The sequence below is a fragment of the Paraherbaspirillum soli genome, assembly GCF_042654985.1.
GTDB classification, from domain to species: Bacteria; Pseudomonadota; Gammaproteobacteria; order Burkholderiales; family Burkholderiaceae_D; genus Paraherbaspirillum; species Paraherbaspirillum soli.
This window is the reverse complement of record NZ_JBHSMT010000029.1, coordinates 1-230686: the sequence shown is the minus strand read 5'-3', so window position 1 is coordinate 230686 and position 230686 is coordinate 1. Positions and strand designations below refer to the sequence as shown.

The 230686-nt window shown below is 57.6% G+C and carries 205 protein-coding genes, 5 tRNA genes and 1 riboswitch (1 of these 211 cut by a window edge); of the genes, 128 read left to right on the top strand and 82 right to left on the bottom strand.

Annotated features, from left to right (window positions below):
- The 6 genes from ACFPM8_RS18665 to ACFPM8_RS18640 all read left to right on the top strand — a co-directional run.
- Positions 1–32, top strand: the 3' portion of a protein-coding gene (locus tag ACFPM8_RS18665) for a phytanoyl-CoA dioxygenase family protein (protein WP_378999766.1). 760 nt of this gene lie to the left of the window's left edge; only the last 32 of its 792 coding nucleotides appear in the window; the start codon falls outside the window, past its left edge; it ends in the stop codon at positions 30–32.
- Positions 33–42: 10 nt separating this feature from the next.
- Entirely contained in the window at positions 43–768 is a 726-nt protein-coding gene (locus ACFPM8_RS18660; protein ID WP_378999764.1) for a class I SAM-dependent methyltransferase, read from the top strand.
- A 16-nt stretch (positions 769–784) separates the two neighbouring features.
- Entirely contained in the window at positions 785–1906 is a 1122-nt protein-coding gene (locus ACFPM8_RS18655) for a class I SAM-dependent methyltransferase (protein ID WP_378999762.1), read from the top strand.
- Between the two features lie 1341 nt (positions 1907–3247).
- Entirely contained in the window at positions 3248–3670 is a 423-nt protein-coding gene (locus ACFPM8_RS18650) for an avidin/streptavidin family protein (RefSeq protein WP_378999761.1), read from the top strand.
- Positions 3671–3701: 31 nt separating this feature from the next.
- Entirely contained in the window at positions 3702–3824 is a 123-nt protein-coding gene (locus ACFPM8_RS18645; protein ID WP_378999759.1) for a hypothetical protein, read from the top strand.
- A gap of 135 nt (positions 3825–3959) precedes the next feature.
- A complete protein-coding gene (locus tag ACFPM8_RS18640; protein ID WP_378999758.1) occupies positions 3960–4604 on the top strand; it encodes a beta/gamma crystallin domain-containing protein in 645 nt (214 codons plus the stop codon).
- Positions 4605–4777: 173 nt separating this feature from the next.
- Here the strand turns inward: ACFPM8_RS18640 and ACFPM8_RS18635 are convergent, their stop codons facing one another.
- Positions 4778–5137 carry a hypothetical protein gene (locus ACFPM8_RS18635; protein WP_378999756.1) on the bottom strand — a complete coding sequence of 120 codons (360 nt, stop codon included), beginning with the start codon at positions 5135–5137 and terminating at the stop codon, positions 4778–4780.
- Positions 5138–5678: 541 nt separating this feature from the next.
- Between ACFPM8_RS18635 and ACFPM8_RS18630 the strand changes: the two genes are divergently transcribed.
- The 21 genes from ACFPM8_RS18630 (at position 5679) to ACFPM8_RS18530 (ending at position 25778) form a co-directional block, all read left to right on the top strand.
- Positions 5679–5807, top strand: a complete 129-nt coding sequence (locus tag ACFPM8_RS18630; RefSeq protein ID WP_378999754.1) for a hypothetical protein — start codon at positions 5679–5681, stop codon at positions 5805–5807.
- Between the two features lie 91 nt (positions 5808–5898).
- A complete protein-coding gene (locus tag ACFPM8_RS18625) occupies positions 5899–6720 on the top strand; it encodes a flagellin N-terminal helical domain-containing protein (protein ID WP_378999753.1) in 822 nt (273 codons plus the stop codon).
- 192 nt (positions 6721–6912) lie between these two features.
- A complete protein-coding gene (locus tag ACFPM8_RS18620) occupies positions 6913–7302 on the top strand; it encodes a flagellar protein FlaG (protein WP_378999751.1) in 390 nt (129 codons plus the stop codon).
- A gap of 54 nt (positions 7303–7356) precedes the next feature.
- Entirely contained in the window at positions 7357–8802 is a 1446-nt protein-coding gene (fliD, locus tag ACFPM8_RS18615; RefSeq protein WP_378999748.1) for a flagellar filament capping protein FliD, read from the top strand.
- A 9-nt stretch (positions 8803–8811) separates the two neighbouring features.
- On the top strand, positions 8812–9264 hold the full coding sequence (gene fliS / locus ACFPM8_RS18610) for a flagellar export chaperone FliS (protein ID WP_378999746.1): 453 nt from the start codon (positions 8812–8814) through the stop codon (positions 9262–9264).
- A 25-nt stretch (positions 9265–9289) separates the two neighbouring features.
- The gene (locus ACFPM8_RS18605) at positions 9290–9616 is read left to right on the top strand and encodes a flagellar protein FliT (RefSeq protein WP_378999745.1); all 327 of its coding nucleotides are present in this window, start codon (positions 9290–9292) and stop codon (positions 9614–9616) included.
- 16 nt (positions 9617–9632) lie between these two features.
- Complete coding sequence (gene fliK / locus ACFPM8_RS18600) at positions 9633–10955, top strand: flagellar hook-length control protein FliK (RefSeq protein WP_378999743.1); 1323 nt, start codon at positions 9633–9635, stop codon at positions 10953–10955.
- Positions 10956–10973: 18 nt separating this feature from the next.
- The gene (locus tag ACFPM8_RS18595) at positions 10974–11273 is read left to right on the top strand and encodes an EscU/YscU/HrcU family type III secretion system export apparatus switch protein (protein WP_378999741.1); all 300 of its coding nucleotides are present in this window, start codon (positions 10974–10976) and stop codon (positions 11271–11273) included.
- Between the two features lie 148 nt (positions 11274–11421).
- Positions 11422–12075, top strand: coding sequence for a response regulator (locus ACFPM8_RS18590; RefSeq protein WP_378999740.1), 654 nt, complete (start codon positions 11422–11424; stop codon positions 12073–12075).
- Positions 12076–12373: 298 nt separating this feature from the next.
- Entirely contained in the window at positions 12374–12886 is a 513-nt protein-coding gene (locus ACFPM8_RS18585; RefSeq protein WP_378999738.1) for a chemotaxis protein CheW, read from the top strand.
- Between the two features lie 237 nt (positions 12887–13123).
- Positions 13124–14755, top strand: coding sequence for a sensor histidine kinase (locus tag ACFPM8_RS18580; protein ID WP_378999736.1), 1632 nt, complete (start codon positions 13124–13126; stop codon positions 14753–14755).
- A 39-nt stretch (positions 14756–14794) separates the two neighbouring features.
- A complete protein-coding gene (locus ACFPM8_RS18575; protein ID WP_378999735.1) occupies positions 14795–15511 on the top strand; it encodes an Hpt domain-containing response regulator in 717 nt (238 codons plus the stop codon).
- 247 nt (positions 15512–15758) lie between these two features.
- Positions 15759–16076 (top strand): flagellar transcriptional regulator FlhD, encoded by a 318-nt coding sequence (flhD, locus tag ACFPM8_RS18570; protein WP_379000246.1) that lies wholly within the window; start codon positions 15759–15761, stop codon positions 16074–16076.
- Positions 16077–16130: 54 nt separating this feature from the next.
- Entirely contained in the window at positions 16131–16754 is a 624-nt protein-coding gene (gene flhC, locus ACFPM8_RS18565) for a flagellar transcriptional regulator FlhC (protein WP_379000244.1), read from the top strand.
- 61 nt (positions 16755–16815) lie between these two features.
- Complete coding sequence (gene motA, locus ACFPM8_RS18560; RefSeq protein WP_378999733.1) at positions 16816–17676, top strand: flagellar motor stator protein MotA; 861 nt, start codon at positions 16816–16818, stop codon at positions 17674–17676.
- Positions 17677–17703: 27 nt separating this feature from the next.
- Entirely contained in the window at positions 17704–18648 is a 945-nt protein-coding gene (gene motB / locus ACFPM8_RS18555) for a flagellar motor protein MotB (protein WP_378999731.1), read from the top strand.
- Positions 18648–19013, top strand: a complete 366-nt coding sequence (locus ACFPM8_RS18550) for a response regulator (protein ID WP_378999730.1) — start codon at positions 18648–18650, stop codon at positions 19011–19013. The genes motB and ACFPM8_RS18550 overlap by 1 nt, the downstream gene beginning before the upstream one ends.
- A 104-nt stretch (positions 19014–19117) precedes the next feature.
- Complete coding sequence (gene cheA / locus ACFPM8_RS18545; RefSeq protein ID WP_378999728.1) at positions 19118–21172, top strand: chemotaxis protein CheA; 2055 nt, start codon at positions 19118–19120, stop codon at positions 21170–21172.
- 17 nt (positions 21173–21189) lie between these two features.
- The gene (locus tag ACFPM8_RS18540; protein WP_378999726.1) at positions 21190–21684 is read left to right on the top strand and encodes a chemotaxis protein CheW; all 495 of its coding nucleotides are present in this window, start codon (positions 21190–21192) and stop codon (positions 21682–21684) included.
- Between the two features lie 36 nt (positions 21685–21720).
- The gene (locus ACFPM8_RS18535) at positions 21721–22173 is read left to right on the top strand and encodes a transposase (protein WP_378999724.1); all 453 of its coding nucleotides are present in this window, start codon (positions 21721–21723) and stop codon (positions 22171–22173) included.
- 785 nt (positions 22174–22958) lie between these two features.
- On the top strand, positions 22959–25778 hold the full coding sequence (locus ACFPM8_RS18530; protein WP_378999723.1) for an autotransporter domain-containing protein: 2820 nt from the start codon (positions 22959–22961) through the stop codon (positions 25776–25778).
- Between the two features lie 133 nt (positions 25779–25911).
- Here the strand turns inward: ACFPM8_RS18530 and ACFPM8_RS18525 are convergent, their stop codons facing one another.
- The 3 genes from ACFPM8_RS18525 to rpoD all read right to left on the bottom strand — a co-directional run bounded on the left by ACFPM8_RS18525 (position 25912) and on the right by rpoD (position 29496).
- Positions 25912–26664 (bottom strand): nicotinamidase, encoded by a 753-nt coding sequence (locus ACFPM8_RS18525; protein ID WP_378999721.1) that lies wholly within the window; start codon positions 26662–26664, stop codon positions 25912–25914.
- A gap of 410 nt (positions 26665–27074) precedes the next feature.
- Positions 27075–27153 (bottom strand) — tRNA-Ile (locus tag ACFPM8_RS18520).
- A gap of 108 nt (positions 27154–27261) precedes the next feature.
- Entirely contained in the window at positions 27262–29496 is a 2235-nt protein-coding gene (gene rpoD / locus ACFPM8_RS18515) for an RNA polymerase sigma factor RpoD (RefSeq protein WP_378999719.1), read from the bottom strand.
- A gap of 127 nt (positions 29497–29623) precedes the next feature.
- Here rpoD and ACFPM8_RS18510 point away from each other — a divergent pair, with 127 nt between their 5' ends.
- Positions 29624–29989 carry a hypothetical protein gene (locus ACFPM8_RS18510; RefSeq protein WP_378999718.1) on the top strand — a complete coding sequence of 122 codons (366 nt, stop codon included), beginning with the start codon at positions 29624–29626 and terminating at the stop codon, positions 29987–29989.
- Positions 29990–30126: 137 nt separating this feature from the next.
- On the opposite strand, the gene dnaG is transcribed toward ACFPM8_RS18510, so the two are convergent.
- The 8 genes from dnaG to ybiB all read right to left on the bottom strand — a co-directional run bounded on the left by dnaG (position 30127) and on the right by ybiB (position 38885).
- Positions 30127–31923: a DNA primase gene (gene dnaG, locus ACFPM8_RS18505; protein ID WP_378999717.1), complete on the bottom strand. Its 1797-nt coding sequence runs from the start codon at positions 31921–31923 to the stop codon at positions 30127–30129.
- A gap of 44 nt (positions 31924–31967) precedes the next feature.
- The gene (locus tag ACFPM8_RS18500; protein WP_378999715.1) at positions 31968–32417 is read right to left on the bottom strand and encodes a GatB/YqeY domain-containing protein; all 450 of its coding nucleotides are present in this window, start codon (positions 32415–32417) and stop codon (positions 31968–31970) included.
- A 245-nt stretch (positions 32418–32662) separates the two neighbouring features.
- On the bottom strand, positions 32663–32875 hold the full coding sequence (rpsU, locus tag ACFPM8_RS18495) for a 30S ribosomal protein S21 (protein WP_005665410.1): 213 nt from the start codon (positions 32873–32875) through the stop codon (positions 32663–32665).
- A gap of 122 nt (positions 32876–32997) precedes the next feature.
- On the bottom strand, positions 32998–33912 hold the full coding sequence (locus ACFPM8_RS18490) for a Wzz/FepE/Etk N-terminal domain-containing protein (RefSeq protein ID WP_378999713.1): 915 nt from the start codon (positions 33910–33912) through the stop codon (positions 32998–33000).
- A 103-nt stretch (positions 33913–34015) separates the two neighbouring features.
- On the bottom strand, positions 34016–35212 hold the full coding sequence (locus ACFPM8_RS18485; RefSeq protein ID WP_378999711.1) for a BaiN/RdsA family NAD(P)/FAD-dependent oxidoreductase: 1197 nt from the start codon (positions 35210–35212) through the stop codon (positions 34016–34018).
- Between the two features lie 30 nt (positions 35213–35242).
- On the bottom strand, positions 35243–36442 hold the full coding sequence (locus ACFPM8_RS18480; protein ID WP_378999709.1) for a YbdK family carboxylate-amine ligase: 1200 nt from the start codon (positions 36440–36442) through the stop codon (positions 35243–35245).
- Between the two features lie 11 nt (positions 36443–36453).
- A complete protein-coding gene (locus ACFPM8_RS18475) occupies positions 36454–37662 on the bottom strand; it encodes a cation:proton antiporter (protein WP_378999707.1) in 1209 nt (402 codons plus the stop codon).
- Positions 37663–37901: 239 nt separating this feature from the next.
- Positions 37902–38885 (bottom strand): DNA-binding protein YbiB, encoded by a 984-nt coding sequence (ybiB, locus tag ACFPM8_RS18470; RefSeq protein WP_378999706.1) that lies wholly within the window; start codon positions 38883–38885, stop codon positions 37902–37904.
- A gap of 161 nt (positions 38886–39046) precedes the next feature.
- Between ybiB and ACFPM8_RS18465 the strand changes: the two genes are divergently transcribed.
- The 4 genes from ACFPM8_RS18465 to ACFPM8_RS18450 all read left to right on the top strand — a co-directional run bounded on the left by ACFPM8_RS18465 (position 39047) and on the right by ACFPM8_RS18450 (position 42870).
- Positions 39047–39616: a sigma-70 family RNA polymerase sigma factor gene (locus ACFPM8_RS18465; RefSeq protein ID WP_378999704.1), complete on the top strand. Its 570-nt coding sequence runs from the start codon at positions 39047–39049 to the stop codon at positions 39614–39616.
- Between the two features lie 207 nt (positions 39617–39823).
- Positions 39824–40015, top strand: coding sequence for a zf-HC2 domain-containing protein (locus ACFPM8_RS18460; protein WP_378999703.1), 192 nt, complete (start codon positions 39824–39826; stop codon positions 40013–40015).
- 69 nt (positions 40016–40084) lie between these two features.
- Complete coding sequence (gene tsaD, locus ACFPM8_RS18455) at positions 40085–41107, top strand: tRNA (adenosine(37)-N6)-threonylcarbamoyltransferase complex transferase subunit TsaD (protein ID WP_378999701.1); 1023 nt, start codon at positions 40085–40087, stop codon at positions 41105–41107.
- Positions 41108–41361: 254 nt separating this feature from the next.
- Complete coding sequence (locus ACFPM8_RS18450) at positions 41362–42870, top strand: DEAD/DEAH box helicase (protein WP_378999699.1); 1509 nt, start codon at positions 41362–41364, stop codon at positions 42868–42870.
- 149 nt (positions 42871–43019) lie between these two features.
- Here the strand turns inward: ACFPM8_RS18450 and gluQRS are convergent, their stop codons facing one another.
- Both gluQRS and ACFPM8_RS18440 read right to left on the bottom strand, forming a co-directional pair.
- The gene (gene gluQRS / locus ACFPM8_RS18445; protein ID WP_378999697.1) at positions 43020–43913 is read right to left on the bottom strand and encodes a tRNA glutamyl-Q(34) synthetase GluQRS; all 894 of its coding nucleotides are present in this window, start codon (positions 43911–43913) and stop codon (positions 43020–43022) included.
- Complete coding sequence (locus ACFPM8_RS18440) at positions 43906–44877, bottom strand: LysR family transcriptional regulator (protein ID WP_378999695.1); 972 nt, start codon at positions 44875–44877, stop codon at positions 43906–43908. The genes gluQRS and ACFPM8_RS18440 overlap by 8 nt, the downstream gene beginning before the upstream one ends.
- A 166-nt stretch (positions 44878–45043) precedes the next feature.
- On the opposite strand from ACFPM8_RS18440, the gene ACFPM8_RS18435 reads away from it, so the two are divergent.
- Together ACFPM8_RS18435 and ACFPM8_RS18430 are read left to right on the top strand one after the other, a co-directional pair.
- A complete protein-coding gene (locus ACFPM8_RS18435) occupies positions 45044–45742 on the top strand; it encodes a pirin family protein (RefSeq protein WP_378999693.1) in 699 nt (232 codons plus the stop codon).
- A 99-nt stretch (positions 45743–45841) separates the two neighbouring features.
- Complete coding sequence (locus ACFPM8_RS18430) at positions 45842–46417, top strand: flavodoxin family protein (protein WP_378999691.1); 576 nt, start codon at positions 45842–45844, stop codon at positions 46415–46417.
- 79 nt (positions 46418–46496) lie between these two features.
- Here the strand turns inward: ACFPM8_RS18430 and ACFPM8_RS18425 are convergent, their stop codons facing one another.
- Positions 46497–47378 carry a sulfurtransferase gene (locus ACFPM8_RS18425; protein WP_378999689.1) on the bottom strand — a complete coding sequence of 294 codons (882 nt, stop codon included), beginning with the start codon at positions 47376–47378 and terminating at the stop codon, positions 46497–46499.
- Between the two features lie 97 nt (positions 47379–47475).
- Here ACFPM8_RS18425 and dnaE point away from each other — a divergent pair, with 97 nt between their 5' ends.
- The 4 genes from dnaE (at position 47476) to ACFPM8_RS18405 (ending at position 55462) form a co-directional block, all read left to right on the top strand.
- Positions 47476–50943 (top strand): DNA polymerase III subunit alpha, encoded by a 3468-nt coding sequence (gene dnaE / locus ACFPM8_RS18420; RefSeq protein WP_378999687.1) that lies wholly within the window; start codon positions 47476–47478, stop codon positions 50941–50943.
- A 323-nt stretch (positions 50944–51266) separates the two neighbouring features.
- Complete coding sequence (locus ACFPM8_RS18415; protein ID WP_378999685.1) at positions 51267–52514, top strand: O-antigen ligase family protein; 1248 nt, start codon at positions 51267–51269, stop codon at positions 52512–52514.
- Complete coding sequence (msbA, locus tag ACFPM8_RS18410) at positions 52511–54268, top strand: lipid A export permease/ATP-binding protein MsbA (protein WP_378999683.1); 1758 nt, start codon at positions 52511–52513, stop codon at positions 54266–54268. The genes ACFPM8_RS18415 and msbA overlap by 4 nt, the downstream gene beginning before the upstream one ends.
- Positions 54269–54337: 69 nt before the next feature.
- A complete protein-coding gene (locus tag ACFPM8_RS18405; protein WP_378999681.1) occupies positions 54338–55462 on the top strand; it encodes a glycosyltransferase family 9 protein in 1125 nt (374 codons plus the stop codon).
- Positions 55463–55528: 66 nt separating this feature from the next.
- Here ACFPM8_RS18405 and ACFPM8_RS18400 read toward each other — a convergent pair whose 3' ends face one another.
- From ACFPM8_RS18400 to ACFPM8_RS18355, 10 genes are all read right to left on the bottom strand, one after another.
- Positions 55529–56578: a glycosyltransferase family 9 protein gene (locus tag ACFPM8_RS18400; protein ID WP_378999679.1), complete on the bottom strand. Its 1050-nt coding sequence runs from the start codon at positions 56576–56578 to the stop codon at positions 55529–55531.
- Between the two features lie 229 nt (positions 56579–56807).
- A complete protein-coding gene (locus ACFPM8_RS18395; RefSeq protein WP_378999677.1) occupies positions 56808–57779 on the bottom strand; it encodes a glycosyltransferase family 8 protein in 972 nt (323 codons plus the stop codon).
- Between the two features lie 17 nt (positions 57780–57796).
- Positions 57797–59260: a ribonuclease G gene (gene rng / locus ACFPM8_RS18390; protein WP_378999676.1), complete on the bottom strand. Its 1464-nt coding sequence runs from the start codon at positions 59258–59260 to the stop codon at positions 57797–57799.
- Positions 59257–59877, bottom strand: coding sequence for a Maf family protein (locus ACFPM8_RS18385; RefSeq protein WP_378999674.1), 621 nt, complete (start codon positions 59875–59877; stop codon positions 59257–59259). Before ACFPM8_RS18385 ends, rng begins: the two co-directional genes overlap by 4 nt.
- 99 nt (positions 59878–59976) lie before the next feature.
- The gene (gene rlmH / locus ACFPM8_RS18380; protein ID WP_378999673.1) at positions 59977–60447 is read right to left on the bottom strand and encodes a 23S rRNA (pseudouridine(1915)-N(3))-methyltransferase RlmH; all 471 of its coding nucleotides are present in this window, start codon (positions 60445–60447) and stop codon (positions 59977–59979) included.
- 24 nt (positions 60448–60471) lie between these two features.
- Positions 60472–61104 carry a ribosome silencing factor gene (gene rsfS / locus ACFPM8_RS18375; RefSeq protein ID WP_378999671.1) on the bottom strand — a complete coding sequence of 211 codons (633 nt, stop codon included), beginning with the start codon at positions 61102–61104 and terminating at the stop codon, positions 60472–60474.
- Complete coding sequence (locus ACFPM8_RS18370) at positions 61105–61782, bottom strand: nicotinate-nucleotide adenylyltransferase (protein WP_378999670.1); 678 nt, start codon at positions 61780–61782, stop codon at positions 61105–61107. It abuts the gene before it with no gap.
- Positions 61783–61786: 4 nt separating this feature from the next.
- The gene (hemF, locus tag ACFPM8_RS18365) at positions 61787–62731 is read right to left on the bottom strand and encodes an oxygen-dependent coproporphyrinogen oxidase (RefSeq protein WP_378999668.1); all 945 of its coding nucleotides are present in this window, start codon (positions 62729–62731) and stop codon (positions 61787–61789) included.
- Positions 62732–62880: 149 nt separating this feature from the next.
- Complete coding sequence (gene purD / locus ACFPM8_RS18360) at positions 62881–64155, bottom strand: phosphoribosylamine--glycine ligase (RefSeq protein WP_378999666.1); 1275 nt, start codon at positions 64153–64155, stop codon at positions 62881–62883.
- Positions 64156–64168: 13 nt separating this feature from the next.
- Positions 64169–64894, bottom strand: coding sequence for a YebC/PmpR family DNA-binding transcriptional regulator (locus ACFPM8_RS18355; RefSeq protein ID WP_378999664.1), 726 nt, complete (start codon positions 64892–64894; stop codon positions 64169–64171).
- A gap of 92 nt (positions 64895–64986) precedes the next feature.
- Here ACFPM8_RS18355 and ACFPM8_RS18350 point away from each other — a divergent pair, with 92 nt between their 5' ends.
- From ACFPM8_RS18350 to ACFPM8_RS18340, 3 genes are all read left to right on the top strand, one after another.
- Positions 64987–66513, top strand: coding sequence for a helicase HerA-like C-terminal domain-containing protein (locus ACFPM8_RS18350; RefSeq protein WP_378999662.1), 1527 nt, complete (start codon positions 64987–64989; stop codon positions 66511–66513).
- Positions 66514–66633: 120 nt separating this feature from the next.
- Positions 66634–67608 (top strand): quinone oxidoreductase family protein, encoded by a 975-nt coding sequence (locus ACFPM8_RS18345; protein ID WP_378999661.1) that lies wholly within the window; start codon positions 66634–66636, stop codon positions 67606–67608.
- Positions 67609–67629: 21 nt separating this feature from the next.
- Positions 67630–67809, top strand: a complete 180-nt coding sequence (locus ACFPM8_RS18340) for a hypothetical protein (protein ID WP_378999660.1) — start codon at positions 67630–67632, stop codon at positions 67807–67809.
- Between the two features lie 109 nt (positions 67810–67918).
- Here the strand turns inward: ACFPM8_RS18340 and ACFPM8_RS18335 are convergent, their stop codons facing one another.
- A complete protein-coding gene (locus ACFPM8_RS18335) occupies positions 67919–68554 on the bottom strand; it encodes a DUF4136 domain-containing protein (protein ID WP_378999658.1) in 636 nt (211 codons plus the stop codon).
- Between the two features lie 332 nt (positions 68555–68886).
- On the opposite strand from ACFPM8_RS18335, the gene pepN reads away from it, so the two are divergent.
- The 3 genes from pepN to ACFPM8_RS18320 all read left to right on the top strand — a co-directional run bounded on the left by pepN (position 68887) and on the right by ACFPM8_RS18320 (position 73047).
- Entirely contained in the window at positions 68887–71598 is a 2712-nt protein-coding gene (pepN, locus tag ACFPM8_RS18330; protein WP_378999656.1) for an aminopeptidase N, read from the top strand.
- 19 nt (positions 71599–71617) lie between these two features.
- Entirely contained in the window at positions 71618–72619 is a 1002-nt protein-coding gene (locus tag ACFPM8_RS18325; protein WP_378999655.1) for a class 1 fructose-bisphosphatase, read from the top strand.
- Positions 72620–72816: 197 nt separating this feature from the next.
- Positions 72817–73047 carry a hypothetical protein gene (locus tag ACFPM8_RS18320; protein WP_378999653.1) on the top strand — a complete coding sequence of 77 codons (231 nt, stop codon included), beginning with the start codon at positions 72817–72819 and terminating at the stop codon, positions 73045–73047.
- Positions 73048–73265: 218 nt separating this feature from the next.
- Here ACFPM8_RS18320 and ACFPM8_RS18315 read toward each other — a convergent pair whose 3' ends face one another.
- Positions 73266–74099 (bottom strand): tyrosine-type recombinase/integrase, encoded by an 834-nt coding sequence (locus ACFPM8_RS18315; protein ID WP_378999651.1) that lies wholly within the window; start codon positions 74097–74099, stop codon positions 73266–73268.
- A gap of 81 nt (positions 74100–74180) precedes the next feature.
- Here ACFPM8_RS18315 and ACFPM8_RS18310 point away from each other — a divergent pair, with 81 nt between their 5' ends.
- On the top strand, positions 74181–74744 hold the full coding sequence (locus ACFPM8_RS18310) for a hypothetical protein (protein ID WP_378999650.1): 564 nt from the start codon (positions 74181–74183) through the stop codon (positions 74742–74744).
- A gap of 359 nt (positions 74745–75103) precedes the next feature.
- Here the strand turns inward: ACFPM8_RS18310 and ACFPM8_RS18305 are convergent, their stop codons facing one another.
- The 11 genes from ACFPM8_RS18305 to ACFPM8_RS18255 all read right to left on the bottom strand — a co-directional run bounded on the left by ACFPM8_RS18305 (position 75104) and on the right by ACFPM8_RS18255 (position 82004).
- Positions 75104–75448, bottom strand: coding sequence for a hypothetical protein (locus ACFPM8_RS18305; RefSeq protein ID WP_378999649.1), 345 nt, complete (start codon positions 75446–75448; stop codon positions 75104–75106).
- Positions 75449–75524: 76 nt separating this feature from the next.
- The gene (locus ACFPM8_RS18300; protein WP_378999648.1) at positions 75525–75857 is read right to left on the bottom strand and encodes a hypothetical protein; all 333 of its coding nucleotides are present in this window, start codon (positions 75855–75857) and stop codon (positions 75525–75527) included.
- Positions 75854–76966: a zonular occludens toxin domain-containing protein gene (locus ACFPM8_RS18295; RefSeq protein WP_378999646.1), complete on the bottom strand. Its 1113-nt coding sequence runs from the start codon at positions 76964–76966 to the stop codon at positions 75854–75856. The genes ACFPM8_RS18300 and ACFPM8_RS18295 overlap by 4 nt, the downstream gene beginning before the upstream one ends.
- A complete protein-coding gene (locus ACFPM8_RS18290) occupies positions 76963–77265 on the bottom strand; it encodes a DUF2523 family protein (RefSeq protein ID WP_378999644.1) in 303 nt (100 codons plus the stop codon). The genes ACFPM8_RS18295 and ACFPM8_RS18290 overlap by 4 nt, the downstream gene beginning before the upstream one ends.
- 5 nt (positions 77266–77270) lie before the next feature.
- A complete protein-coding gene (locus tag ACFPM8_RS18285) occupies positions 77271–78671 on the bottom strand; it encodes a hypothetical protein (protein ID WP_378999642.1) in 1401 nt (466 codons plus the stop codon).
- Between the two features lie 120 nt (positions 78672–78791).
- On the bottom strand, positions 78792–79016 hold the full coding sequence (locus tag ACFPM8_RS18280; RefSeq protein ID WP_378999640.1) for a major capsid protein: 225 nt from the start codon (positions 79014–79016) through the stop codon (positions 78792–78794).
- 237 nt (positions 79017–79253) lie between these two features.
- A complete protein-coding gene (locus ACFPM8_RS18275; RefSeq protein WP_378999638.1) occupies positions 79254–79865 on the bottom strand; it encodes a hypothetical protein in 612 nt (203 codons plus the stop codon).
- Positions 79866–79894: 29 nt separating this feature from the next.
- Positions 79895–80089: a hypothetical protein gene (locus ACFPM8_RS18270; RefSeq protein WP_378999636.1), complete on the bottom strand. Its 195-nt coding sequence runs from the start codon at positions 80087–80089 to the stop codon at positions 79895–79897.
- Between the two features lie 28 nt (positions 80090–80117).
- The gene (locus tag ACFPM8_RS18265) at positions 80118–80474 is read right to left on the bottom strand and encodes a hypothetical protein (RefSeq protein ID WP_378999634.1); all 357 of its coding nucleotides are present in this window, start codon (positions 80472–80474) and stop codon (positions 80118–80120) included.
- A gap of 9 nt (positions 80475–80483) precedes the next feature.
- A complete protein-coding gene (locus ACFPM8_RS18260) occupies positions 80484–81695 on the bottom strand; it encodes a phage/plasmid replication protein, II/X family (protein ID WP_378999633.1) in 1212 nt (403 codons plus the stop codon).
- Positions 81696–81701: 6 nt separating this feature from the next.
- The gene (locus ACFPM8_RS18255) at positions 81702–82004 is read right to left on the bottom strand and encodes a hypothetical protein (protein ID WP_378999631.1); all 303 of its coding nucleotides are present in this window, start codon (positions 82002–82004) and stop codon (positions 81702–81704) included.
- A gap of 417 nt (positions 82005–82421) precedes the next feature.
- On the opposite strand from ACFPM8_RS18255, the gene ACFPM8_RS18250 reads away from it, so the two are divergent.
- The 4 genes from ACFPM8_RS18250 to ACFPM8_RS18235 all read left to right on the top strand — a co-directional run bounded on the left by ACFPM8_RS18250 (position 82422) and on the right by ACFPM8_RS18235 (position 84173).
- Positions 82422–82497, top strand: a tRNA-Thr gene (locus ACFPM8_RS18250).
- Between the two features lie 92 nt (positions 82498–82589).
- Positions 82590–83147 carry a sugar O-acetyltransferase gene (locus tag ACFPM8_RS18245; protein WP_378999629.1) on the top strand — a complete coding sequence of 186 codons (558 nt, stop codon included), beginning with the start codon at positions 82590–82592 and terminating at the stop codon, positions 83145–83147.
- 191 nt (positions 83148–83338) lie between these two features.
- Positions 83339–83698 carry a DUF7709 family protein gene (locus tag ACFPM8_RS18240; protein ID WP_378999628.1) on the top strand — a complete coding sequence of 120 codons (360 nt, stop codon included), beginning with the start codon at positions 83339–83341 and terminating at the stop codon, positions 83696–83698.
- A 163-nt stretch (positions 83699–83861) separates the two neighbouring features.
- Positions 83862–84173, top strand: a complete 312-nt coding sequence (locus ACFPM8_RS18235; RefSeq protein ID WP_378999626.1) for a c-type cytochrome — start codon at positions 83862–83864, stop codon at positions 84171–84173.
- Positions 84174–84353: 180 nt separating this feature from the next.
- On the opposite strand, the gene ACFPM8_RS18230 is transcribed toward ACFPM8_RS18235, so the two are convergent.
- Complete coding sequence (locus tag ACFPM8_RS18230; RefSeq protein ID WP_378999624.1) at positions 84354–84659, bottom strand: tetratricopeptide repeat protein; 306 nt, start codon at positions 84657–84659, stop codon at positions 84354–84356.
- A 411-nt stretch (positions 84660–85070) separates the two neighbouring features.
- Between ACFPM8_RS18230 and ACFPM8_RS18225 the strand changes: the two genes are divergently transcribed.
- Both ACFPM8_RS18225 and ACFPM8_RS18220 read left to right on the top strand, forming a co-directional pair.
- Positions 85071–85472 carry a VOC family protein gene (locus ACFPM8_RS18225; protein WP_378999623.1) on the top strand — a complete coding sequence of 134 codons (402 nt, stop codon included), beginning with the start codon at positions 85071–85073 and terminating at the stop codon, positions 85470–85472.
- Between the two features lie 186 nt (positions 85473–85658).
- Positions 85659–86672, top strand: coding sequence for an aldo/keto reductase (locus ACFPM8_RS18220; protein ID WP_378999621.1), 1014 nt, complete (start codon positions 85659–85661; stop codon positions 86670–86672).
- A gap of 79 nt (positions 86673–86751) precedes the next feature.
- On the opposite strand, the gene ACFPM8_RS18215 is transcribed toward ACFPM8_RS18220, so the two are convergent.
- Genes ACFPM8_RS18215 through ACFPM8_RS18165 form a run of 11 tightly spaced genes read right to left on the bottom strand, consistent with a single transcriptional unit; the run spans position 86752 to position 107550 of the window.
- Entirely contained in the window at positions 86752–87990 is a 1239-nt protein-coding gene (locus ACFPM8_RS18215; RefSeq protein WP_378999619.1) for a hypothetical protein, read from the bottom strand.
- Positions 87987–88784 carry an outer membrane lipoprotein-sorting protein gene (locus ACFPM8_RS18210; protein WP_378999617.1) on the bottom strand — a complete coding sequence of 266 codons (798 nt, stop codon included), beginning with the start codon at positions 88782–88784 and terminating at the stop codon, positions 87987–87989. Before ACFPM8_RS18210 ends, ACFPM8_RS18215 begins: the two co-directional genes overlap by 4 nt.
- 2 nt (positions 88785–88786) lie before the next feature.
- Complete coding sequence (locus tag ACFPM8_RS18205; protein ID WP_378999615.1) at positions 88787–91231, bottom strand: efflux RND transporter permease subunit; 2445 nt, start codon at positions 91229–91231, stop codon at positions 88787–88789.
- A gap of 39 nt (positions 91232–91270) precedes the next feature.
- Positions 91271–91807 carry an NADPH-dependent FMN reductase gene (locus tag ACFPM8_RS18200; RefSeq protein ID WP_378999612.1) on the bottom strand — a complete coding sequence of 179 codons (537 nt, stop codon included), beginning with the start codon at positions 91805–91807 and terminating at the stop codon, positions 91271–91273.
- Positions 91800–93014, bottom strand: a complete 1215-nt coding sequence (locus ACFPM8_RS18195; RefSeq protein ID WP_378999611.1) for a cytochrome P450 — start codon at positions 93012–93014, stop codon at positions 91800–91802. The genes ACFPM8_RS18200 and ACFPM8_RS18195 overlap by 8 nt, the downstream gene beginning before the upstream one ends.
- A gap of 22 nt (positions 93015–93036) precedes the next feature.
- Positions 93037–93306, bottom strand: a complete 270-nt coding sequence (locus ACFPM8_RS18190) for an acyl carrier protein (RefSeq protein ID WP_378999609.1) — start codon at positions 93304–93306, stop codon at positions 93037–93039.
- Positions 93290–95092, bottom strand: coding sequence for an acyl-CoA dehydrogenase (locus ACFPM8_RS18185; protein WP_378999608.1), 1803 nt, complete (start codon positions 95090–95092; stop codon positions 93290–93292). Before ACFPM8_RS18185 ends, ACFPM8_RS18190 begins: the two co-directional genes overlap by 17 nt.
- Complete coding sequence (locus ACFPM8_RS18180) at positions 95092–96852, bottom strand: acyl-CoA dehydrogenase family protein (RefSeq protein WP_378999605.1); 1761 nt, start codon at positions 96850–96852, stop codon at positions 95092–95094. The genes ACFPM8_RS18185 and ACFPM8_RS18180 overlap by 1 nt, the downstream gene beginning before the upstream one ends.
- The gene (locus ACFPM8_RS18175) at positions 96849–98672 is read right to left on the bottom strand and encodes a fatty acyl-AMP ligase (RefSeq protein ID WP_378999603.1); all 1824 of its coding nucleotides are present in this window, start codon (positions 98670–98672) and stop codon (positions 96849–96851) included. Before ACFPM8_RS18175 ends, ACFPM8_RS18180 begins: the two co-directional genes overlap by 4 nt.
- Positions 98669–100366 carry a thioester reductase domain-containing protein gene (locus ACFPM8_RS18170; RefSeq protein WP_378999601.1) on the bottom strand — a complete coding sequence of 566 codons (1698 nt, stop codon included), beginning with the start codon at positions 100364–100366 and terminating at the stop codon, positions 98669–98671. The genes ACFPM8_RS18175 and ACFPM8_RS18170 overlap by 4 nt, the downstream gene beginning before the upstream one ends.
- On the bottom strand, positions 100363–107550 hold the full coding sequence (locus ACFPM8_RS18165) for an amino acid adenylation domain-containing protein (protein ID WP_378999600.1): 7188 nt from the start codon (positions 107548–107550) through the stop codon (positions 100363–100365). The genes ACFPM8_RS18170 and ACFPM8_RS18165 overlap by 4 nt, the downstream gene beginning before the upstream one ends.
- Positions 107551–108151: 601 nt before the next feature.
- Here ACFPM8_RS18165 and ACFPM8_RS18160 point away from each other — a divergent pair.
- Positions 108152–108715, top strand: coding sequence for a DUF2726 domain-containing protein (locus tag ACFPM8_RS18160; RefSeq protein ID WP_378999598.1), 564 nt, complete (start codon positions 108152–108154; stop codon positions 108713–108715).
- Positions 108716–109098: 383 nt separating this feature from the next.
- Here the strand turns inward: ACFPM8_RS18160 and ACFPM8_RS18155 are convergent, their stop codons facing one another.
- Positions 109099–110940 carry a DEAD/DEAH box helicase gene (locus ACFPM8_RS18155; RefSeq protein WP_378999596.1) on the bottom strand — a complete coding sequence of 614 codons (1842 nt, stop codon included), beginning with the start codon at positions 110938–110940 and terminating at the stop codon, positions 109099–109101.
- A 102-nt stretch (positions 110941–111042) separates the two neighbouring features.
- On the opposite strand from ACFPM8_RS18155, the gene ACFPM8_RS18150 reads away from it, so the two are divergent.
- The 4 genes from ACFPM8_RS18150 (at position 111043) to ACFPM8_RS18135 (ending at position 116868) form a co-directional block, all read left to right on the top strand.
- Positions 111043–111498: a hypothetical protein gene (locus tag ACFPM8_RS18150; protein WP_378999595.1), complete on the top strand. Its 456-nt coding sequence runs from the start codon at positions 111043–111045 to the stop codon at positions 111496–111498.
- 501 nt (positions 111499–111999) lie between these two features.
- Positions 112000–113748 carry a DUF4153 domain-containing protein gene (locus ACFPM8_RS18145; RefSeq protein WP_378999593.1) on the top strand — a complete coding sequence of 583 codons (1749 nt, stop codon included), beginning with the start codon at positions 112000–112002 and terminating at the stop codon, positions 113746–113748.
- A 214-nt stretch (positions 113749–113962) separates the two neighbouring features.
- Entirely contained in the window at positions 113963–115762 is a 1800-nt protein-coding gene (locus ACFPM8_RS18140) for a DUF885 domain-containing protein (protein ID WP_378999590.1), read from the top strand.
- 230 nt (positions 115763–115992) lie between these two features.
- Positions 115993–116868 (top strand): patatin-like phospholipase family protein, encoded by an 876-nt coding sequence (locus ACFPM8_RS18135; RefSeq protein WP_378999588.1) that lies wholly within the window; start codon positions 115993–115995, stop codon positions 116866–116868.
- A gap of 17 nt (positions 116869–116885) precedes the next feature.
- Here the strand turns inward: ACFPM8_RS18135 and ACFPM8_RS18130 are convergent, their stop codons facing one another.
- From ACFPM8_RS18130 to ACFPM8_RS18115, 4 genes are all read right to left on the bottom strand, one after another.
- Positions 116886–118247, bottom strand: a complete 1362-nt coding sequence (locus tag ACFPM8_RS18130) for an 8-oxoguanine deaminase (protein ID WP_378999586.1) — start codon at positions 118245–118247, stop codon at positions 116886–116888.
- A gap of 24 nt (positions 118248–118271) precedes the next feature.
- Positions 118272–120032 carry an allantoate amidohydrolase gene (locus ACFPM8_RS18125; protein ID WP_378999583.1) on the bottom strand — a complete coding sequence of 587 codons (1761 nt, stop codon included), beginning with the start codon at positions 120030–120032 and terminating at the stop codon, positions 118272–118274.
- Between the two features lie 211 nt (positions 120033–120243).
- Complete coding sequence (locus ACFPM8_RS18120; protein WP_378999582.1) at positions 120244–121638, bottom strand: nucleobase:cation symporter-2 family protein; 1395 nt, start codon at positions 121636–121638, stop codon at positions 120244–120246.
- Between the two features lie 162 nt (positions 121639–121800).
- A complete protein-coding gene (locus ACFPM8_RS18115) occupies positions 121801–122739 on the bottom strand; it encodes a LysR substrate-binding domain-containing protein (RefSeq protein WP_378999580.1) in 939 nt (312 codons plus the stop codon).
- Positions 122740–123271: 532 nt separating this feature from the next.
- Here ACFPM8_RS18115 and ACFPM8_RS18110 point away from each other — a divergent pair.
- Both ACFPM8_RS18110 and ACFPM8_RS18105 read left to right on the top strand, forming a co-directional pair.
- On the top strand, positions 123272–124540 hold the full coding sequence (locus ACFPM8_RS18110) for a urate hydroxylase PuuD (RefSeq protein WP_378999579.1): 1269 nt from the start codon (positions 123272–123274) through the stop codon (positions 124538–124540).
- 89 nt (positions 124541–124629) lie between these two features.
- Positions 124630–126258, top strand: coding sequence for an HAL/PAL/TAL family ammonia-lyase (locus ACFPM8_RS18105; protein WP_378999577.1), 1629 nt, complete (start codon positions 124630–124632; stop codon positions 126256–126258).
- A gap of 65 nt (positions 126259–126323) precedes the next feature.
- On the opposite strand, the gene ACFPM8_RS18100 is transcribed toward ACFPM8_RS18105, so the two are convergent.
- Positions 126324–127424 (bottom strand): porin, encoded by a 1101-nt coding sequence (locus ACFPM8_RS18100; RefSeq protein WP_378999575.1) that lies wholly within the window; start codon positions 127422–127424, stop codon positions 126324–126326.
- A 135-nt stretch (positions 127425–127559) separates the two neighbouring features.
- Entirely contained in the window at positions 127560–128513 is a 954-nt protein-coding gene (puuE, locus tag ACFPM8_RS18095) for an allantoinase PuuE (RefSeq protein WP_378999573.1), read from the bottom strand.
- A gap of 172 nt (positions 128514–128685) precedes the next feature.
- Between puuE and uraH the strand changes: the two genes are divergently transcribed.
- The 9 genes from uraH to typA all read left to right on the top strand — a co-directional run bounded on the left by uraH (position 128686) and on the right by typA (position 141137).
- Positions 128686–129039, top strand: a complete 354-nt coding sequence (gene uraH / locus ACFPM8_RS18090; RefSeq protein WP_378999571.1) for a hydroxyisourate hydrolase — start codon at positions 128686–128688, stop codon at positions 129037–129039.
- A gap of 414 nt (positions 129040–129453) precedes the next feature.
- The gene (gene scpB, locus ACFPM8_RS18085) at positions 129454–130272 is read left to right on the top strand and encodes an SMC-Scp complex subunit ScpB (RefSeq protein WP_378999569.1); all 819 of its coding nucleotides are present in this window, start codon (positions 129454–129456) and stop codon (positions 130270–130272) included.
- Positions 130259–132169 carry a 23S rRNA pseudouridine(2605) synthase RluB gene (gene rluB / locus ACFPM8_RS18080; RefSeq protein WP_378999567.1) on the top strand — a complete coding sequence of 637 codons (1911 nt, stop codon included), beginning with the start codon at positions 130259–130261 and terminating at the stop codon, positions 132167–132169. Before scpB ends, rluB begins: the two co-directional genes overlap by 14 nt.
- A gap of 367 nt (positions 132170–132536) precedes the next feature.
- Positions 132537–133022: a ribosome maturation factor RimP gene (rimP, locus tag ACFPM8_RS18075; protein ID WP_378999566.1), complete on the top strand. Its 486-nt coding sequence runs from the start codon at positions 132537–132539 to the stop codon at positions 133020–133022.
- The gene (gene nusA / locus ACFPM8_RS18070) at positions 133019–134578 is read left to right on the top strand and encodes a transcription termination factor NusA (protein WP_378999564.1); all 1560 of its coding nucleotides are present in this window, start codon (positions 133019–133021) and stop codon (positions 134576–134578) included. Before rimP ends, nusA begins: the two co-directional genes overlap by 4 nt.
- Before the next feature lie 51 nt (positions 134579–134629).
- Positions 134630–137455, top strand: coding sequence for a translation initiation factor IF-2 (gene infB / locus ACFPM8_RS18065; RefSeq protein WP_378999563.1), 2826 nt, complete (start codon positions 134630–134632; stop codon positions 137453–137455).
- Between the two features lie 139 nt (positions 137456–137594).
- Positions 137595–137984: a 30S ribosome-binding factor RbfA gene (gene rbfA, locus ACFPM8_RS18060; RefSeq protein ID WP_378999561.1), complete on the top strand. Its 390-nt coding sequence runs from the start codon at positions 137595–137597 to the stop codon at positions 137982–137984.
- A 113-nt stretch (positions 137985–138097) separates the two neighbouring features.
- Positions 138098–139066: a tRNA pseudouridine(55) synthase TruB gene (gene truB, locus ACFPM8_RS18055; protein WP_378999559.1), complete on the top strand. Its 969-nt coding sequence runs from the start codon at positions 138098–138100 to the stop codon at positions 139064–139066.
- Positions 139067–139298: 232 nt separating this feature from the next.
- The gene (gene typA, locus ACFPM8_RS18050; RefSeq protein ID WP_378999557.1) at positions 139299–141137 is read left to right on the top strand and encodes a translational GTPase TypA; all 1839 of its coding nucleotides are present in this window, start codon (positions 139299–139301) and stop codon (positions 141135–141137) included.
- A gap of 166 nt (positions 141138–141303) precedes the next feature.
- On the opposite strand, the gene aptA is transcribed toward typA, so the two are convergent.
- Positions 141304–142656 carry an omega-aminotransferase AptA gene (gene aptA / locus ACFPM8_RS18045; protein ID WP_378999554.1) on the bottom strand — a complete coding sequence of 451 codons (1353 nt, stop codon included), beginning with the start codon at positions 142654–142656 and terminating at the stop codon, positions 141304–141306.
- A gap of 183 nt (positions 142657–142839) precedes the next feature.
- Here aptA and ACFPM8_RS18040 point away from each other — a divergent pair, with 183 nt between their 5' ends.
- Both ACFPM8_RS18040 and ACFPM8_RS18035 read left to right on the top strand, forming a co-directional pair.
- Positions 142840–143046, top strand: coding sequence for a hypothetical protein (locus ACFPM8_RS18040; protein WP_379000278.1), 207 nt, complete (start codon positions 142840–142842; stop codon positions 143044–143046).
- Positions 143047–143240: 194 nt separating this feature from the next.
- Positions 143241–143657 (top strand): hypothetical protein, encoded by a 417-nt coding sequence (locus ACFPM8_RS18035; protein WP_378999552.1) that lies wholly within the window; start codon positions 143241–143243, stop codon positions 143655–143657.
- A 31-nt stretch (positions 143658–143688) separates the two neighbouring features.
- Here ACFPM8_RS18035 and ACFPM8_RS18030 read toward each other — a convergent pair whose 3' ends face one another.
- Complete coding sequence (locus ACFPM8_RS18030) at positions 143689–146073, bottom strand: GspE/PulE family protein (RefSeq protein WP_378999550.1); 2385 nt, start codon at positions 146071–146073, stop codon at positions 143689–143691.
- 401 nt (positions 146074–146474) lie between these two features.
- On the opposite strand from ACFPM8_RS18030, the gene dusA reads away from it, so the two are divergent.
- The 7 genes from dusA (at position 146475) to maiA (ending at position 152836) form a co-directional block, all read left to right on the top strand.
- A complete protein-coding gene (dusA, locus tag ACFPM8_RS18025; protein WP_378999549.1) occupies positions 146475–147485 on the top strand; it encodes a tRNA dihydrouridine(20/20a) synthase DusA in 1011 nt (336 codons plus the stop codon).
- A gap of 226 nt (positions 147486–147711) precedes the next feature.
- A complete protein-coding gene (gene ribBA, locus ACFPM8_RS18020; protein WP_378999547.1) occupies positions 147712–148824 on the top strand; it encodes a bifunctional 3,4-dihydroxy-2-butanone-4-phosphate synthase/GTP cyclohydrolase II in 1113 nt (370 codons plus the stop codon).
- Between the two features lie 107 nt (positions 148825–148931).
- Positions 148932–149417, top strand: a complete 486-nt coding sequence (ribH, locus tag ACFPM8_RS18015) for a 6,7-dimethyl-8-ribityllumazine synthase (RefSeq protein ID WP_378999544.1) — start codon at positions 148932–148934, stop codon at positions 149415–149417.
- Positions 149418–149497: 80 nt separating this feature from the next.
- On the top strand, positions 149498–149968 hold the full coding sequence (gene nusB, locus ACFPM8_RS18010; protein ID WP_378999542.1) for a transcription antitermination factor NusB: 471 nt from the start codon (positions 149498–149500) through the stop codon (positions 149966–149968).
- A gap of 133 nt (positions 149969–150101) precedes the next feature.
- Positions 150102–151271, top strand: a complete 1170-nt coding sequence (locus ACFPM8_RS18005) for a pyridoxal phosphate-dependent aminotransferase (protein WP_378999539.1) — start codon at positions 150102–150104, stop codon at positions 151269–151271.
- A gap of 177 nt (positions 151272–151448) precedes the next feature.
- Positions 151449–152144 carry a fumarylacetoacetate hydrolase family protein gene (locus tag ACFPM8_RS18000; RefSeq protein WP_378999537.1) on the top strand — a complete coding sequence of 232 codons (696 nt, stop codon included), beginning with the start codon at positions 151449–151451 and terminating at the stop codon, positions 152142–152144.
- 29 nt (positions 152145–152173) lie between these two features.
- On the top strand, positions 152174–152836 hold the full coding sequence (gene maiA / locus ACFPM8_RS17995) for a maleylacetoacetate isomerase (RefSeq protein ID WP_378999534.1): 663 nt from the start codon (positions 152174–152176) through the stop codon (positions 152834–152836).
- A 200-nt stretch (positions 152837–153036) separates the two neighbouring features.
- Here the strand turns inward: maiA and ACFPM8_RS17990 are convergent, their stop codons facing one another.
- Together ACFPM8_RS17990 and ACFPM8_RS17985 are read right to left on the bottom strand one after the other, a co-directional pair.
- Entirely contained in the window at positions 153037–154632 is a 1596-nt protein-coding gene (locus tag ACFPM8_RS17990) for an FMN-binding glutamate synthase family protein (RefSeq protein WP_378999532.1), read from the bottom strand.
- A gap of 217 nt (positions 154633–154849) precedes the next feature.
- Positions 154850–155287 (bottom strand): universal stress protein, encoded by a 438-nt coding sequence (locus ACFPM8_RS17985; protein WP_378999530.1) that lies wholly within the window; start codon positions 155285–155287, stop codon positions 154850–154852.
- Positions 155288–155490: 203 nt separating this feature from the next.
- On the opposite strand from ACFPM8_RS17985, the gene ACFPM8_RS17980 reads away from it, so the two are divergent.
- From ACFPM8_RS17980 to ACFPM8_RS17965, 4 genes are all read left to right on the top strand, one after another.
- Complete coding sequence (locus ACFPM8_RS17980; RefSeq protein ID WP_378999528.1) at positions 155491–156789, top strand: NAD(P)/FAD-dependent oxidoreductase; 1299 nt, start codon at positions 155491–155493, stop codon at positions 156787–156789.
- A 280-nt stretch (positions 156790–157069) separates the two neighbouring features.
- Complete coding sequence (locus ACFPM8_RS17975; protein ID WP_378999526.1) at positions 157070–157273, top strand: hypothetical protein; 204 nt, start codon at positions 157070–157072, stop codon at positions 157271–157273.
- A 239-nt stretch (positions 157274–157512) separates the two neighbouring features.
- Positions 157513–158181: a c-type cytochrome gene (locus tag ACFPM8_RS17970; RefSeq protein ID WP_378999524.1), complete on the top strand. Its 669-nt coding sequence runs from the start codon at positions 157513–157515 to the stop codon at positions 158179–158181.
- Between the two features lie 13 nt (positions 158182–158194).
- Positions 158195–159493 (top strand): cytochrome c, encoded by a 1299-nt coding sequence (locus ACFPM8_RS17965; RefSeq protein ID WP_378999522.1) that lies wholly within the window; start codon positions 158195–158197, stop codon positions 159491–159493.
- Here the strand turns inward: ACFPM8_RS17965 and paaX are convergent.
- Positions 159490–160416 carry a phenylacetic acid degradation operon negative regulatory protein PaaX gene (paaX, locus tag ACFPM8_RS17960; protein ID WP_378999520.1) on the bottom strand — a complete coding sequence of 309 codons (927 nt, stop codon included), beginning with the start codon at positions 160414–160416 and terminating at the stop codon, positions 159490–159492. The two genes, ACFPM8_RS17965 and paaX, sit on opposite strands and share 4 nt — an antisense overlap.
- A 176-nt stretch (positions 160417–160592) precedes the next feature.
- Between paaX and paaA the strand changes: the two genes are divergently transcribed.
- The 20 genes from paaA to ACFPM8_RS17860 all read left to right on the top strand — a co-directional run bounded on the left by paaA (position 160593) and on the right by ACFPM8_RS17860 (position 179688).
- On the top strand, positions 160593–161588 hold the full coding sequence (gene paaA, locus ACFPM8_RS17955) for a 1,2-phenylacetyl-CoA epoxidase subunit PaaA (protein WP_378999519.1): 996 nt from the start codon (positions 160593–160595) through the stop codon (positions 161586–161588).
- A 43-nt stretch (positions 161589–161631) separates the two neighbouring features.
- Positions 161632–161916 (top strand): 1,2-phenylacetyl-CoA epoxidase subunit PaaB, encoded by a 285-nt coding sequence (gene paaB, locus ACFPM8_RS17950; RefSeq protein ID WP_378999517.1) that lies wholly within the window; start codon positions 161632–161634, stop codon positions 161914–161916.
- 23 nt (positions 161917–161939) lie between these two features.
- On the top strand, positions 161940–162695 hold the full coding sequence (paaC, locus tag ACFPM8_RS17945; RefSeq protein WP_378999515.1) for a 1,2-phenylacetyl-CoA epoxidase subunit PaaC: 756 nt from the start codon (positions 161940–161942) through the stop codon (positions 162693–162695).
- A gap of 11 nt (positions 162696–162706) precedes the next feature.
- Positions 162707–163282 carry a 1,2-phenylacetyl-CoA epoxidase subunit PaaD gene (paaD, locus tag ACFPM8_RS17940; protein ID WP_379000242.1) on the top strand — a complete coding sequence of 192 codons (576 nt, stop codon included), beginning with the start codon at positions 162707–162709 and terminating at the stop codon, positions 163280–163282.
- Between the two features lie 41 nt (positions 163283–163323).
- Entirely contained in the window at positions 163324–164400 is a 1077-nt protein-coding gene (paaE, locus tag ACFPM8_RS17935) for a 1,2-phenylacetyl-CoA epoxidase subunit PaaE (protein WP_378999513.1), read from the top strand.
- 108 nt (positions 164401–164508) lie between these two features.
- The gene (gene paaN / locus ACFPM8_RS17930; RefSeq protein ID WP_378999511.1) at positions 164509–166173 is read left to right on the top strand and encodes a phenylacetic acid degradation protein PaaN; all 1665 of its coding nucleotides are present in this window, start codon (positions 164509–164511) and stop codon (positions 166171–166173) included.
- Between the two features lie 57 nt (positions 166174–166230).
- A complete protein-coding gene (paaG, locus tag ACFPM8_RS17925; RefSeq protein WP_378999509.1) occupies positions 166231–167022 on the top strand; it encodes a 2-(1,2-epoxy-1,2-dihydrophenyl)acetyl-CoA isomerase PaaG in 792 nt (263 codons plus the stop codon).
- A gap of 38 nt (positions 167023–167060) precedes the next feature.
- Positions 167061–168596: a 3-hydroxyacyl-CoA dehydrogenase PaaH gene (paaH, locus tag ACFPM8_RS17920; RefSeq protein WP_378999507.1), complete on the top strand. Its 1536-nt coding sequence runs from the start codon at positions 167061–167063 to the stop codon at positions 168594–168596.
- Positions 168589–169065, top strand: coding sequence for a hydroxyphenylacetyl-CoA thioesterase PaaI (gene paaI / locus ACFPM8_RS17915; protein WP_378999505.1), 477 nt, complete (start codon positions 168589–168591; stop codon positions 169063–169065). Before paaH ends, paaI begins: the two co-directional genes overlap by 8 nt.
- A 61-nt stretch (positions 169066–169126) precedes the next feature.
- Positions 169127–170470: a phenylacetate--CoA ligase PaaK gene (gene paaK, locus ACFPM8_RS17910; RefSeq protein ID WP_378999502.1), complete on the top strand. Its 1344-nt coding sequence runs from the start codon at positions 169127–169129 to the stop codon at positions 170468–170470.
- Positions 170457–170687 carry a hypothetical protein gene (locus ACFPM8_RS17905; RefSeq protein ID WP_378999500.1) on the top strand — a complete coding sequence of 77 codons (231 nt, stop codon included), beginning with the start codon at positions 170457–170459 and terminating at the stop codon, positions 170685–170687. The genes paaK and ACFPM8_RS17905 overlap by 14 nt, the downstream gene beginning before the upstream one ends.
- A gap of 66 nt (positions 170688–170753) precedes the next feature.
- On the top strand, positions 170754–171956 hold the full coding sequence (gene pcaF / locus ACFPM8_RS17900) for a 3-oxoadipyl-CoA thiolase (protein ID WP_378999498.1): 1203 nt from the start codon (positions 170754–170756) through the stop codon (positions 171954–171956).
- Positions 171957–172152: 196 nt separating this feature from the next.
- Entirely contained in the window at positions 172153–173292 is a 1140-nt protein-coding gene (locus ACFPM8_RS17895; protein ID WP_378999496.1) for an ABC transporter substrate-binding protein, read from the top strand.
- Positions 173293–173405: 113 nt separating this feature from the next.
- On the top strand, positions 173406–174281 hold the full coding sequence (locus ACFPM8_RS17890; RefSeq protein WP_378999494.1) for a branched-chain amino acid ABC transporter permease: 876 nt from the start codon (positions 173406–173408) through the stop codon (positions 174279–174281).
- Positions 174278–175219 (top strand): branched-chain amino acid ABC transporter permease, encoded by a 942-nt coding sequence (locus ACFPM8_RS17885; protein WP_378999492.1) that lies wholly within the window; start codon positions 174278–174280, stop codon positions 175217–175219. The genes ACFPM8_RS17890 and ACFPM8_RS17885 overlap by 4 nt, the downstream gene beginning before the upstream one ends.
- Positions 175220–175221: 2 nt before the next feature.
- On the top strand, positions 175222–175977 hold the full coding sequence (locus ACFPM8_RS17880; RefSeq protein ID WP_378999490.1) for an ABC transporter ATP-binding protein: 756 nt from the start codon (positions 175222–175224) through the stop codon (positions 175975–175977).
- 102 nt (positions 175978–176079) lie between these two features.
- Positions 176080–176784, top strand: a complete 705-nt coding sequence (locus ACFPM8_RS17875; protein ID WP_379000240.1) for an ABC transporter ATP-binding protein — start codon at positions 176080–176082, stop codon at positions 176782–176784.
- 66 nt (positions 176785–176850) lie between these two features.
- On the top strand, positions 176851–177630 hold the full coding sequence (locus ACFPM8_RS17870; RefSeq protein WP_378999488.1) for an enoyl-CoA hydratase-related protein: 780 nt from the start codon (positions 176851–176853) through the stop codon (positions 177628–177630).
- 420 nt (positions 177631–178050) lie between these two features.
- Positions 178051–179397 (top strand): MASE4 domain-containing protein, encoded by a 1347-nt coding sequence (locus tag ACFPM8_RS17865; protein WP_378999486.1) that lies wholly within the window; start codon positions 178051–178053, stop codon positions 179395–179397.
- A gap of 60 nt (positions 179398–179457) precedes the next feature.
- Positions 179458–179688: a hypothetical protein gene (locus tag ACFPM8_RS17860; protein WP_378999484.1), complete on the top strand. Its 231-nt coding sequence runs from the start codon at positions 179458–179460 to the stop codon at positions 179686–179688.
- A gap of 102 nt (positions 179689–179790) precedes the next feature.
- On the opposite strand, the gene ACFPM8_RS17855 is transcribed toward ACFPM8_RS17860, so the two are convergent.
- The 9 genes from ACFPM8_RS17855 to ACFPM8_RS17815 all read right to left on the bottom strand — a co-directional run bounded on the left by ACFPM8_RS17855 (position 179791) and on the right by ACFPM8_RS17815 (position 185954).
- A tRNA-Lys gene (locus ACFPM8_RS17855) sits at positions 179791–179866 on the bottom strand.
- An 89-nt stretch (positions 179867–179955) separates the two neighbouring features.
- The gene (ybgF, locus tag ACFPM8_RS17850; RefSeq protein ID WP_378999481.1) at positions 179956–180702 is read right to left on the bottom strand and encodes a tol-pal system protein YbgF; all 747 of its coding nucleotides are present in this window, start codon (positions 180700–180702) and stop codon (positions 179956–179958) included.
- 2 nt (positions 180703–180704) lie between these two features.
- Positions 180705–181232 carry a peptidoglycan-associated lipoprotein Pal gene (gene pal / locus ACFPM8_RS17845; RefSeq protein ID WP_378999480.1) on the bottom strand — a complete coding sequence of 176 codons (528 nt, stop codon included), beginning with the start codon at positions 181230–181232 and terminating at the stop codon, positions 180705–180707.
- Positions 181233–181282: 50 nt separating this feature from the next.
- On the bottom strand, positions 181283–182551 hold the full coding sequence (gene tolB, locus ACFPM8_RS17840; RefSeq protein WP_378999478.1) for a Tol-Pal system beta propeller repeat protein TolB: 1269 nt from the start codon (positions 182549–182551) through the stop codon (positions 181283–181285).
- Between the two features lie 6 nt (positions 182552–182557).
- Positions 182558–183466, bottom strand: a complete 909-nt coding sequence (tolA, locus tag ACFPM8_RS17835) for a cell envelope integrity protein TolA (RefSeq protein ID WP_378999476.1) — start codon at positions 183464–183466, stop codon at positions 182558–182560.
- Positions 183467–183476: 10 nt separating this feature from the next.
- On the bottom strand, positions 183477–183911 hold the full coding sequence (locus ACFPM8_RS17830) for an ExbD/TolR family protein (protein ID WP_378999474.1): 435 nt from the start codon (positions 183909–183911) through the stop codon (positions 183477–183479).
- Complete coding sequence (gene tolQ / locus ACFPM8_RS17825) at positions 183911–184612, bottom strand: protein TolQ (RefSeq protein WP_378999473.1); 702 nt, start codon at positions 184610–184612, stop codon at positions 183911–183913. Before tolQ ends, ACFPM8_RS17830 begins: the two co-directional genes overlap by 1 nt.
- 108 nt (positions 184613–184720) lie before the next feature.
- The gene (gene ybgC / locus ACFPM8_RS17820) at positions 184721–185203 is read right to left on the bottom strand and encodes a tol-pal system-associated acyl-CoA thioesterase (protein WP_378999471.1); all 483 of its coding nucleotides are present in this window, start codon (positions 185201–185203) and stop codon (positions 184721–184723) included.
- A 4-nt stretch (positions 185204–185207) separates the two neighbouring features.
- Positions 185208–185954, bottom strand: a complete 747-nt coding sequence (locus ACFPM8_RS17815; protein WP_378999468.1) for an SDR family oxidoreductase — start codon at positions 185952–185954, stop codon at positions 185208–185210.
- A 180-nt stretch (positions 185955–186134) separates the two neighbouring features.
- Positions 186135–186262, top strand: a riboswitch (ZMP/ZTP riboswitch).
- Between the two features lie 89 nt (positions 186263–186351).
- Between ACFPM8_RS17815 and glyA the strand changes: the two genes are divergently transcribed.
- The 9 genes from glyA (at position 186352) to ACFPM8_RS17770 (ending at position 194263) form a co-directional block, all read left to right on the top strand.
- Positions 186352–187599 (top strand): serine hydroxymethyltransferase, encoded by a 1248-nt coding sequence (glyA, locus tag ACFPM8_RS17810; protein ID WP_378999466.1) that lies wholly within the window; start codon positions 186352–186354, stop codon positions 187597–187599.
- A gap of 219 nt (positions 187600–187818) precedes the next feature.
- Positions 187819–188286, top strand: a complete 468-nt coding sequence (nrdR, locus tag ACFPM8_RS17805) for a transcriptional regulator NrdR (protein WP_378999464.1) — start codon at positions 187819–187821, stop codon at positions 188284–188286.
- 102 nt (positions 188287–188388) lie between these two features.
- A complete protein-coding gene (locus tag ACFPM8_RS17800; RefSeq protein ID WP_378999462.1) occupies positions 188389–188940 on the top strand; it encodes a GspH/FimT family pseudopilin in 552 nt (183 codons plus the stop codon).
- On the top strand, positions 188924–189874 hold the full coding sequence (locus ACFPM8_RS17795) for a PilW family protein (protein WP_378999461.1): 951 nt from the start codon (positions 188924–188926) through the stop codon (positions 189872–189874). The genes ACFPM8_RS17800 and ACFPM8_RS17795 overlap by 17 nt, the downstream gene beginning before the upstream one ends.
- A gap of 100 nt (positions 189875–189974) precedes the next feature.
- On the top strand, positions 189975–191057 hold the full coding sequence (gene ribD / locus ACFPM8_RS17790) for a bifunctional diaminohydroxyphosphoribosylaminopyrimidine deaminase/5-amino-6-(5-phosphoribosylamino)uracil reductase RibD (RefSeq protein ID WP_378999459.1): 1083 nt from the start codon (positions 189975–189977) through the stop codon (positions 191055–191057).
- A gap of 19 nt (positions 191058–191076) precedes the next feature.
- Complete coding sequence (locus tag ACFPM8_RS17785; RefSeq protein ID WP_378999457.1) at positions 191077–191691, top strand: riboflavin synthase; 615 nt, start codon at positions 191077–191079, stop codon at positions 191689–191691.
- 133 nt (positions 191692–191824) lie between these two features.
- Positions 191825–192145, top strand: a complete 321-nt coding sequence (locus tag ACFPM8_RS17780) for a hypothetical protein (RefSeq protein ID WP_378999455.1) — start codon at positions 191825–191827, stop codon at positions 192143–192145.
- Between the two features lie 135 nt (positions 192146–192280).
- Positions 192281–192505: a hypothetical protein gene (locus ACFPM8_RS17775; RefSeq protein ID WP_378999454.1), complete on the top strand. Its 225-nt coding sequence runs from the start codon at positions 192281–192283 to the stop codon at positions 192503–192505.
- 162 nt (positions 192506–192667) lie between these two features.
- Positions 192668–194263, top strand: a complete 1596-nt coding sequence (locus tag ACFPM8_RS17770; RefSeq protein WP_378999452.1) for a GMC family oxidoreductase — start codon at positions 192668–192670, stop codon at positions 194261–194263.
- Positions 194264–194610: 347 nt separating this feature from the next.
- Here ACFPM8_RS17770 and ACFPM8_RS17765 read toward each other — a convergent pair whose 3' ends face one another.
- Positions 194611–195330, bottom strand: coding sequence for a S24 family peptidase (locus ACFPM8_RS17765; protein ID WP_378999450.1), 720 nt, complete (start codon positions 195328–195330; stop codon positions 194611–194613).
- Between the two features lie 83 nt (positions 195331–195413).
- Between ACFPM8_RS17765 and ACFPM8_RS17760 the strand changes: the two genes are divergently transcribed.
- Positions 195414–195656 (top strand): transcriptional regulator, encoded by a 243-nt coding sequence (locus ACFPM8_RS17760; protein ID WP_378999449.1) that lies wholly within the window; start codon positions 195414–195416, stop codon positions 195654–195656.
- Positions 195657–195907: 251 nt separating this feature from the next.
- On the opposite strand, the gene ACFPM8_RS17755 is transcribed toward ACFPM8_RS17760, so the two are convergent.
- The 4 genes from ACFPM8_RS17755 to ACFPM8_RS17740 form a co-directional block, all read right to left on the bottom strand.
- Positions 195908–195983: transfer RNA gene (locus ACFPM8_RS17755), tRNA-His, on the bottom strand.
- 102 nt (positions 195984–196085) lie between these two features.
- Positions 196086–196961: a glutamate racemase gene (gene murI, locus ACFPM8_RS17750; protein WP_378999447.1), complete on the bottom strand. Its 876-nt coding sequence runs from the start codon at positions 196959–196961 to the stop codon at positions 196086–196088.
- An 11-nt stretch (positions 196962–196972) separates the two neighbouring features.
- Positions 196973–198511, bottom strand: coding sequence for a fumarate hydratase (locus ACFPM8_RS17745; RefSeq protein WP_379000238.1), 1539 nt, complete (start codon positions 198509–198511; stop codon positions 196973–196975).
- Between the two features lie 99 nt (positions 198512–198610).
- Positions 198611–199498 (bottom strand): DMT family transporter, encoded by an 888-nt coding sequence (locus tag ACFPM8_RS17740; RefSeq protein ID WP_378999445.1) that lies wholly within the window; start codon positions 199496–199498, stop codon positions 198611–198613.
- A 165-nt stretch (positions 199499–199663) separates the two neighbouring features.
- Between ACFPM8_RS17740 and acs the strand changes: the two genes are divergently transcribed.
- Positions 199664–201646: an acetate--CoA ligase gene (acs, locus tag ACFPM8_RS17735; protein ID WP_378999444.1), complete on the top strand. Its 1983-nt coding sequence runs from the start codon at positions 199664–199666 to the stop codon at positions 201644–201646.
- 114 nt (positions 201647–201760) lie between these two features.
- Positions 201761–201851 (top strand) — tRNA-Ser (locus tag ACFPM8_RS17730).
- A gap of 298 nt (positions 201852–202149) precedes the next feature.
- On the opposite strand, the gene ACFPM8_RS17725 is transcribed toward ACFPM8_RS17730, so the two are convergent.
- The 3 genes from ACFPM8_RS17725 to ACFPM8_RS17715 form a co-directional block, all read right to left on the bottom strand.
- Complete coding sequence (locus tag ACFPM8_RS17725) at positions 202150–202470, bottom strand: type II toxin-antitoxin system RelE/ParE family toxin (protein WP_378999442.1); 321 nt, start codon at positions 202468–202470, stop codon at positions 202150–202152.
- Complete coding sequence (locus ACFPM8_RS17720; protein ID WP_378999440.1) at positions 202470–202748, bottom strand: type II toxin-antitoxin system Phd/YefM family antitoxin; 279 nt, start codon at positions 202746–202748, stop codon at positions 202470–202472. Before ACFPM8_RS17720 ends, ACFPM8_RS17725 begins: the two co-directional genes overlap by 1 nt.
- Positions 202749–202826: 78 nt before the next feature.
- Positions 202827–203738, bottom strand: coding sequence for a LysR substrate-binding domain-containing protein (locus tag ACFPM8_RS17715; protein ID WP_378999438.1), 912 nt, complete (start codon positions 203736–203738; stop codon positions 202827–202829).
- A gap of 151 nt (positions 203739–203889) precedes the next feature.
- On the opposite strand from ACFPM8_RS17715, the gene ACFPM8_RS17710 reads away from it, so the two are divergent.
- Positions 203890–204780: a pirin family protein gene (locus tag ACFPM8_RS17710; protein ID WP_378999436.1), complete on the top strand. Its 891-nt coding sequence runs from the start codon at positions 203890–203892 to the stop codon at positions 204778–204780.
- On the opposite strand, the gene ACFPM8_RS17705 is transcribed toward ACFPM8_RS17710, so the two are convergent.
- Entirely contained in the window at positions 204761–206509 is a 1749-nt protein-coding gene (locus ACFPM8_RS17705) for an extracellular catalytic domain type 1 short-chain-length polyhydroxyalkanoate depolymerase (protein WP_378999435.1), read from the bottom strand. The genes ACFPM8_RS17710 and ACFPM8_RS17705 overlap by 20 nt on opposite strands.
- 13 nt (positions 206510–206522) lie before the next feature.
- Entirely contained in the window at positions 206523–208565 is a 2043-nt protein-coding gene (locus ACFPM8_RS17700) for a D-(-)-3-hydroxybutyrate oligomer hydrolase (RefSeq protein ID WP_378999433.1), read from the bottom strand.
- 201 nt (positions 208566–208766) lie between these two features.
- Between ACFPM8_RS17700 and ACFPM8_RS17695 the strand changes: the two genes are divergently transcribed.
- Complete coding sequence (locus tag ACFPM8_RS17695) at positions 208767–209267, top strand: hypothetical protein (RefSeq protein ID WP_378999431.1); 501 nt, start codon at positions 208767–208769, stop codon at positions 209265–209267.
- Positions 209268–209401: 134 nt separating this feature from the next.
- Here ACFPM8_RS17695 and ACFPM8_RS17690 read toward each other — a convergent pair whose 3' ends face one another.
- Positions 209402–210010 (bottom strand): TetR/AcrR family transcriptional regulator, encoded by a 609-nt coding sequence (locus tag ACFPM8_RS17690; protein WP_378999429.1) that lies wholly within the window; start codon positions 210008–210010, stop codon positions 209402–209404.
- 74 nt (positions 210011–210084) lie between these two features.
- Between ACFPM8_RS17690 and ACFPM8_RS17685 the strand changes: the two genes are divergently transcribed.
- The 14 genes from ACFPM8_RS17685 to ACFPM8_RS17620 all read left to right on the top strand — a co-directional run bounded on the left by ACFPM8_RS17685 (position 210085) and on the right by ACFPM8_RS17620 (position 230106).
- The gene (locus ACFPM8_RS17685) at positions 210085–210456 is read left to right on the top strand and encodes a darcynin family protein (RefSeq protein WP_378999428.1); all 372 of its coding nucleotides are present in this window, start codon (positions 210085–210087) and stop codon (positions 210454–210456) included.
- Between the two features lie 133 nt (positions 210457–210589).
- On the top strand, positions 210590–211591 hold the full coding sequence (locus ACFPM8_RS17680; RefSeq protein ID WP_378999426.1) for an MBL fold metallo-hydrolase: 1002 nt from the start codon (positions 210590–210592) through the stop codon (positions 211589–211591).
- 164 nt (positions 211592–211755) lie between these two features.
- Positions 211756–212169 (top strand): surface-adhesin E family protein, encoded by a 414-nt coding sequence (locus ACFPM8_RS17675; protein ID WP_378999424.1) that lies wholly within the window; start codon positions 211756–211758, stop codon positions 212167–212169.
- A 309-nt stretch (positions 212170–212478) separates the two neighbouring features.
- Positions 212479–214617, top strand: coding sequence for a filamentous hemagglutinin N-terminal domain-containing protein (locus ACFPM8_RS17670; protein ID WP_378999422.1), 2139 nt, complete (start codon positions 212479–212481; stop codon positions 214615–214617).
- A gap of 7 nt (positions 214618–214624) precedes the next feature.
- On the top strand, positions 214625–216382 hold the full coding sequence (locus ACFPM8_RS17665; RefSeq protein ID WP_378999420.1) for a ShlB/FhaC/HecB family hemolysin secretion/activation protein: 1758 nt from the start codon (positions 214625–214627) through the stop codon (positions 216380–216382).
- Positions 216383–216408: 26 nt separating this feature from the next.
- Positions 216409–217257, top strand: a complete 849-nt coding sequence (locus ACFPM8_RS17660) for a peptidyl-prolyl cis-trans isomerase (RefSeq protein ID WP_378999419.1) — start codon at positions 216409–216411, stop codon at positions 217255–217257.
- Between the two features lie 387 nt (positions 217258–217644).
- Positions 217645–227193, top strand: coding sequence for a two-partner secretion domain-containing protein (locus ACFPM8_RS17655; protein ID WP_378999417.1), 9549 nt, complete (start codon positions 217645–217647; stop codon positions 227191–227193).
- Complete coding sequence (locus ACFPM8_RS17650) at positions 227193–227516, top strand: hypothetical protein (RefSeq protein ID WP_378999416.1); 324 nt, start codon at positions 227193–227195, stop codon at positions 227514–227516. Before ACFPM8_RS17655 ends, ACFPM8_RS17650 begins: the two co-directional genes overlap by 1 nt.
- A 235-nt stretch (positions 227517–227751) precedes the next feature.
- Positions 227752–228156, top strand: coding sequence for a hypothetical protein (locus ACFPM8_RS17645; RefSeq protein ID WP_378999414.1), 405 nt, complete (start codon positions 227752–227754; stop codon positions 228154–228156).
- A 6-nt stretch (positions 228157–228162) separates the two neighbouring features.
- Positions 228163–228510: a CPCC family cysteine-rich protein gene (locus tag ACFPM8_RS17640; RefSeq protein ID WP_378999412.1), complete on the top strand. Its 348-nt coding sequence runs from the start codon at positions 228163–228165 to the stop codon at positions 228508–228510.
- Positions 228511–228577: 67 nt separating this feature from the next.
- Complete coding sequence (locus ACFPM8_RS17635; RefSeq protein ID WP_378999410.1) at positions 228578–228871, top strand: contact-dependent growth inhibition system immunity protein; 294 nt, start codon at positions 228578–228580, stop codon at positions 228869–228871.
- A 39-nt stretch (positions 228872–228910) separates the two neighbouring features.
- A complete protein-coding gene (locus ACFPM8_RS17630) occupies positions 228911–229273 on the top strand; it encodes a hypothetical protein (protein WP_378999409.1) in 363 nt (120 codons plus the stop codon).
- Between the two features lie 74 nt (positions 229274–229347).
- Positions 229348–229791, top strand: a complete 444-nt coding sequence (locus ACFPM8_RS17625) for a hypothetical protein (RefSeq protein WP_378999407.1) — start codon at positions 229348–229350, stop codon at positions 229789–229791.
- Positions 229792–229911: 120 nt separating this feature from the next.
- Positions 229912–230106 carry a hypothetical protein gene (locus ACFPM8_RS17620; RefSeq protein ID WP_378999405.1) on the top strand — a complete coding sequence of 65 codons (195 nt, stop codon included), beginning with the start codon at positions 229912–229914 and terminating at the stop codon, positions 230104–230106.
- The last annotated feature ends 580 nt before the right edge of the window (positions 230107–230686 follow it).

Here is a 230686-nt window from a genome sequence, read left to right as displayed (position 1 = left end):
AAAAACGAATGTATAAACCGGGGCAAGGCTAAAGAGAAATCTATGAGAGACCATAACAACGAGTACCAGGACAACACGGCGCGTCAATACGCCTACGATTTCGACTACGTGATCCGGCGCTACACGATGCGCACCTTGTCGCCATTTTTTGCCAAAGGCAAGGCGCTGGAGCTTGGCTGTTTCGAGGGCGAGGCGACCAAGCTGCTGGTGGAACATTTCGACGACCTGACGGTGCTGGAAGCCGCCGACAGCCTGATCGAGGTAGCCAAGAAGAAGGTCCCGGCCAGCGTGCGCTTCATCCATTCAACGATAGAAACCGCCGAACTGGAACCGATTTACGATGCGATCTTCCTGGTGCACACGCTGGAGCATCTGGACGATCCGGTGGCGGCGCTGGCCCGCATCCGTCAATGGCTGAGCCCGACCGGGCGGCTGTTTGTGGTGGTGCCGAACGCCGACGCCGCGTCGCGCCAGATCGCGGTCAAGATGGGGCTGATAGAGACCAACAATGCGGTGACGGCGGGCGAGCTGGCGCACGGCCATCGCTGCACGTACAGTCTGGATACGCTGGAGCACGATGCGCGCCGGGCCGGCTTGCAGATCGCCTCAAGAGGCGGCGTGTTCTTCAAGCCGCTGGCCAATTTCCAGTTCGACCTGGCGCTGAAGCACCAAGTGATCGACCAAGGCTATCTGGACGGTTGCTACGCGCTGGGCATGCAATACCCGGAGCTGTCGGCCAGCATTTACCTGGTCTGTACTAAAGACTGACGGCAAGGGACGCGTGATGAACGATAACAATACCGTGAGCGGCGCCAAGCCCATCCTGATTTTTCCAGGAGGGATGCCGCGTTCGCTGGAGTACATGCAAAAATGCCGGCGCGAGGGACAGGCGGTGATAGGCGCATCGTCGCTGGCGCTGGATGCCTCGCAAGAAAAATATCCGGCCTGGCTGTCGCTGCCGTTTGTGACCGAACCGGAATTTGACGAAGCGCTGAAGCAAGCCATCGCAGCATCCGATATCGGCGGCATCTATACCCCCAATATGGTGGTCTGGGATTATTTGAATCGGGTCTTGCCGCAGCTTGCGCCAGGGGTGACTTTGGTGAACGACTCGCCGGCCAATATGGAATTGAGCGGCTATCGCACCGCCCGCCAGCATGCGCAGACCCTGCTGGCCCAGCCTCTGCCGCTGGCCTCGAACATTGCGTCCAAGCCGTCGATGGCGGCGCTGGAACTGGCGGCCTTGTTCCGCCACGCCGATGTGATCCCCGGCATGTGCGACCACGAGAAATTTTGCGTGCTGTGCGAAATCGCGCGTCGCAGCCCGGCCGGCGACATCGTTGAGATCGGCAGCTGGTGGGGCAAATCGGCCTTCATCCTGGCCCGGCTGGCGCGCTGTTACGGCATCGGCAAGCTGCTATGTGTCGACCCCTGGTCGAACGCGCATCTGGTGCAAAACGACGCGCAAGGCATGGTCGACAAGGTTTCGGCGCAAGTCGATGCGGAAGAGGCGCTGGCGGTGTTTGAAATGAACCTGCTGCCGTACAACGCCGATCACGTCAATTATTTGCGCATGCCATCGACCGACGGCGCGCAGCATTATCGAGCGCAACGCGAGGTCACCACCGCCGCGTTCGGCACCACGCGCTACGCCGGCCAGATCGCGATCCTGCACATCGACGGCAATCACAGCTACGCCGCGGCCAAGGCCGATATCGAGGCCTGGAGCGGCTTGGTGATGGCGGGGGGCTGGATCATCGTGGATGACTATATCTGGCCGTATGGCGATGGGCCGCAGCGGGCAGGGGATGAGTTTATCGCTGCGCATCGGGATGATATTGATGTCGCGTTTGTGATGGGGAGTGCTTTGTTTTTGCAGTTGTCGGGGCGGGTGACTGAAGTTTGAAATTGCATAGCCAAAAGTAGCTCACCGGGGTCAGAGTTTTTTTACGCGGGGTTATCGCGTAAATTACTATGACCCCGCTGAGCGGGCTACGGAGTGCGTACGTTTGTGTTCGATCGTTCGTTCGTCGCGTAGCTAATACGGTTGCTACTCCGTGGAAGCTCGCCGGGGGTAGCCCGGCAGCTAGTCACTGTTCTTGCTTCGCCAAGAAAAGTAACCAAAAGAAGGCGACCGCAAAGCCACTGCCTTCCCTTCGGTCAGGTCCCCAAATGTGTCGTCTATCAGTCGGGTGTGAAGGCAAACTCGCTGCGCTCAAACATGCCTTCCCACAATTCCCGACTGACAGCCACCACATTTGGCAGCGTCCCAATGCGGAATTCAAGATCAACGGCAACCTCAACGTCAAAAGCAACCCCTCGGCGCTCCGTGGTCCGTTAATCTGGGACACAGTAATTCGACACGCTGCGGTGCCTCTTAAACTATGTCCCCGATTAACTACTACGTGCGTAGGGCGGATGAGCGCAGCGTTATCCGCCGCTCGACGTACCACAAGCGATTGACGCATATAAAACGGCGGAAGGCGCTGCGCTTTTCCGCCCTACATAACCGGAAAGCCCAACATTTTCACCGCTGTCGCGTCAAGCGTTGGGCTTTGCAGCCCAACCTACCGCCGCTTAACGGCCCACGGAGCGCCGAGGGGTTGGGGTTGTTTTTGACGTTGAATTCCGCATTGGGACGCTGCCAAATGGGACGACTGTTAGCCGGGAATTGTGGGAAGGCTTGTCTGAGCGCAGCGAGTTTGCCTTCACACCCGGCTAATAGTTGGCCCATTTGGGGACCTGACCGAAGGGAAGGCAGTGGCTTGCGGTCGCCTTCTTTTGGTTACTTTTCTTGGCGAAGCAAGAACAGTGACTAGCTGTCGGGCTACCCCCGACTAGTATCCACGGAGTAGCGGCCGTTTTAAGTAACGACAAGCGGCAAACGACGAACGATTGCAACCGTCCGCACTCCGTAGACCGCTCAGCGGGGTCAGAGTAATTTACGCAAAAACCCGCGTAAAAAAACTCCGACCCCGGTGAGCTACAGTTTGCGGTCGCTCCGATCACCAGCATCATCGACAGTAGGTAGCTTGGGCTTCGCCTTCGGCTCAACCACAACCACAACCGAACATTGGACTTTCCAGCCAAGCTTTGGCAAAGGCGGCAAGTCGGCGGAATCCTGTCAGATCTATCAGCTAACCCATCCCACTACGCAAGCACATATTTAATTGCAGGCACAACAGACCGCTGGCGCAAATTCTGCGGCATCAGGCCAGCTTTGTTCAATCACGTTACGGAGGGCGTCATGAATATAAGTGGAGTCTGGTACAACGAATTGAATTCGACCATGACCATCGAGCAAAACGGCAATGTGCTGACCGGCACCTATCAGACCGGCGTCGGCACGGCGCAAGGGAGATACCCATTGCAGGGCATGATCAACAGTTCCGGCGATGCGAGTCAAACCACCGCGTGGAGTGTCGCCTGGGTCAATCCCTCCGGCAATTCCCACAGCACGACGGCGTGGTGCGGCCAGCTGCAAACCAACGGCAACCACCAGCCTGTGCTGATCGCAATGTGGCTGCTGACCTCGGAAACGTCGCCTAGCCAGGATTGGGCATCGACGCAAATCGGACAGGACGTTTTTACCCGACAACGGCCGACCGACGACATGGTGTCGAAGGCGCTCGCGCGCGGCCACTTTTCTCATCCGGTACAGAAGGCTTAAGAACTCATCGATAACTTGAGGAGGAAAATTCATGGATTCAAACGAAAACGGTCACAGTTGCACTCCTTGCGGAAGCGAACAAGACATGGATCAGGCTCCGGCCGCCCTGACGCATTTCCGTGCCAAATACCATAAGCAAACCTACCGCTTCTGACAGTAGGCAATGCGGTGGGCGCTGCATAGTATCAACCCCGGTTACACCGACTAGCCTGCGCACAAACCCCGCTGCGCATCGTCAATGAAGGATAAATCAGGGGCAATGCAATCAATTTTAATTGAGGATGTATCCATGTCATTAACAGAAACCACGCAGACAAACCCGGAACCTACTCAGGTGATTTTCTATGAAGGTCGAGACTTTCAGGGCAAGGCTTATCTGTCTACGCTTGGCTCAAAAGTCGATATTTACAGAGAATACCGTCCTCTGAACGACAAGCTGAACTCGGTCAAAGTAGGTCGTTCATGCAAGGTTCTCGCCTACTATGCGGCTGGTTTTGGGAAACCTGAAAAAGAATTCATTGTTGATACGCCGGATATTGATATCAGGGGCATGAGCTCTTTCATTGTTCTGAGCAAAGACGGCGAGCATGCCATCCTGTTTACGTTTAGCGATAGCACCGGCGAGGGTCGCACAATGACGCTGCAGAGCGCCGGTTTTGGCTCTGTCACGCAACCCAACCCACAGCCTGAGGAGGGAATTGATCCGAATAATCCTCGGGTATTTGCGACACTGAAAGTGACCGATATCGAAAGTACTCCCGTAGTCACGGCAATTTTTGTTAGAAAAACTTCTGGCGAATATGAAGACCCGAACGGCGCGCTGCATTTTTACTGGAAAGACGGCAAACCCCACGCGAAAAATATCCCTGATTATGGGTCCGCCAATTTGACTTATACCCAAGACGGGAATGTATTCAAGTTCGTTTGGAGATAATTCAGTCCCCGCATTAAAACGTGCATTGCCGGAATAACGCACGCTGCGAACGCTCCATCTTGAATCTCAAGATGGAGCGTTCGGCTTTAGAGATGCCCAACAATTTGACGGCGTCAACGATTGGGTAGCTTGGGCTGGAAAGCACAACATTTCCATCTCCGTTGTCGCAACGACTACCGCGCGCCTTTGGCGTGCTTTTGGTTAAGGCGCTCAATCTCTTCGCTAGCCCGGTCGCCCAGCGTGCCGAGGGCTTCGATCGAAAACAACATCAACTCCTCGCGGGCAGTGACGCTCAACAGCGGCGGGTGTGACGGATCGGCATGATCGCCGCTGGCCAAATCGGTGGCATGGACCATTTCCATGCAGGTCCGGATGCCATAGCTGTAGTTCTTCGTGAAGGACGTGAATTGTGCCGCCGGATCGTGCTGCAATGCTGCGACCAGCCAGGAGAACGGCTTGTGCAGCGCTTCTTCGTGTGAACCGATTTCGGGTGGGAAGATAGTGGTTTGGTCAGGCTTTCTGGCGTATGTCATGCGATCTCCTTTTGCGGTGAATTTTCCGCCCTTCGTCGGCTGACGAAGGAGGCGGGCACGAAGCAGGGTGGAGAAACCGGCGAGTAGACACCATGAACCGGTAGGGCCCGAAGCCCTCCCCACCAAGTGCCCGCCATAGAAGACGCAACAATTGATAGGGGCAGACGAAAAAAAACCGCTCGGGAGCGGCTTGTCTGCCCGGTGTCACTCATAACTCTGGTTCTCCAACCAGGCCGCTCTTTCTCACGACGTGACGAAGATAGCGCAGTTTTTCTTGAAATTCAAACACTATTTTGCGTCAGATCGTAGGTCGGAAAAGCGTAGCCCTTGCAGGGCGCGTATCCGCTTGCAAGCGGATACCGTTCCGCAGGCAGATGGCATGCCATCTGAAACCCCTGCTGCACCCTTCCGACGTCTGGCGCACCGCGGAAAACAGCCAAGGGCTTGACCGGCTGATGCGATTCTCGCCGTCGGAAGGCGCTGCGCTTTTCCGACCTACGCAGCGATCTCCGATTGACTCGTTTAGAGGACGGAGATGGAAATGCTGGGCTTCGCCTTCGGCTCAACCGCTACCTACGCACTTCGGCGCAGCCTGAATTTGCTCGGCAAGTTGACCCAGGAAAAATTTTTTGCAGGCAACCCTAAAGGTTTTCGCTATCGCTGCCGATAACAAGAACAACGGTGGCTTACATCCCTGTAGGGAAGCAAACGTTACGGCGACTTAGCCGGCATCCACTAACTTTAGTAACAGGAGTCTTACCATGTCAGTCATCAATACCAATATGCTTTCGTTGGTTGCCCAACACAACCTGAACAAGTCGGCAGACTCGTTGGCTACTTCGATCGAGCGTCTGTCATCCGGCTTGCGCATCAACAGCGCCAAGGACGACGCTGCCGGCAGCGCAATTGCAAACCGCTTTACCGCCAACATCCGCGGCCTGACACAAGCTTCGCGTAACGCCAATGACGGCATTTCGATGACGCAAACCGCTGAAGGCGCACTGAGCTCGATCAGCGACAACCTGCAACGTATCCGCGAATTGGCTGTGCAAGCTGTCAACGGCACTAACACTTCGGCCGACAAGCAATCGATCCAGAACGAAATTACCGCACGTTTCAACGAAATCGACCGCACTTCGCAACAAACCGACTTCAACGGCAACAAGGTGTTGGCATCGGCTCAAACCGTGAACATCCAAGTCGGTGCCGCTGACGGCCAAACCATCGCCGTGAACCTGACCAAGGCCGATTCGTCGACTCTGTTGGGCGCCGCTACTACTACTGTTGACGTCACCAACACAGCTAACGATGCAACCCGTTTGGCAACTATCGACACAGCTATCGCTAACGTCGATACACAACGCAGCGCACTGGGCGCATTGCAAAACCGTTTTGGCTCGGCTGTGACCAACCTGGGCACAACAGTCAACAATCTGACTTCTTCGCGTTCACGCATTCAAGATGCTGACTACGCAACTGAAGTGTCGAACATGACTCGTTCGCAGATCCTGCAACAAGCTGGTACTTCGGTGTTGTCGAAGGCTAACCAATCGACTCAAGGCGTTCTGTCGCTGCTGCAATAATCGACTGGATGACGCTGCCAACGCGCTTGATGCGTTGGCGGCGGTGGGCTGCCCTTGCGGCGGCCCATTGTGTTTCTGGCGTGCCCATCGTATGGGTGGTGTAAATGGACGTAATCAAGGCTGTCCAGTCATGCTTGGCAAATGCGCAATGTGCAGGCGTGAGCGGACAGCGGTTTTGACGGGAGAGTAGCAATGTCGATTTCAACTTCAGGCGTGGCGCTTGGCGCTGCATCGCTGGCTCAACTGGCGGCGGATAAGGCCGCTGCACCGGCGGTGAACGTCGGCGCTGGCGGCGCTAACGGCGTTGCTGCAGCCGATGGGGTGGATAAAAAGAAGGTGAAGGATGCGGCTGAGGTCCATCCGGCGCAGCTCAAGCAGTCGCTGGATGACATCAATGCGATGCTGAATGCGCGTTCGGTCAGTGTGCAGTTCCAGATCGACCCTGCTTATAAGGAAGCGATCCTGCAGGTGGTGGATCAACATGACGGCAAGGTGCTGCTGCAACTGCCTTCGGTGGAGGCGGTACGGATCGCCAAGATGACGGAGCAGATGAAGGGTGTGCTGGTAGCGCAGAAGGCATAGGGTCCGGATGGACCTTGCTGAGTCGAGATTAATTGGATTTGAGAGGGTGCTGATATGACGACGGTTTCTAGCCTGGGTGTTGGTTCTGGACTTGATTTGAATACTTTGCTGACCGGTTTGACGAATGCCGAGCAGATACCGGTGACGATGCTGACCAATCAGCAGAGCAGTTACACCGCCAAGCTGTCGGCGTACGGCACGCTGCAAAGCGGCTTGAGCGCATTGCAGACGGCGTCGGCGGCGCTCGGTGCGCCATCCTTGTTCCAGGGCGTGACGGCGACTTCCAGCAGCACCGGCGTGTTGACGGCCACCTCCGACACCACTGCCAAGGCCGGCACATATGCTGTGGCTGTGTCGCAACTGGGGCAGGCGCAGTCGCTGGTGGCGACCGGCGTGGCCAGCACCACCGCGACGATAGGCGGCGGCGCGTCGACCACGGTCTCGCTCCAGTTCGGCGCGATTTCGGGCGGTACGCTGAATGCCGGCACCGGCACCTATACAGGTGCGACGTTCACTGCGGATGCGAGCCGTCCTGCTGCTTCGATCACGATCGACTCCAGCAACAATACGCTGGCCGGGATTCGCGATGCGATCAACGGCAATAGCGCGATGGGCGTGACGGCAACCATTGTCAATGATGGCAGCGCCACGCCGAACCGGCTGGTATTGACGTCCAACGCCACCGGTGCGAAGTCGAGCATGCAGATCACTGTCAGCGGCGATGCGGCAGTGTCGAATCTGTTGTCGAACGACCCGACGGCGACCCAGAATTTGCAGCAAACCGTGGTCGGCCAAGATGCCAAGCTGACGGTCAACGGCATCGCTGTCACCAGCGCTTCGAATACGGTGGCCGGCGCGGTGCAGGGCACGACCATGAACCTGCTCACCACCGGCAACAGCACGCTGACTCTCGCCAACAATACTTCCAACGTGCAAACGGCGATCACGGCTTTTGTGACGGCCTATAACAATTTGCACACGACGGAAGGGACCTTGAGCGCGTTCAACGTGGCGGCCAAAACGCAGTCGGCGCTGACCGGCGATTACACGCTGCAAAGCATCCAGACCCGTATCCGTGCGCAGCTGAACACGCCGCAGGCGAGCGGCAGCTTGACGATGTTGTCGAATATCGGGGTGTCGTTCCAGCTCGATGGCACGCTGGCGATCAATTCGACCAAATTGTCGGCGGCCTTGAACACCAATATGAGCGGGGTGCAGAATCTGTTTTCCAGCATCGGCGGCACCACCGGCATCGGCTCGCAAATGTCGACCTTGATCACCAGCTTCAGCAACACGGGCGGCATTTTGCAATCGGCCACCGATGGCGTGAATAAAACCCTGAAGTCGCTGGCGGACCAGATTGTTAGCGCGCAAAGCGTGGCCGATGCGACGATTGCGCGTTACAAAACGCAATTTAACAACCTCGACGTGTTGATGAGTTCGATGAAGTCCACCAGCAGTTATCTGACGTCGCAATTCTCGTCCGGCACTTCGGCATAAGGATCAACTATGTACGCTTCATATGCATCTCCCAATGCCGGCGCCAAAGCTTATGCCCGGCTGGGTCTTGAAACCAGCGTGATGAACGCTTCGCAGCAGCAGTTGATGGTGATGCTGTTCGAAGGCGCCAGAACCGCGATCCGGATGGCGCGCCATCACATGGCGCAGGGCGAGATCGCGGCCAAGGGCAATGCGGTCTCGAAGGCGATCAATATCGTCGACAACGGTTTGAAAGCGGCGCTGGACGTCGACGTCAACGATAGGGCGGAACGCGAGCTGGTGGACAACCTGTCGGCGCTTTACGATTACATCAGCCTGCAACTGTTGCACGCCAACCTGCACAACGATCCGGCTTTGCTGGACGAGGCGGACCGCTTGCTGGAAAGCGTCGGCTCGGCATGGCGCGAGGCCGGCAGTTTCAAAACCATCCAGGAGCTGGACGCCGCTGCGGCGACCGCTTGAACGCATTTGACGATAAGAGAGTGATATGGGATCTCAACACGAACTGATGCACTGTTACGAGCAAATCGCACCGCTGACCGGACGCATGCTGGAGCTGGCGCGGGAGGGCGATTGGGATGGTCTGATGACGGTGGAGCAGCAAGTTCGCACCTGCGTCGAACGGGTCAAGGAAATCACGCCGGTGGCTGCGCTGGATCAGTCGCAGCTGGCGCACAAGCACCGGCTGTTGAGCAAGATACTGGCCGACGACGCTGAAATTCGCGATCTGATCACGCCGAAAATGAAGCAATTGAGCGCCCTGCTGGGCAATCTGGTCCGGCAGCAGCATGTGAATCAGGTTTACGGCCAGTAGCGACGGCTGACTGATTATGGCCAGCGGCACACCTCTCGTCGACCGGCTGCTGACAGTTTCTGCTATGCAGCGCTCGGATCTGGTGGCGCTGAAGGCGCAGCTGGCGATCGGCGGGCCGGAGCCTGTGACCGACGTCGAACCAAGCAATAACGATACGCGGCTGTTGTCGCGGGCCGGCATCGAGCGTCAGCTGGGGCTGGAGCCGGGTGCGGTAAACGTTGCAGTCGGCGCCAGGCAATCGGCAGCCGGCGGCGCCGTCTTGAGCGCGACCGCGCGCACCATCAGCGAGATTCTCGGCGCTGCTTCCGGCAGCGCTGCACCGGTGCGCGGCAGCGCGCCGCTATGGTCTTCCGCCCAGGCTCCGTTGCCGCAACAGCTGGCGACAGCGCTGGCGCGAACGGTGACTGGCAGCGGACTATTTTACGAATCCCATTTAATCCAATTTGCCGCCGGCGAGCGGACCCTGGCGCAATTGGCGCAGGAGCCGCAGGCCCGTCTCGGACCGCTGGCGCAGAGTCATCCCGAGTTGTTGAGCGGCGATCCGCAACAGGCGTTGCCGGAGCCGAACGCAGCGCTGATCCCGCAGCCAGCGGTTGGCGTAGGCGCGCAGCAAGGCATGGCGAACGGCGAATTGCCGATATTTGCCGGTCCGGCAGCCAGCATTGTCAAACCGCCGGCCGATAGCGCCGGCACCAAACCGCAACTGGAAGCGCATGTCGTTGCGTCAGCGCAAGATGTGCCGCCGGCCGGTTTGCGTAGCCATCCCGGTCCTTATTCCAGCGCCAGCGCCGCCAATGTGGCCGCAGCCTACGGCATGGCCGCTGCGGATGCTTCGGGCACGGTTGCGCCGGCGCGACCGCAGCATGCGCCGTCAGCCATGCCGGCTGCCAGCCCTGCCGAATCCGTACACGTCGACAATCATGTGGCGAACGTCGCGGCCGCAATGCATCCGGACGCCGTGGCGCTGGTGCGCCAGCAGCTTGAGTTATTGGCCGCGCCGGTATTTTGCTGGAGCGGCGAGGCCTGGCCGAACGCAAAAATGGATTGGGAAATCAGGCAGCGGCAACAGGGCCAGCCGGACGCCGATGACGCCGATGCCGCGTCAAAAGTCTGGAGCACGCGGCTGGCAATGAGCTTGCCGAACCTGGGCGCGCTCGAGTTGCGTTTGAGTATGAACGGCGGATCGCTGCAAGCGCATCTGGCCGCCGCCGACGATGCCAGCATGGCGGCATTGCGCGCTGATGGCGATGATTTGCGGCAACGTCTTACCGCTGCCGGATTGCAGTTGACGGCCTTGCAGTTTGCGCCGTTGACTCCTCACGATGCGCTAAATGGATGATGCAGAGATGAGGTGCCCATGAGTACGCATCTGCCAGGAAGACAAAGCGCGGTAGCGCTATCACACGCCGCCAAAGACAAGGCGCCTATCGTGGTGGCGAAGGGTTACGGCCTGGTCGCCGACGCGATCGTGCAGCGGGCGCGCGACAACGGTCTGTATGTGCACGAGTCGCCGGACCTGGTTAATTTGTTGATGAATGTTGACCTCGATCAACAAATTCCTCCGCAGCTCTATGTTGCTGTAGCAGAATTGTTGGCGTGGCTGTATCGGCTAGAGAATGAAGCAGGGCAGGCGGCGCACCGCACCAGCGCTGGCTGAAATGGATAACACTGGATAAGTTTTCGTGACTGTAGTTTTTTAGTGTGCAGGTTGGCGGTAAATTTGAGATCCGGTCTTGTGCAGACATGGCCGTGGCTTGATAATGCACACCATTCGATCTTGTGTTGACATTGCTGGACAAAGCGTAATGGATATGAAAGTTGCATCACCGATTCGCGTATTGATTGCCGATGATCATCGAATTGTCCGGCGCGGATTGCACCACATCCTGACTGCCAGCCCCGGCATTACGGTAATCGGCGAGGCCAGCGATTATGGCGGCATTACCGAGATCCTGCGCGAGCAACCATGTGATGTGTTGCTGCTGGACATTTCCATGCCGGGCAAGGATGGGATTGAAATCCTGCACTTGCTGAAGAAGCGCGAGCCGATGCTGCGCATCATGGTGCTCAGCAGCCATGGTCCGGAGCAATTTGCGGTGCGTGCGCTGAAGGCCGGCGCCGCCTCTTACCTGACCAAGGACGGTGCGCCGGATGAATTGGTGGAGGCGGTGCGGGTGGTCGCTCGCGGCCGTAAGTACATCACTGAAGGTTTGGCGGAGTCGCTGGCCAACCATGTCATCGTCGAAGATGAATTGATGCCGCATCAACAGCTGTCGAACCGTGAGTTCCAGACCGTGCGCATGATCGCCGCCGGCCGCACCCGCACCGAGATCGCCACCAGCCTGTCGATCAGTCCCAAGACCGTCAGCGTCTATCGTTCCCGGGTGTTTGAAAAAATGGGTGTGCGCACCAATGCGCAACTGACCCAATACGCGATCAAGCACGGCCTGGTCGAATAGGTCACCTCTACAAACCTACTGCGCGGCCCAATCTCGGGGCTGCGATGCTCGCTGTACCTCCGTACAGCTGCGCTTCTCGCCCCGACCTTGGACCGCTCGCTACGGTTTTTAGAGGTGCCCCGTTTTTGCTGCACTCAACCTTGCTTCTGGTAAATAGAGGGGTGTTTCGCACCTTGCTTGCCACATCGGAGCGGTCCTTTCCTGTTTATATTGGGTCACCAAAAATGTTTCTTCGCGCCCGGACGCCGACGTTCGGTCCGGGAACCAGGCCCTGTCATTTACATCAAGGATAAAGTCCATGTCGCTCGCCGCTCAACCGCACGCTCAGACCCGCCGCTCTGCTGTCAATAATGACGTTGCGGGTCACGAATTCCTGACCTTTACTTTGGGCAAGGAAGAATATGGCATCGATATCCTCAAAGTGCAGGAGCTGCGCGGTTACGACAACGTAACGCATATCGCCAACGCGCCCGATTTCTTGAAGGGTGTGGTCAATCTGCGCGGAGTCATCACTCCCATCATCGACATGCGCATCAAGTTCAATTTGGCTGCGACGACTTACGATCAGTTTACGGTGGTCATCATTTTGCACCTGGACAACCGCACCGTCGGCATGGTGGTCGATGGCGTGTCCGACGTCATCACCTTGTCGGCCGAGCAGGTCAAGCCGGCTCCGGAAATGGGCACAGTGCTCAATACCGATTACTTGATCGGTCTGGGCACTTTGAACGACCGCATGCTGATTTTGTTGGATATCGACAAGCTGATGTCGAGCGACGAAATCGGCTTGATCAATAATTTGACGGTTTGATCGTTGGCGATGGCGGGCCGGATCGCCGGCCGCTACAAAATGACACACGGTTGAGACGGGCGATGCGGGATAATAGCGGCCATACTCAAGCACTGGCAGCTAGCAAATAGTGCCGGTTTGAAATTTTTAATGCTGTGACTTTTTTTGTCGCAGTGATAACCAGACTTCACGTCAACCGTAATGCAACGATTTACTTCTGCCTGGCGCCGTTGGCTTCCTGCCCCCAAAGCAGAAATAGTGTTCTGTGGCCCGCGCTTCATGCGCCTGGTGTACGCCATAGCACTGACTGCGATTGCGACCATCGGCTACCTCTGGCTTTCCGTCGGTTATCAAGCCGCTTCGGAATATCAACGCGGCATCAAGGCCACGCAAAATAATCACGAAATCCTGGTGCGCAGTTTCGCCAATCGGCTGGTGCGTTCGATTGACGAACGCGACCGCTTGCTGAAACTGGTGCGCGCCGATTATGTGATGTCGAGCGACAAGATCGACTTGCAACACTATGCAAGAATCTACGGCGATTTATATGATGAGTTGACCATCGTCGACGTCGACGGCAAGGTGGTCGTATCGACCACCACGGCCAGCAATTCCGATCGCGGCCGGCGTGAACTGTATCTGTTGCACCGCGACAATCTTGGCGATTCGGTGCAAATAGGACGGCCGCGCAAATTGCCTGGTACCGAGCAGTGGGTGATGCACATCACGCGGCCGGTGTTTTCCGCTGTCGGCGAATTCGCCGGCATGGTGGAGCTGGGTTTCACCGTCGATCAATTTTCCGCGATTTACCGCAATGCCTATATGGGCCAGATCGGCGAACGCACTTCGGTCGACAGCGACGGCATTGCGGCTGAACTGGCGCCGGTGAAGGACCGCATGATATTGCGCCGGATCGACGATGCGGTGATGCAGTCGGGCGATCTCGATTTGACTCAGGGCGCAATGGAATCGCGCCTGTGGTTGTCGCGCCGGCTGGACCCGTATCCGATCCTGCTATCGCTAACATTGACCGATCACGATGCGCCGTTTATTCAGCAGACTTCCTGGCTGGGCCGCTATATGCTGTATGCCTGCATTCCCACCGTGCTGATTTTGCTGCTGCTGTATTTTATCTATCGCACCCTCAAGCGGCAGTATGTGGTGGTGCGCAAATACGATGCGATGCGCCGCCGCGCCAACGATTCGAACAAGCGCAAGTCGCGCTTCCTGGCGACCGTGGTGCATGAGTTGCGCACGCCGCTTAGCGGCATTCACGGTTATTCCGAACTGGTGCGGGACACCAGTACCGATCAGCAGAGCCGCGAGTTCGCCGATTTGATTCATCAAAGCGCGGCTTACTTGCACGGCTTGTTGAATACGCTGTTCGATCTCGCCAGGATCGAAGCGGGCAGGGTGGTGATTGTTTACGAGAGCATCGAGACCGTGGCGTTTTTCAACTATATCGGCTCGATGCATCAAATCACCGCACAGAAGAAGCAGCTGACTTTCCGCATGACGCTGGCGGACGATTTGCCCAAGCATTTCTTTTGCGATCGCGTCAGGCTGTCGCAGATTTTGAATAACCTGCTGGATAACGCGGTCAAGTTTACGGTCACCGGCAGCGTGACGATGGATGTCGCGCTGGTCAAGGGTCAGATTGTGGTCAGGGTGATCGACACCGGTCCGGGGATGCAGAAGGAAGAACTGACGCATCTGTTCGAGTATTTCTATCAGTCCGAATCGGTGCGCGCGCGACAGGGGCGGGGACTGGGACTGGGTTTGTCGCTGGCCAAGGAATTCACCGATTTGATTCGCGGCCGTATCCAGGTCAACTCCGAAGTGGGCGTTGGCACCGCTGTCGATCTGCGCGTGCCCTTGGATGTACGGTAGCAAGCGCCCGTCTATTTTCATCCCGCTTGGGAGGTGGTAATGCTCTCCTCACGCATTCTGGTAGTCGAAGACCATCCGATCAATCGCCGCATGCTGCAGGCGCAGCTGGCGGCTGAAGGCTGGCAAAGCGAACTGGTGGCGACCGGCGCCGATGCACTGCTGTGGCTGGCGCAGACCAGGCCGCTGGCGGTGATCACGGATTACGTGCTGGAGGATATGACCGGCGTCGAATTGCTGCGTCAGGTAAGGCAGTGGGAGTCCGGTTTCCCCGCCATGCCGGCTATCCCTATCATTCTCTACAGCGGCATGTCGCTCGATTATCTCCAGACCGAATCGCGCGGGCTGGACTGTACCGCGATCCTCACCAAGCCCATCAGTCGTTCGCAATTGCGGAAAACGCTGGCGCCATTGTTAACCATCCCGATAGTCCCGGCCGCGGCCGGCACCGCCAAGCCGGTCGGCATGCCGGACGAGTTGCTGATCGACCTGGTGCAGTTCGGTTATCAGGAACTGGCGCAGCTGAGATTAACCATCAAAAACGGCGACCTGGCGGAGACTGCTCGCATCGCCCACGGCTTGCGCGGCGCCGCTGCCGTATTGAAATCCACAGAAATTGCAAATTCTTCTGCAGAAATCGAGAACCAATCTCGACATGCCGCATCCAACACGCTCGATGCAGCATGCGATCGTTTGCAAGCCGCACTCGGACAGTTGAATTTGCAGTTGCAGATACGCGACAGATCGCTTCTGACCTGAATTTTTCAGCGCTGTTTTTTCCCTCAAATTTGTCTTTGCCCTGTCCTGATAGCCTGCGCCGCGCAATGCGGCGCCAGTGTAGGAATTGTTCTTACACGCCTGCGGCTAAATATTTCATCGAGATCAAGAATAAGACTGACTTTTTTCTACTTGGAAATATTTGATAATCACGGCTAAAGCAACGGTAGCCACAAGCTAAAAGATTGCTCAAAACAGTCACAAGTAGTTTATGTCATGGGGGAAACACATGAGCACTAATGGAATCGTAAACGAGATAAGCGAAGTCAATCTTTCTTATCTTTTGCTGGCGCAGCGCCTGTTACGGGAAGATCGGGCAACCGCGATGTTCCGTATGGGACTGAGCCGGGAATTGGCCGACATGCTCGGTAATCTGTCGCTGTCGCAAGTAGTAAAACTCGCAGCATCAAGTCTTCTTCTGTGTCGTTTCAGGTTTGACGACCACGCCATCCTTTCCTCATTGACGCACACCGGTAAAGATCACGCATTGCAACAAGCGCATGCGGCGATTTTGCTGGCCGGGCAGCCGGTCGAGGAGATCCGCTAATGTGCCGCATTCATCGCACTCCGACTGCTTTTCATCTGACCCGCAGAGCAGTCGATCATGGCTAAAAGTGTGATTCTGGAAGCCCAGGAAATACAGCTGGCAATTGACCTCATCAAGCTTGGCGCGCGCTTGCAGTTCCTGGAGGCGGAAACCTCCCTGAGCCGCGACCGGCTGATCAAGTTGTACAAGGAAATCAAAGGCATTTCTCCCCCTAAAGGATTGTTGCCGTTTTCGACCGACTGGTTCATGACCTGGTTGTCGAACATCCATTCGTCGATGTTCTACAACACTTACCGCTTCATGGTGAAGCATGGTGAATGCGAGCAGATTGTCGCCGTCATCAAAAGCTACCGGCTCTATCTGGAGCAGGCGGAACAGCAGGGATGCGAACCGGTGCTCGACTTCACGCGGGCCTGGACTCTGGCGCGATTCTTCGACAGCGGCATGCTGCAACTCAGCAGTTGCACCCGTTGCAATGGCCAGTTTGTGGCGCATGCACACGATCCGCAGAACGGCTTTGTCTGCGTCTTGTGCCGGCCGCCATCGCGGGCCGGCAAGACGCGCAAGCTGATGTTGAATGTCGGCGCCAGCGACGGCAGTCCGGGTGTGAACCAGGACAACGCCTACATGCTGTTGCCAAAACGGGTTGCGAGCGGCGTCAAGGGTAAAGCTGCCTGAAACAGGGCAGTGACTTGGCACGCGGGTTTTTCGCATAGGGCTTATTTCAGGGGAGTGGATAGTGCTAGTTTTTGTTGGCTACGTGGTCGTATTGGCGTCGGTGTTTGGCGGTTATGCGTTGATTGGGGGGCATCTCGGGGCGTTGTTCCAGCCGGTCGAAATTCTGATGATCGGCGGTGCCGGGCTCGGCGCTTTTATCGTCGGCAACGACGGCAAGGCGATCCGCGCCACGATCAAGGAATTGCCGAAGTTGTTGCGCAGCTCAAAGCACGACAAGGAGCTGTACATGGAGCTGATGGCCTTGCTCTACGTGCTGCTGGCGAAAGGGCGCAAGGACGGCATGCTGGCGCTGGAGGCGGATATCGACGATCCGGCCAGCAGTCCGGTGTTTGCGCAATATCCGATGATCCTGAGCGATCCGCATGTGATCGAATTTCTGACCGACTATCTGCGCCTGATCGTCAGCGGCAACATGGATGCATTCGAAATCGAATCGCTGATGGATCACGAAATCGAAACCTACAAGCACGAGGCTGAAGTTCCTGCCCACAGCTTGTCCAAGGTCGGCGATGCGCTGCCGGCGTTCGGGATTGTGGCGGCGGTGATGGGGGTGGTGCATGCGCTGGCCTCGGCCGATCTGCCGCCGGCCGAAATGGGCGAGCTGATCGCGCATGCGATGGTCGGTACTTTCCTCGGGATCTTGATGGCTTACGGCTTTGTGTCGCCGCTGGCGACCCTGATCGAGCATCACGTGGCAGAGTCGAGCAAGATGTATCAATGCATCAAGGTCACTTTGCTGGCCAACCTGAACGGCTATGCGCCGCAACTGGCGGTCGAGTTTGGCCGCAAGGTACTGTATTCGACCGAACGTCCCTCATTCTCCGAACTGGATGATCATGTGCGTCAAGTCAAGAGCCGTTAGTTGGACTAGGTTCGGGACTGAAGCGCTATGAGCAAACATAAACATCGGATCGTCGTCAAACGCTCGGCGCCGGCCAAACATCAGTCGCACGGCGGCAGCTGGAAGATCGCTTACGCTGACTTCATGACGGCGATGATGGCCTTCTTCCTGGTGATGTGGCTGCTGGCGATTTCGACCCCCAAGCAATTGGCAGGGATCGCCGAGTATTTCCGCCAGCCGCTCAAGGTGGCGATTAACGGCGGCAACAAAAGCAGCACCAGCACCAGCGTGATTCCAGGAGGCGGCACCGATCCGACCCACGCCGACGGCGAAGTAAGACGCGCTGCCGCCGATGACGTCGACCGTCTGCGCGAACTCAAGCGCAGGCTGGATCAGGTGATCGAGGCCAATCCCTTGCTCAAGCAGTTCCGGCCGCAACTGCTGATCGACATCACCAGCGAAGGCTTGCGGATTCAAATCGTCGATACCCGCAACCGCCCCATGTTCGATCTCGCCAGCGCCAAGGTGGAGCCGTACATGAGCATCATCCTGCGTGAAATCGGACCGGTCCTGAACGAGCTGCCGAACAAGATCACCTTGTCCGGACACACCGATGCGACGCCTTATGCGCAAGGGGAAAAATCCTATAGCAACTGGGAGCTGTCGGCCGATCGCGCCAATGCTTCGCGGCGCGAACTGATTGCCGGCGGTTTGATCGACGAGAAAGTCCTGCGGGTGATGGGAGTCGCCTCGACCATGCACTTGAATAAAAACGATCCGCTGGATCCGATCAATCGACGCATCAGCATCATTGTGCTGAATCATCGTGCCCAGGAACGGATCGAGCAGGAAAACGAGGGCGCCAAGAGTAACGACGAAGTCAATATCGACAATCGGCAAGACGCCGCCGACCAATTGCGCGCAGTGACGCCGGCCGCAACCGGAAGCGCCAAACCGGCACCGGCAAAACCCGCGAAACCAAAGGCGACATGATGGCTAAAACAATACTTGTGGTGGATGACTCCGCAGTGATGCGGCAATTGATTTCGACTGCGCTGGCTGAAGCCGAATATCACATCCTGCTGGCGGCAGACGGCCAGGCGGCGGTGAAGCAGGCGGAGCAGCGGGCGGCGGACCTGGTCTTGACCGACTGGAATATGCCGGTGATGGGCGGCAATCAGCTGATCCGTGCGCTGCGCCATTTGCCGAGCTACGCCAAGACCCCGATCCTGGTGTTGACCACGGAAGCCAGCGACGCCGAAAAAGCCGAGGCCCGTCAAGCCGGCGCCAGCGGTTGGCTGCGCAAGCCGATCGAGCCGTCGACGTTGCTGGAAGTGGTGGGCAGCCTGCTGCAATAAGATCGCAGCGATGCCGTAATACAGACAAGACACAAAGCGCTTTCCAGCTTCAGGCTGGATCAGAGACAAGACAAGCGGTACCAAGCAAGGAGACAACAAGCGATATGGACATTACCGAGTTTTACCAGGCCTTCTTCGAGGAAGCGGATGAACTGCTGGCTGAAATGGAGCAGTTGCTGCTGAGCCTGGACATCGACGCGCCCGACAACGAGCATCTGAATGCCATCTTTCGGGCCGCGCATTCGATCAAGGGCGGCGCCGCGACATTTGGCTTCGTCGCGCTGACCGATACCACGCACCTGCTGGAAAATTTGCTGGACCGCGCGCGTCATCGCGAACTGGTGTTGCGCAAGGAAATGATCGATGCCTTTTTGGAAACCAAAGACGTGTTACAAGAACAGTTAAGTGCTTATCGGGCAGGCGGCGAGCCGGACCCGCAAATCGTTGCGCGCATCTGCGCAGTTCTGCAACAACTGGCGCAAGAGGAAAGCGGCGGCGCCAAAGCGCCCGCAGCCAAGCCCGCACCGGCGCCGGTGGTAGCGCCGGTCGCAGTCGCTGCACCGGTCGCAGCGCCGGCCGCGGCGCTCAATCCGCGCCTGAAGGTGCGCTTCACCAAAGTATCCGAAAGCGATCGCAACCTGTTGAGCGGCGAGCTGGCCAACCTGGGCGAAGTGGTGGCTCATACGCAGACCGACGACAGTTTGACGGTATGGCTGGAGACCACCTGCGAGGCGGACGACATCATCGCGGTGTGCTGCTTCATTATCGACTTCGACCAGATCGAGATCAGCCAGGAAGCAGCCGCTTCCGCAGCCGAGGAAGAGCCGGCGGCCGTGGCAGCGCCGGAGCCGGCCGTTGCACCGATTGCACCGGTTGCCGTTGCACCGGCACCTGCCGCCGCCGCCGCCGCCGCAGCAGCAGCGCCGAAAGCAGCTGCGGCCGCCACGCCCGCTGCTGCTGCCGGCGGCAAGGAATCCAGTTCGATCCGGGTCGATGTGGAAAAAGTCGACCAGATCATCAACTTGGTCGGCGAGCTGGTGATTACCCAGTCGATGCTGGCGCAAACCGCTTCGCAGCTGGACCCGGTGCTGCACGAAAGGCTGTTGAGCGGCATGGGCCTGCTTGAGCGCAACGCCCGCGATTTGCAGGAATCGGTGATGTCGATCCGCATGATGCAAATGGATTATGTGTTCAGCCGCTTCCCGCGTCTGGTGCGCGACCTGACCGACAAGCTGGGCAAGCAGATCCAGCTGGTGACGTTCGGTAAAACCACCGAGCTGGACAAGAGCCTGATCGAACGCATCGTCGATCCGCTCACACATCTGGTGCGCAACAGTCTCGACCACGGCATCGAAAAACCGGAGCAGCGGATCGCCGCCGGCAAGGATCCGTGCGGTCAGCTGCTGCTGTCGGCGCAGCACCAGGGCGGCAATATCGTGATTGAAGTGAGCGACGACGGCGCCGGTCTGAACCGGGAAAGAATCCTGGCCAAAGCGATCCAGCAAGGGATGGAAATCAGCGACACGATTACCGATGACGAAGTGTGGCAATTGATTTTCGCGCCCGGGTTTTCGACCGCCGAAAAAATTACCGATGTCTCCGGCCGCGGCGTCGGGATGGACGTGGTCAAGCGCAACATCCAGGAAATGGGCGGCCACGTCGAGATTTCCTCGCGTCAGGGCAACGGCACCACCACCAAGATCATCTTGCCGCTGACGCTGGCGATCCTGGACGGCATGTCGGTCAAGGTCGGCAATGAAGTCTATATCCTGCCGCTGAACTTCGTGATCGAATCGCTGCAGCCGCGGGCCGAAGACATTCATTCCGTCACCAACGACGAGCAGGTGCTGCACGTGCGCGGCGAATACTTGCCGCTGACCGAATTGCACCGTGTGTTCAACGTCGCCGATGCGCGCACCGACCCGACCCAGGGCATCGTGGTGATCCTGCACGGCGAGGGCAAGCGCTTCGCCTTGCTGGTGGATCAGCTGGTCGGACAGCATCAGGTGGTGGTCAAGAATCTGGAAACCAATTACCGCAAGGTGCCGGGCATCTCTGCCGCGACCATTCTGGGCGACGGCAGTGTCGCCCTGATTGTCGATGTGGCGGCGCTGCAGCGCGCCAACCGGGACAAGGCTCCCGCGCTGGCAGCCGCTTGATTACAGGAGAAAAGAAAATGATGAATAACCAAAATACGGTTGAGGCGGCGCAAGACGACACCGAGGGACAAAAATTCCTGGTGTTTACATTGGGCACTGAAGAATACGGCATCGACATCCTGAAGGTGCAGGAGATCCGGGATTACGAAGCGGTGACCCGGATCGCGCATGCCCCCGAGTTCATCAAAGGCGTGACCAATCTGCGCGGCATCATCGTGCCGATCGTCGATTTGCGCATCAAGTTCCGGCTGCAGAATATTCAATACAACCATCAGACCGTGGTGATTATTCTCAACATCGCCGATCGCGTGGTCGGCATCCTGGTCGATGGCGTGTCCGATGTGCTGACCCTCGGCCATGAAGAAATCAGGCCGGCGCCGGAATTCGGCTCGACCTTGTCGGCCGAATATTTGACCGGGCTCGGCACGGTTGAAGAACGCATGCTGATTTTGATCGACATCGAAAAACTGATGTGCAGCGAAGATATGGCGCTGTTCGAAAGCGCTGCTTAATAGGCAAAACAGGCAAAACAGGTACAGGAACTCAGGATGAAACTTCGAGAAGAGCAATGGCAAAAACTGGAACCGCTATTGATAGGAAAGCAGGGCGACCCCGGCGCCAAAGGTCGGAATAATCGCCTGTTTGTCGAAGCGGTGCTATGGATTATTTCGAACCAGGCCATGTGGCGCGACCTGCCTGCCGAGTTCGGCAAATGGAATACGGCGTACATGCGGTTCAGGCGCTGGAATGAATGCGATGTCTGGCGCCAGCTGACGCAATACATGTACGACGACCGCGAGCTGATGGCGATGTTCCAGCAGATCGTTGCGTACGGCGACCAGCAAACCGGGCGCATCAAACAACGGCTGACTAGGCGTGAAAACAAACAGGTCTACAACTCCGCCCTGGCCAAGCTCAGGGGCGCCAGGTCGGCATCGTCGATGGCGGACGAGTCGACCTCACATTGGGTTGGCTTGGTGATGGCGGCCGGCGCGGTTTAGCGGTCGGCCAGATCGCTGTGCGTGCATGGCCCGATGTTTGTTCATTCATCGGCTTCTTGCTAACAATTCACTGTGATGCGCGCACAGTTAGAGAGCAATAAAACACACAAGAAGTAGGGCGGAAAAGCGCAGCGCCTTCCGCCGTCTCGGATACATCACACGCAGGCGGCACATCCAACGGCGGAAGACGCTGCGCTTTTCCGCCCTACGTTCCATTAGTCGCTACAAAGTGTTGGGCTCGTCAGCTCAACCATCACGCCGCTCCAGCACCGGCATCCACTCTTCAAATTGGTACGACACGATCGTCGGCCGCCTCGCATTCACGATTCCCCTTTTTCCATCGGTAGCGATCCGTACTCCGCGTATTTTCCGCTTTCGCAATGACTCACAAGATATCCATAGTTTTTTTGCTGAATTGCGGCTGATGCAGAAGCGATTCATGGGCAGATAAAAGGCCATGTTTTGAATAACTTCCATCAATTGGAAGAGGGGTTGCCATGGAACAATAATCAAAAATGATGAACGGATAGTTCCAGGATATTAGCGCGAGCGATATTGCATTAAGGAAAATTCACCATTGTATCGCCGCTGTAGAAGCAAAAGTTACTCGCATTATTTGGGCTAAAAAACCCTAATAAAGAGCTGAAGACACGCGCATAATAAATTTCTAGAGGACAACATTATTGATTGCAGCTTATTAAATACACGTCGCAGTACGTGAATCAAGTAAGTGGATAGCCCGGGTATCTCGGGCTAGTTACAAATGCAAATATGTTGGGGGTGTTATGAAAAAGAATCAGTCTACTCAACACTCACTGTCCGTCATCTCATTGGCCGTGATGACGCTGATCTCCGGCTGCGGCGGTGGCGGTGGCGGCAGCGCAAGTCCGGCTCCGGCGCCGACCGTGCCGACGGTGACCGCGCCGGTAGTGGCGACGACACCCGCGCCAGCGCCGTTATTGAATGTGCTCGATCCCAGCAATGCGATCGCGGCGCACGCGCAAGGCATCATCGGGACCGGGGTCACGGTCGGGGTGGTCGACACCGACTTCGACGTCTCCAGCTCTCAATTTGCCGGACGCATTCACAAAACGTTTTATGGTGCAGCCGGCGGCGACGGCAATACCCATGGCACCGAAGTCAGCGAAATGCTGGGCGGCAGTACGCTCGGCATCGCCCCCGGCGTCTTCATTGAAGCGGCGGCATCCGGCACCAGCGGCAATAGCTTGATCCTGACCAGCCAGATCTATCAAGACCTGTTTGCAAAAGGGGTAAAGATCGTCAACCAATCCAACGGCACCGGCTCGATTACCACACCGGGCACCACGGGCGCGGCCTTGCATGCTTTGTTCCAGCCCTACGTTGCGCAGAACGGTTTGTTTATCTGGTCGGCCGGCAATGACGGCAGTGCCCAGCCCAGCCTGGATGCCGGTCTGCCTGCCATTTATCCCGATCTGAAAACCGGCTGGATCGCGGTGGTTGCCGTCAATGCGGTCGGCGGCAGCGACGGTTATGCACGCGCCGACACCACGCCGGGAATCATTTCCAGTTACTCCAATCGGTGCGGCATTGCCGCCGACTGGTGTCTTGCCGCAACCGGCGATTTTGCTTCTAATGTTGCCGGCGGCAGGGTCTATGGCACCTCATTTTCGGCGCCGGCGGTGACTGGCGCCGCTGCCTTGGTGCAGCAGGCGTATCCATGGATGAATGCCGATTTGATTCGGCAGACGATTCTGTCGACCGCGACCGATATGCATGACCGCGCCACCTACGGCTGGGGACTTTTGAATGCCAGCAAGGCGGTCAATGGTCCTGCGCTGTTCGACACCCGGCTGGCGCTGGGCGCCTACGTCAACGTCAATTTCGACACGGTTTCGTCGGTATTCAAAAACGATATCGGCGGCGACGCCGGCTTGATTAAAAGCGGCAGCGGTCAATTGACGCTGGCCGGCAATAACACTTATTCCGGCGACAACAGCATTTTGGGCGGCATCCTGAATATCACCGGCTCGGTTGCTTCAACGGTGAATGTCTCCGCTGCCGGCCAGCTGGCAGGCAACGGCGGCCGGGTGCACGGCAACGTCGTCAATGCCGGAAGAGTGAACAACACCGGCGCCGGCTTGACCATAGTCGGCAATTACACCGCGTCCGCATCGGCCACGCTTGCCAATCAGTTGAATTCGACCTTGAAGGTTGGCGGCAGCGCGGCGCTCGGCAATTCGCACCTGGTTGCGACCACGCCGGCCGGCAACAGCGACCCATCCGGCTACGTCACGGCGCAAGCCGGCAGCACCGGCAAAGTGTTGACTGCCGGCGGCGGCGTCAGCGGTCAATTCGGCGACCTGGCTTTTGAAGCCGATGGCGCGACGTTTGTCCCGGGCACTTTCATTACGGCGACGCTGAGCTACACCCCGAATGAAGTCGATCTGAGAATTGCACGCAACGATATTCCGAGTTTCTCTGCCAGCGCTTTCGGCAAGGATGCCACTCGCACCAACGCCGCCGTCAACGTTGAAACGGCGCTGAAGGCTGCCGACAAAATGGTCGCCAGCGGCGCCACCGGCGGCGCTAACGGCGTGTTCCTGGCGAGTGCCGCAGCTTTGCAAAAGACCGCCGACGTCGCCGCGGCCGCTCAAGTGCTGGACAGCTTGTCGGGGCAAATTCACGCTTCGGCGCAAGCGCTGACCTTCCAGCAATCGCAAGCGGTCAACCGCGATCTGTCGAATCGCTTGTCGCTGTTGGGACAGCAGTCATCGGGGGCGGACCAAAGCGGTCTGTGGGTGAGTGCGCTCGGTGCTTCCGGCAAGCTGAGCGAGACCGGTTTTGCGCATGGCGATACTTCGCTGTGGGGCGGCCAGTTCGGCGTCGACACCCATCTGAACGAGCGGACCATCGTCGGCGCGGCAATCGCTTATTCGGACGGTCAGGCCAGCTTTGATCGGCTGGCGGGACAATCCAAGAGCCACAACACCGGGCTCTCCTTGTACGGTCGCTATGCGCTGGCTAACGACGGCGTGTATGTCTCGGGCCGGGCCGGCTTGGCAACGGTGGCCAGCACGGTGACGCGCACTGCATTGGTCGGCAACCAGGTCGACAGCCTGAGCGCCGAGCATACCGATAATGTCTGGTCCGCCTACGGTGAAACCGGGTATGCAATCAAGCTGTCGGACAGCACGCGCATCACCCCGTTCGCCGGCATTGCCTACGACCGGGTAAAGCGTGACGGCTTCACGGAAAACGGCAGTGTCTTTGGCTTGACCGCCGATAGTAAAACCTATCATCAGACGACAGCTCTACTTGGTCTGCGCGGCGACGCCGGATTCCATTGGAGCGGCGGTAACAGCGTGCTGCAAGCTTACGCAGCCGTGCAGCATGCGTTCACCGACGGCAGCCTGGATTTGACGGCGGCGTTTTCCGGTGCGCCTGACGCCAGGTTTACGGTGCAAGGCATCGGCCTGTCGCGCACCTCCGGCTGGGCTGGCGTTGGTATCTCTACCGAGGTCGATCGTCGCTGGGGCTGGTATGCCAATTACGATGCGCAATTCGGCAAGGGTGGCCTGGGCAATAACGTCGTCTCGGCAGGTATCCGCATCAGCTTCCAATGATTTCTTGATTTCCCCCGTTCCGGTTAATTCCGGATCTTTACAACACCCAACGGTCACAAGCTGCTGGGTGTTTTTTTTATTTGGGTGGGCGATCAGGCATGCGGAGTAAGCTTGCCGTCCCATTTTTCCAGATTTAGCTTAGTACAATGTCTTCCGACCTAATCCGCTCGATTCCCGCCTTCTTCATTGTTCGCCATGCAGCGGCAAGCGATCCGTTGAGGTCGATGGCGCGCGTCGCGTCTTCAATCACATAGACTTCAAAGCCGGCAGCGCGCGCATCCAGCGCGCTGTAGGCAACGCCAAAGTCGGTTGCCAGACCGGTGACAAACACCCGCTTGATGCCATGCGCCTTCAGATAGGACGCCAGGCCGGTTGAGGTTTTCTTGTCCGCTTCCATGAAGGCGGAATAACTGTCCATGTCCTTGTGATTGCCCTTGCGAATCACCAATTTCGCATGCGGAATCTGCAAGTCCTTTTGTAAATCGGCGTCTGCCGTGTGCTGCACGCAGTGGTCGGGCCATAGTGTTTGGGTGCCATAGGACACGGTGCTCGTATCAAAAGGATTTTTCCCGGGATGCGCCGACGCAAACGAGATGTGGCCGGGGGTGTGCCAATTCTGGGTGAGCACCACGTTGTTAAACGCGTGGCCCAATCTGTTAATCACCGGTATCACGGCATTGCCATCCTTGACCGGCAGCGTGCCGCCGGCGACAAAGCAGTTCTGCACATCCACCACCAGCAACACACTGGCGCCGTCAGGCCTGATGCGTAATTCTGCGGGGATAGTGGCGGCGGCTGCGCGTAAGGCGGGTGCCAACATGGCCGTGCCGCCTACTGCCGCCAGGCCGGCGGCTGTCATCGATTTCAGCAGAAAACGTCGTTTCATTACGTGCTCCCGAATGTGGAATTAAGCAGGAAGACAAGTCTGGAGGATGCTGCGATTGGCTAGCAAGTTTGCCATCGTACTTAATAAATGGCAATAATGTTTTCAATAAGATAACAACGGTCGCCGACGTGTTCGGTAGGGGGGATTTGTGTTCTGCATTCGCAAGCGAACACATGCTCGCATTGAAGAGCGAATGCAAATACTGGTAGAAAGCACAGGGGATGTGGCGCTCGGATCCGTTCGCTATAGGTCAGTAATGCAGGCTGGGGATGGTTTGAGGAGGAAAATGCAAAGCCGAAGGGCTCGATCGCAAGATGCTTGGCGTCGGCGGTAATGGTAGAAAAACACGCAGCCCTGACAACAAAAAAGCCACTCACATTGCTGTAAGTGGCTTTTGTATTACTAAATTCTGGTGGGCCCCCCGTGAGTCGAACACGGCACCAACGGATTATGAGTCCGCTGCTCTAACCAAGCATGAGCTAGGGGCCCAATTCCTTCAATGCAGGCAAGTTTCGTATTATAGAAAAATACTTGCTAGAAAGGTAGTGGAAGTTTGGCGAGCCTATCAAATAATTGCCGATTGACTCGCCGGCTAACTTAGTTACCTTCCAGGAAGCTCTTCAATTTGTCGGAGCGAGAAGGGTGACGCAGCTTGCGCAGTGCCTTGGCTTCTATTTGACGGATCCGCTCGCGCGTGACATCGAACTGTTTGCCGACTTCTTCCAGCGTATGGTCGGTCGACATTTCAATCCCGAAGCGCATGCGCAATACCTTGGCTTCGCGCGGGGTCAACGAATCCAGGATATCTTTCACCACACCGCGCATCGATGCATGCAGCGCCGCATCTGCCGGCGCCAGCGTGTTGTTGTCCTCGATGAAATCGCCCAGATGAGAGTCGTCGTCGTCGCCGATCGGTGTTTCCATCGAAATCGGTTCTTTGGCGATCTTCATGATCTTGCGGATTTTGTCTTCCGGCATTTCCATCTTGATCGCGAGCGTTGCCGGATCCGGCTCGGCGCCGGTTTCCTGCAAGATCTGACGCGAGATGCGGTTCATCTTGTTGATTGTCTCGATCATGTGCACCGGAATCCGGATGGTGCGCGCCTGATCGGCGATCGAACGAGTGATGGCCTGACGGATCCACCAGGTGGCGTAGGTCGAGAATTTATAACCGCGACGATATTCAAACTTGTCGACCGCTTTCATCAAGCCGATGTTGCCTTCCTGGATCAAGTCGAGGAATTGCAGACCGCGATTGGTGTACTTTTTAGCGATCGAAATCACCAGCCGCAAGTTGGCTTCTGTCATTTCGCGCTTGGCCATGCGCGCTTTCTTTTCGCCGGCGCCCATCTTCTTGTTGATGCCGCGCAAATCCGGCAGCGGCAACACGACGCGCGCTTGCAGGTCGATCAAACGCTGTTGCAACTCTTTAACCGCTGGAACGTTCCGGCTCAGCACGGTGCTGTATGCGTGGTTGCCGTCGACTTCGCCGTTGACCCAGTCCAGGTTGGTTTCGTTGCCTGGGAAAACCTTGATGAAATGCAGGCGCGGCATGCCGCATTTATTGACCGCGACATCCAGGATCTGGCGTTCGATCTGACGCACTTCATCCACTTGACCGCGCAATGTGTCGCACAGCTTTTCGACTACTTTGGCGGTAAAGCGAATGCCCAGCAATTCATTGGAAATGATTTCCTGCGCTTTGATATAGGGCTTCGAGTTGTAGCCTTCTTTTTCGAAAGACTTGCGCATCTTGTCGAACTGGCTGGAGATGGTTTCAAACTTGGCCAGTGCATCGCGCTTCAGCTGTTCCAGCTGTTCTGCCGAGAAGCCGGCGGCGCCGGATGTCGAGCTGCCTTCATCCTCTTCTTCGCCTTCTTCTTCCTCTTCGTCCTCTTCATCGCCGTCGTCGTCGGCGGGCGCTGCCGCGCTGGCAGCCAATTGCTCGTCCGACTGATTCGGGTCGACCAGGCCATCGACTATTTCGTCGATCTTGATTTCGTCCTTGGCGATCCGGTCGGCGGTCAGCAAAATTTCTGCAATCGTTGTCGGGCATGCGGAAATCGCCTGGATCATATCCTTCAGGCCATCTTCGATACGCTTGGCGATTTCGATTTCGCCTTCGCGCGTCAACAACTCAACCGAACCCATTTCACGCATGTACATGCGGACCGGATCGGTGGTGCGGCCAAAGTCGGAGTCGACCGTCGACAGCGCAGCTTCCGCCGCCGCTTCCGCATCATCATCGCTGGCAACCGTGGCGACGTTGTCGGACAGCAGCAGGGTTTCCGCATCTGGCGCTTGTTCGTAAACCGCGATGCCCATGTCGCTGAAAGTACCGATGATGCCTTCGATGGCTTCCGGATCGATAATGTTTTCAGGCAGGTGATCGTTGATTTCCGAAAAGGTCAGGAAGCCGCGCTCCTTGCCCATCTTGATCAAGGTCTTGAGCTTTTGACGACGCGCTTCGAGTTCTTCCTCGCTGGCCTCGGTGTCGGACGAGAAGGCATCCTTCAGCAATGCCTTTTCTTTGGCTTTGCGATCTTTCGCCTTGGCTTTGTCGACCGCCTTCAGTTCGGCCCGCTCGACCGCGTTCAGTGCCGCGACTTCGTCGTTCTCGGGCTGAAACTCTTTTGGCTTGCGACCACGACGTCCGGGCACCTTGACCGACGGCAGAATGTAGCCGGAAGTATCAATCGCCGCCAATGTTGCGGCATCCGTGGTTTGACTTACGCCTGATCCAATCATCACGCTCACGTCCGCTTTGGCGGCGGCTGCAGCGACATTTTTGGATGATTTGACGACTTTGAGTTCGGGTTTCTTGTTTGTCACAGGGGCTTTCGATTTCACAGATACTGGTTTTGCAACAGTTCTTGATGCACTTTTATTCGTGGTCGTTGCAGTTGCTTTAGACGCTGCCTTGGAAGCAATTTTGGCAGCTACTTGAGGCACTACTTTTTTGGTAGCAGGCCTGGTTACGGCTTTGGCAGGAGATTTTTCCGATGCTTTGCCGTGCGATCTCGCAGCGGACGGTTTTTTTAAAGCGGACTTCGCCGTCGAGGAAGAGTCAGCAGACTTGGCCGCCACAGGTTTTGCATTTTTCACGGAAAGTGTCAGGGGTTTCGCGGATTTCTTCATTGCGTTCGCCATGGAATCAACTACCAATCTGGTTACACTGATTTGCGCGATGCTTTATGATGCTATTGCCTGTACTCTGACCGTTCAACTTTTGACAAGCTTAAATTGCCAGCAGAGCCACCTACGCGCTATACCTCAATTTCGTTCCTATCTCAAAACAATCTTCCGCTGTCAATTCAACGTCTAACCTGGATGCTCTAAGGCGTTGAATCTAAAGCTTTTAATTATAACATATGGAGGCGCTTTCCTCCAATTCAAGCGGTTTCGCCGTGCGGCCGGATTCTCCTCTTTGATGGCCCGGGAGGTCGCTTTTCCTGCCTCGTTTCAGCGCAAAGCGGTTTCTGCTTCGGCTTCTCGACGTAACTGTTCCTGCTGTTGCATCAGCTCCCGAAAGCGCTTGTGCGCTTCTTCAGTGCCTAGTCCGGTTGCGGCCAGCTGATCTATCTCATTTCTTAATATCTTCATTTTAGTCTGCCGAATTGCTCCCGCCAGTTCCAGTCGAGCTGCTTCGGGTTCGGATTCCGACTCGGCTGCGATTTCAGCTATCAGCGACTCAAAATCCGCGCCGCTTTCGCGTAAATGCTCTGCCAGCGTCGCGAAGTTGGCCTGCTCGCCCATCGCCTGACTCGCGGCAATCAATTGCGCCAGCATTTCAGCGCGGTCCGGTGCGAAGTGCGCAACCGCTGACAAGGCGGCTTCATCCAGTTCCGACGCGAATGCCGGGTGTGCTACCAGCAAGCGGATGATCTGCCGTTCCAATCCCACCGGGGCCGGGCGATTGCTGCGTGGCGGCGCCAGCCGGGTGCGCGCAATGGGTTTGGCTAATTCAAACAATGATTCGATTTCGTCCGCTGTCGATTGCGTCAACTGCGCCAGGCCGCGCACGATTTGCAGTCGCAATGACGATGGCGGCATTGCCTGTAGCAAAGGCTTGGCATCAAATTGCGCTCGCGCACGACCTTCAGGCGTACTCAACTCTACTTCTGCGGTGACCTCGTTCAATAAAAATTGCGACAGCGGCATGGCGTCGTGAATTCGCTGTTCAAACGCTTCGGCTCCTGCTTCTCGAACAAAACTATCGGGATCGTGCTCCTGCGGTAAAAACAGGAATTTGATCACTTTATCGTCAGTTGCATGCGGCAAGCAGGCATCCAGCGCGCGTCGCGCAGCTTTCCGGCCGGCGCGATCGCCATCGAAACTGAACACAACTTGATCCGTTTGGCGCAACAGTTTATGCACATGGGTCGGGGTGCAGGCTGTTCCCAGTGTGGCTACCGCTTGAGGGAATCCCAGTTGGGCCAACGCCACCACGTCCATGTAGCCTTCGGTCACCAGGACATAACCGGCGTCTCGAATCGACTGGCGCGCTTCGAACAAGCCATACAGCTCGCTGCCCTTCTGAAATAAGGGTGTTTCTGGCGAATTCAAGTATTTCGGTTCGCCGCCGTCCAGCACGCGGCCGCCGAAACCAATGACTTGCCCCTTGGTATTGCGGATCGGGAACATGATGCGATCGCGAAAGCGGTCGTAGCGTTTGCGATTATTGCCATCTTCATCGGTGCGATCGATAACAAGCCCGGCTTCGACCAGCGCAGTAACTTCATAATCAGGGAATACTTTGCGCAAGCTATCCCAGTTATCCGGCGAATAGCCGAGGCCGAACCTGGCGGCGATTTCGCCGGTAAGTCCACGTCCCTTCAAATAGTCGACAGCATGTGGTGCGTGGCGCAACTGCTGCCGATAAAACTCGCATGCGGCGTTCATTGCATCGGACAGCGCCAGACTTTTTGCCTGGTGTTCGGCGCGCTGAGCGGGCGGAATCTTGTGGTCGTTGTCCGGCACGGCCATGCCGACGCCTTGCGCCAGATCCTTCACTGCTTCGACAAATCCGAGGCCGGAATATTCGATCAGAAACCCGATGGCGGTGCCATGCGCACCGCAACCGAAGCAGTGATAAAACTGCTTGGTAGGACTTACCGTAAAGCTGGGCGACTTTTCATTGTGAAACGGGCATAAGCCCATCAGGTTCGCGCCGCCCTTTTTTAATTGGACGTACCGGCCCACCACGTCGACAATGTCGATGCGGTTAAGCAGGTCTTGTATAAAGGATTGTGGGATCACAAAGACTTAGCAACAATGCGCGCAATGTCGAGCATGGTAGATGGTCAGGCCTTGGTTAGTGCCGATTTGATTAATGCCGAGACCACTCCCATGTCGGCTCGGCCCGCTAGTTTTGGCTTCAAGATCGCCATGACTTTGCCCATATCCTGCGGGCCGGCGGCGCCGCTGGCGGTGATTGCGCTGGTTACTTCTGCCTGGATTTCGGCTTCGGATAAGCCGGCCGGCATGTAGGTGGAAAGAATGGTCAGCTCGGCTTTTTCGATATCTGCCAGATCCTGGCGTCCGCCGGCTTCAAATTGGCTGATTGAATCCTTGCGTTGCTTGATCATTTTTTCGATGATGGCAAGCACATGCGTGTCGTTTAATTCAATTCGCTCATCGACTTCTTTTTGCTTCATCGCCGCAGTGATCAGGCGGATGGCGCTCAGTTTCGCGGTATCTTTGGCGCGCATCGCGGCCTTCATATCTTCGGTAATCTGTTCTTTCAAGCCCATGAAATTCTCCAGGTGGTGTTTTTCGTTATAGAAGAAGCAAAAATGACGGATTGTCTGGTCAGGCGCGGATTGCGGCAGCCGTGTGTTGTACGAAGGGTGCTGGAAGCGTGTGAAATGAAAATTGGATTTATTCTCGGGTGCTGCAGTATATCGCTCCAGCAGATAAACGGCAAAACCCGCCGCGGAACAGCACCGGAGCGGGTTTGTAACTCTACCTAGTCAACCGCACTAAGTGCGGCGAAGAATCAGTACAGCTTTTTCGGCAATTGCTGGCTGCGGATGCGTTTGTAATGACGCTTCACAGCAGCTGCGAGCTTGCGCTTGCGCTCGGCTGTTGGTTTCTCGTAAAACTCGCGTGCGCGCAACTCGGTCAGCAGGCCAGTTTTTTCAATAGTACGCTTGAAGCGACGCATGGCGACTTCGAACGGCTCGTTTTCTTTAAGACGAATTGTGGTCATGTGAATTCAAACCAAGTTGGTAAAGGGAAGAGGGCGATTATAGCGAGGAAAGCCAATAAAAGGAAGTGCTATCGCCGCCCTAAATGAATATTGGCGCATATCTGCAACATTTCTCGAAATACTCAGGGCAATATTTCTTCGCGCTGGCGGTCGCGATACAGAGCCAGCAAGGCGCCGAAGGCTCCTCCAAGAATGAGCCCAACGATCAGGAATAGTGGGAGCTTTGGAAAATATGGGCTGTCAGGAACGAAGGCAGAATCAATCACCGAAGTTGGAAAGGTGTTGGTCGGCGTGCGAAGGTCTATCATTGGCGCGCGCTCAGCGGTCAGGTTGCGTATTTGCTCATCCTGTTTTGCCAGCAAATTGATGGCGATAACGCTTGGGGCAAACTGAGCCCCGCTTTTCGATTCGTTTGCACTGGCCAATGCGGTCTCGAGGCGACCGCGTTCGGCCTTGGCTTCGGTCATTTGGCGCGCGTTGTTGTCTAGCCTTTGGTCCAGGTTCTTCACCAATGGAGCCATGCGTTGGTTATGTAATTCGATCAGGGTTTGTGCTGCCGCGTCCAGATATGTTTTCGCGTCTTTCGGGGAAAAAGCCGCAACGCTGATTTGCACAAAGTTAGTATTTTTTACTACGATTGCTTTCAGGGATTTGCGGAGCAGGCGGGTACGATTATCGGCGTTATCGTCGAGTGGCAAGCCCACAGCAGTTAGCACTTTGTTTTCCGTGTCACGCTGAAGCACACGCTCGGCAGCCTGCGGCGGTAGTTCGATCAATGTGGGCGTAAAAAACGATGAGGACGCAGATGGCAGCGGCATTTGCCCGATTTGCAGAGTTGCCGAGGCCTGCCACTGAGATGGCACAAACAACCAAAGCGCCGTTGCAATTGCCAACGCAAGCACAATGCAAGACACAAATACGATCCAGTTGCGCTTGAAGATCTTCCAGATCGCGGCAAGATCAATCAATCCTGTATCGTCAATCAAAGCGGAATCGGTATTGTGATTTAAAGCATTTTTTGAAGCGTTATTCGGCATGGGAAGAGTGATTTTTTAATTTGATGTAGCGGATTCAACCGTAAACTTTAGCATTGATTCAGGGGCGGTCCAAACGGTAAAGCCCGTCATTACACGGGTGTGATCAAAGGCTTAAGCCGGCGGCAGTGGCCGATGCCCAGGCCCATTGAAAGTTGTAGCCGCCAAGCCAGCCGGTAACGTCTACTGCCTCGCCAATGAAATGCATGCCAGGAACTTTGTTGGAGACCATGCTTTGCTGCGATAGTTCCTTTGTATCAATTCCGCCCAAAGTCACTTCGGCTTTGCGATAGCCTTCCGACCCATTGGGGACGATGGCCCAGCGGTTGACGGCATCGCCTAAATTTCGCAGCAGGCGGTCGGGAGTGTCGGCGACGCGCGCCATCGGGTCAAGCTTATTTGCTTCAATCAAACCATGTGCAAGCCGTGCCGGCATCCATTGGGCAAACAGGTTGCCGAGGTTTTTCTTGATGGATGTTTTGCCGTTGATTAAAGTTTCGGCGACATCGATCTCCGGTAAAAGATTGAGTACCAAGGGCGTGCCGGTCTTCCAGAAACTGGAAATTTGCAGGATCGCGGGACCCGACAGGCCGCGATGGGTGAATAACAGATCTTCCCTGAATTCGCCGCGCGTTTTCTTTTCTCCGGTTTGTACTTCAACCGGCAACGCGATCCCGGCGAGCGGCAAGAATGGTTGCCAACCGGCATGATCAAAAGTCAGCGGGACCAACGCGGGTCGCGGTTCGATCAAGCGCAAATCAAATTGACGGGCGATGCGGTAGGCAAAATCGGTGGCGCCGATCTTAGGGATGGACAAACCGCCGGTGGCGATGACGACGTTGCTTGCGAGTATTTCGCCGGCACTGGAATCGACTCGAAACAGGTCGCCACTTTTGCCAATGGCTGCGACGCTGCAGGGCATGCGCCAGCTGACGTTGCCGAGATCGCATTCGGCTTTTAACATGGCAATAATTTGTTCGGCGGAGTCATCGCAGAACAGCTGTCCCTTGTGTTTTTCGTGATACCCGATCCGATATCGTTTCATCAGGCTGATGAAGTCTTGCGGGGTATAGCGCGACAGCGCGCTTTTGCAAAAATGCGGATTTTGCGACAGGAAATTTTGCGGCCCGGCAGTGACGTTGGTGAAATTGCAGCGGCCGCCGCCGGAGATGCGGATTTTTTCTGCCAGCTTGGTGGCGTGATCGATCAGGACGACTTTTTTTCCTCGTTGACCGGCGACTGCGGCACACATCATGCCGGCCGCGCCGGCGCCGATTACGGCGACATCAAATTGTTTTACCATCGATTGCTTAGTGCAAATTAATAATTCGGATTATTGAAAATAGGGTGGCGGCTCTTGCCCCATCCACAGCTCTGACGACAGCCGCATCATGTCATTGAGGGAGCCGCGTTGGGCGAAAGTCTGCCTGAGCCAGTCGGCATCGGTCAGGCGTTCACGCGCCATGTGGCGCAGTCGATCCAATGCCAGTTGTTCGGCATCGTTCTGAGTATACCGTTGTAGATCTTGTAGCAGGTTCAGAATATGTTCGTAGATGGGCTGCTTGTATGAGTTTGCGGGCGTGTCGCCATGTGATGCAATCGCGCCCTTCAAGCCGTAGCGGCTCGCTTCAAAACGGTTGTACTGATACAGCAGATAAAAATCGTCGCTGATGACAAACGGCCTCTCGGTCAGCAACCAGCGCGCCAGCAATTGCGCATAGCATCCCAAGTGCGCGGCGTGTTCAATCGTCAATGGCGTGTCACACACGCGGATTTCGACGGTGCCGTACTCCGGCTTGGGCCGGATGTCCCAATAAAAATCCTTCATGCTTTCGACGATGCCCATTTGCAGCAATTCATCGTAGTAGCTTTCGAAATCGGTCCACCGATGGAGCACCGGGGCAGTCCCCGACAACGGGAATGCGCGCACCACATTACTGCGCGAAGACGCAAACTTGGTGTCCGCGCCTTGATAAAACGGCGAGGCCGCCGACAGCGCAATGAAATGCGGCACGAATCGCGAAAACGCGTGGGTCAGGTACAGCGCATCGTCCCCATTCGGCACCCCGATATGGATATGCTGGCCGAATACTGTGAAGGTCTTCGCCAGGTAGCCGTATTTTTCATGCAGGTGACTAAAGCGCTCGCTGGGCGTAATGCGTTGTTCATTCCAATGTTGGAAAGGATGCGCGCCGCCGCCTGAGACGTCGATGTTCAGGTATTGCGCGCCTCTGTTCAAGGCTGCCCGCAAGCCTTTTAGTTCTTCGATCAATTGATCGACTCGGGTATGCACGTCGGAATTCAACTCGATCATGCCCTGCGTCATTTCCAGCTTGATCTGCTTTTGCAACTCGCGCGGCTCGATCCAGGTCAGCAGGTCCACCGCGTCGCTGGCCAGGTTGTAATTGCGCCGATTAACCAGCTGCAGTTCCAGCTCGATGCCCATCGTGAAAGGCGTTGACGAAGTAAACGGCAAAATCCCCGTCTTTTCTTCCGCGCTCGGTTGATTGTCGATTGGTGTGCCTTCTGTCATGGTGTCAGCCCTCATTCACGTCCGCTTTCTCCCGATTTGATCAACGCAAACTGCGTTGCAATCGGGCCGAATAATTCCAATACGATCAGGCAACCGGCCAGCAAGGGCATGACATCTGCGGTGGTGTGCGGGTAAAGATAAGAGGTGGTTTGCATCAATCCCAGGCCGGCTTCGGTCATGGGCAAGGTTCCCAATGTGATCAATGCTGCCTGCTTCCATTTCATTTTGGCGAAGCGGGCGAAAGCAAAAACGCCGCAAGCCATGGCGAGGAAGCGGGCGCCGATCAGCACCGCCACCGAGGCGCCCACCATCGTCAGATCGGACAAACGGATCGAAGCGCCGATCGTCACAAACAGCATGACGATGAATAGTTCATTGGCGACGCCGAATTCCAGTTCCATCAAGTCGTATTGATGATCCAGGTTCTTCGACATGATCGCGAAGATCAGCATGGTTAACAAGATAGGCAGCTGCAACGCGTGCGCAGCGCCTATCGTCAGCGTGATGACGGCAATCACCAGTACGAATTGGCGGCTTGGCTGACGTCCCAGCAGACGTGCCAGCGGTATCATCAAGCGATAAGTCAGATACGCCAACAGCAGCGAACCGGACAGTGAATAAAGCGTGTGCGTGAGCAGGGTGCTGAATGGTGTCGAGCCTTCATGAGCGATCGCCGGCAATAAAGCATAGGCGGCCAGCAAAGCGACAAAATTATTCAATGCAGTCATTGCTGCCAGGCGGCGCGTAACCTGACCTTCGGCCTTCAGATCGCGCACTACCACCATCACTACCGCCGGCGCGGTTGCGATGGCAAGCACTCCGCCCAGCAATGCCATCACGGGAGAAGTGCCGAACCAGGTCAGCGCGCCGCTGACAAACGTGAAACACAACACGGCACTGGTGAGCACCGTTGCCAATAGCCATTTTTCACGCCGCAGCCAGCCAATATCGACATAGCGTCCTAACTGATACACCGCCAGGGCCATCGCGATGTCGGCAAAAATATTCGCCAGTTTGAGCAAATCCCCGGACAGCAGATCGAGGCCGCCGACGCCCAATACATACCCGACCAGCAAGTAGCCGGTGATGCGGGGAAACCATGGGTTTTTCGTGACGATATATCCGCCCACCAGGCCGGATAACAACAAGCTGCCGAACAATAACAGCGCATTCCATTTGATTGGCTGTGCTAGAGCAAAGAGTGGAAGTGTCCAGTCCATGGATGCTCCTGAAAGTGGTCTTGCGGGTCTTGTCGCTACTAACTACTATACTGCGCAAGATGCGGTTTGGGCGGACGAAAAAGGGTACGACAGAATGACCATTTCGTATTGCTTTATGGTCAGGGACACACGATGTTGCAGTGATCTCGAATTGCTGGAATGCCGGATGATACAGGTATCCACCGGCGGCGTTGTTGATGCTTTGTCAGCCGCAGCGCGAATTAGTTCCTGTTAGCAATTCAGGACGCCAGGGTCCTGCAAACCATCAAACATTTCTCGACTTGTTTCGAAATCGACTCCGGTATCAACTCCTTTTGCGTCAGCGCTTGCTTGATCCAGTTGGCGGTAGCGGCAGCGTCGTGTCCGTCTGGAAGTGCCGGGATCTCTTCGGCAACGTTTTGTTTTTCCACCAGCGTGGTTTGCTTGCCCGCATGAAACCAATCAATCTTCTGTGACCTCTTGGCATTGGCGACTGTTTCCCCTTCAGTGCCGCGCATCAAAAACACGTCTCCGCGTTCCGTCGCCGCAGCGGTAGTGAAATAAGCTGTCAACATTTCCAGGTATTCGGGATGGGTGTACGACGTCAAACGCAATGCCGGTGCGACAAACGGTTGCATGATCTTGACCAGCGTGTGGGTCGAGTTGCGGACCCCTAGAACCCGGCGCATCGCCAGCAAGCGCGCCATCTTGGGCGCCAAGACCTCGATCGGCATGAACGCCGGCAGCCGTTGCTGGAAACATTGCTTTACCTGGTCGATGCTGTTGCAGGGCGGGAGGCCCAGCGCGTCAAGGATTTCCGCGCTGGTCACGCGGCCGGGATCGCTGGACACGCCATGGACCAATACCGGCACGCCTTCGCGCGCCAGCAGCAAGGCCAGCAACGGCGTCAGGTTGGCCATCCGGCGAGCGCCGTTGTAACTGGGGATGACAACCGGTGCATAACGGGGCGTATTGCTTGCAAGTTCGGGTGGCAGCGCGATCTGTGTAAACGACGCTTCGGCCGCATCCAGAAATCCGGCGATTTCGTCGACCGATTCGCCCTTGATGCGCATCGCCAGCAGGATGCCGCCAAGCTCCAGATCCGAAACCCGGCCGTCCAGCATCGCCGCATATAAGGCATGCGCGTCGGCGCGCGACAGGCTGCGCGCGCCGTCCTTGCCGCGGCCGATCTCCTTGATGAAGCGGGCGGCTGCGAACGGTTCTGCCGGTGGGGTATTTTTCATGTGTGAGTGGATAGGATGGATTGCACGACTAGAATTACAGAATAATTCAGATCAGATTTGCAAGGATTCTACTGTAGCGACCGATTAATGGCCGGTCGTCAGGTAGAATCCCCCGAAAATTAATTAACGTAGCTGCTCGCAGCGTTCTTATCTCGATTTATATGGCACTTGATCCTCGCGAGCTTGAAGCACTGCGGCCGCAGTTATTGCGTTTCGCGCAATTGCAATTGCGCAACAACAGCCTGGCCGAGGATACCGTATCGGAAACCATCCTCGCGGTACTTGAGCATCCGGAACGCTTTCAGCAGCAATCTTCTTTCAAGACATACGTGGTTGGAATCCTCAAGCACAAGCTGATAGACCAGCTGCGGCGCGGCCGGCGCGAAGTGCAATTGAATAGCGATGAAGACGACGCGGACCGCAGCGACGCCGAGATGGTTGATGCCTTGTTTACGCGTAACGGTCATGCGGTCGAAGCCGCACCCAGCTGGGGCAACCCGGATCAGGCGCTGGAGCGCAAGGAGTTTTTTGATATTCTGCAATTGTGTATTGATAAGCTGCCGGCCAAGACGGGACGTATTTTCATGATGCGCGAATGGCTGGAACTGGATACCGATGCCATTTGCAAGGAACTCGACATTACTACCGCGAACGCCTGGGTATTGCTTTATCGGGCCCGGGTCCGATTGCGTGAATGCCTGCAATTGAATTGGTTTGGCGCACAACCCTGAGGGCACCTTTAAAAAAACCGTAGCGAGCGGTCCAAGGTCGGGGCGAGAAGCGGAGACGTACGACTGTACGGCGAGCATCACAGCCCCGAGATTGGGCCGCGCAGTAGGTTTTTCGAGGTGCCCCTGACCATTTTGTAAGCATTTAATGTGTAATGCGACCAATCAACATGCAGCAATGTTTTTTACAAAGCCAGCTAAATTATTCTTATGCCGTACAAACGCCTGATTCCACACTGTCGCGACACCCAACTGCTGTTGTCTCAAGCGCAGGATTGCCGCCTGTCGCCGCTGACCCGCGCGCGGGTGCGGGTGCACCTGTGGACTTGCGAGGCTTGCACCACCTTCTCGCGACAGTTGGATGTATTGCGTCTAGCCATGCAAAAACTCGGTCGGGATTGAGCCAGGGCGCACTGAATTACGCGGGCGCTTTCATTTACAATGCGCCATTCCAAAAAATCTATCCTTCCCATGATCGTCCTCGGCGTTGAATCTTCCTGTGATGAAACCGGCCTTGCGTTGTATGACACGCAACGCGGTTTGCTGGCCCATGCCTTGTATTCGCAGGTAGCGATGCATGAGCAATACGGTGGCGTGGTGCCGGAACTGGCTTCGCGCGACCACATTCGGCGTGCCATTCCCTTATTGCAACAAGTGCTGGCGGAAAGCGGCATCGCCCGCAACGACATCGACGCGATCGCTTACACGCAAGGGCCGGGATTGGCTGGGGCGCTGCTGGTCGGGGCTTCGATAGCCTGCGGCTTGGGGCTGGCGCTGGATAAGCCGATGCTGGGCGTGCATCACCTGGAAGGTCATTTGCTGTCACCGCTGCTGGCCAGCGATCCGCCGACCTTTCCGTTTGTCGCATTGCTGGTGTCCGGCGGCCATACGCAGTTGATGCGGGTGGACGGCGTCGGCCAATACGCGCTGCTGGGAGAAACCCTGGATGATGCTGCCGGTGAAGCATTCGACAAGTCGGCCAAACTGCTTGGCCTCGGCTATCCCGGCGGACCGGCCATTTCACGGATGGCGGAATTTGGCGATCCTACGGCTTATCAGCTGCCGCGGCCGATGTTGCATTCGAAAAACCTGGATTTCAGTTTTTCCGGTCTTAAAACAGCGGTGCTGACTCTGGTGAAAAACCATACCAATATCTGCGACCAGGACAAGGCCAATATCGCGCGCGCGTTTGTCGATGCGCTGGTGGAAGTGCTGGTCGCAAAATGCCTTGCGGCATTGAAGCAAACCGGCCTCAAGCGGCTGGTGATTGCCGGCGGCGTCGGCGCCAACCAGCAATTGCGGAGCGCGCTCAATGCGGCAGCCGAAAAGCGTCGCTTTCGGGTGTATTACCCGGAACTGGAATTTTGTACCGATAACGGTGCGATGATTGCGTTCGCCGGCGCCATGCGACTGCAAATCAAACCGGAGGCGGCACAACGCGATTACGCCTTCAATGTGCGGCCGCGCTGGCCGCTGGATGAACTTGGGATCTAGCAATCTCAGCACCATCGCGGCAAAGCGTATAATGCTGGACTGTGGCAAAAAAGTGTGCTGTCGATTTTGAATGAATTCGGCAGCGCCGGCCACATCCATTCGGCTTGGACGAGCTTAATGCGGGTTTCACGGAAATCGCAGATAGTCATCAACCAGTCGACACGAAATTCACGAATAAATGAGAGCAATAGTGCCTTGGTACGAATGTAAATTCGTCGTTCCCGTGCATGCCGCACGGAAGGCCGCCAACTACCATGTCTGACATCCAGTCCGAGATTCAAACCGATTCAGCAGTACCCGATACGTCCGCCATCCGCTTCAGCGATTTCGGGCTATCGGCCGATATCCTGCGCGCGCTGAGCGACCAGGGATATGTCAACCCGACGCCAATTCAGGCGCAAGCGATTCCGATCGTATTGCAAGGCCGCGACGTGATGGGCGCGGCGCAAACCGGAACCGGCAAAACCGCCGGTTTTTCGTTGCCGATCATCCAATTGTTGTTGGCGCACGCCAATACCAGCGCATCGCCGGCACGACATCCGGTGCGGGCGCTGATCCTGACCCCTACCCGCGAACTGGCGGATCAGGTGGCCGACAACGTTAAAGCGTATAGCCGTCACACCGCGTTGCGTTCGACCGTGGTGTTCGGCGGCATCGATATGGCGCCGCAAACGGCAGCATTGCGCGCCGGGGTCGAAATCGTGATCGCGACGCCGGGACGACTGCTGGATCATGTCCAGCAAAAAACACTGAACCTGTCGCAGACCCAGATCCTGGTCATGGACGAAGCCGATCGCATGCTGGATATGGGCTTTTTGCCTGACTTGCAGCGCATCATCAATCTGCTGCCGACTGAGCGCCAGAATTTGATGTTCTCCGCGACGTTCTCGGGCGAGATCAAAAAGCTGGCATCCAGTTTCCTCAAAAATCCGGTGACGATCGAAGTCGCGCGCAGCAATGCGACTGCCGACAACGTTACTCAGACCATGTACCGGGTGGATGACGGGACCAAGCCGGATGCGGTGTCGCATATCATTCGCGAACGCAATCTGAAGCAGGTGATCGTGTTTTCGAACACCAAGATAGGCGCATCGAAGCTGGCGCGACATCTGGAAAACGAAGGCGTCAAGGCGTCGGCGATCCATGGCGACAAGACGCAGAATGAGCGTATGGCCGCGCTGGAAGCATTCAAGCAAGGCGAGATCGAAGTGCTGGTGGCGACCGACGTTGCTGCGCGCGGTCTGGATATTGCCGAGCTGCCTTGCGTGATCAATTTCGACCTGCCCTACAACGCCGAGGACTATGTGCACCGGATTGGCCGTACCGGTCGCGCCGGCGCCTCCGGCGATGCGATTTCGCTGTATTCGGAGAAAGACGAGCGCTTGCTGGTTGATATCGAAAAAATGATCAAGCACAAGTTCGTGCGCGCGGAGTTGACGGGGTTTGTGCCGAAGCCGGCCTTTGAGCGCCCGGCGCGGCGCGAGGGTGCTGAACGTAATGGCGAGCGTCGCGACCGAGGCGACCGCAGTGAAACCCGCGGCAGTTCATCCGAGCGTAGTACTCACCATACACGCAGTGCATATACCTCTACACCCATCTCGCGCAAAGAGAAAATCGATCCCTGGTTTCTCAAGCCATATGAGCCGACTGTCCCAACCGATGCCGCCAACGGCGCTGCATCGAATGCACCACAGGCAGGTGCGTCCATCAAGCCGCCGAAGCACAAGCTGGCTGCTTTGCTGGGCGGGGCGCCCAAACGCTAGGGCACCTCGAAAAACCTACTGCGCGGCGCAATCTCGGGGCTGCGATGCTCACCCGCTCCGTACGGCTGCAGGTGTTGCAACTTCGTCGCCCCGACCTTGAGCCGCTCGCTACGGTTTTTCGAAGTGCCCGTGCTGTGGAAAATGGTGCGTCAATCCTGACGCGCCGTCTCCAGATTGGCCCATGCCATCGTGGCTAGCGGCCAGAACGCAGCGACGGTATCGACTGGTCCAATGTCGAGTCCCAGGAACCATGCCGCTTTTTTGACGGCGTGCAGCGGTTGGCTTAGATCAATCGCTTGTGCGCCATTTTGCTTGGATAATTTTTCGCCGTCCGCATTGGTGATGACCGGCACGTGCAGATAACTCGGTGTCGCCAACTGAAGCTGTCGTTGCAGATAAATTTGCCGTGCGGTCGAATCCAGCAAGTCCGCGCCGCGCACGACATGCGTAATGCCCTGATCTGCATCGTCGACCACTACCGCCAATTGATACGCCCAAAAGCCATCGGCGCGCTTCAATACAAAATCACCCACTTCCAGCGCCAGGTGCTGCTGCACCCTGCCGACCCAGCGATCGTCAAACATCACCAATTCATCAATGTGTCCGGGATCCGGTACGCGCAACCGATAGGCCCTGGCGGCTTTGCCGACCGGCAAGCCATCGCGACAGGTGCCGGGGTAGACGGCCGCCCCATCGGCCGCGGTGCAAATGCGGGAATCGACAATTTCGCGGCGCGTGCAGCCGCACGGGTAGGCCAGCCGCCCAAGCCGATCAAAGGCCGCTTGATACAAGGCGGTGCGCCCGCTTTGAAATACCACCTCGCCGTCCCAATGCATGCCCAGCGCGGCTAAAGCCGCCAAAATCGACTCGCTGGCGCCGGGCGCCGTGCGTGCTTCGTCGATATCCTCGATCCGCAGCAGCCAGCGGCCGTGGTGCGCTTTTGCATCCAGATAGCTGGCCATCGCCGCCACCAATGAGCCGGCGTGCAGCGGGCCGGTAGGCGAGGGCGCGAAACGGCCGATATAGTTCTGTTGATTAAGCATGGTCGATTGATGCCAGATGAGGTAAGACCGGCGCCGGCGATCCCGCAGGTGAGCCTAGCAATGCGCGCTGGGTCGCCGGATCGCTGAGCCGACCGATGAACCATTTTAGACATTTCCCCACTGCCGGCGTGCGCCAGGCAATCTGGGTTCTGTCGCTGGGTTTTGCTTCGACCGTTTTCTTTTCAATCAAGGCGCCCGAGGCTAAATAGGGCGCGGCCAGCCAGCGCGGTAAATGACCGCAGCCGAGACCGTTGAGCTGGGCCTGCAATTTGGCCGGGATCGACGGCACGGTCAACGTGTCTTGTCCGGACAGTAAGCCGGAGGTGATGCTGGGTAATACGCGGCCGCTGTCGCCGACCGCAATCGCGCGGTATTGTTGAATCACGCTGGCGGTCAAGGGTTCCGTTGCGGCTTGCAGCGGATGCCCGGGCGCCACTGCGAAGACCCATTCAATCGAGCCCAACGGTCGGGTCTGGAAGCCGCCGCTCATGCGCATGCTGTCGGGCACGTTATACGGCGCGCCGATTACCAGGTCGGCGCGATCATGCAATAACGCTTCCCACACGCCCGACAATGTCTCATGTGAAATGCGCAAACGGGTGCCGACATTTTCTTGATCGAAGGCATTGATCAATGGCAATAAACTTTCAAACGAAATGATACTGTCGACGACGATCCGCAGCTCGACTTCCCAGCCGGTAGCGGTGCGCTTGACGCGGCGTTCCAGTTCTTGTGCCGCCTGTAATAGATGGCGGCCCTCGGTCAGCAACTCCAGGCCGGCCGTCGTCAGCTTGGCGCGGTGGCCGCGACGGTCGAACAGCAACACGTCAAGGTCTTCTTCCAGCTTGCGCACACTGTAAGTAAGCGCTGACGGCACCCGGTCCAGCGCGACCGCAGCAGCGGCAAAGCTGCCCTTGCGGTCTATCGTGTCGAGAATTTGCAGGGCTTCCAGCGTCAGGTTCATGGGTGGCGTACCAGTAAAACATTGCAAAAAATTCATTCAGATAAATTGAATGATATGTCGGAAATTCAGGCCTGTCTAAAGCGATTCCGGAGAATTATAGTGTCAAGCGTCGCAGCAAATTCCGTACAAAGATTTCCCTAGTGGAAATATTTAACCAGGATATAACATGATCGAACTACGTAAAAGCACCGATCGCGGTCACGCCAATCATGGTTGGCTTGACTCGTATTTCAGTTTTTCGTTCGCGGAATATCATGATCCGCAGCATATGGGTTTTGGTCCATTACGCGTGATCAATGAAGACCGCATCAATCCCGGCAGCGGTTTCGGCACGCATGGCCACAAGGATATGGAAATCATTTCCTATGTGCTGGAAGGGCAATTGGCGCACAAGGACAGCATGGGGACCGGCAGCGTGATTCAGCCGGGCGACGTGCAGCGTATGAGCGCCGGTACCGGAGTACGGCATTCCGAGTTCAATCATTCGTCGCAGCCGACACACATGCTGCAAATCTGGATCCAACCGAACGTGCTCGGGGTTGAGCCGAGCTACGAAGAAAAGAAATTCTCGCGCGCGGAAAAGGAAGGTCGGCTGCGGCTGGTGGCATCCGCCGACGGCCGTCAGGGCTCAGTCATTATCCATCAGGATGCCAGTCTGTATGTCGGCTTGTTTGACGGCGCACAAAGCGCAACCATCAGCCTGGCTCCGCAACGCTTGGCTTATGTACACGTAGCGCGCGGCAAAATATTTGCCAATGGGCAATTGCTGGAGGCTGGCGATGCCGCTAAAATCAGCGGCGAATCGGAACTCCGCATAGCCGGCGGCGAACAAGCTGAGGTACTGGTGTTCGATTTGCCGCATTGAGGCAACTTCTACCAAGCTGCTCGGTTGATAGAGGCGGTCTGTTTTTATTATTCGTACTGATTTTCACCCAACCAGGTTTTACGTTGAAAGGGCATCACAATGACTAAAGTCGCTATCGTTTTCCATTCCGGCTACGGCCATACAAAAAAACAGGCAGAAGCGGTTCATGCCGGCGTGCTGCGGGCTGCGGGCGCTACCCCCGAATTGATCGGGATCGACGCCGAAGGCAACCTCAGCGACGCTGCCTGGGCCTCGCTGGAAGCAGCGGATGCGATCGTGTTCGGTTCGCCGACTTACATGGGCAGCGTTTCCTGGCAGTTCAAGAAATTCGCGGATGCCTCGTCGAAGCCTTGGTTCGGTCAAAAATGGAAAGACAAGATCGCGGCCGGCTTTACCAATTCGGCGACCATCAATGGCGACAAAGGCAGCACCATGAGCTATTTGATGACTTTCGCTATGCAGCACTCCATGATCTGGGTCGGTACCGGCTTGATGCCGGCGAACAGCAAGGCAGCGCAACGCAATGACGTGAATTTCCTCGGCGGCTTCGCCGGTGCGCTGGCGCAAAGCCCGTCCGATTCCTCACCGGAAGAAGGCCCGACAGTTGGCGATCTGGAAACCGCCAAGCAGTTCGGCAAGCGGGTGGCCGAGACTGCGCAGAAGTTCAAGAAGTAATGCGCAAATAGTGCGTGAATAAAAAAGCCCGCTGGCAATGTCAGCGGGCTTTTTATTTGAGGAGCGCGATAGATGGCGGTCAATGCGCCGCAGTCGCTGCTCCTGTGGTTCCAGAGCTGTTTTCCGACGCGCAATGCGGGCACGACTTGCCGGCGACGTATTGCGGAGACAATTGCTCGCGCGGCGTCACCACTGCACGACAGGCGTAACACTGCGCGGTGGCGGTTTCCTGCAATTGCGGATTGAGCGCGGTCCGATAGTCGAATACAAAGCAATCGCCGTCGTAGTGGGCACCGCCGCATTCTTCAAAATATTTGAGAATGCCGCCTTCCAGCTGATAGACGCTGTCGAAGCCGACATTTTGCATGTGGATCGCCGCTTTTTCGCAGCGGATGCCGCCGGTGCAGAAGGTCACCACGGTTTTGTCTGCCAATGCTTCCTTGTGCTCGGCAACCACGGCCGGGAATTCGCTGAATTTTTCGATGCGGTAATCGATCGTGTCTTTAAACGTGCCGACATTGACTTCAAAAGCATTGCGGGTGTCGAGCATCACCACCGGGCGGCCGTTATCGTCATGTCCTTGGTCCAGCCAGCGCTTCAGGGTCTTGGCTTCCACTGCCGGCGCGCGGCCCAGTTCCGGCTTGATCAGTGGATGCTTCATCGTGATGATTTCCGCTTTCAGCTTGACCAGCATGCGGGTGAACGGTTGCTTTTCGGAATAGCTTTCCTTCACTTGCAGGTCGGAAAAACGCTGGTCGGCGCGCAGCCAGAGCAGAAATTGGTCGATTTGCTCGCGCAAGCCGGCCAGGAACAGGTTGATTCCCTCAGGAGTAAGCAGGATCGTGCCTTTTAGTTGCAATTGCTTACAAATTGCAAGAAATTCAGGACGTTTTTGTTCCGTGTCCTCGAATGTCACAAACTTATAAGCGGCGATATTGACGTAGGAATGACTGGACTGCATAAGCTGATTTCTCTGTAAGTCGTTGATTTCTCAGTATTATAAACGTCGACCGCATGATTGCCCAATAGTGGCAGGGGCGTCGGGTAAAATACCGCCCATGACGACACCGCAATTTACCCATCTCCGCCTGCACTCCGAGTATTCCATTGTCGATGGCCTGGTGCGCATTGACGACATAGTGAAAGCCGCAGCCAAGGACGGCCAGGCGGCGCTTGGCATTTCCGACCTGGCCAACCTGTTCGGCATGGTCAAATTTTACAAAACCGCACGCAGCAAAGGCGTCAAGCCGATTATCGGCTGCGACGTCTGGATCACCAACGACGATGAGCGCGACAAGCCGTCGCGCCTGCTGTTGATGGTCAAGAACCGTGCCGGCTATTTGCAATTATGCGAATTGCTGTCCAAAGCCTGGCTGGAGAATCTGCACCGCGGCCGTGCTGAAATTCGCGCCGAATGGCTGGAAGCCTTGCAGCATCAAGCCAACGGCAATGGATTGATCGCCTTGTCCGGCGCGCACTTTGGCGATGTCGGGATCGCCATCGACAATGGCAATCTGGCTGCCGCAGAACGTTGCGCAACGCGCTGGGCGCGCATCTTCCCGGATAATTTTTATATCGAGATCCAGCGCGCCGAACAACCCAATATGGAGCCGCACGTGCGGCAGGCGGTGGCGCTGGCGGCCAAGCTGCAGTTGCCGGTGGTGGCGACCCACCCGACCCAGTTTCTGAATAAAGAAGAATTCATCGCGCATGAGGCGCGTACCTGTATCGCCGAAGGCGAAATGCTGGCCAATGCGCGAAGAGTCCGGCGCTTCAACGATCAGCAGTGCTTCAAGACCCAGGCCGAGATGGTGGCGCTGTTTGCCGATATGCCGGCGGCGCTGCAAAACTCGATTGAAATTGCCAAGCGCTGCAATTTGACGCTGCAACTGGGTAAGCCGAAGCTGCCGGATTTTCCAACGCCGGACGGCATGACGATTGGCGAGTTCCTGGTGCAGCAATCGCAGGAAGGGCTGGAAGCCCGTCTGGTGCATTTGTTCCCCGACGAGACCAAGCGCGAGCAGCAACGCCAGCGTTATCAGGATCGTCTGAAATTTGAAACCGACACCATCATCAAGATGGGTTTCCCAGGTTACTTCCTGATCGTTGCCGAATTTATCCGCTGGGCAAAGGAAAATGGCGTGCCGGTCGGCCCCGGACGGGGTTCCGGCGCCGGCTCGCTGGTCGCTTATTCGTTGCAGATTACCGATCTGGACCCGCTCAAATACAACCTGCTGTTCGAGCGCTTCCTGAATCCTGAGCGGGTTTCGATGCCCGACTTCGATATCGACTTTTGCCAGGAGGGCCGCGACCGCGTGATCCAGCACGTCAAGGATCTGTACGGCAAAGAAGCGGTGTCGCAGATCGCCACCTTCGGCACGATGGCGGCCAAGGGCGCCATCCGCGATGTCGGACGGGTGCTCGATTTCGGCTACATGTTCTGCGACGGCGTGTCCAAGCTGATTCCATTCAAGCCGGGCAAGCATGTCACGATTGCCGATGCGATCCAGGAGGAACCGTTGCTGGCGGAGCGGCTGGAAAACGAGGAAGAGGTCAAGCAGCTGCTCAACCTCGCGCAACAGGTCGAAGGGATTGCGCGGAACATCGGCATGCATGCCGGCGGCGTCTTGATCGCGCCCGGCAAACTGACCGATTTCTGTCCGCTGTACACGCAAGGCGGCGATGCCGGCGTGGTGTCGCAATACGACAAGGACGACGTCGAAGCGGTCGGTCTGGTCAAGTTCGACTTTTTGGGCTTGACCACGCTGACGATCCTGGATCGGGCGGTGCGCTACATCAAGCAGCTCGATCCGGCGATGGCCGATTTCAGCCTGGAGAAATTGCCGCTGAATGACCGGGCATCGTATGACTTGCTGACCGCCGCTAAAACGGTCGCCGTGTTCCAGCTGGAAAGCCGCGGCATGCAAGGCATGTTGAAAGATGCGCGTCCCGACCGTTTCGAAGACATTATCGCGCTGGTGGCGCTGTATCGTCCGGGTCCGATGGACCTGATCCCCGATTTTTGCAAACGTAAGCACGGCGAGCGTTTCGACTATCCCGATCCGCGCACCGAAGGCATTTTGTCCGAAACCTACGGCATCATGGTGTATCAGGAGCAGGTGATGCAGATGGCGCAGGTGGTCGGCGGCTATTCGCTCGGCGGCGCGGATTTGCTGCGGCGGGCGATGGGTAAGAAAAAGGCCGAAGAAATGGCGGAGCATCGTCAAATCTTCCGCGACGGTGCGGCCAAGGATGGCCTGTCCGAAGCCAAGGCCGACGAGATTTTCGACTTGATGGAAAAGTTTGCCGGCTACGGTTTCAATAAATCGCACGCTGCCGCATACGCCCTGTTGTCGTATCACACCGCGTACCTGAAAGCCCATCATCCTGCCGCCTTCATGGCCGCCAACTTGTCGCTGGCGATGGACGATACGGAAAAGGTCAAGATCCTGGTCGAAGACGCACTGGACGTGTGCAAACTGACCTTGCTGCCGCCCGACATCAATCTGTCGGAATACCGCTTTACGCCGGAAGGGCAGCCCGGGAAAAAAGCGACCTTCATCCGTTACGGCCTGGGGGCGGTCAAGGGCTCCGGCCAAAATGCGATCGAGGCGATCGTTGCTGCACGGAAGGAAAAACCGTTTGTCGATTTGTTCGATTTCTGCCTGCGCGTCGATAAACGCCAGATCAATCGGCGCACCATCGAATCGCTGATACGGGCCGGCGCGTTCGACTGCTTCAACGTCGATCGCGGCATTTTGCTGGCATCGGTCGGACGCGCGATGGAAGCTGCCGACCAGAAGCTGGCGTCGGCCAACCAGGTCAGCCTGTTCGGCGGCGACGACAGCGATCTCGAAGCGCCGATGGAATACGTGCAGACAACGCCATGGACCGACAAGCAGAAACTGACTGAAGAAAAAATCGCGTTAGGATTTTATCTGTCAGGTCATTTGTTCAACGCCTACGCTGCCGAAGCGCGCCGTTTTGCCCGCACGCCGCTGGGCAGCCTCGAACCGTCGCGTGAACCGCGCACTTTGGCAGGCATCATCTCGGGCTTGCGCGCGCAAATGACCCAGCGCGGAAAGATGATGATCGTCACGCTCGATGACGGCAGCGCTACGGTCGATGTCACCGTATATAGCGAGCAGTTCGAACCGAACAAGGCTTTCTTCAAGGAAGATGAATTCCTGGTGGTGCAGGGCAAGGTCTCGGAAGATCGCTTCAACGGCGGTTTGCGCGTGTCGGCCGAAAAGGTGATGGATATCGCTGCGGCGCGGATTCAGTATGGGCGGCAATTCGTGTTGTCGCTGTCTTCTTCCGAGCCGCGGATCGATGCGACGCAACTCAAGAGTGTCCTGACGCCACATCGCTCTGAAAGCGGATTGCCCCTGACTGTACGCTATACCGGCGGCGGCATCGGTTGCGAGATATTGTTTAGCGATCAATGGCGGGTTTCGCCCAGCGATGGATTGCAGAGTTCACTAGTGGAGAAACTAGGTAAAGAATCCGTGATGGTGGAGTATTAAGAACCTGTTTGCGATCTTATTGCTTGGATGCGATCCGCTGTCTCGTGACTTTCCTACGTGCCTGAAATCATCCTTGACCTGAGATATCTCCGGTTTCCGAGCTACATCGGCACCAGCTAACGTTTTACGGCTACACACCGTTAACAGGTATTCGGGGTCGTAGCTATCGGGTATCTCGAAACCGTAGCGAGCGGCTCAAGGTCGGGAGAGAGGCACAGCCGTACTGAGGTACGGCGAGCATCGCAGCCCTGAGATTGCCGGGCTTGCAAAACCCTGCAGTAGGTTTTTCGAGGTGCCTTACAGTTTGAATTTGGAGAAGAGAGTTGTCTTATATTAAATGGCCCGTAATTATCGCCATAGCATTGTTCCCTGCGTTATCGATCGTTTTGCATAATGCGGGTAATGCGTGTTTATATTTACTTTTCGTTTGCAGTATTGTTGCTCTTGTTTGCCGTTACAAACCGATGGAGACAAGTTTTGGCCAACTGTTAAAACAGTACTGGCCGCTTCATCTGGCAATGGCTTCATTATTCTGTGCGGTCTTTCTGAATCAGATCGTCAGCGGGGATTTTGCAGTCAAGCAGTATGACAGGGCAGTTCGGCTTGCAGTGTTTGCGCCGATTTTCTGGATAATCTTGAGCGTTCCTCTACGTCACCTGAAGAATGTACAGTGGGCTTTCGTGGTTGGCGTGTTCGCGGCGGTAATAAAAACCTACGTCATTACAGAAGGCGGAATTGATCGCTTTGGCAATGTGGGATTTTTATCCACCATCGCTTTTTCCAACATAGCGCTATTGTTAGGGGCTATGGCATTAATTTCATTCGGCTGGAATGAACGTCGCCAAAAAGTCATATTCGTCGTGAAAGTGCTGGCGTGCTGCGTCGGCTTATATGCCACTTTGTTGGCAAAAACCCGAGGCAGCTGGATTGCAATTCCATTTTTCTTTGCTTTCATGTTTATGTTTTTTGGGAATATTCGCATTCGGCATAAATTGGCGATTGCGGTTTTATCGCTTGCCGTATTGGCGGGGATCTTCACTTTCAGCAGTGCCGTTCAAACCAGATTGGCTGAAACGAAATCAGAAATCAGCCTTTTCGTTAGTGGCCAAAATGTCGATACCTCGACGGGTATCCGGCTCCAGCTCTGGCATGCATCGTGGATATTGTTCAAGCAACATCCGGTCGTTGGTATCGGCCGGGAGAATTTTAGTAGTGGTCTGAACGAACTGGTATCCCGTAAAGTGATTACTCCTGCGGCGGCATCTTTGGCGCATTCGCACAATGAAATTCTATTCAATACGACTATCCTGGGGATATTTGGATTTCTGGCAAGCGTGTCAATTTATTGTGTTCCGGCGTATTACTTTATGCGGGACATTCGTGATGCCGACGACGATATAAGAACTGCCGCGGGTTTGGGATTGCTTCTTTGTCTTGGCTTTTTTATTTACGGCCTTACCGACCTGATGTTCTTTTGGACGGTCCTGGGAGGGTTTTACAGCATGAGCGTGGCGACATTTCTGGCCTGCATCATAAAACGAAAAAAAGAACTTAAGCGGACTGATCCATGACTGCATCATCGTATTCAACGTATTTCAAACGTCTCGCTATCCTTCATCGCCCCTATAAAAAGCGTTTGTTCCTGGCATTTCTCGGCATGATCGTCACTGCCGCGACCGAACCGCTGGTTGCTTATATTTTCAAGATATTGCTGGATGACGGTTTTGTCACAAAACCCAGATTTCCGTTGTGGATGGTTCCGGTCGCTGTGGTCGGGGCTTTTGTTGCGCGCGGAGCGTCGACATTTTTAACCACTTACATGACCAACTGGGTGTCCAGTCGCGTGCTCAATACACTGCGTCGGCAAATGTTCAATCGCATCTTGAACGTGCCGATTGATTTCCATGCGACCCACTCGGTGGGACGGGTGATTAATTCGATCATGTTCGAAGTTCAGCAGATCATCGACATGATCAGCAAGCTGTTCACTTCGATCGTGCGCTGTGTCCTGACCATCGCGGGCTTGCTGGCTTACATGTTGTATATCAGCTGGAGTCTGACGATTGTTGCGCTGGTGCTTATGCCGCTGATGACGCTGGTGGTGCGTACCACAGGCAAGCGTTTGAAGAAGCTGAACAAGGATGCGCTGGACGTCAATGCGCAACTGACCCAGGTGATCGAAGAAACTACGCGGGCGCAACAGGTTATCAAGATTTTCGGCGGGCAGGATTATGAAAAGAGGCGCTTTGAGCAGTCCGCCGAGCACATCCGTCGCTATAGTATGCGGTTGGCCAGCACCTTTGCTGCGACGGTGCCGGTAACGCAAATCATGACTGCATGCGCGATGTCGGTGATGATCATGATGGCGTTGATTCAATCGAGCCACAATCAGATCACGCCCGGCGGCTTCATCTCGTTTTTTACCGCGATGATTGCATTGCTGGCCCCGCTCAAGCAACTGGCAGAGGTCAACGGCCCGTTACAGCGCGGCATGGCGGCGGCTGAAGCGGTCTTTACGCTTATCGATAGCCCAGTCGAGCGCAGCAACGGTAGGCAGCTGACTGAGCGCGTGCACGGCAAGATCGATTTTATCGATGTCAGTTTTTCTTATCCTGGCCAGGATAAGCCGGCACTTAACGGCATTAACCTGAACGTAGAGCCGGGCGAAACGATTGCGTTTGTCGGCATGTCGGGCGGCGGGAAGTCGACGCTGGTTAATTTGATCCCAGGGTTTTATTCGGTGACCAGTGGCAGGATTCTATTGGATGGCCAGTCGATCGAAGATATTTCCTTGCTTGGCTTGCGCGCGCAAATAGCCATGGTGAGCCAGCACGTCGTATTGTTCAACGATACGATCGCGGCCAATATTGCGTACGGCGACAGCAGTCCGGATCGAGCGCGCATAGAAGCCGCGGCCAAGGCGGCATATCTGACGGATATGATTGCCGGTTTGCCGGAAGGCCTGGAGACGCAGATAGGTGATAACGGTTCGCGCCTATCCGGCGGTCAACGCCAGCGTCTGGCAATGGCGCGCGCCATTTACAAGGATGCGCCTATCCTGATCCTGGATGAGGCGACTTCAGCACTCGATACCGAATCTGAACGTGCGGTGCAAGCGGCGCTGGATCAGCTGATGCAAGGCCGCACGACGTTCGTGATCGCACATCGACTGTCAACTATCGAAAGAGCCAGCCGCATCGTCGTGTTGTCCGGCGGGAGTATCGTCGAAATCGGTACACATGACGAATTGCTGTATAAGCAGGGTGCATATGCCAATTTGTATCGGCTCCAGTTTTCCAAGGAAGCAATCAACGTAGAGATGTAATACGCATGATCTTGGGCGCGATCGCTTGAGATCGCTTAGGTAAATCGAGATACGACCATCAATCACTTCATGGCTACACAACTGGTTTCAGACGACGTATTAAAAAAAGCGGACAAGATTTTGTTCATTGCCCATCTTGCGCTGGGCGATTTTACTTATCTGCAAAATTGCTTTCAGGCTTTCTCGGAAGCTTATCCGCACATCAAAATTCATATCTGGGTGGATGAGGTGCGTCGTACCAATCGCGCCGCGGCCTGGGAGTATTTAAAGAAATACGCGCTTTATGACTGGCTGGCCGAGTGTCCTTTTGTCGCCAAGGTGTACACCCAAACATATAGCCCTGTCTTGTTTCAGCAATCGATCATTGAGGCGCAGCAGCAGGAATATCCGCTGGTAGTGTCGCTGTCGACCTTACGGCCACCGATGTATGCTGCACTGGCGCGCGAAATCAGTCCGCGCGGCTTGGTGGTTGGCATGAAAAAGCCGGCCGGATTTTTTGCACTCCATAAGCACCTCGCTTATCGCAAACTGGATGCAGCTTTCGATCCCGACCGCGTATCACAAGCAGGTGTGCATATTAGCGATGTTTATGCCGCCTGGTTTAAGCGCTTGTTTGGAATTGAAACCACGACCTTGTCGCGCTTTCCGTTTGTGCGGATTCCGACGCAGTGGGAGCAATATGCCAAACAGCAGTTGATCAAATGGGGGATGACGAGCAATAGCGAGTCATCCGAACAGCAGCCCAGGCTGGTTTTCATTAATCCATACGCTAAAACCAAGAAGCGTTGTTGGCCGCTGGAGCGTGTCTTGGAGCTCGTGACGGCGTTAAGGAAGCAGGACGACTGGCGCGACACGCGTATTGTGATGAATGTGGTGCCTGAAGAAATGGCGCATGCCAGAGAATTTTTTGCGGCTCAAACACTGGATCATTTCCAGCTGTTTAGCGCCCAGGATAATTTTTTCCAGTTGCCGGCAATCTTGCGTGAGTGCGATCTGATTATCTCGGTCGAAACGGCCGTGATGCATTTGGCAAATGCCGTGCATGTCCCTGTCATCGCGTTGATGCGCCAGAAAAATCCCGAGTGGGCGCCGATCGATAAAGACCACAGCACAGTCGTTACCACTCTTAATCGTAGGGACTGGGTGAAGGCAATTACGGTTACGCAAGTGATCGAGGTCTTGCCCCAAGCCTAGCGAAATGTGGCGTCAGCCGTCGGCACAGATTTGGCGACGGCTGACTCCATCTATTGGAAGGCTTCCTTACGCATTGATCTGGGCGTTGGCGCCTTGTGCCTCTGCGAGCCATTGCAAAACGATTTCTTCCACAGAGCCAGGCGCAAGATTTCTCATGCAGTCGCAACTGGCCGCCTTGCTATCTTTACATCCGACACAACTGGTCGATAGACATAATGTTTGTGCCCGCTTTCCTAGCGGCGCCCACCTGCCGGGATGCATCGGGCGAGTTGGCGGGAATAAACCGAGCGTGCGTTGCCCCAAGGCCGCAGAAATATGCAGCGGCCCGGTGCCGCTGGCAATCAGGCCATCGGCGGATTGGATGAATGAGGTGAGTTCGTCCAGGGTGAACTTGCCGCAGACGTTGCTTACATTAGGCTGTTGCAGAAGTTCTGCTGCATTCTCCGCCAGCCACTGTCCTTCAGCGGGACTTCCCGTTAGCCATAACTGGATATTCTGGTCCTTGCTCAATAGCTTGGCGAGCGTCGTGTAATGGTCAATCGGCCATTCACGGCCATGCCCGTTTGACTTCGTGTGGATGATGAGATTGAACGGATGCTGCTGAAATAACTGCTTTACTTTCTGAATCTGCGGGATGTCGAAATCGTACAGCGCCGGGATCGCGGCAAGTTCCGGGATGGTGTCGATGCCGAAAGGGCGCAGGAATTCGAAATTATGTTGAGCTTCATGATATTCCGACGTTCCTTTCTTGAAGCGTACCCGGCGGTTGCAATAAAACAGCTGATAGAGCTTATGACGGGCATTGCCGATGCGGTTCGGGACGCGCGCCTTGAATGCTTCAAATGCCAAGTGTCGATCCGGTTGCGCAAAGATGACGGTATCGACGCCGGATTTTGCAAAATAATCGGCAGGGCTAGGCAAAAAACTTTCAAGCTCGACGACTTCGTCGACGCTTCGACAATGTCTGACGACGGAAGCTGCGTAGGCCCTGCATAAAAAGCTGATCTTGATGGATGGGTCTAGCTGCTTGAGCCGAGCGGTAATGGGTAGCGTTAGTACGACGTCGCCGATGTTATCGGTGCGACAGATCAGTACGTGCGAGCTGGTTATTGCCATTTTGAATCGATTAACGAAGTAATTTGAAATTTATAACTAGGCGCCAGGGCTGCCGGCATTGAGCTGGCTCTGCTGTTGCGCCGTCGTTTTGCGGGAGTTCATTCTCTCCCTGTATGGAGTGGCCCACTTGAAAATAGTGCCATATCCATTGGGTGAATTCCCTATTTAATACAAGTCATTTTGATCTCTTGCTTTCGGGATTGTCTTGGCAACTCAGGCGCGCAAATGCTTATCTCGCAGCAAGATACTTCATGTACCACCTGAAGCTATCCAGCACCTGTCCCCGCTTCATCAGGAAGCGCGAGAACATTCTCATCTCTTTGTAGTTCCTTGGCGCTTTATCGAGCGCGACATCGGCCCAAGGCGACAGTGCGTGGTATTTGACAAACAAGTCTCTCGATTCATGCAGACACCAGTCGTTCCACGGTTTTACCGCGCCGGCAAAGTGAATGAACACGGCGTTGCCCACGGCGCGCATCTGTCTTTTGTCTTTTTCCAGGTCATGGATCAGGTCGTACAGGAAATTCCATTTGCGGTCGATGAATTGCACTTGCCCCTCCAGCACGACATTGAGTGCATCCTGATCGGGGAATCTGTAATCCTTGCCGTTTTCCAGAATGGCGAGAATGGTTTTCTCGGTGATTTCCCTGGACACCCAGGTATCGACGTTCATAAACATCACGCCCGAGTTGAAATATTTTTGCGATGACAATTGCAGCGCAGCACAGCGTCGTCTGGTGGTTTCATCGGCGTCGGGAACGACAATCGCCGCACTATCGCCGAAGTCCATTTGGATCAACTCGGCCATGCTGCCCACGCACAGGATATCTGCGTCCAGGTACAGCACCTTGTCGGTGATGCCGCGCAAGGTGGACGGGATCAGCAGGCGCGTGAATATGGTGGGCGAATAGTAGGAGAACTGCGAGATGTGCGCGAATTTCTGGAACACCGCCGGATCGATGATGTGGATATGGGTGCTGACCTGATACTTGTCTTCCAGTTGCTTGAAGCGCTTGCGGTTGTCGTCCGACAGTGAAAACGCGAATACATGGAAAGTAAAAGCAACGCCGGGTGTGTTGTCGATGATGGACGTGATGGTCGCCCCCATGCTGCGGCAATAGTGGTCGTCGACACAGAACGCGATATGGAACGACTGGTCCTTGGCGGGCGCCGTCGGTGTTTGGGTTACTGAGCTATTCATTGATCTATCCGAAAAACCTACATAAGAATAATGTCGTACTGCTCCTGCGGATAAACCGTTTCCACTTGCAGCGAAATCGGTTTATGGATGAAGTCGCCCAGCATGGCCAGATGTTGCGATTCTTCTTCGAGGAACATGTCGACTACCACTTGCGACGCCAGAATTCGGAATTCGCGCGGGTTGAATTGTTTGGCTTCGCGCAGCACTTCGCGCAGAATTTCATAGCAAATGGTGCGCGCGGTTTTGACTTGGCCTTTGCCGTTGCAGGCAGGGCATGGTTCGCACAGGATATGGGAGAGCGACTCGCGGGTGCGCTTGCGCGTCATTTCCACCAGGCCCAGCGCGGAAAATTCGGATACCGATTTTTTGGTGCGATCGCGTTGCAGGGCTTTGTGCAATTCGGCTAGCACCGCAGCCTTGTGCTCGGCGTTTTCCATGTCGATGAAATCGAGAATGATGATGCCGCCGAGGTTGCGTAATCTGAGCTGGCGAGCGACGGCGTGCGCCGCTTCCAGATTGGTCTTGAAAATGGTGTCGTCGAAATTGCGGCCATTGACGAAGCTGCCGGTATTGACGTCTATCGTGGTCATGGCCTCGGTCTGATCGACGATCAGGTAGCCGCCCGACTTCAGCGGCACGCGACGGCTCAATGCTTCCTGGATCTCTTCTTCGACGCCATACAGATCAAACAGCGGGCGTTCGCCGGTGTAGTGCATCAGCCGTGCGGTGACCGATGGCGTGTAGCTGGTTGTGAACTCTTGCAGCTTCTGGAAATTCTCGCGCGAGTCCACTTGAATCGTGGCGGTCTCGTCGCTGACAAAATCGCGCAGGACCCGCTGCGCCAGGCTCAGGTCCTGATGCAGCAGCGTTGGCGCCGGATTGGTTTTTGTCAGTTGGGTGATGGATGACCAGGTTTTGCGCAAATACTCGATATCCATTTGCAGGTCGGCCTCGGAGGCGTCCTCGGCCATGGTGCGGATGATGAAGCCGCCTTTTTCTTCGGCCGGCAACATTTTTTGCACCTTGCCTCGCAACAGTTCGCGCTCCGCTTCATTTTCAATCCGTTGCGAAATGCCGATGTGGCGATCCTGCGGCAAATAGACCAGCATCCGGCCGGCAATCGAAATCTGGGTCGACAGTCGTGCGCCCTTGGTGCCGATAGGGTCCTTGACCACTTGTACCGTCAGCGACTGGCCATCGAACAACATTTTCTCTATCGGTGTCTGGATCGCGGCCTGGCCATCGTGCGAGCGGGTCTCCCAGATATCGGCGACGTGCAGGAAAGCGGCGCGCTCCAGTCCGATGTCGATAAATGCCGACTGCATGCCGGGCAGCACCCTTACCACTTTGCCGAGATAAATATTACCGGCCAGGCCGCGCGACAAGGTGCGCTCGATATGCAGTTCTTGCACTGCTCCTTGGAAAATGACTGCGACCCGGGTCTCCTGGGGAGTGATATTGATGAGGATATCTTCGCTCATAGAATGCGGATTCCTGCCTGTTGTAGTAGTTGTGCGGTTTCGAACAAGGGCAGCCCCATGATCCCGGAATGACTGCCGCGTATGCTTTCGATGAAAATGGCTGCCGGTCCTTGAATCCCGTAACCGCCGGCCTTGTCGTAAGGTTCTTCGGTATTGCAATAGGCTTCGATCATCGGTTCCGTCAATGCTTGAAACAAGACATCCGATATTTGCGTGGATTGCCACGCGTGCTCGTCATGGATGACCGCGACGCTGGTGAGCACCTGATGGCTGCGTCCCGACAGCAGGCGCAGCATTGCAGCCGCTTCGCTCTTGTTAGCCGGCTTGCCCAGGATCTTGCCATCAATCGTGACCGTGGTGTCGGCAGTAAGGATAGGCCTTGCCGGCAGGCGGCGCCAAAGCATTACCTGGTGCGCGCAACGGGCTTTTTCCATGGTGACTCTGGCGACATAAACGGCAGGCAATTCTTCCGGTAAAACATGTTCGTCGACATCGGGACCGCGCGGCGGTTTTTCGCGCAACATCAGCAATTCAAAATCGACCCCGATCTGGCGCAGCAATTCACGGCGGCGCGGGCTTTTTGAAGCAAGATATATTTTTGGATGCGTGTTTTTCATTGCTGGCGGCCAGGGCTGATTCGTAAACAATTCTTCCCCGCGATTATTGCAGACTTAGCTCAGCGCCGGGCGCCGATTCACGCCGCTCCAAGCTTCAATTTACACGCGATGGTAAGGATGATTCTGGGTAATCGACCACGCCCGGTAGAGCTGTTCCGCAAGTAATACGCGCACCATCCCATGCGGCAATGTCAAGCTTGAAATCCGCAGCAAGCTGTCGGCGTTTGCCTTGAATGCGGGATCCAGGCCGTCGGCGCCGCCGATGATGAAGGCGACGTCGCGACCATCTCGTTGCCACAGCGCGAGTTGTTGTGAAAGTTGCACGCTGGTGAGATCTTTGCCGCGCTCATCGAGGGCGATGATACGCACGCCTTTCGGCAGCACCGCTTCAATTCGGCTGCGTTCCAGCGCCATCGCGGTTTCGGCGGTTTTGCTGCCGGAGCGTTCGACCGGTTTGATTTCTTTCAGGACGATGCGGCAATCCGGCGGCATGCGTTTCGCATACTCGCCGAATCCGCTTTCGATCCAGGCCGGCATTTTATGGCCGACCGCAGCGATGATGAGCTGCATTGCTGAAGCTGTTTCCGTCGCAGCTTATTCAGCTGCTTTGGTTTTGGCGGGAGCGCGCTTGGCAGGCGCTTTTTTGACAGGAGCCTTCTTTGGAGCTGCGGTCTTTTTAGGCGGTACCGAGCTTTTCGCCGGCGCTACCTTGATGGTCTTGCCGACGGCTTTTGTGGCGCCGTCAGTTTTGACTGTTCTCTTGCGGGCAGGGGCTTTTTTCGGCGCTTCGTCTTCATCCTTCAATGCTTGCGAGACGGCCAGATGGCGCGAAACTTTCTTCGGCGCTTCGGCTTCAGCCGCAGCAGTGCTGGTGGAAACCCGTTTGGCGGCGCCGAATTTGACTTCCTTGTCGCCCCAGATTTCTTCCAGTCGGTAGTAGGCGCGGATCGCCGGTTGCATGATATGCACCACCATGTCGCCCATGTCGACCAGTACCCATTCACCGGTGTCTTCACCTTCGACGCTGAGAATGGTGCCGCCGTTTTCCTTGACTTTGTCGCGCACCGAGGCGGCCAGCGCTTTGGTTTGACGGTTGGAAGTACCGGAGGCAATCGCGATGCGATCGAACAGGCCGGTCAGGTGGACCGTGTCATAGACGCGAATGTCTTGCGCTTTGACGTCTTCGAGGGCATCGATGACGAGACTTTGTAGTTTTTTGATATCCATTTAATTCTTATAGAGATGGTGTTGTTCAATATAGTCCAGTACTGCCGCCGGGACCAGTGCGTCGGGTTTTTTTGCGTTGTGTAATGCGGCGCGGATTTCCGTTGCCGAAATATCTACAGCCAGGTTTTCCGCCAGATAGGTCAAGCCGTGCGCGCTTTGACGAATCTGTTCCGGGGTGGCGGCGCGGCGTGTAAATTCGCGCGTGACCTCGGCCGGTACCCGTGATGCATCCATTGCAAATCCGGGCCGGGAGGCAACGCCCAGATGGGCATATGAAAATAACCGGTCCCAGCCTTGCCAGGTGTTCAAGTGCTGCAATTGATCGGCGCCCATCAAAAAAATGATGGAAGCCTGCGGTCCGAGTTCGGCTCGCAGCGCTTGCAGCGTGTCTATCGTGTACGTTGCGGTCGGTCGCTGAATTTCCTGCTGGTCGATGATGACCGGTACGGTTTGCCGGTCAAATGCGCGCCTGACCATTTCCACCCGATCCGCCGGACCGGCCTCCAGGCCATTCTTTTGCCACGGATTGCCGGTTGGAATTACCCGCAATTCATCCGGCACCAGCAAGGTCACAAAATATTTTGCCAGAGCGACATGGCCATTGTGTACCGGATCGAAACTGCCGCCGAGCACGGCGATGCAGCGGCGGGGAGTGTGCTCGGATGTCAGGTCGGGCATCAGCTCAGACCCACTCGCGATGAATCAGAAAATCGGAATACAGTTTGGCTTCCGGGGTTCCTGCCGCTGGTCGCCAGTCGTAACGCCACTTGACCACGGGCGGCATCGACATCAGGATCGACTCGGTACGGCCACCGGATTGCAGGCCGAACAAAGTGCCGCGATCATACACTAAATTGAATTCAACATAGCGGCCGCGGCGGTACGCCTGAAAATCGCGCTCGTTTTCACCGTAAGGCAGATCCATGCGGCGCGCCAGGATAGGCGTATATGCCGGGATGAATGCGTTGCCGACGCTTTGCATCATGGCGAAGCTTTGTTCGAAGCCGAGCTGATTGAAATCGTCGAAGAAAATCCCGCCCACGCCGCGCGGTTCCTGGCGATGCTTCAGGTAAAAATAGTCATCGCACCAGCGTTTGAAACGCGGGTAGAGCGCGCGTTCAGTGGCTTTATCCGCATCGGAGTCGAATGGCGCCAGCGCATCGCGGCAAGTCCGATGGAAGTGCTCGACGTCTTCTTCAAAGCCGTAATACGGCGTCAGATCCAGGCCGCCGCCAAACCACCATACCGGCGCCTGGCCCTCTGCGGTGGCGGTGAAAAAGCGCACGTTCATGTGTACCGTCGGCGCATACGGGTTGCGCGGATGCATCACCAGCGAGACGCCCATTGCTTCCCATTGGCGACCGGCGATTTCCGGCCGGTTGGCGGCAGCGGTGGGTGGCAAATTCTTGCCCATCACATGCGAGAAGCCTACGCCGCCGCGTTCCAGTACCTTGCCTTCCTCGATGATCCTGGAAATGCCGCCGCCGCCTTCTGCGCGTTGCCAGCTGTCGGTGCTGAATGGCTTGTTCTCGTATTGCCCCAGCGCGGCGATGATGCGCGCTTGCAGATCGAGCAAATAGGATTTGACGGCGTCGGCAGGGCTGGCGGAAGTGGTGTCTGAGGTCATCGTGCTAAAAAATGGTGGTGCTGATTTGCCAAGGTCAAAAGCATGGCCGGCTAAACGGAGTCGGAGTGCTTTCGTCATGCCTCGACGAAATGCCCCGACCCCGCCAACTGTCTATGGAATGCCGACCGCGTTAGTCCACAAGGGGCCGATCAGGCAGGTTTTTTCAGTGCCCGCCAGCCAATGTCGCGGCGGAACTGGGCGCCGTTGAAGTGAATCGCATCGACCACGTTGTACGCCTGCTTTTGCGCCATTTTGACGCTGTCGCCGAGACCGACCACGCACAGCACGCGACCGCCGGAGGTGGTCAGTTGCTCGCCGTTCAAAGTGGTGCCGGCATGAAAGGTCACGCTGTCCGCGGTCTCCGGCGGGATGCCGGAAATCAGGTCGCCCTTGCGCGGCGCATCCGGATAACCGGCGGCCGCCATCACGACGCCGAGCGCGGTGCGGCGGTCCCATTCCAGTTCGATGGTGTCGAGCGCGCCGTTGACGGCATGCTCCATCACCGTCAGCAGATCGGTTTTCAGGCGGGCCATGATGGGCTGGGTTTCCGGATCGCCCATGCGGCAATTGAATTCCAGCGTTTTCGGGTTGCCCTTGGCGTCTATCATCAGGCCGGCATACAAAAAGCCGCTGAATGGAATGCCATCCTTGGCCATGCCGTGCACGGTTGGCGTGATGATTTCGCGCATGACGCGGGCGTGCAGCGCCGGGGTCACGATCGGCGCCGGCGAGTAAGCACCCATGCCGCCGGTATTCGGCCCCTGATCGTCGTCTTTCAGGCGTTTGTGATCCTGGCTGGTGGCCAGCGGCAGGATGTTCTTGCCATCCACCATGACGATGAAACTGGCTTCTTCGCCGGCCAGGAATTCTTCGATCACGACACGCGCGCCGGCATCGCCCAGGCGATTGTCGGACAACATCATATCCACTGCAGCGTGCGCTTCTTCAAGGCTCATGGCTACCACCACGCCCTTGCCGGCGGCCAAGCCGTCGGCCTTGATGACGATAGGCGCGCCTTTTTGATCGATGTACTGATGAGCGGCGCTGACGTCGGAGAAGGTTTGATATTCAGCGGTCGGGATGTGATGCCGCTGCATGAACGACTTGGCGAAATCTTTCGAGCTTTCCAGCTGGGCGGCTTCCCGCGTCGGGCCGAAGATCTTCAGGCCGCGATCGCGGAAGATATTGACGATGCCTGCCGCCAGCGGGATTTCCGGGCCGACCACGGTCAGCGCCACATGTTCCTGCTGGGCGAAATCGGCCAGTGCGGCCGGGTCGGTAATGTCGATGTTTTGCAGCCGCTGATCGAGTGCTGTGCCGCCGTTGCCGGGCGCCACGAAGACGGTTTGGATGCGGGGCGATTGCGCGATTTTCCACGCCAATGCATGCTCACGGCCACCTGAGCCAACTACCAGAATTTTCATAGGATGCCCGCGTTTAGTCTTCGATTACTGCGTTGGTGTAGATCTCTTGCACGTCGTCCAGGTTTTCCAGTGCGTCCAGCAGTTTTTGCATCTTGATCGCATCGTCGCCGGTGAACACGGTTTCGGTCGCCGGCTTCATGATGATTTCGGCCATTTCCGCCTTGAAGCCGGCTTTTTCCAGCGCCGCTTTCACTGTCGAAAAGTCGTGCGGTCCGGAAATGACTTCGATCCCGCCTTCGTCATCGGTCAGCACATCTTCGGCACCCGCTTCCAGCGCCGCTTCCATCAATGCGTCTTCATTGGTGCCGGGAGCGAAGAACAGCTGGCCGCAATGCTTGAACATGAACGCCACCGAACCTTCGGTGCCCATGTTGCCGCCGTATTTGGAAAACGCGTGACGCACCTCGGCCACCGTGCGGATTCTGTTATCGGTCATGCAATCGACAATGATCGCGGCGCCGTTGATGCCGTAGCCTTCATAACGGACTTCTTCGTAATTGACGCCGTCCAGCGTGCCGCTGCCGCGCTGGATCGCGCGGGTAACGTTGTCTTTCGGCATATTGGCGTCGGAAGCTTTGTCGACCGCCAGCCGCAGGCGCGGATTGGCATCGACGTCGTCGCCGCCCATGCGTGCGGCGACCGTGATTTCCTTGATCAGTCGGGTCCAGATTTTGCCGCGTTTGGCATCTGTAGCGGCCTTCTTATGCTTGATATTGGCCCATTTGCTGTGTCCAGCCATGACGGTTCTTTCTTGCGTGAGTTAGCTATAATCAAGCCGCAATTTTAGCATATTGCACTTTCTTGAAATCTCACCTCGCAGCACTATAAAACATGTCAAATCCCCTTCTGATTGCCAAAAACACCACGCAAGAACTGGCACTCCTGCCGGCGCTGATCAACCGCCACGGTTGCATCTCCGGCGCCACCGGCACCGGCAAAACGGTCACGCTGCAAGTCATTGCTCAAGCATTGTCGGACATCGGCGTGCCGGTCTTCATGGCAGACGTCAAAGGAGACCTGTCCGGTTTGGCCAAGGCTGGCGCAGCATCGGCCAAGATGAAGGAACGGCTGGCTGCGCTCGGAGTCGACGAGCCGCAATGGGCGGCGACTCCGGTGACTTTCTGGGATGTGTACGGCGCGCAAGGGCATCCGGTGCGGGCGACGATCTCCGATATGGGGCCGCTGCTGTTGGCGCGCATGCTCAATCTCAACGATACGCAGCAGGGCGTGTTGCAACTGGTGTTCAAGATTGCTGACGACAACGGTTTGCTGCTGCTGGATCTGAAGGATTTGCGGGCGATGCTGCAGCACGTCGGCGATAACGCCGCCAGCTTTCAGACCGAATACGGGAATATTTCCGCGGCCAGCATCGGCGCCATTCAACGTGGCCTGATCGCGATCGGCGAGCAGGGCGGAGACCAATTCTTCGGCGAACCGATGCTCAACATCGACGACCTGCTTCAGACCGACGGCAATGGCAAGGGCATCGTGAATATCCTGGCCGCCGATAAATTGATGAATGCGCCGCAACTGTATTCAGTCTTCCTGTTATGGATGCTGTCGGAGTTATTCGAACATTTGCCGGAAGTCGGCGACCTGGACAAGCCGAAGCTGGTGTTTTTCTTCGATGAGGCGCATCTGCTGTTTGCCGATGCGCCGAAACCATTGCTGCAAAAGATCGAACAAGTGGTGCGCCTGATTCGCTCCAAGGGCGTTGGCGTCTACTTCGTCACGCAAAATCCGCTGGATATTCCCGACACGGTGCTGGGCCAACTGGGCAACCGCGTGCAGCACGCGTTGCGCGCTTATACCCCGCGCGACCAGAAGGCGGTACAAGCTGCCGCCGATACCTTCCGCGCCAATCCCGATCTGAATGCCGCGCAAGCCATCGGCGAACTTGGCGTCGGCGAGGCACTGGTGTCGTTCCTTGATGAAAAAGGGCGGCCGAATATCGTCGAACGCGCCTTCATTCTGCCGCCGGCATCGCAAATCGGTCCGATCACGGATGACGAGCGCAAGCAATTGATCGCCGCTTCTATCGTCGCCGGCGCTTATGAAACGGCAATCGATCGCGAGTCGGCCTACGAAAAACTGAAGGGGCGGGCAGCAGCAACTCCGGCCGCTAAAAACGAGACTGCAACCGGGGCTGCAGCCGGGGCGGAAGCCGGCAGCGGTATGTCCATAGGCGACACGGTCGGCTCCTGGGGCAGTGCGCTCGGCGGCTTGCTGGGCGGCGGCGGATCCGGTCACAAGGACACGGTGGTGCAGGCGATGGTCAAATCCGCGGCGCGGACGATCGGCTCGCAGCTTGGACGGGAATTGATTCGAGGCGTGTTGGGATCGTTGTTGAAAAAGTGAGGGCTATGGCGCTCGCGGTCCCGGCCGCGCAGTCAGCGCGTAAACAAATTCTCGGCTAAGGTTGCAACTCTGCTGTAGAGGCCAGCTTTTTTTGCACACTATTTTGAAGCGAGAAAACCCATGACAAAAGCAATCAGGATGTTCAAGACCGGCGGTCCCGAGGTGATGGAATACGTCGACGTCGAAGTCGGCGAGCCGGGACCGGGCGAAGTGCGCATTCGGCATGCCGCTTGCGGACTCAATTTTATCGACGTGTATTTTCGCACCGGCCTGTATCCGCAGCCGTTGCCGGCCGGTTTGGGACAGGAGGCGGCCGGCGTCATCGAAGCGGTGGGGCCGGACGTGCATCATGTGCAAGTCGGCGATCGCGTGTCGTATGCAACCCGTCCGAACGGGGCCTACTCCGAGGCGCGCGTGATGCCGGCAGCATTCCTGGTCAAGCTGCCCGATTCGATCAGCTTCGATACCGCCGCGGCGATGACCTTGCAAGGACTGACGGTGCAATACCTGTTGCGTCGCACCTTCCCGCTGCACGGCGGTGAAACCATTCTGTTCCACGCAGCTGCCGGTGGGGTCGGCCTGATCGCCAGCCAGTGGGCCAGGGCGCTGGGCGTGACCATGATCGGTACCGTCAGCTCGGACGAAAAAGCGGCGCTGGCGACTGCCGCCGGTTGCGCCCACGTCATCAATTACAAGACCGAGAATTTCGTCGAACGCGTGCGCGAAATCACCGGCGGCAAAGGCGTGCCGGTGGTGTTCGATTCGATCGGCAAGGACACTTTCACCGGCTCTCTCGACTGCCTGTCGCCGCTCGGCACCATGGTCAGCTTCGGCAATGCGTCCGGCCCGGTGCCGCCGTTCAGCCTGAGCGAGCTGGGATCGCGCGGTTCGCTGTACATCACACGACCATCGCTGACCAGTTATATCGCAAGCCGGGCGGATCTGGATGCGGCTGCGGCAGACCTGTTCCAGATGGTCGAAAGCAAGAAAATCACGATTGAAATCAATCAGCGTTATGCGTTAAAAGACGTGGCGCAGGCGCATATCGATCTGGAGTCGCGCAAAACCACCGGCTCCACTATTTTGATTCCCTGATTTTGATTCTTTGAGGTATTTATGAACGATCCGCTGAAGAACCAGGCAGACAGTCAAGCCGACATGCCGGCGAACCATGCTCAGCAGCAGCCGGCTGCCGGCGACGGTACGCCCAAATTCGGGAAGCTGTTGATCGTCCTGGTGCTGACGGTCATCCTGATCGGTTTTATTACCTTCGCGAGTGAGCGGTTTTATAGCTGATTACGGTTTTTAGAGGTGCCCTACTGATCAAGCATAAAAGCAAACGGCCTGTCGCCCCACATCAAGGGGCGACAGGCCGTTTTTATTATTGCGTTTTTGTCAGGAAAAACTACTTGCCATCGACCTTCAATTCAACCCGATGCGGGACGCCGCTTTTTCCGGGGAAATCTTTAAATGCGCTACGCACCATATAAGGCATCACGGCCGGCAGCGAATTCATCTTGCCCTCACTGGTGACGGCGACCTCATAAAGTTTCTGGGCATTGCCGGCGCGCGCGATCGAGACGTTCAGGCGACGTTCGAATAACTGATAAGTCGATTCGCGCTGCCCGACCACTTGAGGGGCATACCAGAACGGATCATAGAACGGGCTATAAAATCCCGGCCGGCGCCAGCCCGGTCCATAGAACGGCGACCCGTACCAGTACGGGTCGGCCACTACCGGTTCCACCACGCGGACCTCGCGTTCCGTTATGCCGTAATCGAGCGCCACTTTCAATTGCGCGGCGGCGGCATTGGCCGGTTGCACGAACCCCAGGCGCTGCAGTTCCGCCCACACCAGGTTTTCATAATTGCGGTACTCCAGATCGTTGTCCTGCGCTGTCGTGTGCGTGAAGACGAAGGATTTCTCCGGCAAGTCCGCCGGCCATTCATTGAACGCGGTGACGTCGCTGCGGATGACGGTGGCGCAGCCTCCCAGCAGGAGCGAGAGCGCAGCGAGGCAAAGACTGACAGTGCGTTTCATGGTGTTCCTTTTATTCGAATGCGGGATAAGGCGCTGGAAGGCTTGTCATTTTAATCAAGTCTCCGTTGTGTTGCCTTATGGCTTTGTGACTATCTGTAACCGGCACCGTAGAGATCACGACGCTGCCGCTGCATAAAACGATGTCGCCATGACAATTTTCAGGCTGGTGAGCAGAAGTCATCAGCTGCCGGCGCAAGGGCTCAATGATCTATTTCGCGAGGGAGATTCCCGTCCAAATTGCATGTTGCTTTGCCGGTTGATTGGTAGAATCGTACTTTGTTCGATTTATTGACGGCACTCATCTCCCTCAACTATCCAGGCGATCCCAATCTATGCGCACCGATACTTCCTCCACGCCCCCCACTATTTATCGTAAGGATTACACCGTCCCCGCCTTCCTGGTCGACACCGTTGAAATGGGTTTCGATCTCGATCCGGCGGCGACCCGGATCGCCACCCGCATCGTGATGCGCCACAATCCTGACAGTGCCAGCAACGAGATCGTATTGTTCGGCGAGGAGCTGGAGCTGGTGCAGTTGCGCTTGAACGGCAAGCAGTTGAAGCCGAGCCAATACCAGCTGGAGTCGGGCAAGCTGCGGATCGCTGCGGCGCCAGCCAAAGTAACGCTGGAAATCGAGACGCTGACCAAGCCCGAGAGCAACACCTCGCTGATGGGGCTGTATGTCTCCAACGGCAATTTCTTCACTCAATGCGAAGCCGAAGGTTTTCGCAAAATCACCTATTTCCCGGACCGTCCCGATGTGATGGCCAAGTACACGGTCATGCTGCGCGCCGACAAGAAAAAATATCCGGTGCTGCTGTCGAACGGCAACCTGATCGAAGAGGGCGATCTGGAAGACGGCCGCCATTACGCCAAATGGGAAGACCCGTTCAAGAAACCGTCCTACCTGTTCGCGCTGGTGGCCGGCAACCTGGTTTGCCAGGAAGAGAAATACACGCTGCAATCCGGCCGTGAAGTGCTGCTGCAGGTATGGGTGGAACAAGGCAATCTGGACAAAACCCAGCATGCGATGGATTCGCTCAAAAACAGCATCCGCTGGGATGAAGAACGCTTCGGCCTGGAACTGGATCTGGACCGCTTCATGATCGTCGCCGTCGGCGATTTCAACATGGGCGCGATGGAGAACAAGGGCCTGAATATTTTCAATACCAAATTCGTGCTGGCCAATTCGCGCATCGCCACCGACATTGATTACGCCAATATCGAAGCGGTGGTCGGGCATGAATACTTCCATAACTGGACCGGTAATCGCGTCACTTGCCGCGACTGGTTCCAGTTGTCGTTGAAAGAGGGACTGACCGTATTCCGCGACCAGGAATTCTCGGCCGACATGGTCGGCACCGACAGCGGCCGCGCGGTCAAGCGGATCGACGACGTGCGCGTATTGCGGCAAGCGCAATTCCCGGAGGATGCCGGCCCGATGGCGCACTCGGTGCGTCCCGATGCCTACGTCGAAATCAACAATTTCTACACCGTCACCATTTATGAAAAAGGTGCCGAAGTGGTGCGCATGTACCAGACCCTGTTCGGCCGCGACGGCTTCCGCAAGGGCATGGACCTGTACTTCAAGCGCCACGACGGGCAAGCAGTCGCCTGCGACGATTTCCGCGCCGCGATGGTGGATGCCAACGGCCGCGACCTGACGCAGTTCGAGCGCTGGTACAGCCAGGCCGGCACGCCGCGGGTGCAAGTCAAGACCCAGTACGATGCCGCCAAGCAGACCTATGAACTGACCCTGTCGCAAACCTGCCCGCCGACACCGGGCCAGTCGAAGAAACTGCCGTTCCACATTCCGGTCGCAGTCGGCCTGCTCGACAGCAGCGGCCGCGATCTGCCACTGCGTTTGCAAGGCGAGGCCAAGGGTAAAGCGAGCGGCGAAACGACACGGGTGCTGGAGCTGACCAAGGCGCAACAAACCTTCCGCTTTGTCGACATCGCAGAGCAACCGGTGCCGTCGATCCTGCGCAATTTTTCGGCGCCGGTCGTGCTCGACATCGACTACACGGATGCCGAACTGGCCTTTTTGCTGGCGCACGACAGCGATTCATTCAATCGTTGGGAGGCCGGACAGCGGCTGGCTACCCGCAGCCTGCTGGCATTGACCGCGGCGGTGCAGGATGCCGCGCAGGCCGGTCATGCAGTCACGCTGGAGAGCGCGCTCAACAACGCCGCTTCCAATAGCGAAGCGCTGGGCCAGGCATTCGCTTTGATCTTGAACGACACGACGCTGGATGCCGCGTTCCGCGAGCAGGCGCTGACGCTGCCGTCGGAAGCGCTGCTGGCGGAACAGACCGAAGTGATAGATCCGCAAGCGATCCATCAGGCTCGTCAGTACCTGCGCAGCACACTGGCGCAAGCGCTCAATGCCGATCTGACCGCTGCGTATCACGCCAACCAGTCGCCAGGCGCATACAGCCCGGATGCCCATGCCGCCGGCAAACGCGCGCTGAAAAATGTCGCGCTGTCCTACCTGATCCAGGGCGACGACGCCACCGCGCATACACTGGCGCAGCAACAATATGACAACGCCAACAACATGACCGACCGCGTCGCCGCGCTGACGGCGCTGATCAACAGCAGCGCACCCGGCAAGGCCGCGGCGCTGGAACAGTTTTATAAAGATTTCGAGAACGAAGCGCTGGTCATCGACAAGTGGTTCGCGTTGCAAGCCGGCGCGCATACTGCCAACGTTGCCGCCATCCGCGCCTTGCTCGAACATCCGGCTTTCACGCTGAAAAACCCGAATCGCGCGCGCAGCCTGATATTCAGTTTCTGCAACGGCAATCCGGCCAACTTCCACGCAGCCGACGGCAGCGGCTACGCATTCTGGGCGGATCAAGTGATCGCGCTGAACGGCGTCAATCCGCAAGTCGCCGCGCGCCTGGCACGCAGTCTCGACCGCTGGCGCAAATACGCACCGGCGCTGCAGGAAAAAATGCGCAGCGCATTGCAGCGCGTCGCCGCGGAGCCACATTTGTCGAAAGACGTATTGGAAGTGATCAGCAAGGCACTCGCCAATTAATTTTCAAAGAAAGAGCATCATGAAACGCATCAGTCTTACCCAACACCTGATAGAACAACAGCGCCTGCACAACAGCATCCCGGCAGAATTGCGACTGCTGATCGAAGTCGTCGGGCGCGCCTGCAAAACCATCAGCCACGCAGTCGGCAAAGGCGCGCTGGGCGAAGTGCTCGGCAGCGCCGGCAGCGAGAACGTGCAGGGCGAAGTGCAAAAGAAACTCGACATCATTTCCAACGAAATCCTGCTCGAAGCGAACGAATGGGGCGGCCATCTGGCGGCGATGGCATCGGAAGAAATGGAAACCATCCATCTGATCCCGAACCGCTATCCGCAGGGCGAATACATGTTGCTGTTCGACCCGCTCGACGGCTCAAGCAATATCGACGTCAACGTCTCCATCGGCACTATTTTCTCGGTGCTGAAAGCGCCGGACGGCATGACCGCGCCGACTGAAAAAGATTTCCTGCAGGCGGGCCGCAAGCAGGTCGCTGCCGGTTATGCCGTCTACGGTCCGCAGACCATGCTGGTGCTCACTACCGGCAACGGTGTTCATTGCTTCACGCTGGACCGCGAAATGGGCGCCTGGGTACTGACCCAGCGCGACGTTCAGATCCCGGCCGAAACCAAGGAATTCGCCATCAATGCATCCAACGCCCGTCACTGGTATCCGCCGGTCACGCGTTATATCGACGAGATGCTGGCCGGCAGCACCGGGCCGCGTCAAAAAGACTTCAACATGCGCTGGATCGCATCGATGGTCGCCGACGTCCATCGCATCCTCAACCGCGGCGGCATCTTCATGTACCCGGCCGACGCCCGCGAACCGGACAAGCCAGGCAAGCTGCGCCTGATGTACGAAGCCAACCCGATGGCCTTCATCGTCGAGCAAGCCGGCGGCGCTGCCACCGACGGCAAGCAGGCGATCCTGGATATCCAACCGGAAAAACTGCACCAACGCGTGCCGGTTTTCCTCGGTTCGAAAAATGAAGTGGCGCTGGTGACCAGCTATCACCAGGAATAAGCGGCGTGGCTACACCGCGAGGCCGGATCGGCCTTGCGGTCGGTGATGGACGACATCGAAAACTTATTGCCGATGTAAAATCACGCACCTGTAATAAAACACCCCAAGCGAAATTGCTTAACGATTAATACAAGAGGAATAGATTGAAAACTGCACTAATCGGAGATAAAGACATCCCCGAGTTTGACAAAGAAATTATGACCAACTTGTTGGTGACGATTGTTGAACTGAACGTCGTCAGACAAGACGAGATCCTGATCGCCATCCGCAACGCCAAGCAAGAAATCTACCGCGTCATCGGCGCTTCGAACGCCAAGCAATTTCAAAACGCCGTTGAAGAATTGGAAGACCTGGGCTTGACCAACGAACTGGAAGAGACCGATCGCGCAGCCAATGGCTACGACGCGATTTTCAGTCTGACTGAATGATCAATGCATGACGCTTTGCTTGCTGACTGACGGGTAAAACGGTTTGACTGCCGCTTGTTGGCGGCTCCCTGTTGCTTACTGTCGCTGCTCAAAACGCCGGTACGGCGGTTGTGGCGATATGGAAATGTTGACAGTAGAAGCTGCTGCAAGAAAAAGCTATAATCGGCCGCAAGCTGATGTAGCTCAGTCGGTAGAGCAACTGATTCGTAATCACTCTTTTAGGGTCCGGAAAAAGTTGGAAGGTTGGCGGCGAAAGCCGCCAAATTTCCTACTGAGAAGTGCGCATACCGCCTGACCATCTCCTCACTCTCCCACCCTCCCAATTCCTGCAATGCAAACAGCGGCGTACCATTCTGTACGTGCCAGCTGGCCCAAGTGTGGCGCAAGTCATGCCATCGAAAATCAGAAATCCCCGCACGCTTCAGCGCCTTATACCAGGCAGCAGTGCTCACCTGAATTACCCTCTTCCCCTTGTAGCTAAATACGTGCGTTTGATGTCTGCCGACTCGCGTCAGCACGACGCGCATAGCGTCAGTGTTGAGCGGAACAGTGATAGCTTTGCCGCCTTTTGCTTGGTCAGCATGTATCCACGCAACCTGACGCTTTAGATCAACTTGCGACCATTCGAGGCCTGTTACGTTGGCACGACGAAGACCGGTAGCGAGAGAGAATGCTGCCATCGCGGAAAGATGTTCGGGAAGCTCTCGCAACAAACGCACAGCCTGTAGCTTGGACAAGTAGCGAACGCGGCGCGACGGCTCTTTGAGCAAACGAAATTTTGGTGCAGACGGTAGCCAATCCCAATCCGTGACGGCGAGATTAAGGACCGCGCGGAGAAGGGCGAGCATGCGATTAACAGTAGCGTTAGCAACGCCGGAGGTGATTTTTTTATGGATGAGAGACGCAACTACAGAGCGATCAATATCAACAAGTGGCACGCCAGACAAATGCAAGTTAAGCCAACGAATATTCGCCTTGTCAGACTTAATCGACTGCTTGTGAACCTTTTCCTTCAGCCACCGATCAGCGGCATCATCCCATGTGTAAATCAACAGCTATTACTCCCGGACACGGCCAACAATCAAACATGTGCTTAAATAGGCAATATTGTAATTTGGCAATGAGGGAAAAACATGCTTCGCAAGACAATAAATTTAGTTTTTTGCATTGGACTATCTACAACAATCGTCGGAGGCTTGGTATGGGTAATGCAAAAGTCGATGTCGCCAATTAAGGTCAGCGTTGAGCCGACGCCAGAGCAATCAAAACCGAAAATGATCAGCGAAGGTGCGCAGGAATTCGCGCCGCCGCAGGTCGTTGAATCAAATATTCCGGGCCAAATATTTAAATGCCACTCAGGCGGCAAGATTACCTACTCGGATAAAAAATGCACCCAAGCTGCAACCGTAGTAACCATCCATGAAAGTAGCGGCGGATTTGTCAGTCCTGACCGGACTGTGATCGCAGACGCCAGGGCGCGAATACGTGCGGACATTCAGCGAGAAGGCTCTGTGGCAGCGACAAACCAAGGGCAGGGCGCTACAAACTCGAACAACCAATATGAATGCAATTACCTGAGCCAGCGCGTAAAGGATATTGATGAGTCCTCAAGAATGGCGCAGAGCGGACAATCGCAACAGGCGTTAAGGCTAAACCGGCAAGACGCCAGAGATCGGCAATTCAGGCTTGGCTGCTAAAGCTTCGGGGTTAAGAGCAAAAACAAAGTCAAAAGCGGTCTTCAGGGGCGAGGGTGGATAACGTGAAGCTCTTGCAGTCTTCCTCGTTGGCCAGTGGACTGCCCGACTAAAAATCCGTCTGCCACGCTGGAAGCGATCACCTCCACGCTCCGAATGCCGCAACCTGGAGAAACGGGCAATTAACACGCACGGATATTTTGCCCTGCGGGCCGTCTCTACTCAGCTGTGACGGCCCTCATTGACTTATTTTCGTGACGCGTTACTTTTATTATTTGACGAGAGTGCGATGCTAATGGTCCTCGCGTGTATGTCACAGGCGCAGCACATAGACAGTAGATTCTTGAATTTCGTAGCGCATCTCATAGTAATTTTTGTGACTTGTCACGATTAAAGAATGCATCCCACTCAGGCATGTCAACCTTCAATCGATCCAGGACGAACGCCTGACGATCAAGAATCAAATTTTCAAGCATCTGTTGCCGATTAAGGCCGAAATGAGCCGCCAATCGACTAAGCGCGAAAAAAGCATCAGAACTCACCATCGACGACAGCGAATATTCGCCATCGTCACCGGACCTGCGCATTCTCCGAGACCGTCTTTGACGCTCTGCCGGTGTCATCGGATTTTCGACGCGGGGACGGCCGCGACCGCGTTTTGGTTCTGAAAGCAATTCGAGAGTCTTGGTGTCTTCGGGCTGGCGCATACATCCTCCTGTCTGTGTACGGCTCTATTATATGTGACGCGTCACGGATATTTATCTTATAGGGAAATGGTGTAAATCATTTATACAATATAAGGAATAGAAATTTTCCGTGACGCGTCACGTTTTGCAATCGCAAACGCCAGACGCGCCGGAACAGCACGCGATCGCGACGCATCAAGACACGCGCATATTGCGTCGTCGGCCGGCGACGAAAACGAGAGGATAAGCCGTCAAGGTACGCCTCGGACAAAGCAGGGAACATGTAACCGGAAACGCGTTCCCGAGTCGGCAGCAATGACCAGGACACAAGCGCGCCGACGAGCGCGCCCAGGAGAAACAATTTCCACAGCTCCGGTTGAAGAGCAGATGCAACCTCTGCGATTTGCTCAGGTGTCAATGGTGCAGTCATTTTTGCGCTCCTATTTTCTTGCCCAGTACGCCGTAGCCGTCCTCATCCAAAACAACGACAGACGGGCCGCCAGACGATTTTTCAGCCGATGCCAGTACGACGCCATCAGCGCGGCTGTTTGACGCTGTCTGCTGCTGATTGTGGCCTCCCTTGTCATCAAAATCCACGAAGTAGCCGCGCGCCACGATGTCGCGACACAGCAGGTCCGGCACATCCATCGGCGTGGCCTGTTGCGTGAAGCAGCTGCATTTCTTTTGATTGGCGATACAGGAGGACGGCACCGGCGCCGTCGTCGGCTTCGTTATTTCGTCATAGCGTGGCGCGGTCTGCGGCAGTCCGGCGATGCGCGGAGTACGTTCAAACATGTACTGCCTGGCGTCGGCCAGCGCATTGGTATACGACGCTTTCAATGCGCCATTCGCAGCGCCACCATTTGCGGCCGGAGCACCAGTACCCGCAGCACCGACAGAAGCATCCTGCTCATGTTTCACTGTGCGTTGTTGGAAGCGATGAAAAACGAAGATCGCCAGCCCGATCACGGCGACGATTACAAAGCACGCGAGGATGATTTGCATCGGGATGCCGCGCTTGACGGTGTGAACTTCCGCAGACTTGTAATACTCGTAAGCAGCCTTTGGGAATTTCCATTTATGGGTAATCGCGTTTTTGTGGCTGGCCGCATTTTGCGGACTGACATTCGCCGACGACCATTCGTAAATCGTGGCGCGGGCGAAGCCAAATTTACGGATCGCGTGCAGATGGCGACCAACGAGCTGACGGACGAAATTATCGACTAGGCTAGGATGCTGCGTAATCAGGAAAATATCGAAGCCCTTGTGTCGATGTGTCGCCAGCTTCTCATAGAAGTCTGGCAGCTTGGAGCCGTTAGGACGCTTCGGAAAAACAAATTGCGCCTCATCGATCACGATGATGGATCCATTCGGCAGCGATAGCCATTCTTCAGGCTTAAATTCAGTCCATGGCAGCTTTAAATCAGTGATGCCCGAGTAGTAGACATCGCGGCTCTCTTTCTCGGAATAGGCCTTGATATACGAGAGCGCATACAGCGTTTTTCCGTTGCCCGGCAGGCCAGTAATAATCGTAATCATTTGAACACCATCTTTTTCACAGCACCGCCGATACCGCGAACCGCAAGCGATGCGGCAACCGCAGAAAACAGCACCGACAACGCTTTATCGATCCACAGAAATGCCAGCAGATTCACCATGTCGGCAGGCATGCCGGAGAAACCGGATACGACCGCCTGTTTCATCGCGTTGAGCGCCACCGTTGAACCCGTGTAGGTAATAAAGCCGATGCCGATTGCCAGAACCGCACGCCACACCAGAGACGCCATCAGCGACGCTAAAGCGCCCATTAAAGCCGGAAGAAAAACAGCTAGAAACATGTTGATTACCCCTGAAGGACGGACTTGGAAACGAGTAAGTAGGCCACGACCAAAGCGCAGGCCATCACTGCATAGCGCAGTGGCTTGATGTCGCCGCATGCAGCGGCAAACGGGACCGGTATAGCGCGACCATTGACACTGATCGACCGATCGGAGAAGCAGGAGCCGCCGCCGAGAAAGCCCGACTGGTCGAGCGACTGCGAGCTCAGATCAACCGTATCACCGGCCTTTGTCTTATCAATCTGCCCTTGCATCGGGTCGTTGCCGCTCAGCAGGCTTTTGCCTAGGTCTTTGGCCGCAGACGGCACCTGATTGGCGCAATTGTCGTCCCGCATTTGCCGCAGGATTGCGCCCTCGATCGCGTCGCCAGTCACGGCGACGTTTGACACTGAGCCAGAGCAGCCGTTGCCGGTGACTTGAGAGTTCTTGCACACGTTCAATTCGGGATGCTTGACACACATATCGTTCTTGCCGTCGTCATTCGTGCCTGCGCCACCGGATGCATTCGGCGTTGTCGAGCCGGACAGCGTGCATTTTTTGGTGCCATCGGCCCCGATCGTGCAATCGGTTCGAGTCGTCGTCGTGCTGCCGTCGCGATTTGTTGTTGTACTTGAATCCGTGGTCGTGGTCGAGCCGTCGGGATTCGTCGTTGTTTGGGTTGGGGCTTTCGTTGTAGTTTGCGGCGGCGTCGGCGCATCGGTGCCGGAGCCTCGACACATCGGCGTGCCGGCAGAATCGGTGCCGACATTTTCAGTCCCCGCAGGACAGCCACTGCTGCTATCGCCACGGGTATTCACAGGCACAGGGGGCGCATCGGGCGGGGGTGTTGCCGGAGGCGCAGGCTGCGGGACATTGCCGGCGGATGGCGTGCCGTTTTGCGTACCCTGAACGTTGCACATTACATGGGCTTTGGTTGTGTCTGGCGACGAGTTCCAGCACTGCGTAATCTTGGTGTCGCCGGGAGATAGATCGCAAGAACCATCAGAGGCCGGGGTATTTTCTCTACCTCCAATTGCGCCCATATCGAAGGTGAATTGTGTTTTCGTTCCGGCCTTACAGGTTACAGAGGGAGGGTCAGGCGTATTTGTACCGCAATACGCAGGGACGCCGGCACCGACGCCGCCTAGGACATTCGAACCATCAGGACACGACGCCGCAGAGATAAACTGTATGGCATAAGGTGCCGAGCACGTCATCAATGCAATCATCCCCATTTGGTCATAGGAGTAAGGTCCTGCAGTCGCCCCATGCGCCTTACAAAGTGCGTCTGCACTCGGAAAAGCCAAGCTGGTCACATCGCGCCACACGACGTACACGGGGCTAGCCGCATGACTCACCTTGTGTACCACCATCATGACCAAGGCGACACACACACCGACAACGATCCGCTTCAGTAAATTATTCATGACCTAAACAAAATCCAGAACGCGCCGCATGTAGCCACGATGACGAACAATCCATTCATAAAGCCCCCGAGGAAAAACGGGAGCCGAAGCTCCCGTGTTTTAAACGTGTACTGCTAACGCTTACTTGATGACGCGACGCAGCCAGGTAAAAACAGTGGCCGCAACGATCACGCTAAGCACCAGGCCACCGGCAATATTGACATCACTAGTAGCCTGGGTAGTGGCTGGAGAAATATCGATAGTGCTAGCAGCATTAGCTACCGATACGCCCACAGCCAACGCAAAGCCGCCAACTACGCCGACAACATTGCGACCATACTTCCGAGCTTGTTTAACCAGTTTCATTTGAATTTCCTTTCACGACCGAAATCACGGCCTTAATACCCCAAGCAGCCCCCCAGACCAGCACAATACCGGCTGAGATCAAGCCGCCATCTTCGGCAGACATGGAAAACAGCGAATTTCCAATATCTGCCCCGCTTTGCACCACGTAGGAACACGTGGATACATTCGTAATCGAAGGGTCGATCTTGAGTACATATGACCCATCCGATTGTTGTACTGCGACGGCGCAAGTCGCCATTACACACGCGCCACTTTTTCAGTTTCTAAAACTTCAAGGGCTGTCTCGACATCAACAACATCCCCTTCAGGTGAGTCCAGCCAATCGACATATTCCTCATGTCGAGAATGCCGCTCATCAGACGCATCGACATCGACGGGAACGCCACTGTCTGCAGCGAACTGAGAGCCTACAAACTCATGCGCAACGTATTCCCCCGCATCTTGGCGAAGCAACTGAGCTTCAAATCCATCCTCCCATGAAGCGACCGCCGCTTCATGTTCATCCTGAAAAGATGAGCCATCGTGATCGAAAAAATCGGCGACAACATCGGGGTCAACGACATCATCTGAAATGTCCTGCTGCACGTGATTCGGTTCGTCCCACGTCCGAAACTGAAAGGCGTTTTCGGCGCTGTCCGAGCCGCCATTGATCACTATGCGAAGCCAGAAAAAAACTGTGCCGGCGACGATCACGCCGAGAACCAAGGTGCCAGCAACTTCAACGTCTCTCTTGGCTTGCAGGATGAACGGCGGTAGAAAGCTGACGGCAGCATGAGCAGGGGAAAAAGAGATCAGCACAAGCGTAATGACAGAGCTGAAGAACCCTATAAGACGTTTGAGCTGATTCATTTGCATCACCTATTTAATTATTTATACGATTAATCTGCAGCAGCCTTGGGCGTTGCCTGCATTTCGTCCTCACCACCGTTCTCGACCGCGATTTCCTCGTCCAGAAATAACTCCGGGAAATCATCGGAATCGTAAAAGCCAGACGACGGCGAATCTATGAACTCGACATACTCTTCGTGCCGGGAATGACGCGGATCGGTAGCCGAAACAGTGATGATTGCCATTTCTTTTCTCCGGAAATTATTTATACGATTAAGCAGCGACGGCCTTAGGCGCTGGCTGCACCTTCACAGCTAACAACTCAGCCAAATTGATCAGGCGCACCAGCTTGGCCGAAACAATCATCTGCGTTGGCTTGCCGCCTGCACCTGGGCGACTCTTGGAATCGATGTCGAAAATGCCGATCGAGCAGCCGGGAAGAGAAGCCATAATCTCTTTCGAGATTTCAGGCGTACACGGCGATTTCATCGGCTTGACGCCGGCGTTGAGATCGCTCGCTTCGCGGTAGTCGTTGAAGTAATAAACCTGATCGATCAGGTTGATGACGCCGGTTTCTTTGTCCTTGATTTCGTAGTGATCGACGGATTGAATTAATACGCGTTCTGTCATGATGATTCCTTAAGCAGCGAGTTGAAGAGAAGGCATATACGTAGCCCGGTTACGTGCAGGCAAAATGCAACGACGCATATCTGCGCGCAATGGTGAAAAATCTTTAGGCAACAGCGTGTCATTGGCGACGACATGGATGTCAGTTCCTACCCACGACACGCCGGCATCGAGCAACGCTTTCTTGTAGCGGTAAAAGGTCGCTTTGCGATTCGGCAGGTAATTTTGCTTAACGATGTTTTCGCCAAGGATGGTCAGCTGTGACCAGAAGCCGAAATATCGATCGGCGTTCATATCGCCATGCATCAGCTTTAAGCGCTTCATAACAGCCCTGTTGTCGCGTACCGTATCCATACCGGACTTTCCTTCCTTCAAAAGCCGCCTCATATCGTGCTCATAGACACCGGCAAGGTAGTCGTCTGTCACTTGGTGGACCAGCGGCAAAGTTCCAAAATCGTGGCGCAGCTTTTCTGCGTGTATCTCGACTTCGCAACGCAGACGATTGTTCGCCAGTCGCTGCAAAGCGAGCATTTTTTTCGCGACGATCTGCTGCGATTTCTGAAAACCGCATCCCTGGCGATCGAGCGAAATCAGCAGATGACGCTTGATGCGGTCGTAATCGTGCTCGCGAAATTCGACGCCCTTGTGATACAGCTTGATCGTCGTGAACGAGCCGGGGAAATACAGCGCATTGACACCGTATTTGTGCCCAGTCCGGCGCGGGTAATCGACCGTGTTGCTGGACTCAAAAAATTCCTGAATCGCGACGAACGGCAAGCGGAATACTTCGGCCCAGTCCACGCGCCTGACGATCCATTCGGAATACACCGGGAGCGTGACGCCAAGGCGCTGCTCTACCTGATGCAAAAATTCTTTGACCGTCGCTTGAAAATCGAGAGGGCCGCCGTAGACGTTGTGACCCAGCTTGATCTTATGCACCGACGCTTCGATGATCAGATACGGCCTGGAGTCTTCCATCTTCGGCGAACCCTTTTTCTTGAACACGCCGGGTTCCACTTGCACCAGCCGTTGCACCGGACGTTGCCGCCAGACGCGAAACGAAATCCGTGCATCGTGCGAGCCTTCCAGGGTGCCGGTCGTCAATTCGTACAACACTTCACCGGACGCGTTATCGATGCCCTGGCGTAAAACCGACTGCATTTCGAGAAAAGCTGCGAGCTTTTCATCAATGGATGGACTCTCGATTTTGATGGTGTCGATCATCCAGTCTCACCCGTGAGACAAATTGGCGGAAGTCTCACCGGTGAGACTTATCTGGGGTGCTACTACGCACCCAGACGAAAACTCAACCCCAACTGCAACAGCAAAAACACCACCAGCGGCGGCTCGTGCGCTGGCGCGCCCGGCTTCGCCGCTGGTGGTGTTTTTTGCTTCAGCAATGCGGTCTTGCAAAATCTGCTCAGCCCATTCGATCTGGCGGGTTACATACGCCGAACCCAATACGTCCTGACGTGACACGAGCAGAGACATGTAGCTTTCAGGATCAAAGAGGAGGGATGTAGTTGTATCCACGGTTTACCTTTTGGGCCGGTATGTTATTGTTTACATCGTGAAACCGTCGCAGCTAGAGACGGTGCGGTATGAAACGGTTCAAAATGGAACGTTTCAACATGGAACGTGATGACTATAGGAGGTTTCAATATGGAACGTCAAGATGTTTTGCTTACAAGTACTATTGATATTTTAAATATCGCAAAGGGTTCTGATAGCGACAATGTATTGGCCGATAGATTGGGCGCAAACAGGCCGATCATCAGCGCATGGAGACGGCGGCAGCACGTAGGGGCGGAGTACACGGCACGCCTAGCGGAACTCGCAGGGGTAGACGTTGAGAAGGCTCTTGCACTATGTGCAATAGAAGGAATACAAGACGACGAGGTAAGGCAAAGCCTAGTGAAGAAATTGCAGCGCAGATATAATACCGACAAAGCTGATGTAGCTCAGTCGGTAGAGCAACTGATTCGTAATCAGTAGGTCGGACGTTCGATTCGTCTCATCAGCACCAATACCCAAGCGGCTTACAGCGATGTTTGCCGCTTTTTTTTTTTGCTCCGCAATTCCCAGAAAAACTCGATCGCGCACGGAGGAAAATAAGGAATGGCGAATGATGATCGCACCAGGACGATTGCCGGTAGAACGCCGGAGTCGGCTGCCATGTTGGCAAACGTCAAACGAGCGATGGCGATTATCGCCAATCTTAACCGTTTAACGTTCAACGATGCGGACGAAGTCCGGGCCTTGTTCAGCGATCTCATCGGCAAGAAGGTGGACGACAGCTTCATATTGATTCCACCGTTCTATACGGCCGGCGGGGTCGATATCAGTGTCGGCCACAATGTTTTTGTAAACCAGAACTGCACTTTTTATGACCTTGGTGGACTCGACATTGCTGACGATGTGATGATCGGGCCGAACGTGAACATCATCACGACTGGCCATCCCATTGAACCTTCCCAGCGGCGCGCCTTCGTAGTCGCAAAGCCCATCGTAATTGAAAGAAACGTTTGGATCGGAGCCGGCGCAACGATCATCGGTGGAGTGACGGTGGGCGAAAACTCGGTTGTTGGGGCGGGTTCTGTCGTCACCAAGGACGTTCCCCCGAATACTCTTGTCGGTGGAAATCCGGCAAGGGTCATTCGTTCGATTGCTGACTAAGGCCCGTTCAAAAGAACTGCACCGTACGTCTGAAGATGTTCCGGCAGAAGAAGAAGTAACCGCACGTTTGCGTTTGACGAAAGGAAATTAAAGTACGTTAAGCCTTGAAATTGACTTTTCTCACCACAACTAGAAAGGCGAAAGCTTAGCCGGATCTCTTCCAAACAATTGATTTAATGAGGAATGTCGATATGTCAATAAGCACACCTGAGAATACAGAACAACTCGGCTCTATCAATCAAAAAATTATTGCCGACGGCGAGAGTCTGCCAATTGTTGAGCTCAGCGATGGGAGCAAGGTGCAGACCGGAACGGTTGCGACCATGCTGCATAACGTTACCCTATACAACGAGGGTGCCAGAGGCGCAATCGAGAAGGAACTCGAACTATCGGTACCAACACTCATTAAAGTTGGCCTGTTCGATCTCTTCTCGCCAGAAGAATGGATAAGCAGTTCAAATCCCGGCCGTCGATTTGTCGGCGAAAAGGCAAAAGAGCATCTTGATCGTCACCCAAAGCTTCCCCATTTAATCGACCAAACGTCAATTTGAAGCAAACCCTAGGAATGACACGAAACTGTTTGCAAGCTATCGCAAAAAACTTCAACCGCTGCTGGAGAGCAGATCGATGACATGCCGCTTGTTTCATGCATACGCTATGAGACAATGCGCACGGGCAGGTAAAGTGGTGTCACATTTTTTGACGGAGATATGAATGAAACGTTTGTTGATTTGTGCATTGCTGGGCGCGATGGCGTCGGGTTCTGCACTGGCCGATGCCGGTCTGGATCTGGCGAAGTCGAAGAACTGCCTGGCATGCCATGCGGTGCAAAACAAGGTCGTCGGACCGGCATACAAAGACGTCGCGGTGAAATTCGCCGGCCAGAAAGGTTCTGAAGACATGCTGGTGCAAAAAGTCTTGAAGGGCAGCACCGGCACCTGGGGCGCCATCCCGATGCCAGCCAATCCGCAAGTCAGCGAAGCCGAAGCGCATACGCTGGTGAAATGGATTCTGTCGCTCAAGTAAACCGATGGCAAAAGCATGATCCGGCATCGCCTTCCGCGATGCCGGGATAAAAGCGCTCACAGGAGCGCTTTTTTTACGGCCATTGGCAGCGGCAATAAAAAGGCGCCCCGCAGGACTAATGCCGTTCGGTTATCTCTTCATCTTCAAGCAGCTCGACATGGTTATCCTTTTTCTGTTCAATCAGGCACTGCAACAGAATGTCGATAACAAACGGGTTGCCGGGAGTTGTCGCCAGCGCGTCGCAGAGACGTAATCCTCTCTGACCACCAATATCTGAGCCAGCTCCCGCAGAGCGTGAGTATCTTTCGGATTTATCTTGAGGGTCTCCAAAAACTCTTTCTCCGCGACTTCGTAGTGACCATTCCATCGAGCTTCAAAGCCGGTGATGAAATGCACATGTCGCCTGGCCTGCTGGGTCGGAATTTGAGCAAGCTGATTTTGCGCTTCGGTGATGCTGACTTTGTCGCCGACACGAACGGCCGCCATGCCTAACAATCTTAGCGATTCGACGATGGCATTTTCGGTGAGCGATTCGCGTTTCTTTAACGCTTCCGATGCGAAAGCGACTGCATTTCAGGTCGCCAAATGGCCTCTTAGACTTCGTTCCATTGGCGGTTGATCGAGATGCTGATTGTTTTGGATTCAAGCATGGAGGTCTCTCCTCGCGTGGGGTTGATCCGCTTTTTGCAGGCTTCCGGCGGCGCCGGTTCGCCGTTCGGATCGCGGCTTTTCAGAATAATCCATGTTCAAGTCGGCGCGCTTATTGCATCCTAATGCAATAATAATGTTTTCCTGCGGCAATTTCGTTGTGTGGGTTTGCACTTGTTTTCGCCAATAGACTTGCAACCGCACTGACCTCCAAATCCTGAACCTGCTTCCTCTTAACCTGGAATGATCATGATCGACCATCTCTCCATCGGCACCCATCAGATCGACAAATCCGTCGAGTTCTATACCAACTGCCTTGCTACGCTGGGATACGGCCTGCAGCATCGCGACCATACGCAAGCCATATTCGGTATCGACGGGAAGTGGATCTTCTGCCTTTATCCGGCCGAGCCCGGTACCTCGCTGCTGGGTCACCGCTCGCACGTCGCTTTTTCCGCGCCGTCGAAAACGGCGACGGCTGCCTTCCACCAGGCTGCCCTGGCTCTCGGCGCCAGCACTCTGCGTGAGCCGGGTCCGCGCGCAGACATCAATCCCGAGTACTACGGGACGATAGTGAAGGATCTGGACGGCCACACGATAGAAGTCGTGCACTGGGATAGCGCCGCCGGCGGCAATGCAAGCGATCAATAAATCCCTATCGTTGCCGCGGCTGGTGGCGCTTGCTGCTGTTTGCAATCCAACGCTTGACTTCGAGCGCACTCTAACAAATACACTCGCTGCATGACCACTTCCCTGACGCTTCAGCAGCAGCGGCAGTCATCGAAGCGGCATTGAATGAGAGCGCCGTCACACTATCTTTTGATAAGGAATATGCACATGGACACAAGCAACAACGCAGGCAAAAATACACGCCAATTAGGCGGCAACGGCCCGACGGTTTCCGCCATCGGCCTCGGCTGCATGGGCATGAGCGATTTCTACGCCAATCGCGACGATGCCGAATCCATCGCCACCATCCATCGCGCGCTGGAACTGGGCATCAACTTTCTCGATACCTCCGATATCTACGGCCCGCATACCAACGAAGAACTGATAGCCAAAGCGATCAAGGGCAAGCGCGACCAAGTGTTCATCGCCACCAAATTCGGCATCCTGCGCGATAGCAGCAACCCGCAAGCGCGCGGCGTCGACGGCCGTCCGGAATACGTCCGGCGCTCGGTCGAAGGCAGCCTGAAGCGGCTCGGGGTGGAAACGATAGATCTCTACTACCAGCATCGGATCGATCCGCAAACGCCGATCGAAGACACGGTCGGCGCATTGGCCGATCTGGTCAAGGCGGGAAAAGTCCGCTACATCGGCCTGTCCGAAGCATCGTCCGAGACGCTGGAACGCGCGCACAAGACGCATCCGATCACCGCACTGCAAAGCGAATATTCCCTGTGGACCCGCGATCCGGAGCAAGGCGTGCTGGCGACCTGCCGCAAGCTGGGCATCGGCTTTGTTCCGTATAGCCCGCTGGGACGCGGCTTCCTGACCGGAGCCATCACCCGGCCGGATCAATTTGCAGAGGATGATTACCGCCGCCATACGCCGCGTTTCCAGGGGGAGAACTTCAACAAGAATCTGCTCTTGGTCGACAAGGTCAAAGAATTGGCGAGGCGCCACGGCTGCACGCCAGGCCAACTGGCGCTGGCCTGGGTGCTGGCGCAAGGCGACGACATCGTGCCGATTCCGGGCACCAAGCGCCGCAGCTATCTGGAAGAAAACGTGCATGCGATCGAGCTGCAACTGAGCCAGAACGAGCTGGCGGAGATCGACGCGATCTTTCCATTCGGTGCCGCAACCGGCACCCGTTACGGTGAAGAGAGCATGCAACTGGTTAATCGGTAACTAAGCGCTAACAGATAAATAGTCGGCCTTAAGCCACAAGCGCGCATTGACCCGATCAATTGCGCGCTTTTTTATAAACCTAAAAGTGATAGCGCAGCTCGGCAAACAAGCTTTGAGTCGACTTGCTGCCGCCAAAATAAGTATTGGCCCGGCCGTAATACAGCTCGGCGCCGACCGTCAGTTTGACATTGTCTTGCAGCGCATAAGCCACCAACGGTCGCCAGTAGCTGGTATTCGGCTGGAAGTAGCTAAACGCCAGCAACTCGGCCTCCAGCGTGCCGTTCAGCCATTTTTTGCCGATCCGCATGGTGGCGCCGAATTTGTTTTTGCGCTCCTGGTTGAAGCTGATCGCGTTGACCGTGGCCAGATTGCGCTGGTCGGCTCCGACTATGCTCGCCGCATCGGCGAGGTTGCCGGTCTGTTGCGCGATCAATTGCAGGTTGATATTCAAGTCGTCATCGAAATTGCGATCGACGCCAGCCACCAGCATCCAGTCGCTGCGAAAGCCGCCCGCAGTCTGCGCTTCATCCCGCAGCACCCGCGCCACTTCGGCCCGCAAGCCATAACGTCCCAGGTTGAGCGCCGCGTCGGCGCCGAACACGCTGATTTTCGGATAGTGCAGGGCGACCGTGCTGGCGCTGTCGGTCGCCTGCCATTCCGGCAGCAGCTTATAGCCGCGGAAATAGCTGAGCGACCAGTCGAGCCGGTCGCCGCGCGCATCGTATTTCCATGCCAGCGGCCAGCGATTGTGCGCCGGCCGCTGATCCAGGAAGGCAATGCCGTCGTCCGGCGGCAGCGGCGCTTTGCTGGGCTGGAAACTCGGGGTCAGGTACAGTGTGATGGTCTTCTGCGCGTCCGGAAAATAATTCATCTTCAGCGCCGACACGCCGCTGCGCTGATCTTCCTCGTACGGCAACTGGACGCGATAGTTGCGCGGCGTCAGATTGTCGGTCGGGTTGATGCCGTCGGCGCGGCCCCAGGCCACGATTTGCTTGCCCAGCTTGAGATCGACCCGATCCGAATGCCATAGCGCAAATGCTTCCAGCACTTCAGTCCTGGGCGCGGTCTGGCTCAGTTCCGGATCATGCCAGCGCACTACCGCCTTGCTGCTGATGTTTTGACGCCAGTCAGATTCGATTTTCACATCGCCGGTGGCGCCCACGACGTCATGCCGCCGATCCAGCTCTTTCGATACATGGTAGTAGTCGAGCCGCAGATCGCCGCTGAATTGATGCGACGCCGCAGCCTCATCCGCCAGGGCCGCGCCAGCCGCCGACAGCCCAAGCAAGGCCGCTGCAACACACTTGAAAAATCTCATCTACTCTCAAGTGTCCTGGTGCTGAATACATTGTCCGCAATGGAAACCTTGGTATCAATCACATCGAGTGAAAACAGCGTCTTGTGGCCGGTCTGCACATTCGTCATTTCCCGGCTTTGCGCCAGCCAGCGGCCCTTGTCCGCTTCCACCAGCTTGGGCTGGCGCAGCCATTGCACTTTCAACAGCTGGCCTTCCAGATCGTAGTACTCGACCTTTGCCTCCAGTGCGCTGTCCTTGCGCAGCCAGCTGATCTTCTTGCTATAGCCACTGTCGTTGCGCACCTTGTCCGACACCGGGATCGACTGGATCACGTAGCAGTCCTGGTTTTCCACCGTTTCAGAACGCAACAGCGTGTGCTGGTACAGCTCGACCCGCGGCGGCAGCATTTCGCCGTAGCTGAAGTCGGAGCCCATGAAGCTGTCTTTCTTGTTATTCGAAATCAATCTGCGGACCTTTTGCAGCGCCGGCAAATAAATCCACAGATCGTCGTCGGCGTCCGCCCGCTCCATTTCAAGAAAGCCGGTGCCCTTGATATCGGCCGGATACTGGAAGCGCACGATCAGGTTCGAATCGATGCCGTTCTTTTGCAGCTTCGACAGGGTTTCCATTTTCCGCTCGCGCTTCTGGCCGTCGGCTGCGATCAAGCTCATCGTCGTTTGCGACTTCAGCATGCTGATTTTGGAAATATAAAAATTGCGTTCCATCAGCTGCTGCGCCGTCGGCTCGGCCTGCACCGCGCTGCCAGCGCACAACAAGATCAGCGCCGCGCCGACGCTACGCACATGTTTCAACATCTTCATTCTCCTTCCGCCAGGGGCGCTGCATCGATAGGGAACAGTGGGCGCGGCTGGCCGAACACGAAACGCGGCTTGAACACCATCATCATCGAGCGCAAGAACACCAGCGCGCACACCGTGCTGACCGTCATCGTCACGATCACCATCAGCGCAAAACGGATGTAGAACGCAAAGCCGGTCGCCAGCAGCACCGAGTAGCCGCCGGCAATCGACAGCGCCACCAGCACAATCGCCTTGCCCGAGGTCATCAGCGAAGTGCGGGTCGCCAGCGCCAGGTTGCCGTGCCGCTGGTATTCCTCGCGGAAGCGGAACAGCAAATAGATTTCATAATCGGCGCCGACCCCCATCGCCATCGAGGCCGTGGTCGAAGTTCCCATATCCAGCGGAATCCCGAACCAGCCCATCAAACCGAGGTTGGCCAGCATGATCAACACCAGCGGGATCGCGACAAACAAGCCGCCGACGAAGGAGCGCAAGACGAGGCTGGCCAGGAAAAATACGATCAAGGTCATCTGCACCATGTTCTGTATCTTGTCGCGCGTCAGGGACTCGTTGATCGCGATCGTCTCCGGCAGGCTGCCGCCTATCCCGACCGTGACTTCAGCCGGAAAATATTTCTCGATGATCGGTTTGCTCAAGTTGTACAGCGCCTCGGCGTGCTGGGTGCTGTCCTCCTTCAGCAGCACCTGGATCACCGCCTGCCGATAATCGCCATCCACCATATTGTCCAGATCCTGCGGCTCGCCGGACATCGAAAACAGCAACAGGTATTGCGCCACCAGCTCCTGGGTATCGGGGACCCGGTAATAGGCGGGGTCGTCGGCGTGCATGGCCTGGTTCATTTTCTTGGTCATGTCGGCCAGCGAAGTAGTCTTGCCGACCCCAGGTTGCCGGTTCAAGAATTGCTGCAATTCGGACATCGCCTGCAGCACCTTGGGATTCTTGATCGCATCTTGCTTGCTGCCCTGCACCAGGAAGAACATCGAGTTGGTGCCGCCGAAATGGCTATTCAGCCTGGCGTCGTTGCGGCGCACCTCGCTGCCCGGCAAGTGATCGTGATTCAAGCTGTTGTCGACATGCAGCCGGGTCACGCCGACCAGCGCCAAGGCCACCAGCGCCAGCCCGCCGATCAGAATGCGCGGCGAGTTGCCGGCCACCAGGCTATCCGCCAGCTTGCTTAATAAACGGTCGAGGACGCTGGGCCGACGCTCGGCGTTTTGCTCGCGCATCCTTGGCGCCGGCAAGGCCGCGCGCAAGGCCGGAATCAGCGTGATTTCCAGCAGCAAGACCGCCGCGATGCCGGAGCCGGCAAACACGCCGAAGTGGCGCACCACAGATACTTCGGCAATCGTCAGCGAGTAAAACGTGATGATCGCAATCAGGCCAGCGGTAATCATGATCGGCGCAATCCAGCCCAGCGATTTGATCACCGCCACCCGGCTCAGATCCTTGTCGCTAAAGCCCTGGATCGTCTTGCCGACCAGCGCCAGGTCCGCCGCCAGCGACGGCTCGCGGCGGCGCCGCGTCAGGTCCTGGAATTCTTCGTAATAGCGCTTCAATATCTGGATCGCGTGACCGGTCGCGACCGCCATGATCAGGATAGGCGTATTGGTGTTCATCACATCCATATGGACCCCGATCAAGCCCATGAATCCCAGCGCCCAGATCACGCTCAGCAAACCGGTCAGCAGCGGCAAAAACATCCCCTGGAAACTGCGGAACGAAAAATATTGCACCAGCATGATGGCCAGGAACGCCGCTCCTAAAAACAGCGGCAGCTGTTTGACATGACGCTCGGTCGCCGCCAGATTGACCAGCAAGCCGCCGCTGACGATCTCGACGCTGGAGTCGCGCTCTCGGTCGACCACAGCCTGTATCTGTTGATAAATCGCGTCATAGCTCGGGTTGAGCTTGTCCATCTGGAAATCGGTGAGCACCGCGGCGGCATCGCCCTGCGGCGAGACCAGGGTGTTGACATACAAGGGGCTGGCCTTGACCGCCGCCTTCAATTCCTCCATCTGCTGCGGGCTGCCCGGGATCGTGTCCAGCATCGGCCGCACCACCATGCCGTCTTCGCCGCCGCGGATATTTTTTATCTTCCTGGCCGCCAGGCTGATGGTGTTGCCCTTGATGACGCCTTTGATTTTTTCGATGCCGCTCTGGATGCGCTGGATTTTAGCCAGCACCGGCGCTTGGTAGATATCGCCTTGCACCGGGATCACGCCGATCACCGTGAAGTTGGTGCCGCCGAACAAGCGCTCAAGCTGCTTGGTGGTTTTGACATACGGATGGGCCTGCGGCGCCCACATGTCGGGGTCCATATCGAGCTTGAGCTTGGCAATGTGGCCGAGTAAAAATACCGTCACCAGCGCCACCGCCAGCATCACCAGCCAGCGCAATTTCACCAGCAATTGGCCGTAACGAATAAACAGGGAGGAAATCATCGAGATTACTTTCGTGTAAAAAGTTCTGTGAAGCTCCAATTAGACAGGCGGTCCGATTTCGATTGCATGAAGTAAGGCGCCGACAGCCTCGTGCAATTGCCCGGTCAGCGCCGGATCGGCCAGAATCGCGGCCGCATCGAGTTCCTTGCCGGCCACCGGAATCACCAGCGAGGCTTCGTTCACGATCAGCCAGCCCATGGTCATGATGATTTCCGCCAATGCCGCCTGCGCGTGCGTCGCCCGGCCCGAGGCGTTCAGCAAGGCGACCGGCTTGCCGGCCAGGTCGACGCTGCCGACCACCCAGTCGAGCGCATTCTTGAACGCGCCCGGCACCCCATGCGCATACTCCGGACTGGCGATGATCACGCCGTCGCAGGCGATCAGACGGTTGCGCAAATCTTCCACAATGGGCGGCGCCGCATGTTCGATATCGGGATTGAATTGCGGCAGCTGGCCGACTCCCTCGTACAAGGTGATTTCGGCGCCGCGCGGGGCGATGCCGATCGCGGCCCGCAGCAGCGCAGTGTTGGCGGAAGCCTGGCGCAGGCTGCCTGAAATGGCGAGCAGCTTAATCATGGTCGGTCGTGCTCCAGGTCACCGGCATTTTCTTCAGGCCGTACAGCACCATCTCGTGCCGGAACGGCAGCGCATCGACGGTGGTCGCCAGCTGCAAACTGGGCACGCGCCGGAACAGCGTGGTGAACGCAATCTGCAATTCGGCCCGGGCAAACGCGGCGCCTATGCATTTATGCAAGCCGTGGCCGAAGCCGACGTGGCTCGGGGTCTGCCTATGGATGTCGAAGGCGTCTGCATTCGGATACACCGCCTCGTCCCGGTTGCCGGAATTGAGCATCAGCAGCACGCCTTCGCCGGCCCGGATCAGTTGGCCGCCGACTTCGACGTCGGCGGTCGCCGCGCGCGGCAGGCCGGAATGATTGACCGACAGGTAGCGCACCAATTCATCCACCAGGGTTTCGGCCAGGGTCGCATCCTGCATGAATTGCGCCAGCTGATCCGGGTGTTGCAGCAGAGTCAGCGTGCCCAGGCCCATCACCTGCGCCATCGTGTCGTAGCCGCCCAGCAGCAGCAGGGCGGCGATGCCGACCAGCTCCTGGTGGCTGGCCAGATCGCGGTTGGCTGGGTCGGCCACCAGCCGGCCCAGCAAGTCATCGCCGGGATTTTTTTCCTTGGCCGTGATGACGCCGTCGAAATACATCATCAGCTCGATCGCGGCGTTTTGCGATTCCTCGGCAGAGCGGCTGCGGTCCAGCACGGTATCGGTGCGGTTTTGAATGAACGGGCTATCTTCATACGGCACGCCGAGCAATTCGCAAATGATTAACGATGCTGTCGGCAACGCCATCACGCTGACGAAATCGACCGGCGGCGGCAGCTTCAGCATGTCGTCTATCATTTTGTCGACGATGCTTTGCATCCGCGGGCGCAGCGTGTCCACATGGCTGCCCTTGAATTCGTTGATCACCAGATCGCGCAAGCGGGAATGCACCGGCGCATCCATCTGCATGAAAAAGCCCGGCGGCGGCGCGACGTCGCCCGACAGGTAAGACGGATAGCCGGCCGCCAGCGGGTCCGAACTGAAGCGCCGATCGGCCAATATCGTGCGGATGTCCTTATGCCGCGTCACCAGCCACGCGACATCGCCGCGCGGCGTGCGCACCTTGGAAATCGGCTGTTCCAGCCGCAACTGCTTGTACTCCGGCGGCGGATCGAAAGGGCAGGTTCTGGTCATCGGCAGGTCAGGTACTTGTGCGATATCGCTCATGGCTTTTCTCTTCAGTTAGTCGTTATTGTTTGTCCAGCATTTCCAGCAACACCTTGCTCAAGGCGGCTATCGTCGGGTGGTCCCACATCAGGGTCGAGTCCAGCGACAGGCCCAGATACTCCTCGATGTCGCCGGTCAAGGTCAGCGCGTAGACCGAGTCCAGGCCGTATTCGGCGAGCGGGGCGTCGGCCTGGATGGTGTCGGGCGACAGCCGCACATAGCTGGCGACTCTTTGCGCCAGCCAGGCTTGCAGGCTGGCTTCGGTGTGTCCGGTTTCAACAGTTTGCGTCATGACTTTCTTTCGATTGAGGTGAATTGAGATGTGATCGGCCCCAGCCTGGAAGCCGGCGTTTGGCCAGATCAAAACCAAGGCTGTCCTGCTGCCGTTCCAGCAGTTCGGCCAACAGCCGCGCGCCGAACTGTGCCGGCGCCGGCGGCTGCGCCTGTCCCAGCCTGGCGCGCAGTCGATGCAGCACCACCTGCAGCCAGGCCGGATCGCGCAGGAAAGGATCGGGATGGTGCCGATTGTGCAGCCACAGATTGAGGCAGGCGCTGGCCGCCAGCACCGTCGCGTAATGCGCGCTCAAGCGATAGCTGCGCGGGCTCGCCATCACGCTCAGTTCGCTCGGCGGCAGCTCGGCGCAGACGTCTTTGAGCGTGCGCAAGCGATCCACGAAAACCTGGCCCAGCGCCACGATGTCCGGCTGTTGATGTTCGCGCCGCAGCTGCGCGACGGCGGCCGTCAGCGAGCCGCTCAGCGGGTCCTGGCCGCCGGCTGAGAGCGCCAGGCGCTGGAACGAGAACGGTGGCAAATCCTGCCCAAGCTGGAATATCGCGGCCGGCGCCGGATCGGCGTTGAGCCAGGAGCGGCGCGCCAATTGCGGCAGTTGCGGCAGGATCGTCATCTGGCAAGTGACCCGTGCAGCATGACCGAAGCCGGCCGGTTTCAAGTCGCGCAGCAGTTTCTGGAACAGCGCGTGCTCGCCGTCGCGCAAGTAGAATTGCGCGCCGAGCACCGCCGACAGGCTGCTCATCGCGTCTATCAACAGCTGCGGCACCAGGTACTTGACGGCAGCGCCGTACACGCTGGCCGCGCCCGGCACCACGTGCAGCGAGCGCGCCACCACCGTGGTAAAGCAATCGCACAGCAGCAGGTCGGCGAAGGCGTCGCTCAGCACCGCCCGCGTTTGCGGCAAATCCAGGATGGGTTTGCCGTACAGCGTGCGCTGGCGGGCATAGCGCAGCGTGAGCCGTAAACCGGTATCGAGGATGCCGATGAACATCCCCGGCAACGCGACCCGCGTCACCTGGAAACATTTCAGCGCCGTCTCCAGACCGCGCCCCGCCGTGCCGAGCACGCTGTTGGCCGCCACCGGACAGTCGCGCAAGGCGATCCCGCCCAGCGGCACGCCGCGCATGCCGACGCTGGCGAAACGCGGCGCATAGCTGACGCTATCCGGCGCCAGCGCCGACTTCTCGACCAGCAGCTGTGAGTGGCTGCGGCTGCCGCTGCTGCGGTCGGTGCGGGCGTACAGCACGAAGGCGTCGGCGCGCTCGATATTGGCGATGACCTGCTTGCCGCCGTTCAGCAGCAGCTGATCGTCGTGCGGCATGGCTTCGAAATCGGCCCTGGCCAAATCGTTGCCGTGCTCCAGTTCGTGATACGCGCAGGCCAGCTTGCCTTTGCGCAGCAGCAGCTCGGCCACCCGACGCCGCTGCGCAGTGCTGCCGGCGGTCCAGACATTGACTGCCGCGATCAATGAACTGGCGCCGTAGCCGAGACCCAGGCAGGGATCGTGGCGGAATACCGCACGCCAGATTTCCATCATGCGATCGAGCCGGTGCAGCCGGCCGCCGTATTCGCGCGGCACGAACTCCGCATTGACGCCAAGTTCATCCAGCATGCGTTCGCCGGCGGCCAGCATCTCGGCCCGCTCATCGGCCGCCAGGATGGCAGTGAAGCCGAGCGGGTTGGCACTATCCCACGGATCGCCGAATGCGCGTTCGAGCGCGGCCACGGCGTCATGTTCGCGCACCGGTTCAGATATTTGTTCCAATTCCAGTCCTTGCTCCATCATTAACTTTCCCAGGCGGCGTCCGGCAATAGCGAGACCCGGATTCGGCCGCTGCCGCTATTCGGCGCGATGCAGTCGGTCAAGCCGGCATAGATGTCGCCATCGTCTTCTTCATCTTCGTCTTCATCTTGTATTGCGCCCGGATCCAATTGCTCCAGGATGCGCAACAGGCAAGCTTGCAGCCACAATCCATTGCGCCACAACGGTGGGTTGCTCAGCGCGGCGCGATTGGCCAGCCAGAACTGCACGCAGGCGGCGCCGGCAAAACACAGTTCATAGCGCCGGGCCAGCTCGAACGCCTGCGGCGGCACCTCGCGCGGCGCCGGCTGATAAGCGGCCAGCTCTTGCATCAGCGCCGCCGCTGCACGGTCCAGGCGTGCGGCCAGCCGCAACACTGCCGCCGGCAAATCGCCCAGTTGCGCGACCGCGGCGGGCAGGCTCTGCAGCACGCTGCAACCGCCGGCCGACACCAGACGCAAGCGCTGCGGCGCGAACTCCGGCAGCGCCGCCGCCAAATTTACCGCCTGCGTCAATCCTTCGCGCTCCCAGTGCTGGCCGTGATAGGCGCGCGCCAGGCCACGGAACTGGTTGATCAAGGCATTGCGGTTGACCACCGTGCTGCCGTCGAAAATGGCGACGATGCGATGGTCGCGCTCGATTTTCTGGAACATGCCATGCGCGTGCTCCTCGCTCAGGAAAGCCCGGGCCCCGATCAAATCGCCCAACTGCGTCAGCACCTGGTCGATGGTGCTCGGCACAAAAGCCTTGGTCAGCGCCGACACCACGCTCATCTCCCCCGGCAAGGCATGGATGCAGCGGCTGGCGACCACACTGACCACCTCCGCCGTCAATAAGCTGGCCGTCACTTCGCCGAAGATCCTGCGTACCAGCGGCAATGCGATCAGGCGGCGTTCATACAAAATGCGCTGGGCGGCGAAATCGAGCGCCAGCTGCAGCGCATGGTCGGCGGCGCCGAGCGACAGCGCGACGCAGGTGGTGCGGCTCAATTGCAGCGCCTTCAAAACGATTTCTATCCCTTGTCCGGCCTGGCCGACCAAGGCGCGATCCGGCACCTGCGCATCCTGATAGGCGATGCCGCTGATATCGGCGCCGCGTATCCCATGCGTGCGTTCCTTCGGCAGGCAGCGATATTCGGTCTCGGTCAGTTGCCGCTTGTCGATCAGCAGCAGGCTGAAGCCGCGCGGCCCGCCGGCCGGGTCGGTGCGCGCCAACGCGCACAGCAGCTGGCCGCGGGTGGCATTGTTGATCAGCCATTTCTCGCCATTCACGCGCCAGCCGTCGTCGGTCTTGCTGGCCGCCAGCTCGCCTGCCAGCAGGTCGCTGCCATGCTGGCGTTCGGTCAAGCCCCATGACACCACGGCGCCGGCGGCGATCTCTTGCGCCAGGCGCCGCGCTTGCTCCGAATCGGCGGCGACCCAGACGCAAGCCGCGCCGAGGAAGGTCTTGCCGTGGCCGACCGCAATGGTCAGGTCGCGGCGGGCGACGGCGCGCCACAACTGCACCAGTTCGGCGTGATCGGCCATCAGTCCGCCGTGGCGCCGCGGCACGTAATGCCGATGCAAGCCGAAGGCGTCGAGCAGGCGGCAAGCGGCAGCCGGGAACTGTTCCAGGCGGTCGAGTTCGGCGCAGGCGGCCGGCGAAAACGGCCGGCCGGCTTGATCCTGCGCCTGCAGCAGGCTTTCCAGCGCATCCAGCGCCGACCATTGCGGCGGCGCCGCAGTCAACAGGGCAGGCATGCTCATGCTGCGACACCATCCTCTTGCGCCATAGTCTCAAGCACTGGCGGCGGCAGACTTCCGGCCCGGCGCGCTTGCCGTAGCGCGTGCAGGTGCGGCGCGACTTCTTCGTAGACCGGGCTCAGGCCATCGTTGATGAACAGTTCGCGCATTGCCGCCCGCTGGATTTTGCCGCTGGTGGTGCGCAGCACGCTGCCGGGCCGCAGCAGCACCACCGCCGCCACCCGCAAGCCCAATTCCTGCAGCACCGTAGTCTTGACCCCCAGCGCCAGTTCGCGCAGCAAATCCGGGCCGCACTGGCCGCGGATCTCGTGTGTCACCACCACCTCTTCGTGCGGCGCCGCGACCGTGAACACGGCGCCGGCGCCGGTGCTCAGCTCCGCATGTTGGGCCCGTACTTCGTGCTCGATATCTTGCGGATACAGATTGCGGCCGTGCACGATCAACATCTCCTTGAAGCGGCCGGTGACATAAAGCTCGCCGCCATGCAGGACGCCGAGATCGCCGGTGCGGAAATAGCCGCCGTCGCCGTTGCTGGCGCTGGCGTTGAATACTTTGGACGTCGCTTGCGGGTTGCGCCAGTAGCCTTGCGCGACGCTGGGGCCGCGCAGCCAGATTTCGCCGATCGCGCCGGGCGGCAATGCGTTGCAGGTGACGGGGTCGGCGATCAGCACATCGAAATCGTGGGCCGTGCCGCAGCTGACCAGCTCGCGTCCGTTGCCGCCGGCCGCAGCGCTCGCACCCAGCGGCGCGAACCGGTGCCGCTCCAGCAATTCGCTATCGACCCGGCACAGCACTGGCAGCCGGCGGCCGTTGCCGGACACGAACAAGGTGGTCTCGGCCATCCCGTAGCAAGGACAGACCACATCGGCGCCAAAGCCGGCCGCCGCGAAGCGCTTGGCGAACTCGACGATGGTGTGGGCTTGCACCGGTTCCGAACCGTTGGCGGCATAGCGCCAGCGCGACAGGTCCAGTTCGGCCAATTGCTCTTCCGTCACGCGCCGCAAGCACAGCTCGAACGCAAAGTTGGGCGCGGCGGAAAAGCCGATGTCGTAGCGGTCTATCATGCGCAGCCACAAATGCGGCCGCTTGAGGAAGGTGGTCGGGGTGATCAGTATGCAAGTGCTGCCCAGGAACAGCGCCGGCAACAGCAAGCCCATCAGCCCCATGTCGTGATACAGCGGAATCCAGCCGCCGAAGCGGGTGTGCTCGGTCAGGCCGTAGGCGCGGCGCAGGCTGTCGACGTTGTGCAGCAGGTTATTGTGGGTCACCATCACGCCTTTCGGCTCGCCGGTGGAACCGGAGGTGTACTGCAACAGGACCAGGGTGTCGCGGCCGATGGCCGGCATGCGCCACGCTTCCGGATCGCCGAAATCCGCGGTATCGGTCGCCAGCCGGGTGATGTCGTCGAGTTGCTGGGCAGCGGCCCACTCCGCTACCGCGCCAAGATTGCCGCTGTCGGTCAGGATCGCCGCCACCGCCGCATCGGTGGCGATTCTATGCACCCGCCGTTGCTGATGCTGGTGCTGGCCGGGCAGCGGCGCCGGCACCGCCACCATGCCGGCGTAGATGCAGCCGAAGAATGCCGCGGCAAAATTCAAGCCGGGCGCATACAGCAGCAGCACCCGGTCGCCGAGCGCGCAGCGTTGCTGCAGCCAGGATGCGATCCGGCGTGCCTCGCTGTCGAGTTGGCGGTAAGACATCGACAGCGCCGCGCCGGCACGGCCGGGGTCGCTCACCAGCGTCACCGCATCCTGCTCCGGCCGCTGCAGCGCATGCTGGCGCAGCACTTCCGCGACATTTTTTGCTTGTTCAAAACCGATCATGACTGGCTCCTTTGCGGTGCCGGCAGATAGCCGGTCGCTACAAAATAATCGAGATAAAGTTTCAAAAATTCCGGATCGATCCGTCGGCATTGAATGCCGGAACCATCCAGCGCCTGCAATAAATTGTCGGTCCTGAAATGCGGCGCACTGCCCGGATAGCCGACATCGGCCGACGGCATGTCGGCACCGAACAGCGGCAGGAACTTGGCCAGCGCATTGTCGGCGCCGCCTTCGACCGCCGCCGCCAGGGTCCGGTACCAGGTCGGGTACGGCACCCGCTGCAGCGGATAACCGCACTGCTCCAGCATGTCGACCAGCTCGCCCCAGCGCACCGTATTGGCGGCCGGCAAATGGAATTGCGTGCCGTGCCGGCTGCCGCTGAGCGCGATATGGGCCACCGCCTGGGCGCAGAAATCGACCGGCACCATCTCCAGCAGCACGTTGAAATCCAGCGCCATGCCGAGCTGGATGCAACCCTTCATCGCCGCATTGAGGAAGGTGTCGGTGGAACATGCACCGCTATCCTGGGCGCCGGTGATCAAGCCCGGCCGATACACGCAGACCGGGATTCCGCGCCGGCCGGCCTGGGTGATCAGCTTGTCGGACACCCACTTGGTCTGGCGGTAGCCGCCGACCACGCCGTCGGCTTCGGTCAGCGTGACTTCGGCAAAATCCTGCGGTCCCTGATGGCCGGGAAACACCGCCAGCGAAGAAATGAAATGCACCGGCTTGATGCGGCGGCGGCAAGCCAGCCGCAATACTTCCAGCGTGCCCAGCACATTGACCGCTTTCAGCCGGCGATACGGCAAGGCATAGCTGGACAAGGCGCCGTTATGCACGATCATCTCGACCCGTTGCGCCATTTCTTCGTACACCGTGCGCGTCACGCCGAAGTAAGGCCGGCCGATGTCGCCCACCACGCCCTTCAGCCGCGGCAGATCGGCCTCGCGCCACAAGCCGTAGGTCTGCATGTTGTCGCGCACCCGGTCCAGCGCATCGGCCACATCGCTGGCGCGCACCAATAAATAGATCTCGGCATCCGAGCGGTCCAGCAATTCACGCAGCAAATACGCGCCGGTGTAGCCGGTGGCGCCGGTCAGCAAAATGCTGCGGTAGGGCGCGCCGGCAGCGGCTGCCGCGTCCGGCTCGGGAGCTATGTCCGGCGGCAGTTGCGCCTCGGCCGCCAGGTCCTCGTGGCTCAGGCTGCGCGAATTGCCGGCGTCAGATTCAGGCGCGCCGTCCTTGGCGCCCAGCATGCGCAGCAGCTCGGTGATGGTCGGCTGGTCGAACAAGCGACGCAGGCTGAGCGCGACGCCGAAAGCTTCTTTCACCCTGGCCGCCATTTGCGCCGCCGCCAGGGAATCGCCGCCCAGGTCGAAGAAACTATCTTCAATCCCGACCCGCGCCAAACCCAGCACATCGCACCAGATTTGCGCAATCCGCATTTCTTCCGGCGTGGTTGGCGCCACGTAGTTGGAAATGGCCGACTCCGACGCATCCTTGAGCGGCAGCTGGCTGCGGTCGACTTTGCCGTTGGGCAGCTTGGGCAACTGCTCCAGAATCACAAAACGGGCCGGCGTCATCGCTTCCGGCAGGTGCTGCCGGGCAAAGGCGTTCAGGTCCGAGCGCAAGCTGGCGGCCGATGCCGACAGCAAGGGCTCGTTGGCGGCACGCTGTTGGGTCTGTGCGCTCATAGCGTTTGCTCCATCAATTTGTCGTCAACTCTTTCAAACACCGCGTCGAACTCATGCAAGCGGCCATGCGCCGGCACCAGCAGGCGCACCCGACAGCCCAGCTGTTCGCCCAGTTCGGCCACCGCCTCCGGATCGACCGCGCTGCCGTCGTCGGCTTCCCACAAGGCTTTTTCCAGATCCCAGGCAGTAGCGGCGGCATCGGCCTCGCGCAGCAATTGCACCAGCTTCAACGGACGTACCAGGCGTTGATTCGGAATGCCGCTGATGGTCAATCCGACCATAGCGGGTAGGGCTAGCAGGCGTGCCGCCAGCGCCTTCGCCCAATCGGCCGGCAACGCGCTCCACGCCAGCAATTCGCCGGCCACCGCAGGCTCGGACCGTTCGCTGCCGAGCAACACGGCGTCGAAGCGGAAGCAGCTCAGTTCATTCTCGGCGTGACCGCGTTTCAGCTCCAGTCGCGGCGTTCCCAAACTGTCGATGTCGGCGGCCAGTTCGCGGAAGAATGCAGTCGACAGGCATAGCTCGCCCTCGGCCGCCAACTGGCGCTTCAATACCGCCGCAATCTCGCGCGCCGGCATCAGCGCCGGTGCCCGATGCAACTGCGCGGTGGCGTGAAATGCCTCCAGCAGATCGAGGTCGCGCACATCGCCGACAAACACCGCTCCGTGCGCGCCGACCACTCGCGCCGCCTCGCGCAGCACTCGTTGCAGATACAAGGTGCCGGGGAAATACTGGATCACCGAGTTCAGCAGCACGGTGTCGGCACTGCCGCTGGCCAGCTGTTCCAGATGACCGGCGTCGCCATGCACCAGGCTGATGTGCTCCGGCAGTTGCGGACCTACGGCGAGCGAGGCGGCGGCATTGCGCAGCGCCGCTTCGGACACGTCCAGCCCCAGATAGCGCTCGACCCGCGGCGCGAACTCGCGCAAAAACAAGCCGACCCCGACCCCGACATCCAGCACCGAACGCGGCCGCAAGGCGTCGATCCGGTTGACCGTGTGCCGCAACCACTCACGCATTTCCGGCAGCGGGATAGGCGCATTGTCGTAACTGCTGAGCCAGCCGGCAAAATCGCGCTCGGGATCGCCCGCTTGCGCTCCGCTGGCGGGATCGGTGTACGCGCCTTCCCACACTTCGCCCCAGCGTCGCACATGGTCTTGCTCGGCGCCGCGGTCGAGCAGGGTGGCGCGCGGCGCGACGAAGGCGACCAGCTCGGCCGAGCCGCTTGCTTTCTGCAGCGCGACCACCGCCACCGACGCCACTTGCGGATGCAGCGACAGCACGCTTTCGATCTCGTCCGGTTCGACCCGGTGGCCGAGGATTTTGACCTGGCGGTCGACCCGGCCCAGGAACTCCAGCAAGCCGTCCGGGCGCCAGCGGACGCGGTCGCCGGTGCGATACATCAGGCCGCGGCCGTCGGGGTGGGGCGGGAAACGTTCGGCAGTCAGGTCGGGCCGTCCCAGATACTCTCCGGCCACGCCGGCGCCGCCTATCCACAGCTCGCCGGCGACGCCGACCGGCAACGGACGCCGCGCCGGGTCCAGCACCAGGATCTCGGTATTGGCGATCGGCCGTCCGATCGGGATCAGGTTGGTCTGGGTGTCGCGCTGCGGATCGAGCTCGTGCGCGGTGGACCAGATGGTGGTCTCGGTCGGGCCGTACATATTGAAAATCCGCACCCCCGGCAAGGCCGTCACCAGCTGCAGCGCCAAGCCGACCGGGAACGCCTCGCCACCGACCAGCACGGCGCGCGCGCCGCGCAATGCCGCCAGCGCCTGCGCTTCAGCCGCCACCGCGGCTAGGAACGAGGGCGTGCTCTGCATCATGGATACGCGATGCCGCAGACACAGCTCGGCGAAGCCGTGTTCGCCGTCGGCCGTATCGTCGCCCATCAGCGTCTCGATCAGGCGTTCGTCCGCCACCACCACCTTGGCGCCGCGTGTCAGCGGCCACAGCAATTCCAGCACCGAGATATCGAACGACACGCTGGTCACGGCCAGTAACACATCGTCGACGGTGCAGCCGATGCGCTCATCCATGCCGGCAAAGAAATTGATCACGTTGCGATGCCGGATCACCGTGCCTTTCGGCAAACCGGTGGAGCCGGAGGTGTAGATCACATAGGCCGGATCGTCGCCGCCGGCATCGGCGGCGGCATCCGGCGCCAGCGCGTCGGCCGCTTGCGCCGCGATGAGCGCAGCATCGGTATCGAGCAGCACGACATTGTCGGCGAGCAGACCGGCCGGGCCGGTGCTGTCGGTGACCAGGCAATTGATCCCGGCATCGGCGGCGATGAAGTCGAGGCGGTTTTTCGGGAAGTTCGGATCGAGCGGCACGTAGGCTCCGCCCGCTTTCATCACGGCCAGCAAGGCCAGCACCAGATCGGCGCTGCGCCGCAAGCTGACCCCGACCAGGCTGCCGCGCCGCACGCCCAGCTGCCGCAATTGGCGCGCAAGGCGGTTGGCGCCGCGATCCAGCTCGGCATAACTCAATGTGTTCCAGCGATGCGCCAGCGCCGCTGCATCCGGGCTGCGTTCAACCTGGCGCGCTATTTGCGCATGCACGGTGGTGCTTTGATCGTAGCTGAGCGCGGTGTCGTTCCAGCCCGCCAGCAGTCGCCGTTCATCGGCAGCCAGCAGATCCAGCGCGGCGATGTCGCCGTCCGGCTGCTTGGCAAGCGCGTCCAGCGCGCGCTGGTAGTAGCCGACCAGGCGTTGGCAAAATTCGGGATCAAGCAGCGAGATATCGCAATCGAGCCAGAACTTGAGCCGGTTGTGCACCGGGTCCAGCAGGAAGTTGGCGGCCAGCGGAATATTGGTTTCGGCCACGCCTATGCTGTCCATGACGGCGGCCTCGCCGGTTTTCCCGCTCTGCCATTGCAAATGGAAGTCCATGAAATTGACATAGCTGTCGAGCTGCAACTGGCCGCCGAGATCGCGTTGAATTTGCACAAACGGATAACGCCGATGCGCTGCGCCGTCCCGTTCATGGGCAAACACTTGATGCGCAATCGACAGCAGGCTGCCGCTGCGGGTGTCGACTCGCAGCGGCAGGGTGTTGAGGAACACACCGATCACTTGATCGCCGCCGACTTGTTCCAGGCGGCCGTTCGAGACCACGCCGGTGACCACTTCGCTGGCGTTGCAGACCAGGCGCAACACCGCGATGTGCGCGGTCGCCAGCAAGGCTTTCAACGGCAAGCCTTCGCGCTGCGCCAGCTGGCGCAATTGCGCGCCCACTCCATCCGGCAGCGCCACCTCGAACGCTTGCTGCGTGGTGCGGCGCTGCGCACCGTGCTGCAAAGTCATGCGCGGCAACAAGGTCGGCTCGGCGCCTTGCAACAGGGTGCTCCAGTATTGGCGCGAGCCGGCATCGGCCAGCACCCGCCGTTCCTCGGCGACAAAATCCCGATAGTTCGATGGAATTTGCGGCAAGGCCAAGTCTTGACCCGACAGACTGGCCCGGTAGCGATTGACGATTTCTTCCAGCATTGCTGCATCGCTCCAGCCGTCCAGCACTACATGATGCTCGACCACCGAGAGTTGGAAACAGCGCGCGCCGCGCGGGTGTACGGTGAACCTGAGCAGCGGCGCGCTCGCCACATCGAAGCGGTGGAACTTGGCGTGTTCGACCCAGGCCTGGATGCTGCGCTGTGCCGCCTCCGCATCATGGCCGCCGAGGTCGTCGGCGATCTCGAACGGGATCTCGACTGTCTGATGCACCAGTTGCAGCGGTTCGGAGTAGGTCGATAAATCGTACGAGCTGCGCAGGGCAGGGTGGCGCTGGAAGGTGTCGGCGATGGCGCGCTGTAATGCGCCCGGATCCAACTGTGCCGCCACTTGCAGGCTGGTCACCACCCGATACACGGCGGTTTCGTCGTCGAACTCGGCATGGAACAACATGCCGCCTTGCATCGCGCTCAACGGATAAGCATCCTCCAGCCCGGCCGGCAACAGCGCCCGGTCGGCGGCGCGCAGCATGTCGAACGGCGCGCTCGCCGGATGTTTTTGCTCGGCGCTGGCCAGCGGCTGCAAATGTTTGGCTAGCGACCGGATCGTCGGCGAGCGGAACAAGTCTTCAATCGAAAACGTATAACCGTGGCGCTCGATCCCGGTCCTGACGCGGATGCTGAGCATCGAATCGCCGCCCAGCGCAAAGAACGATTGCTCGACGCCGATCTGGTCGTTGCCCAACACCTGTTGCCATACCGTGTGCAGCAATTGCTCGGCTGGCGTGCTCGGCAATAGCAGCGTGCCGACTTCCGCCAGCAGCGGCAGCGGCAATGCGCGGCGGTCGATTTTTCCGTTCAACAGCAGGGGCAGGGCGGCTAGCGACACGATGTGGGCCGGCACCATGTATTCGGGCAGTCGTTCGGCCAGGAATGCCGGCAGCTCCTCGGTCCCGGCGCTGGACACGACATAGGCCACCAGCCGGCGATCGCCTGCGGCCCGGTCCCAGGTTGTGACCACCGCCTGCGTGACGGCGGGATGCAGCAGCAATGCCGATTCGATTTCGCCCAGCTCGATGCGGAATCCACGCAGCTTGACCTGGTGATCGAGCCGGCCCAGGAATTCGATCGCGCCGTCGGCACGATAACGCGCCAGATCGCCGGTGCGGTACATGATGCCGGCGGCAAACGGATTGGGCAGGAAGCGCTCACGGCTCAACTCGGGCCGGTTCACATAGCCCAGCGCGACTTGCACGCCGCCGATAAACATCTCGCCCGGCACGCCGATCGGGGTCGGTGCGCCGCTTGCGTCCAGCAAATAAATCCGGGTGTTGGCGACCGGATATCCGATCGGGATCGCGCCCTGCGCATCGTGCGGCCGGCAGCGCCAGGCGGTGACGTCGATCGAGGCTTCGGTCGGGCCGTACAGGTTGTACAACTCGGTGTTGTGCGTCTCCGGTTTGAAAATGGAGAAAAAGGTGTGCACGGTTTCCGGACGCAAGGCTTCGCCGCTGCACACCACCCGCCGCAAGCTGCTGAGGCCGGCCAGTTCCGGCTCGGCCAGGAACAGGTCCAGCATAGGCGGCACGAAATGCAGGGTGGTGATCGCTTGCTCGCGGATGATCCTGGCCACATAACGCGGATCGCGGTGCGCCTCGGGCGCGGCCAGGAACAGCCGGCTGCCGGTCATCAGCGGCCAAAAGAATTCCCACACCGAGACATCGAACGTGAACGGCGTCTTTTGCAAAACGCAGTCGTCGGCCTCGAGCCGATATGCATCCTGCATCCAGAGCAGGCGATTGACCACTCCTTTATGCGGCACCGCCACGCCCTTCGGCTGCCCGGTCGAGCCCGAGGTGTAAATGACATAGGCGGCGCTATCCGGCGTCACGGCCGGTAGCGCTAAAGGTAACGTTATCAGCGTCGGTAATAACGGCAACGCGTGATCGACGGCTACCGTCCGGACGCCGCAGCCGGCCAGGCGTTCGACTAGGTTGGAGCGACTGAGTACGACGGCGATCTCGGCATTTTCCAATTGATATTCCAGGCGCGCCAGCGGCAGCTCGGGATCGAGCGGTACATAGGCCGCACCGGCCTTCATGATCGCCAGCAAGTCGATCACCAATTCCAGCGAACGCAATTCGAACACGCCCACCCGTTGTCCCGCAGCGACCCCCAATTGCAGCAAATGCGCTGCTAGCCGATCGCTGGTTTCCATCAGCTCGCGGTAGGTCATAGCCCCCTCGGCCACGGCGATCGCAACGGCATCCGGCGTGCGTTGCGCCTGCTGGTCGATCAGGTCATGCAGGCATCGCGACAAATCATAGGCGCGCTCGGTGGCGTTGAAACGCGCTAGCTGTTCGCGTTCGCTCGGCTGCAGCAGGTCGATCCGGCTGATAGGCAGATCGGCCTCGGCCAGCAGGAACGATGTCAGGAAATGCAGGAAGCGTTGCTGATGACTGACCAGTTCATCGGCGCTGTAAAGCTCGGGGTTGGCGTCAAAGAAAATCTGCAGCTCGGAACCGTCCGTCTTGCCGTAGAAGCCGATCAACAAATCGTTGATCGGGCCGGACGACAGGTAATGCGCGGTCGTCCGGTGCGCGCCGAAATGCACGTGGTGGTCGAACGAGATCACATTGACCACCGGTCCCACCAGCTTTTGCTCGCTGCCCGACAACTTGAGCGCGTGGTGCAAGTCTTCGCCGCGATAGCGTTGATGCAACAGCACCCGCCCAACCTGGCCCGAGACCTGGCGCAGCAAGTCGGCCACGCTGATGGTCGCCGGCAAGCGCAGGCGCAGCGGCAATTCGTTCGCCATCATGCAGGGCGTATCGCGCGCCACCGGCGTCATGCGGCTGGTCACCGGCAGCCCCAGCACGACGTTCTCGCTGCCGGTCAGGCGCTGCATGTAGGCCGCGGTAGCGGCAATCACCAGCACCGACCAGCGGCTGCCGCTGCGTTGCGCGGCGGCGCGCAGGCGCTCGGTATCGGCCGGCGCCAGATCGACGGTACGCCGCAATAAATTGCGCGACGCGATGGCGGCGATGCCCGACAGCCGCGCAGGCTCGGGCCGGTCGACGAAGCTTTCTTGCCAATATTGCCGATCGCGCATGAACTGCGGCGAGCTGCGATACGCGCCGTCTTCGTTCAGCAAATCCTGCAGCGAGCCGAAGGCGCTGGCGGCGCACTCGGCGCCGCTCGCCAGCGCCGAATAAATCTCGGCGATCCGGCTCCAGTAGCGGGTCTGGCCGAATCCATCCATCACGATATGGTGATAGCGCAGATAAAAAAAGCTGCGCTCGGACCCGAGCTTAAGCCAGGCGTGATTGAACAGCGGCGCGCGGCTTAAATCGGCCACCCGCGCCAGATCATTTTTCATCCAGGCGTCGGCGGCCAGTTGCGGATCGGACTCGCGGCTGACGTCGATCACATGCAAAACCTGCTGCGGCGGCGCTTCGATGGATTGCCGCACACCGTCCTCGCTGCTGATAAAGCGCACCCGCAGGGCTTCCGTTTCCAGCAGCGCCTGCCGCACGGCGGACTCCAGCCAGGCCAGTTCCACCGCGCCATGAATCTCAAGATAGCCGCCACAGTTGTAACGCGGATTGGCCGGGTCCAATTGCTGCGCTACCCATACCCCCTGCTGCGCCGCCGACAGCGGCCAGCTGACGACGCCGTCGACTTGGTCCGGGCTTGGGGTCAGGCGGCTAGCTTCTTCTTTCAACGACAGCTGCATAAATGGCTCTCCGTGGCTATTTGCGCGACATCACATTCCAAAAAAATTCGCAAACATCAATCCTGTCAAAAATGTCATAAATATGTATGTGCATATTTATTGCCGTTTTATCTGGCGCTGAGTGCTCGGTACTCCGGATGAATCGAGTACTTTGTCTGGTTTGAGGCACGAGACGCCAGGGAAATTCTGGATGCATCATCGACTTCCGATACGATTTCCTGGCGCGTAAGTGCGTTTGGCGGATGGCGTGGCAGAATTTTTTCCAGAGGCAGACTGACATTGAAAGGCCGGCTGCATAACTGTCGTTATTAGCAGCTTGAGAAATGGCATTACTTGTCCAGTTGGGCTGCCTGCAAAGGTCGCCTTTGTTACAGACTAAATTTCAGACAAGGGAAGGCAATATCGGCAGGAAAGAGGGCAGGGGTGTTGCAAGAAATTGACATCGTCAATCGTCAGCGCTTGGGCGGATCGAGCATAAGCGCTAGTTGCATCCAATGCATGGCGTAAGGGTTTTCTTAGTCAAGCAAGAATTTCTTTATAGAAATATTTTGAAGGGTCAGACATAATAGAGGGTCAGACTAATCGCAATCGCAGGAAGAAAATGAACATCATCATCGCATTGGTAGTGGTAGCAATCATCGTCATCGGCGCCGTCGTCGGCATCGCAGCCAGGGGGAAGAAGAAAGCCACGACCTCCAAAAGCCCCGGGTTTTACAAGAAAAAGCCGCTTTCGGACAACGAGCAAGTCATGTACCGCAGGCTGATCAATGCTTTGCCGGACTATACGGTGCTGGCGCAAGTAGACGTGAGCCGTTGCCTGGGCGCCAAGAACGCCACGGCCTTAAATGATATCGGCGCAAAAAACCTCGACTTCGTGATCTGCAATAGAAGCGGCGAGGCCATTGCCGTGGTTGAAATAGGCGACAAGAGCCACGGCAACAAGGCTTTGGAGAAGAAGGAAGAAATGAAGAACAAGGTGCTGAAAAAAGTAGGCATCGACATCGTCAGATGGCGCGCCGGCACCTTGCCGAGCGAGGCCGACATTCAAGCCCGGTTCATCCTGCTGGACCCGATCAAGCAGACCAGGTCGACCAAGCCGAAATCCGCTGCCAGCGGGAACTCTGCTTCGATTATCCCAATCACCCGGAATACACGTACCGGTTAACAGCATCTATTTCTTGCTCTCTACTGCGTCCCGTGACTGGGATCGGGCAGGTAGGGCGGAAAAGCGCAGCGCCTTCCGCCATGTGGATGCGCCAAGCGCATGTGGCACATCCGGCGGCGAATAACGCTGCGCTCATCCGCCCTACTCCTTACGCACTTTCTTGCTCTCGAATTGGCAACAAGCTCCGAGAGTACAAATGCCGCACTTCACAAGCCCAACTCGGTAGGGCACCTTGAACAACCTGTGATTTCGGCGCCACCAGTGGGCCGAGCGTGTGAAACGCGTGCAGAACGCCTCGATGTGGGCCTCTTCAAGTAGACCAGGTGCTGCAAGTTGGAGGCAGCGACTTTCCAAAGTTTTTTCGACGGCCCGCTAATTTTTATTTACAGGCTATCGAGCGTCCTCATAGCCTGCTGCATTTTGTCGGTGAATCCTGTCGCCTCCCCATGCGTCATGACCAGCTCATGGGTGGCGCGTGTCATCGCGACGTAGAGCAAGCGCGCTTCGTCTTTCACATCGTCGTCCGGCTTCAACTCCGCGCCTATGCCCGGAATGCAGACCAGTGGGAATTCGAGTCCCTTGCTGCTATGCATGGTGATCAGCTTGACGCTATCGTGCGCCGGGCTGTAAGAATGGCTCTTGTCCTGCTGCCATTGAAACGGAATCCCTTTGCGTTGCAGACTGTCCGCCAGCGCGCTGCCGATGCCGTAGCGCCGGTAGATGATCGCCATCTCGCTCCAGGCCGTGCCGGTTTTATTTTCTTGCGCCAGTTTGCTGGCCAGATAATCCGCTTCATCGCGCAAGGTGGGCAGCTTGACCAGCAACGGTTTCGGTCCACGGCGGCCGGTGCTCATCGGCTGCAAGGTCGGCGCCTGGTCGTCTTCGGCGTCGTTCGGCGCCAGCAAGTCGTCGGCGAAGGCGCGCGCGACAGATAATATCTCGGTGGTGTTGCGATAGTTCAGCTTGAGAATGGTGGTCCGGCCCTGCGCTTGCACACCGACGCTGGAGAACGAAAACCTCAGTTTTTTCTTGCCGCCGTAAATCGACTGCGCATCATCGTAGAGCACCAGCAAGGAATTTGAGTCCGGATGGATCATCTGCACCACCAGCTTGAACCATTCCGGCTTGAAGTCGTGGCCTTCGTCGATCAGCACCGCGTCATACTGCGCCGACGGAATGATTTTCTGGTCGACCGAGTGAATCAGCTTGTCGACACAGGCTTCGAAATACGCGCCCAGATCGCCATCCTTGGGCGGCACGCCGGCGTTATAGGTTTTCAATTGGCGCACGCACCAGGCGTGGAAGGTCACGACATTGACTTTATCTTGCAATCCTTTGGCCGCGACCATGGCTTCGAGCTTGGTCGCAAGCGTCTTGTTATAGCAAAGAACCAGTATCGGCCGTTGACACAACTTGGCCAGATGCTCCGCGCGATATCCCAGGATCAAGGTTTTCCCCGAACCGGCGACGCCATGAATCACGCGATGCCCTTCGCCCAAGCTGCGCGCCAGTTGTTCCTGCTGCAAATCCATGACGCGCAATAAATCCGGGATCTCGGTCATTTTTTGGCCGGCATCGTCAAACATGTCCGCTTGCGCCGCAATCCGGATTTCCGGAAACATGTGCCAGCGTATCCGGTCGATTTGCGGCATCGAGAGCAGCCGGTTGAATTTGATCGGGAACATTTCCCACAGCCGTTTTTGAAACGCTTCGGGCTCGACGCTTTCCGTCATCTCGTCCTGGCAAATCACCAGATGGGACGGCAGCACATCGCCCATATTGGTGCTGTCGAATTGTTTGCGGCTGATATTCGTCAGCACCACGCCATGACCGTAGGGGAACGAAGGCTTGCCCTGCAGCGAGCCGCTGGGCCAGATCAGCTGCGGGTCGCGGCTGAGCAGATTGGTGACGGCAAACATATACTGGCGCGCTTGTTCCAGCGGATTCAAGACGTGTTTCAGGCCTTGGCCGGTGAGCAGGGCGGCCTGCTGTTTGTCGATGGTCTGAATGGTATCGAGCTTCCAGTCCTTCACCTCCAGCACCAGCAAGCCCCGGCTCGGATGCAGCACGACAAAATCAGGATGCAGGGTCTGCTCGCCGACAGGGACGTCGTACCAGCAGTAATAATCGTCTTCCAGCTTGTCTTCAAGCCGATATGCGAAGCGCTTTTCACCCGAAGTCATTCGAGACAGGCAGGCGCCTATGGTGGGTATCAGGGTTGCCATTTAATTTCTCTATGGAAATAGTAATATTAACTTTGTTCTACAGGAAATGAAACAAGTTCATGGTTAAATAGTTAACTTTTCAATGATTGAATTGGAAAAAACATGAGCCGAACAAATCTTCGTTTCAGTATCTTGTTAGCCTTGATCATCATCAGCCAGCAAAGCGTGGCGGCAAAGGATGCAAGCGCGGCGAAAATATATAAGTGCCAATCGGGCGGCGATACGCTCTACTCGGATGAAAAGTGTCCGTCGGCAGCGCAAACGACCGAGCTGATGATCGAAGACACCAGCGGCGGATTCGTCAGCCCGGATGCGGCAACGATTGCCGCCAGCATGGCACAAATGCGCAGCGACACGCCCTCGGACGGCACGGCAGCTGTGATCGGCAAAAAGCCAGATAGGACGGCCACGGATGTGCAGTGGACTTGCCGAAAACTGGCGCAACGCATCAACAAAATCGACTCTGCATCCCACATCAACGCAAGCCGGAAGTCGCAGCAGAAATTGAAAATAGAGCGCAAACAGCTGGCGGCTAAACAACAGAAATTGAAATGCTGAGGCTCTGAAGCAGGACGCCGGGCTTCTGAAGGTCGACGGCGATTCTTTTAACACCGTTGACGACCCGCCGGATTACTGTAGGGCGGAAAAGCGCAGCGCCTTCCGCCGCTTGATGCACCGCCTGCATTCGATGTATCTAACACGGTGAAACGGCGGATAACGCTGCGCTCATCCGCCCTACCGACTAGATTGGGCGCTATGGCAATTGACGGTTCCAGTGTTGTCAATGTTGGGCTTCGCAAGCTCAGCGCCAACCTACTAATTCGACGCAACATCTGCATTGCGCTGACGTAGGTTGGCGTTGAGCCGAAGGCGAAGCCCAACATTTCTTTAATCATGACCAAATGTTGGGCTTTCCAGCCCAACGACTGGATCAAGCCGTTCAACAATTCCCTCAGCAAAAACACATTCGCTTCACACAGGCAATCTACACTCCGCGATGCGGGCAGTTCGGGTACAGTCCCGGGCCTCAATAACAATCAATAAATAGGGATTTTCTGTATGACTCTGGTCAAAGACAAGCAACGACTTGTCACCATTTTCTTGGCCGCCCTGGTGCAAGGCTTGAGCTTGTATGGCCTGTACTGGGCAAATGCGCATCAGGTCTGGCCGGCGACTCAACCGATCTGGGGCATACCGTTGTTGCTGTTGGCAGCCGGATTGCCGACGGCGATCCAACTCAGTGCCGACCTGGATCGCCGACACATGGCGCGCTTGCTGTTGCCGCTCATCGCTATCGCGCTTGTCATCGGCATCTCGGCCGCCGTCGCGCTGGCCGACAGCCATGACGTCTGGTCTAGCGGCAATCATGTTTTTACGCTTTATTTTTCAAGTCTGGTCCTGGGATTCACCGTGCTGCCTTTCCTGCAGGTATGGAGCGACCGTCAGCAGCAAGGCAAGCTGTATCCGCAACTGTTTTCACGGGCTTGGCAAAACACCTTGTTACTGGCGGAAACCGCGTTTTTTACCGGCGTGTTCTGGCTCATCCTGCTTTTGTGGGGTGCCCTGTTCAATGTCATCAAAATCAGGGTTTTCAGCGAGCTTTTCGCCGAACCCGTTTTCATCGTACCGATCACTGCACTGGCTGCCGGCGGCGCGATGTACCTGGCGCAGACGCGGGAAGCGATTGCGCTGGTATTGCGCAAGCATTGGCTCGGCATCACAGCCTGGCTGTTGCCGTTGATCGGTTTCATTGCGCTGCTGTTTATCGCATCGCTCGCCGGCACCGGCCTGGAACCGTTATGGCGCACCGGCAAGGCGACTTTCCTGATGCTGTGGATGGTGGCGCTGCTGATCAAGTTAAGCAATTCCGCCTATCAGGACGGCGAGCGCGAGGTGCCTTATCCGGCCTGGTTGCAAGCCGCACTCAGATTGGCCCTGCTGACCATGCCCGTGTTTGTCGGCTTGTGCGGCTATGCCTTGTGGCTGCGCATCGCGCAATATGGCTGGTCGGTGGAACGCATCTGGGCCGTGTTCATCACCGCCATCGCCGCTTGCTATGCGATCGGTTACGCCTTGGCGGCGCTGGTGCGCCAACAGGGACGCTGGATGCATTGGATCGGGCGCGTCAACATCGTCGCGGCCGGATTGACGATAGCCGGATTGCTGGGGCTGCTGAGTCCGCTGCTCAGTCCGCAGCGGATTGCAGCAAAAACCCAGGAGCAACGACTGCTGGCCGGCAAAGTCAAGGCGGCCGAATTCGATTTTTGGGCGCTGCGTTTTAACGATGGAAAATATGGCCTGGAAGTGCTGCGGCGCTTGGAACAACTGGATGCCCACCCGGAAAAAGAGGCGATTGTCGCGCAAGCCAAAGAGGCGCTGACAAACAAAAATCGCTACGACCGCATGCAGAAAAAAATCGACTGGAAGGATCGCTTGCGAGTACATCCCGCAGGGTCGGCGATACCGCCAGGCTTGCTCGCGTATTTGAATCAGGACGACAACGAATACCGGATCAATCCCGGTTGCTATCGCTTGTCGACCGACCAGCTTTGCGATTTGATCCAGGTCGATTTGAATAATGACGGCCAGCCCGATTGGGTGATCTTGGGCGAGGGGCAAGGAGCCGTATTGGCGCAACAGGGGGATAACTGGAAATTGCTGGGGTGGTTGAATTTCCGGGGGAAACTGCCGAACGCCGAGATCTTGCAAAAATTGCTGGAACAGAAAGGCTATAAGACGGTCACGCCGCAATATCGGGATTTGATGCTGGGCGGGCTACGTTTGCGTTTAACTCCTGCGGAAGATTGAGGCGCGCACAAGCCGTGTTTATTGGGCGCCATGGCAATTGACGGTTCCGGCGTTGCCAATGTTGGGCTTTGCAGCCCAACGATCCTTCATTAACGTTGCGGCAACAAGCCGCGACTAGCCACGCGCCGCATTAAAATTAAGCCGCTTAAATTTCCATATAGAAATTTAAGCGGCTTTATTTGCTAAAATGAGCGGCTCACTTTCGGAGACTCGCATGCACAAAATCCTTGTCGTTTTTGCTCTTCTTCTAGCGCCGTTCAGTTATGCGGCGACGCCCCAGCAGCAGCTTCATGCTCTGTTCGATACCGACTGGCAGGCAACCATGGAGTTCGCGCCGGAGTTCGCGACCATGGTTGGCGACAATCGTTACAACGACCGTTTGTCCGACACTTCGCTGGCAGCCAGCCGCGCCTTTAACGCGCATGAAGAAAAAATGCTGGCGCAAGTCAAAGGCATAGACCGCAGCCAGTTGAGTGGCCAGGATCTGATTTCCTATGACTTGTTCGTCTATGAAAAGGAAAAGTACATCGCGCAGGCGAAGTTTTATCCGTACAACGCGCAACCGGTCACGCAGCTGAGCGGCATCCAGATCAGCTTTCCGCAGCTGGTCGAGCAAACCCCGTTTAACGACGCCAAGGATTACCGCAATTATCTGAGCCGCTTGCGTGCATTGCCGACGCATGTCGACGGCTTGATTGCGCAATTGCAGCAAGGGATCAAGTCGGGCTGGGTCGCGCCTGAAGCCACGATGCGCATCATCCCGCCGCAACTCAAGGAGTTCGCCGCCACGCTGGACAACGGTCCGCTGACGGCGCCGTTCAAGCATATGCCGGACGCGATTTCAGCGGACGAGCAAGCCAACTTGAAGAGTGAGGGCGACAAGCTGTTGCAGCAGAAGGTCGGACCTGCCATCCGCAAACTGGAAGCCTTTATCAGCACCACTTATTTGCCCGCTTGCCGCAGCACGATTGCAGCGTCAAAGCTGCCGGGAGGACTGCCGTATTACGCCCAGTTGGTGAAGGACAACACCACCACCGCGATGACGCCGCAGGAAATCCACAACCTGGGTCTGCAGGAAGTGGCGCGGATCCAGGCGGAAATGAAGCTGGTGATGAAGCAGGTGGGTTTCGAAGGTTCGTTCGCGGATTTCATCAAGTTCCTGAATACCGATCCGCGTTTCTATTACACCAAGCCGGAAGATCTGCTGAACGGTTACAAAGACATCGTCAAGAAATCGACCGCGCAGTTGCCGCGCATGTTTGCCGAACTGCCACGGGCAGCGGTGGGGGTGAAAGCGGTGCCTGAAGTGGGCGCGGAAAACCAGACCGGCGCTTATTACGAGCCGGGCAATCCGGACGGTTCGCGGCCCGGCTATTTCGTTGCCAATCTGTCCAAGCTGAATTCACGGCCGAAATGGGAGATGGAAACCCTGACCTTGCATGAGTCGGTGCCGGGCCATCATTTGCAAACCGCGCGTGCACAGGAGATCCCGGGCTTGCCTAACTTCCGCCGTTTCGGCTGGTATGTTGCGTTCGGCGAAGGCTGGGCGCTGTATGCCGAGAGCCTTGGCGGCGAGATGGGTTTCTTTACCGATCCTTACTCGAAATTCGGCCATCTCAACGGCGAGTTGTTCCGCGCTGCGCGGCTGGTGGTCGACACCGGCATGCATGCGCTCGGCTGGTCGCGGCAACAGGCAATTGACTATATGAACGTCAATACCGCCAATCCGCCGCACGACAACCAGGTCGAAATCGATCGTTACATCGTCGATCCAGGCCAGGCGCTGGGCTACAAAATCGGCCAGTTGAAGATCAAGGCTTTGCGTGAGAAAGCCGAGCATGCGCTGGGCGACAAGTTCGACCTGCGCCGTTTCCACAACGCCGTGCTCGACAATGGCGGCGTGCCGCTGGCGGTGCTGGAAACGCAGATCGACTTGTGGATTGCGCAACAGACGGCATTGCAGCAACCCGGTAATCCGGTAGCGCATTCAGCGGATCATCCGGACAAGATCTAAGCCGGCCGTATTGTAGGTCGGAAAAGCGTAGCGTCTTCCGACATGGTGCAGCGGAGTCGTACGCCAAGTGCCTGGTTTTAACATTTGGCATTCCTGCTCTGAGGTAGGTAGGTGCGCAGCGTCGGAAGACGCTGCGCTTTTCCGACCTACCGTCCTCTAGCGCCCCGTCATACGGTGGAGTAGGCTATGCAGGTTGCCAGCTCTGCTATGGCCGACCACGGGGTGCCGCTATGGAAAAGACCGCATTTGTTTTCGCCGGTGGTGGAAGTCTTGGCGCCATCGAGGCTGGCATGCTGCGCGAGTTGATCGCCGCCGGCATCCAGCCGGATTTCCTGGTCGGCGCGTCCGCCGGCGCCATCAATAGCGTGTTCTTCGCGTACCAGCCGCATGCGGCCGGCGCGATGCGGCTGGAGTTCTTGTGGCGCGGCATCCGCCGCCAACAAATCATGCCGTGGTCGATTCTCTCGATTCTCGGCGCGTTTCGCACCCATGGCACCCACCTGGTCAGTTCCAACAAATTACGCGCGCTGCTGTACGAGCATTTCGGCACCCGGCTGCTGGAGGATTGCGATCTTCCGGTCTATGTGGTCGCAACAGATATGCATAGCGGCAACGAGGTCGTCCTTTCCTCCGGACCGGCAGTCGATGCGGTGTTGGCTAGTACTGCCATCCCTGGCGTGTTTCCGCCGGTGACGGTGGCCGGCAATCTGCTGATCGACGGCGGCGTCGCCAACAATACGCCGATCTCGACCGCGATCCGGCTGGGTGCGGCGCGCGTGATCGTGCTCAGCACCGGGTATACCTGTGCCGAGCGACGCGAGCCGAGAGGGGCGCTGGAGCACGCCATGCGCGCCCTCAACCTGCTGGTGGCGCGGCAATTGGTGACCGATCTGGAGCGCTGGGCATCGCATGCCGAGATCGCGGTGGTGACGCCGCTTTGTCCGCTGGATGTGTCGCCGTACGACTACAGCCAGTGCGGCCTGCTGATCGACCGGGCAGCGGCGGAAACCCGCCGCTGGCTGGAGTCGGGCGGGCTGGCCCGGCGCGGCGTCCCGAGCGCACTGCGGCCGCATTCGCATACGCAGGCTGAAACGGCCGAGGCTTAGGAGACTGGCAGACGACTTTAGCGTGCAGCTTCCGCCAGCGCCAATGCCAGCCGATTGTGGCGTTCCAGCACATTGCCCAGATCGACCGTGGTGAACTGGCCGTCGCGCACCACCACCCGGCCGTTGATGATGCTGTAGGCGACATCCGACGGCGTGCAGAACACCAGCGCCGCGACCGGGTCGTGCCAGCCGCCGGCGAAGCCGAGCCGGTTCAGGTCGAACAGCACCAGGTCGGCCGACATGCCCGGCTTCAAGGCGCCGATGTCGTCGCGATTCAAGACCTTGGCGCCGCCCAGCGTGGCGAGTTCCAGCGCCTGTCGCGCCGTCATCGCATCCGGTCCGAAGCCGACCCGTTGCAGCAACATCGCTTGCCTGACTTCGCCCAGCATGTGGGCGCCGTCGTTGGACGCCGAGCCGTCGACGCCGATGCCGACCGCGACGCCGGCGTCGACCATCTTGCGGATCGGCGCGATGCCGGAGGCCAGCCGCATATTGGAGCAAGGGCAGTGCGCGATGCCGGTGCCGGTGCGGGCGAACATATAAATGCCGTCGTCGTCCAGCTGAACGCAGTGGGCGTGCCAGACATCGTGGCCGACCCAGCCGCAGTCTTCCGCATATTCGGCCGGCGTCATGTTGAATTTCTCGCGGCTGTAGGCGATGTCGTTGGCGTTTTCCGCCAGGTGTGTGTGCAGCGAAACGCCGTGATGACGGGCCATGCCGGCCGCCTCGCGCATCAAATCGCGCGACACTGAAAACGGCGAGCAGGGCGCGACCACGATCCGTTGCATCGCATGGCGGCTGGCGTCGTGGTAGGTCTCGATCAGGCGCTGGGTGTCTTTCAGGATCGCTTTTTCGTCTTCGACCACCCTATCGGGCGGCAGGCCGCCCTTGGATTGCCCGACACTCATGGAGCCGCGCGCGGCATGGAAACGCATGCCGATTTGTTGCGCGGCTTCGATGCTGTGATCGAGCTTGCAGCCGTTCGGGTAGATGTAGAGATGATCGCTGCTGGTGGTGCAGCCGGACATGATCAGCTCCGCCATCGCGGTCAGGGTCGAGACCTGGATCATCTCCGGCGTCAGGTTGGCCCAGATCGGATACAGATTGTTGAGCCAGTTGAACAGCTCGCCGTTTTGCGCAGCCGGGATCACCCTTGTCAGGCTTTGGTACATGTGGTGGTGAGTGTTGACCAGGCCGGGGATGACCACATGATTGCCGGCGTCGATCACTTCGTCGGCGGTTGGCGGCAGGTCGGCCGTGTTGCCGACCTGTTCGACCACGTTGTTGCGGATGAAGATCGCACCGCCGGCGATTTCGCGGCGGGCGTCGTCCATCGTGACCAGGATGCGAGCATTTTTTATTAGTAAGGTTTTAGACATTGCAGTGGATATGAATACGCTGGTTCAAGATTTTGGCGTGAAGTGGCGCAGGAAATCCAGCAAGATTTGCGCGGATACTTCGGCATCGTCGGCAGTCATTGTTTCCAATGGATTGTGGCTGATGCCGCCGTTGCCGCAACGCGTGAACAGCATCGCGACATCGGTTATTTTGGCGATGGTCATCGCATCGTGACCGGCGCCGGATGTGAGTTTGAAAGGCTGGACGCCGGCCCGTTCGGCGGCTGCCGCCAATTGCTCCATCAGCCACGGCGCGCACGGCGCGGCCGGCGCCGAGACCATTTTTTCGACGCTGGCTTCGATACAGCGGCGTTGGCAAACGGATTCGATGTGTTGCAGGACATCGAACACCGCCGCATCGCGCACGGCATCGTCGGCAGCACGGATATCGAGCGAGAAAATGCAGGCGCCGGGGATCACATTGGTCGAGCCGTTCGGCACTTGCAGCTGGCCGACGGTGCCGACCAGCGATGCGCGTTGATCCTGCGCGCAGCGCTGTTCGACATACAGCAGGATCTCGGCGGCGGCAACGGCGGCGTCCTTGCGCATCGCCATCGGCGTGGTGCCGGAGTGGCTGGCCACGCCTTTCAACTGCACCATGTAACGGCAACTGCCGGCGATCGAAGTGACGATGCCGGCCGGCAGGTCGCGTTGCAACAAGACCGGACCTTGTTCGATATGGACTTCAACGTAGCCCAGCAGATCGGCCGGATTGCGGGCAATCGCAGGGATGGCGGCGACGTCGTGACCGGCGCTTTGCAGCGCTTCGCGCATGGTGATGCCATCGCGGTCGGTGTTATTGAGCAAGTCCAGGTCGAACTGGCCGATGACGGCATTGCTGCCGAGGAAAGTGCTCTTGAAGCGGACTCCTTCCTCTTCCGAAAAGCCGATGATTTCGAGATGGAAGGGCAGTTTTTCGCCGCGTTGATGGAGATGTTGGACGATGGCGATGGGCAGCAGGATGCCTTCGCGGCCATCGTATTTGCCGCCGTTGCGCACCGTGTCGTAATGCGAACCGGTCATCAGTGTCTTTGCTTGCGGATGATCGGATAGATAGCGGCCGACGACGTTACCGGCTGCATCGATTTCCACCTGCATGCCGGCTTCGCGCATCCAGCTGGCTATCTGCGCCGCGGTGCGGGTATGGGCTGCCGTCATGTAGGCGCAGGTGAGGCCGTTGTCGTCATCGCTCCAGGCCCCGATCTGTTCGGCCCAGCGCATGATGCTGTTGCCGAGTTGCGGGCTGTGGCCGAGCAGGTCGTTGATGCGCATTTCGGCGATGCGGCCAATCTGGCGCAGCGCTTCGGCCAGTTCGTCGTCCAGCTGATTCTTAAGGCGGCGGGTAAAGGTGGCGATGATCGCCTGCCGCGACAGCCCTTGGCCGTCGGCGCCTTTGACGGCGAGGATGAACGGGAAACCGAATTTGCTGTTGTAATCGGCGTTCAGCGTTTGCAGCGCGGCGAATTCTTCCGGGCTGCAATTGTTGAGCCCGGCCTTGGCTTGCTCGCCGGTGGATTCGGCCGTCAGCTCGCCGGCGATGGCGGCCTTGCCGGCCAGTTCCGGGTGGGCCCGGATCAAGCCCAGTTGCTGCTCTATGCCGGCGCTGCTGACGACCTGCTGCATCGCCAGTTTTAGCGCGGTGATCGTCGCAAAAGGGCGCTGCGCCGCGGCCCGCTCGGGGATCCACGGCGAGTGTTCATAAATGCCGTGCAGTGCGGCGACGAAAGTCTGCGTATCGCAGCTGTTCAAATGTTCCAGCGTGGTCATGTGCATCGTCGGCGGGTCCCACCCGCCTGCTCCTCATGGTTAAATCTTCACGGGTGGGACCCGCGTTGCTGGTTGTTAATGGGCACCTCGGAAAACCGTAGCGAGCGGTTCAAGGTCGGGGCGACGATGTTGCAACATCTGCACCCGTACGAAGGTACGGCGAGCATCGCAGCCTCGAGATTGAGCCGCGCAGTAGGTTTTTCGAGGTGCCCTAATGATCCGAACTTTGTGCCGCTGCCAATGCATGGGAGCGTACATCTTCCCTGGAACCCTGGCCGTTGAAGAACAGATTCAACAGTACCGCCATGGTGGATGCAAGCAAGATGCCGCTGTGCAGGATGGTGGACAGGAATGCAGGCATTTTGTCGAAAAAACTTGGGGCTACCAATGGAATCATGCCGGCGCCAAAACTGACGGCGACGATGAACAGATTGTTGCGGTTACGGTTGAACTCGACGGTCGACAGAATCTTGATGCCGGTTGCCGCCACCATCCCGAACATCACAATGCCGGCGCCGCCGAGGACGAATTGGGGGATAGATGCGGCGACGTGGGCCATCTTCGGGAACAGGCCGAACATCATCAGGATCACGCCGGCCGCGGCGCACACATAGCGGCTGCGGACGCCGGTGACGCTCACCAGACCGACGTTTTGCGAGAAAGAGGTATATGGGAAAGTATTGAATACGCCGCCGATGATGCTGCCCAGGCCGTCGACCCGCAGACCGCGCGCGAGCGTCTTGTCATCCACTTTTTTGCCGACGATTTCACCTAGCGCGATGAACATCCCGGTCGATTCGATCATCGTCACCACCATCACCAGGCACATGCTGACAATCGAGCCCAGGTCGAATTTCGGCCAGCCGTAGTGGAACGGCCGGATGAAGGAAAACCATTCCGCATCGCCCAGGCCGTAGAAGCTGATTTTGCCCATTGCCAACGCAATGATGAAGCCGATGATCATGCCCATCAGCACCGAGATGTTGGCGATAAAACCTTTGACGTATTTGGTGATCAGCAGGATGGATATCAGCACGATCAGGGCGATGCCAAGACTGGTCGGGGCGCCGTAATCGGGATTCGGTATCTTGGTAAACACGCCGTCGACCAGGGTCCCGATCACCGGTTGGCCGCCCGCTGCCCAGTTGATGCCGACGCCCATCAAGGAAATCCCGATCACGGTAATCACGGTGCCGGTAACGACCGGCGGGAAGTAGCGCATCATGCGGCTCATGTAGGGTGACGCCAGGACGCAGAACAGGCCGGCGCAAATCACCGCCCCGTAGATATGCACGATGGTCAGCTGCGGATTGCCGGCCATCGCCACCATCGGGCCGACGGCGGCAAACGTGACGCCCATCATCACCGGCATCCTGATGCCGAATTTCCAGATGCCCAGGCTTTGAATCAAGGTCACCAGACCGCAGCAAAACAAGTCTGCACTGATCAGGAAAGCGATATCGCTTTTCGGCAGCTGGAGGGCACCGCCTATGATCAGCGGTACGGCAATGGCGCCGGCATACATCACCAGCACATGCTGCATGCCGAGTGCGGTGAGCCGGGTTATCGGCAGCTTTTCATCGACCGGGTCTATCGTGGCAGTCATCGTGCGTCTCCTCGGGATGGGATTTTTTAGTTGTAATCGAAAGCCGCTTGGGGGGCTTGTGGCATCCGATACTATAGTGCCCGGTCGGTCGAGGTATATACGATGACTGATAGTTGATTTATGAATTTGGATATATGTTGGGCACGAGCTGCAATTTCGTTTCTACTCGGTAATCATCGATTTTGCAGCGATGCCGATTTGTTCGCGCAGCCATTTGTGCTCGGTCGCCTGATGCACTCTTTCATGCCAGAGCTGATAAAAGCGCATCGGCGGGAATTTGATCGGCAGGATGAAGCTTTTTAGCGGCAGCGTTTTTTCATAAAAGCGCGCGAACTGGCGGCCGGTGGTCAGCACCAGGTCGGTTTGCGCCACCATGTAGGGCAGCATGCCGAAGTAAGCCGATTCGACCACCACGTTGCGGTTCAGGTTCTGGCTGTCGAGGTAGGAATCGATGATGCCGTGATAGCCGGGCAGTACCTGCCACGGCGCCACGTGCGGCAGCGACAAGTAATCTTCCACCGTCATCTGATCGGGGCCGGTGCGTTTGGCATAGGCGCTGTCGGCGCGCATCAGGCAGACGATGGGATCGTCGAACAGTTTGGACAGGTGCAGATGCGGCGGCGGCTCATCCCAGTTGGCAATCACGAGATCGAGATCGCCGTCGGACAGCAATCTGACGTAATCGGTGGCGGGTCCCAGCGCGTGGATCACGATGCGGCTTTTCGGCGATTCGCGCCGCAGACGGGCGACCACTTCCAGGAAGAATGGCGTATTCATGTAATCCGGGGCGGCGATATGGAAGGTGCGCGCTTCGGCCTGCGGCACGAAAGCGGTCTTTTGCACGAACAGACGCTCTGTTTCTTCCAGAATCCGCTTGGCTGGCTTCAACAGGCTTTCTCCATGCTGGGTCGGCACCATGCCCCTGGCCCCGCGCACCAATAGCGGATCGCCGGTCAGTTCGCGCAATTTGCGCAGCGATGCCGAAATCGAAGGTTGCGGCTGATTCAGTTTGAGCGCCACGCGCGACACATTCTTTTCGCACAGCAGCAGATACAAGATGCGTATCAGGTGCAGATCCAGGTGGTCCGGCAGCTTTGCCATGTTGTCTCCGATTGATTTTTGGGCGCCTCGAAAAACCTACTGCGCTTCTCGCCCCGACCTTGAAGCGCTCGCTACGGTTTGTCGAGGTGCCCTTTATTTGGAATCGCCGGAATTCATTTTGTTATATCAATATACGTATGTCAAATATACTGAAAATTCCATGTTTTAAGACTCCAGCGCGTTTATCTTGCGTAAATCTGACGCGTTTTGAATGGTGAATTTGCCAGGAGTCTGTCGGCCTTAGGGAATCGGAGCGAAAAAATGGCTGAGCGAGGACAGATTTTGCGGATATTTTTTCCAATAGCGGGACTATTGAAAAAAATATCGGTGAAATATGGACCGCTCAGGCGTTTTTGCAGCCGGTTCCCTAAGGCCGATAGACTCCTAGGGGATTACCATAGCAAGCGCGCTGGAATATATATGGTCGCAGCGGAGCTGTTGGTTAAAAAGTTCGCGGCTAGATTATGAGGGGGTGTCCCTCTCTCGTTTGCAGAGCCCGCGGTGGCAAACGAGCGATAAACGTGGGGAAGACATGGATGCAATGTTGGTTTCGTATGGGCTCGAATGGCTCAATCTGCTGGTGCGCTGGCTCCACCTGATCACAGGTATTGCGTGGATCGGCGCGTCATTTTATTTCGTCTGGCTGGATAACTCGATCCGACCGCCAAAGCCTGGCTCCGACCTGGCTAAAAAAGGCGTCGCCGGCGAACTCTGGGCAGTCCACGGAGGCGGCTTTTACAACCCGCAAAAATACCTGGTGGCGCCGGCCGAATTGCCGGAAGAACTGCATTGGTTCAAATGGGAAGCCTACGCCACTTGGCTGTCGGGCTTTGCGATGCTATTCATCGTGTATTACTTCAATGCCTCGGCGATGATGATCAACAAGGACGTGGCCGATCTGAGTTCGTGGCAAGCGATTGGGGTTGGTCTGGGGACGCTGGTGGTCGGCTGGACAGTGTACGACCTGCTGTGCCGTTCGCCGCTGGGCAAGCGCGACGGTTTGCTCGGCATCGTGATGTATCTGTTCATTGTCGCCGCCGCTTATGTGCTGAGCCATTTGCTGAGCGGGCGTGCCGCTTACATTCATGTCGGCGCAATGATAGGCACGATGATGGTCGGTAACGTATTGATGGTGATTATTCCCGGTCAGCGCAAGCTGGTGGAAGCGATGCGGCAGGGAAAATCGCCCGATCCGATATACGGCAAGAAGGCCAAGCAACGCAGCGTTCACAACAACTACTTCACGTTGCCGGTGTTGTTCATCATGATCAGCAACCACTACGCGATGACTTATAGCCATCCCTACGGCTGGTTGATTCTGGCTGCCATCATTGCCGCCGGTGCATTGATTCGCCATTTCTTCAATCTGCGCCATGCCGGTCGCGTATCGCTCGGTTTTCCGGCCGCCGGTGTCGCGTTGCTGCTGGCGGTGGCGGTGGCGATTGCGCCGCGCCCGGTAGCGACGCCGACGGCAGTAGCCGTAGCGCCGACCGTCGACGCGGCGCCTGCCGGTACTGCCGCGATAAACGTGGCTGCCGCGCCGGCAGCAGACTTTTCACGCGTGCAACGCATCATTGCGCAACGTTGCGCCACCTGCCACTCGGCTCAACCGACCCAGCCCGGGTTTGCGACCGCGCCGGCCGGAGTGATGTTGCAAACACCGGAACTGGTGCGCCAGCATGCGGCCAAGATTTACCAGCAGGCGGTACAACTGAAGGCCATGCCGATCGGTAATTTGACGCACATCACCGACGATGAGCGGGCGGCAATTGGTGCCTGGTACGAGGCTGGCGCAATGTAAGCACACAGCGGGCCAGAGCGATCGGGCGCTGGGGGCGGCTTCTTGCCGGTCTCTGATCATCAAATTTAAAAGGTATAACAGGAGTTCCTATGTCGCACACCATCACCATCGACGGCTTCAACCTGACTGCGCAGCAAGTCATAGCGGTCGCTCGCGCCCCGCATTTAAGCGTCAATCTGGCCGAGTCCTCGCGCGAGGCGCTGAAGCGTAGTCGCGACTATATCGAGGCGACCTGGATGCACGATGAAGCGCCGATGATGTACAGCTTCAATACCGGCGTCGGTTTGCTGAAGGACACCCGCATCAAGGTTGAGCACATCGAGCTGTTCCAGACCCAGTTGATCAAGGCCCATTGCGCCGGTATCGGCGAGCCGTTTTCGGAAGAAGTCAGCCGCGCCACCATGCTGCTGCGTGCCAACGCCTTCGCCAGCAATTATTCTGCGCCGCGGGTCGAAGTAGTCGATCGGCTGCTGGCTTTCCTGAACGCCGGGATTCACCCGATCATGCCGCAAAAAGGGTCGGTTGGCGCCTCCGGCGATTTGGCGCCGCTGTCATATCTGGCAGCGGCAATTGCCGGTTTCGACGAAGCCGAGGTGATGTACCAGGGGCAGCGCATGAGTGCGCCTGCAGCGATTGCCAAAGCCGGCCTTGGGCCGGTCAAATTCGATTTGAAAGCCAAGGATGCATCGGCCCTGATCAATGGTTGCACGGCGTCGCTGGCGGTGGCGGTGCTGGTCGCGCACGATGCCCGAAATCTATTGAGCGATGCCTGCCTGTCGCTGGGGCTGACGCTGGAAGCGATGCGCGCCGAAATGGCGGCTTTCGATCCACGTATTCAACAGGCGCGGCCGCATCCGGGGCAGATCAAGACCGCCGCCATCATTCGCAAATTATTGTCGGGATCGACCCGCACCACGCACGCGGCACGGGCGGTGCAGCTACCGGAAGAACTGCGTCGCACCGATATTCCTTACACCGCCAGGATTCAGGATGTGTATTCGCTGCGCTGCGCGCCGCAGGTATATGGCCCGGTATTCGATGCACTGGATTACATCGACAACATCGTCGACAAGGAAATCAATTCCGCTACCGATAATCCCCTGATCTTCGATAAGGAGGAGGGCGGTTTCGAAATCATTTCCGGCGGTAATTTCCACGGCCAATACCTGGCGCAGGCGATGGATTTGCTGGCGATGGCGATCACCGATCTGGGTAGCATCTGCGAGCGGCGCGTTGCGCGCCTGATCGATCCCACCTTGTCGTGGGGTTTGCCGCGCAATTTGATGAGCGGCGTACGCGGCGTCAACACCGGCTATCCGGTGGTGCAATGTTCGCTGAGCTCGCTGGTGATGGAAAACCGCACCTTGTGCATGCCGGGCAGCGTCGACAGTATTCCAGCCAAGGGCAATAGCGAAGACCATGTCTCCAATTCGACCTGGTGTGCACGCAAGGCCGCGACCGTGGTCGCCAACACCCAATACATTATCGGCGTCGAAATGCTGCTGGCGGCGCAGGCGCTGACGATGACCGAGAATCTGCTGCTAGGTTTTGTGCTGGGACAGGGCACGCAAGCCGCGTATCAGGAAATCCGTCGCCAGATCCCGGCTTGCCTGGAAGGCGATCGCTGGTTCCACGACGATATCGTGATGGCGCAGTCGTTCGTCGTTAGCGGTTCGGTGCGGGCCGCGGTGGAGAAGGAGATTGGCAAGTTCGCTTGATTGAAACCAGGTCGACGTAAAAAAGAGTCACGCATAGTGACTCTTTTTTTTTGCCTCAAGCTATATCAGAAGCGATGGCGGATCCCCAAGGCGACGCTGCTGCCGGTGGATTGATCGGTGATCTTGTCGTACATGTAGACCGCGTACAGATCGGTGCGCTTCGAGGCGTTGTAGTCATAGCCCAGCGATGCCGTATTGCGCTTGAGCGTTGCACCGATCGCAGCACCCTGGCGTTTGGTGTTGGCCCACGATGCCAGAATGGCGCCAGAGCCAAGCGGGATGCTGGTGCCGAGCTGGAGCGTCTTGTCTTTCAGGTCGATGTCGTGGGTGGTTTGATCATAGGTGGCAAACAATTTCGCCACTGTCAGATCGTAGCTGCCGCCGACGAACCAGGCCGACTGGCGCGCGGCAAACTGCGCGCCAGGCAGCGGAATATTGGTCGCCGGTTGCACATTGCCAGGTGATTGTTCCAGTGGATTGTTGACCTTGACGCGCTGGTAGTACGCGGTCAATGCCAGCGGACCGTGGAAATACAATACGTTGGCGCCGATATTGTTTCTGCCAGTGTTGCCCGCTTGCTCGCCGAACTGGTAATGCAGGTTGGCTTTCAGGCCGGCGAAGTCGGGCGTCGTATAAATGATCTCGTTGCTCCAGCCGGTGTCGCCCGCGACCGAATTGGTCCAGCCGGAGGCATTGAACCATGGCACATCCATGTGCAGGATCAATGGCGATAATTTGAACGAGTCGCCGAAAGGATTGAACAGAATCGATGGCAGGAAGTTGGGCGCCAGATCGCGACCCAGCGACACGGTCCCGAAATTACCGGACAGGCCGACGTTGGCATCGCGCGAGAACATGGTTTCGTTGCCGTCGAAGCGGCCGGTGGCGCCGGTGTTGGAGCGGAAAAACGAGGTCAGCTTGAAGTTGGCTTTCAGGCCGTTGCCGAGATCTTCCGAGCCGGTAAAGCCTATCCATGAAGTGGTCAGGCCGCCGCCGTCGACGACGCTGGTGCGTCCCGAGTCGCCGCTGTATTTCAGGGAACCCACGTAAGTATCGACCAGGCCGCTGACCTTGACCGTGGTTTGTGCCATTGCCGGCAGAGCCATTGCTCCGCCAAGTACTGCCGCTACGTGTAACTTTTTTAGTTTGCTGCGCGTTGCTTGCATCCCGCCTCCTGAGTTGATATACGTTCTTGTTTGTATATTTCTAACTGCGACTGCTGACGACAATTGCACTGCTATTGCGATCCGTGGAACCGCCACGGCGGGTGAGAAAAATTGCAATGTTGCGGACGGGCCATATTATGCAGAAAACGGATGCGTGGCGCACCAGTGATCGGCGATGTCGATGCGCCGGGCAATCCATACCTGGCCATGCGCCTGCACATAATCCAGGAAGCGTGCCAAAGCCGCAGCGCGTCCTGGCCGGCCGACCAAGCGGCAATGCAAGCCGATTGAAAGCATTTTCGGCTGGTTCAAGCCATGTGGATCGCCTTCGCGGTACAGGACGTCGAAGGCGTCTTTCAGATAATCGAAAAACTGGGTACCGGAATTGAAGCCCTGCAGCGCCGCGAAACGCATGTCGTTGGTGTCTAGCGTATAAGGCACGATCAATTGCGGCTTGACCAGAAATTCGCCATTGGCGTCGTTGATCGTGACTTGTTCCCAGAACGGCAGGTCATCGCCGTAATGGTCGGCGTCGTAGCGGAAGCCGCCATGCTCGACCACCAGTTTGCGGGTATTCGGCGAATCACGGCCGGTATACCAGCCGAGCGGTGCGCTGCCGGTCATTTCCTTGATGATGCTGACGGCTTCTGCCATGTGCGCGCGTTCGGTGGCCTCATCAATGTTCTGGTAACTGATCCAGCGCAAGCCATGGCAAGCAATTTCATGCCCCAGTTGCTGAAAGGCGGCGGTCGCCTCCGGATTGCGTTGCAGCGCGCGCGCCACGCCGAAGATGGTCAGCGGCAGGCGACGCTCTTCAAACATCCGCAATACGCGCCATAGACCGGCACGCGAACCGTATTCGTATAAGGACTCCATGCTCATGTGACGCGCTGCAAAACTCTGGGCGCCGACGATTTCAGAGAGGAAGGTTTCCGAGCCGGCATCGCCGTCGAGCACGCAGTTCTCGCTGCCTTCTTCATAGTTGAGCACGAACTGCAATGCGATACGCGCGCGGTTAGGCCATTGTGGGTGCGGCGGGGTACGGCCGTAGCCGACCAGGTCGCGCGGATAGATGTTATGCATGGTCATTGTTGTTCTCCGCCTGAATGTGAAAAATCGCTGTGGCATGCAGCTTTCAGCGCGTCTTGCATGGTGTGCGCCGGAGCCATGATTAATATATGGCGGATAGTATATTGACTCGCTTACTGCGGTATATCATTTGACAGATACTCGTTTTCAACTTGCCGATATAGGGAAAATCATGGGGAAGTTAAGCACGCACGTGCTGGATATTACGCAAGGCAAGCCGGGTGCCGGCGTCGAAATCGCACTATATGCGGTCAATGGTAATAACAAGACTTTATTGAAGAATGCCGTCACCAATCAGGACGGCCGGGTCGATGTGCCTTTGCTGCAAGGTGGAGAGATGCGGGTCGGCCAGTACGAACTGGTGTTCTCGGCCGGTGATTACTTCGCTGCTCAAGGCGTCGATTTGCCGGCGCCGCGGTTTGTCGATCGCGTTACGCTGGCATTCGGCATTGCAGATGCCGACCAAAATTATCACGTGCCATTGGTGGTGTCGCCGTGGTCGTATTCGACTTATCGCGGTAGCTAATGAATTTACCGGTCGTTGTGCATTGCCGGCTGTTTCTACGAAGCAGCCAGTATCAGACCGCAGCGATCAGCCAATATCGCCAGATAAGCAACATCTGTCCAAGATGGGCACTTTCCAGAAAAGCTTTGTGTTACACTCTCTGGCAGTACATTTTGAAAAATAACCGGATCGGTTGTAGCAATCCCGGGTAAATCAAAAATGAAGAGTGGCGCGGCGTGCGGGAAGTGTAAATTCCACCCCATGTCCAGTCATATGTCCCCGCCCCTCATTAAACCTCCTCAAACGGGCGCCGGATAGCAGTTCAACGGCTAGCTTTTAACCAGGTATCAAGCGCATTACGGATGCCTGTCGTTGAGCATAGTCTCTGCGAATTTTTAATACAATTTTAATAAATCCGTCGCCCAAGAGTTGTACATGAATATTGTTGAGGCCAAGAAAGTCCTCGAAACCGCATTGCTATGCGCTCATGAGCCATTGTCAGTCAATGACTTGAAAAAGCTCTACGATGCAAATGGCATAGATGGCGAAGTGGTCAATGCGGACACAATCAAGCTGATGCTGATGGAATTGCGCAACGATTGGTCGGATAAAGGCATTGAGGTCGTGAGTTTGTCGACTGGCTGGCGCTTTCAGAGCCGTCCCGAGATGAAGATTTATCTGGAGCGCTTGAATCCGGAAAAGCCGCCAAAATACTCGCGTGCGACACTCGAAACCTTGGCCATCATTGCCTATCGTCAGCCGGTGACACGCGGCGATATCGAGGAGATTCGAGGCGTAGCGGTCAATTCACAGACCATAAAAATGCTCGAAGAGCGTGGCTGGATTGATGCTATCGGGCACCGTGATGTGCCGGGGCGGCCAGCCCTGCTTGCTACTACCAAGCAATTTTTAGATGATCTTGGTCTGACTTCGCTAGATCAGTTACCGCCTTTGCAGCAAGTGGTCAAGAATGACATGCAAGAGGGCGTCCTGCTTGAATTGCAGGCGCTGGAAGCAAGCATTGACGCCACGGATGTGGCCGAGTCAGGAACCGGGCTGGCGGCCAAAGAGGCAATGGAAGCACCAGAAGTAATTACAGAACATGCGATGGAAGTGGTTGGGGCGGAAGTTGCTCAACCTGTTGTAGCACCAGTTGCACCGAATGAAGTCCACACTAACGACCCTGCGTCCGAATCAGCTGATGATGCCACGCCAGGTCGGCATAACCAACACCTGAATAATGAATCCATCTAGTTCCAATGATGCACCGGTTGACGACGCTGTCGCGGCAGCTGCAATCGAGTCGAAACCCGCTAAAAAGCCGAGAGCGCGAAAAGTTGCGCCGGTAGTGGCGGATGCGCCTGTCGGCGATGCAGAATCGCCTGCGGAATCGGTAGAGGCAAGCAAACCTGCTCGTCGCGCGCCGCGCAAGAAAGCCGTTGCTGTGGCAGAAGCTATCCCGGCTGGGGCGGCTGATGCCGGTCCGGTATCCGAGCTTGTGGTTCCAGCTAAAAAAGCATCGAAAAAGGTTCAAGCGGCCCCGGTAGTCAGTGTCGAAAGTGCTGAAGTGACAGTAATGCCTGTGACCGATGCATTGTCTTCGGACAGCCCTGTCAGGGATAAGCCAATCAAGCGTGGTGTGCGCGGTCCGCGCGCATTGCGCAGCAACCGCGCTGCACAGCGAGCACAGGAAGCGTCGGCGCCGACTCATGCAGTTGCTGATGTCGCAACTGAAGGTCAGGCCGCGCTGGATAGCGAAAGCGCTGCCACTGTCGTGGCGAATGAGCCGCGCAACGAGCGTGGCGAACGCAATGAGCGCAGCGGCGAGCGCACTTCGCGTGACCGTCAGCAAAAAGGTAAAAAGCCGCAAGGTCAGCACGCCAAGCCGAATCAAAAAGGCGCGCAATCCAAGCCGCGCACTGGCAATGCGGATGAAGTGTTTTCATTCGTCACTTCTGAAGATTTCGATAATCTGGTGACGGCTGAAGACGATGCTAGTGGTCGTGGTCGTCAAGGCCAGCAAAAGAGTGTGCGGCGAGATCTGACAGCCGACGATGATGCACCAAAGCTGCACAAGGTGTTGGCGGATGTCGGCCTGGGTTCTCGGCGCGACATGGAAGAGTTGATTATCGCCGGCCGGGTTTCGGTCAATGGCGAGCCGGCGCATATCGGTCAACGCATATTGCCAACCGATCAAGTACGCATCAACGGGAAATTACTGCAACGCAAAGTGACCAAGCGGCCGCCACGCGTGCTGGTCTATCACAAGCCGGCCGGCGAAATCGTCAGTCACAATGACCCGGGTGGGCGGCCGTCGGTGTTTGACCGCTTGCCGAACATGAAAGCGGCCAAATGGCTGGCGATCGGACGTCTCGACTTCAATACGGAAGGGTTGTTGTTGTTTACGACCTCGGGTGATCTCGCTAATCGCCTGATGCACCCGCGCTACGGTATCGATCGTGAGTATGCGGTGCGTACGCTGGGTGAATTAGAGCAAGGCATGCGGCAGAAATTATTGGCCGGCGTTGAGCTCGAGGACGGTATGGCGCAGTTTTCCAAAATTGCCGATGGTGGTGGTGAAGGCATTAACAAATGGTATCGCGTGACCATCGGTGAAGGACGTAACCGCGAGGTGCGTCGCATGTTTGAAGCTATCGGCCTGACGGTGTCGCGTCTGATTCGTACGCGCTATGGGGCGATGACTTTGCCGCGCGGTCTGAAACGTGGTCGTTGGGAGGAGCTCGACGAAAACGCGGTGCGCGACATGATGACTGCCTACGGTATGGATAAGCCGGCAGCTCCGAGCGCTGGCAATAAGGGGCGTAGTGAAAATAAAGATCGTCAGTCGAGCGGCAATCGTGGCAATAGCAGTTTCCAACAGGGCCCGGGTGCCGGCTATGGTCAAGGGCAGGGCTTTGGTCAGTCGCGCCCGAATCAGGGGCGGGGCGCTCAAGGTCGTCCGCAAGGGCCTGCACGCAGTCGTCAGCCTGATCCGCTGCAAACCGCTTTGGGTTTTCCAGATGCGGGGCAACAACGGCGCAATGGTGGCGGTAGCGGCTACGCCCGCCCGGCGCGTCCAGGCTCGGGTAAGACCGCTGTTACCGGTCAGTATGGCGGCCAGGGACAGACACGTCGCCGTACCAGAGGTTAAGAGAAGTTCAGGATTTGCTGTGCCGACCACTAAGTCGTCGTTCGTTTTGATTCCGGTCAATTAAATTTTTCGTACGTCGGATAAGGTCGCACAGGGTTTGGATGGAAATTGTGTTGTGAAAATGGTCAATTTGCTATTCTGGAATTGACCATTGCAAACAAATGCAAACTTCCTGCATTGCGGTACATAGCCTAATCGTTTATAATTTACAAGTTAACAGAAGTCATTTCACGGCCGATCTTGTGGAAACTGCTTTAAATGACAGGCGATAAGAAGATGGGCAGATGCCCATTTTTTTTTTGCTAAACATTTTCAGATGGTTGATTCACTGGATTTGTGATGTGTTGGTACTTATTGAGGAGTCGCTTTGCAGTTGCTGGAGCTAATTGAAACAACCGTGGTTGGCATGGGTTACGAGCTGGTCGAATTTGAAAAGGCCGCGCGTGGCTTGTTGCGCGTATACATTGATTTTGCATCGGAGAATGCCGAGCAAGGTCAGATCACGGTAGAAGATTGCGAAAAAGTGACGCATCAACTGCTGCATGTGCTGACAGTGGAAAACGTTGTGTATGAACGTTTGGAAGTATCGTCGCCCGGCCTTGATCGCCCGTTGAAAAAGCTGGCTGATTATGTGCGTTTCGCCGGCAAGGAAGCAATTGTCAAATTGCGTATTGCAATGCCTGGCACCGCACATCGGAAATCATTTCAGGGTGTGTTGGGAGAGCCGGACGGCGATAATTTGAAAATTGAATTTGAAACAAATGATGGGTCGGCAGTGTTGGAGTTTACACTCGCTGATGTAGACAAGGCACACTTGGTGCCGCAAGTGAATTTTAGGAGTCGCAAAGCATGAGTCGCGAAATTTTATTGTTGGTCGATGCGCTCGCGCATGAAAAAAACGTCGATCGAGATGTGGTGTTCGGTGCGCTCGAGCATGCACTTGCACAGGCAACCAAGAAACGCTATGACGGTGACGTCGATATCCGCGTCACGATTGATCGTGAGACCGGCGAGTTTGAGTCTTTCCGTCGCTGGCATGTAGTGCCGGACGAGGCTGGCCTGCAATTGCCCGATCAGGAAATTTTGCTGTTTGAAGCATTGGAACAGGTTGATGGCGTCGAAGTCGACGATCATATTGAAGAGCCGATTGAATCGGTGGACTTCGGCCGTCGTTTTGCCCAGGACACCAAGCAAGTTGTTCTGCAACGGATCCGCGACGCTGAGCGCGAACAGATCCTGGCTGACTTCCTGGAGCGCGGCGACTCGCTGGTAACCGGCACCATCAAGCGGATGGAGCGGGGCGATGCGATTGTCGAGTCCGGCAAGATCGAAGCGCGGTTGCCGCGCGATCAAATGATCCCAAAGGAAAACCTGCGTATCGGCGACCGGGTTCGCGCTTTCATCCTGCGTATCGACCGCAACGCACGCGGTCCGCAAGTGGTTCTGTCGCGTACTGCGCCGGAATTCATCATGAAGCTGTTTGAACTCGAAGTGCCGGAGATCGAGCAAGGTTCGCTGGAAATCAAGTCGGCGGCGCGCGACCCTGGCGTGCGCGCCAAGATCGCGGTGTTCACGAGCGACAAGCGGATCGACCCGATCGGTACCTGTGTCGGCATGCGCGGTTCGCGGGTACAAGCGGTCACCGGCGAACTGGGCGGCGAACGCGTCGACATCGTGTTGTGGTCCGAAGATCCGGCGCAGTTCGTGATCGGTGCGCTGGCTCCGGCCAACGTGTCGTCGATCATGGTCGATGAAGAAAAGCACGCGATGGACGTCGTGGTTGACGAAGAAAATCTGGCCATCGCTATCGGCCGCGGCGGTCAGAACGTGCGCCTGGCGGCTGAATTGACCAGCTGGCAGATCAATATCATGACAGCGGAAGAATCGGCCGATAAATCTGCCGTCGAAACCGCCGCTACACGTGCGCTGTTCATGAAAAAACTGGATGTCGATCAGGAAGTCGCCGACATTCTGGTGGAAGAAGGTTTTGCCAGCCTGGAAGAAATCGCCTATGTGCCGATTACCGAAATGCTGGAAATCGATTCATTCGATGAAGAAACCGTCAACGAGCTGCGCAACCGCGCTCGCGATGCACTGGTGACTGAGGCGATTGCGTCGGAAGAGGGGCTGGAAGGCATGGAAGATGCGCTGGTCAATTTTGAAGGCATAGACCGTGTTACCGCCGGTAAATTGGGCTTGGCTGGCGTCAAGACAGTGAAAGCGTTTGCCGGATTGGCTTATGACGAATTTGGCGCGATCCTGGCTTTGCCGACTGACCGTGCACGTCATTTGATTGAAGACGAGTTTAAAGATGTGACCGATGATGAGATGAAACTCATCGATGCCAAGTACGATGATCATGCCAAGGCCCTTCAGGCCAAAGCATGGAATATTGCGGAAGCCAAGTGATCCGCAAGGTTCGAATGTCGTCTGCCGTGCCACATAGAAAAAGAGGACTGAATGGCGAGTAACAATGTAGCCCAATTTGCCACCGAGCTGAAGATGCCAGCGGATTTGCTGCTGACACAACTGCGCTCGGCTGGCGTCCAGAAGGATTCAACTGACGATATCTTGTCGAAAGAAGACAAGGATCGCCTGCTGGAACACCTGCGCCGTTCGCATGGCGCGGTTGCCGATAGCGAAAAAAAGAAGATCACGCTGACGCGCAAGGAAACTACCGAGATCAAGCAAGCCGACGCTACCGGCAAGTCGCGCACGATTCAGGTCGAAGTCCGCAAGAAGCGTACTTTCGTCAAGCGCGATGAGCCAGTGGCGGAAGCACCGCCGGCAGAGCCATCCGCACCTGCGGCACCAGTAATTGACGAAGCAGAACAGGCACGTCGCGTTGAAGAAGCGCGTCGTCAGGCCGAGTTGATTGCCCGTCAAGAAGCCGAACTGCGCGAAAAGCAAGAACGTCTGGCCAAGCTGGAAGCAGAGAAAGAAGCGCAGGCAAAAGCTGCGCAAAAAGCCGAAAGCGACGCTAAGAAGGCTGAAAGCGAAGCCAAAAAAGCGGCCGCTGAAGCACCGGCTCCGATTGCGCCGGTCAAGCAGGAAGATCCTGCAGCCGAAGAAAAGAAACGTTTAGCCGAAGCGGAAGCCAAGCAAAAAGTTGCACAAGCCGCCAAGGAAGCTGCTGAAAAAGCTGCGGCCACCGAGCGTGCGCGCAAGGCCGTGCAAGATGAAGTTGCGCAAATCAAGGCGATGATGAGCGCGCCGCGCAAAGTGATCAAAGCGCCTGAACCGGTCGCTCCTGTTGCCAAGGCGGCAGAAGGTACTTTGCACAAGCCTGCCGACAAAAAACCGGGCGAGAAAAAAGACGACAAAAAAGTGGTGGTCGACAAGAAGTCGATCAAATCCGCCAATGTGTCGTCGACCTGGCAAGAAGATGCCGCCAAAAAACGCGGTCTCGGGATCAAGACCCGCGGCAATACCGGCGGTGGCCGCGATGGCTGGCGCGGCGGTCCGAAAGGGCGTCGCAACTCGCATAGCGACGATCACGAAAGTAATTTCCAGGCGCCGACCGAAGCAGTGGTCAAGGATATTTACGTTCCTGAAACCATTACCGTTGCTGAACTGGCGCACAAAATGTCGGTGAAAGCATCCGAGGTCATCAAGCATTTGATGAAACTTGGTCAGATGGTCACCATCAACCAGGTGCTGGACCAGGAAACTTCGATGATTCTGGTCGAGGAAATGGGCCACACCGCACATGCTGCCAAGCTGGACGATCCTGAAGCATTGCTGATCGACGGCGGCGAACATGCGGATGCAGAAATGCTGCCGCGCGCACCAGTGGTTACCGTCATGGGTCACGTTGACCACGGTAAGACCTCGTTGCTGGATTACATCCGTCGCGCCAAAGTCGCATCCGGTGAAGCTGGCGGAATTACCCAGCATATCGGTGCATATCACGTGCAAACACCGCGCGGCATGATCACCTTCCTCGACACGCCGGGCCATGAAGCCTTTACGGCAATGCGTGCTCGCGGCGCCAAGGCGACCGATATCGTGATTCTGGTGGTTGCCGCCGACGATGGCGTGATGCCGCAAACCAAGGAAGCGATTGCCCATGCGAAAGCAGCAGGCGTGCCGCTGGTGGTTGCAATCAACAAGATAGACAAGCCTGGCAGCAACCTCGATCGCGTAAAGCAAGAGTTGATCGCCGAGCAGGTCGTGCCTGAAGAATACGGTGGCGAATCGCCATTTGTTCCAGTCTCGGCCAAAACCGGCGAGGGCATTGATTCCCTGCTGGAACAAGTCCTGCTGCAAGCCGAAGTGCTGGAGCTGAAAGCAGCTGTCGCCTCGCCTGCACGTGGTCTGGTGGTGGAAGCCAAGCTCGACAAGGGTCGCGGTCCGGTGGCAACGATTCTGGTGCAGTCCGGCACCCTGAAACGCGGTGACGTGGTATTGGCGGGTTCGGCTTATGGTCGGGTTCGCGCCATGCTGGATGAAAACGGTAAATCGATCACTGAAGCAGGTCCTTCGACCCCGGTTGAAATTCAAGGTCTGACCGAAGTGCCGGTCGCCGGCGAAGAAGTGATGGTCATGGCGGATGAGCGCAAGGCGCGTGAAATCGGTCAATTCCGTCAAGGCAAGTACCGTGACGTCAAGCTGGCTAAACAGCAAGCTGCGAAGCTGGAAAACATGTTCGACCAGATGGCCGAAGGCGAGGTCAAGAACCTGCCGATGATCATCAAGACCGACGTTCAAGGTTCGCAAGAAGCGTTGGTGCAGTCCTTGCAAAAATTGTCCACCAGCGAAGTCCGGGTACAGGTTGTGCACGCCGGCGTCGGCGGCATCAGCGAGTCGGACGTCAACCTGGCGGTTGCTTCGAAAGCCGTCATTATCGGCTTCAACGCCCGCGCCGATGCATCGGCGCGCAAACTGGCCGAAGCCAACGGCGTCGATATCCGCTACTACAACATCATTTACGATGCGGTGGATGAGGTGAAGGCAGCGATGTCCGGCATGTTGTCGCCTGAGAAGCGCGAGCAGGCCCTGGGTCTGGTCGAGATTCGCCAGGTATTGTTGGTCAGCAAGGTCGGCGCGATTGCCGGTTGCTACGTTCTCGAAGGCTTGGTCAAGCGTGGTGCTTCGGTTCGTTTGCTGCGCAACAACGTCGTGTTGTGGACCGGCGAACTCGATTCGCTGAAGCGCTTCAAGGACGACGTCAAGGAAGTCAAGTCGGGCTTCGAGTGCGGTCTGACGCTGAAGAACTTCAACGACATCAAGGAAGGCGATCACCTCGAAATCTTCGAAGTCGAAGAAGTCGCACGGACGCTGTAACAGTAAAAGCACGCGCGCGGCAAGTTTGTGCGCAAGCCAGGAAAATCGGGCCTCAACAGCCCGATTTTCGTTTTGTAGTACCCTGTCGTTCAGGCGGGTTTCAGGTAGTTTATTTGTGAAAGATATGGCGTAATCCAGTATGGCTAAACATAGTAAATCCATCCCCGGCCGCGGTCTGCGCGTTGCAGACCAGATTCAGCGGGACTTGTCCGAGATCATCGTGTTCGAGTTGAAAGACCCGCGGGTCGGCATGATCACGATTACCGAGGTCCAGGTGACGCCGGATTACGCCCATGCCAAGGTGTTTTTCACGATGCTGAACGACGATCCTGAAGCGATTCGCAATACGGTGAATGGTTTGACCCAGGCCGCCGGCTTTTTGCGCAACCAGCTAGGACGGCGTTTGAGCATTCATACCTTGCCGGCATTGCATTTCATTCACGATAACTCGACCGCGCGCGGCGTCGAAATGTCACGCCTGATCGACATTGCCAATGCCACTCGCGCGAAAGACGACGGCCAGGAATAAGCCTGCCGCCAGTTCTGTTGTGGCTGCATAGCATCGAATATATGAGCTGGCCTGGACCGTCCTGGCCGGCCGAATAACTCCTTCATCTGTAAGTCTTCAATAAGTATCCTCACATGGCGCCAAACCCGGCCAAAAGAATCCGCCTACCGCTCAATGGCGTGCTACTGCTGGATAAGCCAGTCGGCTTTTCCAGCAATGACGCATTGATCAAGGCCAAGCGCCTGATCAATGCACAAAAGGGCGGTCACACCGGCACTCTCGATCCATTCGCAACCGGCGTGCTGCCCTTATGTTTCGGCGAGGCCACCAAGTTCGCACAGGATTTGCTGGATGCCGACAAGACCTATGAAACGGTGATCCATCTGGGGATAATGACGACCACCGGCGACACCGAGGGCGAGGTCCTGGCAACCAGCGAAGTCAATGTGACTCGCGAACAGATAGATCGCGTGCTTGAGCAATTTCGCGGCCCCATCCAGCAAGTCCCTCCGATGTATTCCGCTCTCAAGCGCGACGGCAAGCCGCTGTATGAATACGCGCGAGCCGGCATCACGCTGGAACGCGAAGCCCGCGACGTGACGATTCATGTGCTTGAGTTTCTTGATTATCAAGCGCCGTATTTGCGCCTGCGCGTGGCTTGCAGCAAGGGCACTTACATTCGCGTGCTGGGCGAAGATATCGGTGCGGCGCTCGGCTGCGGCGCGCATTTACAGGCTTTGCGCCGGATTCAGGTCGGGCATTTGACGCTGTTGGGTTGCGTTACCCTGGACCAAGTGATGGCGACCGCAGAAGCGGAACGCGCTTCTTTGCTGGCCCCCGTCGATAGCCTGCTGTCGTCGTTCCCGGAGGTTGTGCTGCCGGAATCGTTAGCCAAGCGCTTTTTGCAGGGCCAGCGTTTGACCCTGACCAAAGAAGGCGTACCGTTGCCGGCCAACGCTGGACGAGTACGCGTTTATCGCGAGCCGACCGATTCAGTGGATGCCAGTCACGAGCGCCAACTGCTGGGCACTGCTCAACTGCATGAATACGGCGTGCTGGCGCCGGAGCGCTTGATTGCAACGAGTCAACAAAGCGCTGCATAAAACCGTTGTAAAAACACAATATTTGCGACGGTTTTTACAGCATTTTTACGGCAAGCCGTTGAAAATACAAGGGTTTTTATATTTTGTACAGTCCGTCGTGCTATAATGCGCGGCTTCCCGAATTCCGCTGCATCTGCCGCACTTAGTGCAGTCCTTGAGCGCGCATTTGTGGCATATATTCTGCGCACTCACAGCTGCGCACTTACTGAGTTCTCCAATCTCCATACTGACCATGTCAAACACAACACGCGCCATCCGCAACATTGCCATCATTGCCCACGTTGACCACGGCAAAACCACACTGGTTGACCAGTTGCTGCGTCAATCCGGTACTTTCCGCGAAAACCAGCAAGTCGATGCACGCGTGATGGATTCGAACGATATCGAAAAAGAGCGTGGCATCACGATTCTGTCCAAGAACTGCGCAGTCGAATACAAAGGCACGCACATCAACATCGTCGATACCCCAGGCCATGCCGACTTCGGCGGCGAAGTCGAGCGCGTATTGTCGATGGTCGATAGCGTTTTGCTGCTGGTCGATGCGCAAGAAGGCCCGATGCCGCAAACGCGTTTTGTGACGCGTAAAGCATTGGCGCTGGGCTTGAAGCCTATCGTGGTTGTCAACAAGATCGATCGCGAAAACGCAGATCCTCAAAAGGCAGTGAATGCCACTTTCGAATTGTTCGACAAACTCGGCGCAACCGACGAGCAATTGGATTTCCCAGTCATCTATGCATCGGGATTCAAAGGTTATGCAGGCTTGGAAGATAGCGTCCGCGAAGGCAACATGGAGCCTTTGTTCGATGCCATCCTGAAGCACGTTCCAGCGCGTGAAGATGATCCTAACGGTCCGCTGCAACTGCAAATCACTTCGCTCGAATATTCGTCGTACGTCGGCAAGATCGGCGTTGGCCGCATCCTGCGCGGTCGCGTCAAGGGATTGCAAGACGTGGTCTGGATGAACGGTCCGGACGACAAGCCGACCAAGGCGCGCATCAACCAGGTGCTGACCTTCAAGGGTCTGGACCGTGTGCTGGTAGACGAAGCGCTGGCTGGCGACATCGTGCTGATCAACGGTATCGAAGAAATCAGCATCGGCTCCACCATCTGTGCGCCGGACGCGCCGGAAGGTTTGCCGATGTTGAAGGTCGATGAACCGACACTGACCATGAACTTCATGGTCAACAACTCGCCGCTGGCTGGCCGCGAAGGTAAATTCGTCACTACCCGTCAGATCAAGGACCGTTTGGACCGCGAACTGAAGGCCAACATGGCATTGCGCGTGGTACAGGCTGAAGGCGACGATTCGACCTACGAAGTGTCGGGCCGCGGTGAATTGCACCTGACCATCCTGATTGAAAACATGCGCCGCGAAGGCTACGAGCTGGCCGTTTCGCGTCCGCGCGTGGTGTTCAAGATGGTTGACGGCGTGCGCCATGAGCCGTACGAAAACCTGACCGTCGATGTCGAAGAATCGAATCAAGGCGGCGTGATGGAAGAGCTGGGCCGTCGCCGCGGCGATCTGCAAAACATGGAATCGGACGGCAAGGGACGTGTGCGTCTCGAGTACCGTATTCCTGCGCGCGGCCTGATCGGCTTCCAGGGCGAATTCATGACCCTGACGCGCGGTACCGGCCTGATGAGCCACGTATTCGATGAGTACGCACCGGTCGACACCTCGAAGGGCGAGCTCGGCGGTCGTCGCAACGGCGTGCTGATTTCGCAGGACGACGGCGCTGCTGTTGCCTACGCAATCTGGAAACTGCAGGATCGCGGCCGTATGTTCGTTAGCCACAATGACCCGGTGTACGAAGGCATGATCATCGGCATCCACTCGCGCGACAACGATCTGGTCGTCAATCCGATCAAGGGCAAGCAATTGACCAACGTGCGTTCTTCGGGTACCGACGAAGCGGTGCGCCTGGTGCCGCCAATCGAAATGTCGCTGGAATACGCGGTCGAATTCATCGACGATGACGAACTGGTGGAAGTGACTCCGAAGAGCATCCGTCTGCGTAAGCGTTACCTGAAAGAGCACGAGCGTAAAAAGGCATCGCGCGAAGGCGCATAAGCTGTCGAGCGTAGCGACCGGAGACGGGCGAGCGATTGAAGCGCGCTGACTGTTTTTCGGTCTGCCAGCTAAAAACCCGCCGATCCGTGTGACTGATATGTCACATGGATCGGCGGGTTTTTTATTGTGGCTGCTGCTTAGCGGCTGTTACAGTCCACTAAAAGCATCAAGCAACCGCAGAACTGCCTATCCCCGTCGCATGCTGCGCCTTCAGCACATCGCCAATCGCGCCAAACACGCGATCAATTTGCGGCTTGTCGATGATCAGCGGCGGCGACAGCGCGATGATGTCGCCGGTAGTGCGAATCAGCACGCCTTGCTCCCAGAAGCATTTGAGGAAGACATCGAAGGCGCGTGCAGCAGGCTTGCCGGCGATCGGTTCCAACTCAATCCCGCATACCAATCCCAGATTGCGCACGTCTTTGACGTAAGGCAGGCCTTTGAGGCTGTGCGCCGCATCTTCGAAGTAGGGGGCCATCGCCGCCGCCCGGTCAAACAGGTTTTCGCCCTTGTACACATCGATCGCGGCAATCACTGCGGCGGCAGCCAGCGGGTGTCCGGTGTACGTATAGCCGTGGGCTAATTCGATCGCGTTTTCGGCACTGGCACTCATGAATGCATCGTGAATATCCTGCCGCACGATCACAGCGCCCATCGGCACAGCGGCGTTGGTCAAGCCTTTGGCGCAGCAGATCATATCCGGCACCACGCCGAAATAATCGGCGGCAAAGGAGGCGCCGAGGCGGCCGAAGCCGGTAATCACTTCATCGAAAATCAACAAGATGCCGTGCTTGTCGCAGATCGCCCGCAGCTTTTGCAGATAGCCCTTGGGCGGCAGAATAACGCCGGTCGATCCTTGCAGCGGTTCGACGATCACTGCCGCCACGGTGGCCGGATCGTGCAGCGCAAGCAGGCGCTGTTCCAACTCGTCGGCGATCTCTGCGCCATGTTCCGGCAAGCCGCGCGAAAACGCATTGCGGCTGATATCGAGCGGATGGCGCAGGTGATCGACGCCGGCCAGGGTGGCGCCGAAATTTTTGCGGTTGCCGGCAATCCCGCCCACCGCAATGCCGCCAAAACCGACGCCGTGATAACCGCGCTCGCGACCGATCAGGCGCGTCCGCAGGCCGTTGCCGCGAACCTGGTGATAGGCCAGTGCGATCTTCAGCGCGGTGTCGACCGCTTCCGAGCCGTCATTGCAAAAGAACACCCGGTTCAAGCCTTCCGGCGCAATCGACACCAGCGCGCTGGCGGCTTCAAAGGCTAGCGGGTGGCCCATCTGGAACATCGGCGCAAAGTCCATCGTCGCAGCCTGTTTCTGAATCGCCGCGACGATCTTGGGATGGCAGTGACCGGCATTCGAGCACCATAAGCCTGCCGTGCCGTCCAGAATTTCGCGGCCATCGTCGGTTTTGTAATACATGCCTGAAGCGGAGACCAGCATGCGCGGCCGGCTCTTGAACTGGCGGTTGGCGGTGAACGGCATCCAGAAATGATCGGTATTCACAGTGTTGGGCATGCTATCTCCTTGGTTATGGTTTGGCGGCCGATCCGCCATTGGTTCTTGATGCATCTGTTGAACTGATTCCTGATCGCTGCCGATGATGGTATTACGTTTGCGGCAGTTCTGATAGGGCCGCTTCTGCGCGATGCCTGGCTTCGGATTAGATTGAATTTCCACGCCAAAGCCGGAGTTAAATTTATGCTAACGAAGCCACGTAAGCTCGGTAATTCATCAGTGCAAGTTGCTCCGCTGGCATTCGGCGGCAATGTCTTCGGCTGGACCGTGGATGAGGCTGCGCCGATTGCCAGCGCCACCACGCTGGAGCAACTTGACGACTTGATTACAGCAACCCGCTTGCAACTGAATTCAACAGTGATTGCCCTGCTTGATCATGCCAGCGATTAAGACCGGTAATGCAGGAGGCTTGCCCGATTTTTGGGAATAAAGTTGACTTGAGACAACTGCACAGGTGTAGAATAAGTTCCATTGAGCAACAAAATTTCAAGGTGGTCGAGTGCGCCAACATGTATGTCCAATGACTGATTGTTGCGAAAGGAGTGCCAAATCCGACTCGAAAGCCCCCAATTTTTGGAAGTGCTATGGACTCAATTCAATTCGAAAAAGTCTCAATATCGGAAGCAAAAGCCGTACTCGATGATGATCAGCGTGCCAGGCAAGAAAAAAACTGGGAGCATTTTCGTCGCATGATCAGTCCCTCTGATCTGGAATTGAAGGAGGCAACATATCACTGGCTGCTGACATTGCCTATAGCGGTTTGGCCCCTATGGCTAGCGAAACATTTTCCGCGCATCGCCAACCATCTTGCCGAGGTCTGGCGGCAGCCTGCCGTCTGCGAGGATTTGTTTGTCGAACTTTTGTTGGATCAAAGAGGGACGCGCAAGGGTTTTCCGGAAGAGGTGTCGCGGGAGATCATGGCGCTGAAATTGTATTTCGAAACCAAGGCTGCTCCGGCGAAGATTGTTCCGCAATCGGCGCCAGTGGTGGAAGGTAAATAATTTCTGAGCTACGGCCCCAGGGCATTCCTCCCTAGAGCATTCTTATTTGTTCCCAGTCGGTCAAACCCTGGAATATCTTATCTATCCCGTCTTGTTTCAAGGTGCGCATGCCTTCCCGGATGGCGGTCTGCAACAGCTCGGGGACATTGGCCTTTGCATGTATTTTTTCCTTGACTGCCGCCGTGTTCAGCAGCAGCTCATGCACCCCTAATCTACCTTTGTAGCCGCTCTTGTCGCATTTTTCGCAACCAACCGCCTTGCATAAAGTGAGCGTGTTGCCGTTGCCGGCATATCGTTTGTGCCACTCCGCTATTATGTCGGCCGATTGGAGTTCCGTTTCGAAACAATATTCATGGGCAAGCATGTGGATTTGCTCATCGGTGGCTGTATAACTCTGGCGGCAGGCGGTGCACAGTTTGCGTGTGAGTCTTTGTCCGAGGACCCCCAGCAATGCATCCGCAAAATTAAACGGATCCAGGCCGAGATCCAGCAATCTGACGGCGCTCTCCACCGCGCTGTTGGTATGCATGGTTGAGAACACCAGGTGGCCGGTGAGTGAAGCTTCAATGACGGTCCTGGCGGTTTCCGGATCTCGCGTTTCGCCCACCATGATGACATCGGGATCTGCGCGCAAAAAGCTGCGTAATATGGTGGCAAACGTCCAGTCGATCTTGGCATGCACCTGCACTTGTCGCAGACCCTTTTGGGTGATTTCTATCGGATCTTCGACCGTCCATATCTTGCGGTCGCGGGTGTTGATGTGACTGAGCAAGGAATGCAAGGTTGTGGTCTTGCCCGAACCGGTCGGGCCGCACACAAATAACAGACCGTGAGGCCTGACTGCGAGTTTCTTGAGTCCTTCCAGCACCGGCGGGGCCAGACCGATGGCATCCAAAGACAGTGCCTTGGGAGCGGCAAGTATGCGCATTACGATGTCTTCCAGGCCTTCGGTAGTGGGCATGGTAACGACGCGCAGCTCGATTTTGGCAGGACCAAACTGCTCAAAATTCATCTTCCCGTCCTGTGAGCGTCGCTTCTCGGAAATGTCGAGGCGGCTCATGATCTTCAGGCGGGAAATCAAAGCGTTACGAAATTGCGCCGGAATGTTGGAGTAGTCAATCATCACGCCATCTTTGCGAAAACGGACTTGAGTAGGCTCATTCCCTTTCATCGCTTCGATATGGATGTCGGAAGCGTTTTGTTCATACGCATCAAGAATGATCTTGTTGACCAGGCGCACCAGCGTGTTATCGGATTCGGTAATGACTTCGTTGTCGATCTGGCTCGCTACGATGCCGTTAACATCGTCTAATTCGGAAACCAGTTCAGCGATACTCTGACGCTCTCCCTGCGCGCCATAAAATTCCGCGATGGCGGTGATCAAGTCTGCCTTGGACGCCATGACGGGGTCGATCGCGAGCTTGGTGTAAAACGCCAGCGCCTGCAATGCCTCCGAAGCGAGCGGATTTTCCATTGCTACTACCATGCGCGTCGATGTGCGATAGAGCGGCATCACCATGTGCTTGCGCACCAGGTCGCCGGGCACCGCCCTGATCAAGTCCGGTTCAAACTGGAATTTGGCCAAAATGACGAAAGGTATGCCAAGCTGCTGCGCCAATATTCTTTTGATAGCGTCCTTACTGACGACGCCCATGTCGATAAGGATCTCGCCCAAGTGCATCTTCCTGTTCTGAGCTTGCATCTTTAGCGCCTGCAGCAGCTGTTCGTCGCTGATCAGATTCGCCTGCATCAATACCTCACCAAGCTTCAGATGCGGCATGGATTTTTGTCTTTGCAGGGCCATCTCCACCTGCTGTTTTGTGACCAATTGCTTCTGTTGCAGATACTCTCCCAGCCTGGATGCCCGCAGCTCGCTTTGCTTTTCCAGACCCGCATTGACAGCATCTGCTGACGCAATTTTCTCGTCTATCAGCATCTGTCCAAGTTTGTCGCCAATCTGATAACTGGCAATGGCTTCGGCAGGAATGAACCAGCGCAAGACGTTGTTGCCAACGCTGACCAGGAATAAGAACAACCCGATTTCACGCGGAACAAAACCTACGGTGTCAGATATCAAGCGCTCGCCATCTTTGAAGAGGATCGTGCATTTCTGTTTGATGGGAATCGGCGATCCTTCGCGGGTTCCTGCCACTAACGGCAATTCCAGCCGTTTCAGTTCTATCGGGTGTATCAGGCGAATGCTTTTAAAGCTGGAAAACCTGATACGAACATTGTCGGCCGCACGTTCCGGATGGAATTCGATCACCGACGCATCTGCGTCAAAACGTAGCAGGTTGCCGACTTTCTTATGCCCATCGTTCAAGCTCACGATGCATGGCGCGTCGCTGTTATTCGCTGCGGGTGACGAGACGCGCTCGAAGTGCGGTGGGATTGGCCATTCGAAATCGATATTCATTGTTTTTTCCTTTTTGAGTCATGGAAAAAAACGTCGCGTTCTAATTGGCAAGCTCAATATCCAGCTACGAAATCCAGAGTAAGTGAATGCCGGGAATTGGGTATGGACCTCTTGTTGGCACTGAAGGCTGCGTTACCATCGTAGCACTTTATTTCTCTGCGGAATTATTTTGGCTGGTAAATATGTCAGGAGCTCGTTACAGCGCCGCCTTGCGTGCGCCCTTTGGCAGAGGGCGACTTACTGATAAACTTATGCCCTTTGTATCAGATCCACGACACCCAAATCGGGCCGGATGTGCATTTGACGCCAGCCGTAACCTCCCCGTAACCAATGTGCAAAGCAGCCAAAATCAGCACATACTTGCCACTGTTTATTTGAACAGTGAAGTTCAGAAGAGTTGAATGAAATCAAATACTTATAGGGGCAGGCGTATTTCTGTAGCCCCCATGATGGACTGGACCGACCGCCACTGCCGCATGTTCCACCGTCAAATCACGCGTCACACCTGGCTCTACACCGAAATGGTGACGACCGGGGCGTTGTTGCACGGCGATGTGCCGCGCCATCTGGATTTTAACGATGAAGAGCATCCGGTCGCACTGCAGCTAGGCGGCAGCGAGCCGGCCGATCTGGCGCAAAGCGCCAAACTTGGCCAGCAGTGGGGTTACGACGAAATCAATTTGAATTGCGGCTGCCCCTCAGAGCGCGTGCAAAAAGGCGCTTTCGGCGCCTGCCTGATGGCCGAGGCGGCGCTGGTTGCGGATTGCGTCAAGGCGATGCGCGATGCGGTCACGATTGACGTCACGGTCAAGCACCGGATCGGCATCGACAAGACCGAGTCGTATGAGTTTGTCCGCGATTTTGTCGGCACAGTGGCGGAAGCCGGTTGCCAGACTTTTATCGTGCATGCGCGCAACGCGATATTGAAGGGGCTCAGCCCGAAAGAAAATCGTGAAATCCCACCGCTGAAATACGAATTCGCCTACCAGCTCGCACGCGACTTCCCAGCGCTGGAAATCATTCTTAACGGCGCCGTCAAAACCTCCGCTGAAATCGACCTGCATCTGCAGCATGTGGACGGCGTGATGCTGGGGCGAGAGGCTTATCACAATCCCTATCTGATGGCCGAATTCGATGCCCGTTATTACGGCGCAACCGATGCAACGCCGAAGTCGCGGGCGGAAGTGATCGAGGCCATGCTGCCGTACATCCATAGTCAACTGGCCCTGTATGGGCGGGACGGCAACGGCCTGCGTCTCAACAGCATTACCCGTCACATGCTCGGTTTGATGGCTGGCATTCCGGGCGCCAGGACATTCCGGCAGGCGTTGTCGGACTCTAAAAAGCTGGCATTGGGCGATCCGGCCTTATTGCTTGAGGCATTAACAAGAATGCAACCGCTGGCGGCTTGAATTACCGCGCTAGGAGCCTGTCGGGCTTAGGGAAGCATCAAAAAGTTGGGTTAAATATACGGATGAGCGAGGTCCGTGAAGTATTCTGCGTGGCTAAATCCTTTAAAATAGAGCGCTCCGGCTTTTGGCTCAATAGCCAAGCCGCAAGCCCACTTTTAGGGAATTATTAGCTGTTCCAATTCAGGCCATAAGTCTGACCATAGACTGGCTATCTTCAAGGCGAAACATGTCAATTGCAACTACAGAAGAAATCATCGCTGAACTCCGCGCCGGCCGCATGGTGATCCTGGTGGACGAAGAAGATCGTGAGAACGAAGGCGACCTGGTGCTGGCGGCCGATTTCGTGACGCCGGAAGCGATCAATTTCATGGTCAAATTTGCACGCGGTCTGGTCTGTCTGACGCTGACAGAGGAGCGTTGCGATCAGCTCGATCTGAGCATGATGACCAACCGTAATGGCACCGCGTACGGCACCAACTTCACGGTGTCGATCGAAGCTGCCGAAGGCGTCACGACAGGGATATCCGCCGCCGACCGCGCCCGCACCATCCAGGTCGCGGTGGCGCCGAACGCCAAGGCCGGCGACATCGTCCAGCCAGGCCATATTTTCCCGATCAAGGCGCGCAAAGGCGGCGTATTGATGCGCGCCGGCCATACAGAGGCCGGTTGCGATCTGACCGAAATGGCGGGGCTGACGCCGGCCGCGGTGATTTGCGAAATTCTCAAGGAAGACGGCACCATGGCGCGTCTGCCGGACTTGCTGGAATTCTCGAAAGAGCACGGCCTGAAAGTAGGCACGATTGCCGACCTGATCCACTATCGCAGCCAGCACGAAAGCATCGTCGAGCGGTTGGCAGAACGCATCACGCACACGGCCCAAGGCACCTTCAAGACCATCGCTTATCGCGATACGCCAAGCGGCGGCGCGCATCTGGCGTTGTTGCACGGCGAACCATCGCCAGAGGTCGAAACCCTGGTGCGCGTGCATCAGCCGGTATCGATGCTGGACCTGCTGGAAACCAAGGAAACCAACCATTCCTGGAATATGGCTTCGGCGCTGGCAGCCATCGCCGCCTCGCCATGCGGCGTGGTGGTCCTGCTGAATTGCGAAGAATCGGCGGCGCAGATATTCGACAAGTTCGCAGCGCTTGAAGCGGCGGCCAACGGCATCAAGCCGCCGGCGCCAAGGCTGGATTTACGCACCTATGGCATCGGCGCCCAGATTCTGAAAAATCTCGGTGTCGGCAAAATGAAATTGCTGGCGAGCCCGCGCAAAATGCCGTCGATGACCGGCTACGAACTCGAGATTACCGGCTATCAGAACAAACCGAATCTTTGACCGGCTCATGACATGTGAGATTTAGCGCAGTAAACAAGATTAAGAACCATAGCGATTTTAACTAGATCAACAAATAGACAAGCGCGTACAGCGCATAAAGGAAAGCCATGACAGTCGGAACATACGAAACCAACCTGGACGGTGCAGGCCTGCGCATCGGTATTGTGCAAGCGCGTTTCAACGAAGATGTTTGCCACGGCCTGCTCGCTGCCTGCCTGGCGGAATTGAGCCATCTGGGAGTGGCGGACGAAGACATCCTGCACGTTACCGTCCCTGGCGCACTGGAAATCCCGCTGGCGCTGCAAAAACTGGCGGAGACCATGCAGTTCGATGCGTTGATTGCGCTCGGTGCCGTGATTCGCGGCGAGACTTACCATTTTGAACTGGTGTCCAACGAATCCGGCGCCGGCATCACTCGCGTCGGCCTGGATTCCGGAATCCCGATCGCGAATGCGGTCCTGACCACCGAGAACGACGAACAAGCCGAAGTGCGGATGAAAGAAAAAGGCACCGACGCCGCCCGGGTAGCGGTCGAGATGGCCAATTTGTCCATCATGCTGGAAGAGTTGGCCGAAGCTACCGACGAAGAATAAGGTAGCGCGATGCTTGCACCCGGACCAACTGGCCGGGGTGCAAGCATCTAAGTTTTTTGAACATATAAGCTGGAAATGCCATGACCGAAAAGAATCTACACGCCAACCCCAGCAAGAGCCGCACACCGCGCCACCGTGCGCGCGAGTTTGCGTTGCAGGGGCTGTATCAATGGCTGCTGAACAACGAGGATGTGAATACAATTAGCACCCACATCCGTCAAGCGCACGGCTTCGACAAAGCCGATGCCGAGCATTTCAACGCCTTGCTGTACGGTGCGATCAAGGACGTGGCGAGATTGCGCGCCGGACTGGCGCCCTTGATCGATCGCCAAATCACTGAGCTGTCGCCCATCGAGCATGCGGCTTTGCTGATCGGTGCTTTCGAGCTGCAAAACCATGTCGAAATCCCGTATCGGGTGGTCATCAACGAAGCGGTTGAACTGACCAAATCCTTCGGCGGCATCGACGGTCACAAATACGTGAACGGCGTGCTGGATAAATTCGCCGCCAAGGTGCGCAACACGGAAATTAGCGCGAATAAGAAGTCCTGATTTACCTATAAGCCTGACTTCGGGGGACGCTATTTTTTCGCAGTTTTTGCGAATAAATACCGGCCCCGTTTTTATTTCAGGTGCCCCTATGTTCCTGTAGCAGCAAATACATCGCCATTCGGAAATCGCATTCATGAATCTCTCGCATCTGGCTTCACGTCTCGACAACATCGTGCCATTCCATGTGATGGAGCTGGCCAAAATGGCCGCAGCGCTGGAACAGCAAGGCCGTCACATTATTCACATGGGCATAGGCGAGCCGGACTTTACCGCGCCGCCGCTGGTGATCGAAGCCGCTACCCGGGCCATGTCCGACGGCAAGATGCAGTACACCTCGGCCACCGGCTTGCCGGCGCTGCGTGCGGCGATTTCGGCGCATTACCACCGAACATACGGACTGGATATCGCGCCGGCCCGGATTGTGGTGACTGCCGGTGCTTCGGCGGCGTTGTTGCTGGCTTGCGCCGCTCTGGTCGAAAAGGGCGCGGAAGTGCTGATGCCCGATCCGTCCTATCCCTGCAATCGCCACTTCGTCGCTGCCTTTGATGGCCGGGCGAAAATGATTGCCAGCGGTCCCGCCGAGCGTTTCCAGCTGTCCGATGACATGGTGCGTCAACACTGGGGCGCGGATACCCGCGGCGTGTTGCTGGCATCGCCGTCGAACCCGACCGGCACCTCGATTCTGGCCAGCGAGTTGCGCAAGATTATCGACACCGTGCGCAGCAAGGATGGCTTCACCATCGTTGACGAAATTTATCAAGGCCTGAGCTACGATGCCGAACCGTTCTCGGCGCTGTCATTGGGCGACGACATTATCGTCATCAACAGTTTTTCCAAATATTTCAACATGACCGGCTGGCGTCTGGGCTGGCTGGTATTGCCCGAACAGCTGGTGCCGCAAGTCGAGAAATTGGCGCAAAACCTATTCATCTGCGCTTCCTCGATCGCCCAGCATGCAGCGCTGGCGTGCTTCGCGGAAGATTCGCTGGCCTTGTACGAGAGCCGCAAGGCTGAATTCAAACAGCGCCGCGATTACCTGGTGCCGGAATTGATTGCACTCGGCTTCAAAGTGCCGGTGATCCCCGACGGCGCGTTTTATGTGTACGCGGATTGCAGCGCACTGAGCGACGATGCCGACCGGCTGGTTAAGGAAATATTGAATCAGGTCGGTGTCAGCATGGTGTCCGGACTCGATTTCGGCCCCCACACCGCAAAGCAATATATCCGCTTGTCTTACGCGACCTCGATGGAAAATCTGCAGGAAGCGGTACGCCGCCTTGCGCTCTTTCTTGGCAAGGCTTGATGGCACCTCTAAAAACCGTAGCGAGCGGTCCAAGGTCGGGGCGACGATGTTGCAACACCTGCAGCCGTACGGTTGTACGGCGAGCATCGCAGCCTCGAGATTGGGCCGCGCAGTAGGTTTTTAGAGGTGCCTTTGATACGCCGCCGGAATGACGGTGGCATTCAAAAGGGAGTTTTGATGCAATTCACTTTTACCCCGCAACCGGTAGCAACCGTACCAGTCGACGGCAGCGATCAATTGTTTCCGGTCCATCGGATTTACTGTGTCGGCCGCAACTATGCCGAGCACGCGAAGGAGATGGGGAGCAGCGGCCGCGAAGCGCCGTTCTTTTTCATGAAGCCGGCTGATGCCGTGCTGCCGGTAGCGCACGGCAGCATCGGCGAGATGCCATACCCGCCGCTGACGCTCGATCTGCATCACGAAATCGAACTGGTGGTGGCGCTTGGCAGCGGCGGTAAAAACATTCCTGCCGCCGAAGCGCTGCAGCATGTCTGGGGCTATGCGGTCGGACTCGATATGACGCGCCGCGATCTGCAAACAGAAGCCAAGAAACTGGGACGGCCATGGTGCACCGCCAAGGGATTCGATTATTCCGCGCCGATTTCGCCTATTCATCCGGTAGCCAAAACCGGCTTGATCGAGCAGGGCGAGATTCACCTGAACGTCAACGGCAAGCTGCGCCAGCAAGGCAATATCAACCAGTTGATCTGGAGTGTCGCCGAGACGATTGAACAGCTATCCGGCTACTTCGAACTGCAGGCCGGCGACTTGATTTTTAGCGGGACGCCGGCCGGTGTTGCCGCCATCACCAAGGGTGATTTGCTGGAGGGTGCGGTGGCCGGGGTAGGCGAGTTGCGCGTGCGCCTGATTTGATTGACATGCCTGACAGGATAGAAAATTCAATGAAACTCTATAGTTACTTTCGCAGCTCTGCCGCCTACCGAGTGCGGATCGCCCTGAACCTGAAAGGGCTGCCATACGACATCGTGCCGGTCCATCTGCTGAAACACGGCGGCGAGCAACTGAGTCCGATGTATCGCACGTTGAACGCCAATGGCCTGGTGCCGGCCTTGATTGAAGAAGACACCACGCATGGTCAAAGCGTGCTGACACAATCGCTGGCGATTATCGAATATCTGGAAGAGTCGCATCCGCAGGTGCCGTTGTTGCCGTCTACGCCGCTGGACCGGGCTTTCGTGCGCAGTATCGGACTGTCGATTGCCTGCGACATTCATCCCATCAATAATCTGCGCGTGCTGCGTTACCTGGTGCATGACTTGAAAGTCGACGAGGATGCCAAGAACGCCTGGTACCGTCACTGGTGCGACATCGGCCTGACGGCGCTGGAGGCGACGCTGGCGAAAGATCCGCGGGTCGGCAAGTTTTGCTACGGCGACGCGCCGAGCTTGGCGGATTGCTGTCTGGTGCCGCAGATTTTCAACGCGCAACGGCTGAAATGCGATTTGTCGGGCATGCCGACCTTGATGCGTATCTATGCGGCCTGCCAGGAGCTGGATGCGTTCGTCCGGGCGGCGCCGGAGAATCAGGTGGATGCGGAGGCGTAGTTTTCTATTTGGCGATGGGGTTTGAATTCGGTCTTGCGGAGTTTCCCGTTGCCTCACACTTCCTGCTTAGTCAGTTGGGGACAGAGTAATTCGTCGCGCTGCGGCGACTCTTAAACTCTGTCCCGCAATTATTGTGGCTTAGTTGGGGACAGAGTAATTCGCCATGCTTCGGTGGCTCTTAAACTCTGTCCCACAATTTGTTAGAGCGCGGGATGAAAACTCTCAGCACGCGCAATAGGCCAGTATTTTTCAAATACCGGATAACGGTACTGTCCGTTCAACAGATCGCCGGGCTGCAGATAATTTAGCAAATCCGACATCAGCCGTACTTCATGATCCGAGGTGCGGCGCACGATGTGATGCGGACGAAACGCTGAGGTATGCGGCAGGCCCGCGGCCTGTACCAGTTCTTGCAGTGCATGCAGCGTATTTTCATGGAAGCGGTAAACGCGCTCGGCTTTGTCCTGCACCACCAGCGCCCGCGCGCGGCCGCTGTCCTGGGTCGCGACGCCGGTCGGGCAGCGGTCGGTATGACAGCTTTGCGACTGGATGCAGCCCAGCGAAAACATGAAGCCGCGCGCCGAGTTGCACCAGTCGGCGCCGATCGCCAAGGTGCGTGCAATGTCGAACGCGGTGATGACCTTGCCGCTGGCGCCGATCTTGATACGGTCGCGCAGTCCGGCGCCGACCAGCGCGTTGTGCACCAGCAGCAGACCTTCCTGCAAAGGCATGCCGACGTGATCGGCAAATTCCAGCGGTGCTGCACCGGTGCCGCCTTCGGAGCCGTCGACTACTATGAAGTCAGGCAGGATGCCGGTCTGCAGCATGGCCTTGACGATGCCGAAAAATTCCCAGGGATGGCCGACGCATAATTTAAAGCCGACCGGTTTATCGCCTGACAGCGTGCGCAATTTCTGGACAAATTCCAGCAGGCCGATCGGATTCGAGAACGATGAATGGGTGGCCGGCGAGACGCAGTCGATGCCCATCGGTATACCGCGCGTGGCCGCAATTTCCGGCGTGATCTTGGCCGCCGGCAGGACGCCGCCATGACCCGGCTTGGCGCCTTGCGACAGCTTCACGGTAATCATCTTCACCTGCGGCGAGGTGGCCTGCGCGACGAATTTATCTTCATCGAAGCTGCCGTCGGCATGGCGGCAGCCGAAGTAACCGGAGGCTATTTGCCAAATCAGGTCGCCGCCGAATTCGCGGTGATAGGGTGAGATCGAACCTTCGCCGGTATCGTGCGCGAAGCCGCCTTTTTTTGCGCCGTGATTGAGCGCCCGGATCGCGTTCCCCGATAGGGCGCCGAAGCTCATCGCGGAGACATTGAATACCGACATCGAGTATGGCTGCGCCCGTTCGGCGCCGACGGTAACGCGGAAATCATGGCTGGCGATCTTGGTCGGCGACAGCGAGTGACCGACCCATTCGTAGCCGCGCAACTTGACGTCCAGTTCAGTGCCGAACGGCCGGCTATCGACCTCACCCTTGGCGCGCTGGTAGACCAGGCTGCGCTCCTTGCGGGTGAACGGCGCGCCGTCGTTATCGCTCTCGAAAAAATACTGACGCATCTCGGGGCGGATCATTTCAAACAGAAAACGGAAATGCCCGAGCAGCGGATAGTTGCGCAAAATCGCATGATTGCGTTGCTTGAGGTCCCAGATCCCGCGCGCGCTCAGCAGCGCCGGAATCACCGCCCACCACCACGCCGCTTTGCCGACAGCGCTGAGTGTCGCGAGCATCAGGGTCAATAGCAGCACGCCCCAGAGGGGCAAATAGCGACTTGTCGTCATGAATCAGTTCCTTTTGATGTGTGATTGCCGGCGCAATGCGGGCTTCCGGCCATTCTGCATTACGGCTAGAGACAGGCGTGCGCCGGCAATTTTACACACAGGAACGATGGGGGAATGCGTTTACATTCAGTTTTAAGGAAGCGGATTGAAAGCGCCGATTCCACCGCATTTACTTCATGAGCGAATTGATAATTTAAAGTGCGCGCTTAGGACATCATCAACCGCAGGGGTCGGTTGCCACCAAAATGCTGCAAGGTACTTTTTCAACCAGCAGGCTGTCGACCGAGCCGCGCCACCAGCGCATGGCCAGCGGTTTTTTACGCGAATGGCCGACGATCACCAGTTCGATGCCCAGCTTGCCGACCAGGTCGCTGATGACATTGACCGGCTCGCCGCTCTCGAAATGATCGATCGGATGGAGGCCGGCGTCTGTCAGCAGCTTGTGGCCTCTGGCCAGTTCTTGTTCCAGCAGATGTTTTTCGGCTCTGATGGCGGATTCTGCGACGAATTCACCCGTCATCAGATAGGTGGCGAGGTTGATGACCCCCAGCAGGTGGATTTCGATCTCGGGGCCCGGGGTCAGGCGGATGCAGGCATGTAATGCGGACCGACTCTCAGGGGTGCCGTTGTAAGCAACAAGAATTTTCCGGTACATAAATCCTCCTGAAAATAGTATTGGCAGAAATGCCTGTTTTTATCATAGACCACACTGATGCAGTTAACCAGTCGGCATTTCCGGACTAGCGTTCGGTTTGACGGCGCGATTGCTGGACACAAATCACTATTGCGTGGCGCGATAAAGTCAACGTAAGCTGACATATGCATGCATATCGAGAAAACAACCTGAAGGAGCGATGAATGCCAAATGAGATAGTGATAGTCGGCGGCGGCGCCGGCGGTCTGGAGCTGGCTTGCAAACTCGGCCGTAAGTTAGGGCAGGGTCACGTGACGCTGGTGGACCACGGGCTGTATCACATCTGGAAGCCGTCGCTGCACGAAGTAGCGGCAGGTACGCGCGATATTCATCAAGAAGGTTTGTCGTACCAGATGCTGGCGCATGACAATCAATTTCGCTTTGTGTACGGCGCCTTGACCGCGCTGGATGCTGCCGGCAATACGATCGCGGTCGGCGCAGTCAACGATGAATCCGGGGCCGAGCTGATCCCGGCGCGTCAGATTTCCTTCGGCAAGCTGGTGATCGCGGTCGGCAGTGTTTCCAACTACTTCGGCATCAGCGGTGCCGAGCAACATACCATTTCATTGAATGCTACCGAAGACGCCGAATACTTCCGGCTGCAGCTGTTGAAATTGCTGGCGCTGGCCGACCTGAAAAAAGAGGCCGAGCCGGATTCCGGCGTCAATATCGTGATTGTCGGCGGCGGTGCTACCGGCGTCGAACTGGCCGCCGAGCTGCGCGAGGCCAGCAGCGTCTATACCGACTATGACTTTCCCCGGCTGAATCCAAACAAGGATGTGCGCATCACGATTCTGGAGGGCGCGCCACGGTTGTTGGCGCCGCTGACAGAGCGCGTCTCGAAAGCCGCCGCCAAATTATTGGTGGAGCGGGATGTGCAGGTGGTGACCGATTGCCGGGTCGCCAGCATCGCCGAAAATTTTGTGACCGATGCCAACGGCAATAACTATGCGTCGGATCTTTGCGTGTGGTCGGCCGGCATCAAGGCGCCCGATTTCCTGAAAGCGCTGGGATTGCCGGTGATCAAATCGGGACAGCTCGAGGTCGATGGTTTCCTGAAGGTCGCCGGCACAACCAATATCTATGCGCTTGGCGATTGCGCCGGTTGCGTCGGCGCCGACGGCAAGATGGTGCCGCCGCGCGCCCAGGCGGCGCATCAGCAAGCTTCGTATTTGCTGGAGATGTTCGTGCGTGAGCATAAAGGCCAAGCCGCGCTGGATGCGCCGTATGTCTACAAAGATCATGGCTCGCTGGTGTCTTTCGGCCGCAGCACCACGGTCGGGACATTGATGGGATCGCTGACAAAATTAGGCTGGTTCGTCGATGGCTTCTTTGCGCGCATGATGTACACCAGTCTGCATCTGATGCATCTGAATGCGCTGCTGGGGCCGGTACGTACCGGCGTTACGGCCACTGCCAGCAGCTTGATGAAGCATGCCAAGCCTTCGGTCAAGCTGCATTAAAAGGCGCATGCTGAGAACCGCATTGAGGGTAGGAAAGGAGACGTTTGGGCACCTCGAAAAACCGTAGCGAGCGGCCCTAGGTCGGGGCGACGCTGTTGCAACACCTGGAGCCGTACGGAGCGGGCGAGCATCACAGCCCTGAGATTGGGCCGCGCAGTAGGTTTTTCGAGATGCCCTTTTTTCTACCCTGGATGCATTGCACGTCCTATAGTGGAAAAAGCGGCATTGCAAATGCGCTTGCACCGGAAAACGGGGAATGTAGTGATTCAAGGAGACCGTCATGAAAGCCAAAAAGCATTTGCCGGGCGAAGCAAATCCCGGCAAGGGCAAGCCTGTTCGACGTCCGATTCCGCCCCCGGTGACCGGCCACGGTCACGCGCTGGACGGTAGCCAACAGCTGGATATCCTGGAAGAGCAAATGTATGTGAATGAAACCGGGCCGGCAATCGACCAGCCACTGGTGCCGCAGAAGACTACCAAGTGACCGTTCGGCTGAGCCAAAACTTGCTCGGCGCGCTTCGTCGTTGTCGTGTTATTGGGTACTATGCGGAATGCTGGTTTCAATGCCTGGATAGCATCAGAGTCAAAAACGATCGTAAGCCCTTACTAGACCATGCTTGAGTAAGAAGGATGCAGGAACACATGTCGAATTTTTGCGTAAAACAGAAAAGGAGCCGCGTGTGTCGGCATCTATCAACGCTCCTTTTCTGCCTGAATGCGAGCTTGCTGTGCATAGCCGCCAATGCCGCCAAGGTGGACGCCACGACGGTCCCCGACACCATCGGACAACGCCTGACCGCCTGTACCGCCTGTCATGGCAAACAGGGCCGCGCCACCAGCGAGGGCTACTATCCGCGCATCGCCGGCAAGCCGGCGGGTTACCTGTACAACCAGTTGATCAATTTTCGCGAGGGACGTCGCAAGAACATGATGATGACCTATCTGGTCGACCATCTGCCCGATACTTATCTACAGGAAATCGCGCAATATTTTTCCGAACAACATCCTCCCTATCCATCCCCCCAGCCTTTCGACTCGTCATCAGCGGCTTTTCAACGCGGCCAGCAATTGGTTGAACATGGCGATGCGGGAAAAAATATCCCGGCATGCATTGCCTGCCACGGCAACGCGATGACGGGCGTATTGCCGTCGACGCCGGGTTTGCTTGGCTTGCCGCGCGACTATTTGGTGGGCCAGATCGGCGCCTGGAAAAACGGTTCGCGTCATGCCGCCGCACCCGATTGCATGGCGCAAGTGGTACAGCGCCTTAGCGCCGAAGACATCGGCGCGGTGTCGGCCTGGCTGGCGTCGCAACCGGTTCCGGCCGATGCCACTGCGGTTGCTCAGTTGCCGGTCAAACTGCCGCTGGAATGCGGCAGCGTTCCTCGTTAAAAAAGGGCAAAGAATGAAACGTTTTCTGATATGGGGCATAGGCGGCTTGTTGTTGCTTGCACTGGCAGCCATCGGCATCCTGGCATTTCTGAATGCCGACGATCTCAGCGGGCAGCATGTACCGGCATCGGCGACGCTGAATCCAGCCGAGCAGATTACCCGTGGCGCTTACCTGGTGCGTGCCGGCGACTGCATGGCCTGTCACACCGCGCGCGGCGGACAAAGCTATGCCGGCGGGCGGGCCATACAGACCCCGTTCGGCGCGATTTATTCCCCCAATTTGACGTCCGACCACGCGACCGGGATCGGTAGCTGGTCTGCCGATGACTTTTGGCGGGCAATGCACAACGGCAAATCGAAAGACGGCAGCCTGTTGTATCCGGCATTTCCGTACCCTAATTACACCAAGGTGACGCGCGCGGACGCCGATGCGATGTTTGCGTATCTGCACAGCTTGCCGCCGGTGTCGCAAAAGAATCGTGCACCGGAACTGCGCTTTCCTTATAACAACCGGCTGCTGCTGTACGGCTGGCGTGCGCTGTATTTCCGGCCCGGTGTGTATCAAGCCGCAAGCGAGCAGTCGGTCGAGTGGAATCGCGGCGCCTATCTGGTGCAGGGACTCGGTCATTGCAGCGCGTGCCATAGCACCCGCAACGCGCTGGGCGGCACCGAGTTGAAAGCCGAACTCGGCGGCGGCTTTATTCCTGTGTTGAACTGGTACGCGCCATCGCTCACTTCCGACCAGGAGATCGGCCTCGGCGATTGGGAGATCGGACACATTTCCGCCTTGCTCAAGACCGGTATCTCGGCGCGCGGAACTGTCTTGGGACCGATGGCGGAAGTGGTTGGCGCCAGCTTGCAGCATCTCAACGATGGCGACATTACGGCGATGGCGGTCTACCTGAAAACATTGCCGCGTCCAAGCGCGTCGGCGGACAAGCCCAAAGAGCACGCCAGCCTGCCGGAGATTGACCGGGTCTTGACGCAGGGCGCCAAATTGTACGAAACCCATTGCGCCGATTGTCATCAGGCATCCGGCAAAGGCGTTCCTCCGGCTTATCCGGCGCTAGTCAACAATCACGCGATCACGATGCCGTCAGCGGTCAATGCGATACGGATAGTCTTGAACGGTGGATTCCCGCCGGGAACCGCCGGCAATCCGCGTCCTTACGGCATGCCGCCATTCGGTCCGGTACTCAGCGACAGCGAAGCCGCAGCCGTGGTGTCTTACATGCGCAACGCCTGGGGCAACCAGGCGACACTGGTGACGCCGATGGAAGTGAATCGCTATCGAGCGGTGCCCCTCGACTAAGACAAGCCGCCAAACCGTTCATAGAAATCGGGTGCGGCACTGCGCACAGTGTCCCCTTCAGCCTCAAATACGCTCAGAAGATGTTGTTCGGCTGCCTTATAAGTGTGCCGATAGATGTGCTGGCACAGTGCATATGCCGCGGTGCCCGGCCAATTGGCGGGCAGCAGTTCCAGCGGCAGTTGCGGATCATGCAGCTGGACCCGTCGAAAAGCATGGATCAGCAATGTCCTGATCACGAACGACAGCTCCGGTTCGATCTCCTGCTTCTGCGTCAAAGCGTTGGATAAGGTCGAAAATTGTTCGATGAAATGCCGATAGCCGGCGATCACCGAATCCAGTTCCCAGCCTTCGTCGACCAGTGTGCGCAGCGGCCTGCTACTGACTTGATCCAACTCGCTGGCGGCGCAGACAAATACCTTGCCCGTCGCGCCGACTCGATCGAGAACGTCTTCCAATATGTCCGGCCGGCTGGATGGATGACCAAACACACCGGGCGCGATCATGCTGAATCCTTCCCACAGCAACTCCTTGCGCAACGCCCCGCGCTGCATCGCGTCGAGCATGCCGGCAGTGGAAAATATCAAAGTCCAGCGGCCATCCCAGTGCGTGCTGAGCGGAGCGTAGATACGCCGATATACCCGGTCAACCCGGCGCAGTCCCGGCGCTGTCAATGCATACAGACTGCGTCGTCCTTCGCGCGTCGCCGCCAGCCATCCTTCCTCGGCCAGCCGGAACACGCTGGTGCGCACCAAGCGATCGCTGACGCCGAATGGCGACAGCAGGTCAATCAAATTGCTTAACCAGATGGCCCCGCCGTGCGGCCCGATGGCATCGCCGAAGATGGTCATGGCCAGCGACTTCGCGCGCGGCGGATCGCTCGCCATCAATTCTTCGATCCATTTCTTGATGTTCAAATTTTTCATTGGGGGATGGCAGCAGACGTTGTCTTCGAACCGACAGATGAATGATACAGGGCGCGCCAATTTTAATGATTTCTTGCAACATTTGATACTGAATTATTTGCGATACTAAATAAACGTTTACTTAAATTAATCTGTATCACATAATGATTTCACTTTCGCTAACCAGGAAGGCAATCATGTACGCACAATTAGTGGAAACCGGCGCCAAGCGGATTCGTGCGCTGGAGGAGATGGGGGCAGACGAGCGGGTGTTCCAGGAGCGTATTGAACGCGGCGTCAAGATCGAACCCAAAGACTGGATGCCGGAGGCCTATCGCAAAACGCTGGTACGCCAGATTTCACAGCACGCGCACTCGGAAATTGTCGGTCAGCTGCCGGAAGGAAATTGGGTGACGCGCGCTCCTACGCTGCAACGCAAGGCGATTCTGCTGGCGAAAATCCAGGACGAAGCCGGTCATGGCCTGTACCTATACAGCGCCGCCGAAACGCTAGGCGTGTCGCGCGACCAGTTGCTAAGCGAGCTGCATTCCGGCAAAGCCAAATACTCAAGCATCTTCAACTATCCATCCCTCAGCTGGGCCGACATGGGGGCCATCGGCTGGCTGGTCGACGGCTCGGCCATCATCAATCAGATCCCGCTTTGCCGCTGTTCTTACGGTCCTTATGCACGCGCGATGATTCGTGTTTGCAAGGAAGAGTCATTCCATGCGCGGCAAGGCTACGACATCATGCTGGCGCTGTGCAACGGCACCCCGCAGCAAAAGCAAATGGCGCAGGACGCGCTCAATCGCTGGTGGTGGCCGGCCCTGATGATGTTCGGCCCGCCCGATGGCGAGTCGGTCAACAGCGCGCAATCCGCGCAATGGCGCATCAAACTTTTTTCGAATGACGAACTGCGCCAGAAGATGGTCGATCAGAGCGTGCCGCAAGCCGAATACCTGGGTCTGACGGTGCCTGACGCCAAATTGAAATGGAATGCAGAAACGCAGCACTACGACTTCGGCGAAATTGACTGGAGCGAGTTCAACAATATCTTGCAAGGCAACGGCCCTTGCAACCGCGACCGGCTGAGCGTCCGGGCCAAAGCTTACGAAGAGGGGGCATGGTTCCGCGATGCATTGGCGGCATACGCCGACAAGCAGGACCGCGCTAGCGGCCAACACGTAGCCTGACCGTAGGGCGCCTCGAAAAACCGATTTGATCCGGGAGTTGGTGATGAGTAAAGAATGGCCTTTGTGGGAAGTTTTTATCCGTAGCCAGCACGGGCTGGCGCACAAGCATGTCGGCAGCCTGCATGCGCCGGATGCGGAAATGGCAATCAACAATGCGCGCGATGTTTATACCCGGCGCAATGAAGGTATCGGCATCTGGGCGGTGAAGGCGGCGGATATCGCCTCCAGCAGCCCTAGCGACAAAGCGCCATTGTTTGAACCTGCCAACAGCAAGGTTTACCGCCATCCGACATTCTTCCCGATGCCGGAAGCAGTGAAAAATCTGTAATCGCACAGGATACGGAAACGACTATGCCGAACGATAAATTCAACTATCTGCTACGCCTTGGCGACAATGCGTTGATCCTCAGCCAGCGCCTGTCGCAGTGGTGCGGCAAAGGCCCGGCGCTGGAGGAGGATATGGCACTGAGCAACGTTGCGCTGGACTTGCTCGGCCAGGCGCGCCTGTGGCTCGCCTATGCCGCTGAAGAGGAGGGGCGCGGGCGCGACGAAGACCAACTCGCCTTCTTGCGCGATGCGCATCAATTCAGCAATGTCCTGCTGGTCGAACAAGCCAACGGCAGCTATGCGGATACGTTGGTCCGGCAATTCCTGTTCGATACCTGGCACTATTTTTTGCTGCAAGGCCTGACCGCTTCGAGCGACGCGCGGATCGCCGGGATTGCGGAAAAATCGTTGAAAGAAGTCAGCTACCACCTGCGGCGCAGCAGCGACTTGATGGTGCGGCTGGGGGACGGCACGCGGGAAAGCCAGCGCAAAATGCAACGCGCGGTGGACGACATATGGATGTTTACCGGTGAAATGATGCAGAGCGATGCGCTGGATGCTGCAATGAGCGCCGCCGGCATCGCGCCGGATCCGGCTGGCGTGCGTGCATCCTGGCTGGCGCATGTGAGCGTGATATTTGATGAGGCCACATTGAACCTGCCGCCGACCGACGCCTGGATGCAAAAGGGGGGCAAGCAAGGCGTGCATACCGAGCACATGGGTTACTTGCTGGCGGAAATGCAGTTCATGCAGCGCGCGTATCCGGGGGCGCAGTGGTAAGCCCGGCGCGAATCAGCGCGCCTGATGCGCTTGAGTATACGTCTCCGGTTCCGACTCCGACCGTTGTCGATGTCTGGCACTGGTTGGCCGAAGTGCCAGACCCGGAAATTCCAGCGATCTCGATTGTCGACCTTGGCATCGTGCGTGCCGTTGCGCTGCATCGCATGGCGCTTGAAGCGGATGGGCCAGCAAACATTGCATGCGTCGTGACCATCACACCGACCTATTCCGGTTGTCCGGCAATGGCGGCAATTGCGCAGTCGATTGAAAAAATATTGCAACTTCATGGCATCGCACAGGTACGGATAGCGATGCAGCTGTCGCCTGCCTGGACTACCGACTGGATCAGCGATACCGGCAAAATCCGGTTGCGGGAATACGGCATCGCGCCGCCGGCGCAGCAGGTAATCGATATCAGCGGCATCAGTCGCGCCAGCTTCAAATCGCGGCCGGCACCGGTAGTGGCCTGTCCGCTTTGCGGCGCAGTCAATACCAGCTGCGTCAGCCAGTTCGGATCGACTTCCTGCAAGGCCCAGTACCGCTGCCTGGAGTGCATGGAGCCTTTCGACTATTTCAAGCCGCACTAGTTTTGACGTAAATAGAGCCGAGCCAAGGAGAGCCAGGTTATATGAGCAAATTTTATTCGTTGACGGTTGGCCATATAAAGAACGAGACGCGAGACAGCATTGCCGTTACCTTCGATGTGCCGGCGCAATTGAAGGATACTTTTCATTTCACGCAAGGTCAGCACCTGACCTTGCGCACCGAGATCAATGGCGACGATGTGCGGCGTTCTTATTCCATTTGTTCGGCGGTACAGGACGATGTGTTGCGGGTGGCGATCAAGAGAACCCCGGGCGGGGTCTTTTCTACCTGGGCCAACGACACGCTGAAGCACGGCTATACCTTGGATGTGATGCCGCCGATGGGGCACTTCAATACGCCGCTGGCAAGCACCAACAAAAAGAATTATCTGGCTTTTGCTTCCGGCAGCGGCATAACGCCGATGCTATCGATCATCAAGACCACACTGCAGGCGGAGCCCAACAGCCGGTTCACACTGGTGTACGGCAACCGCGCCTCGTCGACCGTCATCTTCAAGGAAGAGTTGGCGGAGCTCAAGGATAACTATCTTGAACGACTGAAGCTGGTCTATGTCATGAGCCGTGAGCAGCAGGATATCGAGCTTTTCAACGGCCGCATTACAGGTGAAAAATGCGATGAATTCTTCCGGCGCTGGATCCAGCTGGAGGACATTGACACGGCTTTTATCTGCGGCCCGGAAGACATGATGCATGCGGTATCGGCATCCCTGCAGGCGCACGGCATGCCGAAGTCGCATATCAAGATGGAATTGTTCGCCGCCAGCATCCCAAAGAAAAATCATGCGCCGCAAACGCGTCCGCTGGTCGGTCGTCAGCAATGCGAAGTCACCGTGATTATTGATGGTTACCACACCATTTTCACGATGGACAAGGAGCAGGAATCGGTGCTGGAGGCTGGGCTCAGGCAGGGCATCGACATGCGTTACTCCTGCAAGGGCGGGGTCTGCGCCACCTGTCGCTGCAAAGTGCTGGAAGGCAAAGTGGACATGGATGTCAATTACGCGCTGGAAGACTATGAAATTGCTCGCGGCTTTGTGCTGAGCTGCCAGAGCTTTCCGGTGACCGACAAACTGGTGATTGATTTCGATCAGGACACCTGATTTCTAAAAAGTATTCGCCGTGTGGTTTCAAGAATGTAGTGCAGTAGCTTTTGCCAATTCTTTCGCCCAATCCTTTGCTGATTCATCTCTCAACTGGAGACCTATTCCATGTCGCATTTCCTGTTCGAACGTCATCATAACCTGCTGCAGCAAGCGGTAAAGGCCTGTGCAACCCGCGGCTACTGGAGCCCGTTCCCGGAAGCGCCGAGTCCGCGTGCCTACGGCGAAACCGCCAACGATGACGGCAAGGCCGCATTTGAAGCGCGCTTGAACCGGCCGTTCGGTTTGAGCCAAGCCGCCACTGCCGGACAGGTCGGCAAAGAAGTGTCGCCATATGGTTTCGAACTGGGCATCACCTATCCGAAGCCGGAACTCGATCGACTGTTCGCCGCGATGCAACCCGCGGCGGTCGGCTGGCGCAAAGCCGGTCCGGAAGCCTGGGTCGGGGTCTCGCTGGAAATCCTGCATCGACTCAATCAGCGCAGCTTTGAAATGGCCTATGCCGTCATGCACACCACCGGCCAAGCCTTCATGATGGCGTTCCAGGCCGGCGGTCCGCATGCGCAGGATCGCGGCCTGGAAGCGGTGGCCTATGCCTGGGAAGAATTGCGCCGGATTCCGAATGGAGCGTACTGGGAAAAGCCGCAGGGCAAGCACGACCCGATCAAGATGAAAAAGAAGTACACCATCGTGCCGCGTGGTATCGGGCTGGTCATCGGTTGTTGCACTTTCCCTACCTGGAACGGCTATCCCGGCCTGTTTGCCAGTCTGGCGACCGGTAATGCAGTGGTCGTCAAGCCGCATCCCGGCGCGATTTTGCCATTGGCGATTACCGTCGAAGTGGCTCGTGAAGTATTGCTTGAGGCGGGCTTCGATCCTGACGTCGTGACGCTGGCGAGCAACGATCCGAGCGAACGCATGGCGTCGACATTGGCACTGCGGCCGGAAGTACGTTTGATCGACTTCACCGGCAGTTCCCAAAACGGCACATGGCTGGAACGCAACGCCCATCAGGCCCAGGTGTTCACCGAGAAAGCCGGGGTCAATCAGATCATCATCGATTCGACCGACGATTTCAAAGGCATGGTGCGCAACATTGCGTTCTCGCTGACCTTGTATTCCGGGCAGATGTGCACGGCGCCGCAAAATATTTACATACCCAAAGACGGGATAGTTACCCCGGAAGGGCATTTTAGTTTCAATCAAGTGGCGGCCGCGATCGGCGACAGCATCGTCAAGTTGACCGCCGACCCGGCCAAGGCTGTGGAAGTGCTGGGCGCAATTCAGAATGTCGGTGTCATCGAGCGGATCGAACAAGCCAGAGCCATCGGCAAAGTCGTGGTGGACAGCCAGACGCTGGCGCATCCGCAATTTCCCGAGGCCCGTATCCGCACGCCGTTGCTGTTGAAAATGAACAGCGTCGATGAAAGCAAGATCATGCAGGAATTCTTTGGGCCGATCTCGTTCGCCATCGCCACCAACGACACCGCGCACAGTATTGCGATCGCCGAAAAAGGCGTGCGTGAACACGGCGCGTTGACCTTGTCCGCATATTCCACCAATGACGCGGTGCTGGAGCAGATTCAGGATGCTGCGGAGCGGGCTGGCGTTGCCTTGTCGATCAACCTGACCGGCGCAGTTTTCGTCAATCAATCCGCCGCTTTCAGCGACTATCACGGCACCGGCGCCAACCCGGCCGCCAACGCCGCCTTGTCCGATTCGGCCTTTGTCGCCAATCGTTTCCGTGTGGTGCAAAGCCGGACTCATGTGTAAGGAATAGATCCCGCCAAGTATCCACTCTGACCGCACATCGCATACAAGGAGCCGCCCATGCGTTACGAATCCATTTTGTTCGAGCTTAAACAAGGCATTGCCCGCCTGACGTTAAATCGTCCGGACAAACTGAACAGCTTTACCGCAGCGATGCATCTTGAGTTGCGTGATGCATTGGAGCGGATCAGGGCGGATAAGTCGGTGCGGGTGCTGGTGCTGACCGGGGCCGGCCGTGGCTTTTGTGCCGGCCAGGATTTATCCGACCGAGCGGTGGCGCCGGGTGTCGATGCAGTCGATCTGGGAGACTCGATCGACAAGTACTACGGTCCGCTGGTGCTGGCACTACGCGCATTGCCGTTTCCGGTCATTTGTGCCGTGAATGGGGTGGCGGCCGGGGCTGGTGCCAATCTCCCGCTCGCTTGCGATATCGTGATTGCCGCAAAGTCGGCTAGTTTCGTCGAGGCGTTCTGCAAGCTGGGACTGATCCCGGATACCGGCGGCACTTACTTTTTGCCACGACTGCTGGGCACCGCACGAGCGATGGGGCTGGCCATGCTGGGGCATAAACTCAGTGCCGAGCAAGCCGCGCAATGGGGCCTGATCTGGAAGTGTGTCGACGACGCCGAGCTGGAGTCGGAAGTCGACCTGCTGGCGCGTCATTTCGCCGCTGCCCCGACCAAGGGCATGGCTCGCACCAAGCGCGCAATTTACGCCAGTGCCGCCAACACGCTGGAACAGCAGATCGAACTGGAGCGCGATTTCATGCGCGAGCTAGGCAACAGCAGCGATTACCGCGAAGGGGTGACAGCCTTCATTGAAAAACGCGCGCCGCAGTTTCAGGGGGCGTAGCGATGGACCGGAAAATACAGACCGCTGCGTCCGCAACCATGGCATCAAGGATCGATTCATCCCGTGTGGTTGCGGTGATCGGCAGCGGCGTCATGGGTGCCGGTATCGCGCAGGTGGCGGCGCTCGCCGGGCATCCGGTGCGACTGTACGATAGCCGCTCGCAGGCGGCAACCAAAGCTTTGGCAGAAATTCGCGCCGCCTTGCAGCGGCAGGTCGACAAGGGGCGCATGCGCGCTGCAGATGCCGATGCTGCCGGCGCGCGCATACGTGCTGCGGCTAGCCTCGACGACTTGTCCGATGCCAGTCTGGTGATGGAAGCAATTGTTGAAAATCTGGGGAGCAAGCGCCAGCTGTTCGCCGATCTGGAGCAGATCGTCAACACCACATGTATTTTTGCCAGCAACACTTCTTCCATCTCGATCACGGCGATTGCCGCGCAACTAGGCAATCCGGCGCGGCTGGTCGGCATGCATTTTTTTAATCCTGTGCCGTTGATGGAACTGGTCGAAATCATCAGCGGATTGGCGACTGAGGCGGCGGTCGCGGATACCGTGCATGCGACCGCCATCGCCTGGGGAAAGTGCGCGGTGCATGCCAAATCAACGCCGGGCTTCATCGTCAATCGGGTGGCGCGTCCGTATTACGCCGAGGGCATGCGATTGTTGACGGAACAGGCTGCGGACGCGGCCACGCTGGACGCCGTGATGCGCGAGGCAGGCGGCTTTCGCATGGGGCCGTTCGAATTAATGGATTTGATCGGGCACGACGTCAATCTGGCAGTGACGCAATCGGTGTTTGATGCCACCTTCAACGATCCACGTTTCATGCCGTCGCTGATACAGCAAGAATTGGTCAGCGCCGGTTTTCTGGGGCGTAAGTCGGGGCGCGGATTTTATCGCTACGGCATTGATGCAGTGAATCCTTGCGCGCAGTCCGAGGCAGCGCAGGCACGACCGGATGCCGGCATTGTGATGCACGCCAAGGATGCCATGGCCGAGGCGCTTGCCGCCCGCTTTAGCAACGCCGGCATCGCCGTTCGCCATCTGCCGCCGGCCGGAGCGGATCAGGTCTTGCTGGAATGCGGCGATGCCAGGCTGTATCTGACCGACGGCCGCAGCGCAACGCAACGTGCTGATGCCGAAGATTGTCCGAATCTGGTCTTGCTGGATCTGGCCTTTGACTTCAGCAAGGCGACGCGGATTGCGCTGGCCAAGGCTGACCAATGCAGCGTGGCGGCCTATCAGGCCATGGTCGGTTTGTTCCAGGCAGCGGGTTTTGCCGTGTCAGGTCTGGACGACGTGCCGGGCATGACCGTTATGCGTACCGTCGCCATGCTTGCCAACGAAGCGGCAGACGCTGTCAATCAAGGTGTTTGCGGTGTGGCCGCGGTCGATCTCGCGATGCGAAAAGGCGTCAACTATCCGCTTGGGCCGTTAGCCTGGGCGGACGCCATTGGCATTGCCAGGGTCGCCACCGTGCTGCACAACCTCGCCGATAGCTATGGGGAAGATCGCTATCGCGTCTCGCCATTGATTCGCCGCAAGCAAACCAACGGAGAGAATTTTCATGCCTAGCAGTCACGCCAAAAATCGCGTAGCCAGAATTAACTCTGCCCAGGAATTGGCAACAGCGACCGCCGCTGCGATGTTCGAACGCGATTCGGCAACGCAATCATTGGGGATACGCATTATTGATGTGGGTCCAGGTTGCGCGCGCCTGGCGATGACGGTCAGACCCGACATGCTGAACGGTCACAACACTTGTCACGGCGGCTTCATTTTTGCACTGGCGGACAGTGCGTTTGCGTTTGCGTGCAACAGCCATAACCAGCGCACCGTGGCGTTCGGCTGCTCTATCGACTATGTCGCGCCTGCTCAGCTGCACGATGTGCTGAGCGCTACGGCAGTCGAGCAATCGCTGGCAGGCCGTACCGGTGTGTACGACGTCGCCGTCAGCAATCAGGATGGGCGCTGCATCGCACTGTTTCGCGGCAGGTCTTATCGCATTAAAGGAGAAGTGATCGAGGCATCCTCAAACCCTTGAACCACCGCAAAACATTGGCAAGCACCAGCAAGCGCATTCATAACACGATGAGGAGACGTCCATGCCGCAACGCAAACCAACCCCGGCCGATCTGGAGCCGATCGAGCGCGCCAGCAAAGACGAACTGCAAAGTTTGCAACTGGAGCGCATGAAATGGTCGCTCAAGCATGCCTACAGCAACGTACCGCACTATCGCGCCAGTTTCGACAGCGCCGGCGTGCATCCTGACGATCTGAAGTCGCTGGCTGACCTGGCCAAATTTCCGTTCACCGGCAAACAAGACTTGCGCGACAACTATCCGTTCGACACGTTTGCGGTGCCGCGAGAACAAGTCGCGCGCATCCATGCTTCCAGCGGCACCACCGGCAAGCCTACCGTGGTTGGCTATACCAGGAAAGATATCGACACCTGGGCTACGGTGGTAGCGCGTTCGATCCGCGCCGCCGGCGGCCGGGCTGGCGACCTGGTGCATATCTCGTATGGCTACGGTTTGTTTACCGGCGGGCTGGGAGCGCATTACGGCGCCGAGAAACTAGGCTGCACCGTGATTCCGATGTCTGGCGGACAGACTGAAAAACAGGTGCAACTGATCCAGGATTTCAAGCCCAGCATCATCATGGTGACGCCGTCGTACATGCTCAATCTGATCGAGGAATTTACGCGCCAGGGTTTTGATCCGGTCGATAGTTCGCTTCAAGTGGGCATTTTCGGCGCCGAACCGTGGACCGATGCGATGCGGGCGGAAATCGAAGCGCGGGCTGGCATCGATGCGATGGACATCTACGGCTTATCGGAAGTGATGGGACCGGGAGTTGCCAGCGAATGCATCGAAAGCAAAGACGGCCCGGTGATTTGGGAGGACCATTTTTATCCCGAAATCATTGATTCCGATACCGGTGAAGTATTGCCGGACGGGGAGGAGGGTGAATTGGTATTCACCTCGCTGTCGAAAGAGGCCTTGCCGATCATCCGCTACCGCACGCGCGACCTGACCCGGTTGCTGCCGCCGACTTCGCGTTCCATGCGCCGGATCGGGAAAATCACCGGTCGCTCGGACGACATGCTGATTATTCGCGGCGTCAATGTGTTCCCAACCCAGATTGAAGAAATCATTCTGATGCTGCCGCAACTAGCGCCCCACTACCAGTTGCACCTGTCGCGCGACGGTCATCTGGACATGATGGAAGTCTTGGTCGAATTGCGCCAGGATGCGGCTGCCCCGTTATCGGCAAGCGAGCTGGCAGCGTTGCATCTCGATTTGCAGCACCAGATCAAGACCTATGTCGGCATCACCACCAAGGTGCATATTCTGGCGGCCGGTCGGATTGAGCGCACGGCGGTCGGCAAGGCCCGGCGCGTGATCGACAAGCGTCCAAAATCGGCCCCGCTCTATGTTGGTGCATGAGCTTTGTTTCGATTTAGAGAAAGTCTTAGCCGAGCAGGTTTTTCTTGCCAGTAACTCCCTCGGGATGCCGCAGGTTAACAGCAATGAAGCGTTGCAAATGTCGATTGCGATGAACCGCGGCAGCGAAAGCAACATCGTCTCTTTTTCCAAAAGCGGTGTCCGGAGTTGTGAAGCAGCGTTGCGGAGCGCCGCCATCTCGTCGCCCTGCATGGCTTGATTTTTTCAAAGACGGATGCGCTTTCGGCGCGATCCGTCTTATGTCGGTTTTGAATGGAGACTTGTAATGACTGCTTTTATTTGTGACGCAATACGCACGCCGTTTGGACGTTACGGCGGCGCCTTGGCCGGCGTGCGGGCCGACGATCTCGGGGCGATTCCGATCAAGGCGCTGATCGAACGCAATCCCGCTGTCGATTGGGCAGCCGTGGACGATGTTTTCTATGGTTGCGCCAATCAAGCCGGGGAAGATAACCGCAATGTAGGCCGCATGTCGGCATTGCTGGCTGGCCTGCCGGTCGACGTGCCGGCCAATACCATCAATCGGCTGTGCGGCTCCGGTCTGGACGCGATCGGCATCGGCGCTCGTAGCATCAAGGCCGGCGAGGCCGACTTGATCATCGCCGGCGGCGTGGAAAGCATGAGCCGGGCGCCGTTTGTGATGGGCAAGGCCGAGTCGGCGTTTTCGCGTGCCGCAAAAATCGAAGACAGCACGATAGGCTGGCGTTTCGTCAATGCCTTGATGAAGGACAGGTATGGCATCGATTCGATGCCCGAAACTGCAGAGAACGTGGCGCAGGATTTCAATATCAGTCGCGCCGATCAGGACGCTTTTGCTCTCCGCAGTCAACAGCGCTGGCGCAAGGCGCACAGCATCGGCGCGTTCGACAATGAAATCGTGACGCTCACCTTGCCTCAAAAAAAGGGAGAGCCCCAAATATTCTCCCGCGATGAACAGCCGCGACCGGACTGCACGCTGGAGTTGCTGGCCAGATTAAAAGGCGTCGTGCGTCCGGATGGCACGGTCAGTGCCGGCAATTCATCCGGGGTCAACGATGGCGCTTGCGCGTTATTGCTGGCATCGGATTCCGCCGTCAGGCGTCACGGCCTGACACCGCGCGCCCACGTGCTGGGCATGGCAACTGCAGGATTGGCGCCGCGGATCATGGGGTTCGGGCCATCGCCGGCGTCCAGAAAGGTATTGGCGCTGACCGGTTTGACGCTGGGACAGATGGATGTGATCGAACTGAACGAGGCTTTTGCCGCGCAAGCATTGGCCGTGACGCGCGATCTGGGATTGCCGGATAACGCCGCACACGTGAATCCGAACGGCGGCGCGATCGCGATCGGCCATCCGCTCGGCGCGTCCGGCGCACGGCTGGTGACGACTGCGCTGAATCAGCTGGAGCGAACAGCGGGGCGCTACGCGCTGTGCACGATGTGCATCGGGGTTGGCCAGGGGATCGCAATGGTGATAGAGCGCGTTTAGGGCACCTCTAAAAACCTACTGCAGGGTTTGGCAAGCCCGCCAATCTCGGGGCTGTGATGCTCGCCGTACCTCCGTATGACTCCGCTTCTCGCCCCGACCTTGGGCCGCTCGCTACGGTTTTTAGAGGTGCCCTTTAGCAGAAAAGATCCAATTAACACTAAATCGAAAGGTGGATAGACATATGGCAGGGGACTTCATGAGAAATGCCGTCATCGCGGCATCGCTGGCGCTGACATTGAACGCCGCCGTCAATGCGGCGGAACCGATCAAGATCGGCTCCGTGCTGTCCGTGACCGGCACCGCAGCATTCCTGGGCGATCCGGAACTGAAGACCCTGCAAGTCTATGTCGACAAAATCAATGCCGACGGCGGCGTGCTGGGACGCAAGCTGCAACTGATCAGCTATGACGATGCCAGCGATGCCGGCAAGGCCAATGGTTTCACCAAGCGGCTGATCGAGGCTGACAAGGTTGATTTCATCATCGGCGGCACGACTACCGGCGCCACCATGGCGATGGTGCCGCTGGTGCAAAAAGCGACAATCCCGTTTATCTCGCTATCGGGGGCGGTGGTGGTGGTCGAACCGGTCAAGAAATGGGTGTTCAAAACCTCGCATACGGATCGGATGGCGGCCGAGAAGATTTTTGAGGATATGAAAAAGCGCGGCCTCAGCAAGGTCGGCCTGCTGTCCGAAACCAGCGGCTTCGGCCAATCCGGGCGCAAGGAAACGCAAAGCGTGGCAGCGCAATACGGCATCACGCTGGTGTCCGACGAGACCTATGGTCAGAAGGATACCGACATGACTGCGCAGCTGACCAAGATCAAGGGGCAGCCCGGGGTGCAGGCGATTCTGGTGTTCGGCCTGGGGCAGGGGCCGGCCGTGGCGACCAAGAACTACGGCCAGCTTGGCATGCATGCACTACCGCTGTACCAGTCGCATGGCGTGGCCTCCGAGGAATACATCAGGCTTGCCGGCGTCGCCGCTGAAGGAGTGCGCCTGCCGGCGCCGGCGCTGCTGATTGCCGATGCTTTGCCGGCCGCCGATGCGCAAAAGGCGATCGTGACCTCGTACCGGAAAACCTATCGCGACCGTTACAAGGTGGAGCCATCGAGTTTTGGCGGTTACGCGCTGGATGCATTGACGCTGGCGGTCGATGCGATCAAACGTGCCGGCTCGACCGACAAGGAAAAGGTGCGCGACGCGCTGGAGACAGCACGCGGGGTGGCGGGTACGGCAGGCGTCATCAATATGTCGGCCAAAGATCATATGGGGCTCGATCTGAGTGCGTTCCGCATGGTCGAAGCAAAAGGCGGCAAGTGGCAGCCGGTCAATTGATGGTGCTCGTGATGCGCGGCTGCGAGCGGCGACTCGCGTAGTTTTTCGCCGCATCCCCGTATCAGTAACCTGGTACCAAGCGTCATCGTTTCAGCATGATCAAAGGAGGTTGCGTGCTTTCCCAATTCCTGCAGTTTCTATATTCAGGCATCACGGTCGGAGCGGCGTATGCGCTGGCAGCGCTGGGCTTTACGATTATTTACAACACCAGCGGCGTCATCAATTTCGCGCAAGGCGAATTCATCATGCTGGGCGGCATGTTGAGCGTTGCGCTGGTCGCGACCGGTGTGCCGCTACCGTTGGCAATCGTGCTGGCGGTAGCCGCTACCGGATTGGTCGGCCTGTTGATCGAAAAGGTGGCGATTGAGCCGGCCGGGGATGCCGAGGTGGTGACGCTGATCATCATCACCATCGGCGCTTCGCTGACGATACGTGGCCTGGTTGAAATCTGGCTCGGTAAAGGCACGCATAGCCTGCCTGCTTTCTCGGGCGACACGGCGATCAGTCTGCTGGGGGCGACCTTGCTGCCGCAAAGCTTGTGGGTGCTCGGCGTGACGCTGTTGATTGTGATGCTGCTGGGCTGGTTCTTCGGCCGCTCCTTGCTGGGCAAAGCCATGCTGGCAACCTCGTATAACCGGCTGGCGGCGCAACTGGCGGGCATCAATACCCGCTGGATCCTGTTGTGTTCGTTCGGGGTGTCGGCGGTGCTCGGCGCCATCGGCGGCATCCTGATTGCACCGATTACCTATACCTCGTATGAGATCGGCATCATGCTGGGCTTGAAAGGATTTGTGGCGGCGGTGCTGGGCGGCTTGGGAGGCGGTGCCGGTGCGATTGCCGGCGGCTTGATCCTGGGCGTGGCCGAGGCGATGACCGCCGGTTATATCTCTTCCGCATATAAGGATGCGGTGGCGTTTGTATTGATCCTGCTGATTCTTTTCTTTATGCCGCGCGGCTTGTTTGGCGCCAAGGTGGCGGAGCGCGTATGACACACTTTATCTCCCGTCATGCCGGCTTGATGGTGCTGGCCGTGCTGCTGGCGCTGTTGCCGCTGGTCTTGCCGAATAGTTTTTATGTCGACGTCGCGATCCGCATCGGCATCAATGCGATCGTCGTGATCGGCCTGAATTTACTAATGGGCTACACCGGGCAGATCAGTCTCGGTCATGCCGGTTTTTTCGGGATCGGCGCTTATGCCTCTGCCATCCTGACCAGTCATTTCAACTGGCCGTCGCCATTGGCGCTGGCTGCAGGCGCGGCGGCGACCGGGGTTCTGGCTTTTGTCGTGGCGCGTCCAATTCTCCGCTTGAAAGGGCACACGCTGGCGATGGCGACGCTTGGGCTGGGCATCATCATCTCGATCGTGATTACCAATGAGGCGCAATACACCGGCGGGCCGGACGGCTTGGCGGTATCGCCGCTTGCCGTATTCGGCTGGGAGCTGGTCGGCGAGAGGCGCTGGTATGCGGCGATTGCGGTGTTGTTGTTCCTGACGGTATGGGGTGCCGTCAACCTGATCGATTCTCCTAGCGGCCGTGCCTTGCAAGCGATCCACGGTTCGGAGATTGCGGCTCGAGTGGCGGGCATCGATGCCCGTCGCGTCAAGGTAAGGATCTTCGTGCTGTCGGCCGTCATCGCCAGTATTGCGGGCAGCCTCAGCGCCCACTATGTCGGTTTTGTCACGCCGGGCATTGCGGGGTTTTTTCATTCCATCGAACTGGTGACGATGGTAGTGGTGGGCGGCATGGCGTCGATATTCGGTTCGCTGGCGGGGGCGGCATTGTTGACTGTCCTGCCGCAATTCCTGTCGGCCTTCGAGGGATGGGAGACGGTGGTGCTGGGCGTGATCCTGATGGCGGTGATGATCTTCCTGCCGCGCGGCCTGGTCCCGAGCTTACGGCACGGTTTTGCCAAGGGAAGGGGGTGACCATGCTCGCCATCCGCGCTCTCAATAAAACCTTTGGCGGCATCAAGGCAATCCAGGACATTAGTTTTTCGATCAAGGCCGGCGCCATTCATTCCGTCATCGGGCCCAACGGCGCAGGTAAAACGACGCTGTTCAATCTGATCACCGGCGTCTATGCGCCGAGCAGCGGCGAGATCCTGTTTTGCGATGAGAATGTGGCCGGCAAAGCGCCCGAGCAGCTGGCCCGGCGCGGCATGAGCCGCACTTTCCAGAACCTGCAGGTATGCATGAATATGCGCGCCATCGACAATGTGATGGTGGGTGCGCATTTGCGCCTGGATCAAGGTTTGCTGCCAGCCATTTTCCGCACCTCGGGCATGCGGCGCGCCGATCGCCTGTGTCGCGATGAAGCGGCGCACGTGATGCAGTTTGTCGGTGTCGGCCGCTATCTGGATGTGGATGCCAGCCAGATGCCCTACGGCGCGCTGAAGCGCCTGGAAATCGCCCGGGCCCTGATGGCCAAACCCAAAATGCTGCTGCTGGATGAGCCGGCGGCCGGCTTGAATCATACCGAAACCGGTGAAATCGAAACACTGATTGAAAAGATTGCCGCCTCGGGCGTGACCGTGGTGCTGGTCGAGCATGACATGAAGCTGGTGATGAATTTGTCCGATCACATTTCGGTATTGAATTATGGGAAAAAGCTGGCGGAGGGAAGTGCTGCGGAAGTGCGCGCCAATCCTGACGTGATTGCGGCCTATCTTGGCGCAACAACTTAAGGGGGAGCGGCGATGGAAGTTATTGAAAAATCAGGCGGTAAAGCGGACGTGATGCGAGCAGCGCCTGAGCATGTCGATACGGCAGACCGGCAGCGCGCTCCGATGGCACTGGAAATCAAGGGCTTGACCAGCCATTACGGCCGGATTCAAGCCTTGCATGGTCTGGACATCCAGATCGGGGAAGGGCAGCTGGTGGCGCTGGTCGGCGCCAATGGCGCGGGCAAGACGACGCTGCTGAGGGCGATTTCCGGTGTGTTGCCGGTGAGCGGCGGGACGATCCGCTTTGGCGATGCGGACATTACACGCATGCGTCCGGAGCGAAGGGTGCGGGCCGGCATTTGCCAGGTGCCGGAAGGACGGCAAGTGTTCGGTCCGATGTCGATTGAAGACAACTTGCGTCTGGGTGCGTTCAGCCAGCCCAAAGCCAGGCTGGCCGAGGATATCGACAGGATGTATGCGCTGTTCCCGATTCTGAAAGAGAAGCGGCGACTGGCTGCCGGGATCTTGTCCGGCGGCCAGCAGCAGATGCTGGCAATGGCGCGGGCCTTGATGGGGCGGCCCAAACTGCTGTTGCTGGATGAACCGAGCATGGGACTGGCGCCGTTGCTGGTGGCGGAGATTTTCAGCATCGTCAAGAATTTGAAGGCGCAGGGCATCACGATTTTTCTGGTTGAGCAAAATGCCAATGCGGCGCTGTCGATTGCCGACACCGGCTACGTGATCGAAACCGGGAAAATATTGTTTTCGGGGCCGGGCCGGGATTTGCTCGATAACGAACAGGTGCAGAACGCTTATCTCGGCATGTAGAGGGTGCCCTTCAATGCATCTGAAACAGGCTGGCTTTTATAACTTCTCGAGCGGTATTTAAGCAATATGAATCCCTATCAAGACCTATTGACGGACACGGTGGGAGGCAGCGTTTTGCTGCTTACGCTGAACCGGTCCGATGCGCGCAATGCCTTGCGCAACAACACCTTGCGCGAACTTGCTGCAGCGCTGGCGCAGGCGGAACAGGATAGTGCGGTCCGGGTTGTCGTCATCACAGGCGGTCCCAAAGTATTTGCGGCCGGGGCCGATATCAAGGAAATGGCGCAGCTGGATGCGATCGGCGCATTGACCGATCCCCGGCCGCAGTACTGGAAAGCCATCGCGTCATTTTCCAAACCATTGATCGCTGCGGTTAACGGCTACGCGCTGGGCGGCGGCTGCGAGTTGATGATGCACGCCGATATCGCGATTGCCGGTGCCGGGGCCAGATTCGGCCAGCCGGAAATCAATCTCGGCACCATGCCAGGCGCGGGCGGCACGCAACGCCTGATTCGTACCGTAGGCAAACCGCTGGCGATGAAAATGGTGCTCAGCGGCGAGATGCTGGATGCCGCCGGGGCATTGGCGGCCGGCTTGATTGCCGAAGTCACGGCAGACGAACAGACCATCGAGCGCGCATTGGCGCTGGCAACAACCATCGCCGCCAAATCGCCGCTGGCCGTCAGGATGGCCAAGGAGGCGTTGCTGAAATCGTTTGAAATGGGATTGGATGCGGGACTGAATCTGGAGCGGAAGTCGTTTTCATTGCTGGCCGCCAGCGCTGACCGACAGGAAGGGATAGCCGCTTTTCTGGACAAGCGGCAGCCGGTGTTTGCAGGAAATTAATTTCAACGGGTAAGTTAAATTGATGGCCTCAATCATCCCGGAATGATGGTGTCGTAAAATTGCTTGGGGTCTTGGAGCGGAGATGGTGCTGCCGGTACGCCATGAGCCGTCCTAATGGAATGGGCAAAAGGGTTGGATGCCGTGCCGCAAAGACTGGGTTTGGATGGCGATAGCTTTTCTGTATTGGCTCAAAACAAGTATTCAAGTTACTATTTTGGTGCTTTAAGGCAATATTCTTGCAGTGGCTCATGTGCATGCCATGGCAACGGATGTTAGAACCAGAACCTTGATGGACTTTATATCGCACAGCCGATGAGCACGCCAATTTCCCATGGCAGGGCCGTTCCCCGGCCGTTATTGTTTGATAAGGGTTTATCGCCGGCGACGCAGCTAGCCACGGCCTACCAGCGCCGACGCGCGATGTGGATCTGTGTTGCGATCGCCTTGGGCACGATGCTGTTGATACCCGTCGCCGGAATCCCGTGGCCGCGTTTTCCCGCCTTTCTTCCTGCCTTTCAGACGGCTGCCATGGTGGCCTATTTCATTACCGCTTATCTCATCTTTGGACACTATCGGGCGACCGGGTCGGTTGACCTGTTGTACCTGAGCAGCGGCTGCCTCTATACCGGCGGCATTCTGGTCGCGCAGTTCCTGGCCATGCCCGGCATGTTCCTGCCGCAAGGGAGACTGATTGGGGGAGACCAGACCGCCATCTGGCTGTGGGTCTTCTGGCATGCCGGCCCGACCATGGGCATGCTGTTTTATGCGGTCGGCGAGTGGCGCCGTCCAGGTCTGGTGGTCACGGATTCCGAGCGGATGGCCCGGCGCTTCGGAGTAGTTCTGGTGCTTGCCCTTGCGGCAAGCATTGCAGCGGTAACGGTATTTCATCATCTGCTGCCGGTGCTTGAGATGAATGGCGATTTTAGTCATACCACCACTACCGAGGTCGCTCCCGCGCTGCAGTTGATGACCGCGGCGACACTGGTTTTGCTGTGGCGTGTCACGCGTTTCCGTACCGTTTTGCAAGTGTGGCTCGGCGTGGCCTTGATTGCCTTGTTATTCGACAACGTGATTACCATGGCTGGCGGCAGCCGCTTCTCGGTCGGCTGGTACGCTGGCCGCTTCAACGCTTTGGTGGCGGCCACTGTGTTGCTGCTGATTTATCTGCGAGAGATCAATCATGTCTATCTGAAGACGGTGGAAGATGCACGCTTGCTGGCCGCATCCAACGCGCTGCTTGAAGTCAAGGTCGATCAGGCGCGCCTCGATGACTTGACCGGCCTGCCTGGCCGCGCCTTGTTCCTGGAGTTGGCCGAGACGCTGCGCGCTCGTAGTATGCTCAATGGACAGGCGGTGGCGGTGCTGTTCATCGACCTGGATGGCTTCAAATGGGTCAACGATAATATGGGGCACGAGCGGGGCGACGTGGTGCTGGTGGAGGTGGCGGAGGCGCTGCGTACCGTACTGAGGGATATCGACGTCGCCGGACGTGTCGGCGGCGATGAGTTTGTCGTCTGTCTGGTGGCCCCTGCTGCGGTAATCAAGGCGACTGCGACCGCGGTAGCAGGGCGTATTGTCAACCGGGTGGCGGCGATTGGCGATGGCATCGGTTGCAGTGTCGGCGTCACCTTGTGCGATGCGGATAGCCTGGAGTGGGATTCAGCGCTGCGTCAGGCCGATGAGGCAATGTATCGGGCGAAGAGGCATGGCAAGAGTCGTTTCGCAGTGTATGACCATCCTTCTTTCGACGAAGCTGCCTTATTTTGACAATGCGCTTATCGTCTACCGCCGCCAGATAAAATGAATACCCGATTCTGAGGAGCTGCGATGAAGCTGACTAATTTCGATCCCTATCCATATCACGTCTGGACGGTATCCGCGTCCGGCACCGAGCCCTGGGAAGGGTGGTACGAGATATATGAGGCCGATCACAAAACATCGCGGTCCGGACCTAAGAAATTACCCCATCTGTTTCCCACCAAAGATGCAGCGCACGCTGCTGCAGAGGCGGAAGTGCGGCGGGAGATAGAACATTCGGAGCATTCAGCCGGGGGCTAAATCAGGACTTGGATTTTGCTTTGCGATTGCAGATAAATGCGCACCCCTGAAAGCAGAAAAGCCACTTACATTTCTGTAAGTGGCTTCGATACTGCTTATTCGTGGTAGGCCGTGCGGGATTCGAACCTGCGACCAACGGATTAAAAGTCCGCTGCTCTACCAGCTGAGCTAACGACCCGAAAGACCGCTATTATAGGGAAGGTGTTTGTGGGTGTCAAACCTATATGCGATTTTATTTCTTAAATTCGCCAAATTTTTATTCGGCCGCTATTTGATCGTGGTTAAACGTTCTTTCGCAGTTTGTGCCGCCGGGGTATTCGGGTATTGCGCGATCACTTGTTCCAAGGTTTTTTTGGACGATGCCTTATTCTTCAGCTCGATATAGCAGCTGGCGATATTCAGCAGCGCATCGGCGGCCTTGGGACTGTCGGGATACTTGCTGACGACGACCTGTTGGGCCGCAATCGCGTTCTTGTAATCGCGCAGCGCGTAATACGTATTCCCTAGCCAGTACTGCGCCAACGGGACCAGGTCCGACGTCGGGTGAGCACGTACAAAGTCGGAAAACGCCGCACCCGCACCTTTATAATCTCCGGCCTTGAATGTCGCCAGCGCCGCGTCATAGGCTTTTTGCTCGTTCGCGCCAACGCTGAGCTCCTTGCCGTCTACGGTCACTTTTTGCGGCTCAAGCTTGCGCAGACGGGTGTCCAGATCGACGTAGAAATCTTTCTGGCGCTGCTGCGTATTCGCCAATTCATTGGTCAGCACTTCAATCTGCCCGCGCAGCTTGGCGATTTCCTGGTTCAGGCGATCGTTTTGATCGGCCAGATTGAGTGTGCTGGCTTTGTCTGCCTTGGTGTCGACGCGTGCATTGACTGCCTCGATCTTGCTGCGAATATCGAGTATCGCGCGGCGCGCTTCGTCGTCGTCAAACAAGCCCGCGTGTGCCGTCGGGGCGAGAGCGACTGCGGCCAGCAAGGCCGCAGTCGCCGTAACGTTGGAGAACGTCCGCATGATTATTGGTAAGCGATGTCGGAGCGGCGGTTCTCAGCGTAAGACGCTTCGTCGTTGCCGAGTGCCTTAGGCTTTTCTTTGCCGAACGAGACGGCTTCCACCTGTGCATCCGATACGCCTAACAGCACCAATGCCTTGCGCACTGCTTCTGCACGCTTTTGTCCCAATGCCAGATTGTATTCGCGACCGCCGCGATCATCGGTGTTGCCCTGGATGACGATCTTGACACTCTTGTGAGCGATCAGGTATTGGGCATGCGCTTCGACCAGCGATTTGAATTCATCTTTGACTATGTAGCTATCGAAGTCGAAGTAAATGCTGCGCTTGGCGAGAACCCCTTGCGGATTGTTCAATGCACCTGTCGTGCTGGCTTCGACCGGGTTGACTGCGCGGGAATCTGTGCTGGTGCCGGCGCCGGTGCTGCTGCGATCTTCAACCGGTACCTTGTTGTCCAGTTTGACAGGGGAGGAGCAGGCTGCCAGCACAATGGCGCCGGCGACGATGAGGGCGAAATTTCTGATATTGAACATTTTTATTCTCCAGGGTGGTAAGTCAACGGTGATTCAAAGTTATTGCACGATTATTTCATGAATGGACCCCAGGTAGGCTCGCGGATATCGCCTGCCTGCATCGTCAGGCGCTGCTTGACGCGGCCATCGATCGAGACTACTGCCAGCGAACCGCGGCGACCGGATTCGGTCGCATACATGATGTATTTGCCATTCGGCGAGAAGCTCGGCGATTCGTCTTTGACGGTATCCGACAAGCGCTGTTCCTGGCCGTTGCTCAAATCCAGTGCATACAATTGGAAGCGGCCTTCACGCCGCGAAATATATGCCAGGGTCTGGCCGTCCGGCGAAATCCGTGGGCTGATGTTGTAGTTGCCGCCAAAGGTGACGCGCTGGGCATCGCCGCCGGTGGCGCTCATCTTGTAGATTTGCGGGCCGCCGCTGCGGTCGCTGGTGAAGTAGATGGTTTGACCGTTTGCCGAGAATTGCGGCTCGGTGTCGATGCCGTTGGTATTGGTCAGGCGGCGCAAGCCGGTGCCGTCGGCGTTGACCACATACACTTGGGTCAGGCCGTCGCGGGCCAGCGCGATCGCCAGCTTGCTACCGTCCGGCGACCAGGACGGCGCCGAATTGCTGCCCTTGTAATTGGCGACGATGGTGCGCTGTTTGGTGATCAGATCCTGGACGTAGACGACCGGTTTTTTTGCTTCAAACGAGACGTAGGCAACCTTGGTGCCGTCCGGCGACCAGGCTGGCGAAATAATCGGTTCATTGGAGCGTAGCGCAACCTGGGTGCCTTCGCCGTCGGCGTCGGCGATTTCGAGACGGAATTCCTTGCCGGCCTTGATGACATAAGCAATCCGGGTCGCGAAGGCGCCGCGTGCGCCGATCAGTTTTTCATAAATGTCGTCGGCAATTTTGTGTCCCGTCACGCGGGTGTATTGCGGCGGGGCCGCCATCGCCAATGCCGACAACTGCGCCGACTTTACCGTGTCGAGCAGCCGGTAGCGGACATCGAAGCGACCGTCTGCCAGGCGTTGCACGCTGCCGACCACCAGCGCATCGGCGCCGCGTGATTTCCAGTCGCTATAGTTAATTTGCGCCACCTCGGAGAGGACGTCGCCGGTATCGATAATCTTGAAAAAGCCGCTGCGTGCCAGGTCGGCCTTGATGATGGCGGTGATTTGTTGCGGAGCGATGTTTTCGTTGCTGAAGCCGGCAATCGCGATCGGGATCTGGCTGGCGCCGACGCCTGTGATTTCAACTCTCAACTGCGCGTGCACCAGGCTGGTGAACGTCAGTCCGATGACGGCAAGAATGCGAAGCAGATTTCTTTTCATGGCTGGTTACTCTTCTTTCGGTTTATTGCTTACGACAAAATTGGGCGGCACGACACCGGATTTGTTTTTTGGGAAAGGCGCCGATCTTTCAATCGCGCGCTTGATTGCTTCGTCGAAGCCGGGCACCCCGGAGGCTTTGGTCTTGCTGATGCCCGAGATCGAACCATCCGGCAACAAGTCGACTTTGTATTCTACTGGAGGGTTCCCGACCAATCCTTCCGGCACGGCGAAGCTGCTGTTTGACTTGATCTTGGCGGCCAAACGCTGACCATAGCCCGGATCGCCGCGCGGACCTTGCGATTGGGCCGCGCTGCCGGTGCTGTTGGCGGCACCGGTACCGACCGCCTGACCCAGCATGCGTTTCAGTTCGTCATCGTGACGCTTGTTTTCGAGTGCGGCGTCGGCAGCGGCCTGCTGTTTTTTCTTTGCATCCGCTTCGGCTTTTTGCTTGGCCTTTTCTTGGGCCGCAAGTTTGTCTTTGGCAGCTTTCTGCTCGGCTTCGGCCTTCAATTTCTCTTTGCGTTCTTCTTCAGCCTGATGTTGCAGGCGCTGTTTTTCCAACTGCTCCTGGCGTTCGCGCTCCTTGCGCTCCTGTTCCTTGCGTTTTTTTTCCTGTTCCAGTGCGATTTCAGGATTGATGACGGGCGGCGTAACCACCTTCGGCGGCGGCGGGGCTTGCTTGACGATCGGTTCCGGCTTGGGCTCGGGTACTGGGATCGGTGGCGGCGGCGTCGGTGCGGCCTCGCGGATTTGCGGGCTCCAGAGTTCGGCCTCGACCGCAATCGGCTGCTTGCTTTGCCAATTCACGCCAACCCATAGGAAGGCCAGCAACATGGCATGCACCGTCATCGCCAGTGCGATGGCGCGCCAGCGGCCGGGTTCTTTTGGTACCAAATACGGGGAATTGCCTGTCATAACCGGATCATCACTTTGTTGCTAGTCCGACGCGGTTGATGCCTAGCGTTTTGGCTTCGGAAATCACCTTGATCACGTCATCGTATTTGATGTCTTTGTCGGCTGAAATCATGACCGCCAGATCGGGCTTGTCATCATGTAATGCTTGCAATTTTTGCTTCAAGCGATCGCCGGGCACGCTTTCCGCAGGACTCAGGCCGCTCTTTTGGCCGTTGATGCGGATGCTGGTCTGACTGCCGGGCTTCAATGTGATTTCAATGTATTCGGTGGGCGGCGTGGCCGACCGCGCCGCGTTGGGCAGATTGATGACGCTGGGGTTGGTCAACGGTGCGGATACCATGAAAATCACCAGCAACACCATCATCACGTCGATGTACGGGACGACGTTGATTTCCGCCTTGAACTTGCGGGTGCGGCCGCCGCGCATGGAAGAGAAGCCCGACATTAGCGTGCCTGCCGCTGCAAGATGTTGGAGAACTCTTCGATGAAGCTTTCGAAGCGGATGGCCAGACGGTCGACGTCGTGCGAAAAACGGTTGTAGGCGACCACTGCCGGGATCGCCGCAAACAGGCCGATCGCTGTTGCAATCAAGGCTTCGGCGATGCCGGGCGCGACTGCCGCCAGCGTAGCTTGCTGGACGTTGGCCAAGCCGCGGAATGCATTCATGATGCCCCAGACGGTACCGAACAGGCCGACATACGGCGATACCGAACCGACCGAGGCGAGGAATGCCAGGTGCGATTCCAGGCCGTCCATTTCACGCTGATAAGCTGCGCGCATCGCGCGTCGCGCACCGTCCAGCAGGGCGGCGGAATCGGCGCTGCCCTTGTAGCCGAGCGAGGCCTGGACCTTGTTGAACTCGTCCATGCCGGATTCAAAGATGCGTTCCAGGGCGCCGGTTTTTCCCGCGCCTTTGCGACGATTCGATGTTGCGTCCTGGTAGAGGGCGGTCAGATTGCCGCCGGACCAGAATGCGCGTTCGAATTCTTCGGTCTGGCTGCGGGCGCTTCTGATGGCAAACATTTTGCGAAAAATGTAAGTCCAGCTCATGACCGATACTGCCAGCAGCAGCAGCATGACAAGCTGGACTAATACGGAAGCGTTGGTAATCAGGGTGATAAACGAAAGATCTTGTGTGACAGTCATGGATAGCGGTCTTGAGGAGTGGTCTTAGGTTTAAGCTGCGGACTCAAACAGGGGGTTATTTTGTAAAGTCGTTATTTCAAGTTTTGCTGCCAGGGCAGGCTCATCTATTTATATGGGCTCGCACTGCGCTTGCAGTATCGGCTTGCTTATCGGTTTGATTTTTTCCAATACCTGCTTGGGTATCGCCTGCGGCCGGAACCCATCTGCATTCACGCAGACCACGGTGATGTGACCGGTAGCCAGCAGTTTTGGCGTCTCATCACCGAGGCGCCAAGCCTGCTGGATGAATTCGACCGAAACACGGCTGACCCGTTCGACCACGACTGTTAAATTCAGTTCATCGTCAAGCCGCGCCGGTGCATGATAGTCAACTGTGGTGTTCTTGACGACAAATATCACGCCATCGGTTTCTTCCAGCAAGCGCTGCTCAACTCCGGCGGCACGCAGCCATTCGGTACGCGCACGCTCGAAAAATTTAAGGTAGTTGGCGTAAAACACCACGCCGCCGGCATCGGTGTCTTCGTAATACACCCGCACCGGCCATCTGAAACCTCGATTCGCCGCCGATGCTGTCATTGCTGTCATGCTCATAGGATCAGTTGCGCTTGATGCTCATTCCGGCGAAACCTTGGCAATTCGGCATCATTTCTATCCGGTTGATGCACACATGCGCCGGCAAGGTGGCAACCCAATAGGCGGTTTCTGCGATATCCGCAGCCGTCAACGGCTGCGTGCCTTCGTAGACCTTGGCGGCGGCTTCGTCGTTACCCCGGTAACGGACATTCGAAAATTCCGTGCCGCCGCACAAGCCCGGCGCCAGATCGGTCGCGCGCACGCCGGTGCCGACCAGGTCGGCGCGTAGATTCAAGGTGAATTGTTTGACGAATGCCTTGGTCGCACCGTACACGTTGCCGCCGGGGTAGGGGTATTCGCCGGCGATGGAGCCGAGGTTGATAATCGTGCCGCGCGCCCGCGCCACCATGCCCGGCAGGACCAGCCGGGTCATCGTGACCAAACCTTTGCAGTTGGTCTCTATCATGGTTTCCCATTCTTCCAGCGAGGCTTGCTGGGCGGATTCAACACCCAACGCCAAGCCCGCATTGTTGACCAGGACGTCGATTTCCTGCCATTCCGGGGGCAAGGCCGCCAGCGCGCCGCTGATCGAATGCTTGTCGGTAACATCCATCACGATAGTCAATACGGCGGCGCCCAACTCGGCGGCCAGCGCATCCAGGCGCTCCTTGCGGCGGCCGGTAGCGATTACCCGGTGGCCGTTTTGGGTGAATTTGCGTGCCATTTCGGCGCCGAAGCCAGCTGTTGCGCCAGTAATTAAGACGATCATGATTCATGCTCCTGTTATTGCAATGCGCGATAGCCCGAAATTGTAGCCCAAACCGCACTGCACCCCTATTGGCAATCGCTCAATGCCCCAAAACAATGGCGCCGGCGTAACCGGGCTGCGGGCATTGCGGCACGCCTGTGTTGCTGAAAACTAGCCCTTCACTTACAATACGACGACCATTTCGTCTCACGTAACTGGCGAAAAATCCGGACTGACGCTGACTCTAAAGATGGCATTGGCTTCCGGTAATAGGTGGGGTTCCACCGGGAAGCGTGAGATTTCATCCGCCGTGCGCCTGGGCAGCCCGAATGGAACTTACGACTGAGGCTGCCGCATTTCCCATTTTTACTATGGCCCTCATTCGATTTAGGCAAACCCTTATCGATTGGAGTATTTCATGTTCGAAAAAAACCATACCCTCGCCAATGTCGATCCAGACTTGTGGAGCGCCATTCAAAAAGAAAATCACCGTCAGCAAGAGCATATCGAGCTGATCGCGTCCGAGAATTACGCCTCGCCCGCCGTGATGGAAGCGCAAGGCACGCAACTCACCAACAAGTACGCTGAAGGTTATCCAGGCAAGCGCTATTACGGCGGCTGCGAATTCGTCGACATCGCCGAACAGCTGGCGATTGATCGCGTCAAGCAATTGTTCGGCGCAGAAGCCGCCAACGTGCAGCCGAACTCCGGTTCGCAAGCCAATCAAGGCGTGTTCTTCGCGATGTTGAAGCCAGGCGATACCATCATGGGCATGTCGCTGGCGGAAGGCGGTCACCTGACGCACGGCATGGCATTGAACATGTCCGGCAAATGGTTCAACGTGGTGTCCTACGGCCTGAACGATAAAGAAGAAATCGATTACGAAGCGCTAGAACGCATCGCCCACGAAAAGAAGCCGAAGATGATCATCGCCGGCGCTTCCGCCTACGCGTTGCGGATCGACTTTGAGCGCATTTCGAAAATCGCCAAAGGGATAGGCGCTTACTTTATGGTCGACATGGCGCATTACGCCGGCTTGATCGCTGCCGGCGAATATCCGAATCCGGTGCCGTACGCCGATTTCGTGACCTCGACCACGCACAAGTCTTTGCGCGGTCCGCGCGGCGGCATCATCCTGATGAAGGCCGAGCACGAAAAAGCCATCAATTCGGCAATTTTCCCAGGCATCCAGGGCGGCCCGCTGATGCACGTCATCGCGGCCAAGGCGGTGGCGTTCAAGGAAGCGCTGACACCGGAATTCAAAGCCTATCAGCAGCAGGTGGTGAAGAATGCGGACGCGCTGGCCAAGGCCTTGATCGCGCGCGGCTTGCGTATCGTTTCCGGCCGCACCGAATCGCACGTGATGCTGGTTGACCTGCGCGCCAAGAAGATCACCGGCAAGGAAGCCGAAGCGATCCTCGGCACGGCGCACATGACCTGCAACAAGAACGCGATTCCGAACGATCCTGAAAAGCCATTCGTCACTTCCGGCATTCGCCTTGGCAGCCCAGCGTTTACCACGCGCGGTTTCAAGGAAGCGGAAGCGACCAAAGTCGGCAACCTGATTGCCGACGTGCTCGACAATCCACATGACGCAGCGACCATCGAGCGGGTCAAAGTCGAAGTCAAGAAACTGACCGACGCTTTCCCGGTGTACGCATCCTGAGGTGCCGGCAGCCTATGCGTGTTGAGAACGTATAGGTAGCCAAGCAAGCAAAACCCATGGGGCCCGTCGCAGCTTGAAACCTGCGCGGGCCTTTGTACTTCCCATTCGTCATATAAGCGATCGCAACGATGTCAGGTCGGCCGCTAAAAAGCGTTGTCGGCAGCATTAACGCGAACTGGAATAATATGCAGTAGCAATAACTTTCGGATTACTGCCATCATGAAATGCCCATTCTGCCAACACGAAGAAACCCAGGTCCTCGACACACGCGTGTCGGAAGAGGGGGATGCGATTCGCCGCCGCCGGCGTTGCACGCATTGCGACAAGCGCTTCACCACTTTTGAGCGGATCGAACTGGCGATGCCGGTGGTGGTTAAAAAGAATGGCAGCCGCACCGAATTCGATCCCGTCAAGTTGCGCGCCAGCCTGATGCTGGCCTTGCGCAAGCGCCCTGTGTCCGCCGAAGCGCTGGACGAGGCGCTCCAGCGCATCAAGGAAAAATTACTATCCAGCGGCGAGCGCGAGGTGCTCTCCGGCCATGTCGGCGAACTCGTGATGCGCGAATTGAAGCGGCTGGACAAGATCGCCTATATCCGTTTCGCTTCGGTGTACAAGAGCTTTGAAGATGTGGCCGAATTCCAGAACATGATCGAGGAATTTTCCGGACCACCGGCACGCAAGAAATAAGGAATTCCTTAATTAGCGTGACGCTAACAATTATTAATTGTTTAAATGGAATTGAAAACATAGTATCGATGCTTCCCAGGCTTGATTGGAAGGATCGCTTTCATGGCATTTTCTATTGCGGACCGGTTCACTGTATCGTTGGCACGACGCTCAGGCTTCACGCTGATTGAATTATTGATGGCGATGCTGATCATGTGCATCTTGCTGGCAATGGCGATGCCGTCGATGCGAAGTTTCATTAGCCAGAATCGCCTGGCTTCGGAAGTCAATTTATTCATTGCCGCTACCGTTCTGGCCCGTGGCGAAGCAATCAAACGCGGTCGCCCGGTGCTCATCTGTCGCAGCGTCGGCGCCAATCAATGCGCAGCTAGCGCCAGCGGCGATCGTGACGGCAGCGACTGGGGAAGCGGTTGGCTGGTGATGGAAAAAGACACCGGACAAGTCTTGCTACGACAAGGTGCGCTCGCCGACAACACCAATGTGAAGGCCAGTAGATCGGCGATTTCCTATAACGGCGCCGGCAATGTCGGCGGCACTTTTGCCAATCTGGTGTTCAGCCACGACGGGAAATTCATACGCACCGTGTGTATCGGGCGCTCTGGGCGGGTCAATCTGCTGATCGGCGTTGGGGCATGCGATGGCCCATCGAACTAAACAAAAATCCGCGCCAAGCGCACGTCAGTATCGGTCCCGCCCAGGCTTGTCGCTGGTCGAATTGTTGGTGGCAATGGCTATCGGCTTGACCTTGGTGCTGCTGGTAACTCAGCTGTACCTTGGCAGCAAGAAAGCGTTTAGCCTGAACGACGACAATATGCGCCTACATCAGGAGGGCAGTTACGCGATGATGTTGATGGCGCAGAATTTGCGCCAGGCCGGTTTCGGCCATTTGACTTCTGCCAGTTTCAATGCGGATGCCGGTTGGCGTACCGATTTGGTCAATGCCGATGGCAGCCCGGCGCAAGGTTTGCGCGGATGCGACAACGGTTTCGTTAAATCGATGGCGCCGAATCGGAATTTTTCCTGTAGCTCTGCGCCGGGCATGGCCAGCTTTGAAGTCGCTTACCGGGTGAGTGACAGCCTTGATCCGGCCAGTGGAGCTGGCGCCGATTGCAACGGGGCTGGTGCTGATTCCGTGGCTCTGCCGCCGGAGCATCCAGCCTACGCAAAAGGCAGGACCAGCGTGTCTATCGCACGCAACCGCTTCTTTGTCGCTACCCGCACTGGCAATCTTGCCGCATCGTTGTACTGCCAAGGAAATATGAATACCGGCGCGCAGCCGGTCATCAACAACGTCGAAGATATGAGGCTGATTTACGCGGTGGCTGCGGCCGGCGAAGTGTCGCCGCTGCAGTTCCTGAACGCAGCGCAAGTCGACGCCTTATCCGCCGATCAATACGAAAACTGGAAAAGAGTGATCAGCGTCAAGCTCTGCCTGCAGATTCGCAGCAACCAGAATGTGACGGCCGAACCGCAGCAATATGTCGATTGCGACGGCACGGCCAAACTGGCAAGCGACCGCAAGTTGCGCGCGGTATTTACGCGTGTCGTTACGCTGCGCAATAACGCGGCCGGCAGTTTGTCCGAATAGGTGAGGTTAGTGCTGCATCCTGTTGCGCCTTCGGCATATTTTGTACAATCAGCGAATATCCTTTTCTGATGGCTCCCATAATGATTTCCAAGCACACAGCATGACCCAGGCCGAAATTCTGATGTCGCAAGCCCTGAAGCTTGCCGAAAACGGCCTGTTATCCAGCGCCCCCAATCCCGCTATCGGCTGCGTCATCGTCAAGGATGGCCGGGTGATAGGCGAAGGATTTACCCAGCCGCCCGGCGGCAACCACGCCGAGATACAAGCGCTCAACGCTGCCGTCGCACATGGTCACGATGTGCGCGGCGCCACCGTGTATGTCACGCTCGAACCTTGCAGTCATTTTGGCCGTACTCCGCCTTGTGCCGATGCCTTGGTGCGGGCCGGCGTAGCCAAAGTGGTGGCGGCGATGCAAGACCCGAATCCATTGGTGGCAGGGCAGGGACTGGCGCGTTTGCAAGCCGCCGGCATCGAGACCGAATCCGGCGTGCTGGCGGAGCAGGCGCGCGAACTCAATATCGGCTTCTTCTCGCGCATGCAACGCGGCAAGCCGTGGGTACGACTGAAAGTCGCGGCAAGCCTGGATGGAAAAACGGCGCTGCGTAACGGCCAAAGCCAGTGGATTACCTCGCAGGCTGCGCGTGACGACGGCCATATGTGGCGTGCGCGCGCCGGTGCAATCCTGACCGGTATCGGCACAGTCAAGGAAGATGATCCGCAACTGACGGTGCGCGCAATTCAGCTTGCACGACAACCGCTGCGGGTGATCGTCGACAGCAAATTAAGCATCAGCCCGGACGCCAAGATATTGAGCGGCGGCGGCACCCTGATATTTACCGCCATCGTCGATGCCGAAAAACAGGCCTTGCTGCAGGATAGGGGCACAGAAGTCGTCGTGCTGCCCAATGCGCAAGGCAAGGTCGATCTGCCGCAGGTCATGCTTGAACTCGGCAAACGCCAGATTAACGAGCTGCACGTTGAAGCCGGCGCCAAATTGAATGCGTCGCTGATTCGCGAAGCGTGCGTCGACGAGCTGCTGGTCTATCTGGCTCCGGCCATTTTGGGCGACGGCCGTGGGATGTTTGAACTGCCGGCGCTGGAAAGTCTGCAGGATAAATTCTCCCTGAAATTTCACCAGGTCATGCAGGTTGGCGAGGATTTGCGTATCCTTGCAAGATTCTAATCACTCACTTATTTCGATCATGTTTACAGGAATCGTCGCCGCCATCGGCAAAATTACTTCCGTCCAAGCGCTGGGCTCGGCCGCCGATGCCGGAGTCCGGCTGGTCGTCGATGCCGGCGGCTTGCCGCTGGCAGATGTCGCCTTGGGCGATTCAATTTCGCTGAATGGCGCTTGCATGACCGTGGTCGAAAAGACCGAACGCGAATTTGCGGTGGATGTGTCGCGTGAAAGCCTCAATTGCACAGTCGGACTGGACGCCACTGGCGAGATCAACCTGGAAAAGGCGCTGACCCTGGCCGAGCGCCTGGGCGGTCACCTGGTATCCGGTCACGTTGATGGTCTGGGGCAGGTGCAGAAGTTTGAACCGGTTGGCGAGTCGTGGCAGCTGGTAGTGAAGGCGCCGCGCGAGCTTGCCAAATACTTTGCGTACAAAGGCTCGATCGTGGTAAACGGTGTTTCACTGACGGTCAACAGCGTTGAAGATGTGGCTGACGGCTGCCTGTTTTCGATCAACCTGATCCCGCATACGATAGAAGTGACTGCACTGAAACATCTTAAGGTCGGCAAGCAGGTCAACCTGGAGGTCGATTTGATTGCGCGCTACGTTGAACGGATGTTGAGCGCGCCTAAATAATTGCGCCTGAATCACCTTTTCCCATGCTGCGACACAAGTTGTTACATGCTTTACGACTTGTACGTGGCAGCGGCGCCTGAATGCGGGTTAAATGTAGTCATACCCCAACGCATTTAACCCACCAGGAACTGCCATGAAAAAAGCTTTGCTCGGATTGCTGGCCGCGACCAGCTTGCTGATTTTGACCAGCCCCGCGATTGCCGGTCATGTCGACTGGTCGGTCAATATCGGCGTGCCGGCGCCGGTGTACTACCCGCCACCAGCGCCGGTCTACTATGAGCCGCCGCCAGTCGTATATGCCCCGGCTCCAGTCTATGTGCGCCCGGCGCCACCAGTTATCTACAGTGCGCCGGCATACTACCCGTCGCCGTATTACTACGGCTACCGGCACGATCATTGGAGGGAGCGCGGTTGGCGCGAACATGAGTGGCGTGAGCGCGAGTGGCGGCGCTAACAGACTGGCAATATGCCAGCGTGCAAACGTCATGACGATTCGTGACGGAAATCATACACGCTGGCAATTTACTGTATGAATATACAGTAGTTGTGATACAGTGCAATTCCCTTCAACGTGATTGGAATTGCTGCCATGACGAATTTGGAAATGTCCTCCGGCTCCCGCTTTGGTATGGAGTCCACCCCTTCCTCGATCCTGATGCGCTTCGGCAAGCGTGAGTTGTTCATCTGCCGCGATTTCTACAAGCGTCACTACAGGAGCCATCCCGTTATCGAATGTAACGCAGGCATTCAGGCCGGCCATCTGGAAATACTGCTATTTCGTAAATGGCTGCTTGTGATGTCAAAGGCGCACTAAAAATAGCGCATGATCTTTCTGTAGCGTCGTCAGTATTGGACGATCCAGCATTGCCTGATGATGCTCTCCGAGTCTTGCTCAGCGCGTTCCTCTTGCACCTGTTAAATTTGCGGCAGAAGCTTGCTTAGGCTTCCACAGCAAGAAACAAAACCAGGGAGGCGCATGGCGAACGAAGAATTTGATTTTGTCGTGGTGGGCGGCGGTTCCGGCGGCAGCGTGATGGCGGGCCGCCTGAGCGAAGATCCGGGCACTTCGGTCTGTTTATTGGAGGCCGGCGGGCGCGGCGACAGCTGGGCAGTGAAGATGCCGGTTGGCGCCGTGGCCATGGTGCCGACCCGACTCAACAATTGGGCCTTCGAGACCGTGCCGCAAGCGGGCCTCAACGGCCGTCGTGGTTATCAGCCGCGCGGCAAAGCATTGGGTGGGTCTTCGGCGATCAATGTGATGATCTACACACGCGGCCATCGCTCGGATTACGATCACTGGGCAGCGCTTGGCAACACCGGCTGGTCTTTTGACGATGTGCTGCCTTACTTTAAGAAATCAGAACATAACGAACACATCGTCGATGCGTGGCATGGCAACGACGGCCCGCTGTGGGTGAGTCAGCTGCGAACCGACAATCCGATACATCAACACTTTATCGAGGCCGCACGGCAAGCCGGCTACCCGACAACGTCAGATTTCAATGGCGAGCAACAGGAAGGACTCGGCAGCTATCAGGTCACGCAAAAGAATGGTGAACGCTGGAGTGCCGCACGTGCCTATTTGATGCCCCATCTCGGCCGACGTCACAATCTGCAGGTGGAAACGGGGGCATATGCCCAACGGGTCATCATCGAACAGGGACGCGCCGTGGCGGTAGAAATACGGCAGGGCGGCAACATACGGCAGGTGCGCGCCCGCCGCGAAGTGATTCTCGCTGCAGGCGCATTCCAATCGCCGCAGTTATTGATGCTTTCGGGGATAGGTGATGGCGAGGACTTGCGCAAGCATGGCATTGCGCTGCAACATCATCTGCCCGGTGTCGGCAAGAACCTGCAAGATCATCCCGACTTTGTCTTTGGCTATAAGTCGGACAATCTGGATACTTTCGGCATTTCATTGGGCGGCTCGGCCCGAATGATCAAGGAAATGCAGCGTTATCGCAAGGAGCGGCGTGGCATGCTCACCAGCAATTTCGCTGAATGCGGCGGTTTTCTGAAGACGCATCCAGAGCTGCCGGCACCCAATCTGCAATTGCATCTGGTGGTGGCAAGAGTGGAGAACCATGCGCGCACATTGCACATGGGCCACGGAATTTCCTGTCACGTCTGTCTGCTGCGTCCCAAGAGTATCGGCGACGTCAGGCTACAGAGTAAAAATCCGCAGGATGCCCCGCTGATCGACCCCAAGTTCCTGGATCACCCGCAGGATCTTGAAGATTTGCTGGAAGGCTTCAAGCTGACGCGTAAGCTGATGAACACGCCTGCATTGGCGGCTTATGCCAAGCAAGATGCGCTGACTGCGGATGTCCATTCCGACGATGAGATTCGTGCCGTGTTAAGAGCGCGCGTGGATACGGTTTACCATCCGGTAGGCAGCTGCAAAATGGGCGTCGATCCGCTGGCGGTGGTGGATCCGGCGTTGCGCGTGTACGGCGTACAAGGGCTGCGGGTGGTCGATGCGTCAATCATGCCGACGCTCATCGGCGGCAATACCAACGCGCCGACGATCATGATTGCCGAGAAGGCGGTGGACTTGATCCATGCGGGGTGATGAGTGCCTTCGCCAATTCGGCTTGCGCTGCGTGAAAGGCGCCAGGACTTTGCGATCTGCTGTAGCCTTAATCGTTTTCCGCTTTGTTATATTAGCTGAATTGACGGATTGCTATAGCTAGCAGCTACATCAAGCGCAGGAAAAAATTATTTGAATAATCACATTGTTATTTGCAAGGGTGAAAAAGAGAAAAAGAAACAACAGCAGCGGATTGCTCGATTATTTCTTTTCCGGGGATGCGGGATCGGCACCCTCCTATGCATGTAGGCAGGGTCTGAATGCCGGGGGCTTGGTGGAGTCTATGCGGTTTTAAATCTCAGTTTGCTGCCAACCGCTCTATCCAGGCGTCATAGCTTGCGCGCATTCCAGGCCCACACCACGCGGCCCAAAACCACTAATTGATCGCGTTCGGCATGTTCCACAATATCGTCCGGGCCATATAAGGGATTGTCGGATTTGATGATGATGGCGCCATCCTGCAGCCGTTGCCGCACGCGCTTGATAAACAACTCGTTATTTCTTGAAATGACATAGATGGCATCCAGGTGGATCTCCCTGACGCCCCTATCAACCAGAAGCAAATCGCCGTCGTTGAACGTCGGCGCCATGGAATCGCCGCTGGCCGACAGTATCGCAAGATTTTCAGTGCCGGTCAGCGCGGTCAGGTTGCCGCGCACCCATGCTCTGGTCACGTTCATTGTTTCAACGATGTGCGTGCTCTCCGGTCGACTGAAATTGAGCCCCATTGGAATTGCCGCATTACTTACGACCAACGTGGTTTCGTCCAGGTTGTTGTCTGCCGGGTACACCGCCCTTTCTTGCTGAGCGGTGTGCTTGTGCGAAGTATCCATCCAGCCGATCGGTTCGCCGAGGGCAATCTCGATCCTCCTGGCAACGTCGTCACCCATGTTTTTTACTTTGCCAGTACTGCTTTCTGGTGCGCAGTTTTTTAACTGACTGATGTAGGCCGCAGAAACGTGGGCCGTGCGCGCGAGTCTCTCAGCCTTCTTAAAACGCTCGATGGCATATAAAAGGTTGTCTCGCCGGATTTCGCCAATTGTTTTCATGTGCTTATTAGATAGCAAAACGCTAAATATTAGAAGAAGTGATTCGCTATTGATTTATTTTAGCGATTAACTACAATGTTGTTATGGATCTGAAAACATACTTATCAATCGAACGCGGAAGAATGTCCCGACTTTGCCGCGAAATTGATGCGCATGCTTCTGATGTCAGTCGCTGGGCCAGCGGCAAGCGACCGATCCCGTTAGGATTTGGTCCAAAGATTGAAAAGGCAACTGAGGGCCAGGTGACGCGCCGTGAAATGTTTCCGGAGAATTGGCATGAAGTCTGGCCGGAATTGAATAAGCCGTCCGCAAAAACACTTTTGTGAAGGCGGTGCTTAAGCCATTCGAGCTATCGGCAATGAATCTCCGGTAATATTTCCACGTATTGCTGTTTCGACATAAAAGTTAATTGTATTACCAGAAGGCCATGATGCACAACGCGGAATGTTAATTTCACATTAGGCGTTGGGTGTTTGTAAGTAGTAGTGGCGGCGGGGCGGGACTGTGTTCGCAGTTTGGATGTGGCGAGCAGAAATGAAAAAAGGGATTCCGCTTTCACGAAATCCCTTGAATTCTTTGGGGTGGCTGATGGGGCTCGAACCCACGACAACAGGAATCACAATCCTGGACTCTACCAACTGAGCTACAGCCACCACTGATTTGATACTGGTTACTGAATTGATGCTTCTGGTTCAGTACTGGAACAAGCTGGCTATTATACAAAGCAAGCTGTCATCTGGCAAATAAAATATTACTTAATGACGAGATTTTTCTGACATCGACATTGTTTCGACATGCAGCACGGCCGGGTGTAGGTGTAACAAGTTCGAAAACGCGGTTTCCAATGCCGATAGACTGCCCGTAGTGAAGGCGATCAAGCTGCTTTCTCGCTGGTTCTTCTGCAACAGTTCAGCTTCGGCCAGGACTTTTGTCAGTTGCCGGCTGACCGCATCTCCGGTCTCGATAATCGCGACCGGTTTGCCGTTGATCTTATGCACGATTTCCTCGATCAAGGGACGGACGAAAGGGTAGTGGGTGCAACCCAGCACCAACGTGTCGGCGCCTTGTGCGATCAACGGCGATACATAGCGCTGAATCAGCAGCGCGGTGCCGGCGGAGCGCAACTCGCCTTTTTCAATCTGATCGACCAGGCCGACACAAGGTTGGAGCAGGAACTGCACCCCGCTGGTCTCGGCAATCTGTTGTTGCAGCGCGATCAGGCGGGCGCTGGTCAGCGTGACTTTGGTTGCCAGCACGCCGACGATTTTGCTGCGGGTTTGCAGTGCAGCCGGCTTTAATCCGGGCTCGATCCCGATGACGGGCAAGGCTGGATAGGCGGCGCGTATCGCCTGGATCGCCGCCGCCGTGGCGGTATTGCAGGCAACCACAAACGCCTTCATGCCACGCTGCAGCAGGAATTCGGCAACCCCCAGCGCACGTGCCGAGATCACCGATTCCGATTTGTCGCCATAGGGCGCGTAGGCGGTATCGGCAAAATACAGCAGATCTTCGTGCGGCAGGTGTTGATGGATATGGCGCAGCACTGACAAGCCGCCGACGCCGGAATCAAAAATGCCGATGGGCGCAGCTTTCCCCGTCGGCATGTTGGCAGTGATATCGCCTGCTGTCATAAGTCCTGCGATCAGGCGGTGGTTACTGCGATCTGCGACAGCGACGCGTGGGCGATCCGTTCCTGCCATTCTTTGGGGCCGGTGTTATGGACCGAGATGCCGTTCGAATCGACAGCCACGGTGACCGGCATATCCTTGACGTCGAATTCGTAAATCGCTTCCATGCCCAGGTCTTCAAAACCGAGCACTCGTGCCGATTTGATCGCCTTCGACACCAGGTAAGCGGCGCCGCCGACTGCCATCAGATAAGCAGACTTGTGCTGCTTGATCGCCTCGATTGCTACCGGGCCGCGCTCCGATTTGCCGATCATCGAGATCAGGCCGGTTTGCTCCAGCATCATGTCGGTAAATTTATCCATCCGGGTGGCGGTGGTTGGGCCGGCCGGGCCGACCACTTCGTCGCGCACCGGATCAACCGGGCCGACGTAATAAATCACGCGATTGGTGAAATCGACCGGCAATTTTTCGCCCTTGGCCAGCATGTCCTGGATCCGCTTGTGGGCGGCGTCGCGACCGGTCAACATCTTGCCGTTCAATAGCAAGGTTTGGCCCGGTTTCCAGGAAGCCACTTCTTCCTTGGTCAGCGTATCGAGATCGACCCGCTTGGATTTTTCGGTGTCCGGCACCCAATGCACTTCCGGCCATTCGGACAGCGACGGCGGTTCCATATAGGCCGGGCCGGAGCCGTCCAGCACAAAATGGCCGTGGCGGGTCGCCGCGCAATTCGGGATCATCGCCACCGGTTTGGATGCCGCATGGGTCGGGTGCATCATGATCTTGACGTCGAGCACCGTGGTCAGGCCGCCCAGGCCTTGGGCGCCGATACCCAGCGAGTTCACTTTCTGGAACAGTTCAATCCGCAATTCTTCAGTCTTGTTTTGCGGGCCGCGCTTGAGCAGGTCGTACATGTTGATGTCTTCCATCAACACTTCCTTTGCCATCAGCATGGCTTTTTCGGCCGTGCCGCCGATGCCGATGCCGAGCATGCCCGGCGGGCACCAGCCCGCGCCCATGGTCGGGACCGTCTTCATCACCCAGTCGATCAGCGAGTCGGATGGATTCAGCATTGCGAATTTGGTTTTGTTTTCCGAGCCGCCGCCCTTGGCTGCGATCTGCACGTCGACCGTATTGCCGGGCACCACTTCCATATGCACCACGGCAGGCGTGTTGTCCTTGGTGTTCTTGCGTTCAAACAATGGATCGGCCACGATCGAGGCGCGCAACATGTTGTCCGGATTCATGTAACCGCGCCGCACGCCTTCGTTGACGGCGTCGGTGATCGAGCCCTTGAAGCCTTCAAAGCGCACATCCATGCCGATTTTCAGGAAAACGTTGACGATGCCGGTGTCCTGGCAGATTGGGCGCTTGCCCTCGGCGCACATGCGGGAATTGGTCAGGATCTGGGCGATGGCGTCTTTCGCTGCCGGATTCTGTTCCTGTTCGTAGGCGCGGGCCAGATGCTGGATATAGTCAACCGGATGGTAATAGCTGATGTACTGGAGTGCAGCGGCTACCGACTCAATGAGATCTTCTTGCTTGACGATGGTCAGGGTGGTCATGGCGTTTCTCGGTATGTTTCTTGGTGAAAATGACAGAATAAGGCGCACGCGGTGCTATAGAGCGCCATGGAGCACATAAAGCGCGCTATTTTACACTTCTTGCGCCGCCTTCATGGGCAGCGGCCAGCTGGCCACCGCAATCCCGGTCAACACCAAGGCCAGCGCCACAAAGTGGCCCCAGCTCACGCTTTCATGCAAAAACACCACGCCGATAAAGGCCGCCGCCAACGGCATCAGCGCGGTAAATATACCGGCGACGTTGGCTTGCACATGCTTGGTGCCCGACAGCCACAGCCAGAAGGCAATCACGCTGGCCGCCAGCGCATACCACACGATCAGACCCCACATGCCGGGCGTGACCTGGCTGAAATCGTAAGACAGCGCCGCGCTCAGGCCGAACGGCAGCATCAGCAGCAAACCGAACAAGTGGCTGTACGCGGTAATCCGCAGCGGCGACAGGGTTTGCGTCAGGCGCTTGGACAGCACTACGTAGGTGGCCTCGCAGACCACCGCCGCCATTGCAAAGAGATTGCCGATCAGCGAGCTGCCGCCGCCATCGGTTTTGCTGATATTGAGTACCGCAATACCCGTGATGGCGAGCAGGATCGACGCCAGCGTGCGCCCGTCCAGCCGCTCCTTCAGGATCAAGCGCGACAGAATCGCGACCGCCGCCGGCAAGGTGCTGGTGATCACCCCGGCTGCGGTTGCCGTCGTGTGCTGGACGCCAAACAGCATGCATAAAGTGAACAGGAAGGTGCCGAAAAAAGCTTGCCCAAACAGGTTCAGCCATTCGCTGCGCGTCAGGCGCGGCGCCGATTTAAAGTACTGCGGCGCCATCACGATCACCGCGATGACGAAGCGCAACAGGCCAAACACCAGTACCGGCATGACGGCGATAATGGCTTTGCCGAAACCGATGTTGGCGCCGACCAGCATCATGGCCAGGGCGAGATAGAGGTACGATTTTGAGGAGTGCATGCGGTATTGCCAGTAGCTTGGATGTACGATCGAATGTGCGATGATAGCCGGTCAACCGAGCGGCTGACCGAGGATTGAGGAAAACGTGCTTGCAACTTGCTGCGTAAGGCTTGAGTAAGTGTAAGTGATTATTTTGACCGGAACTTTTAAGAGCAGGAGACAGGCATGGCCAACATAGAAACCTTTTCCCACGAAACCCGCGTTTTTCCTCCTTCGGCAGAATTTGCCAAGACCGCTGCGATTTCAGGCATGGAAGCCTATTACGCCTTGGTCGCGGAAGCAGAGCGCGATTACGAAGGATTCTGGGCCCGGCTGGCACGCGAACATCTGCAATGGCACACCCCTTTTACCAAGGTGCTGAACGAGTCGAATGTGCCGTTCTACAAATGGTTCGAAGACGGCAAGCTGAACGTTTCCTACAACTGCCTCGACGTCAACCTGCAAAACGGCAATGCCGACAAGGTCGCCGTCATTTTTGAATCGGACAGCGGCGACGTCGCCAAAGTCACCTATCGACAGCTCCACGAGAAAGTCTGCCGCTTTGCCAACGGCCTGAAATCGCTCGGCATCAAAAAAGGCGACCGGGTCGTCATCTACATGCCGATGTCGGTGGAAGGCGTGGTCGCGATGCAAGCCTGCGCCCGCATCGGCGCCACCCACTCGGTGGTGTTCGGCGGCTTCTCGGCCAAATCGCTGCAAGAGCGCATCATCGACGCCGGCGCGGTTGCGGTGGTGACCGCCGACCAGCAAGTGCGCGGCGGGAAGAAATTGCCGCTAAAGGCGATTGTCGACGAAGCGCTGGCGCTTGGCGGTTGCGACAGCATCAAGAATGTCATCGTGTATCAACGCAGCGGCGACGAAATCAAATTCAACCCCGGCCGCGATCTGTGGCTGCATGAGCTGGTCGCCAATCAGGCCGACAGCTGCGAACCGGAGTGGGTCGAAGCCGAACATCCGCTGTTCGTGTTGTATACCTCCGGCTCCACCGGCACCCCGAAAGGAGTGCAGCACTCGTCCGCCGGCTACCTGTTGTGGACCATGTTGACGATGAAATGGGCCTTCGACATCAAACCGACCGATGTCTACTGGTGCACCGCCGATATCGGCTGGGTGACCGGCCACTCTTATATTGCCTACGGCCCAACCGCGGTCGGCGCCACCCAGGTCATTTTCGAAGGCGTGCCGACTTACCCCAACGCCGGCCGCTTCTGGGACATGGTGCAACGGCACAAAGTCAATGTTTTCTACACCGCGCCGACCGCGATCCGTTCGCTGATCAAGGCCGCCGACGCCGATCCAAAGGCGCATCCGTCCAACTACGATCTGACGTCGTTGCGGTTGTTGGCGACAGTCGGCGAACCGATCAATCCGGAAGCCTGGATGTGGTACTACAAACATATCGGCGGCGAACGTTGCCCGATTGTCGACACCTTCTGGCAAACCGAAACCGGCGGCCACATGATTTCGCCGCTGCCGGGCGCAACCCCGCTGGTGCCTGGTTCATGCACGCTGCCGCTGCCCGGGATTCAGGCCATCATCGTCGACGAAGCAGGGCACGAGCTGCCGAACGGCCAGGGCGGCATCCTGGTCGTCAAGCGTCCGTGGCCGTCGATGATACGCGGCATATGGAACAATCCGGAACGTTTCAAGAGCGCCTATTTCCCGCCTGAGCTCGGCGGCACGCTGTATCTCGCCGGCGACGGCGCGATCCGCAACAAGGACACCGGCTATTTCACCATCACCGGCCGCATCGACGATGTGTTGAACGTATCCGGTCACCGCATGGGCACGATGGAAATCGAATCGGCGCTGGTGGCCAACCCGATCGTGGCCGAAGCGGCGGTGGTCGGCAAGCCCGACGAAACCACCGGCGAATCGATTTGCGCCTTCGTGGTCCTGAAGCGCAGCCGCCCGACCGGCGACGAAGCAAAACAAATCGCCAAGGAACTGCGCGACTGGGTCGCCAAGGAAATCGGCCCGATCGCCAAGCCAAAAGAAATCCGTTTCGGCGACAACCTGCCCAAAACCCGTTCCGGCAAGATCATGCGCCGCCTGTTGCGCGTACTGGCCAAGGGCGAGGAAATCACCCAGGACGTTTCCACCCTGGAAAACCCCGCCATCCTGGAGCAATTGAAGCAAGCGCAATAAATAAGACGAAAGAAATCGTTCAAATCCAACAGAAATTACTTTTCCTGCCGAATTTATTGCTATAATCTGCGGCTTCGTGAAAGCGCAGCTGCGCAAAAACGAAATGTAAGTGCAGGAGAGATGGATGAGTGGTTGAAGTCGCACGCCTGGAAAGCGTGTATAGGTTCATAGCCTATCGGGGGTTCGAATCCCCCTCTCTCCGCCAAGTATTCTAAGTAGTTGTTTTAAAAAAAACCGACCTGAAAAGTCGGTTTTTTTTTGCTTTCTGGTCTTGTTTTGTATTGCCGGGGCCAACTCTGTCAACGGCTCTCGGATGACGGGCAGGGTCTGATTGATGGTATGCGCAGAAGCCTGGAGGAATTATTTAGCTGATCTGGTGGCGAGGTTGATCACAAGCTCGACATGTAACACAGCAGCAAGAATTTCCGCAAATCCCTCTCCAGTGGACAGGGGGGCAAAATAGCCGACGGCTTTATAGACTCTTTCGAGCCTTACATTGAGAGTCACTTTTTCAACAATCGCTTCATTAGCAGAGTAGGGAAGTCCTGCTTATGCCCTGCGATGATATACACATAAATGTCACTGTCGATTCGGCGGTAGACCAGCTTGTGATGCGATGTAAAAGCGTTCTGATAGTCAAAGATGCCAACCGACGCCAACTCTTTTACGGCAGTACCTGGGAAGCTCTCGGCATCGACCTTTTCAAGTTTTTCAAAAATCTCGTCCTCGGCCTTCAGCCACTCAACTTCCCCCCATTTATCCAGCATGTACTCCTGAAGCGAGAGCAAGTCCTCTTGCGCATCGGGCAGAATGATGACGGCCATTATTTACGGCGCTGACGGGCAGCACGAAGTTGTGCGCGAGATTCGTCAGCGGTGAGGCCCTTACCCAGCAGGCGATCTTTTTCGCCCAAGGCGATGATTTTCAGAGCTGCAATAAGCTCTTCCTTTTCCTGAAATTGTTTGAAGCTTTCAATCACCATACTGGCCTCGCCATTCTGGGTGATGATGAATGGATTCCCATTCAATTCCAGGTCTTCGGAAATTTGCGCCGCATGGCTTTTCAGATAGGAAATTGACTTGATGTTGGCAATGGATTGCATGGCGAACCCCTTTACATGAGTGGGTCTGAATTTAGATCTTAATTCAGTCGAAGTCAATGATTGACGCATATCGCGCTATTAAAGCAACGGCGGCAGCGCCTCCTTCAAAAAGTCGATAAACACCCGCACCGCCGGCACCATGCCGCGCCGGGACGGGAACAGAATCGACAAACGCCCGGCGCGTGGACGCCATCCAGGCAGCACGATCCGCAGTGCACCCGTCTGCAGCTCCTGCGCGCACGCATACAGTGGCAATCCGGCGATCCCCAGTCCTGCCAAAGCGGCCTCTCGCAGCACGTGCAGATTGTCGCTGCGCAAGCGCGAACGGACCGGCACTTCGCGCAATTCATCATCCGCCCCATACAGTTGCCATGTTGCGCCGTCGGCCAGCGGTTGATACAGCAAGCAGTCGGCCTGCGACAGGCCGTCGATGTCGGCCGGATCGCCGTGCTGCGCCAGATAGTGAGGGCTGGCCAGCAGCGCCCAGCGCGCAGTGCATAGCGTGCTCTGGATCAGGCCTTCCGTTTCAGGCTCGCGGCCGGCACCGCGCACCACCACGTCGATGCCTTCTTCAAGCAGGTCGATGCGGCGGTTGCTGGCTTGCACCAGCACGCCGACCTTCGGATAGCGCTTCATAAACTCGGGCAAAACCTTGGCCAGCACCACATCGGCAATCGCCACCGGCACGCTGCAGCGCACGGTGCCGTTCGGTTCCGCCAGCGTGCGTTGCGCCGCCTGTTGCACGGCTTCCGCCTGCACCATCATCGCCACGCAATGCTGGTACAGCTCGGCGCCGATCTCGGTCAGCGCCAGTCGGCGCGAGGTGCGCTGCAACAAGCGCACGCCGAGTTGGGCCTCCAGCTCGGCAACGTAGCGGCTCAAACGCGATTTCGGAACGCCCAACGCCGCGCCGGCAGCGGTAAATCCCTTGCGCTCGACCACTTGCGCAAAGTAGTACAGCGCATTCAGATCAAGTGGAAATTTAGACACGATCATCTTTCGTCAATCGTTCTACGCATGGAACGATAAATCTTATTTTTGCATATTTATTTGGAATCGTTTCAATATTATGATTTGCATGTCGGAAACATCATCGCAGCAGCAAGCGATCCCGCCTTAACTTAATGCACCGGAGAACAGCATGAACCAGCTCACCGCAACCGCCAGGGTTTCACCCATCATCGAACCGCGCGACATGCGCATCGGCGACGGCTTTACCGCCAAGCACTTCAGCGAGGATGCTTTCAATGGCTTGATCGACCCGGTCGTGATGCTCGACCACTTCCACATGACCGCGCCGACCTTCGCGCCGCATCCGCATGCGGGCATATCGGCGGTGACCTTCATGTTCGAGGATTCGGTCGGTTACGACATGAACTACGACAGTTGCGGCAACCACGGCCCGATCCATCCCGGCGATCTGCACTGGATGGTGGCCGGGCGCGGCGTGGTGCACACCGAGCAGCCTGAAGGCGAGGGATTCCACGTTCATGCGCTGCAGATTTTCGTCAATCTGCCGGCCCACAAAAAGCACATCGCGCCCTATGCTATCCATGTGGACGCCAAGGATATCCCGGTGTTTCGTGCACCCGGCGTGCGGGTCAGGGTCGGGGCCGGCGAATCCAATGGCGTTCAGTCGCCCGCCGTGCTGCCCGAACCGTTTACCTTGCTCGACGGTTTCCTGGAGCCCGGTGCGAGCTTCACCCACCGCTTGCCGGCCGGATGGAACGCGATGGTCTACAGCGTCGAAGGTCAACTGGAACTCACCGTGGGAGACGTGCACAGCACCATAGTCACCGCACGCGCAATCGGCGTCAGCGCCACGGAGATCCAACTCACCAGCGTGGCAGGCGCGCACTTCACAGTGCTGGCCGGTCCCGCATTGCGCGAACCGCTGGTCAAGCATGGGCCGTTTGTGATGAACACGGCCGAGCAGATGCAGCAAACGCTCAGCGACTATGCGTCCGGCAAGATGGGGACACTAAGTGCAGTACCGACTGCCCCAGCACCCGTCACGGGCAAGAACCGATGACGTAATAGCCGGCCGAAGTTTGCGCCAGCATGGTTGTATAAAACACGTTATCCAGTCCCATATTCTGGTTCGAGCCGTTGGCGAACGCAAAGCCGCCGCTGTCATGCGCGCGGCCGGCCAAGACGTGGGCGTAGTTGCTGGCGAAGTTGGCGCTGCAGCTCCATGCCGCCTTGGTAGTGCCCGATACGGCGGCGGAAAGCGCGCTCTCAAGCGCAGCCGAGTCGATGGCGGATGCCTGGTAGCTGTAACTGGTAGCCGCCGACAAACCCGTATCCGTATAGGTGGTCGAGGCGAGCGCCGGTGCTGTCACTCTGGCACCGTTGCGGTAGACGTTGTAGCCGCTGGCGCCGTTCACCGAGTTCCACGACAAGCTGATCGAGCTGCTGCTGGCGGCCGCTACGGCCAGGCCGGTGGGCGGCTGGATCGCCGGCACCGGCCCGATCAGGAACTGGGCCAGGTTGCAGGCCCCGGAAGTCAGGCCGGTGCCGTTGTCGGAAGCCGTGACCGAGCCAATGTAGTAGCCATTGCCCAAATGGGCGTATTGCTTGCTGAAGCCGGCGCCGCTGCCGGCCTGCGCGTCGTCGACCGCCGTCGAGCCATGCAACAGCACCCGGTAACTGCTGACGGCGCCGGCCGCATCGGTGGCCGCGCCGGCAATGGTGACGCTGCTGCCGGATACCGAGGCGCTGCAGGAAGTCATCGCCGGCGCCGGGGTGGATGCTACGCGCAGATTGTTCTTGAACCAGAAATCCATCACAAACGACGGATAGTTGATCGTGGTGGCATCGACATAGTGGCCGTTCTGGCCGCCGCCGCCGGCCGGCCAGGCGTGCGCCATGCCGCTCACGGTGATTTCGGTGGTGCGCAGTTTGCCATTGCCGTCGGTGTACGGAATGCTGCTGCCGCCGGTCGGAACAGCCACGCTAGCTCCTTGCGTAAACGTGCCGCCGTAGACGCCGCGCATGGCGGCCGCATCCATCGGACCGTAGGCTTGGGCCACCGTGTAATCGGCCGTGCCCCAGACCACGCTGGCGATCTGGCTGGCGAATTTGCCGGCATTGCCGCCTGCCAGGGTTTTGCAATTGCTGCTGGCGGTGCTCGCATCGTAGCCCCACGGCACGTAGCCGATCTGCGCCGTCGTGGTGCCGGGAGGAGGGCCGGCGTTGATGCCTATGCCGGCAAATATGTCCGGCGCCATACAGCCCAGCACCATGCTTTCACCGCCGCCGGAAGACAGGCCGGCGACGTACACCTGATTGGGGTCGATCGCATATTGCGGATCGGCGACGAAGCGTCTGACCAGATCCAGCAGGATCGCATCGTGGCCGGCAGTGCGGTTATGGCTGGCGGCGGCATAGTCCCAGCAGTGGTTGCCGTAGACATTGCCGGTCGCATTCGGGGCCAGGATCACGGCGCCGTAGCGGTCGCCCATCGCTTTCCAGTTGAAGCCATGGTCGGCGCTCTTGTCGATCACATCGCCGGCCGCGGTCTGGGTGCAGCCATGCAGGACCAGCACCAGCGCCCGTTTGCCGGCCACCGTCGGTTGCGATGCCGGCCAATAAAAATAGCCGGTCAGGTTGCCGCCGTTGACCGTATCCGCGGCCCAGGTCTGGTTGCCGCTCCAGGTGCCGGGGCCGGCCGCGACCTGTGCTTGCGCCGCCAAGCTCGGAGCCAGAAAAATGACGGCGGCCGCTACCCGCCCCAGTATGGTTTTCAGATCGAAGGCCATGATTGCGTCGCTCCTAGTCAGGAATGCTGACCACGTTGCCGGCAAACGTGATCCGGTCGGCGTTGGCCGGCGACGTCGAGATCGGCGGCACATTGGCGGCGCTGATCGGGTTGGCCTGGCCGCCGCTGCCGATGCCGCGCGGAACGGTGCGCACCACCTGACTCGGCGGCAGCGCGGTGCCGTTCTTCAGATGGTCGAACATCATGTTCATGGCCTGGGTGTAATACACGTGCAGCGGGATGAAGCGCGCATCGAATCCGGCCAGCGGCAAAAAGCTATCGAAATGCTGGCCGTTGGTGACTTCGATATACGACAACTGGCTCCTGCGGCCCTCAACCATATGATTGACGCCGAAATACGGGCGCGATGAAAACCCGACCGGGATCAACGTATCCGCGCGGCCATGCACGATCAGGGCCGGCTTGCCGCGCAGATTTCCGCTGCGAACGACTTCCCCCATTCCCTGTTGCACGCGCACCGCGCTGCCGCTGCCGCCGGTCGCCAGTTCGCGCTGGCACAGCGCGCCGTCGATGTTGTAATCCATGACCCCGGTGCTGGGCGAAATCGACAGCGGATCGGCCACCGCGCCGCCGACGCTGTTGTTATTGAAAATGCTGATGCCGACCGTCGGCGGCACGCCGTTGCCTTTGCCGAACGAGGTCGGCAATTGCGCCGTGGTGCCGGAAAAACTGAATCCGCACAGATTGTCCAGCACGCTGAAACGGCCATACGCATTGCTGTAAGTCATGGCGATCGGCGGCGTCGCAGTGACATACATCGCCGCCTGCAAATCGCGGCTTTCCGGTTCCCAGCCGGCGGCGGTCAACGCGTTCATGGCGCTGGTCGCCAATTCACCGGTGCTGTTGCCGTTGACTAAGCCGTGCGCCTTGAGCGCGGCGCAACGGTTGCTCGCGGTGGCAGCGACGATGCTGGAGAGCAGCGGCGCACCGGCCGCCGACGGCGCCAGCGCCGCGCACGGCTGCAGCAAATTCGCCAGCGTGAAATAGTCCGGCAGCGGCTTGCCGGTGCCGGTGCGCACGGATGAGCCGCGAGCCACCGTCAGCGTGTCGTCGGCCGCCAGTTGCACCTGCGGTTCGCTGACCGCGACGCCGCTGATCAAACCTTTGCTGTCCTGCTCCGCCGCCGCCAGTGCAGCCCCGCCGCCATTCGAGATGCTGGAGGCGATCACGATGGTGTTGGCCGGCGACAAGCCGACGCTAAATTTCTGGTTCAGCAAAAAGAACGCGAATTCGATCGCCTGCAACGTCGATTTGCCCCAGTCTTTTTCCGGATTCTGTTGTGAATGCGCATGCTTGACGGCGAAACGGTCAGGCGTGGCCGCATTGAATGCGGCGCGTTGCGCGTCTGACACATTGGCCGTGAAATTGGAATTCCTGCCAGCCGCATCGGCGCTGCTGCGCACGCCGTTTTGCAGATTGACCGTATTGTTCTGCAGATCGTGGATGCCGGTACCGGTGCCCTTGTCGCTATAAGCAACCACGCAACCGCGCTTCAAACCCCATTCGCCGGAAGTGCCGATGGCGCCGTAGATGCCGCGCGAACCGCTGGAAGTGCCGGTCACGATGCAGGCGTGAGCCGGATCGAAGGAATTCGGTATCTGCACCATCAGCGTGACGTTCTGGTTGCCGCTGCCGTCGTCCGAGTACGCGATGTACTCGGTGCCGGCCACCTTGCCCTCGCCCAAGGTGTCGTTGCCGTTGGCGTCGATATTCGGGCCGTACAGGGTGCCGAAGCCGCCGCCGGAGCTAGGGTCGAGGACGGCGCGGTAGTTGGTGTAAATGGCGATCTTGCGCAGTTCGGCCGCGCTCGGGCGTGCCGGATCGACGGGATTGGGCGCGCTCACGGAAGCCAGACCGGTCTTGCCCAGGCCGGCGGTCAGCAAGTCGTCGCCGACGCCGTCGTAGGAAATCGTGGAAATAGCGCCAAGATCGCTAGGCTTGCTATTGAAACTCAAATTCAAACCGCAGCCGCTCAATGCGATTGCGCCGACGGCCAGCGCCAGGGTGTGAATCTTGCACAATACGTTCTGCTGCATATTGCCTCCGTTGCTCTCCGGTTTTTCGAGTCTATTGCAAAAGAATTCCTAAAAATAGTTTTGCAGCAAGAGGCTGATAGTTCTAGCAGGCAGTTAAAACAGTGCTCTTTGCTTTTTTATATTTTTTGCAGCGTGTAGAATCGCCCACTCGCGACTATCCGCATCAAAACATCAAAACCTTGTTGAAGTGAGCTACCAGCAATGACCGACAGCACTATCCCCACGCCTGACGAGACCAGCGATTCCCCAACCCAAGAAGCGCGGCTATGGCGCGACGACGGCTGGACCGCGCGGGTCATCAAGAACGAAGACGACGACGGCTGGGCGGTGGCAATGAGTAAGGATGGCGAATCGGAACCGGCCCTGGTCGGCCCGTGGACTATGGGCCGCGACAAGAAGAATCCGAAGCCGCTCGACTCGGTCGCGTTCGGCACCCTGGTCAAGACCGCCACCGAGTTCGTGCGCAGGCACCAGCAGCAATTGCATGAGCAGCTGCACAAGAGCGTCACAGTGAGCACCGAGTCAGCCACGCTCAACGTCACGCTGGACATCGTGCCCGACGACGATTTTCCGTATGCGCTGCTGAGCGCGCGCGATGAAGATGGCCAGCAAGTGGCCCAAGTGCGAGTGTCCCCGACCTTCAAACTAAGCAAATCCAGCGCCGCCGCCTGGATCGAAAACGACTTCCGCCGGCCTGGCTGACCCGCAATATCTGTCGACGCTGAATCATGCAAAAAGTAGGGCGGATGAGCGCAGCGTTATCCGCCGTTGGATGTGCCACAGGTGTTTGATGCATCCACAACGGCGGAAGACGCTGCGCTTTTCCGCCCTACGTTCTACGCCTGAAGATAGCCGAACACCGCCCGCCTGACCCGCAACTCCAACTGCCGCGCATCGGTTTCCGCGCGTTCTCCCGCCGCATCGACCATGCCTTTGACAATCGCGATCACATCGTAAGCCGCGGTCTCCGCGTGCTCGCTCACCGGCGCGTCATTCCGGCCAAACAGCGCCAGCAGCGCCACGTGAATCTGATCGGCGACCCTGCCGTTGCGCGCATCTATCGGCAAGCGACGCTCCTCGAAATCCAGCAATCGCGCCAGCGCGGGGCGGCGCATCTGATGCGCAACCGCTGCGGCTATCATCTGTTCCAGTCCGGCTACGCAACTCTGCGCCAGTTGCGCGGCGGCGATCTCCTCCAGCAAAACGCTGGTCTCCCGTTCGATCAGTGCGACAGTCAGCGCATCCTTGCCAGGAAAATACTGATACAGCGAACCGATGCTGACGCCGGCCCGCTCTGCCACCGCATTGGTCGTATATCCCTCGAAGCCGGATTCTTCCAGAATGCGAGCCGCCGCTTCCAGCACGGCGTTCACCGTCTCGGCCGAGCGCGATTGGGTGGGGATTTTCCTGAGTTCCAGGGGATTGCGATGCTTGGTTTTGGACATGTTGGAATGCGAGTTTTAAAAATGAGCAATTGCTCATATTCTATTTCCTCCATTCACAACGAAACAACAAAAAAATGACTTCAGAAATCAAGCATCAATCCGCCGCCTCCACCGTGCTGACCGTCTTCATGCTGGTCAAAACCACGCCCGAGTGGCTGGGTTTCAGCATCGATCGGCGTTTCAGCCTGCTGGCTGAACACTTCGAACCGATCCTGCGCAAGCACCAGCCGCAAGTGACATTGCGGTTTTACGATGTCGAGTTTTACTCGGCCCGCGTGACCGATATCTGGGTGTGGGACGCCAGCGAGCATCACGCCTACGAACTGCTGGTCGAAGACCTGCGCGAGACGCCGTTCTGGGATCGCTACTTCGAGATCGTCGAGATCCTGCCCGGCGTCGAGAACGCCTATGCCAAGAACTACGAGCGGGCAGCGCTGCTGGCCTGAAACGGGTAACAAATGCGGCGGAAGGCGCTACGCTTTTCCGCCCTACATTACAAAATCCTGGTTGATTATTGCCATGCGTTAATTTTGTTAATATGACGCACCTCACCTGCATTCAATCACCAGGATTATTCTCATGACCCGTGAATTTCTCAAAGCAAGCCGTCACGCGCTATCGGCGCTGGCAATCGCCGCCGCTGCGGCAAGCACCCTGTTGGCTCCCACCGCCGCAATCGCAGCAGCACCCGCGCAGCAAAAAACGCAAGCTCCTGGCTATTACCGAATGGCGCTGGGCGACTTCGAAGTCACAGCGCTGTACGACGGCTATATCGACCTCAACCAGGGCGAATTACTCAAGAACGTCAGCGCGCCCGACCTCAAAAAACTGCTGGCGCGCATGTTCCTCGGTCCGACCGTGCAAACCTCCGTCAACGGCTACCTGGTCAACACCGGCACCAACCTGGTGTTGGTCGATGTCGGCGCCGGCAAGTGCTTCGGCCCGACCTTGGGCACGATCCAGGACAGCATCCGTGCCGCCGGCTACCAACCTGAACAAGTCGATACCGTGGTCATCACCCACCTGCACGGCGACCACAGCTGCGGCCTGATCGGCGCAGACGGACAGCTGGCGTTCCCGAACGCCGAATTGCGCACAGCGAAGAGCGAATCCGATTTCTGGCTGAGCGAAGAGGTCGCGAGCAAGGCCCCCAAGCAAATGCAGCAATTCTTCAAAATGGCGCGCGATTCCGTCCAGCCGTACATCGCCGCAGGCAAATTCCATCCGTTCCAGGGACGCACAGAACTGGCGCCGGGCCTGATTGCGGTGCCGACGCCTGGTCACACGCCAGGCCACACCTCATATCAGTTCAGCTCCAAAGGCGAAACGCTGCTGGTGCTGGGCGACCTGATCCACAGCCATGCAGCGCAGTTTCCCCGTCCAAAAATCGCGATTCAATTCGATATAGACAGCCCCAAGGCCGTCAAGACGCGGGAAGCGATATTCGCCCAAGCCGCCAAGAACAAAACCTGGCTCGCCGGCGCCCACCTGCCGTTCCCGGGCATAGGCCGGATTCGGACTGAAGGCAGCGGATACGCCTGGGTGCCGGTTGAGTACGCGCCGATTGTTGGCGGCAAATAAGGAAGAAATAAGCAAGCCGCGAGTGTTTCCCATGTGAACGATAGACCCTATCCCGCGTTTCACTTTGTTACTAAAATAACGGTCCGGCGCGGGAATCAGGGTTTACCATGCAAGTCGAACCGAGGCTTGACTCACTTAAGGAATAAAACCACATGAAAAAATTAATGCTCATTCTGACTCTGAGTGCGGCTTGCGCAACTGTTCAGGCGGCCGACTGGCAGCCCTTCGGCGGCAGCGATACTGCCGAATTGAAGCTGGATCAAGATTCCATCAAGGAACACAATGGCCTGCGTGAAGTCTGGTCGATGTGGAACTTCAAGGAACCAAGGAAGAATGAGGGCGACGCCAGTTTCCCAAGCTTCCGGTCCTACCAGGATCTGACAGAGTACAACTGCCGCGCCAAGACCATGCGCCTGACCAAGGAAATCCTGTTCGCCGAAGTCGATGGCGGCGGCGCCAAACTGGATCATTCCGATGCCCTCAAAAACATGAAATTCAGCGCGCCGGCCAAGGATTCCGTCGCTGAAAAGATGATGGACATCGTTTGCGCATTTCCGTTGAACGCCAAAGCCAAGTAAGTATTGCCAGCAGGTGATTTGTAACGAGCGGCCATGACCGAAGTCATGCGCCGCTCGATTTCTTTCCGCTCCCCCATCTCCGCGGTTCCCGCCGCACTCCTTGCACGCTCGTGCCAAGTCCTAGACAGAAGTCGCATTAAGAAAGCGTTGATTATTTTCAACAAATGACGCGATCCTCGTCTAATTACCTAAGTAAATCCCCTAATTACCGTCTAATTGTTGATTCAAAACAACAGAAAAACATTCTTTCCTGTTGTTATGCATATCTCTTTGCTAATATTGCGACCCCGCAAGTAAATCAAGGCAAATATGCAAGTACTACCACCGACCCGGACACGGCTTGCGGTGCTGATCGGGTTATGGTTCGGTAGCGTCGGATTAAGTTTCGCAAACGGCATCGTGACCGACGGCGGCAGCGTCACCCATGTCGTCACCGCCGCCAACGGCAGGCAAACCGTCAACATCGCGCCCGCAGTGGCCGGCGTTTCCCACAACACTTACAACCAGTTCAACGTCGGTCAGGCCGGGGTCGACCTGAACAATGTCGGCGTCAACGCCCGCAACATCGTCAATCAGGTCACCAGCACCAATCCCAGCCTGATCCAGGGCGACATCACGGTAGTGGGGCCGCGCGCCAACGTGATCCTGGCCAATCCGAACGGCATCACCGTCAACGGCGGCAAGTTCATCAATACCGGCAACGTCGCGCTGACTACCGGCCAAGTCACGTTCAACGATTTCAGTCCGGCGCCCGGACTCAGCCAGCGCAACATCAAGCTCGATACCAATCGCGGCCAGATCACGATCGGGCCGGACGGCTTGAGCGGCGCCATGCTCAGCCTCGAGTTGAGCGCCAAAACCCTGGTCGTCAACGGCCCGGTCAATAACTCATTCAGCGGCAGCGCAGTCGGCATCCGCGCCACGGTCGGCGACAGTCATGCCGAAATCGACGGCAGCGTGTCGCCGACCGACAACCTGACGCCCTGGCTCGCGACCACCGCGCCGCACACCGCCAACGCCGCCACCGCGATCGACATCACCCCGCTGGGCAGCCTGACCGCAGGGCGGATCACATTGGTGGTCACCGATCAAGGGGCAGGGGTGCATCACGCCGGCGCGATTTACGCCAACGTCGGCGATTTCAGCCTAGCGGCCAACGGCGACATCAAGCTTGCCGGCGGCAGCATCACGGCTGCCAACAATCTGGCCATGGCAAACACCAACGGCGACATCAATCTTGCCGGCAGTAGCATCAAGACCGCCAACAACCTGGTCATGGCAAGCACCAGCGGCGCCATCAACCTGGTCGGCTCCGATCTGCTCGCGGCCGGCAACATCAGCACCCAAAGCGCCGGCCTGTCGCTGCAAAACGACGGCGCCAAGGGCACGATGCTGGTCGCCGAAAACGGCGGCGTACTGCTCAACAGCAGCGCCGACATCCTCAATCAAGGCAGCTGGATCCAAGGCCGGCAGCGCATCGCCGGCAATAGCGACTCGCAAGGCGCGGTCATGCTGAAAGCCGGCGGCAACATCACCAATGTGTCGCCGACAGCCGATCTGCTCGCCATCATATTCAGCAAGAGCGACAACCTTGGCAACAGCGACGACGTGCTGCTGCAAGCCGGCGCCAACATCGTCAATCATCACGGCCGCATCCTCAGCAACAAAGCGCTGCAGATCAACGCCCAGGGCGATGTCGACAACATCGTCGACAAACAAAGCGGCGCCAACGGCGAACAAGGCCAGACTTACCAAACCAGAGACAGCCGCTGGCTGCTGTTGAGCGAACGCACTCACGGCTTCGACATCGACTACGGCCAGGTCGCCCGCGCCGACGACCATCTGGCTTTCCTGAAGGGCGAAACCGGCGTCGCCATCAAAGGCCGCAACGTCGTCAACCGCGGCGGCGTGATCCAGGCCGATAGCGGCGACATCGGCATCAACGCGGCACTGGTCTTTCACAACGAAGCACTGTTCGACGGCCAAGCCCATTTCCGCCGCAGCTGCCTGATCCTGTGCCGCGCCAGCGCCTCCAGCACCGTGCAAAGTCACGGCGGCTTGCTCACCGCCGGCAACAACATCGACATCCAGGCCGGGACCGAAGCCAGCAACCTCGGCGGCAACGTATCGGCCGCGCAAAACCTCAACATCAGCGCCCCCAAAGTTCTGGCGCAAGGCATCGTCGGCTACCGCTCCTACCAACAATCGCGCGGCTTCAAAGCCTGGTTCGGCAATAGCTGGGCCCGCCTGTACGCGATGGACCTCGGCGGCAGCTGGACCGCCAAAGGCAAGCTGCGCATCAACGGCCAGGGAGTGATCGACGGCGGCAGCTTCGACAGCCCCGACACCGTCGTCGCCTCCAACGGCATCGTCACCTTGCGGCCGGCCCAGCGCGAGCCGGTCAGCATCGAACATCATCTCGGCCTCACCAGCTGGATCTGGCAATAAGCACGCAATGAAATACTTTTACCGTCCACTACTGCTGACATTGCTGGCCGCCGCGTTCAGCCAACCGGCCGTAGCCCAAACCGCCCGCGTCGAGCAAGACCCGGCGCAGCGGCTGCTGCAAGAGCAGCGCGAGCGCGATCGCCAACGCGAACTGGAGCAGACGCCGCCGGCCATCACAGTGACCCAGCTGCCGCTGCCGACCCTGCCGGCCGACGCCGACATCGACACCCTGGCCGATGCCGAACCGACCTTCAAAATCGACCGCATCGAACTGGTCGGCAACAGCGTCCTGCCGGCCGACCAGGTGCAGGCGATCACCCGGCCGTTTCTCGGCAAGCGGCTAGGCAGCAATCGCATCAACCTGCTGTTGCACCGCCTGACCGAAGTCTTCGTCGCACGCGGCCTGATCACCACCCGCGCCTATCTGGGCCAGCAAAACCTCAGCAGCGGCAGCTTGACCGTGACCATCATCCCCGGCCGGATCGAAGCGATCCAACTGAACGGCAAAACGCTGGCCGCCACACCGGCTGCACCTGCCGCCGCGAGCGAGCTGCAAAGCGGCGGCTGGCTCACAGACCAAGGTGTATTGCTGGCCATGCCGACCGCCGCCGGCGACGTGCTCAACCTGACCGACCTCGAACAAGGGGTAGAACAAATCAACCGCCTGCGCCGCAACCGGGCAGAGATGCAAATCATGCCGGGCGCCACGCCGGGCGGCTCCATCATCGGACTCAGCAACCCGCCGGGCGACCGTTTCTGGTTCAGCGCCGGTTTCGACAACTACGGCAGCAGCCAGACCGGCCTGACCCGCACCAGCCTCGGGATCGAAGCCGACAACCTGCTCGGCCTGCAAGAAATGGTCTCGCTCAACTACAGCGGCAGCCTCGACACCAACGCCCTGGTGCTGTCGGCCGCGGTGCCGTTCGGCTATCACACCTTCAGCTATACCGGCTCGCTGTCCGAATACCAAAACCTGGTCGGCGATACCGCTCTGCTGTACGGCAATACCAGCGGCCACACCTTCGGCTGGAACTACGTGCTGGCCCGCAGCCAGGCCGCCAAAAGCGCGCTCGACGTCACGCTCTCATGGCGCAAGACCGAGCGCGAAATCAACAACAGCGTGTTCGAACCGCAGCGCCTGACCGTGCTCCGCATCGGCTTCAACCGCCTGCGCCGCTTCGCCTTCAATCAACAGCAGGGCAGCTGGACCGTCGACGCCGGCATCTCGCGCGGCTTGCGCGCACTCAACGCCAGCCGCGACAGCGCCGCCATCACGTCCGACGAAGCGCACAGCCAGTTCACCAAACTCGACAGTAGCGCCACGCTCTCGCTGCCGCTAGGCAAACTCGGCGACACGGTCTGGAATTGGCGCGGCCAACTGAACGCCCAGTGGAGCCGGCAAGCCCTGTTCGGGTCCGAACAAATCTTCGCCGGCGGCATGTCATCGGTGCGTGGTTTCCAGGACGGCGGCATCAGCGGCGATCGCGGCTTTTACGTGCGCAACGACCTGATCTGGGGCAATGCGCCCGAGCTACTGGGCGTGCATCTTGAGCCTTACGTCTTCCTCGATATGGGACGCACCGAACTGATCGCAGAGAAGCACTACCGGCAACTGGCCGGCGCCGGCATCGGACTGCGGCTGCAAGCACAGTACGGCAAGCAGCGGCTGACCAGCGAAGTGCTGCTCGGCCATCCGATCAAACAACCAGACACGCTGGGATCGCAACGCACGGTGTTGCTGGCGACCTTGAATTACTCCTATTGATTCATTTTTGAATGAGAACACTCACCATGCCTAACTCGATCAAATGCCTATTCGCGCTATGCGGCATCGCCTTGCTGGCTGCTCACACTCACGCGCAAAACGCGCCGGCAGCCGCCAACCTCAAACCCGGCGTCATCGCCAAAGTCAACGCAGTCGAACTCACCGAAGCCCAGCTGCAGCGCGCGGTGCAGCTATCGGGTTTGCCGGACAGCCCGACCCTGCGCGCAGCGCTGAAAGATCAAATGGTCTCGCGCGAACTGTTCCGCCAGCAGGCAGAAAAAACCCACCGCTACGAGCAGCGCCCGGAAGTCAAACAAGCGATGCAGGAAGCCAAGGACCTCGCCATCACCCAGCTCTATCTGCGCGACGCCATCAAACCGGCGCCGGTCACCGACGCCCAGATCAAGGCCCGCTTCGACGGCATCATCGCCAGCCTCGGCGCGCAGGAATACAAAGCGCGCCTGATCCAGGTCGCCGACGATGCCGCCGCCAGCGCCGCGCTGGCGCAACTCAAGGCCGGCGCCGACTTCGGCCAACTGGCGCAAAGCATCAGCCTGGCCGCCAACAAAGTGCGCGGCGGCGAACTCGACTGGATCAGCTTCAAACTGCCGGCACAAGAAGGCCAAACCCAAAGCCTGCCGCTGCCGATCGCCCAAGCCATCGCGCAACTGCCGGCAGGCGGCATCAGCGCCGCCCCGGTCAGCTGGAACAACAGCAGCTACATCGTCAAGTTAGAACAAGTACGGCCGACCCAGGTACCGCAATACGACGCCGTCAAAGCCACGCTGCGCCAGATGCTGGAAGCGCAAGCGCTCGAAAAAGCCACGATAGAACTGGTCAGCGGTCTGGTCCAGGCAGCGAAGATCCAGCAATAAGCGTGCAAGAAATACCAAGAAGTAGGTCGGAAAAGCGTAGCGCTTTCCGACGGCGAGAATCGCACCAGCCGGTCAAGCCCTTGGCTTTTTTCGGCGGTGCACCGGATGTCGGAAGGCGCTTGCGCTTTTCCAACCTACGCGGACCACGGAGCGCAAGCGGTGATGCCGGAGATTTTTCTGGCGATGCGACCAACGCGTCACCCGCACCAGCAACAAGAAGTAGGTCGGAAAAGCGCAGCGCCTTCCGACGGCGAGAATCGCACTAGCCGGTCAAGCCCTTGGCTTTTTTTGGCGGTGCACCGGATGTCGGAAGGCGCTTCGCTTTTCCGACCTACGCGCCATAAAACGCTGCACCGTAAATTGTAAAAAACAAAAATCAGGACCCACATGCAAAACGCTCTTAGCCAACTCGTACACCGTCTAGCCCAATCCCGGCAAGCCACCGCCTGGCAGCGCAGCGGACTGACGCCGTCGGAACTGGCACAGAGCGCAAGCACCCCCGACCCACTCACCATCGCCACCGGCCCGCAACAACGGGCAGGCTGGCAACGCATCATCGCCGCCGTCGTCGCCTTCACGCTATGGGCCGGACCGCTGCAAGTAAGCTGGCAGAACGCAGTGCAATCGGCCGCCCAACTCGGCATCAGCCGCGAACTGCAACAGGCGCGCAATGCCGCCATCGACTGGCAATTCTTCACCGGCCAACTCAAACAGGCACTGCAACAAGCCCGGCACGACGGCGACTGGCAGCCGCTGCAAGCGACGCTGGAACGGCAACTGCCCGGCATCGGCAAACTCATATTGGCCAAGGCCGCCGCCAGCCTGCCGACGATCCACCTCGGCCCGGCTTCGGCACTTGCAGCACCGATCACCGACCCCACCGCGCCGATCCGATTCCAGCCGCAGGTCACGCAAACCACCGGCGCCGGCGGCGGCATCCCGGTGGTCAATATCACCGCGCCCAACGCCAACGGTATCTCGCTCAACCAATACCGCCAGTTCAACGTCGACGCCATCGGCCTGATCCTCAACAACAGCACGACCGGCGGCGGCAGCCTGTTGGGCGGCAACGTCGGCGCCAACAACGCACTGGGCGGCCGCAGCGCCAACCAGATCATCAACCAGGTTACAAGCCAAGGCAGGGCCAGCCAGATCAACGGCAGCATCGAAGTGTTCGGCAACAAGGCCGACGTCATCATCGCCAACCCCAACGGCGTCACCTGCACCGGCTGCGGCTTCATCAACACTCCGCACATCACGCTGACTACTGGCACCCCGCAATTTTTAAGCGCAGCAGGCGGCAGCGCCAGCAGCTTCGACGCCGCCAGCGCGGTGGCCTACCAAGTCCAGGGCGGCCATATCCAGATTGAAGGCTTGCCCGGCGCCGGCGGCATCCCGGGGGCCGGGATCGAAGGCACGGTCGGCGCCATCGACCTGATCGCCGGCAGCATAGGCATCAACGCGCCGCTGTATGCCGGACAAAAAATCACTCTGATCAGCGGTCAACAGCAAGTCGCGCAAGCAGCAGCAGGGCAAGGACGGATCGGTAGCGATTACAGCACCAGCGGTATCCAGAACAACGGCGCAGGCACCCTGCAAATCGACGCCACCGCCTTCGGCGCGATGACCGCCGGTCAAATCAAAATCATCGGCAGCAGCGCCGGACTCGGCGTGCGCACCGACGGCAACCTGGCCGCCAGCACCGGCGCATTGACGATAGACGCCAACGGCGAACTGACCGTCGGCGCCACCTACGCCCGCCAAAACGTCACCCTGAATGCGGCCGGCAACCTGGCTGCCAACGGCGACGGCCTGGGCGAGCAGGGCTACCGCATCAACGCCGGCGGCGACGTCAAACTGGCCGGCACCCTGCAATCAGGCCAAGACCTGATCGTCAACGCCGGCGGCAGCATCAACGGCAACGGTGGCGCCGTCGCGCAAAATCAGCTGGAGATGAACGCCGGCGGCTCGCTCGATATCGGCGGCAAGCTCCAGTCCGGCAACAGCATTGCGCTGCAAGCAGCAGGCAACGACGGCCGCGGCGACATCCACCTGGGCGGCAACGTCTCCGCCCCCAACCTGATCCAGTTGCAGCCGGCACGCGACATCACCATCGACGGCAACGTCACCAGCGGTACCGCGCTGACCCTGGCCGCGCAACGCAACCTGAGCATCCGCGGCCAAGTCGGCAGCGTCGGCGACCTGGCGCTTGCCGGCATCAACGGCAGCGTCACCACCACCGGCGCAGTCGTCACGCTGGGCAAACTGGATGTCAACGCCGTCAATGATGTCAGCCTGGGCGGCAACGTCAACGCCGCGCAAGCGACCACCCTCAAAAGCCAGAGCGGCAGCGTCAGCGTCAACGGCGCACTGAGCACGCAACAGCAACTGGCAATCAACGCCGCCAACCAGATCAGCATCGCCGGCAGCAGCACCAGCGGCGGCGATACAAGCCTGCATGCCGCTAGCGGCGACATAGCTGTCAATGGCGACTTGATCAGCCACGGCCAAGCCGCGCTCGACGCCGGGCGCGACATCGCCGGCAGCGGCAACCTGAGCGTCGCCGGCGACGCAGCCTTGAGCGCTCAGCGCGACACCGCGATTGCCGGCGGCATCCAGACCGGCGGCAAGCTAGCCATCACGGCGGCACGCAATCTCGGCATCGCCCAAACCACCACCGTCGGCGCCACCACGCTGGCTGCTGCCAGCGGCAATCTCAACATCAACGGCAGCGTCGCCAGCGGCGGCCAACTCAACGCCACAGCCGGCACCGACCTCAGCGTCGCCGGCAGCGCCAAAAGCCTGCAAGACATTGCGCTGACCGCAAAAGGCGGCAAACTGAGCGTCCAAGGCGACGTCGCCACCAACGGCAAGCTCGCCCTGCAAGCCGCGCAAACGCTGCAAACCGCAGGCAAGCTCAACGCCGCCTCCGACGCCACCCTCAGCGCGCAAAACCTGACCGTTGGCGGCAGCACCAACGTCGGCGGCAACCTGATCGCGCAGGCGCAACAAAACCTCAACGCCAGCAACGGCAACTTGACCGTGGCCGGCAACGCCAGCCTGACCAGCAACAGCGGCGATGTGCAATTGGGCAGCAGCGTCGTCGGTGGCAAGCTGAACGCGCAAGCCGCCAACAACCTGAGCGCCGCCGCCGCCACCGTGATGGGCGCGACCACCTTGAGCGCGACCAACGGCCAGCTCAACCTCAACGGTGCGCTGATCAGCGGCGGCCCGCTGAACGCCAGCGCCGGCACCGACCTCAGCGTGACCGGCAGCGCCAAGAGTCTGCAAGACATCGCGCTGATCGCAAAAGGCGGCAAGCTGAGCGTCCAAGGCGACGTCGCCACCAACGGCAAGATGAATGCCCAGGCCGCACAAGCGCTGCAACTGGCCGGCAACCTCAACAGCAGCGGCGACAGCACCTTGAGCGCGCAAACCATCACCACCGGCGGCGCGCTGCAGGTCGGCGGCAACCTCAACGCACAAGCGCAACAAAACCTCGACACCAGCGCCGGCAAGCTGACCGTGGTCGGCAACGCCACGCTCGCCAGCAGCGGCAATCTGCAACTAGGCAGCAGCGAAGTCGGCGGCAACCTGAACGCAAGCGCAGCCAACAACCTGAGCGCCGGGCAAATCACAACGCTAGGCAACACCACGCTGAACGCGACCAACGGCAGCCTGAACCTGAACAGCGCACTGCTCAGCGGCGCGCAACTGACGGCGACCGCCGGCACTGACCTGAACGTCGTCGGTAACGCGCAAAGCCTGCAAGACATGACGCTGTCCGCCAAGAACGGCAGCCTGCGCGCACCCGGCGCGCTCGCCACCAACGGCAAGCTCAACCTGCAAGCCGGCCAAGCGCTGCAATTGGCAGGGCAGCTCAACGCCGCCGCCGACACCACGCTCACCGCACAAACCATCGCCCTCAGCGGCGCAACCCACGTCGGCGGCAACCTGAACGCCCAAGCGCAACAAAGCTTGGACGCGAGCAGCGGCACCCTGAGCGTGGTCGGCAATACACTGCTCGCCAGCAGCAACGGCGATGTCCAACTCGGCAACAGCACCATAGGCGGCAACCTCAACGCCACCGCGCACAACAACCTCAGCACCAGCACCGCTGGCCGCATCAAAGGCGACGCCAGCCTCAGCGCCGGCAACACATTGAGTAACAGCGGCAACTGGGTCGCCGGCGGCAACCTGAACGCCAACGCCGCACAGATGCAGAATCAAAGCGCCGCGCAACTGCTGTCGTTCGGCACGCTCGCCGTCAACGCCGACACGCTCAACAACGCCGGCACCCTGTACGGCAGCAACGCCAACATCACCGCACGCAACAGCCTCAACAACAGCAACGGCAGCCTGCTCGCGACCAACACGCTGAGCGTCAGCACCGCCGCGCTGACCGCCAATCAAAACGGTGTGCTGTACGCCGGCGACAGCGGCGCCCGTGCAGCAGGCGCGGCCCCAAGCGGCAACCTGATCCTGAACGTCAGCGGTGGCAACGGCAGCCTCAACAACGCCGGCGGCCAGATCCTGGCGGGCAACGACCTGACCTTCAACCTGCCGAACCAAGTGTTCGACCCCAGCGCCGTCAATAACGGCAGCTTCAAACTCAATGGCAAATTGAGCGTCAACGCCCAGGGCCTCAACGTCGGCGGCGTCTGGGACGTATCCGGCAACGCGCTGGCGCTCAACATCAGCGGCGACTTCACCAATACCGGCACGATCCGCAAGAGCGGCGACATCAGCCTGACTACCGGCGGCAATTTCAACAACAGCGGTTCGGTCATCGCCGGCAACGACTTGACGCTGACCGCCGCCAATATCAGCAACCAAGCCGGCGGCGTACTGCACGCCGAGCGCGACACGCATCTCAACGGCAACGTCGTCAACGCCGGCACCGTCGAAGCGATGCGCGACGTGATCGCGACCGGCGGCAATTACGACAACCGCGGCGCGACCACCCAGGCCAATCGCGATATCGCGTTCCAATTAGGCGGCACCTTGAGCAACAGCGCCGGCGTGATCGGCGCAACGCGCGACATCAACGTCGCGGCGGCGATGGTCAACAACGACCGGTCGGCGCCGGTCGATCTGCAAAATAGCGTGACCACGGTGCGCAATGACGGCCTGCTCAGTCAGGCAGTGGTCGGCACCAAACAGATCCTGACGCATGGCGCCTGCAACTTCGATGGCTGCGCGCCCGACTATTACGTCAGCAGCAGCGCCACTTTGGCCGACCTCGGCCCGAGCCTGAACGCCGGCAACATCAACATCGTCAACGGCTTCCAAAGCATCCCCGACAACACCGCTGTCGGCGCGCATTTGGGCGCGGTCTGGCATTTCGTCGGCCCCAACTATGTGTCGCCGACGCCGATGGGCGGCGGACCGGCAGTGCCACCGCCAACCATCGCCTTGCCCAGCGTGCAGCGCACCGAGCAGAGCCAGCAGCAGGGCAAACAGGGATTGATTACCGCCGGCGGCCAGGTCGCGATCATGGCGGCCAACCTGTCCAATCGCGGCAGCACCATCGCTGGCAATGACTTGACGCTGAATTTGCAAGCGCTGGACAACGGCCGTTCCGACACCGTCATCGCGTCGCGGGTCACCGAGATCGTCAATCAGACCGAGCTGAACAATTTCATACTCGGCCTGAACGGCCTCGGCAAGAGCGTCATCGGCGCGGTGACCGGCGGCCCGAAAGACTGCCCGAACAGCAACTGCCCCGACTGGATCCCGCCGAACTGGTTCGATCCCGCCGCCGCTGCGACTGCGCCGTCCACCGTCAGCCAAACCAATACACTCGGCGCGCGCGGCCAGTTGATTGCCACGCACGATGTCAAGCTGAGCGGCAGCGGCAACCTGGTCAATGCGGGCGACATCACAGCCGGCAACAACATCGGCATCACCGTGCCCGGTAGCTTCACCAACCTCGGCACCTACGAGTCGAGCTTCACGACCACAGCCGGCTGCATGCCAGGCACCCAATGTAACTATTCCAACTTTTTTAACATTGTCGGCGGTGGCGGCTATGTGGAACCCAACGCCCACGTCGACAGCTTCGCGTTCAACCAGAGCGCCAACACGGTCGCCGCCGGCGGCAAGCTGACGATCAACGCCGGCAGCATCAACAACAACTACGGTACGCTTGCCGCGCGCAGCGACCTCAACCTGACCGCCGGCAGTCTGGCCAACTTGGCCGGCGCGCTGCAATCGACCGCAGGCGACGTCAACATCGCCGCCGCCAGCGTCGTCAACCAAGTGGCGACGCCGGTCAAGACCCACGAAAGCTACGGCCGCAACAATCCGAGTTTTGCCGGCGGCTGCAATGGTGGCGGCGACTATAAAGAAAGCCACTGCGCAGCCGACAGCGACCGCGCCGCCAGCGCCGCCGCCGTCATCAGCGGCGCACGCGACGTGATCATCAAAGGCAGCACCTTGACCAATACCGGCGGCCTGATCACGGCCGGCCGCAACACCAGCGTCAACGCGACCGGCGGCGTCAGCAACACCAGCCTCGCGCTCAATACCAACTGGTACGGCCACTGGGTCGAACAAACCGCCGAGGGCCATAGCGACATCAGGCACGACACCAACGGCTCGGTGGTGATCGGCAACCAGGCCGCCGGCATCCAGGCCGGCAACCAACTCAGCGTGGTGTCCGGCGGCAGCGTCATCAACAGCGGCAACCTGCTCGGCAACAGCGTCGACCTGAGCGGCACGGCGCTGGTCAACGGCATCACCAACCCGCAACAACCGACGCCGCCGGCAGCCCTGGCGCAGCAAGTGATCCCGCTCGGCCCAGTCGGCACACCGCCGCTGCAACCGACCGTCGCGCAGCCGCAAGCGCCAACCGCGCCAAGCACGGTCGGTCAGCACCTCGCACCGGTCGATGTCACCGCTACGGTGGTCCAAACCGGCAGCGCACCAACGGTCGCGGCGACGGTCAGCCGCCCCAGCATAGATAGCCAGCACGAGATCAAACCGGGCCAAGTGAGTCCGCCGCCAGCGGTCAACACCGACAAAGGACAATGGCACTTCACCGCCGCGATCCCGGACGGCCAAACGGCGACACCGGCACCAACTAGCCAGCAAGGTGCGCAATACGTGGTCACGACGCCCGGCGGCAACGTCCTGGGCGGCCTCAGCCCCAACGTGTTGCTAGCCAATCTGCCGCCGGCCTTGCAGCCGCACAGCGCTAATTTCTATTACGACCCCGTGACAGAAAACCAGCGCCTGCAGCAAGCAGCCTTGGCCCAAACCGGCCAAGCCAGCTTCATCAACGGCCTGGCCTGGGATGACAAGAATCACCTGAGCATCGACGACCAGCAAAAGGCGATCTTGTACGGCAATGCGGTTGATTACGCGAAGAACCATCAGCTGCAACTGGGCCAGGCATTGAGCCAGCAACAGATCAACGCGCTGACGCGGCCGATGCTGTGGTACGTAGAACAATCGGTGCCGGACCCGCATTGCAGCCTAAGCAGCACCGCATGCCCGAACATCACCGCGCTGATGCCGCAGGTCTATCTGCCGCAAGGCTATGCGGCGACGACGCCGGGCGGATTCATTAGCGGCAATGACGTCAAGCTCGACTTCAGTGACAGCATCCACAACACCGGCGTGGTGCAAGCGAACACGCTGACGGTCAACACCGGCACGCTGACCAATGAACAGCGCAGCGTCGATATCGGCAGATCGGCCTATGCGGTGCAGGGCGGCTGGATGGAGTACACCGGCACCCAATTGCAACCGGGCGGCTTCATGTCGGCGGTCAATTTGAACTTGCAAGCGAACCGGATCAATTCGATTGGGGACGCGCTGCATATCGTCAATGCGGATGGCAGCGAGAACACGGCAGCGACGCAGGCGGCATTGGCGGATTTGAAGAACCGGCTGGGCGGCGACTTCACGCGGACGGCGGCTGAGGATCATATCCACAGTCACTTCATCAAGGACACCAGTGGTTTGGGTGCGATTGGGACCGTGATTGCGATTGTGGCGGCGGTCGCGATCTCGATCCTGACCATGGGCGCAGGGCTGGCGATTGTCGGTGCGGTCACGGGGATGACCACCATCGCCGCCGGCAGCGTGGCAGCGATTGTTGCCGCCAGCATCCAGGCGGCGATTGTCGGCACCCTCAGCAGCATGGTGACGCAAGTGGTGACGACCGGTCGTCTCGATGTCGGCCAGGCGCTGGAGTCCGGCGCGGTTTCCGGTCTGACTGCAGGTGTCACCTATGGCGTGATGGGTGGCGCACCGGGCACAGAGGCCGCCGGTGGCAGTACGGCGGGTGCGGCAAGCAGCGCGGGCGACAGTGCTCGCACCGTCGTCCCGGCTACCAATGGTATGCAGCAAGTCAGCCAGGGTAGTTGGGATACCTTCATGGCCAATCCCGGCACCTATGCGGCTAACACCGCGATCCGCAGTGGCATCAGTGCGGCGATCAATACCGCTGCCTATGGCGGCAGCTTCGGCGCGGCGTTTAGGAACGGCATGGTCAGCGATGCGGCGGCGGTGGCGGCCAATGGAATCGGCGAGAAGTTCGATATCACGGCCAAGGGCGCCGATGCGTCAACCAACGCTGCCAATATCGCCAGTCACGCTGTACTAGGTTGTGCCGCCGCCACTCTGGGCGGCAAAGATTGCGTATCAGGAGCGATTGGCGGGGCAACTTCGGCTGCCATCGCGCCCGTCATCGGTAGTGCGCTTGGCATTCAAACCAATGCTGATCGGGCTGATCGCTTTAACGCTGCAACGGTGACGGCGTTGGCGACGCTCGCCGGTGGCTCGCTTGCGGTGGCCTTGGGACGGGATGGGGCGGTGGCAGCGGATGCTGCGGCCAATGAGGCAACTAATAACTACCTGAGTCAAAAGCGTGTAGGGGGCAAGTCTTCGGAACAGGAGCAATTTGACGCTGCCAATAAAAACTGCGGGCCTGATCATCTAGGAGATTGCAAGACGGCGCGGGCATTGGGGCAACTCTCTGATACACGGGATGCAAATCTAAACTTCGCCTGTGCTGACAGAGCATCCAAGATGTGCGGTGACGTTGTCAGGATGGTTCAAGCGACTGGGAACTCCGTCATTTTTGGCAGCAACGGCCAGGTTTACACCTACCCGACTGGTTCCCCTACCTTGCAGGCTTTGCCTGATGTACGACAAGGCACGTTCCAATGGGATCAAGGGGATAACCTGTTGGGTGCAGTGGGGTACACGCTACTAGATTCTGCGGCTGGCGCGATTGGAAGAGGTGCTATTGCAGGTGCCAAGGCTATCATTGGTGTTGGTGAAAGGTTGTTCGGAGGAGCGACCAAGGCGGGAACGGAAGTCAGTATCGCAGGGCCGGTAAGCAGCATCAATAACGCTGAATTGTTGGGCCCTGATGGCTCGGTGCTGTTACGGCAAAATCCGGTGACAAAAGCTTATGAGCCTGTTGTGCCGGGTCTTTCTGGGTCTGGAGTGAGAGGAAGTACCAACTTAGGTAGTGCTGCCGATAATATCTATTCTGGTATGCGGCCAATGGAAGAAGTATTTCCAGAATTAAAAGGAGTCAACCCCCATTACGTAGAAAATGCTGGTGCCGGGGTGAATACAAACTGTGTGTCCTGTGTAAATGCGACGCAGCAACGACTAACTGGACTGAACCCAGCTGCGGTAGCAGATCCTTCCAAAGGGTATGGAAAATTCAATGATTTGCTTCCATCCGCACCGTTTGGATTTGAAAGGGAAGCAATGAATTCAGCCGCAGTTGAAGCGGAGATGCTACAGCGAGGAAGTGGCGCTGTAAGCCCTGTCGTTATTCAACAACCAGGCGGCGTTATGCATGTCGTTAACGTAGTCAATAGAAATGGACAGGTGTATTTCGTGGATCCTCAGATGGGTAGTATTGTGACCATAAGGCAAAATGTTCCGCTGTTTCTTGGGAGACCATAATGGTGAATATTATTCACACAACAATTACATTTGAACAGGCAAAAAGGCTTGCAGAGGAGTCTGCATCCTTTTTCTTGAGCGACTTCTTGAAAGACGCTGCCACACCACTGCTGCAAGAGCATTATTTGGAAGCTGAACATTGCTGGATGTTCTTCAGGAATAAGGATATTGCCATTCCACCAGACCGTCCATTTTGTGATGGAGCATATGCTATTAGCAAAAAAGGAAATGGAAGTTATATCGCTGATTTATCCGACAATCCTGAAAAACTCCAAGCTTATTTGCAAACGATGTCCAATTATTTTAAACAACGCGGCGAATGAATCTACGAGGAAAGAGGTGTCTCGTTATACATATCTTTTTAGTCATTAAAAATAAAAGACTTACATTGCCAATGCACATCATCCGTGGGAAGTGAAAACAGTCTGATCAGGTCGATTTCACCATGTAGGAAGCCACATTTGTACAAAATTTTCGCAAATGTGACGTGGTGAACCATGGTTTTGGCTGGCCTGTGGGGCTTGTGTATAACGCGGTGGATCCTAATGGGAGAATCAAATGATTCGAATTTCTTGTCGCAATACTACGCTTTCAGAGCTAAGTAATCTTTATTCTGTTGAGAGTTACGAGCAACTGGTACATCCGCTTGATTATGAATTTGATCTCATTCGGGATGCTATTTACGTAGTACTTGGCGTATTAGTCAGGCATGGGACCTCATGGCTGTATGTAGCTGCGTTAAATGGAAATCAAGAAATACAGATAGTTCCAGCTGCATTGTTCTCATTCACCTGGAGTCAAGTGCCTACTGATTGGACTATTCGGATCACGAATGACCGACCTACCAGTCTTGAACTATTGCCGTTTGCTTTGGCACAGATTGACCGTTGGTATGAGCATTATGTAGATGGTGATGAAACAGTTATCAGCTTGGTACAAAAAGAATTTAAAGGTATCAACTAGAGCGCAATGGGCGTTGGGCTGCAAAGTAAAACGATAGCTGTAGCGAATAAGAATCCAGATTGTGCCAAGAAGAACTCATTGTTTCGGAACTGCTGTTCCATTCGGTGGAAAATAACATTTGTGAATCCAGATGAATATGAATTGTTGATATTTTTAATGAAAGAAGCAAAAAATATTCTCTTTCCGTGCCCTTGCTGCGAGCAGCTAACCTTGTCAGAAATTGGTGCGTATGAAATATGTTCCGTTTGTTTCTGGGAGGACGACCCTGTACAGTCATCTGACCCGACATATGCGGGCGGCGCAAACCAGTACAGTCTGGTCCAAGCGCGTGAAGGTTGGATCTGTAAGCATTAGCGATTAATAATGTGAGCAACCCATAGAAGCAATTGAAAATAGAGCTGCTGAGTTGAATGGCGTCTTAATGAATCAAAAATTTCTAACTTTGAAGAATTTCTTCGGCGCATATCTGAATCAAGATTTCGATTTAGAGTTTGGTGCAGCCGACGATGCTATTAACGCCTTTATCCATCAAGCTGACGAGAATGAAAGGTTACTTGCCGCGAGTGAGATAGAGCAGTTAATTGCAACCACTTTAGATGAAGAACAGTTAAGAACTTTTATTTTCAATGAACTTGGCTGCTGCTACTTTTATCCCTCCGAATGGGATGGCGGAATTGCCTGGCTAAAGCATATACGCTCGTTGTTGTTGAAGTAACGCGCCAGAGGGAATAACGGCGTTCTCAGGAGCACTCAAATGATTGGCATGGCACGTAATCCACATGAGCAGATCAAAGCAGAATTGTTGAATTCAACGACTTCTCTCTTTTCAGGAAGTACAAGCGGACTGTTGTTAAGTGCTCTAAAAAGCACCTTTCCTCTGCTGTCGTTTGCTCTGATCGTGAATTGGATTCCAGAGCAGGTGGAAGATATCTATTGGGTGCTGATTGACTCTGAGCGTATTGCTATCTTGGACGTGCCGCGTTTGAGTGGTGTAGATAAAGCAGATGTACCGGTAGAGGTTTTAACTGTGCATACCTTGCAGAAGCGTCGCTTATCCGTTGAGACGCGGCGGAAACTTGAGGTGGCTCTTGAGCTTATGCTCGAGCAGCGAAATTAATTGGTCACGATACTCTTGACCTGCGGCTGACGCGATCAAATAGCGGCAATAAATAGACAGACAGGAATATCAAAATGGCGGTTGCTTTGAATGATTTTATTGATGCGCTAGGGATGTCGGAAGGGACAAGTCAGTTCAATCAATTTGTTGAGAAGATTGAAGAAACTCCAATAATCGAAACAGGCCCTCTTGGCTATACACGCTATTACTCTTTTTATAAAGAGGGGATTTTATTTTCAATTGAAGATGATCGATTAATACAAATTAGTTGTTATATAGAGGCACACGAGAATTTCACTATTTATAAACAAGCATTGTGTGACGGAGTAACACGAGATTCGAATGAGGTAAGTGTGATTAAGTTGTTAGGGACTCCGGATAAAACCGGTGGGGATAAGCTTGATGGGTTGATTGGATATATTCCACGATGGATAAAATTTGAAAAAGATCGATTTGCAATTCATTTTGAGTTTAGTCAAAGTGGAAAATTGCGAAAAATGTCATTGATATTGATTTGATCTTACTGCAACGAATGAGCTGATTCGAAACACTAAGCCCAGCCTCGCACTGGGCTTTATGTGGGCATGGGATCAAGTCAAGTTCCCGTCACACATCCAAAGTCACAGGGCGTAAATTAAATGAAACGCATATTACTTAGCGCGATGGAGCAAATCGAAGGGAAATATTGGTACAAAAATTCTGTGTTTTCAGGTATCGGATTTTCTATTGATTTTGATGGCGCCGTATCTGCTTCTGAACTAGCAGATGGCCGTATAGTTCATCCTTATTATTCGGTTTGCGTGCCAGATAATAATGAATATATTATTGGATAATCCTCTTTTGGGTGAAAATATTTTGGAATTTCAAGGGCAAGAGCTAGCAAAATCTGTAAAGAAAAGCAATTATCAGATACGCGTTTTTTACAGGGATGTCGAGGTTCGATGACTACTGATTGCGGCACCGAGATGGGGTTGCACAGTAGGTTTTCAGAGGTCGCCGACAGTTGCGCGGAAAGCTCAACCCACAACCCAGCCTCACGCTGGGTTTTTTCATATCTAACGGGGCCAAATCGGTTTCCTGAGATCCATCCAAAAATAGCAGGACGCTAATAATTGCCATCGCGCCCGATAGCGTCTATAGTCGCTTCCGTCCCTGAGAATACAAATCAGGGGTGAGGTTTCGTAGCCTGATGTCAATGCGTACAAACCGCGCCATGCGGTCATGTACGTCCACTGTCGTGCCTTCTATGGCGGCGGTGGCGGGGAGCCTTCGGGCTGCCGGCATTTCTCCATTGACACCGGTCTACGAACCCAGCCATCTGCCGCCGTGTGTCAAGAACGCAAAAGCCGAAGTATCGGCCGCTGCGATGCTTTATTGAAGATGAGGGTCGGCCCCTCGTGATCGGCGTGCAGG

What these genes read in the sequence shown, in the direction of transcription:
- ACFPM8_RS18660 (WP_378999764.1), top strand. Translation starts at nt 43, where the DNA reads ATGAGAGACCATAACAACGAGTACCAGGACAACACGGCGCGTCAATAC.
- ACFPM8_RS18655 (WP_378999762.1), top strand. Translation starts at nt 785, where the DNA reads ATGAACGATAACAATACCGTGAGCGGCGCCAAGCCCATCCTGATTTTT.
- ACFPM8_RS18650 (WP_378999761.1), top strand. Translation starts at nt 3,248, where the DNA reads ATGAATATAAGTGGAGTCTGGTACAACGAATTGAATTCGACCATGACC.
- ACFPM8_RS18645 (WP_378999759.1), top strand. Translation starts at nt 3,702, where the DNA reads ATGGATTCAAACGAAAACGGTCACAGTTGCACTCCTTGCGGAAGCGAA.
- ACFPM8_RS18640 (WP_378999758.1), top strand. Translation starts at nt 3,960, where the DNA reads ATGTCATTAACAGAAACCACGCAGACAAACCCGGAACCTACTCAGGTG.
- ACFPM8_RS18635 (WP_378999756.1), bottom strand. Translation starts at nt 5,137, where the DNA reads ATGACATACGCCAGAAAGCCTGACCAAACCACTATCTTCCCACCCGAA.
- ACFPM8_RS18630 (WP_378999754.1), top strand. Translation starts at nt 5,679, where the DNA reads ATGCTGGGCTTCGCCTTCGGCTCAACCGCTACCTACGCACTTCGGCGC.
- ACFPM8_RS18625 (WP_378999753.1), top strand. Translation starts at nt 5,899, where the DNA reads ATGTCAGTCATCAATACCAATATGCTTTCGTTGGTTGCCCAACACAAC.
- ACFPM8_RS18620 (WP_378999751.1), top strand. Translation starts at nt 6,913, where the DNA reads ATGTCGATTTCAACTTCAGGCGTGGCGCTTGGCGCTGCATCGCTGGCT.
- fliD (WP_378999748.1), top strand. Translation starts at nt 7,357, where the DNA reads ATGACGACGGTTTCTAGCCTGGGTGTTGGTTCTGGACTTGATTTGAAT.
- fliS (WP_378999746.1), top strand. Translation starts at nt 8,812, where the DNA reads ATGTACGCTTCATATGCATCTCCCAATGCCGGCGCCAAAGCTTATGCC.
- ACFPM8_RS18605 (WP_378999745.1), top strand. Translation starts at nt 9,290, where the DNA reads ATGGGATCTCAACACGAACTGATGCACTGTTACGAGCAAATCGCACCG.
- fliK (WP_378999743.1), top strand. Translation starts at nt 9,633, where the DNA reads ATGGCCAGCGGCACACCTCTCGTCGACCGGCTGCTGACAGTTTCTGCT.
- ACFPM8_RS18595 (WP_378999741.1), top strand. Translation starts at nt 10,974, where the DNA reads ATGAGTACGCATCTGCCAGGAAGACAAAGCGCGGTAGCGCTATCACAC.
- ACFPM8_RS18590 (WP_378999740.1), top strand. Translation starts at nt 11,422, where the DNA reads ATGGATATGAAAGTTGCATCACCGATTCGCGTATTGATTGCCGATGAT.
- ACFPM8_RS18585 (WP_378999738.1), top strand. Translation starts at nt 12,374, where the DNA reads ATGTCGCTCGCCGCTCAACCGCACGCTCAGACCCGCCGCTCTGCTGTC.
- ACFPM8_RS18575 (WP_378999735.1), top strand. Translation starts at nt 14,795, where the DNA reads ATGCTCTCCTCACGCATTCTGGTAGTCGAAGACCATCCGATCAATCGC.
- flhD (WP_379000246.1), top strand. Translation starts at nt 15,759, where the DNA reads ATGAGCACTAATGGAATCGTAAACGAGATAAGCGAAGTCAATCTTTCT.
- motB (WP_378999731.1), top strand. Translation starts at nt 17,704, where the DNA reads ATGAGCAAACATAAACATCGGATCGTCGTCAAACGCTCGGCGCCGGCC.
- ACFPM8_RS18550 (WP_378999730.1), top strand. Translation starts at nt 18,648, where the DNA reads ATGGCTAAAACAATACTTGTGGTGGATGACTCCGCAGTGATGCGGCAA.
- cheA (WP_378999728.1), top strand. Translation starts at nt 19,118, where the DNA reads ATGGACATTACCGAGTTTTACCAGGCCTTCTTCGAGGAAGCGGATGAA.
- ACFPM8_RS18540 (WP_378999726.1), top strand. Translation starts at nt 21,190, where the DNA reads ATGATGAATAACCAAAATACGGTTGAGGCGGCGCAAGACGACACCGAG.
- ACFPM8_RS18535 (WP_378999724.1), top strand. Translation starts at nt 21,721, where the DNA reads ATGAAACTTCGAGAAGAGCAATGGCAAAAACTGGAACCGCTATTGATA.
- ACFPM8_RS18530 (WP_378999723.1), top strand. Translation starts at nt 22,959, where the DNA reads ATGAAAAAGAATCAGTCTACTCAACACTCACTGTCCGTCATCTCATTG.
- ACFPM8_RS18525 (WP_378999721.1), bottom strand. Translation starts at nt 26,664, where the DNA reads ATGAAACGACGTTTTCTGCTGAAATCGATGACAGCCGCCGGCCTGGCG.
- ACFPM8_RS18500 (WP_378999715.1), bottom strand. Translation starts at nt 32,417, where the DNA reads ATGGGCTTGAAAGAACAGATTACCGAAGATATGAAGGCCGCGATGCGC.
- rpsU (WP_005665410.1), bottom strand. Translation starts at nt 32,875, where the DNA reads ATGACCACAATTCGTCTTAAAGAAAACGAGCCGTTCGAAGTCGCCATG.
- ACFPM8_RS18490 (WP_378999713.1), bottom strand. Translation starts at nt 33,912, where the DNA reads ATGCCGAATAACGCTTCAAAAAATGCTTTAAATCACAATACCGATTCC.
- ACFPM8_RS18485 (WP_378999711.1), bottom strand. Translation starts at nt 35,212, where the DNA reads ATGGTAAAACAATTTGATGTCGCCGTAATCGGCGCCGGCGCGGCCGGC.
- ACFPM8_RS18480 (WP_378999709.1), bottom strand. Translation starts at nt 36,442, where the DNA reads ATGACAGAAGGCACACCAATCGACAATCAACCGAGCGCGGAAGAAAAG.
- ACFPM8_RS18475 (WP_378999707.1), bottom strand. Translation starts at nt 37,662, where the DNA reads ATGGACTGGACACTTCCACTCTTTGCTCTAGCACAGCCAATCAAATGG.
- ybiB (WP_378999706.1), bottom strand. Translation starts at nt 38,885, where the DNA reads ATGAAAAATACCCCACCGGCAGAACCGTTCGCAGCCGCCCGCTTCATC.
- ACFPM8_RS18465 (WP_378999704.1), top strand. Translation starts at nt 39,047, where the DNA reads ATGGCACTTGATCCTCGCGAGCTTGAAGCACTGCGGCCGCAGTTATTG.
- ACFPM8_RS18460 (WP_378999703.1), top strand. Translation starts at nt 39,824, where the DNA reads ATGCCGTACAAACGCCTGATTCCACACTGTCGCGACACCCAACTGCTG.
- tsaD (WP_378999701.1), top strand. Translation starts at nt 40,085, where the DNA reads ATGATCGTCCTCGGCGTTGAATCTTCCTGTGATGAAACCGGCCTTGCG.
- ACFPM8_RS18450 (WP_378999699.1), top strand. Translation starts at nt 41,362, where the DNA reads ATGTCTGACATCCAGTCCGAGATTCAAACCGATTCAGCAGTACCCGAT.
- gluQRS (WP_378999697.1), bottom strand. Translation starts at nt 43,913, where the DNA reads ATGCTTAATCAACAGAACTATATCGGCCGTTTCGCGCCCTCGCCTACC.
- ACFPM8_RS18440 (WP_378999695.1), bottom strand. Translation starts at nt 44,877, where the DNA reads ATGAACCTGACGCTGGAAGCCCTGCAAATTCTCGACACGATAGACCGC.
- ACFPM8_RS18435 (WP_378999693.1), top strand. Translation starts at nt 45,044, where the DNA reads ATGATCGAACTACGTAAAAGCACCGATCGCGGTCACGCCAATCATGGT.
- ACFPM8_RS18430 (WP_378999691.1), top strand. Translation starts at nt 45,842, where the DNA reads ATGACTAAAGTCGCTATCGTTTTCCATTCCGGCTACGGCCATACAAAA.
- ACFPM8_RS18425 (WP_378999689.1), bottom strand. Translation starts at nt 47,378, where the DNA reads ATGCAGTCCAGTCATTCCTACGTCAATATCGCCGCTTATAAGTTTGTG.
- dnaE (WP_378999687.1), top strand. Translation starts at nt 47,476, where the DNA reads ATGACGACACCGCAATTTACCCATCTCCGCCTGCACTCCGAGTATTCC.
- msbA (WP_378999683.1), top strand. Translation starts at nt 52,511, where the DNA reads ATGACTGCATCATCGTATTCAACGTATTTCAAACGTCTCGCTATCCTT.
- ACFPM8_RS18405 (WP_378999681.1), top strand. Translation starts at nt 54,338, where the DNA reads ATGGCTACACAACTGGTTTCAGACGACGTATTAAAAAAAGCGGACAAG.
- ACFPM8_RS18400 (WP_378999679.1), bottom strand. Translation starts at nt 56,578, where the DNA reads ATGGCAATAACCAGCTCGCACGTACTGATCTGTCGCACCGATAACATC.
- ACFPM8_RS18395 (WP_378999677.1), bottom strand. Translation starts at nt 57,779, where the DNA reads ATGAATAGCTCAGTAACCCAAACACCGACGGCGCCCGCCAAGGACCAG.
- rng (WP_378999676.1), bottom strand. Translation starts at nt 59,260, where the DNA reads ATGAGCGAAGATATCCTCATCAATATCACTCCCCAGGAGACCCGGGTC.
- ACFPM8_RS18385 (WP_378999674.1), bottom strand. Translation starts at nt 59,877, where the DNA reads ATGAAAAACACGCATCCAAAAATATATCTTGCTTCAAAAAGCCCGCGC.
- rlmH (WP_378999673.1), bottom strand. Translation starts at nt 60,447, where the DNA reads ATGCAGCTCATCATCGCTGCGGTCGGCCATAAAATGCCGGCCTGGATC.
- rsfS (WP_378999671.1), bottom strand. Translation starts at nt 61,104, where the DNA reads ATGGATATCAAAAAACTACAAAGTCTCGTCATCGATGCCCTCGAAGAC.
- ACFPM8_RS18370 (WP_378999670.1), bottom strand. Translation starts at nt 61,782, where the DNA reads ATGCCCGACCTGACATCCGAGCACACTCCCCGCCGCTGCATCGCCGTG.
- hemF (WP_378999668.1), bottom strand. Translation starts at nt 62,731, where the DNA reads ATGACCTCAGACACCACTTCCGCCAGCCCTGCCGACGCCGTCAAATCC.
- purD (WP_378999666.1), bottom strand. Translation starts at nt 64,155, where the DNA reads ATGAAAATTCTGGTAGTTGGCTCAGGTGGCCGTGAGCATGCATTGGCG.
- ACFPM8_RS18355 (WP_378999664.1), bottom strand. Translation starts at nt 64,894, where the DNA reads ATGGCTGGACACAGCAAATGGGCCAATATCAAGCATAAGAAGGCCGCT.
- ACFPM8_RS18350 (WP_378999662.1), top strand. Translation starts at nt 64,987, where the DNA reads ATGTCAAATCCCCTTCTGATTGCCAAAAACACCACGCAAGAACTGGCA.
- ACFPM8_RS18345 (WP_378999661.1), top strand. Translation starts at nt 66,634, where the DNA reads ATGACAAAAGCAATCAGGATGTTCAAGACCGGCGGTCCCGAGGTGATG.
- ACFPM8_RS18340 (WP_378999660.1), top strand. Translation starts at nt 67,630, where the DNA reads ATGAACGATCCGCTGAAGAACCAGGCAGACAGTCAAGCCGACATGCCG.
- ACFPM8_RS18335 (WP_378999658.1), bottom strand. Translation starts at nt 68,554, where the DNA reads ATGAAACGCACTGTCAGTCTTTGCCTCGCTGCGCTCTCGCTCCTGCTG.
- pepN (WP_378999656.1), top strand. Translation starts at nt 68,887, where the DNA reads ATGCGCACCGATACTTCCTCCACGCCCCCCACTATTTATCGTAAGGAT.
- ACFPM8_RS18325 (WP_378999655.1), top strand. Translation starts at nt 71,618, where the DNA reads ATGAAACGCATCAGTCTTACCCAACACCTGATAGAACAACAGCGCCTG.
- ACFPM8_RS18320 (WP_378999653.1), top strand. Translation starts at nt 72,817, where the DNA reads ATGACCAACTTGTTGGTGACGATTGTTGAACTGAACGTCGTCAGACAA.
- ACFPM8_RS18310 (WP_378999650.1), top strand. Translation starts at nt 74,181, where the DNA reads ATGCTTCGCAAGACAATAAATTTAGTTTTTTGCATTGGACTATCTACA.
- ACFPM8_RS18305 (WP_378999649.1), bottom strand. Translation starts at nt 75,448, where the DNA reads ATGCGCCAGCCCGAAGACACCAAGACTCTCGAATTGCTTTCAGAACCA.
- ACFPM8_RS18300 (WP_378999648.1), bottom strand. Translation starts at nt 75,857, where the DNA reads ATGACTGCACCATTGACACCTGAGCAAATCGCAGAGGTTGCATCTGCT.
- ACFPM8_RS18295 (WP_378999646.1), bottom strand. Translation starts at nt 76,966, where the DNA reads ATGATTACGATTATTACTGGCCTGCCGGGCAACGGAAAAACGCTGTAT.
- ACFPM8_RS18290 (WP_378999644.1), bottom strand. Translation starts at nt 77,265, where the DNA reads ATGTTTCTAGCTGTTTTTCTTCCGGCTTTAATGGGCGCTTTAGCGTCG.
- ACFPM8_RS18285 (WP_378999642.1), bottom strand. Translation starts at nt 78,671, where the DNA reads ATGAATAATTTACTGAAGCGGATCGTTGTCGGTGTGTGTGTCGCCTTG.
- ACFPM8_RS18280 (WP_378999640.1), bottom strand. Translation starts at nt 79,016, where the DNA reads ATGAAACTGGTTAAACAAGCTCGGAAGTATGGTCGCAATGTTGTCGGC.
- ACFPM8_RS18275 (WP_378999638.1), bottom strand. Translation starts at nt 79,865, where the DNA reads ATGAATCAGCTCAAACGTCTTATAGGGTTCTTCAGCTCTGTCATTACG.
- ACFPM8_RS18270 (WP_378999636.1), bottom strand. Translation starts at nt 80,089, where the DNA reads ATGGCAATCATCACTGTTTCGGCTACCGATCCGCGTCATTCCCGGCAC.
- ACFPM8_RS18265 (WP_378999634.1), bottom strand. Translation starts at nt 80,474, where the DNA reads ATGACAGAACGCGTATTAATTCAATCCGTCGATCACTACGAAATCAAG.
- ACFPM8_RS18260 (WP_378999633.1), bottom strand. Translation starts at nt 81,695, where the DNA reads ATGATCGACACCATCAAAATCGAGAGTCCATCCATTGATGAAAAGCTC.
- ACFPM8_RS18245 (WP_378999629.1), top strand. Translation starts at nt 82,590, where the DNA reads ATGGCGAATGATGATCGCACCAGGACGATTGCCGGTAGAACGCCGGAG.
- ACFPM8_RS18240 (WP_378999628.1), top strand. Translation starts at nt 83,339, where the DNA reads ATGTCAATAAGCACACCTGAGAATACAGAACAACTCGGCTCTATCAAT.
- ACFPM8_RS18235 (WP_378999626.1), top strand. Translation starts at nt 83,862, where the DNA reads ATGAAACGTTTGTTGATTTGTGCATTGCTGGGCGCGATGGCGTCGGGT.
- ACFPM8_RS18230 (WP_378999624.1), bottom strand. Translation starts at nt 84,659, where the DNA reads ATGGCGGCCGTTCGTGTCGGCGACAAAGTCAGCATCACCGAAGCGCAA.
- ACFPM8_RS18225 (WP_378999623.1), top strand. Translation starts at nt 85,071, where the DNA reads ATGATCGACCATCTCTCCATCGGCACCCATCAGATCGACAAATCCGTC.
- ACFPM8_RS18220 (WP_378999621.1), top strand. Translation starts at nt 85,659, where the DNA reads ATGGACACAAGCAACAACGCAGGCAAAAATACACGCCAATTAGGCGGC.
- ACFPM8_RS18215 (WP_378999619.1), bottom strand. Translation starts at nt 87,990, where the DNA reads ATGAGATTTTTCAAGTGTGTTGCAGCGGCCTTGCTTGGGCTGTCGGCG.
- ACFPM8_RS18210 (WP_378999617.1), bottom strand. Translation starts at nt 88,784, where the DNA reads ATGTTGAAACATGTGCGTAGCGTCGGCGCGGCGCTGATCTTGTTGTGC.
- ACFPM8_RS18205 (WP_378999615.1), bottom strand. Translation starts at nt 91,231, where the DNA reads ATGATTTCCTCCCTGTTTATTCGTTACGGCCAATTGCTGGTGAAATTG.
- ACFPM8_RS18200 (WP_378999612.1), bottom strand. Translation starts at nt 91,807, where the DNA reads ATGATTAAGCTGCTCGCCATTTCAGGCAGCCTGCGCCAGGCTTCCGCC.
- ACFPM8_RS18195 (WP_378999611.1), bottom strand. Translation starts at nt 93,014, where the DNA reads ATGAGCGATATCGCACAAGTACCTGACCTGCCGATGACCAGAACCTGC.
- ACFPM8_RS18190 (WP_378999609.1), bottom strand. Translation starts at nt 93,306, where the DNA reads ATGACGCAAACTGTTGAAACCGGACACACCGAAGCCAGCCTGCAAGCC.
- ACFPM8_RS18185 (WP_378999608.1), bottom strand. Translation starts at nt 95,092, where the DNA reads ATGATGGAGCAAGGACTGGAATTGGAACAAATATCTGAACCGGTGCGC.
- ACFPM8_RS18180 (WP_378999605.1), bottom strand. Translation starts at nt 96,852, where the DNA reads ATGAGCATGCCTGCCCTGTTGACTGCGGCGCCGCCGCAATGGTCGGCG.
- ACFPM8_RS18175 (WP_378999603.1), bottom strand. Translation starts at nt 98,672, where the DNA reads ATGATCGGTTTTGAACAAGCAAAAAATGTCGCGGAAGTGCTGCGCCAG.
- ACFPM8_RS18170 (WP_378999601.1), bottom strand. Translation starts at nt 100,366, where the DNA reads ATGAGCGCACAGACCCAACAGCGTGCCGCCAACGAGCCCTTGCTGTCG.
- ACFPM8_RS18165 (WP_378999600.1), bottom strand. Translation starts at nt 107,550, where the DNA reads ATGCAGCTGTCGTTGAAAGAAGAAGCTAGCCGCCTGACCCCAAGCCCG.
- ACFPM8_RS18160 (WP_378999598.1), top strand. Translation starts at nt 108,152, where the DNA reads ATGAACATCATCATCGCATTGGTAGTGGTAGCAATCATCGTCATCGGC.
- ACFPM8_RS18155 (WP_378999596.1), bottom strand. Translation starts at nt 110,940, where the DNA reads ATGGCAACCCTGATACCCACCATAGGCGCCTGCCTGTCTCGAATGACT.
- ACFPM8_RS18150 (WP_378999595.1), top strand. Translation starts at nt 111,043, where the DNA reads ATGAGCCGAACAAATCTTCGTTTCAGTATCTTGTTAGCCTTGATCATC.
- ACFPM8_RS18145 (WP_378999593.1), top strand. Translation starts at nt 112,000, where the DNA reads ATGACTCTGGTCAAAGACAAGCAACGACTTGTCACCATTTTCTTGGCC.
- ACFPM8_RS18140 (WP_378999590.1), top strand. Translation starts at nt 113,963, where the DNA reads ATGCACAAAATCCTTGTCGTTTTTGCTCTTCTTCTAGCGCCGTTCAGT.
- ACFPM8_RS18135 (WP_378999588.1), top strand. Translation starts at nt 115,993, where the DNA reads ATGGAAAAGACCGCATTTGTTTTCGCCGGTGGTGGAAGTCTTGGCGCC.
- ACFPM8_RS18130 (WP_378999586.1), bottom strand. Translation starts at nt 118,247, where the DNA reads ATGTCTAAAACCTTACTAATAAAAAATGCTCGCATCCTGGTCACGATG.
- ACFPM8_RS18125 (WP_378999583.1), bottom strand. Translation starts at nt 120,032, where the DNA reads ATGACCACGCTGGAACATTTGAACAGCTGCGATACGCAGACTTTCGTC.
- ACFPM8_RS18120 (WP_378999582.1), bottom strand. Translation starts at nt 121,638, where the DNA reads ATGACTGCCACGATAGACCCGGTCGATGAAAAGCTGCCGATAACCCGG.
- ACFPM8_RS18115 (WP_378999580.1), bottom strand. Translation starts at nt 122,739, where the DNA reads ATGGCAAAGCTGCCGGACCACCTGGATCTGCACCTGATACGCATCTTG.
- ACFPM8_RS18110 (WP_378999579.1), top strand. Translation starts at nt 123,272, where the DNA reads ATGGATGCAATGTTGGTTTCGTATGGGCTCGAATGGCTCAATCTGCTG.
- ACFPM8_RS18105 (WP_378999577.1), top strand. Translation starts at nt 124,630, where the DNA reads ATGTCGCACACCATCACCATCGACGGCTTCAACCTGACTGCGCAGCAA.
- ACFPM8_RS18100 (WP_378999575.1), bottom strand. Translation starts at nt 127,424, where the DNA reads ATGCAAGCAACGCGCAGCAAACTAAAAAAGTTACACGTAGCGGCAGTA.
- puuE (WP_378999573.1), bottom strand. Translation starts at nt 128,513, where the DNA reads ATGACCATGCATAACATCTATCCGCGCGACCTGGTCGGCTACGGCCGT.
- uraH (WP_378999571.1), top strand. Translation starts at nt 128,686, where the DNA reads ATGGGGAAGTTAAGCACGCACGTGCTGGATATTACGCAAGGCAAGCCG.
- scpB (WP_378999569.1), top strand. Translation starts at nt 129,454, where the DNA reads ATGAATATTGTTGAGGCCAAGAAAGTCCTCGAAACCGCATTGCTATGC.
- rluB (WP_378999567.1), top strand. Translation starts at nt 130,259, where the DNA reads ATGAATCCATCTAGTTCCAATGATGCACCGGTTGACGACGCTGTCGCG.
- nusA (WP_378999564.1), top strand. Translation starts at nt 133,019, where the DNA reads ATGAGTCGCGAAATTTTATTGTTGGTCGATGCGCTCGCGCATGAAAAA.
- infB (WP_378999563.1), top strand. Translation starts at nt 134,630, where the DNA reads ATGGCGAGTAACAATGTAGCCCAATTTGCCACCGAGCTGAAGATGCCA.
- rbfA (WP_378999561.1), top strand. Translation starts at nt 137,595, where the DNA reads ATGGCTAAACATAGTAAATCCATCCCCGGCCGCGGTCTGCGCGTTGCA.
- truB (WP_378999559.1), top strand. Translation starts at nt 138,098, where the DNA reads ATGGCGCCAAACCCGGCCAAAAGAATCCGCCTACCGCTCAATGGCGTG.
- typA (WP_378999557.1), top strand. Translation starts at nt 139,299, where the DNA reads ATGTCAAACACAACACGCGCCATCCGCAACATTGCCATCATTGCCCAC.
- aptA (WP_378999554.1), bottom strand. Translation starts at nt 142,656, where the DNA reads ATGCCCAACACTGTGAATACCGATCATTTCTGGATGCCGTTCACCGCC.
- ACFPM8_RS18040 (WP_379000278.1), top strand. Translation starts at nt 142,840, where the DNA reads ATGCTAACGAAGCCACGTAAGCTCGGTAATTCATCAGTGCAAGTTGCT.
- ACFPM8_RS18035 (WP_378999552.1), top strand. Translation starts at nt 143,241, where the DNA reads ATGGACTCAATTCAATTCGAAAAAGTCTCAATATCGGAAGCAAAAGCC.
- ACFPM8_RS18030 (WP_378999550.1), bottom strand. Translation starts at nt 146,073, where the DNA reads ATGAATATCGATTTCGAATGGCCAATCCCACCGCACTTCGAGCGCGTC.
- dusA (WP_378999549.1), top strand. Translation starts at nt 146,475, where the DNA reads ATGAAATCAAATACTTATAGGGGCAGGCGTATTTCTGTAGCCCCCATG.
- ribBA (WP_378999547.1), top strand. Translation starts at nt 147,712, where the DNA reads ATGTCAATTGCAACTACAGAAGAAATCATCGCTGAACTCCGCGCCGGC.
- ribH (WP_378999544.1), top strand. Translation starts at nt 148,932, where the DNA reads ATGACAGTCGGAACATACGAAACCAACCTGGACGGTGCAGGCCTGCGC.
- nusB (WP_378999542.1), top strand. Translation starts at nt 149,498, where the DNA reads ATGACCGAAAAGAATCTACACGCCAACCCCAGCAAGAGCCGCACACCG.
- ACFPM8_RS18005 (WP_378999539.1), top strand. Translation starts at nt 150,102, where the DNA reads ATGAATCTCTCGCATCTGGCTTCACGTCTCGACAACATCGTGCCATTC.
- ACFPM8_RS18000 (WP_378999537.1), top strand. Translation starts at nt 151,449, where the DNA reads ATGCAATTCACTTTTACCCCGCAACCGGTAGCAACCGTACCAGTCGAC.
- maiA (WP_378999534.1), top strand. Translation starts at nt 152,174, where the DNA reads ATGAAACTCTATAGTTACTTTCGCAGCTCTGCCGCCTACCGAGTGCGG.
- ACFPM8_RS17990 (WP_378999532.1), bottom strand. Translation starts at nt 154,632, where the DNA reads ATGACGACAAGTCGCTATTTGCCCCTCTGGGGCGTGCTGCTATTGACC.
- ACFPM8_RS17985 (WP_378999530.1), bottom strand. Translation starts at nt 155,287, where the DNA reads ATGTACCGGAAAATTCTTGTTGCTTACAACGGCACCCCTGAGAGTCGG.
- ACFPM8_RS17980 (WP_378999528.1), top strand. Translation starts at nt 155,491, where the DNA reads ATGCCAAATGAGATAGTGATAGTCGGCGGCGGCGCCGGCGGTCTGGAG.
- ACFPM8_RS17975 (WP_378999526.1), top strand. Translation starts at nt 157,070, where the DNA reads ATGAAAGCCAAAAAGCATTTGCCGGGCGAAGCAAATCCCGGCAAGGGC.
- ACFPM8_RS17965 (WP_378999522.1), top strand. Translation starts at nt 158,195, where the DNA reads ATGAAACGTTTTCTGATATGGGGCATAGGCGGCTTGTTGTTGCTTGCA.
- paaX (WP_378999520.1), bottom strand. Translation starts at nt 160,416, where the DNA reads ATGAAAAATTTGAACATCAAGAAATGGATCGAAGAATTGATGGCGAGC.
- paaA (WP_378999519.1), top strand. Translation starts at nt 160,593, where the DNA reads ATGTACGCACAATTAGTGGAAACCGGCGCCAAGCGGATTCGTGCGCTG.
- paaB (WP_378999517.1), top strand. Translation starts at nt 161,632, where the DNA reads ATGAGTAAAGAATGGCCTTTGTGGGAAGTTTTTATCCGTAGCCAGCAC.
- paaC (WP_378999515.1), top strand. Translation starts at nt 161,940, where the DNA reads ATGCCGAACGATAAATTCAACTATCTGCTACGCCTTGGCGACAATGCG.
- paaE (WP_378999513.1), top strand. Translation starts at nt 163,324, where the DNA reads ATGAGCAAATTTTATTCGTTGACGGTTGGCCATATAAAGAACGAGACG.
- paaN (WP_378999511.1), top strand. Translation starts at nt 164,509, where the DNA reads ATGTCGCATTTCCTGTTCGAACGTCATCATAACCTGCTGCAGCAAGCG.
- paaG (WP_378999509.1), top strand. Translation starts at nt 166,231, where the DNA reads ATGCGTTACGAATCCATTTTGTTCGAGCTTAAACAAGGCATTGCCCGC.
- paaH (WP_378999507.1), top strand. Translation starts at nt 167,061, where the DNA reads ATGGCATCAAGGATCGATTCATCCCGTGTGGTTGCGGTGATCGGCAGC.
- paaI (WP_378999505.1), top strand. Translation starts at nt 168,589, where the DNA reads ATGCCTAGCAGTCACGCCAAAAATCGCGTAGCCAGAATTAACTCTGCC.
- paaK (WP_378999502.1), top strand. Translation starts at nt 169,127, where the DNA reads ATGCCGCAACGCAAACCAACCCCGGCCGATCTGGAGCCGATCGAGCGC.
- ACFPM8_RS17905 (WP_378999500.1), top strand. Translation starts at nt 170,457, where the DNA reads ATGTTGGTGCATGAGCTTTGTTTCGATTTAGAGAAAGTCTTAGCCGAG.
- pcaF (WP_378999498.1), top strand. Translation starts at nt 170,754, where the DNA reads ATGACTGCTTTTATTTGTGACGCAATACGCACGCCGTTTGGACGTTAC.
- ACFPM8_RS17895 (WP_378999496.1), top strand. Translation starts at nt 172,153, where the DNA reads ATGAGAAATGCCGTCATCGCGGCATCGCTGGCGCTGACATTGAACGCC.
- ACFPM8_RS17885 (WP_378999492.1), top strand. Translation starts at nt 174,278, where the DNA reads ATGACACACTTTATCTCCCGTCATGCCGGCTTGATGGTGCTGGCCGTG.
- ACFPM8_RS17880 (WP_378999490.1), top strand. Translation starts at nt 175,222, where the DNA reads ATGCTCGCCATCCGCGCTCTCAATAAAACCTTTGGCGGCATCAAGGCA.
- ACFPM8_RS17875 (WP_379000240.1), top strand. Translation starts at nt 176,080, where the DNA reads ATGGCACTGGAAATCAAGGGCTTGACCAGCCATTACGGCCGGATTCAA.
- ACFPM8_RS17870 (WP_378999488.1), top strand. Translation starts at nt 176,851, where the DNA reads ATGAATCCCTATCAAGACCTATTGACGGACACGGTGGGAGGCAGCGTT.
- ACFPM8_RS17865 (WP_378999486.1), top strand. Translation starts at nt 178,051, where the DNA reads ATGTGGATCTGTGTTGCGATCGCCTTGGGCACGATGCTGTTGATACCC.
- ACFPM8_RS17860 (WP_378999484.1), top strand. Translation starts at nt 179,458, where the DNA reads ATGAAGCTGACTAATTTCGATCCCTATCCATATCACGTCTGGACGGTA.
- ybgF (WP_378999481.1), bottom strand. Translation starts at nt 180,702, where the DNA reads ATGCGGACGTTCTCCAACGTTACGGCGACTGCGGCCTTGCTGGCCGCA.
- pal (WP_378999480.1), bottom strand. Translation starts at nt 181,232, where the DNA reads ATGTTCAATATCAGAAATTTCGCCCTCATCGTCGCCGGCGCCATTGTG.
- tolB (WP_378999478.1), bottom strand. Translation starts at nt 182,551, where the DNA reads ATGAAAAGAAATCTGCTTCGCATTCTTGCCGTCATCGGACTGACGTTC.
- tolA (WP_378999476.1), bottom strand. Translation starts at nt 183,466, where the DNA reads ATGACAGGCAATTCCCCGTATTTGGTACCAAAAGAACCCGGCCGCTGG.
- ACFPM8_RS17830 (WP_378999474.1), bottom strand. Translation starts at nt 183,911, where the DNA reads ATGTCGGGCTTCTCTTCCATGCGCGGCGGCCGCACCCGCAAGTTCAAG.
- tolQ (WP_378999473.1), bottom strand. Translation starts at nt 184,612, where the DNA reads ATGACTGTCACACAAGATCTTTCGTTTATCACCCTGATTACCAACGCT.
- ybgC (WP_378999471.1), bottom strand. Translation starts at nt 185,203, where the DNA reads ATGAGCATGACAGCAATGACAGCATCGGCGGCGAATCGAGGTTTCAGA.
- ACFPM8_RS17815 (WP_378999468.1), bottom strand. Translation starts at nt 185,954, where the DNA reads ATGATCGTCTTAATTACTGGCGCAACAGCTGGCTTCGGCGCCGAAATG.
- glyA (WP_378999466.1), top strand. Translation starts at nt 186,352, where the DNA reads ATGTTCGAAAAAAACCATACCCTCGCCAATGTCGATCCAGACTTGTGG.
- nrdR (WP_378999464.1), top strand. Translation starts at nt 187,819, where the DNA reads ATGAAATGCCCATTCTGCCAACACGAAGAAACCCAGGTCCTCGACACA.
- ACFPM8_RS17800 (WP_378999462.1), top strand. Translation starts at nt 188,389, where the DNA reads ATGGCATTTTCTATTGCGGACCGGTTCACTGTATCGTTGGCACGACGC.
- ACFPM8_RS17795 (WP_378999461.1), top strand. Translation starts at nt 188,924, where the DNA reads ATGGCCCATCGAACTAAACAAAAATCCGCGCCAAGCGCACGTCAGTAT.
- ribD (WP_378999459.1), top strand. Translation starts at nt 189,975, where the DNA reads ATGACCCAGGCCGAAATTCTGATGTCGCAAGCCCTGAAGCTTGCCGAA.
- ACFPM8_RS17785 (WP_378999457.1), top strand. Translation starts at nt 191,077, where the DNA reads ATGTTTACAGGAATCGTCGCCGCCATCGGCAAAATTACTTCCGTCCAA.
- ACFPM8_RS17780 (WP_378999455.1), top strand. Translation starts at nt 191,825, where the DNA reads ATGAAAAAAGCTTTGCTCGGATTGCTGGCCGCGACCAGCTTGCTGATT.
- ACFPM8_RS17775 (WP_378999454.1), top strand. Translation starts at nt 192,281, where the DNA reads ATGACGAATTTGGAAATGTCCTCCGGCTCCCGCTTTGGTATGGAGTCC.
- ACFPM8_RS17770 (WP_378999452.1), top strand. Translation starts at nt 192,668, where the DNA reads ATGGCGAACGAAGAATTTGATTTTGTCGTGGTGGGCGGCGGTTCCGGC.
- ACFPM8_RS17765 (WP_378999450.1), bottom strand. Translation starts at nt 195,330, where the DNA reads ATGAAAACAATTGGCGAAATCCGGCGAGACAACCTTTTATATGCCATC.
- ACFPM8_RS17760 (WP_378999449.1), top strand. Translation starts at nt 195,414, where the DNA reads ATGGATCTGAAAACATACTTATCAATCGAACGCGGAAGAATGTCCCGA.
- murI (WP_378999447.1), bottom strand. Translation starts at nt 196,961, where the DNA reads ATGACAGCAGGCGATATCACTGCCAACATGCCGACGGGGAAAGCTGCG.
- ACFPM8_RS17740 (WP_378999445.1), bottom strand. Translation starts at nt 199,498, where the DNA reads ATGCACTCCTCAAAATCGTACCTCTATCTCGCCCTGGCCATGATGCTG.
- acs (WP_378999444.1), top strand. Translation starts at nt 199,664, where the DNA reads ATGGCCAACATAGAAACCTTTTCCCACGAAACCCGCGTTTTTCCTCCT.
- ACFPM8_RS17725 (WP_378999442.1), bottom strand. Translation starts at nt 202,470, where the DNA reads ATGGCCGTCATCATTCTGCCCGATGCGCAAGAGGACTTGCTCTCGCTT.
- ACFPM8_RS17720 (WP_378999440.1), bottom strand. Translation starts at nt 202,748, where the DNA reads ATGCAATCCATTGCCAACATCAAGTCAATTTCCTATCTGAAAAGCCAT.
- ACFPM8_RS17710 (WP_378999436.1), top strand. Translation starts at nt 203,890, where the DNA reads ATGAACCAGCTCACCGCAACCGCCAGGGTTTCACCCATCATCGAACCG.
- ACFPM8_RS17705 (WP_378999435.1), bottom strand. Translation starts at nt 206,509, where the DNA reads ATGGCCTTCGATCTGAAAACCATACTGGGGCGGGTAGCGGCCGCCGTC.
- ACFPM8_RS17700 (WP_378999433.1), bottom strand. Translation starts at nt 208,565, where the DNA reads ATGCAGCAGAACGTATTGTGCAAGATTCACACCCTGGCGCTGGCCGTC.
- ACFPM8_RS17695 (WP_378999431.1), top strand. Translation starts at nt 208,767, where the DNA reads ATGACCGACAGCACTATCCCCACGCCTGACGAGACCAGCGATTCCCCA.
- ACFPM8_RS17690 (WP_378999429.1), bottom strand. Translation starts at nt 210,010, where the DNA reads ATGTCCAAAACCAAGCATCGCAATCCCCTGGAACTCAGGAAAATCCCC.
- ACFPM8_RS17685 (WP_378999428.1), top strand. Translation starts at nt 210,085, where the DNA reads ATGACTTCAGAAATCAAGCATCAATCCGCCGCCTCCACCGTGCTGACC.
- ACFPM8_RS17680 (WP_378999426.1), top strand. Translation starts at nt 210,590, where the DNA reads ATGACCCGTGAATTTCTCAAAGCAAGCCGTCACGCGCTATCGGCGCTG.
- ACFPM8_RS17675 (WP_378999424.1), top strand. Translation starts at nt 211,756, where the DNA reads ATGCTCATTCTGACTCTGAGTGCGGCTTGCGCAACTGTTCAGGCGGCC.
- ACFPM8_RS17670 (WP_378999422.1), top strand. Translation starts at nt 212,479, where the DNA reads ATGCAAGTACTACCACCGACCCGGACACGGCTTGCGGTGCTGATCGGG.
- ACFPM8_RS17665 (WP_378999420.1), top strand. Translation starts at nt 214,625, where the DNA reads ATGAAATACTTTTACCGTCCACTACTGCTGACATTGCTGGCCGCCGCG.
- ACFPM8_RS17660 (WP_378999419.1), top strand. Translation starts at nt 216,409, where the DNA reads ATGCCTAACTCGATCAAATGCCTATTCGCGCTATGCGGCATCGCCTTG.
- ACFPM8_RS17655 (WP_378999417.1), top strand. Translation starts at nt 217,645, where the DNA reads ATGCAAAACGCTCTTAGCCAACTCGTACACCGTCTAGCCCAATCCCGG.
- ACFPM8_RS17650 (WP_378999416.1), top strand. Translation starts at nt 227,193, where the DNA reads ATGGTGAATATTATTCACACAACAATTACATTTGAACAGGCAAAAAGG.
- ACFPM8_RS17645 (WP_378999414.1), top strand. Translation starts at nt 227,752, where the DNA reads ATGATTCGAATTTCTTGTCGCAATACTACGCTTTCAGAGCTAAGTAAT.
- ACFPM8_RS17640 (WP_378999412.1), top strand. Translation starts at nt 228,163, where the DNA reads ATGGGCGTTGGGCTGCAAAGTAAAACGATAGCTGTAGCGAATAAGAAT.
- ACFPM8_RS17635 (WP_378999410.1), top strand. Translation starts at nt 228,578, where the DNA reads ATGAATCAAAAATTTCTAACTTTGAAGAATTTCTTCGGCGCATATCTG.
- ACFPM8_RS17630 (WP_378999409.1), top strand. Translation starts at nt 228,911, where the DNA reads ATGATTGGCATGGCACGTAATCCACATGAGCAGATCAAAGCAGAATTG.
- ACFPM8_RS17625 (WP_378999407.1), top strand. Translation starts at nt 229,348, where the DNA reads ATGGCGGTTGCTTTGAATGATTTTATTGATGCGCTAGGGATGTCGGAA.
- ACFPM8_RS17620 (WP_378999405.1), top strand. Translation starts at nt 229,912, where the DNA reads ATGAAACGCATATTACTTAGCGCGATGGAGCAAATCGAAGGGAAATAT.